The 230686-nt window shown below is 71.6% G+C and carries 196 protein-coding genes, 1 tRNA gene and 2 pseudogenes (1 of these 199 cut by a window edge); 78 read left to right on the top strand and 121 right to left on the bottom strand.

Annotated features, from left to right (window positions below; translation table 11 throughout):
* From ABZ249_RS17210 to ABZ249_RS17200, 3 genes are all read right to left on the bottom strand, one after another.
* Window positions 1–5 carry the start of a hypothetical protein gene (locus tag ABZ249_RS17210; protein ID WP_355263479.1) on the bottom strand. 328 nt of this gene lie to the left of the window's left edge, so 5 of the gene's 333 nt are visible here — the first part of the coding sequence; the start codon lies at window positions 3–5; its stop codon lies beyond the left edge, outside the window.
* Window positions 6–629: 624 nt separating this feature from the next.
* Window positions 630–2366: a tetratricopeptide repeat protein gene (locus tag ABZ249_RS17205; RefSeq protein WP_355263476.1), complete on the bottom strand. Its 1737-nt coding sequence runs from the start codon at window positions 2364–2366 to the stop codon at window positions 630–632.
* 171 nt (window positions 2367–2537) lie between these two features.
* Window positions 2538–3200, bottom strand: a complete 663-nt coding sequence (locus ABZ249_RS17200) for a hypothetical protein (RefSeq protein ID WP_355263473.1) — start codon at window positions 3198–3200, stop codon at window positions 2538–2540.
* Between the two features lie 118 nt (window positions 3201–3318).
* Between ABZ249_RS17200 and ABZ249_RS17195 the strand changes: the two genes are divergently transcribed.
* From ABZ249_RS17195 to ABZ249_RS17160, 8 genes are all read left to right on the top strand, one after another.
* Window positions 3319–4059 carry an SDR family oxidoreductase gene (locus tag ABZ249_RS17195; protein ID WP_355263470.1) on the top strand — a complete coding sequence of 247 codons (741 nt, stop codon included), beginning with the start codon at window positions 3319–3321 and terminating at the stop codon, window positions 4057–4059.
* Window positions 4060–4132: 73 nt separating this feature from the next.
* Window positions 4133–4690, top strand: a complete 558-nt coding sequence (locus ABZ249_RS17190) for a hypothetical protein (RefSeq protein WP_355263467.1) — start codon at window positions 4133–4135, stop codon at window positions 4688–4690.
* A gap of 98 nt (window positions 4691–4788) precedes the next feature.
* The gene (locus ABZ249_RS17185) at window positions 4789–5118 is read left to right on the top strand and encodes a hypothetical protein (protein ID WP_355263464.1); all 330 of its coding nucleotides are present in this window, start codon (window positions 4789–4791) and stop codon (window positions 5116–5118) included.
* Between the two features lie 363 nt (window positions 5119–5481).
* Window positions 5482–6084, top strand: a complete 603-nt coding sequence (locus tag ABZ249_RS17180; RefSeq protein ID WP_355263461.1) for a hypothetical protein — start codon at window positions 5482–5484, stop codon at window positions 6082–6084.
* Window positions 6081–6533: a hypothetical protein gene (locus tag ABZ249_RS17175; RefSeq protein WP_355263458.1), complete on the top strand. Its 453-nt coding sequence runs from the start codon at window positions 6081–6083 to the stop codon at window positions 6531–6533. Before ABZ249_RS17180 ends, ABZ249_RS17175 begins: the two co-directional genes overlap by 4 nt.
* Before the next feature lie 165 nt (window positions 6534–6698).
* On the top strand, window positions 6699–7499 hold the full coding sequence (locus ABZ249_RS17170; protein ID WP_355263455.1) for a hypothetical protein: 801 nt from the start codon (window positions 6699–6701) through the stop codon (window positions 7497–7499).
* A 102-nt stretch (window positions 7500–7601) separates the two neighbouring features.
* Complete coding sequence (locus ABZ249_RS17165) at window positions 7602–8471, top strand: hypothetical protein (protein ID WP_355263452.1); 870 nt, start codon at window positions 7602–7604, stop codon at window positions 8469–8471.
* A gap of 292 nt (window positions 8472–8763) precedes the next feature.
* The gene (locus tag ABZ249_RS17160; protein ID WP_355263449.1) at window positions 8764–11349 is read left to right on the top strand and encodes a glycoside hydrolase family 9 protein; all 2586 of its coding nucleotides are present in this window, start codon (window positions 8764–8766) and stop codon (window positions 11347–11349) included.
* Between the two features lie 91 nt (window positions 11350–11440).
* Here the strand turns inward: ABZ249_RS17160 and ABZ249_RS17155 are convergent, their stop codons facing one another.
* Together ABZ249_RS17155 and ABZ249_RS17150 are read right to left on the bottom strand one after the other, a co-directional pair.
* Window positions 11441–13972 carry a hypothetical protein gene (locus ABZ249_RS17155; RefSeq protein ID WP_355263446.1) on the bottom strand — a complete coding sequence of 844 codons (2532 nt, stop codon included), beginning with the start codon at window positions 13970–13972 and terminating at the stop codon, window positions 11441–11443.
* 102 nt (window positions 13973–14074) lie between these two features.
* Window positions 14075–15202, bottom strand: coding sequence for a PQQ-dependent sugar dehydrogenase (locus tag ABZ249_RS17150; protein ID WP_355263443.1), 1128 nt, complete (start codon window positions 15200–15202; stop codon window positions 14075–14077).
* Window positions 15203–15376: 174 nt separating this feature from the next.
* Between ABZ249_RS17150 and ABZ249_RS17145 the strand changes: the two genes are divergently transcribed.
* Window positions 15377–15817 carry a hypothetical protein gene (locus ABZ249_RS17145; RefSeq protein WP_355263440.1) on the top strand — a complete coding sequence of 147 codons (441 nt, stop codon included), beginning with the start codon at window positions 15377–15379 and terminating at the stop codon, window positions 15815–15817.
* Between the two features lie 54 nt (window positions 15818–15871).
* Here ABZ249_RS17145 and ABZ249_RS17140 read toward each other — a convergent pair whose 3' ends face one another.
* Window positions 15872–16408: a DUF1360 domain-containing protein gene (locus tag ABZ249_RS17140; protein WP_355263437.1), complete on the bottom strand. Its 537-nt coding sequence runs from the start codon at window positions 16406–16408 to the stop codon at window positions 15872–15874.
* Window positions 16398–18278 carry a glycoside hydrolase family 15 protein gene (locus tag ABZ249_RS17135; RefSeq protein ID WP_355263434.1) on the bottom strand — a complete coding sequence of 627 codons (1881 nt, stop codon included), beginning with the start codon at window positions 18276–18278 and terminating at the stop codon, window positions 16398–16400. The genes ABZ249_RS17140 and ABZ249_RS17135 overlap by 11 nt, the downstream gene beginning before the upstream one ends.
* A 160-nt stretch (window positions 18279–18438) precedes the next feature.
* Between ABZ249_RS17135 and ABZ249_RS17130 the strand changes: the two genes are divergently transcribed.
* Window positions 18439–19476, top strand: coding sequence for an SDR family oxidoreductase (locus tag ABZ249_RS17130; protein ID WP_355263431.1), 1038 nt, complete (start codon window positions 18439–18441; stop codon window positions 19474–19476).
* A gap of 46 nt (window positions 19477–19522) precedes the next feature.
* The gene (locus ABZ249_RS17125) at window positions 19523–19891 is read left to right on the top strand and encodes a DUF3140 domain-containing protein (protein ID WP_355263428.1); all 369 of its coding nucleotides are present in this window, start codon (window positions 19523–19525) and stop codon (window positions 19889–19891) included.
* A gap of 44 nt (window positions 19892–19935) precedes the next feature.
* On the opposite strand, the gene ABZ249_RS17120 is transcribed toward ABZ249_RS17125, so the two are convergent.
* The 10 genes from ABZ249_RS17120 to ABZ249_RS17075 all read right to left on the bottom strand — a co-directional run bounded on the left by ABZ249_RS17120 (window position 19936) and on the right by ABZ249_RS17075 (window position 30946).
* On the bottom strand, window positions 19936–20919 hold the full coding sequence (locus tag ABZ249_RS17120) for a hypothetical protein (RefSeq protein WP_355263425.1): 984 nt from the start codon (window positions 20917–20919) through the stop codon (window positions 19936–19938).
* Window positions 20920–20921: 2 nt separating this feature from the next.
* Window positions 20922–22454 (bottom strand): protein phosphatase 2C domain-containing protein, encoded by a 1533-nt coding sequence (locus ABZ249_RS17115; RefSeq protein WP_355263422.1) that lies wholly within the window; start codon window positions 22452–22454, stop codon window positions 20922–20924.
* A 26-nt stretch (window positions 22455–22480) separates the two neighbouring features.
* A complete protein-coding gene (locus tag ABZ249_RS17110) occupies window positions 22481–23155 on the bottom strand; it encodes a VWA domain-containing protein (RefSeq protein ID WP_355263419.1) in 675 nt (224 codons plus the stop codon).
* A 35-nt stretch (window positions 23156–23190) separates the two neighbouring features.
* Window positions 23191–23688 (bottom strand): hypothetical protein, encoded by a 498-nt coding sequence (locus ABZ249_RS17105; protein WP_355263416.1) that lies wholly within the window; start codon window positions 23686–23688, stop codon window positions 23191–23193.
* Window positions 23685–25001: a hypothetical protein gene (locus tag ABZ249_RS17100; protein ID WP_355263413.1), complete on the bottom strand. Its 1317-nt coding sequence runs from the start codon at window positions 24999–25001 to the stop codon at window positions 23685–23687. The genes ABZ249_RS17105 and ABZ249_RS17100 overlap by 4 nt, the downstream gene beginning before the upstream one ends.
* A gap of 346 nt (window positions 25002–25347) precedes the next feature.
* The gene (locus ABZ249_RS17095; RefSeq protein ID WP_355263410.1) at window positions 25348–27084 is read right to left on the bottom strand and encodes an ABC-three component system protein; all 1737 of its coding nucleotides are present in this window, start codon (window positions 27082–27084) and stop codon (window positions 25348–25350) included.
* Window positions 27074–27334: an ABC-three component system middle component 6 gene (locus tag ABZ249_RS17090; protein ID WP_355263407.1), complete on the bottom strand. Its 261-nt coding sequence runs from the start codon at window positions 27332–27334 to the stop codon at window positions 27074–27076. The genes ABZ249_RS17095 and ABZ249_RS17090 overlap by 11 nt, the downstream gene beginning before the upstream one ends.
* Window positions 27331–28269, bottom strand: a complete 939-nt coding sequence (locus ABZ249_RS17085) for an ABC-three component system protein (protein ID WP_355263404.1) — start codon at window positions 28267–28269, stop codon at window positions 27331–27333. The genes ABZ249_RS17090 and ABZ249_RS17085 overlap by 4 nt, the downstream gene beginning before the upstream one ends.
* Before the next feature lie 290 nt (window positions 28270–28559).
* Window positions 28560–29537, bottom strand: coding sequence for a hypothetical protein (locus ABZ249_RS17080; RefSeq protein WP_355263401.1), 978 nt, complete (start codon window positions 29535–29537; stop codon window positions 28560–28562).
* 80 nt (window positions 29538–29617) lie between these two features.
* A complete protein-coding gene (locus tag ABZ249_RS17075) occupies window positions 29618–30946 on the bottom strand; it encodes a hypothetical protein (RefSeq protein ID WP_355263398.1) in 1329 nt (442 codons plus the stop codon).
* 100 nt (window positions 30947–31046) lie between these two features.
* On the opposite strand from ABZ249_RS17075, the gene ABZ249_RS17070 reads away from it, so the two are divergent.
* The gene (locus tag ABZ249_RS17070) at window positions 31047–31547 is read left to right on the top strand and encodes a hypothetical protein (RefSeq protein ID WP_355263395.1); all 501 of its coding nucleotides are present in this window, start codon (window positions 31047–31049) and stop codon (window positions 31545–31547) included.
* Between the two features lie 194 nt (window positions 31548–31741).
* Here the strand turns inward: ABZ249_RS17070 and ABZ249_RS17065 are convergent, their stop codons facing one another.
* From ABZ249_RS17065 to ABZ249_RS17045, 5 genes are read right to left on the bottom strand one after another with little or no spacing between them, the layout of a single operon-like run.
* The gene (locus tag ABZ249_RS17065; protein WP_355263392.1) at window positions 31742–32917 is read right to left on the bottom strand and encodes a VWA domain-containing protein; all 1176 of its coding nucleotides are present in this window, start codon (window positions 32915–32917) and stop codon (window positions 31742–31744) included.
* Window positions 32914–35226, bottom strand: coding sequence for a DUF5682 family protein (locus ABZ249_RS17060; RefSeq protein ID WP_355263389.1), 2313 nt, complete (start codon window positions 35224–35226; stop codon window positions 32914–32916). Before ABZ249_RS17060 ends, ABZ249_RS17065 begins: the two co-directional genes overlap by 4 nt.
* Entirely contained in the window at window positions 35226–36344 is a 1119-nt protein-coding gene (locus ABZ249_RS17055) for an AAA family ATPase (protein WP_220563801.1), read from the bottom strand. Before ABZ249_RS17055 ends, ABZ249_RS17060 begins: the two co-directional genes overlap by 1 nt.
* Complete coding sequence (locus ABZ249_RS17050) at window positions 36341–37870, bottom strand: DUF5691 domain-containing protein (protein ID WP_355263386.1); 1530 nt, start codon at window positions 37868–37870, stop codon at window positions 36341–36343. Before ABZ249_RS17050 ends, ABZ249_RS17055 begins: the two co-directional genes overlap by 4 nt.
* A complete protein-coding gene (locus ABZ249_RS17045; RefSeq protein WP_355263523.1) occupies window positions 37867–39117 on the bottom strand; it encodes an SWIM zinc finger family protein in 1251 nt (416 codons plus the stop codon). Before ABZ249_RS17045 ends, ABZ249_RS17050 begins: the two co-directional genes overlap by 4 nt.
* A gap of 466 nt (window positions 39118–39583) precedes the next feature.
* Between ABZ249_RS17045 and ABZ249_RS17040 the strand changes: the two genes are divergently transcribed.
* Complete coding sequence (locus ABZ249_RS17040) at window positions 39584–40951, top strand: cytochrome P450 (RefSeq protein WP_355263383.1); 1368 nt, start codon at window positions 39584–39586, stop codon at window positions 40949–40951.
* A gap of 371 nt (window positions 40952–41322) precedes the next feature.
* Window positions 41323–42156 carry a dienelactone hydrolase family protein gene (locus tag ABZ249_RS17035; RefSeq protein WP_355263520.1) on the top strand — a complete coding sequence of 278 codons (834 nt, stop codon included), beginning with the start codon at window positions 41323–41325 and terminating at the stop codon, window positions 42154–42156.
* 97 nt (window positions 42157–42253) lie between these two features.
* On the opposite strand, the gene ABZ249_RS17030 is transcribed toward ABZ249_RS17035, so the two are convergent.
* The 6 genes from ABZ249_RS17030 to ABZ249_RS17005 form a co-directional block, all read right to left on the bottom strand.
* Window positions 42254–43573, bottom strand: a complete 1320-nt coding sequence (locus tag ABZ249_RS17030) for an ABC transporter substrate-binding protein (protein ID WP_355263517.1) — start codon at window positions 43571–43573, stop codon at window positions 42254–42256.
* 59 nt (window positions 43574–43632) lie between these two features.
* Window positions 43633–44709 carry a branched-chain amino acid ABC transporter permease gene (locus ABZ249_RS17025; RefSeq protein ID WP_355263380.1) on the bottom strand — a complete coding sequence of 359 codons (1077 nt, stop codon included), beginning with the start codon at window positions 44707–44709 and terminating at the stop codon, window positions 43633–43635.
* 2 nt (window positions 44710–44711) lie between these two features.
* Window positions 44712–45563, bottom strand: a complete 852-nt coding sequence (locus ABZ249_RS17020) for a branched-chain amino acid ABC transporter permease (RefSeq protein ID WP_355263377.1) — start codon at window positions 45561–45563, stop codon at window positions 44712–44714.
* Window positions 45564–45588: 25 nt separating this feature from the next.
* Complete coding sequence (locus ABZ249_RS17015) at window positions 45589–46305, bottom strand: ABC transporter ATP-binding protein (protein WP_220563807.1); 717 nt, start codon at window positions 46303–46305, stop codon at window positions 45589–45591.
* A complete protein-coding gene (locus ABZ249_RS17010; protein ID WP_355263373.1) occupies window positions 46302–47096 on the bottom strand; it encodes an ABC transporter ATP-binding protein in 795 nt (264 codons plus the stop codon). Before ABZ249_RS17010 ends, ABZ249_RS17015 begins: the two co-directional genes overlap by 4 nt.
* A 100-nt stretch (window positions 47097–47196) precedes the next feature.
* Window positions 47197–49929 carry a LuxR C-terminal-related transcriptional regulator gene (locus ABZ249_RS17005; protein WP_355263370.1) on the bottom strand — a complete coding sequence of 911 codons (2733 nt, stop codon included), beginning with the start codon at window positions 49927–49929 and terminating at the stop codon, window positions 47197–47199.
* 396 nt (window positions 49930–50325) lie between these two features.
* Here ABZ249_RS17005 and ABZ249_RS17000 point away from each other — a divergent pair, with 396 nt between their 5' ends.
* Entirely contained in the window at window positions 50326–51462 is a 1137-nt protein-coding gene (locus ABZ249_RS17000; RefSeq protein WP_355263367.1) for a glutamate--cysteine ligase, read from the top strand.
* Here ABZ249_RS17000 and ABZ249_RS16995 read toward each other — a convergent pair.
* The 7 genes and pseudogenes from ABZ249_RS16995 to putP all read right to left on the bottom strand — a co-directional run bounded on the left by ABZ249_RS16995 (window position 51457) and on the right by putP (window position 59499).
* Window positions 51457–52380 carry a carbohydrate kinase gene (locus tag ABZ249_RS16995; RefSeq protein WP_355263514.1) on the bottom strand — a complete coding sequence of 308 codons (924 nt, stop codon included), beginning with the start codon at window positions 52378–52380 and terminating at the stop codon, window positions 51457–51459. The genes ABZ249_RS17000 and ABZ249_RS16995 overlap by 6 nt on opposite strands.
* Window positions 52381–52425: 45 nt before the next feature.
* A pseudogene (locus ABZ249_RS16990) lies at window positions 52426–53637 on the bottom strand (AGE family epimerase/isomerase); the annotation flags it as partial.
* Between the two features lie 105 nt (window positions 53638–53742).
* Window positions 53743–54603, bottom strand: a complete 861-nt coding sequence (locus ABZ249_RS16985; RefSeq protein WP_355263364.1) for an alpha/beta hydrolase — start codon at window positions 54601–54603, stop codon at window positions 53743–53745.
* Window positions 54604–54700: 97 nt separating this feature from the next.
* On the bottom strand, window positions 54701–56026 hold the full coding sequence (locus ABZ249_RS16980) for an acyltransferase (RefSeq protein WP_220563812.1): 1326 nt from the start codon (window positions 56024–56026) through the stop codon (window positions 54701–54703).
* A gap of 289 nt (window positions 56027–56315) precedes the next feature.
* On the bottom strand, window positions 56316–57146 hold the full coding sequence (nadE, locus tag ABZ249_RS16975; protein ID WP_220563813.1) for an ammonia-dependent NAD(+) synthetase: 831 nt from the start codon (window positions 57144–57146) through the stop codon (window positions 56316–56318).
* Window positions 57147–57185: 39 nt separating this feature from the next.
* Complete coding sequence (locus ABZ249_RS16970) at window positions 57186–57824, bottom strand: putative glycolipid-binding domain-containing protein (RefSeq protein WP_355263360.1); 639 nt, start codon at window positions 57822–57824, stop codon at window positions 57186–57188.
* Between the two features lie 97 nt (window positions 57825–57921).
* The gene (gene putP / locus ABZ249_RS16965; protein WP_355263357.1) at window positions 57922–59499 is read right to left on the bottom strand and encodes a sodium/proline symporter PutP; all 1578 of its coding nucleotides are present in this window, start codon (window positions 59497–59499) and stop codon (window positions 57922–57924) included.
* A 399-nt stretch (window positions 59500–59898) separates the two neighbouring features.
* Between putP and fxsT the strand changes: the two genes are divergently transcribed.
* Window positions 59899–62430 (top strand): FxSxx-COOH system tetratricopeptide repeat protein, encoded by a 2532-nt coding sequence (gene fxsT, locus ABZ249_RS16960; RefSeq protein ID WP_355263354.1) that lies wholly within the window; start codon window positions 59899–59901, stop codon window positions 62428–62430.
* A 22-nt stretch (window positions 62431–62452) separates the two neighbouring features.
* Here the strand turns inward: fxsT and ABZ249_RS16955 are convergent, their stop codons facing one another.
* The 6 genes from ABZ249_RS16955 to ABZ249_RS16930 form a co-directional block, all read right to left on the bottom strand.
* Window positions 62453–62656: a DUF397 domain-containing protein gene (locus ABZ249_RS16955; protein ID WP_220563817.1), complete on the bottom strand. Its 204-nt coding sequence runs from the start codon at window positions 62654–62656 to the stop codon at window positions 62453–62455.
* A gap of 589 nt (window positions 62657–63245) precedes the next feature.
* Complete coding sequence (locus ABZ249_RS16950; protein ID WP_220563818.1) at window positions 63246–64328, bottom strand: ribonucleotide-diphosphate reductase subunit beta; 1083 nt, start codon at window positions 64326–64328, stop codon at window positions 63246–63248.
* A 103-nt stretch (window positions 64329–64431) separates the two neighbouring features.
* Complete coding sequence (locus tag ABZ249_RS16945) at window positions 64432–67008, bottom strand: ribonucleoside-diphosphate reductase subunit alpha (protein WP_355263350.1); 2577 nt, start codon at window positions 67006–67008, stop codon at window positions 64432–64434.
* A 1092-nt stretch (window positions 67009–68100) separates the two neighbouring features.
* Complete coding sequence (locus tag ABZ249_RS16940; RefSeq protein WP_355263347.1) at window positions 68101–68664, bottom strand: hypothetical protein; 564 nt, start codon at window positions 68662–68664, stop codon at window positions 68101–68103.
* A gap of 32 nt (window positions 68665–68696) precedes the next feature.
* The gene (locus ABZ249_RS16935) at window positions 68697–70319 is read right to left on the bottom strand and encodes an NYN domain-containing protein (protein ID WP_355263344.1); all 1623 of its coding nucleotides are present in this window, start codon (window positions 70317–70319) and stop codon (window positions 68697–68699) included.
* Between the two features lie 194 nt (window positions 70320–70513).
* The gene (locus ABZ249_RS16930; RefSeq protein ID WP_355263341.1) at window positions 70514–73333 is read right to left on the bottom strand and encodes a sigma-70 family RNA polymerase sigma factor; all 2820 of its coding nucleotides are present in this window, start codon (window positions 73331–73333) and stop codon (window positions 70514–70516) included.
* A 191-nt stretch (window positions 73334–73524) separates the two neighbouring features.
* Between ABZ249_RS16930 and ABZ249_RS16925 the strand changes: the two genes are divergently transcribed.
* Window positions 73525–74232 carry a hypothetical protein gene (locus tag ABZ249_RS16925; protein WP_355263338.1) on the top strand — a complete coding sequence of 236 codons (708 nt, stop codon included), beginning with the start codon at window positions 73525–73527 and terminating at the stop codon, window positions 74230–74232.
* Window positions 74233–74485: 253 nt separating this feature from the next.
* Here the strand turns inward: ABZ249_RS16925 and ABZ249_RS16920 are convergent, their stop codons facing one another.
* The 6 genes from ABZ249_RS16920 to ABZ249_RS16895 form a co-directional block, all read right to left on the bottom strand.
* Window positions 74486–76081 carry a hypothetical protein gene (locus tag ABZ249_RS16920; RefSeq protein WP_355263335.1) on the bottom strand — a complete coding sequence of 532 codons (1596 nt, stop codon included), beginning with the start codon at window positions 76079–76081 and terminating at the stop codon, window positions 74486–74488.
* Between the two features lie 992 nt (window positions 76082–77073).
* Window positions 77074–77958, bottom strand: coding sequence for an ATPase (locus ABZ249_RS16915; protein ID WP_355263332.1), 885 nt, complete (start codon window positions 77956–77958; stop codon window positions 77074–77076).
* Between the two features lie 11 nt (window positions 77959–77969).
* On the bottom strand, window positions 77970–79295 hold the full coding sequence (eccD, locus tag ABZ249_RS16910) for a type VII secretion integral membrane protein EccD (RefSeq protein ID WP_355263329.1): 1326 nt from the start codon (window positions 79293–79295) through the stop codon (window positions 77970–77972).
* Window positions 79296–79387: 92 nt separating this feature from the next.
* On the bottom strand, window positions 79388–80365 hold the full coding sequence (locus ABZ249_RS16905; RefSeq protein WP_355263326.1) for a TNT domain-containing protein: 978 nt from the start codon (window positions 80363–80365) through the stop codon (window positions 79388–79390).
* A gap of 61 nt (window positions 80366–80426) precedes the next feature.
* Entirely contained in the window at window positions 80427–80720 is a 294-nt protein-coding gene (locus tag ABZ249_RS16900; protein WP_220563828.1) for a pore-forming ESAT-6 family protein, read from the bottom strand.
* 34 nt (window positions 80721–80754) lie between these two features.
* Window positions 80755–81084, bottom strand: a complete 330-nt coding sequence (locus ABZ249_RS16895) for a hypothetical protein (protein ID WP_220563829.1) — start codon at window positions 81082–81084, stop codon at window positions 80755–80757.
* 381 nt (window positions 81085–81465) lie between these two features.
* Between ABZ249_RS16895 and ABZ249_RS16890 the strand changes: the two genes are divergently transcribed.
* Window positions 81466–81783, top strand: a complete 318-nt coding sequence (locus tag ABZ249_RS16890; protein WP_355263322.1) for a hypothetical protein — start codon at window positions 81466–81468, stop codon at window positions 81781–81783.
* A 694-nt stretch (window positions 81784–82477) separates the two neighbouring features.
* Here ABZ249_RS16890 and ABZ249_RS16885 read toward each other — a convergent pair.
* From ABZ249_RS16885 to ABZ249_RS16875, 3 genes and pseudogenes are all read right to left on the bottom strand, one after another.
* Window positions 82478–82954 carry an ATP-binding protein gene (locus tag ABZ249_RS16885; RefSeq protein WP_355263319.1) on the bottom strand — a complete coding sequence of 159 codons (477 nt, stop codon included), beginning with the start codon at window positions 82952–82954 and terminating at the stop codon, window positions 82478–82480.
* Window positions 82951–83361: a hypothetical protein gene (locus ABZ249_RS16880; RefSeq protein WP_355263316.1), complete on the bottom strand. Its 411-nt coding sequence runs from the start codon at window positions 83359–83361 to the stop codon at window positions 82951–82953. The genes ABZ249_RS16885 and ABZ249_RS16880 overlap by 4 nt, the downstream gene beginning before the upstream one ends.
* A gap of 768 nt (window positions 83362–84129) precedes the next feature.
* A pseudogene (locus ABZ249_RS16875) lies at window positions 84130–84318 on the bottom strand (helix-turn-helix domain-containing protein); the annotation flags it as partial.
* A gap of 169 nt (window positions 84319–84487) precedes the next feature.
* On the opposite strand from ABZ249_RS16875, the gene ABZ249_RS16870 reads away from it, so the two are divergent.
* The 3 genes from ABZ249_RS16870 (at window position 84488) to ABZ249_RS16860 (ending at window position 86039) form a co-directional block, all read left to right on the top strand.
* Entirely contained in the window at window positions 84488–84697 is a 210-nt protein-coding gene (locus ABZ249_RS16870; protein WP_355263314.1) for a hypothetical protein, read from the top strand.
* A 77-nt stretch (window positions 84698–84774) separates the two neighbouring features.
* On the top strand, window positions 84775–85023 hold the full coding sequence (locus tag ABZ249_RS16865; RefSeq protein WP_355263311.1) for a hypothetical protein: 249 nt from the start codon (window positions 84775–84777) through the stop codon (window positions 85021–85023).
* Window positions 85024–85076: 53 nt separating this feature from the next.
* Window positions 85077–86039, top strand: coding sequence for an immunity 49 family protein (locus ABZ249_RS16860; protein WP_355263308.1), 963 nt, complete (start codon window positions 85077–85079; stop codon window positions 86037–86039).
* Between the two features lie 37 nt (window positions 86040–86076).
* Here the strand turns inward: ABZ249_RS16860 and ABZ249_RS16855 are convergent, their stop codons facing one another.
* From ABZ249_RS16855 to ABZ249_RS16835, 5 genes are all read right to left on the bottom strand, one after another.
* Window positions 86077–86967 carry an immunity 49 family protein gene (locus ABZ249_RS16855; RefSeq protein ID WP_355263305.1) on the bottom strand — a complete coding sequence of 297 codons (891 nt, stop codon included), beginning with the start codon at window positions 86965–86967 and terminating at the stop codon, window positions 86077–86079.
* 26 nt (window positions 86968–86993) lie between these two features.
* Entirely contained in the window at window positions 86994–87884 is an 891-nt protein-coding gene (locus ABZ249_RS16850; RefSeq protein WP_355263302.1) for an immunity 49 family protein, read from the bottom strand.
* Entirely contained in the window at window positions 87884–90937 is a 3054-nt protein-coding gene (locus ABZ249_RS16845) for a hypothetical protein (RefSeq protein WP_355263300.1), read from the bottom strand. The genes ABZ249_RS16850 and ABZ249_RS16845 overlap by 1 nt, the downstream gene beginning before the upstream one ends.
* A 276-nt stretch (window positions 90938–91213) precedes the next feature.
* Window positions 91214–91585 carry a DUF6507 family protein gene (locus ABZ249_RS16840; RefSeq protein WP_220563840.1) on the bottom strand — a complete coding sequence of 124 codons (372 nt, stop codon included), beginning with the start codon at window positions 91583–91585 and terminating at the stop codon, window positions 91214–91216.
* A gap of 103 nt (window positions 91586–91688) precedes the next feature.
* Window positions 91689–91964: a hypothetical protein gene (locus ABZ249_RS16835; protein ID WP_355263296.1), complete on the bottom strand. Its 276-nt coding sequence runs from the start codon at window positions 91962–91964 to the stop codon at window positions 91689–91691.
* Between the two features lie 330 nt (window positions 91965–92294).
* Between ABZ249_RS16835 and ABZ249_RS16830 the strand changes: the two genes are divergently transcribed.
* The 4 genes from ABZ249_RS16830 (at window position 92295) to ABZ249_RS16815 (ending at window position 100027) form a co-directional block, all read left to right on the top strand.
* Window positions 92295–93866 carry a DUF6177 family protein gene (locus tag ABZ249_RS16830; protein WP_355263293.1) on the top strand — a complete coding sequence of 524 codons (1572 nt, stop codon included), beginning with the start codon at window positions 92295–92297 and terminating at the stop codon, window positions 93864–93866.
* Between the two features lie 121 nt (window positions 93867–93987).
* Entirely contained in the window at window positions 93988–97974 is a 3987-nt protein-coding gene (gene eccCa, locus ABZ249_RS16825) for a type VII secretion protein EccCa (RefSeq protein WP_355263290.1), read from the top strand.
* Window positions 97971–99374: an RDD family protein gene (locus tag ABZ249_RS16820; protein ID WP_355263288.1), complete on the top strand. Its 1404-nt coding sequence runs from the start codon at window positions 97971–97973 to the stop codon at window positions 99372–99374. The genes eccCa and ABZ249_RS16820 overlap by 4 nt, the downstream gene beginning before the upstream one ends.
* 68 nt (window positions 99375–99442) lie before the next feature.
* The gene (locus ABZ249_RS16815; protein ID WP_355263285.1) at window positions 99443–100027 is read left to right on the top strand and encodes a hypothetical protein; all 585 of its coding nucleotides are present in this window, start codon (window positions 99443–99445) and stop codon (window positions 100025–100027) included.
* Between the two features lie 65 nt (window positions 100028–100092).
* On the opposite strand, the gene ABZ249_RS16810 is transcribed toward ABZ249_RS16815, so the two are convergent.
* The 4 genes from ABZ249_RS16810 to cutA form a co-directional block, all read right to left on the bottom strand.
* Complete coding sequence (locus ABZ249_RS16810; RefSeq protein ID WP_355263282.1) at window positions 100093–100449, bottom strand: hypothetical protein; 357 nt, start codon at window positions 100447–100449, stop codon at window positions 100093–100095.
* A 101-nt stretch (window positions 100450–100550) separates the two neighbouring features.
* Window positions 100551–101210 carry a GNAT family protein gene (locus ABZ249_RS16805; protein WP_355263279.1) on the bottom strand — a complete coding sequence of 220 codons (660 nt, stop codon included), beginning with the start codon at window positions 101208–101210 and terminating at the stop codon, window positions 100551–100553.
* A 97-nt stretch (window positions 101211–101307) separates the two neighbouring features.
* Window positions 101308–101898, bottom strand: coding sequence for a hypothetical protein (locus ABZ249_RS16800; protein ID WP_355263276.1), 591 nt, complete (start codon window positions 101896–101898; stop codon window positions 101308–101310).
* A complete protein-coding gene (cutA, locus tag ABZ249_RS16795; RefSeq protein ID WP_355263273.1) occupies window positions 101895–102254 on the bottom strand; it encodes a divalent-cation tolerance protein CutA in 360 nt (119 codons plus the stop codon). The genes ABZ249_RS16800 and cutA overlap by 4 nt, the downstream gene beginning before the upstream one ends.
* Window positions 102255–102320: 66 nt before the next feature.
* Here cutA and pyrE point away from each other — a divergent pair, with 66 nt between their 5' ends.
* Window positions 102321–102854, top strand: coding sequence for an orotate phosphoribosyltransferase (gene pyrE, locus ABZ249_RS16790; protein WP_220563850.1), 534 nt, complete (start codon window positions 102321–102323; stop codon window positions 102852–102854).
* 62 nt (window positions 102855–102916) lie between these two features.
* Here pyrE and ABZ249_RS16785 read toward each other — a convergent pair whose 3' ends face one another.
* Window positions 102917–103300, bottom strand: a complete 384-nt coding sequence (locus ABZ249_RS16785; protein WP_220563851.1) for a DUF4115 domain-containing protein — start codon at window positions 103298–103300, stop codon at window positions 102917–102919.
* Window positions 103301–103706: 406 nt separating this feature from the next.
* Here ABZ249_RS16785 and fbaA point away from each other — a divergent pair, with 406 nt between their 5' ends.
* From fbaA to ABZ249_RS16745, 8 genes are all read left to right on the top strand, one after another.
* The gene (gene fbaA / locus ABZ249_RS16780; RefSeq protein WP_355263269.1) at window positions 103707–104729 is read left to right on the top strand and encodes a class II fructose-bisphosphate aldolase; all 1023 of its coding nucleotides are present in this window, start codon (window positions 103707–103709) and stop codon (window positions 104727–104729) included.
* A gap of 154 nt (window positions 104730–104883) precedes the next feature.
* Window positions 104884–105300: a DUF3151 domain-containing protein gene (locus ABZ249_RS16775; protein ID WP_220563853.1), complete on the top strand. Its 417-nt coding sequence runs from the start codon at window positions 104884–104886 to the stop codon at window positions 105298–105300.
* Window positions 105301–105435: 135 nt separating this feature from the next.
* Window positions 105436–105729 carry a hypothetical protein gene (locus ABZ249_RS16770; protein WP_355263266.1) on the top strand — a complete coding sequence of 98 codons (294 nt, stop codon included), beginning with the start codon at window positions 105436–105438 and terminating at the stop codon, window positions 105727–105729.
* A 190-nt stretch (window positions 105730–105919) separates the two neighbouring features.
* Window positions 105920–107203, top strand: a complete 1284-nt coding sequence (locus ABZ249_RS16765) for an adenylosuccinate synthase (protein WP_355263263.1) — start codon at window positions 105920–105922, stop codon at window positions 107201–107203.
* 52 nt (window positions 107204–107255) lie between these two features.
* Window positions 107256–108506, top strand: coding sequence for a phosphoribosylamine--glycine ligase (gene purD / locus ABZ249_RS16760; protein ID WP_355263260.1), 1251 nt, complete (start codon window positions 107256–107258; stop codon window positions 108504–108506).
* Between the two features lie 34 nt (window positions 108507–108540).
* Window positions 108541–109446, top strand: a complete 906-nt coding sequence (locus ABZ249_RS16755; protein ID WP_355263257.1) for a phosphoribosylaminoimidazolesuccinocarboxamide synthase — start codon at window positions 108541–108543, stop codon at window positions 109444–109446.
* A gap of 386 nt (window positions 109447–109832) precedes the next feature.
* Entirely contained in the window at window positions 109833–111128 is a 1296-nt protein-coding gene (gene murA / locus ABZ249_RS16750) for a UDP-N-acetylglucosamine 1-carboxyvinyltransferase (protein ID WP_355263511.1), read from the top strand.
* A gap of 266 nt (window positions 111129–111394) precedes the next feature.
* Window positions 111395–112645, top strand: a complete 1251-nt coding sequence (locus ABZ249_RS16745; RefSeq protein ID WP_245833275.1) for a transcriptional regulator — start codon at window positions 111395–111397, stop codon at window positions 112643–112645.
* Window positions 112646–112789: 144 nt separating this feature from the next.
* Here ABZ249_RS16745 and hisC read toward each other — a convergent pair whose 3' ends face one another.
* A complete protein-coding gene (gene hisC, locus ABZ249_RS16740; RefSeq protein WP_220563859.1) occupies window positions 112790–113872 on the bottom strand; it encodes a histidinol-phosphate transaminase in 1083 nt (360 codons plus the stop codon).
* 108 nt (window positions 113873–113980) lie between these two features.
* Here hisC and ABZ249_RS16735 point away from each other — a divergent pair, with 108 nt between their 5' ends.
* A complete protein-coding gene (locus ABZ249_RS16735; protein WP_355263253.1) occupies window positions 113981–114748 on the top strand; it encodes a hypothetical protein in 768 nt (255 codons plus the stop codon).
* A 4-nt stretch (window positions 114749–114752) separates the two neighbouring features.
* Here ABZ249_RS16735 and ABZ249_RS16730 read toward each other — a convergent pair whose 3' ends face one another.
* Both ABZ249_RS16730 and ABZ249_RS16725 read right to left on the bottom strand, forming a co-directional pair.
* Window positions 114753–115763 (bottom strand): MauE/DoxX family redox-associated membrane protein, encoded by a 1011-nt coding sequence (locus tag ABZ249_RS16730; RefSeq protein WP_355263250.1) that lies wholly within the window; start codon window positions 115761–115763, stop codon window positions 114753–114755.
* Window position 115764: 1 nt separating this feature from the next.
* Entirely contained in the window at window positions 115765–116736 is a 972-nt protein-coding gene (locus tag ABZ249_RS16725) for a hypothetical protein (protein ID WP_355263247.1), read from the bottom strand.
* Window positions 116737–117008: 272 nt separating this feature from the next.
* Here ABZ249_RS16725 and ABZ249_RS16720 point away from each other — a divergent pair, with 272 nt between their 5' ends.
* Both ABZ249_RS16720 and ABZ249_RS16715 read left to right on the top strand, forming a co-directional pair.
* A complete protein-coding gene (locus tag ABZ249_RS16720; RefSeq protein WP_220563861.1) occupies window positions 117009–117188 on the top strand; it encodes a hypothetical protein in 180 nt (59 codons plus the stop codon).
* Window positions 117189–117344: 156 nt separating this feature from the next.
* Complete coding sequence (locus tag ABZ249_RS16715; RefSeq protein ID WP_355263244.1) at window positions 117345–117863, top strand: SigE family RNA polymerase sigma factor; 519 nt, start codon at window positions 117345–117347, stop codon at window positions 117861–117863.
* Window positions 117864–117875: 12 nt separating this feature from the next.
* On the opposite strand, the gene ABZ249_RS16710 is transcribed toward ABZ249_RS16715, so the two are convergent.
* On the bottom strand, window positions 117876–119303 hold the full coding sequence (locus tag ABZ249_RS16710) for an MFS transporter (protein ID WP_355263241.1): 1428 nt from the start codon (window positions 119301–119303) through the stop codon (window positions 117876–117878).
* 186 nt (window positions 119304–119489) lie between these two features.
* Here ABZ249_RS16710 and ABZ249_RS16705 point away from each other — a divergent pair, with 186 nt between their 5' ends.
* The 4 genes from ABZ249_RS16705 to ABZ249_RS16690 all read left to right on the top strand — a co-directional run bounded on the left by ABZ249_RS16705 (window position 119490) and on the right by ABZ249_RS16690 (window position 123731).
* The gene (locus ABZ249_RS16705) at window positions 119490–120392 is read left to right on the top strand and encodes a helix-turn-helix transcriptional regulator (RefSeq protein ID WP_355263238.1); all 903 of its coding nucleotides are present in this window, start codon (window positions 119490–119492) and stop codon (window positions 120390–120392) included.
* Between the two features lie 75 nt (window positions 120393–120467).
* A tRNA-Ser gene (locus ABZ249_RS16700) sits at window positions 120468–120556 on the top strand.
* 257 nt (window positions 120557–120813) lie between these two features.
* On the top strand, window positions 120814–123267 hold the full coding sequence (locus tag ABZ249_RS16695; RefSeq protein WP_355263235.1) for a nitrate reductase: 2454 nt from the start codon (window positions 120814–120816) through the stop codon (window positions 123265–123267).
* The gene (locus tag ABZ249_RS16690; protein ID WP_355263232.1) at window positions 123264–123731 is read left to right on the top strand and encodes a hypothetical protein; all 468 of its coding nucleotides are present in this window, start codon (window positions 123264–123266) and stop codon (window positions 123729–123731) included. The genes ABZ249_RS16695 and ABZ249_RS16690 overlap by 4 nt, the downstream gene beginning before the upstream one ends.
* A 100-nt stretch (window positions 123732–123831) precedes the next feature.
* Here ABZ249_RS16690 and ABZ249_RS16685 read toward each other — a convergent pair whose 3' ends face one another.
* A complete protein-coding gene (locus tag ABZ249_RS16685) occupies window positions 123832–125061 on the bottom strand; it encodes an FAD-dependent monooxygenase (protein WP_355263229.1) in 1230 nt (409 codons plus the stop codon).
* Window positions 125062–125239: 178 nt separating this feature from the next.
* On the opposite strand from ABZ249_RS16685, the gene ABZ249_RS16680 reads away from it, so the two are divergent.
* On the top strand, window positions 125240–126223 hold the full coding sequence (locus tag ABZ249_RS16680) for a TetR/AcrR family transcriptional regulator C-terminal domain-containing protein (protein ID WP_355263226.1): 984 nt from the start codon (window positions 125240–125242) through the stop codon (window positions 126221–126223).
* Between the two features lie 23 nt (window positions 126224–126246).
* Here the strand turns inward: ABZ249_RS16680 and ABZ249_RS16675 are convergent, their stop codons facing one another.
* Window positions 126247–126684, bottom strand: a complete 438-nt coding sequence (locus ABZ249_RS16675) for a DoxX family protein (RefSeq protein WP_355263223.1) — start codon at window positions 126682–126684, stop codon at window positions 126247–126249.
* Window positions 126685–126802: 118 nt separating this feature from the next.
* On the opposite strand from ABZ249_RS16675, the gene ABZ249_RS16670 reads away from it, so the two are divergent.
* From ABZ249_RS16670 to ABZ249_RS16640, 7 genes are all read left to right on the top strand, one after another.
* On the top strand, window positions 126803–127360 hold the full coding sequence (locus tag ABZ249_RS16670) for a TetR/AcrR family transcriptional regulator (protein ID WP_355263220.1): 558 nt from the start codon (window positions 126803–126805) through the stop codon (window positions 127358–127360).
* A 232-nt stretch (window positions 127361–127592) separates the two neighbouring features.
* A complete protein-coding gene (locus ABZ249_RS16665) occupies window positions 127593–128282 on the top strand; it encodes a hypothetical protein (RefSeq protein ID WP_355263217.1) in 690 nt (229 codons plus the stop codon).
* The gene (locus ABZ249_RS16660; protein ID WP_355263214.1) at window positions 128279–128899 is read left to right on the top strand and encodes a hypothetical protein; all 621 of its coding nucleotides are present in this window, start codon (window positions 128279–128281) and stop codon (window positions 128897–128899) included. The genes ABZ249_RS16665 and ABZ249_RS16660 overlap by 4 nt, the downstream gene beginning before the upstream one ends.
* Before the next feature lie 326 nt (window positions 128900–129225).
* The gene (locus ABZ249_RS16655; RefSeq protein WP_355263211.1) at window positions 129226–129534 is read left to right on the top strand and encodes a hypothetical protein; all 309 of its coding nucleotides are present in this window, start codon (window positions 129226–129228) and stop codon (window positions 129532–129534) included.
* A complete protein-coding gene (locus ABZ249_RS16650) occupies window positions 129531–130466 on the top strand; it encodes a hypothetical protein (protein WP_355263209.1) in 936 nt (311 codons plus the stop codon). Before ABZ249_RS16655 ends, ABZ249_RS16650 begins: the two co-directional genes overlap by 4 nt.
* A 198-nt stretch (window positions 130467–130664) precedes the next feature.
* The gene (locus tag ABZ249_RS16645; protein WP_355263206.1) at window positions 130665–132653 is read left to right on the top strand and encodes an ABC transporter ATP-binding protein; all 1989 of its coding nucleotides are present in this window, start codon (window positions 130665–130667) and stop codon (window positions 132651–132653) included.
* Between the two features lie 74 nt (window positions 132654–132727).
* Window positions 132728–134416: an ABC transporter ATP-binding protein gene (locus ABZ249_RS16640; protein ID WP_355263508.1), complete on the top strand. Its 1689-nt coding sequence runs from the start codon at window positions 132728–132730 to the stop codon at window positions 134414–134416.
* A 79-nt stretch (window positions 134417–134495) separates the two neighbouring features.
* Here the strand turns inward: ABZ249_RS16640 and ABZ249_RS16635 are convergent, their stop codons facing one another.
* Window positions 134496–135230 carry an HD domain-containing protein gene (locus tag ABZ249_RS16635; protein ID WP_355263203.1) on the bottom strand — a complete coding sequence of 245 codons (735 nt, stop codon included), beginning with the start codon at window positions 135228–135230 and terminating at the stop codon, window positions 134496–134498.
* Window positions 135231–135245: 15 nt separating this feature from the next.
* Here ABZ249_RS16635 and ABZ249_RS16630 point away from each other — a divergent pair, with 15 nt between their 5' ends.
* The gene (locus ABZ249_RS16630) at window positions 135246–135845 is read left to right on the top strand and encodes a DNA-3-methyladenine glycosylase I (protein ID WP_355263200.1); all 600 of its coding nucleotides are present in this window, start codon (window positions 135246–135248) and stop codon (window positions 135843–135845) included.
* Between the two features lie 285 nt (window positions 135846–136130).
* On the opposite strand, the gene ABZ249_RS16625 is transcribed toward ABZ249_RS16630, so the two are convergent.
* Window positions 136131–137729 (bottom strand): ABC-F family ATP-binding cassette domain-containing protein, encoded by a 1599-nt coding sequence (locus ABZ249_RS16625; protein ID WP_355263197.1) that lies wholly within the window; start codon window positions 137727–137729, stop codon window positions 136131–136133.
* A 163-nt stretch (window positions 137730–137892) separates the two neighbouring features.
* Here ABZ249_RS16625 and ABZ249_RS16620 point away from each other — a divergent pair, with 163 nt between their 5' ends.
* Both ABZ249_RS16620 and ABZ249_RS16615 read left to right on the top strand, forming a co-directional pair.
* Window positions 137893–138513: a TetR/AcrR family transcriptional regulator gene (locus ABZ249_RS16620; protein ID WP_355263195.1), complete on the top strand. Its 621-nt coding sequence runs from the start codon at window positions 137893–137895 to the stop codon at window positions 138511–138513.
* 242 nt (window positions 138514–138755) lie between these two features.
* On the top strand, window positions 138756–139466 hold the full coding sequence (locus tag ABZ249_RS16615) for a class I SAM-dependent methyltransferase (RefSeq protein ID WP_355263192.1): 711 nt from the start codon (window positions 138756–138758) through the stop codon (window positions 139464–139466).
* A gap of 97 nt (window positions 139467–139563) precedes the next feature.
* Here the strand turns inward: ABZ249_RS16615 and eda are convergent, their stop codons facing one another.
* Genes eda through zwf form a run of 3 tightly spaced genes read right to left on the bottom strand, consistent with a single transcriptional unit; the run spans window position 139564 to window position 143518 of the window.
* On the bottom strand, window positions 139564–140196 hold the full coding sequence (gene eda, locus ABZ249_RS16610; RefSeq protein ID WP_355263189.1) for a bifunctional 4-hydroxy-2-oxoglutarate aldolase/2-dehydro-3-deoxy-phosphogluconate aldolase: 633 nt from the start codon (window positions 140194–140196) through the stop codon (window positions 139564–139566).
* Window positions 140197–140222: 26 nt separating this feature from the next.
* On the bottom strand, window positions 140223–142046 hold the full coding sequence (gene edd, locus ABZ249_RS16605) for a phosphogluconate dehydratase (RefSeq protein ID WP_355263186.1): 1824 nt from the start codon (window positions 142044–142046) through the stop codon (window positions 140223–140225).
* Window positions 142043–143518 (bottom strand): glucose-6-phosphate dehydrogenase, encoded by a 1476-nt coding sequence (gene zwf / locus ABZ249_RS16600; protein WP_220563883.1) that lies wholly within the window; start codon window positions 143516–143518, stop codon window positions 142043–142045. Before zwf ends, edd begins: the two co-directional genes overlap by 4 nt.
* A 205-nt stretch (window positions 143519–143723) precedes the next feature.
* Here zwf and ABZ249_RS16595 point away from each other — a divergent pair, with 205 nt between their 5' ends.
* From ABZ249_RS16595 to ABZ249_RS16585, 3 genes are all read left to right on the top strand, one after another.
* Window positions 143724–144914, top strand: a complete 1191-nt coding sequence (locus tag ABZ249_RS16595; protein ID WP_355263183.1) for an ROK family transcriptional regulator — start codon at window positions 143724–143726, stop codon at window positions 144912–144914.
* A 190-nt stretch (window positions 144915–145104) separates the two neighbouring features.
* Window positions 145105–145779, top strand: coding sequence for a hypothetical protein (locus tag ABZ249_RS16590; protein WP_355263180.1), 675 nt, complete (start codon window positions 145105–145107; stop codon window positions 145777–145779).
* Window positions 145780–146213: 434 nt separating this feature from the next.
* On the top strand, window positions 146214–147947 hold the full coding sequence (locus tag ABZ249_RS16585) for an LCP family protein (protein WP_355263177.1): 1734 nt from the start codon (window positions 146214–146216) through the stop codon (window positions 147945–147947).
* A 211-nt stretch (window positions 147948–148158) separates the two neighbouring features.
* Here the strand turns inward: ABZ249_RS16585 and ABZ249_RS16580 are convergent, their stop codons facing one another.
* Both ABZ249_RS16580 and ABZ249_RS16575 read right to left on the bottom strand, forming a co-directional pair.
* A complete protein-coding gene (locus ABZ249_RS16580; protein WP_355263174.1) occupies window positions 148159–149202 on the bottom strand; it encodes a hypothetical protein in 1044 nt (347 codons plus the stop codon).
* Between the two features lie 268 nt (window positions 149203–149470).
* A complete protein-coding gene (locus ABZ249_RS16575) occupies window positions 149471–150274 on the bottom strand; it encodes a hypothetical protein (protein WP_355263171.1) in 804 nt (267 codons plus the stop codon).
* A gap of 325 nt (window positions 150275–150599) precedes the next feature.
* On the opposite strand from ABZ249_RS16575, the gene ABZ249_RS16570 reads away from it, so the two are divergent.
* Window positions 150600–152348: a GAF domain-containing protein gene (locus ABZ249_RS16570; RefSeq protein ID WP_355263168.1), complete on the top strand. Its 1749-nt coding sequence runs from the start codon at window positions 150600–150602 to the stop codon at window positions 152346–152348.
* A 325-nt stretch (window positions 152349–152673) separates the two neighbouring features.
* Here ABZ249_RS16570 and ABZ249_RS16565 read toward each other — a convergent pair whose 3' ends face one another.
* From ABZ249_RS16565 to ABZ249_RS16555, 3 genes are all read right to left on the bottom strand, one after another.
* Window positions 152674–153345: a response regulator transcription factor gene (locus tag ABZ249_RS16565; RefSeq protein ID WP_220565410.1), complete on the bottom strand. Its 672-nt coding sequence runs from the start codon at window positions 153343–153345 to the stop codon at window positions 152674–152676.
* 194 nt (window positions 153346–153539) lie between these two features.
* Complete coding sequence (locus tag ABZ249_RS16560) at window positions 153540–154934, bottom strand: amidase (RefSeq protein ID WP_355263505.1); 1395 nt, start codon at window positions 154932–154934, stop codon at window positions 153540–153542.
* A 92-nt stretch (window positions 154935–155026) separates the two neighbouring features.
* Window positions 155027–156052 (bottom strand): D-2-hydroxyacid dehydrogenase, encoded by a 1026-nt coding sequence (locus ABZ249_RS16555; RefSeq protein WP_355263165.1) that lies wholly within the window; start codon window positions 156050–156052, stop codon window positions 155027–155029.
* A gap of 303 nt (window positions 156053–156355) precedes the next feature.
* Between ABZ249_RS16555 and ABZ249_RS16550 the strand changes: the two genes are divergently transcribed.
* The 4 genes from ABZ249_RS16550 to ABZ249_RS16535 are packed head-to-tail and all read left to right on the top strand — an operon-like array spanning window position 156356 to window position 159180.
* Window positions 156356–156838 (top strand): DUF3830 family protein, encoded by a 483-nt coding sequence (locus tag ABZ249_RS16550; protein WP_355263162.1) that lies wholly within the window; start codon window positions 156356–156358, stop codon window positions 156836–156838.
* A 52-nt stretch (window positions 156839–156890) separates the two neighbouring features.
* Window positions 156891–157661 (top strand): Asp/Glu racemase, encoded by a 771-nt coding sequence (locus ABZ249_RS16545; RefSeq protein WP_220563892.1) that lies wholly within the window; start codon window positions 156891–156893, stop codon window positions 157659–157661.
* A 34-nt stretch (window positions 157662–157695) separates the two neighbouring features.
* Window positions 157696–158448: a maleate cis-trans isomerase gene (locus ABZ249_RS16540; RefSeq protein ID WP_355263159.1), complete on the top strand. Its 753-nt coding sequence runs from the start codon at window positions 157696–157698 to the stop codon at window positions 158446–158448.
* 57 nt (window positions 158449–158505) lie between these two features.
* Window positions 158506–159180, top strand: coding sequence for a GntR family transcriptional regulator (locus tag ABZ249_RS16535; RefSeq protein ID WP_355263156.1), 675 nt, complete (start codon window positions 158506–158508; stop codon window positions 159178–159180).
* Here ABZ249_RS16535 and ABZ249_RS16530 read toward each other — a convergent pair.
* Together ABZ249_RS16530 and ABZ249_RS16525 are read right to left on the bottom strand one after the other, a co-directional pair.
* Window positions 159177–159407, bottom strand: a complete 231-nt coding sequence (locus ABZ249_RS16530) for a hypothetical protein (RefSeq protein WP_355263153.1) — start codon at window positions 159405–159407, stop codon at window positions 159177–159179. The two genes, ABZ249_RS16535 and ABZ249_RS16530, sit on opposite strands and share 4 nt — an antisense overlap.
* Before the next feature lie 56 nt (window positions 159408–159463).
* Complete coding sequence (locus ABZ249_RS16525) at window positions 159464–160927, bottom strand: NAD-dependent succinate-semialdehyde dehydrogenase (protein WP_355263150.1); 1464 nt, start codon at window positions 160925–160927, stop codon at window positions 159464–159466.
* Window positions 160928–161105: 178 nt separating this feature from the next.
* Between ABZ249_RS16525 and ABZ249_RS16520 the strand changes: the two genes are divergently transcribed.
* Window positions 161106–162356, top strand: coding sequence for an aspartate aminotransferase family protein (locus tag ABZ249_RS16520; protein WP_355263147.1), 1251 nt, complete (start codon window positions 161106–161108; stop codon window positions 162354–162356).
* 18 nt (window positions 162357–162374) lie between these two features.
* Here the strand turns inward: ABZ249_RS16520 and ABZ249_RS16515 are convergent, their stop codons facing one another.
* Window positions 162375–163034, bottom strand: a complete 660-nt coding sequence (locus tag ABZ249_RS16515; RefSeq protein WP_355263144.1) for a DUF6518 family protein — start codon at window positions 163032–163034, stop codon at window positions 162375–162377.
* Window positions 163035–163214: 180 nt separating this feature from the next.
* On the opposite strand from ABZ249_RS16515, the gene ABZ249_RS16510 reads away from it, so the two are divergent.
* Window positions 163215–164618, top strand: coding sequence for an alpha/beta hydrolase domain-containing protein (locus tag ABZ249_RS16510; RefSeq protein ID WP_355263141.1), 1404 nt, complete (start codon window positions 163215–163217; stop codon window positions 164616–164618).
* A 507-nt stretch (window positions 164619–165125) separates the two neighbouring features.
* Here ABZ249_RS16510 and ABZ249_RS16505 read toward each other — a convergent pair.
* The 4 genes from ABZ249_RS16505 to ABZ249_RS16490 form a co-directional block, all read right to left on the bottom strand.
* A complete protein-coding gene (locus tag ABZ249_RS16505) occupies window positions 165126–165539 on the bottom strand; it encodes a DNA-binding protein (protein ID WP_355263138.1) in 414 nt (137 codons plus the stop codon).
* Window positions 165521–165805 carry a hypothetical protein gene (locus tag ABZ249_RS16500; RefSeq protein ID WP_355263136.1) on the bottom strand — a complete coding sequence of 95 codons (285 nt, stop codon included), beginning with the start codon at window positions 165803–165805 and terminating at the stop codon, window positions 165521–165523. Before ABZ249_RS16500 ends, ABZ249_RS16505 begins: the two co-directional genes overlap by 19 nt.
* A 609-nt stretch (window positions 165806–166414) precedes the next feature.
* The gene (locus ABZ249_RS16495) at window positions 166415–166690 is read right to left on the bottom strand and encodes a hypothetical protein (RefSeq protein WP_355263133.1); all 276 of its coding nucleotides are present in this window, start codon (window positions 166688–166690) and stop codon (window positions 166415–166417) included.
* A 31-nt stretch (window positions 166691–166721) separates the two neighbouring features.
* Entirely contained in the window at window positions 166722–167513 is a 792-nt protein-coding gene (locus ABZ249_RS16490) for a helix-turn-helix transcriptional regulator (RefSeq protein ID WP_355263130.1), read from the bottom strand.
* Window positions 167514–167671: 158 nt separating this feature from the next.
* On the opposite strand from ABZ249_RS16490, the gene ABZ249_RS16485 reads away from it, so the two are divergent.
* On the top strand, window positions 167672–169126 hold the full coding sequence (locus tag ABZ249_RS16485; protein WP_355263126.1) for an MFS transporter: 1455 nt from the start codon (window positions 167672–167674) through the stop codon (window positions 169124–169126).
* A gap of 154 nt (window positions 169127–169280) precedes the next feature.
* On the opposite strand, the gene ABZ249_RS16480 is transcribed toward ABZ249_RS16485, so the two are convergent.
* Entirely contained in the window at window positions 169281–169904 is a 624-nt protein-coding gene (locus ABZ249_RS16480) for a metalloregulator ArsR/SmtB family transcription factor (RefSeq protein WP_355263123.1), read from the bottom strand.
* A 321-nt stretch (window positions 169905–170225) separates the two neighbouring features.
* Between ABZ249_RS16480 and ABZ249_RS16475 the strand changes: the two genes are divergently transcribed.
* Window positions 170226–170762, top strand: coding sequence for a hypothetical protein (locus tag ABZ249_RS16475; protein WP_355263120.1), 537 nt, complete (start codon window positions 170226–170228; stop codon window positions 170760–170762).
* A gap of 125 nt (window positions 170763–170887) precedes the next feature.
* Here the strand turns inward: ABZ249_RS16475 and ABZ249_RS16470 are convergent, their stop codons facing one another.
* The 4 genes from ABZ249_RS16470 to ABZ249_RS16455 form a co-directional block, all read right to left on the bottom strand.
* Window positions 170888–171769, bottom strand: coding sequence for a M56 family metallopeptidase (locus tag ABZ249_RS16470; protein WP_355263117.1), 882 nt, complete (start codon window positions 171767–171769; stop codon window positions 170888–170890).
* Window positions 171766–172128 carry a BlaI/MecI/CopY family transcriptional regulator gene (locus ABZ249_RS16465; protein ID WP_355263114.1) on the bottom strand — a complete coding sequence of 121 codons (363 nt, stop codon included), beginning with the start codon at window positions 172126–172128 and terminating at the stop codon, window positions 171766–171768. Before ABZ249_RS16465 ends, ABZ249_RS16470 begins: the two co-directional genes overlap by 4 nt.
* Window positions 172129–172224: 96 nt before the next feature.
* Window positions 172225–173091 (bottom strand): hypothetical protein, encoded by an 867-nt coding sequence (locus tag ABZ249_RS16460; RefSeq protein ID WP_355263111.1) that lies wholly within the window; start codon window positions 173089–173091, stop codon window positions 172225–172227.
* 180 nt (window positions 173092–173271) lie between these two features.
* Window positions 173272–174267: an ATP-grasp domain-containing protein gene (locus ABZ249_RS16455; protein ID WP_355263108.1), complete on the bottom strand. Its 996-nt coding sequence runs from the start codon at window positions 174265–174267 to the stop codon at window positions 173272–173274.
* A 220-nt stretch (window positions 174268–174487) separates the two neighbouring features.
* Between ABZ249_RS16455 and ABZ249_RS16450 the strand changes: the two genes are divergently transcribed.
* The 7 genes from ABZ249_RS16450 to ABZ249_RS16420 all read left to right on the top strand — a co-directional run bounded on the left by ABZ249_RS16450 (window position 174488) and on the right by ABZ249_RS16420 (window position 181879).
* Window positions 174488–175108: a GNAT family N-acetyltransferase gene (locus ABZ249_RS16450; protein ID WP_355263105.1), complete on the top strand. Its 621-nt coding sequence runs from the start codon at window positions 174488–174490 to the stop codon at window positions 175106–175108.
* 38 nt (window positions 175109–175146) lie between these two features.
* Window positions 175147–176907, top strand: a complete 1761-nt coding sequence (murJ, locus tag ABZ249_RS16445; RefSeq protein ID WP_355263102.1) for a murein biosynthesis integral membrane protein MurJ — start codon at window positions 175147–175149, stop codon at window positions 176905–176907.
* A 976-nt stretch (window positions 176908–177883) separates the two neighbouring features.
* Window positions 177884–178300, top strand: a complete 417-nt coding sequence (locus tag ABZ249_RS16440; RefSeq protein WP_355263099.1) for a hypothetical protein — start codon at window positions 177884–177886, stop codon at window positions 178298–178300.
* A 285-nt stretch (window positions 178301–178585) separates the two neighbouring features.
* Window positions 178586–179596 (top strand): NlpC/P60 family protein, encoded by a 1011-nt coding sequence (locus ABZ249_RS16435; RefSeq protein ID WP_355263096.1) that lies wholly within the window; start codon window positions 178586–178588, stop codon window positions 179594–179596.
* Window positions 179597–179760: 164 nt separating this feature from the next.
* A complete protein-coding gene (locus ABZ249_RS16430; RefSeq protein ID WP_355263093.1) occupies window positions 179761–180126 on the top strand; it encodes a hypothetical protein in 366 nt (121 codons plus the stop codon).
* A gap of 129 nt (window positions 180127–180255) precedes the next feature.
* Window positions 180256–180903 (top strand): DUF305 domain-containing protein, encoded by a 648-nt coding sequence (locus tag ABZ249_RS16425; RefSeq protein ID WP_355263090.1) that lies wholly within the window; start codon window positions 180256–180258, stop codon window positions 180901–180903.
* 82 nt (window positions 180904–180985) lie between these two features.
* Complete coding sequence (locus ABZ249_RS16420) at window positions 180986–181879, top strand: F510_1955 family glycosylhydrolase (RefSeq protein WP_355263087.1); 894 nt, start codon at window positions 180986–180988, stop codon at window positions 181877–181879.
* Window positions 181880–182233: 354 nt separating this feature from the next.
* Here the strand turns inward: ABZ249_RS16420 and ABZ249_RS16415 are convergent, their stop codons facing one another.
* The 4 genes from ABZ249_RS16415 to ABZ249_RS16400 all read right to left on the bottom strand — a co-directional run bounded on the left by ABZ249_RS16415 (window position 182234) and on the right by ABZ249_RS16400 (window position 187406).
* Entirely contained in the window at window positions 182234–183328 is a 1095-nt protein-coding gene (locus ABZ249_RS16415) for a serine hydrolase domain-containing protein (RefSeq protein WP_355263084.1), read from the bottom strand.
* 82 nt (window positions 183329–183410) lie between these two features.
* Window positions 183411–183677 carry a cation transporter gene (locus ABZ249_RS16410; RefSeq protein ID WP_355263081.1) on the bottom strand — a complete coding sequence of 89 codons (267 nt, stop codon included), beginning with the start codon at window positions 183675–183677 and terminating at the stop codon, window positions 183411–183413.
* A gap of 188 nt (window positions 183678–183865) precedes the next feature.
* Complete coding sequence (locus ABZ249_RS16405) at window positions 183866–186064, bottom strand: heavy metal translocating P-type ATPase (RefSeq protein ID WP_355263078.1); 2199 nt, start codon at window positions 186062–186064, stop codon at window positions 183866–183868.
* A gap of 259 nt (window positions 186065–186323) precedes the next feature.
* Window positions 186324–187406, bottom strand: coding sequence for a Fic/DOC family N-terminal domain-containing protein (locus tag ABZ249_RS16400; protein ID WP_355263075.1), 1083 nt, complete (start codon window positions 187404–187406; stop codon window positions 186324–186326).
* 750 nt (window positions 187407–188156) lie between these two features.
* Here ABZ249_RS16400 and ABZ249_RS16395 point away from each other — a divergent pair.
* A complete protein-coding gene (locus tag ABZ249_RS16395; RefSeq protein ID WP_355263072.1) occupies window positions 188157–189596 on the top strand; it encodes a site-specific integrase in 1440 nt (479 codons plus the stop codon).
* 44 nt (window positions 189597–189640) lie between these two features.
* Here the strand turns inward: ABZ249_RS16395 and ABZ249_RS16390 are convergent, their stop codons facing one another.
* Together ABZ249_RS16390 and ABZ249_RS16385 are read right to left on the bottom strand one after the other, a co-directional pair.
* Window positions 189641–191266 (bottom strand): pentapeptide repeat-containing protein, encoded by a 1626-nt coding sequence (locus ABZ249_RS16390; protein WP_355263069.1) that lies wholly within the window; start codon window positions 191264–191266, stop codon window positions 189641–189643.
* Window positions 191267–192423: 1157 nt separating this feature from the next.
* Window positions 192424–192552: a hypothetical protein gene (locus ABZ249_RS16385; RefSeq protein ID WP_355263066.1), complete on the bottom strand. Its 129-nt coding sequence runs from the start codon at window positions 192550–192552 to the stop codon at window positions 192424–192426.
* 1151 nt (window positions 192553–193703) lie between these two features.
* Here ABZ249_RS16385 and ABZ249_RS16380 point away from each other — a divergent pair.
* A complete protein-coding gene (locus tag ABZ249_RS16380) occupies window positions 193704–194255 on the top strand; it encodes a DUF2637 domain-containing protein (protein ID WP_355263063.1) in 552 nt (183 codons plus the stop codon).
* Window positions 194256–194521: 266 nt separating this feature from the next.
* On the opposite strand, the gene ABZ249_RS16375 is transcribed toward ABZ249_RS16380, so the two are convergent.
* From ABZ249_RS16375 to ABZ249_RS16355, 5 genes are all read right to left on the bottom strand, one after another.
* Complete coding sequence (locus ABZ249_RS16375) at window positions 194522–195310, bottom strand: phosphoadenosine phosphosulfate reductase (protein ID WP_355263060.1); 789 nt, start codon at window positions 195308–195310, stop codon at window positions 194522–194524.
* Between the two features lie 221 nt (window positions 195311–195531).
* Window positions 195532–196179, bottom strand: a complete 648-nt coding sequence (locus ABZ249_RS16370; RefSeq protein WP_355263057.1) for a hypothetical protein — start codon at window positions 196177–196179, stop codon at window positions 195532–195534.
* A gap of 85 nt (window positions 196180–196264) precedes the next feature.
* Complete coding sequence (locus tag ABZ249_RS16365; protein ID WP_355263054.1) at window positions 196265–197161, bottom strand: phospholipase D family protein; 897 nt, start codon at window positions 197159–197161, stop codon at window positions 196265–196267.
* Complete coding sequence (locus ABZ249_RS16360) at window positions 197158–199041, bottom strand: ATP-binding protein (protein WP_355263051.1); 1884 nt, start codon at window positions 199039–199041, stop codon at window positions 197158–197160. Before ABZ249_RS16360 ends, ABZ249_RS16365 begins: the two co-directional genes overlap by 4 nt.
* Window positions 199038–200666, bottom strand: coding sequence for a DEAD/DEAH box helicase family protein (locus ABZ249_RS16355; protein WP_355263049.1), 1629 nt, complete (start codon window positions 200664–200666; stop codon window positions 199038–199040). The genes ABZ249_RS16360 and ABZ249_RS16355 overlap by 4 nt, the downstream gene beginning before the upstream one ends.
* Window positions 200667–201172: 506 nt before the next feature.
* On the opposite strand from ABZ249_RS16355, the gene ABZ249_RS16350 reads away from it, so the two are divergent.
* The 4 genes from ABZ249_RS16350 to ABZ249_RS16335 are packed head-to-tail and all read left to right on the top strand — an operon-like array spanning window position 201173 to window position 207882.
* Window positions 201173–202312, top strand: coding sequence for a cysteine desulfurase family protein (locus ABZ249_RS16350; RefSeq protein ID WP_355263046.1), 1140 nt, complete (start codon window positions 201173–201175; stop codon window positions 202310–202312).
* 57 nt (window positions 202313–202369) lie between these two features.
* Window positions 202370–203473, top strand: coding sequence for a DUF4007 family protein (locus tag ABZ249_RS16345; RefSeq protein ID WP_355263043.1), 1104 nt, complete (start codon window positions 202370–202372; stop codon window positions 203471–203473).
* Complete coding sequence (locus ABZ249_RS16340) at window positions 203470–207042, top strand: ATP-binding protein (RefSeq protein ID WP_355263040.1); 3573 nt, start codon at window positions 203470–203472, stop codon at window positions 207040–207042. The genes ABZ249_RS16345 and ABZ249_RS16340 overlap by 4 nt, the downstream gene beginning before the upstream one ends.
* A 6-nt stretch (window positions 207043–207048) precedes the next feature.
* Window positions 207049–207882: a phosphoadenosine phosphosulfate reductase family protein gene (locus ABZ249_RS16335; RefSeq protein WP_355263037.1), complete on the top strand. Its 834-nt coding sequence runs from the start codon at window positions 207049–207051 to the stop codon at window positions 207880–207882.
* A gap of 169 nt (window positions 207883–208051) precedes the next feature.
* On the opposite strand, the gene ABZ249_RS16330 is transcribed toward ABZ249_RS16335, so the two are convergent.
* From ABZ249_RS16330 to ABZ249_RS16260, 15 genes are all read right to left on the bottom strand, one after another.
* A complete protein-coding gene (locus ABZ249_RS16330; RefSeq protein WP_355263034.1) occupies window positions 208052–208390 on the bottom strand; it encodes an Lsr2 family protein in 339 nt (112 codons plus the stop codon).
* A gap of 149 nt (window positions 208391–208539) precedes the next feature.
* Window positions 208540–211629: a LysM peptidoglycan-binding domain-containing protein gene (locus ABZ249_RS16325; RefSeq protein WP_355263031.1), complete on the bottom strand. Its 3090-nt coding sequence runs from the start codon at window positions 211627–211629 to the stop codon at window positions 208540–208542.
* Window positions 211626–212033, bottom strand: a complete 408-nt coding sequence (locus tag ABZ249_RS16320) for a pilus assembly protein TadG-related protein (RefSeq protein ID WP_355263028.1) — start codon at window positions 212031–212033, stop codon at window positions 211626–211628. The genes ABZ249_RS16325 and ABZ249_RS16320 overlap by 4 nt, the downstream gene beginning before the upstream one ends.
* The gene (locus tag ABZ249_RS16315; protein WP_355263025.1) at window positions 212030–212455 is read right to left on the bottom strand and encodes a TadE/TadG family type IV pilus assembly protein; all 426 of its coding nucleotides are present in this window, start codon (window positions 212453–212455) and stop codon (window positions 212030–212032) included. The genes ABZ249_RS16320 and ABZ249_RS16315 overlap by 4 nt, the downstream gene beginning before the upstream one ends.
* Window positions 212452–212832 carry a TadE family protein gene (locus tag ABZ249_RS16310; protein ID WP_355263023.1) on the bottom strand — a complete coding sequence of 127 codons (381 nt, stop codon included), beginning with the start codon at window positions 212830–212832 and terminating at the stop codon, window positions 212452–212454. The genes ABZ249_RS16315 and ABZ249_RS16310 overlap by 4 nt, the downstream gene beginning before the upstream one ends.
* Window positions 212832–213035, bottom strand: coding sequence for a DUF4244 domain-containing protein (locus ABZ249_RS16305; RefSeq protein ID WP_355263020.1), 204 nt, complete (start codon window positions 213033–213035; stop codon window positions 212832–212834). The genes ABZ249_RS16310 and ABZ249_RS16305 overlap by 1 nt, the downstream gene beginning before the upstream one ends.
* Window positions 213036–213048: 13 nt before the next feature.
* Window positions 213049–213921: a hypothetical protein gene (locus ABZ249_RS16300; protein ID WP_355263017.1), complete on the bottom strand. Its 873-nt coding sequence runs from the start codon at window positions 213919–213921 to the stop codon at window positions 213049–213051.
* A 1-nt stretch (window position 213922) separates the two neighbouring features.
* Window positions 213923–214768 carry a type II secretion system F family protein gene (locus ABZ249_RS16295; RefSeq protein ID WP_355263014.1) on the bottom strand — a complete coding sequence of 282 codons (846 nt, stop codon included), beginning with the start codon at window positions 214766–214768 and terminating at the stop codon, window positions 213923–213925.
* Window positions 214765–216099: an ATPase, T2SS/T4P/T4SS family gene (locus tag ABZ249_RS16290; protein ID WP_355263011.1), complete on the bottom strand. Its 1335-nt coding sequence runs from the start codon at window positions 216097–216099 to the stop codon at window positions 214765–214767. The genes ABZ249_RS16295 and ABZ249_RS16290 overlap by 4 nt, the downstream gene beginning before the upstream one ends.
* 4 nt (window positions 216100–216103) lie before the next feature.
* On the bottom strand, window positions 216104–216868 hold the full coding sequence (locus tag ABZ249_RS16285) for a hypothetical protein (RefSeq protein WP_355263008.1): 765 nt from the start codon (window positions 216866–216868) through the stop codon (window positions 216104–216106).
* An 11-nt stretch (window positions 216869–216879) separates the two neighbouring features.
* Window positions 216880–217455 (bottom strand): SAF domain-containing protein, encoded by a 576-nt coding sequence (locus tag ABZ249_RS16280; protein ID WP_355263005.1) that lies wholly within the window; start codon window positions 217453–217455, stop codon window positions 216880–216882.
* A 179-nt stretch (window positions 217456–217634) separates the two neighbouring features.
* Entirely contained in the window at window positions 217635–218363 is a 729-nt protein-coding gene (locus ABZ249_RS16275; RefSeq protein WP_355263002.1) for a hypothetical protein, read from the bottom strand.
* Window positions 218357–218761 carry a hypothetical protein gene (locus ABZ249_RS16270; RefSeq protein ID WP_355262999.1) on the bottom strand — a complete coding sequence of 135 codons (405 nt, stop codon included), beginning with the start codon at window positions 218759–218761 and terminating at the stop codon, window positions 218357–218359. The genes ABZ249_RS16275 and ABZ249_RS16270 overlap by 7 nt, the downstream gene beginning before the upstream one ends.
* 407 nt (window positions 218762–219168) lie before the next feature.
* Window positions 219169–219876 (bottom strand): hypothetical protein, encoded by a 708-nt coding sequence (locus ABZ249_RS16265; protein WP_355262996.1) that lies wholly within the window; start codon window positions 219874–219876, stop codon window positions 219169–219171.
* On the bottom strand, window positions 219873–220568 hold the full coding sequence (locus ABZ249_RS16260) for a hypothetical protein (protein WP_355262993.1): 696 nt from the start codon (window positions 220566–220568) through the stop codon (window positions 219873–219875). The genes ABZ249_RS16265 and ABZ249_RS16260 overlap by 4 nt, the downstream gene beginning before the upstream one ends.
* Before the next feature lie 236 nt (window positions 220569–220804).
* Between ABZ249_RS16260 and ABZ249_RS16255 the strand changes: the two genes are divergently transcribed.
* Complete coding sequence (locus tag ABZ249_RS16255) at window positions 220805–221014, top strand: hypothetical protein (protein ID WP_355262990.1); 210 nt, start codon at window positions 220805–220807, stop codon at window positions 221012–221014.
* A 213-nt stretch (window positions 221015–221227) separates the two neighbouring features.
* Here ABZ249_RS16255 and ABZ249_RS16250 read toward each other — a convergent pair whose 3' ends face one another.
* The 7 genes from ABZ249_RS16250 to ABZ249_RS16220 all read right to left on the bottom strand — a co-directional run.
* Complete coding sequence (locus ABZ249_RS16250; RefSeq protein WP_355262988.1) at window positions 221228–221590, bottom strand: hypothetical protein; 363 nt, start codon at window positions 221588–221590, stop codon at window positions 221228–221230.
* Between the two features lie 130 nt (window positions 221591–221720).
* Complete coding sequence (locus ABZ249_RS16245; RefSeq protein WP_355262985.1) at window positions 221721–223394, bottom strand: ATP-binding protein; 1674 nt, start codon at window positions 223392–223394, stop codon at window positions 221721–221723.
* 412 nt (window positions 223395–223806) lie between these two features.
* Window positions 223807–224802 (bottom strand): TniQ family protein, encoded by a 996-nt coding sequence (locus tag ABZ249_RS16240; RefSeq protein ID WP_355262982.1) that lies wholly within the window; start codon window positions 224800–224802, stop codon window positions 223807–223809.
* Between the two features lie 5 nt (window positions 224803–224807).
* Window positions 224808–225872: an ATP-binding protein gene (locus ABZ249_RS16235; protein ID WP_355262979.1), complete on the bottom strand. Its 1065-nt coding sequence runs from the start codon at window positions 225870–225872 to the stop codon at window positions 224808–224810.
* Window positions 225869–227893 carry a Mu transposase C-terminal domain-containing protein gene (locus tag ABZ249_RS16230; protein WP_355262976.1) on the bottom strand — a complete coding sequence of 675 codons (2025 nt, stop codon included), beginning with the start codon at window positions 227891–227893 and terminating at the stop codon, window positions 225869–225871. The genes ABZ249_RS16235 and ABZ249_RS16230 overlap by 4 nt, the downstream gene beginning before the upstream one ends.
* The gene (locus ABZ249_RS16225) at window positions 227865–228656 is read right to left on the bottom strand and encodes a TnsA-like heteromeric transposase endonuclease subunit (protein ID WP_355262973.1); all 792 of its coding nucleotides are present in this window, start codon (window positions 228654–228656) and stop codon (window positions 227865–227867) included. The genes ABZ249_RS16230 and ABZ249_RS16225 overlap by 29 nt, the downstream gene beginning before the upstream one ends.
* Window positions 228657–229093: 437 nt before the next feature.
* Window positions 229094–230686 (bottom strand): cation-translocating P-type ATPase (locus ABZ249_RS16220; protein WP_355262970.1); only part of this gene is annotated, 1593 nt, incomplete at its 5' end.

The raw sequence follows: 230686 nt of genomic DNA, 5'->3' as shown, positions 1-230686 counted from the left end.
GCCACCCGCTCCGCTCTACTTGGGCGAGCCTCGGGAGCCCCTGGGCCCGGCATGCGGGGAACACGCCCCTCGACCCGGGACGGGCGACCCGAATGGTCACCTCTCCACCCTCGGAACCCCGTTCCACCAGGTCGGACTTCACCCGTTCACCTCTTCTGCGCACCTCGCATCGATAAGCGGTTTCCATTGTGTCTTCGGGCGCATTATGCCGAACGGTGGGGACAGAGGGTGAGCCAGGATATGCGCACGGCATTCCTCTCGTGATGCCATGGAGCCCGGCCACCCGTCCGGATCCCCGTGCCCTGTCCGGTCGTGGCCCGGCCGACCGCCCGGAACCGGGGTCGTGCGCTCCCGGACGAGACGTGAGGACTTCGCCGCCCTGGCGCACCCGTGAGGGCGCACGGGGTGTGGTGCAACAGGGGAACCGGGGGCTACCGGGCAGCGGCGCGGCCTGGGGGTTCTCGGATCGGTGCAGGTCGGCGGGCTGGCGGGGGGTGGTTCGATTCCCGTCATCCGCTCCATGACGAGAACGGCCAGGCGGCTCGGTTCTCCCGAACACCTGGCCGTTCCGCTTTCCCCGGGCAGGTGCCGGGATCCGTGCCGCAAGCCCGTCGGGGAGCCGCAGGTGCTCACCAGTCCAGTTCGGCGTTCAGTTCCCGGGTCTCGCGGATACGGCGCTCGAGTACGGACAGGCGCTGTCGTGCCTCCTCGATCTCCGGGGCCTGGGGTCCCAGCACCCAGAGCATGGTCTGCGCCACCGATCGCTGCTCCGCCTCCGCCTCCTCCAGCCGGTCGGCCCACAGCAACGCGAACGCCAGCTGGTGCCGGCTCCGCAGGGTCGCCGGGTAGTGCTTTCCCCGCAGGCGCCGGTATCCCGCCGCGACTTCGCGGTACTCCGCCAGGGAGGCGTCCGGTTCGCCCATGGTCATCAGGGTCCGTGCCAGGCGGTGCCGGGTCTCCAGGGTGTCCGGATGGTCGGGGCCCCGCTCCGCCGCCCTCAGCCGGACCGACCTGCGCATGCCGGCCACCGCCGCCCCGTCCCGCCCGAATCTGAGCGCCTCCCACCCCAGCACCATGGCGTCCTCCGCCGAGACCCCCTCCAGGATCTCGTCGAACAGGGCGTCCGGCACCCGCTCGCCCGGCAGGGTCCGCTTCAGGGCCTCGTCCACCAGGTGGTCGAAGACCTCGACATGGTCCGCGCCGACCGGTGTCAGCAGCCGCGTCGTTCCCGCCCGCGGCGCCGTGGCCCATTCCCAGGCCCGGTCCGGTGTCTCCGGACGCCTGTCCCCGCTCCCCGCCTCTTCCGACAGCCGGACGTGGAGCCGTTCCACCAGCGCCCGCGGAATCGGCCCCACCGCTCCGCAGCGGCGGACCGTCACCGCGGCGGCCACCAGGAGCGCCCCCTGGGAGGCCGGGGAGAGGGCGTGTGCGGCGGTTTCCGCCTCCCCCGCCTCGGACGGATCCCCGGCGCCCTTCACTTCGGCGAGCAGCTCCGGAGCGCGGGCCAGGAGCGGCGCGAACCCGTGCCCGCTGCGCCGGTCCAGCGCGTGCGCGATCCGCTCGTCCGAACGGAACCGCTCCGCCCGCTTCCGTTCGCCGTCCGTCAGCACCCGGTCCACACGGATCTCGACCGCGCGACGCAGGAGCAGCCGCCACCGCTCGGCATCGTCGCCGTCGAGCAGCCTCTTCTTCTCGGTGTCCCGCAGGGTCGCCACCACGACGCGGTGCGTGCCCCGCCCCTGCCCGCCGAGGAGGTTGCCGACGTTCTGCGCGGTCAGCTGCGGGTCGGAGGCCCACCGGTGCAGGTCGTCCAGCCACAGCACGCACCGGGGGTGGGCGGCCGCCGCCTGGAGTGCGGGGGCCACGCGCGCGCCCGGGCGCGGGGCGATCAGGACGTGGTCGGTCAGGTGCCGGACCGCCTCGTGGGCGCTGCGGGTCTTGCCCACGGCCGAATCCCCCGTCAAGAGGACGAATTTCTGAGCCTGAACGGCGGCGCGGAGCCGCATGTCCGCGGCGCGCGGCACGTAGGGGGGCAGGGATGCCCCGTCCCGGGCGTCGGCCGCCGCGGGGGCCACGCCCCAGGTCAGCGGATCCGTCCGTCTCCCCACCGTCGGCAGGCGCCCGCCGGGCCCGGTGTCACAGGAGACATGGATCTCCTCCCGGGCGGGGAGCCGCCGGCGCCAGGCGTGCGACCGCCGGAGCAGCACCGTGCCCCGGGCCGCCAGGACCGCTCCCGCCGGAAGGGCGAACGCGGCCCACCAGTCGGGTGGCGCTAACCAGGCCGCCTCGACCGTACGCAGGAACACCGCCGCCCCCGACAGCAGCAGGAGCACCGCCGCCACCAGCCATGGGCCCGGTGCCGCCACCGGTTCTGCTCTCCCCACCCCGACGACCTCTCTCGTCTCGCGAGTACCACGTACCCACCCCTCTAGGACGGTCCGGGGCTTTCACCGGTGCGGTGAAGGCGGTGTGCCCGGGGGACGCGCAGAGCGCGGTGCCACTCGGGAGGAAGCGGTGCGGCGGCGACGTACGTGCGGTCAGGGCGTGTGGCGGAACGGGGGCAGGTCGCGGAAGGCCGGGTCGACCCGCAGGGACTGCGCGAGCACGCCGAGCAGGCGGCGGGCGCGGGAGAGCGGGTGGTCCGGGAAGCGGTCGTCCCACACCGGGTCCTCGGCCTGGTTGCGCGGGGTGCCGCCGGTGACGCCCTCGGCGTAGGGGTGCCGGGCCCAGGCGGCCATCGCCCCCTGCACGTCCCCCTGGTGGCGGTCGAGGAACGCGGGGAAGAGGGACGCCTCCCGGATGCCGGTCACCGGCCCCTCGTAGCACTGCACCCGGACCACCGTGCTGCACCGGTCCCGCGGGATCGTGTACGAGCCGATGTAGGCCATCCCCGTCTCCCGGCGGGGGTCCCTGCCCTTGACCACCTGGCGGATGGCGGGCATGCCGTCCAGGGTGACGGTGTCCAGTTCGACCAGGCCCATCCCCGCCCCCGCGACGTGGGCGCTGGTCCGGGCGCGCAGGTCGTCGAGATCCTCCAGGGAGGCGGGCAGGTCGGGGACCAGGCCGAAGAAGTCGAGGATGACCGCGTCGCCCGTGGCGTCGACCCAGGCGTTCTCCTGGACCTGGCGGTGGCCGGCGGTGTCGAAGGTGAGGGGGGTCCCGGCCAGGCCCGCGGGGCCCCGGGGGGTGTCGGAGTTCATGGCGGCACCCTAGTCGCCCCCTCCGTCGATCGTGCGTACCCGCTGGTGGGACCATGGATCCCGGTGGGGCGCCGGCTCCGGGCGAGGGGCCCGTCGCCCGCCCCGGGGAAGGGGACCCATGACGACGCGACCTCTCACCGTGGTCACCGGCGGCGGCCGGGGCATCGGTGCCGCGACCTGTGTGCGGCTGGCCGGCGACGGGCACGACATCGTGTTCGGCTACGCCTCGGACACCGGTGCCGCGGAGCGGACCGCCGAGCAGGTGCGCGCGGCCGGGGCCCGGTGCACGGCGGTGCGCATGGACACCTCCGTCGAGGCCGACGTCGACCGGCTGTTCGACACCGCGGAGGCGCTGGGGCCGGTGACCGGCCTGGTCAACAACGCCGCGGTGACCGGGCCGCTGGGCCGGTTCGCCGACGCCGACACCTCGGTCCTCAAGCGGGTGGTCGACGTCAACGTGCTCGGCTACCTGCTGTGCTGCCGCCGGGCGGCGCGGGACATGGGGAGCCGGGGGTCGGGGGCGATCGTCAACGTCTCCTCGGCCGCGGCCACCCTGGGCAGCCCGGACGAGTACGTCCACTACGCGGCGACCAAGGCGGCGGTGGACGCCATGACGGTCGGCCTCTCCAAGGAGTTGGGACCGTCCGGAATCCGGGTCAACGCGGTCGCCCCCGGGGTGATCGAGACCGACATGCACGCCGCCATGGGCGACCCCGGCCGCCCCGCCCGGGCGGCGGCGACGATCCCGCTGCGACGTGCGGGACGTCCCGGGGAGATCGCCGACGCGATCGCCTGGCTGCTGTCCTCCGAGGCCTCCTACGCGAGCGGAACGGTGCTGCGGGTGGCCGGCGGCAGGTGAGGCCGCCTCCGGTCGCGCGGGTTTCGCCGGGGGACCCCGGGGCAAGGGTTCTCTGCACAGGAGGTTGCCCCCCGTGGAGACGACACCCCTAGTCATCCTCGTCCTGGTGGTGATCGTGGCGGCCCTGGGCGCCGGGATCGCCCTCCGTTCCGCGATCCTCCCGGCGCGCCGCACGGCCCGGCTCAGACGGCGCTTCGGCGCGGAGTACGACCACGCCCTGCACCTGCACGGGAACACCGCGGACGCCGAACGCGACCTCTCCGAGCGGCTGTCGCGCCGTTCCTCCCTGAGACCGCGCGCCATCCCCGACGAGCTGCGCGACGACCACGCGCGCTCCTGGGTGGCGGTGCAGCAGGGGTTCGTCGACGACCCCGAGCGCTCGGTGCGGGACGCGCGGGCGGTCATCGCGGCGATCGCCCTCGACCTGGGGCACCCGCCCGGGGAGGAGTTCGAGCGCCTGCTGGGGAACCTGTCGGTGGACCATCCGGCGGAGGTCGCCGAGGTGCACCGGGTCCAGGGGGACGGCACCGAGGGCACCGAGCACCTGCGCGAGCTGCTGGTGGCCCACCGGCGGCTCGTGGAGGCCCTGCTGGGCGGGACCGGTGTACGCGGATCGGAGGCGCAGCGGTGAACCATTCCGAAGCGGAGGGCCGGGTGCGCTGGACCCTGCGCGCACACGAGGGGCGCGCGCGGACGGCGCGCGCCGCGGCACGACGGAAGGCGGACACGGTGGCTGAGGAGACCGGCAAGGCGGCACCGGCGCGCGGCGGCGGGCCCACTGCGGAGGACGGCTGGCGGCCCCGGCCGCGCGGGGTGGACCCGGGGTCGGCCCGGGACCGGATGGGCGGCGCGGTCACCGGGTTCGTGGACGACCCCCGCGGCGCGGTGGCCGAGGCGGACGCGCTGGCCTCGGAGGTGGCCGACGCCCTGGTCGCCGAGATCGAGTCCCGGCGGGCGGCGCTGCGCGCGGCGTGGGACGAGGGCGCCGACACCGAGACCCTCCGGCTGGCGCTGCGCTCCTACCGCTCCTTCGTCCAGAGCCTGATCACGGGCAGATAACATCTGCTCGCGAAAAAGCCCGCCCGAGCTGCGAAAAAGCGGCCTTGTCACGTTTTACGAACACCTCGACCGAGCCTCGGATAAACGGCCTCGGCGGGCACGGTGAATACCGCTTCGATCACACCTCCACCGGAGCGGATGCCCCTGCGGAGCACCCCCTCCCCCGGGTCGACGGCCCGTCACAGCCGGTCCGCGCCGCCGGTCCGGGAACGCCGAAAGCACGTGTCGGCGCTCCCGGGCCCGCGATATTTTTTTCCGGGCTTTCACTTGGGATAACGCATCTCCGTCCGCCCCGGAAACGCCTTCCCGCCGTTTCCCCGAAAAGGACACGGGCAGGGGATGAGGCATAGGAGGTGAACCCTCGTGGACACGACGACGTACATCATCATCGGCGCGGCGGTCCTGCTCGTCCTCGCCGTCGCCCTGGTCCTCTCCCTCGGGAGTGGCAGGGTTCCGATGGGCCACCGCACGCGGCTGCGCAAGCGGTTCGGCGGCGAGTACGACCACGTGCTCATGACCAGCGGCGACACGAGGTCCGCGGAGCGCGAGCTGTCCCGGCGGCTGGACCGGCGCAGGGAGGTCCGGGTCCGGCGTCCCACGGACGCGGAGAAGGACCGGTACCGGGAGGCGTGGCTCGCGGTCCAGCAGCGGTTCGTGGACGACCCGGCCGGCGCCCTGCGGGGCTCCCGGCGGCTCCTGACGGAGGTCTCCGTCGCGCTCGGCTACCCGGAGGAGCCCTCCGGGATCGACGACGACTCCTTCGAGTACCGCCTCGCCGACCTGTCGGCCGACCACGGAGACGAGGTCGCCGCCGTGCACCGGACCGTTCGCACCGACACGGACACGACCGACACCGAGCACCTGCGCGAGGTCCTGGTGGCCCACCGCGGCCTCCTGGAGTCCCTGCTGGGCGGGGCGGCCGTCCGGCCGGCCGCGCACGCTGTGACCCCGGAGGTGGCGCGATGAAGCGGACCGAGGAGAACACACCGGGCCGGCGCGCCCGCGCCGCGGGGGCGGCCGGGCCCGCGGGGGCCAGGGCGGAGGTCCACGACCGCCCCGAGGGGACCGGGGTGGAGGCCGTCGCCGTACCGGCGGCCAGGTCTCGGACGGCCCCTCCCGACCCCGGACACCGGGGGCACGGGGGCGGGGGGCCGTCCGGCCCGTCCAGGGGCGACGAGATCCGCGAGCGCATGGCCGCTGCGGTCAACGGCTTCGTGGACGACCCCGGCAAGGCCGTGGGCGAGGCCGACCTGGTGGCCGAGGAGGTGGTCCGGACGCTCATCGAGGGCGTCGAGGCCCGCCGGTCGGAGCTGCGGTCCGCCTGGGAGGACGGTGCCGACACCGAGAACCTCCGTGTGGCGCTGCGCGGCTACCGGGCGTTCGTGGAGGAGATCCTCGACGGCCGCCCCCGCTGACGGCCTCCGGAACCGTCCGTACCGCCCCGGGACCTTCGCTCCCGGGGCGGTACGCGCCGTGGGCGGGCTGTAGCATCGTGGCCGGATCTTCCCCTGTCCGCGCCCCCGCCGTGCCGGAGAAGGCCGTGGGACGGGGCTTTTCGGCACGAACGGGAGCGGATGTTCATGGATGTTGAAGAAACCCAGGTCATGAGCCGGACCGGTGAGTTCACCACCACCCTGAGCTGGCAGGAGTCCGTGCGCAGCCGGGTCGCCGCGGCCATGGACCGCTTCGCCGGGCCGATCGCCGACCTGGCGGACCGCGACGCCAACGAGGGGGACACGCGGCTCCTGGTCGCCGACTTCTTCAGCGTCGGCCTCAATTTCAGCAAGTACCACGACCTCACCACCGACTACCGGACGGGCGGGGAGTCCAACGACTACGCCATCGTGCTGGACGGGAAGCTGTTCGCTCCCGTGGAGGTGCGGGGGATCGGCCAGGACCTGGACCTGCGCAATATCCAGATGGCCCGCCGCCTGGCCTCCCAGGAGGGCGCGGAGTGGGTCTTCCTGACCAACGGCCGGGCCTGGCGGGTCTACCACCTGCGGCCGGAGGGCTCGGGGGTCCGCCCGGTCGTGGTGGTCGACGCGGACCTGGCCGACCCGGCCTCCTACCACCGCAACCTGGACCAGCTCTTCCACATCACCCGCGAGGCGGTCGTCCACGGGCGGCTGGACGCCCTGCGCCGTTGGCGTGAGGCGGTGGAGGCCGCGCCGCTCTCCGGTCTGGTGACCGAGGACTCCGTGGTCGCGGCGGTGCTGCGGGAGCTGAGCGAGCGCACCGGTCACCCCGGGCACGCCGGGGACGCCGAGGAGGTGCGCCGCATCCTCACCGAGCAGGTGGTGGCGCGCGGCCTGGCCCCCGCCGAGACCGATGGGGCGCCCGAGGCCGATGGGGCGGCCGGGGAGGCCGGGGAAGAGGAGTGACCGCGGCGTCCGGATCCGGACGGTCACCCGTCGGAACCGCGTGCGCACGAAGGGCGTCGTAGGGGCCGGTACACGCCCCGACCCCCAGAGGTGCTCCTTCGCATGCGGTTCCGAATCCTCGTCGTCCCCGCGGTCCTGGCCGCCGCCCTCACCGGCTGCTCGAACGTCGAACTGACGGCGACGCAGCGCATGAACGACCTGCTCCCGTTCCAGGAGGAACTGCCCGACGGCTACGTCCGCGAGTGGATCGACATGGACGGTTTCGACGGAAGGCTGTCCAGCGCCGAGCACATCTCCTCGGTGACCCCCTCGTCCTGCGGGGACGCGCTGGCCGAACCGCCGGACGTCTTCCCCGAGGGGACCGGCGAGGGCGCCGCGCTGAGCCTGCGGCCGCCGTCCGACGCCTCCCCGCTGCCGGAGGAGCCCTCCGCCTCCCCCGGGGAGGACACCCCCGGGTCGGAGCCGCGGGAGCCGGCCGTCACCGGGGCCTTCAGCTACGTGGTGGCCTCCGGCGACTTCCCGCCGGTCGATCGGGACGGACGCCTGGAGCGGGTCCTCCGGGAGTGCGGGGACGGGTTCTCCCTGACGTTCGACGACGTCTCCGGCCTGAACGGCGACGCCGAGCGCTTCCGCTCGGCCTCGCTGCCCGAGAACGGAGGCGGACTGGTCCTGCGGATCGGCGACGGCTGGGCCACCCACCGGACCTCGCACATGGCGTGGGGGCAGGTCGGCGACGTCTTCTTCATGCTGGGGCGGGTGGACTGGCGGGTCCCGCCCGACCAGGGCCCGGTCGACCTGTACTCCCCCTCGGTGCGCGACTGCAGGCTGGAGGCGAGCTACGACGACGCCGAGTCCATGGCGTGCGCCGAGAGGAGGATGCGGGAGGAGGCCCGCGCCCTGGCCCGGGAGCAGGACGAGGCGTTCGAGGAGATGCTGGGGATCGTGATGGACCACCTGGAGGAGAACGTCTGAGCCGCCGGCCGGCCGGGTGCCCGCGGAGCCGGTCGGCCCGGCTCCGCGGGCACCCGCACGCCCTCGCCGGGCCGGAGAGCGCCGCCCCTGGCACCCCGGGCGCGGCGGTCCGGCGGGGCGCCCCCGCCTCCCGGGCCGGGCACCGCGCGGTTCCCGGCCCGGACGGAGATCCCTCCGACAACCCCCATTGACACGTGTGACGGGCAACACAACAATGGTCGTACCTTTTGTCTGGGAGCGCTCCCAGACCGTTCGCGGCCGGCTGCTCGGCCCGCCCGGAAGGACGACCCCCTTGAGTCCACGAAGAACCCCCGCGGTCCTGGGCACCGCCGCCCTCCTGACCCTCCCCCTGACCTCCGCCCCGGCCCTGGCCGACGACGAACCCGTGGAACAGATCGTCAACGGCGACTTCTCCGACGGGACCTCCGGCTGGTGGGGCACGCCCCAGATCGAACTGACCGTCACCGAGGACGAGGTCCTGTGCGTCGAGGTGCCCGGCGGGACCTCCGACCCGTGGGAGGTCATCGTCGGCCAGAACGACGTACCGCTCGTCGCGGGCGAGTCCTACACCTTCTCCTTCACCGCCTCCGGCACCGCCGAACGCCCCGTCCGGGCCCTGGTCCAGGAGGCGGTCGACCCCTGGCGCACCGAACTCGACGAGCGCCCCGTCCTCACGCCGGAGATGGGCGGGTACGAGTACGTGTTCACGGCGGGGGCCGACCACGACGCCGCCCAGGTCGCCTTCCAGGTCGGCGGAGCCGCCGACCCCTGGACCCTGTGCCTGGACGACGTCTCCCTGCTCGGCGGGGCCGAGCCCCCCGTGTACGTGCCCGACACCGGCCCCCGCGTGCGCGTCAACCAGGTCGGCTACCTGCCGCAGGGGCCCAAGAACGCCACCGTGGTCACCGACGCCGCCGACCCGCTGCCCTGGAGCCTGGCCGACGCCGACGGCACCGTCGTCGCCACGGGCGACACCGTCCCCCGCGGCCTGGACGACACCTCCGGGCAGAACGTGCACACCATCGGCTTCGGGCACGTCACCACCCCCGGCGAGGGCTACACCCTGACCGCCGACGGGGAGACGAGCCACCCCTTCGGGATCGGCGCCGACCCCTACCGGTCCCTGGCGACGGACGCGCTGGAGTTCTACTACACCCAGCGCAGCGGGATCGAGATCCTCGACGAGATCGCCCCCGGCTACGCGCGGGAGGCCGGGCACGCCGGTGTCGCGCCCAACCGCGGCGACACCGAGGTCACCTGCCACCCGAGCACCCCCTGCGACTATTCGCTCGACGTCTCCGGCGGCTGGTACGACGCCGGGGACCACGGCAAGTACGTGGTCAACGGCGGCATCTCCGTGCACCAGCTGATGAGCGTCTACGAACGCGCGCACACGGCGCCCACCGGGGACCCCGAACGGGTCGGCGACTCCACCCTGGCCGTGCCCGAACGCGACAACGGGGTCCCCGACGTCCTCGACGAGGCGCGCTGGGAGATGGAGTTCCTGCTGTCCATGCAGGTGCCCGCGGGCGAGGAGCTCGCCGGGATGGCGCACCACAAGGTCCACGACGAGCGCTGGACCGGGCTGCCCCTGATGCCCGCCGCCGATCCCCAGCCCCGCTACCTGCACGCGCCCTCGACCGCGGCCACCCTCAACCTGGCCGCGACCGCCGCCCAGTGCTCGCGGGTGTTCGCCCCCTACGACGCCGAGTTCGCCGCCACCTGCCTGACGGCGGCCGAGGCCGCCTGGGACGCCGCCCGGGCCCACCCCGACCGCTACGCCGAGGTGGGCGGCGAGGGCGGCGGGCCCTACAACGACGACGAGGTCGCCGACGAGTTCTACTGGGCCGCCGCCGAGCTGTACCTGGCCACCGGCGCCGCGGAGTACGAGGAGGCGGTGACGTCGTCGGAGCTGCACACCGCCGACGTGTTCACGGCCGACGGCTTCGACTGGAGGTGGACCGCCCCCCTGGGCCGCCTCCAGCTGGCCACCGTGCCCAACGGCCTGCCCGACCGGGAGGCGGTGCGCGCCTCCGTGGTCGAGGGGGCCGAACAGTACGCGGACGCCGCGGCCGGCCACCCCTACGGCCTGGCGTACGCCCCGGCGAGCGGGGTGTTCGCCTGGGGCTCCAACGGCCTGGTCCTCAACAACCTGGTGGTGGTCGCCACCGCGTACGACATCGACGGCGACACCCGGTTCCGGGACGCCGTCCTGGAGGGCGTGGACTACATCCTGGGCCGCAACGCCCTCAACAGCTCCTACGTGACCGGGTACGGAACGGCGTACACGGAGAACCAGCACAGCCGCTGGTACGCGCACCAGCTGAACCCGTCCCTGCCCAACCCGCCGCCGGGCACCCTCTCCGGCGGACCCAACTCCGACACCGCGACCTGGGACCCGATCGCGCAGGCGAACCTGGACGGGTGCGCGCCGCAGTTCTGCCACATCGACGACATCGACTCGTGGGCGACCAACGAGCTGACGATCAACTGGAACTCGACCCTGGCCTGGGTGTCGGCGTTCGCGGCCGACCAGGGCGACGCCGCGCCGCCCGCGGAGTCCACCTGCGAGGTGGACTACCGGGTGCACGGCACCTGGGAGGGCGGGGCCACCACCCAGGTGGTCGTGCGCAACACCGGCGGTGAGGCGCTGGCCGACTGGACCCTGGCCTGGTCCTTCCCCGGTTCCCAGACGGTGCGCGAGCACTGGAGCACCGACCTGACGCAGTCCGGGCGCGCGGTGACCGCGCACGCCCTGGACTGGAACGCCGAGATCGGCGCGGGCGACGAGGTGACCTTCGGTTTCACCGGGTCGCGCGGACCCGGACCGAACGCCTCACCCGAGCGTTTCACGCTCAACGGGAGCGTCTGCCGCTGATCCTCCCCGGCGGTGCGCACTCCCGAGCGCACCGCCGGCCGGGAAGGGGCGGGGACCCGCAGGAGAGCGCGGGCCCCGCCCCGATCCCGGGCTACCCTTCGGTCCGCGGCCGCCTGCGCACCAGGAACAGGGAGATCACCCCGGCCGCGATGAGCAGTGCGGCTGCGGCGACGGCGCCGAGCACGGGCGTTCCGGTGACCGGCAGCCCGCCCCTGTCCGGGGGCCCGTCCGGGGCCTGGGGCCGCGGACCGGGTCCGCCCGGCTCGGGCGACGGGCTCGGCTCCTCACCGGGCGACGGGCTCGGACTCGGTGTCGGGCTCGGCGACGGACTCGGTGAAGGACTCGGGCCCGGGCCCGGTCCGGGCACGAAGGTGTTGAGCACCCGGCACGTGACGTGCTCCCCCGGGCCGACCTCCACCGTGCCACCCGTGGCGAGCTCCTCGTCCGAGCCCTCCGCCCGGCAGCTCCACGGGCCCGCGGTGTACCCCTCGGGGCCCGCCTCGCCCAGCTCGTAGTCGCCGGGGACGACCGCCGCCCCGGTCACCGCGGGGCCTCCCCCGGGACCGCTGACCGTCCCGCCGTCCCCGGCCGCCGTCAGCGTCCAGTCGCCGGGCCCGGCCGTGCCGCCGCCGGTGTTGTCCACCTCCTTGACCAGAGTCAGCCGGGTGTCGCAGGTGAACGCGTTGTACACGGTGTAGCGGTTGTGCTCCGCGGACAGGGCGAACCCGAAGTCCTCCCGGTACCCGTCCTCACGGGTGCCCTCCGCCCCGGGTCCGAGGCCGTCGAAGGGGCTCTCCTCCCCCGCGGGCCGGGCCTCGGCCAGCACCAGGGAGCACTGCTCCGGCGCCGTCATGACCTCCTGTCCCGCCACCGTTCCGCCGGCCGGGTACCCGCCCCGGGCCTCGCCCCAGGGCTGCGGGGTGAGGGCCTCGCCGTCGGCCAGGCTCAGGGCGGACCCGAACCCGTCGGGCTGCTCCCCCTCCGGGTAGACGAGCCCGTCGATCCACCAGGACTTGTCAACGGTGAGGTCGGCCGGCGGGTCCGGCGCCTTCTGGTTGTAGACGGTGCAGTTCACCGGGGCCGCGGCGGGCACGGACACCGCGAAGGCGGGGTCGTCGCCCGGCCGGGACTCGACGTCGAGGGGCTCGCCCCCGCCCTCCCCGGTCAGCTCCACGCAGCGCGCGGTCTCGCCGTCCTGGGGCACCAGCCGGTACCCGTCCCGCTGCCGCTCGGTGATCTCGACGACCGCCGACTCCGCGCCGTGCGGGTAGGCCAGGGCGAAGTTGACCGTCCCGGTCCCGTCGTCCCCGGTGGTCGCCGAGGCCGGGTCGACGGCGGCCCCCTCCGTCCCGGTCCCGGCGTCGAAGGTCCAGCCCGGGCCGGCCGGCACCGCGCCGCTGAGATCGCCCTCCCCGTTCCCCTCGGGGACGATCATCTTGGTCACCGACAGGCTGCCGGAGCACATCTGCCCGACCATCTCGCGGATGGCCTCGCCGACGGCCCCGAAGTCGCCGGTGTGCAGGTAGTCGGCCTCCAGCATGTTCGACCCGTCGAACTCCACGGGCCCGGTGACCGCCCTCAGGTTCAGTTCGGTCTCCGTGTCGATACCGTCGCCGACCCCGGCGACGACCAGCCTGGAGCCCTTCTCCTTGAGCAGGTTCGCGGAGAAGACCGCCTCCTCCGTCTCCCGGAAGCGGGTGAAGTCCCCCGGCCCCTGCTCGTTCCGGTAGAAGGTGGGGGCGCCGTCGGTGATCATCAGCACGAGGTCGTAGTGCGCCCCGGCGCCCGCCACCGTGTCGAGGGCGACGTCCCAGTTCGTCCCGCCCTCGGCCGCCCAGTCCCGGTACAGGGCCTTGAAGGCGTCGGCCTGCTCGGGGGTGGTGACGGGCACCGGGCCGGGGTGGTTCTCCCCCCGCTCCGCCGGGGAGGAGCTGGAGAAGGAGAAGAGGGCCATCTGGGACGGGGTCCCCACGAGGGAGTCCGTGATGGTGTCGGCGGCCTGTTTCAGCTCGGGGAGCTCGTCCTCCACCGAGCCGGACGTGTCCAGCAGCAGCGCGACGTCCAGCCCGCACCGCTGCGGGAGGGGGACGTTGTCGCGCGAGACCTGCCAGTACCCGCCGGAGGCGGCCCGGTCCGCGCGGCCGCCCTGGGCCATGAACTCCGCGCCGGAGGTGTAGGTCCCGCCGGGTTCGAGGGGCGGTGTCCTGAACACGTAGGGGTCCGCCTGCGAGGCTTCGCCGGTGCCCTCCCCGGTGTGCAGCGCGGGGTTGGAGAACCACCCGTCGGGAACCCGGACCTCCTTGATCCAGAACCGGGTGGTGCCGTCGGTGCCGGGGACGGTGAAGGTGCAGGCGCCGCCGGTGGAGGTGCACTCGGCCACCGGCGCCGCGTCGTCGGCGTTCTCGAACAGCCCGAGGACCACGCCGTCCAGCGCGCCGGGCGTGTCCCCGGCGCGGACCCCGCCGACCTTCACCACGACCTCGGAGCCGGTCGGGCCGGGCTGGGCCGAGGCGCCTCCGGACGTGACCGCGACCATCGAGAAGGCGCCGATCAGCGCGATGGCCGCGGACAGCGGCCCGCGTCCCGGTCCGGACCGTCGCGCACCCCTGGGGAACACGGACATAGCTCACCCTCCGCAGTTAATTACTACTTAGAGTAATCAAGCAGGGGATGGACGACGGGATGATCCTCCTCGCGTGTCACCCGTGTCCCGGATACCGGGGTCTCACCCCAAAGGCACCAGGAACAGCCGATCGTCCTCTTCGGCCGGGTCGCCCCGGCCGTCCCGGTTGCTGGTGGACAGCCACAGGGCGTCGCCCTCGGAGGTGACCACGACCGTGCGCAGCCGCCCGTACTCCCCGGTGAAGTGCGCCGTCGGCTCCCCGACACCGCCGTCCCCGGTGAGCGGGACCTCCCACAGCCGGGCGCCGCGCAGCGAGGCCACCCACAGGGAGCCGCCCGCTACCGCGGCCCCGCTCGGCGAGGCCTCGTCGGTGGTCCAGGTGACCAACGGGTCGACGAACCCGTCGCCGCCGCCCTCGCCCTCCACCTCGGGCCAGCCGTAGTTGCCGCCCGGCTCGATGAGGTTGACCTCGTCCCACTCGTTCTGTCCGAACTCCGTGGCGTACAGCCGCCCCTCCTCGTCCCAGGCCAGGCCCTGCACGTTGCGGTGGCCGTAGCTGTAGGCCGCGTTGCCGAAGGGGTTGTCCCCGGCGGGCTCGCCCTCGGTGGTGATCCGCAGGATCTTGCCGCCCAGGGAGTCCCTGTCCTGGGACAGCGACGGGTCCCCGGCGTCGCCGGTGCCGGCGTACAGGAAGCCGTCGGGGCCGAACGCGATCCGGCCGCCGTTGTGGTTGCCCGCCGCGGGGATGCCGTCGAGCAGGGTCTCCTGACCGGTCAGGCCCTCCTGCGGGTCGTACTCCAGGCGTGCGATCCGGTTGTCGGAGGAGGAGGTGAAGTAGACGTACACGTAGGGCTCGTTGGGGAAGGCGGGGTCGACGGCCAGCCCCAGCAGCCCGCCCTCGCCGCCGGGGGACACGCCCTCCACCGAGCCCACCGTCGCGGCGGTGCCGTCCTCGGCCACCCGGACCACCTCGCCGGAGTCCCGCTCGGCGACCAGGACCGAGCCGTCCGGCAGCACGGCCGCCCCCCAGGGGACCTCCAGACCGGTGGCGTGGACCCGGGGCTCCCCCACGGCCGCCCCGGCCGTGCCCGGGGCGCCCCCGGTCCCCGGGTCCGCGCCGCCCGCCGTGTCACCGGACGTGCCGCCGGCCCCGCAGGCGGCCGTCAGGGCCGCCGCCGCGGCGGCGGCCGCGGCCCGCCCCGCCGCTCCTGTGCGCACTGTGGATCTCATGCCCGCCCCTTACCCGCCGACGCGCCCCCGACCCGCCCGGGCCCATGTGTGAACCCGGGGATTCGGGTCAGGGGAATGCACACGACCCGAGGGAGGGGCACGATGGGCAGGAGAGAGGGCTCCCCTCCGCGACACCCGTGGCTCAGGGGCGCGGTGCGCGGAGCGGTGGGATCCATGGCCATGACCGGGATGCGGCAGGCGACCGTGGGGCTGGGGTTCGTCGAGCGCACACCGCCCGACGAGATCCTGCGGCAGGGCGTTCCGCCGCTGCTGGAGGCCTTCCCCGAGAACAGGAGGACCGCGGTCATCGAGCTGGCCCACTGGACGTACGGGGCGACCGCGGGCACCGTGTTCGCGCTCCTCCCGAGGGGGCTGCGCGCATCGCGCCTCACCGGCCCCGTCTACGGCGTCCTCGCCTGGGGGCTCTTCGAGGTGCTCCTGGCCCCGGCGCTCGGCCTGGGGCACGCGCGGAGGGAACGCCCCGGGGAGCGGTGGGCACTGCTCGCCGACCACGTGTTCTTCGGCTTCGTCGTGGGGGCTCCCCCCGAGACCAGCGTGGCCGGCGGCCGGGAACCGGAGGAGGACGACCCCGAGGACGGTGGCGGGCGCGCCTGAGGCGTCGGCCGCCCCGGGCGCCGGATCGGCACCGGCCGGGGCCGCAGGCCGGGGCTACCCCGCCTGGGCCTTCTGCAGCCGGACGTAGGCCAGCTGGAGCCAGTCGGAGACCGCCACGGCGCTGAACACCGCGCCCGCGCTCCGGGTGAGCCCCGGCGCCAGGACCAGCCCGAAGGCGTACCCCGTGGCGATCCACTGCGCGGTGCAGAACGGGCAGGTGATCAGCTCGCCGGCGGCCTTGCGCCCGCCCTCTCCCCGCACCTCCTCGGAGAGCTCCGCCGGCGCCGAGGCCCCGCGGAAGCGGGTGAAGAACGCCCGCAGCGGGCTGGTGACCGGGTCCTTGGCCAGCAGCCGGGAGACCTTGTGGGTGGTCAGCCCCATGAGCGCGAGGTCCCACGGCCCCACCCGGGCGTCGCCCCGGCGCCCCGCCAGCTTCACCGCCACCAGGCCCGCGCCCACGGAGGCCGCGTAGACCGCCATCGCCGCCGCGTAGCCGCCCAGGGGCTGGTCGCTGCCGTCCCGGTAGATCTCCGCCTCCCGGCGCACCGCCTCCTTGGCCCCCTGCACCGGGTCGGTGGCGTCACTGTTCATGGTCGGCACTCCTCTCCCCTTCACCCTCCCCCGTGCCCGGCCCCCTGCGGTCGGCCCAGGCGTGCAGGGCGTCCGTGTTGTCCGCGTACTCCAGGTTCATGGCGGCCTCGATCAGGGCGAGGTGGGTGAAGCTCTGGGGGAAGTTGCCCAGCATGGAGCCGTCGGACGCCATCTCCTCGGCCTGGAGGCCGAGGGGGCCCGCCCGGCCGCACAGCTCCTCGAACCGCCGGCGCGCCTCCTCCTCCCGCCCGGCGAGCGCCAGGGCCGACACCATGTCGTAGGAGCACAGGAGGAAGGCCCCCTCCGGGGACTCCAGCCCGTCGTCGGTCTCGGCCGGGTCGTAGCGGTGGACGAGGAACCCCGCCTCCCCCAGCTCCTCGTCGACGCGCGCCAGCGTGCCCAGAACGCGGGGGTCGTCCCCCTCCAGGAAGCCCAGCAGCGGCAGCCGCAGCAGGGAGCCGTCCACACGGGAGGACCCGTAGTAGCGGATGAACGATCCGGTCTCCGGGTCGTACCCGCGCCGGAGGACCTCGGCCCGGATCGCGTCGCGCTCGGCGGCCCAGCGCTCCTCGGGGACCTCGTCCTCACGGCCGGTGAGCCGGGCCAGCCTGATCGCGCGGTCCAGGCAGACCCAGGCGTAGACCTTGGAGTTGGTCCAGTGCCGCCGCTCTCCGCGGACCTCCCAGATCCCCTCGTCCGGCTCCCGCCACACGTCGGCCGCCACGGTCGCCACGGACACCAGGCGGGCGAAGTCCTCCTCGCTCAGGCGCCCGGTGACCTGGTGGTAGTACAGGGCGGCGTCGAGGATGTGGCCGTAGACGTCGAGCTGGTGCTGGCCGTGGGCGTCGTTGCCCACCCGCACCGGGCGCGATCCCAGGTGGCCGGAGAGGTGGGTGAGCTCCTCCTCCTTCGGCGGCGGTGTACCCCGGACGGTCTGGACGGGCTGGATCCAGCCCCGGGGCTCACCGCACGCGCTCAGCAGGAAGCGCAGGTACTGCTCCGCCTCCTCGATGTGGCCCAGCCGCATGAAGGTCAGGACCACCAGGGGGGCGTCGCGGTGCCAGACGTAGCGGTAGTCCCAGTTGCGCTCCCCGCCCGGCCACTCCGGCAGGGAGGTGGTGGGCGCCGAGATCAGCGCCCCCGTCTCCTCGTGGAGCAGCCCCCGCAGCACGAGCAGGCTCCGGTCGACGTGCTCGGCCCCGACCCCCCGGTAGTCGCTGCGCCCCGCCCACGCCCGCCAGGCGGCGAGGGTCTCCTCCAGCAGGGCCCGACCCTCCTCCTCGCCCACCGCCCGTTCCCCGTGCAGGTAGTCCAGGCACATCAGGGCGCGCTCCCCGGCGGAGAGCTCGGCACGCCATTCGACGTCGCCGTCCTCGCCCACGCGCAGGGCGGGACCGCCGGAGAGCAGCAGCCCCGACGACGTCTCCGCCAGGTGCTCCCCCCGCTGCTCCCACGCCGGGCTCCCGCGGCCGAAGTCCGGCCGGACGGACAGGCGCGAGCGCACCGCGGCGGCGCCCGAGCGGCACTCCACCATGCGCAGCAGCAGCCCCTCCCGGAACAGGTCCGCCCCCTTCCCGTTCCGCCGCAGGGCGAGCAGGTCGAGGACGGCCACCTCCGTGTCCTCACCCCGCCAGACGCTCTCCAGTACGAGGCTGTCGTCCAGGTAGGAGCGCTCCGCCGGGCGCGCGTCCGCCACCTCCATGGTCCAGCGGCCGCCGCGCTCCGGGTCGAGGAGGCCGGCCAGGAACGCCGGCCCGTCGAAGGCCGGAGCGCACATCCACACCACCGCCCCGTCCGCTCCGACGAGGGCCGCGGTGTGGCAGTCGGAGAGGAAGGCGTGGTCACCGATGTCCGTGGTCATCCGGTTCATGGGCGTCTCCGCGACGGTCGATTGCGCCGTTCCGATCCGACTGCCCCGGAAGCCCGGAATGAAACCGCAGGTGGGGCCGGACGGGCGGGGACATGAAACGCGCGGCGCCGGGTAGTGGCCACCGGCGCGAACGACCGGGTGACTCGGAGGAGGGACCGGGGTGGAGAAGAGGACCGGGGTGGACAGGACACCGGGGGACCGAGGGGTGGCGGTGGTCAGCGGGGCCTCCGCGGGCGTGGGCCGGGCCACCGCCCGGGAGTTCGCCCTGCGGGGGTACTCCGTGGCCCTGCTGGCGCGGGGACGGGCCGGACTGGAGGCCGCCCGGCGGGAGGCCGAGGCCCTGGGGGCGCCCGCCCTCGCCGTGGAGGTGGACGTGAGCGACCCCGCCGCCGTGGACGGCGCGGCGGCTCGGGCCGAGGAGGAGCTGGGGCCGGTCGACGTGTGGGTCAACTCGGCGTTCGCCTCGGTCATCGCCCCGTTCACCCGGACCGGGCCCGAGGAGTACGCGCGGGCCACGGACGTCTGCTACCACGGCTACGTGAACGGCACCCGGGCCGCCCTGGCCCGGATGCTCCCCCGGGACCGGGGGGTGATCGTGCAGGTGGGGTCGGCGCTGGCCTACCGCGGCATCCCCTACCAGGCGGCCTACTGCGGCGCCAAGCACGCGGTGCGCGGGTTCACCGACTCCGTGCGCGCCGAACTGCTCCGCGACGGTTCGCGGGTGCGGTTCACCGAGGTGCACCTGCCCGCGGTCAACACCCCCCAGTTCTCCTGGGTGCGTTCCCGCATGGGCGCCCGGACCCGCCCGGTGCCCCCGGTCTACCAGCCGGAGGTGGCGGCCCGGGCCATCGTGTGGGCGGCCGAGCACCCCCGCAGGAGGCGGTACCTGGTGGCGCCCTCGACGGTGGCCACCGTGCTGGGGCAGCGGTTCGCGCCCCGGCTGCTGGACCTCTACCTGGCCCGCACCGGCTACGAGGGCCAGGTGCGCGACGCCGCCCCGCCGGAGCGGGACAACCTGTTCGCCCCCCTGGACACCGAGCACGACCACGGGGCCCACGGGGAGTTCGACGACGAGGCCCGCGAGGTCAGCCTGCTCCAGGAGGCGAGCCAGCGCCGCGGCGCCCTGGCGGTCGCGGGCCTGGCGGGTTTCGCCGCGGGGGCGGGGGTCTACGGCCTCGTCCGGGCCGCCAGGTCCTGACCGGGGCCGGCGGCACGGCCACAGGAGCCGAACACGAGGAGGGGACATGGCCGAGCACGACGAACGCGCCGACGCCGTCTGGGACGCGTTCCACGCGGCGGTGAACATGACCGGCGAGGAGCTGCGGGAGTGGCTGCTCACCGACGCCTCGGGCGAGGAGGCCTTCGAGCGGGCCGAACCCGACCTGGGGGTGTCGCCGAGGGGCGAGGAGGTGGTGGCCGTGCTCCGCAAGCGGCGCACGGACCTCACCGGCGCGGACATCGACCTCATGGAGCGGGTCACGGACCACGTGCGCCGGCTCCTGGCCGAGCCCCGCCGCGAGGACCCCGCCTGGCGGCGGTCCCTGATGTCGGTGGGGCACGACCCGCTGCGCCCGGACTCGGCCCGGCCCGACGAGGAGGACCTCACGGGCTGACCAGCCCGGGACGGGCGGATCCCGCGGAGCCGACGCGCCCGTCCTCAGGCCGTCGGACCCGCGCCGTCCCTCCTGAGGGGGACCCAGCGCCGGGCGCCCACGGAGGGTTGCAGTTTCGCCTTCGGCAGGTCGACCGGGGAGCGGGGCTTGAGCTTCTCCACCGGGATCTCCGCGCGGCCGCCCAGGGCCACCCCCCACTGGTGGGCGTCCGGCCGGAGCCCCCGCCCGCGCGCGGCCTCCGCGAAGCGGCGGAGGACCTGGTCGACCACGCTGGGCGGCAGGCCGGGCAGCGGTTCCAGCGGTTCCCCGGGGCGCACCCTGCTCTGACGGCTCAGGATGCGGCCCACCAGGAGCGCCAGCTTGTAGCGGTCCGTGTCCAGGTCGGCCCCGGTCGCGGGCTGCTCGGGATCGTTCCAGTCCGGGGTGTCCGCCTGGGGCAGGACGGGCCTGTGCCCGGCGCTGCGCGCACCGTCGCAGTCGATCATGAACACCTCGGCCGTCCCGCCGTCGGCGGCCCACAACAGGTTGCTCATGGACACGTCGCCGACCACGATCCGCCGCGAGTGCAGCAACTGGAACAGGGACACGAACCGGCGCGCCAACTCCCATCGGCCCTCGATCCCGGGCGGCCGGATGTCGCCCCACAGCGGCTTGGGCTCGAAGATCAGGTACTGGAGCTCGCGCGGCTGCGCTCGGCCGTTCGCGATCCGGCCGAAGAACCGTTGCGGGATCTCCTGCATGAGGAAACCGGTCAGGTACCCGCTGGAGACCACCCGGGCCAGCGGCCAGCCGGTCATGGCGTGCAGTCGGTCCCGCTCGGTGTCGGTGAGCAGGTAGGGCAGCCTGACCAGGCGTTCCAGAGCCACGGGGTCGGCACCGGAGAGTGTGTACTCCTTGTACACGGCCCCGGCGTACGGGCCGCCGTCCACCCGGTTCACCTTGCCCTGGCCGCCCTTGCCCAGTTCGTCCCCAAGGACGAGGGCCGCCTTGTCGACGTCCTTGCCGTCCAGCAGTGTCATGAACGACACGGTCACGTCCTCCAGACGCAGACCGCGGTGCGGTCGTCGTTGTACGACTTGGCCTGGAAGTCCAACTGCCAACCGAACTCCATCCGGCCCGGGATCCGGCCGGACCCCCACCAGTCAGCGAGCCTGCCCGCGACAGCGGGAGCGCTCATCGGTCCGGACAGTCCGTCGGTGCACAGCAGGAGCACGTCGCCGGGCTCCAGGGCGCCCTCGTCCATGGCCACCGCACCGACCCGGTCGGGCAGCGCGTCGGTCCGGGTGTCGAGGATGAGCCCGCCGTCATCCGGTTCCACGTTGAGCGGTCGCCATGCGCCGGCCTCCAGCCGGAACACGGGGCTGTCCCCCACCGACATCGTCAGGTACCGCGCCTTCCTCCCTTCCTCGGGAAGCCGGATCAGGACGGCGGTGAAAGTGGTGGAGAGCTCGTCCGGGGAGAAGTGCTCCTTCTCCGCCAAGTCGATCATGCCCCGGGCGACGACGCCGGCCATGCGATTGCCCCACGCCTGCACGTCCTCCCACTCACCTGTGATGGCCTCATCGATGTTCTGGGCCACCGCGGCGGGAAGCACACGGCAGACATAGGCGGCTCCCCGGTGCGACCGGCTCCGGGAGCCGACCCCGTCGGCCACGCAGGCAAAGACGAGTCTGTGCCCTGAGTGCTCGAACTCGTACAGCCCGAAGGCGTCCTGGCGGGTCTTGCCCTCGAAGCGGTGCTTGTCGCCGCGCAGGGAGGCGGCCCGCAGGTGCAGTCCCTCGTAGTCGGCCTCGTCGATGACGGTGTCCGGGGCCGCCCATTCCTGCCCCGGGAGTTCCCGGGCATGGTAGGAGGAGTGGACGGGCCTGGTCAGCACCGGCGGGGGCACGAAACCCGATGATCCGGGAACCGCCTCCGGCGCGGACTCGGGGGCCGCCCCGGGCACAGCCGTCGCCTCGGCCGCCTCCGGCTCAGGGGGATCGGCCTGCCGCTCCTGGCCGGGCACAGTGGCCGCTTTCTCCACCGGCTCCACCGGAACGTCCTCGACCGGCTCCCGCACGGGTTCTTTCGGGACCGGCTCCGGAGCGGGCGCGGCAGGTGCGGTGACCGTCTCCGCCGACGGTGTCTCCACTGCCGCTTCCGGGGAGAGTGCGGCAGCGAACACCTCTTTCTGCGTGGGTGTCGAGACGATCGGCTCCTTCTCGGCCGAAGCCGACTCCGTGGGCGGCCCGCCGTCCTCCTGCTCCCGGTCCACCGGGGCACGGGAAGAAGCGATCATCAGTTCCTGCTCCGCACGGCTCAGCGTCACCGTGGTCTCCGCATCCGACCCGGCCGAGGCCTCATAGGAGGCCTGCGTCACAGCCGACTCCTCCAGGGGCTCCGCAGAGCGACGGGAGGGCAGGAGCGACCCGTTCACCGGTATCACCGATCGCTCCCCGGCCCCCGGGACCCGAGCGGCCCGGCCGCGCTCCTCCTCTCCGTTGCTCCCTCCCCGGGCACCCCGCTGTTCCAGCCACTCCTGGATCCTGCTCTTCGCACGCGCCGCCTTGTCGACGCCGTCCATGAACCACTCCTCTCCACGCATCGGAATCAGATCTGGTCGGCCGGCAGGGTGGTGTAGCCGGGAACGTCGTCGGGGATGTCCAGGCTCATCGCGCCGTCCTGAGCCGCGGAGGAACGAGTGGCCGAGTTGACGATGGAGTTGGTCAGGGACCGAGCGAACTCCTGAAGGGCCTGCGACGGGCCGAGGGTACCGTCGGCCATGAACGCCCTGACCGTGGCCACCTGCTGGATCACCCGGTGGTCCGCCGCCCCGAAACCGAACGCCAGGATGTTGGGCCGCGGCCCCCAGCCCGGATCGGTGAGCTTCTTGTAGGCGATGTCCCAGTCACCGTCCCCCGGGTACCCGTCGGAGAGGAAGAAGACCGCCGGACGGTACACCCGGTGCCCTTCGGCCTTGAGGCGATCCACGTCCTGGGTGATGGTCTCCCGCAGCAGCGCGAACGCCTCGCCGTAGGAGGTGCCGCCGTTCGCCTCCAGTCGGGGCACGGACTCCAGGTCGCTCAGGTCGGACAGCGGCAGCAAGACCTGCGCCTCGTGGTTGAAGGCGACGATCGCGAAGTGGACCTTGTCCGACACCACGGGGTTGGCGCCGATCGTGGCGTGCAGGTCGGGCAGGGCGCTGTTGATGGCCTGGATCGGCTCGCCGTCCATGGACGTCGACTCGTCGCACACCAGGTAGAAGGGCAGGATCTGCTGGCTCACGGTGGGTTCTCCTCGGGTCCGGTTCGTGCGTGCGGTCAGTCGGTCGGCTCGGAGGCCGCGAACAGGTAGATCTCGATCCGCAGCCAGCCCGGGCTGCCCCCGAGACTGTGGAAGGTGCGGGTGACGGCGTCGTCGAAGACGCCTGGATGGACCTGTGGCAGAAGGTCGTTGACGTCGGAGGCGAACCGCTCCCCCTCCGCGGCGCCGCCGTTGGCGCCGAAGGTGAGGACCATGCCCGCTTCCCGGTCGACGACGTCGTGTTCGGCGAGCGCTTCGCGTAGTTCCTCCACGACCTCCTCGTCCCCGGCCGCGGCACCCGCCGGGGAGACCCCGTGGAGTTCGACCACGACGGGATCGAGGTCCAGGCCGTGGGGAACGGGTTCGGCCGTCTCCTCCGCAAGGGGTTCGGGCTCGGGTTCGACCGGAGGGCGGGAGTCCATGCCCAGTGTGATGATGAGGAAGGCCAGGAGCAGGTCGGCGAAGAGCCATCCGGCAATGGCGACGGCCGGGGTGGAGAGGTGGCCGTCCTTCACCGTGTCACCAGCTCACGGGAGTCGGCCTCCTCCTCGGGGTCGTCCCGATCCTCCGGTTCCTCACCGTCGTACGCCGGCTCCCCGTCTCGTTCCCCCGGTTCCTCGGCCCGGCTCTCCAGCACCTCGCACAGGGCGTCGATGCTCTCCCTGAGCAGCTCGACCTGCGCGGGCAACTCGCCGACGGTCTCGACGGCCTGGCCGGCGAGATCGCCGGCCGTCTCGTTACGGTGAGCGATACCCGCGGTGATCTCACGCCATTCGTCGAGGGAGGCGCGCAGGTCGGTCTCGCCCTCCGCCAGTGCCCGGCCGATCACCCCGGCGGAGTCGACGACCGAGGCGGTGAGGCGCTCCTGCCCGTCGGCGACCGCCCGATGGACCTGTCCGGTCAGCTCTCCGACCAGACCGGTCAGCTCCTCCCGGGTTCGGGTGCGTTCCTCCTCCGCGGTGCGCACCAGGGCCTCGGAAGCTCCTGCGACACGGTCGATCGCTTCGGCCACCTCGCCGAGCCTGCCGTACAGGTCACGGACCACGTCCAGCCCCTCCCGCACGGCGGAACCGACGCCGTTGCTGCCCTCGCGCAGTTCCGTGACGGTCTCCTGAGCAGCGCGCATGCTCTTGCGGGTCTCGGCCAGAGCGGCACGCACGTCCTCTTGGGCACGCTCGGCGATCTGGCCGACCTTGCGCAGTTTCGTGACGCTCGCGCCGAGTTCATCAGCGATCCGTGCGGGATGGCCGATCCGGACGGGGGCGAGGGCGAACCGGGCCGCCGCCAGCGCGGAGGTCAAACGCCGGGTGAGTTCGGCCCGCTCCTGCTCGTCCCTGGCCTCGGTGCGGCGGCGCTGCACGTTCTGAGCCAGGACGGCAGCGATGAGCACCACGATCCCGGTCAGCGTGTAGTAGGCGACCTGGTCGAAGGCGAGCCAGCCGGGTAGCGTCCCGTTGAAACCGTTCTGCCAACGCTCCAGGAAGGACAGCCCTTCCAGGGCCGGGTCCGCATGGGACCGGCCGTGGGCGCCGGCGGCCGCGGCGAGCCCCGCCCAGGTGATGAGCACCGGGAGGAAGACCAGGCCGCTGGGGAGTGCGTCGAGGACCTTGCGCGTGGTGTCCTCGGCCGGGGCCGGGGCGATCGACTCCGGGGGGAAGGAGGCGCCCAGGTCGACCTCGGACCAGATCTCCAGCCTGGACCGGGAGTCCAGGTCGTCGGCCAGGGCCGAGAGGTGGGCGGCCCGGCCGGAGAGTCTTTCTTCTGCGGCGAGGGAGCGCAGTTCCTCGACCAGCGCGGATTCGTCTCCGAATGCGATTTCGGTCTTCACCGGCGTCTACGCATCTCTTTCCGTGAACGGCCGGGCCAGGGCATGACGGAAGTCCCGGCGACCGACCGGAGGGGACAGGAAGGGGTCTCGGGGGCTTACCGCCCTGGATTCACGTGGATTCTAACGGCGAAAGCCTTGCGGCGAAGGGGACGTCGAGATTTTCTGAACCGAGTACCACTTTAAAGTGAATCAGGTGGCCTCAAGCTCGCATTCACCGACAGAAAATAACAACAAAAGGGAGATAACGAACTCCTTTGTGACCGAAAGAGGACAAGAGGTCAACCGATAAGCCATCGCAAGCCCCTGAGGAATGCAAGGATTCAATCGGTGACGCCGGGTCCCGCCCTCAGAAGCGGAAGCCGAAGAGCCCGCCGTGCTCGGAGTCGTTCAACCGGGGCTCGACCACATACGGATCAGCGTCGAATCCGAGCCGCTCCGCCTTGGCCAGGTCGTCGGAGTTCATCGTCACGATGTACTGCATGCCCTCCTCCCGGGTGACCTGTACGGCCAGCTCCAGGGCCCGGGCCACCTGCCGCTCGTCCACACCGTCGTAGAGCTTGCTGTCGTGCACCAGGAAGTCGGGACCGCGCCCGGCCCGGTGGGCGACCACCGCCCAGGTGAGGTCGAAGCAGAACACCTTCATGTTGGAGATACCGGTGCTGTCGTCGGCTTCGAGCTTGAGCTCGATGTCCAAGTGGCTCCGCTTCGCCTGGAAGGCCAGGTAGGGGGCACGGGCGTCGCCGTACAGGTACTCGGCGAACCGGTTGAACAGCAGGCTCGCCTGCTGTTCCTGTTCCCGCCGGTCGTCGATATCCCGCTGGACCTCCTCCTCCAGGGCGGCCTTCTCCTGGTCGATCTGCCTCCGGCTCTGCTCCAGGGTTCGCGCGGCGTCGAGCCTGCGCCGGAGGTACTCCCTCTGCGCCTCCTCCTTGGCGAGCGCCCCCTGCATGACGGTCAGCGTGTCCAGGGCCCCGCCCTCGTTGAGGGTCCGCAGCAGCGCTGCCTGCCGCTCGCCGAGCTCCCCGCGCTCGCGCTCGCTCGCCGCGAGCCTCTCCCGCAGGACGGCCGCCTCCTCGTCCAGGTACTGTCTGCGGTTCCGCACGACCGCGCGGTGGAACTCCTCCACCTGGTCGAACCGGGCCCGGACCTGGTCGCCGAGCAGTACACCCAACTCCTCGTAGGCCCGTTCCAGGTAGTCGTGGCCGGGTTCACCGGACTCGCCGATCGAGCGCTCGATGTCGGCGAGGTTGCGCCGGTCGACGACGTCGGCCTCGCTCAGCTCGCGGATCCTGGAGTTCACCCGCTCCGCCTCGCGGCGGATCTCCTCGTACTCGGGGACGACCTGGAAGTCGGCGATCTGCTCCCGCAGGTCGGAGATGCGCCGATCGACGACGGTGAGCTGCCCGCGCAGGTCACCGGACTTGCCGACGATGTCCTTCCAGACCGGATCGTCGGTGGCCTGGCCGAGCTTCTTGCGGATCTGCTCCCGGTCGGCCAGCTCTCCGTACCGCGCGGCCAGCGACCAGTCCATCCCGAACAGGTGGCAGAGGTTGGCGGTGGCCAGGTGCCGGGAGGTCGGGGTGTTGGGCTTGAGCGCCTCGGCGAAGCCGTTCTTCTCGGTCCTGCGGAGGTAGAAGCCGAGGAGGAGCCTCCCGCTGAGCGCTTTGTCGGGTTCCCGGATTCCGAACAGCTCCCGTTCGAGGGCGCTCCGCCATTCCTTGACGGTGATCGTGCCGCCCCGCTGGATGAGTGCGTCCGGTTCATGGCCGAGGATGTCGGGATCGACGTGGACCTTCGCGTGGTTCTTGCCGGAACGGTGCACGCTGAGGCGTCCTCCCGGAGCGGAGGGCCAGTCCATGACGAGCTCGAACGTCGTCTCCTTGTTCTCCCGGCGGGTGACCAGAGGTGTCTTCTCGGCGCCCAGCAGGAAGTGGATCAACTCCACGGCGCTGGTCTTGCCCACGGCGTTGCGGCTCTGGTCGTCGGTGGAGGCGGCCGTCCGGTCGGCGACCAGGAGGTTGAGGCCGGGACGGAAAATGACCGCGCGAAAGCGGGAATCGTCGGCCTTCAGCTCACGCAGCACCAGGAGCCTCCCGGAAGACGAGCAGATCGTCGCGCAGCTCCACGGTTCCCAGCGCGTAGAGGACGTCGAGGGCGAGCACGAACCACCAGAACGGCACGGGGGCGTGGTGGTCGTTGTCGGCACGCCACTGCTGGAGTCTGCGCCAGGCCTGGGTGACGGTGAGCGTCTGGCGCTTGCTGGACAGGAGGATCTGGGCGCCCACGGTCAACAGCGCCCGCTGCGGCGCGATGCCCTTGGTCGGTGCGATCACGCGGCACCTCCTTCCAGAAGCTCGTCGGCGGTCCGCCAGTCCTTCGGCGGAATCCTGAAGATCTCGCACTCACCGAAGAAGTACATGAGCACGACGTTGGCCTCGACCTGATCCTTCAGATCCCTGGCCTCGTTGCCAAGGATGTACCACTGGAGTCGCGTCACCACGGCATCGGGGTCGTCGTGCGTCTCGGCGAGCTCCAGGTACTCCTGACGGAAGGCCGCGGCCACCTCGTCGCGTTCGACGGGGTCGGCCAGGCCGTTGTAGTAGTCCTGGACCAGCGGCACATGGCGCAGGCTCAGGAGGAGGAAGTCCTGCATCTCGTCGCTGAAGCGGTTGTACTCCAGCTTGCGGCTCGGCGGGACGGGGATGCTCCCGGGGAGGGGGCTGCGCTTGCGGCGTGTGGACAGATGCTCCAACAGCCGGGCCAGCTCTGCCATCTGGACACCGGTGACCATCGCCTTCAGTGGGAAGGGGCCGATGAGGTCCTCGATGTCCTCGTCCTCCAGTCCGCGGAGGACACGGAACATCCGGTCGAGACCGAAGTGCTCGAAGCGCAGTGCCGGGTGGGCGTTCTGGGCCGCCGACATCTCCCTGGTGACCTCGGGGCCCACTCCACGCAGGTTGTTGTGGACGAACACGAAGACGTCGAAGTCGCCCCCGCGGTTGGCGACGGCCTTGGCCAGGTCACCGCGGAACTTGCGGCGGACCTCGGCCTCGTTCGCCGTCTGCGGTCCGTAGCAGGCGTAGAGCTTTCGATCGCTGATGGTCAGACCGTCGGCCCCCAGATCACCCCGGACTGTGCGGACCGGGAAGAAGCCCGGGTCGCCGAGCTGCATGAGGCGGTGGAAGAAGTCCTCGAACGCCTCACCGTGCAGGTTCCTGATGGTGTCGCCGAGCATCGTGCGCGCGCAATGGCGTTGCCAGGGCTCCATGCGTGCAACTTTCGTTTTTTGCCGTCCGTTGTCCTGATACCGCGTTCCGTACTTATCACTCGGAAGCCTTGCCCCACAGGGCTTTGGCCGTTTGCGGCCGCACCGGCCCCGTTCCGATATGGCCTTTCGGGAGTGGCATGTACGGGTCAGCCGACCAATCCGACCAGGTGGCGCACGAAGGCTTCGACGATGGCGGCCGGGCGCCAGAAAGCGGTGGTCCGGCCGGGGCGGCAGCGAGATTCTCCGCAGCCGGGACGGGCGGGGTTTTCCACAGGCTGTGGACGGGCGGGTCACAGGCCCCAGAGGCAGACGGCGGTGCGGTCGTCGTCGTGGCCGTCCGCGCGGAAGTCCAGCTGCCAGGCGAACTCCATGCGTCCCGGGACCCGGCCCGAGCCCCACTGGGCGGCCAGCCGTTCGGCGGTCTCGGCGTCGGCCATCGGGCCGGACAGCCCGGAGCCGCACAGCAGGAGCGCCTCCCCCGGAGCGATGCGGTGGCCGTTGACGTGGATCCCGTCCGGGTCGGCGGGCAGGGTGGCCGGCAGCGGCTCCCACTCGCCGCCGCGCAGCAGGCGGGCGGAGGCGACGTCGGTCCCGAACAGCAGGCAGTCGGTGGTCTCCCCCTCGGGCGACAGGCGCAGCAGCGCCGCCGTCAAGGCGCCCGTGGGCCCGTACTCCAGTGCGCGGCCCAGGAGCCGCGCGCACAGCTTCCGGAAGTGCTCGGGGTCGCGCAGCGGCGCGGCGAGCCCGGCGATCTCGGCCGCCGCACCGCGCCACAGCAGCCGGCGGACCCGGTCGGCGTCCCTGACCGAAGGGAACGCGCAGGCCGTGACGGCCAGGACGAACGGCTCCCCCGCGTGCTCCAGGGGGTACAGCCCGAAGGACTCCTGCCGGGGCAGGCCCCGCGCGCGGTTGCGGTCGCCGCGCAGGGACACCGCGCGCAGCGCCAGCCCGGGGTGGTCGGCCTCGTCGATGACCGTGTCCGGCACGGGGCGGGGCGGCAGCCCCACCGCCAGGCCGGGCAGGCCGGTGTCGCGCGCGGCGGCCTCGGCCTCCACGCCCAGCAGGTCGCCGCCGATCTCGCCCACCGTGGGCAGGCCCAGCTCGTCCCGGAGCAGGACGGTCGTCTTCGTCGCGTCCGGCGAACGCTCGGCCAGCAGCGATCGGCTGGCTCCGCTGACGGTGTCGCCGCCGTCGTCCAGGAGGTCGTTGACCTCCTCCGGCCCGTCGCCGTCCCCCGCCAGCAGATCACCCGTGTGCGTTCCGTCCACCAGGTCCCTTCCCCCCCTCGGTCGCGCCCACGTGTGGGACTCCCGGCGGCGGCCCGGGGTTCCCGGCCCCGGTGACCGGTTCAGGACGGAAGTCGGCGGGCCAGCAGCAGCACCAGGGCACCGGCCGCGGTGAGCAGGACCCCGCCGTGCACGAGGACGGCGGCGCGGGGGCCGGTGTCGGGCAGCCGGTCGGGCCTCCCGAACAGGCCGCCGCTCCGGCGGACGAGGGACGGGGACGCCCCGTCGGCGAGTGGGGACACCCCGCCGGCGAGTGAGGACGCCCCGCCCGCGAGTGAGGACGACTCCGCGGCGATGATCGCCGCGGCCGCCTCCTCGGAGCGGTCGACCAGGTCCTGCGGGGTGATCCCGAGCATGCCCGCCAGCTCGTCGACGGAGCGCCGGGACAGTCCGCGCACCCCGTCGACGCCCAGGTGCTCGGCGAGGTCGAACACGGAGACGCCCAACCGGTCGGCGAGGTCGACGAAGGCGAGCCGGGCCGCCTGCCCGGCCGCGGCCTCCAGGTCGGGCCACTGTGCCAGGGGCGCGCCCCGGCAGGGGCCGGTCCGCTCGACGGGGAAGCGCTGCCACTCCCGCGAACCCTGGTGTGCCCCGCCGTTCCCGAGGCACTCCGGTGACGGTGAGGCGGAGGGCGCCGGGTCGGCGGGGGCCTCTTCCCCGGCGGGCTCCCCGGGGGTCCCGGCGTGCCCCTCCCCGGGCGCCCCACCGTGTTCCCCGTGCGGCGACGCCTCGGGCGCACCGCCGTCCCCGGCGGTCCCCGGAGCCTCCGGTGCGCCGGGCGGGCCGACGGGCCCGGGGACGGCCGAGGGCTCTGACCGCCCGTCGGTCCCGGGCGCCTCCGGAGTCTCAGCGGCACCGGACCGGTCGACCGGCTCGGGGACGGCCGAGGAGTCCGTCCCCCCGCCGGTCCCGGGTACCCCGGCGCCCCCGGTGGCCCCGGGCGTCCCCGCCGCGCCGGGCGGATCGGCGGACCGGCCGGGCTCGGGCGCGCCCTCGGGCCCCGCCCACTCGGCGGCCTCCGCCGCCCCGGACGGGCCGGCGGCCTCCCCGCCCCTCGCCTGCGCGGTGACGTCGCAGAAGACGGTCCCCTCCCCCGGGGCCAGGTGGAACACGCCGTCGTCGCCGGGGAACACCTCGACCGGCACGCCCTCCCCGGTGCGGCAGTCGGGGTCCCGGCCGGGGACCTCCAGCCACGGGCCGTCCGCCCGGAGCGCGGGCGCCGCCGGGCCTCCGGTCAGCACCAGCGCGCAGGAGCCGTCCTCGCGGACGTGCGCGCAGACCTCCTCCCCGGCCGCCGCCGACGACGGCGCGGGGGAGGCCAGGACCGCCAGCACGGCGACCGCGGAGGCCCCGGCGGAGGCGCGCGCCAGGAACGAGAATCGTGAGGACACCGCACACCGCTTTCCGAGACACTTTGACCACTAAAAGTAATCAATCGGATTCGTTGTGCGACCGAGGCGGCGTCCGCGTGTCCTGGGACATGATGGGGACATGCGCACTCCCCCGATCACCGTGCAGCGCGTCTCCGTGTGGTGGACCAAGGCGGGCCGCGACGCCCGGTCCGCGGACCTGCGGCGCGGGCTGCCCGACGCCTTCCCCCTGCCCGACCTCCCCGGGCCGGATCCGGAACAGGTCCTCCTCCACAACGTGGAGATGTGGGAGCGGTGGGACTACGAGCCCCGGGAGGAGGCGCGGTACGTCCCCCGGTCCGGGATCCCCTGGTCCCTGCGCCTGCGCGAACACGGCGGCCTGCTGACCGTGTCCCGCGCGCCCGGGGGCACGGAGGCCTTCCCCCGGCGTTGGCCGCGCCCCCTGTTCACCCTGCGACCCGGGGAGGTCGGCCGCTACCGGGCGAACTTCCGCTTCACCGCCCTGTCCCACCAGTCGGACTGGACGTACGGCGACTGGACCCTGCGCATCGGGTACCGGGCCCCGCGCGCCTCCGCCCCGGCCGTGGACGTCGACGACCGCGTCCACCTCTACGGCGGCTGACCCCGGCACGGGAAGGGCGGGCGGAGACCGCCACAGCCCCGCCCGCCCGGATCGAGTATTCCTGGGTGCCCCACCGGTGAACAGCCCACGGCCCCACCTGGTGGCCCGGATTCCCGGCCGCATTCCTTCCCCGGGGCGCGGCGCCCCATCCGGGGCTTCGGTCCCTTGTCGCCCCGGGGCCGCCCGGGGCGCGGTCAGGCGTCCTTCTGCTTGTCCACCCACGCGGTGAGCGGCTGTCCCTGGATGGCGGCGGCCATCAGCTCCGGGAAGACGTCCGGGGTGCAGGCGAACGCCGGGACCCCCATCTCCGCCAGCGCGGCCGCGTTCTCGCGGTCGTAGAACGGCGCGCCCTCGTCGGACAGCGCCAGCAGGACCACCACCTGGACCCCCGCCGCCTGCATGGACGCGACCCGGCGCAGCATCTCCGCCCGGACACCGCCCTCGTACAGGTCGCTGATCAGCACGAAGATCGAGTCGTCGGGCCGGTCGATCAGCCCCTGGCAGTACGCGATCGCCTTGTTGATGTGCGTGCCGCCGCCCAGCTGGGTGCCGAACAGCACCTCCACCGGGTCCGTGAGCTGCTCGGTGAGGTCCACGACCGCCGTGTCGAACACGACCAGCGAGGTGCGCAGCGTCTTCATCGACGCCAGCACCGCGCCGAACACGCTCGCGTACACCACCGACGACGCCATCGACCCGCTCTGGTCGATGGCCAGGACCACGTCCTTCTGCACGCCCTGGCTGCGCCGCCCGTACCCGACGAGGGTCTGCGGCACGATCGTGCCGTGCTCGGGCAGGTAGTGGGCGAGGTTGCGGCGGATGGTCGCGTTCCAGTCGATGTCGGAGACGCGGCGCGGCCGGTGGGTGCGGGCGGAGCGGTCGATGGCGCCCTGCACCAGCGAGCGCGTCTTCTGCGCGACCCGGCGCTCCAGGTCCTCGACCACCCTGCGCACCAGGGCGCGGGCGGACTCGCGCGCCTTGTCGGGCATCACCCGGTTGAGGGACAGCAGGGTGCCGACGAGGTGGACGTCGGGCTCGACGGCCTCCATCATCTCGGGCTCCAGGAGCAGCTGTTGCAGGCCCAGCCGCTCCATGGCGTCCTTCTGCATGACCTGGACGACGGTGGAGGGGAAGTACTCCCGGATGTCGCCGAGCCAGCGGGCCACCCGGGGGGCGGAGCCGCCCAGGCCCGCGGAGCGCCGGTCGCCGCCGGCGCCGGAGCCCGCGCCGTCGCCCCGGTTGTAGAGGGCCTCCAGGGCGGAGTCCATGGCCTGGTCGGTGGTGCCCAGCCCGGAGGGGCAGCGCGCCTCCCGGCCCAGCACCAGCCGCCAGCGGCGTTCGCGCTCGTCGATGGCGTCCGTGGCGTTCACGATGCGCGCTTCCTTCCGTCGGTGAGGATGGCCAGGGCGGTGGCCAGGGCGGGGGCGGCCCGGTCGGCGTCCACGGCGGCCCGGGCGCGGACCTCGACCCGGCGGGCGCCGCCCAGCCGGGCCGCGGCCTCGCCGATCTCGCGGCGCTCGGTGCCGTCGAACGCCCCGAAGGTGCGGCGCAGCAGCGGCAGCACCGCGGTGAACCGCTCCTCGGGCAGGCCCAGCAGCCAGGCGTCGATGAGGCCGAGCATCCGGTCGTCGTGGACCAGCACGAGCCCGCTCCCCTGGAGGAACCCCTCCAGCCAGGCCGCGGCCGCCGCGGGCTCGGTGCCCTGGGACATGGCCAGCCCCAGGCGGCGGCGCAGCTCGTCGGCGTCGATGTGCCCGGCGTCGGACAGCATCCGGTTGAGGCGCCCGGAGATCCGGCCGGGCAGGGTCTCCCGGCGGGCCAGGGAGGCCAGGGTCGCCTCCCACTCGGCGAGCGCCTCGCCGCCCAGCAGTGTGGCGGCGGAGTGCGTGTGGTCGATCCGGGTGACGAACCGGGCCGCGGCCTCGTCGTCGAGGCCGTGCACGGCCGGGGGCAGCCCCACACAGACCCGGCGCAGGATCTGCTCGGCGACGGTGCGCAGGTGCGCGGCGTCGGTGCCGCGCACGTCGCCGTAGCGGGCGGAGCGGGCCAGCGGCGGCAGCGCCCCCATCAGGTGGGTGACGTCGCCGTCGGTGGCGGCCCGGTCGGTGAGCAGGGCCAGCACGCCGGGCAGGGCGTCGGCCAGGTCCGCCAGCAGGCACTGCTCGGTGAGGGCGGTCAGTTCGGGCAGGTCGGCGTCGGCGGCGCGCTCGGCGGCCCGGGCCGAGGCGGCCCCGGCGACGGTCGTGCCCCACCGGCTGGCCTCGATGAGCGCCACGTCCAGCTCGGGCTCCCAGCGGATGCGCCAGGCCTCCCGGAAGGTGCCCTTGCCGCCGGAGGTCTCCTGCGGGTCGCCCCAGCGGACGTCGAGCATGCGCAGCCGGTGCAGCAGGACGCTGCGCTCGCGGTGCCCCTCCTTGCGCAGGTCGAGGTCGAGGTCGCGGTCGAACGGCTCGGCCTTGAGCCGCAGCCGCTTCTGGGCGGCGATGACGTCGCGTTGCAGCGGGACCATGGGCGTGGTGGGCGGCACCGAGCCCATGCGCTCGCCGATCGCCATGGCGCGGTGCACCAGGGCGGCGCGGACGGGTTCGCCCTCGCACAGGACGGCGGTGAGCGCCTCGGACACCTCGTCGAGCCCGGCCAGGGGGCGGCCGCGCAGGACGGCGAGGCTCTCGGCGAGCCGCACGCCCTCGATCACGTGCGAGGAGGAAACGTGGTGGCCCTCCTCGCGCAGCCGCCGGGCCGCCTCGGTGAGCCACCGGTGGACCGGCAGGTCGGGGGCGGTGTACAGGTGGTGGTACCAGCCGGGGGCGGTGACCCCGGCCCCGTAGCCGCTGGCGGAGGCCAGCCGGCCGTGGGTCCAGGGCACCCAGGTGGCGTTGACCTTGACCTTGGGCAGGCCCTTGAGCAGTGCGGTGTCGGCGCTGACGGGGAAGTCGGCGACGCCGCGCAGGGCGGGCGCGTGCCAGGCGCCGCAGACGACGGCGACCCGCTCGTGCCCCTGCTTGAGGGTGGCCCGCAGCACCTGGCGCATGTACGCCTCGCGGCGGGCGCCGCGGCCCTGCTCGGGGCCGCTCTCCTCCCGGACGGCCGCCATGGCGTCGGCGATGGCGGGGAACGGCGAGGGCTCGCCGTCGCCGCGCTGCTCGACGACGTCGTCCCACCAGCGTTCGGCGTCGTCGTACCCGGCGGCCTCGGCGAGCACGCCCAGGGGGTCCAGGCGCAGCCGGTCGCGGCCGACCGCCTCGGGGTCCTCGGTGACGCCCTCCTCGGTGGCGCCCTCCTCGGGCGCCGCCCCGTCCTCCTCCGGCGGCTCGGTCTCGGCGAGCCGCTCGGCCAGGGTGTGCGCGGCGGGCAGGTCGCAGAACCGCACCGGGACGTCGTTCTCGGCGGCGTAGCGCAGCGCCTCCCACTCCGGCGAGAACGCCGCGAACGGCCAGAACGCCCACCCGGCGGCCGACGCCGCGGCGTCCTTGGGCGGGTCCGCCAGGTGCACCAGCAGCGCCACCGGCGGCTCCAGCTCCCCCACCAGCGGGATCAGCGCGTCCGCCTCCGGCGGCCCCTCGATGAGGACCGCGTCCGGCTTGATCTCGGCCAGCGCCGCCCGGACCGCGCGGGCCGAACCCGGCCCGTGGTGCCGCACGCCCAGGACGTGCAGACCGCTCGTGTCCAGTCGTGCCATCAGGCGCCCACCTCGCGGCAGGCGCGGTAGAACTCGCCCCAGCCCTCGCGGCCGCGGACCACGGTCTCCAGGTACTCGCGCCAGACCACGCCGTCGGACACCCGGTCCTGGACCACGGCGCCCTGGATCCCGGCGGCCACGTCGGCGGGGCGCAGCACCCCGTCGCCGAAGTGCGCGGCCAGCGCGATCCCGTTGGTGAGCACCGAGATCGCCTCGGCGGTGCTCAGCGTGCCGCTGGGCGACTTGACCTTGGTGCCGTTGTCCTCGGTCACCCCGGACCGCAGCTCGCGGAACACGGTGACCACCCGGCGGATCTCGTCGAGCCCGGCGGGCACGTCGGGCAGCTCCAGGGACCGGCCCAGCTGCTCCACCCGCTGGGTGACGATGCGGACCTCGTCCTCGGCGCTGTCGGGCACCGGCAGCACCACCGTGTTGAAGCGGCGGCGCAGGGCGCTGGACAGGTCGTTGACGCCGCGGTCGCGGTCGTTGGCGGTGGCGATGATGTTGAACCCGCGCTGGGCCTGTACCTCGATGCCCAGCTCGGGCACGGGCAGCGCCTTCTCCGAGAGCACGGTGATGAGGCCGTCCTGCACGTCGGAGGGCATGCGGGTGAGCTCCTCGATGCGGCCGATGGCGCCGCGCGCCATGGCGGTCATCACGGGGCTGGGCACCAGCGCCTCCCGGGAGGGGCCCTCGGCGAGCAGCCTGGCGTAGTTCCAGCCGTACCGGACGGCCTCCTCGGAGGTGCCCGCGGTGCCCTGCACCAGGAGCGTGGAGTCGCCGGAGATCGCAGCGGTCAGGTGTTCGGACAGCCAGGTCTTGGCGGTGCCGGGGACGCCGATGAGCAGCAGCGCGCGGTCGGTGGCCAGGGTGGCGACGGCGACCTCGACGACGCGGCGGGCGCCGATGTACTTGGGCGTGATCTCGGTGCCGTCCTCCAGGGTGGCGCCCAGGAGGTACTGCGTCACCGCCCAGGGGGAGAGCCGCCAGCCCGGGGGGCGCCGCCGGTCGTCCGCCTTGGCCAGCGCCTCCAGTTCGGCGGCGTAGGTCTGCTCCGCGTGCGGGCGCAGGGCCTGCGCCGCGTCGGTGGAGATGGAGGGGGCGGAGGAGGTGGTCACACGAGCTCCTTGTGCATGTCGAGGCGGAAGCGAAGGGTGTCGAGCAGGCTCTGGTAGGCGTGGTCGCTGGGGCCGCCGCCGACGGCGGCCAGGTTGGGGGTCTCCCTGGGCAGGTCGTCGACCAGTTCGGGCGGCGTGCGCTCGGCGACGAGCAGGCACACGGACCGGTAGCCGCCCTGGTCGCGGTCCCAGCCCTTGCCGCCGAGGCGGTCCACGACCTGGTGCACCAGCTTCGCGGTCCAGGGGCCGGGGACCGCGTTGAGCAGGGACCACACGTCGCGGGTGCCGGTGCCGGGGCCGAAGGAGCGCTCCACCAGGGCGCAGCGCTCCCCGACGGGCAGAACGCGCAGCAGCGGTTCGAGCTGGAGGGAGCGGCGACCGCGGGCGGCCTTGACCATCCGGTCGGTGACCCGGCCCTCCAGCAGGCCCAGGGCGGCGCGGGCCCACACCGCGTCCTCCTGGACGCCGATGGCGTTGAGGAGGGCGTCGTGCAGCTCGTCGTCGCCGGAGCGGGCGACCCGCTCCAGGACCCCGGCGGGATCGGTGCCGAGCAGGTCGGTCCACACGTCGAGCGGTGTGCGGGTGACCAGCGTCCACAGGTACTCGGAGCGTTCGCGCAGGCCGATCTCGCCGGTGGGCCGGGCCAGGGCGAGGTCGCGCAGCAGGCCGGCCTCATCGGGTTCGACGGGGGTGACCACGACGGTGTCCTTGGGGCCGGGCCCGGCGTGGGCCCGCACGTGGTCGCGCAGCCGGTCGGCGTGGGCGCTGTGCGGCAGCCGGGTGAGCAGGGACAGGGCCAGGCCGCGGACGTTGGCGCCCTTGTCGTCGAGGGCGGTCTCCAGCAGGTCGGCGTCCTCGGGCCCCAGGCCGGTCTCCATCGCCTCCAGGAGGCGGCGGCGCAGTTCGGCCTTGCGCAGGTCGGGCCAGACGGCGGCGAGCAGTTCGCGGCCCCGCGCCGGGTCGGCGGCGCGCAGGGCGCCGAGCATGCGGCGGCGCTCGCCCTCGGTGCCGTGCAGCCAGGTGTCCTCGTCGAACACGTCGGCGGGGTCGGACTCGGTGAGCAGGTACGCCCAGTCGGGGTCGAACCGGGCCAGCCAGCGCCCGCGCGAGCCGCCGGCCGCGGCCACCGCGGAGCGCAGCGCGCTATCGCGGGCGCCCCGGTCCAGCAGGGCGGGCAGGTGCTCGGCGGGGGCGCGCAGGCCCGCGGCGGCGACCAGTTCCAGCCACTCGGGCAGGAGCTCGGAGCGGTCGGCCAGGATCGCCTCCAGGCGCCGGACGGCCTGTTCCCCCACCTCGGGCAGGTCGGGGCCGGGGTCGGGGTCGATCGGGTCGACCCGGGCGGGCGTGTACCCGGCCAGGCGGCGCACGGTGGCCAGGGCGGCCCGGTCGAGGAGGGCGGCCGCGCCCTCGCTCTCGCCGGTGGCGGGCAGGTCGGGGGTCTCGGGGACCGCGCGGCGGGCGGTGCCCACGAGCGCGGCGGAGACCAGCAGGTCCCAGGAGTCGGGGGCCGGGGAGGGGGTGGTCACAGGGGGATCGCCTTTCCGGTCCGGTCCCAAACGGCGAGGGGGGTGAGTCCTTCGGCGGGCGACCACTCGGCGGCCACCGTGGCCGGGCGCCCGCCGGTGACCGCCAGCAGGCGCCGGGGGGCGCCGGTGGCCAGGGGCAGGGCGTCGCCGCTGGGGTCGGCCAGGTACCAGCGGTCGTCCCGGGCGGGGGCGGCGTCGGCCAGGACCACCGGCCAGGTCTCCCGCCAGGGGTCCTCGGCGAGGACGGCGGCGTGGGCGTCGAGCGCGCCGGCGACCGTGGTGCCCTGCGGAACGGGCCCGGGGAGCTCGGTGCCCGGGTCGGGGACGACCCGGTGGCCGTCGGGGTAGAAGGACAGGTCGGCCTCCACGGCGGTGCCGAGCCGGTAGGGGGTGGTGGGTGCCTGGTCGGCGCGGCCGAAGCTGAGGGCCAGGGCGGTGCGCCCGGTCCGGGCACCGCGCAGCCATACGCGCAGGCCGGTCATGTCGTCCTCGGCGCCGGGGACGGTGCGCCGGCCGAGCACCACCCAGGTGTCGCCGACGCTCTCGCCGCCGGCCCGCACCTCGTCGGCCTTGAGGGTGATGCCGACCCGGGAGCGGATCGCGCCGCGGGTGCGCTCGCCCAGGGCGTCGCCCGCCCCGTAGCCGTCGATGAGCAGGTGGAGCAGGCCCAGGTGCTCCAGGACCCGCTCGGGCCAGCTCTCCTGCCGGGCCACGGAGGGCAGCCGGGAGACCCAGCCCGAGGCGCCGCGCGCCTTGGCGTCGGTCAGCCGCTTGGCCATGCGGTCCCAGTGGTCGTAGCCATGTTTGGGGACCTCGGCGAGCCCGGCGTCGATCTGGTCGTGCAGCCACAGGCGCAGCTCGGCCAGTCCGGCGGCGACGGCCTCCTCGCGGGCGCGCAGGGTGGCGGCCGCCTTGGCCGGGTCGGCGGGGGCCGCCTTGGCGGGATCCGCGGCGCGTGCCTGCCGGGCGGCCCGCCCGTCGAGCCAGGAGCCGACCCAGGAGGGCTTGTCCTCCCGGTCGGCGACCTCGCCCTGCGCCCACAGGGCGAGCAGGCCCAGGACGTGCTTGCAGGGGATCTTGCGGCTGGGACAGCTGCACTTGTAGGCGGGGCCGGTGCCGCCGTCCAGGTGGACGGCGGCCAGGTAGGGCTTGGAGCCGCTGCCCTGGCACTCGCCCCACACGGCGGAGGTGCCGCCGGCGGACGCGGCGACCGCCCCCCGCTGCGGCCACGACGCCGCCTTGCCCACCTTGACGGCGGCTTTGCGGGACGCGGCGTCCGGGGCGACGGCCCATACGTCGTCGATACTCCATCGGTCGCTCACAACAAGAACACTACGGGTCGACCCCGACAAAACGAGCCCTGCGGGAAGGCCCCGGAGAGGCTTCACCGGATTGTCGCCCGGGCGTGCCATGCTGGCCCGGGCGCGCCCCCTCGGCGATATTTCGCGCCATTCATACGAAAGGTCTCTTTCGTCATATCGGGCGGCGTTCGCCGCAGAAATCCATCAGTCGAATCCGACATTTCTCCGGAGCCATTGAAAAAGCCGTCGTCGGCTCCTAGAATGCACGCTCAGGCTGTCGGCCCCGCCCCTTCGCCATCGGACGCCCCGTTCCGCGCACACGCGCCGTTCGCGTCTCCCTGCCCCGTGCACGCACACCCCCGTTCCCGAAGGGAGGGAAGCGGCCCCTGCCACCGCGGGCACCGCGCACCCGATGACCACCCGTTCCTCCGACGGGGAGCCCGCCTGCCCCGTTCCCGCCGGCCTCCCCCGCCTCTACGGCCCCACCCCCGACACCGGGCGCGACTCCCTCTGGGACGAGCTGCGCGAACGCCACGGCCCGGTGGCCGCGGTGGAGCTGGAGCCGGGCGTCCGCGTCTGGCTGCTGCTGGGCTACCACGAGAACCTCACGGTGCTGCAGAGCCCGCACCTGTTCTCCCGCGACACCCGGAGGTGGCGCGAGGTCGTCGAGGGCCGCGTCGAGCCGTCCGCGACCCGGCCCGCCCTGTCCTGGCGGCCCAACGCCCTGTACGCCGACGACGCCGAGCACACCCGGCTGCGCGCTCCGATCGTGGCGGCCCTGTCCCGGGTGGACATGGCCGCCACCGCACGCGACGTGCGCCGGATCGCCGACGACCTCATCGACGCGTTCATCGCCGACGGCGAGGCCGATCTCATCGGCGGGTTCGCCGACCCCCTCCCGGTCCTGGTGCTCAACCGGCTGTACGGGCTGCCCGACGGCTACGGGCACATGCTCGGCGACCTCACCCGGGTCGTCTTCAGTGACGACGCCCGCAGGGCCGGGGAGGCCGTCGTCCGCACCCAGCAGTACTTCGCGGGGCTGGTCGCCCGCAAGCGCCGCTCCCCCGGGAACGACCTGGCGTCGTGGATGCTGGAACACGCCAACGGGCTGACCGACCACGAGGTGGCGCACCAGGCTGCGCTGATCAACAACGCGGGCCACCAGCCCACCACCCACCTCATCGGCAACACCATGCACACCCTGCTCACCGATGAGCGCATCCGCGCAGCGTACGCCGACGCCCGGCTCTCCGTGCGGGAACTGCTCGACCACGTCATGTGGACGGACACGCCGTTCCAGGTGCTGCCCGCCCGGTTCGCCCTCCAGGACGTGCGGATCGGCAACGCCGAGGTGCGGACGGGGGACGCGCTGCTCATCGGCTTCGACCCGGCGCACCGCGACCCGGCGGTGCGCCGCGGCCGCGAGGAGACCGGTGTGGTGAGCGGGGCGCGGGCGCACCTGATGTTCGGCGCCGGCCCGCACGCCTGTCCGGCCCGGGAGCTGGCCCGGATGATCGCCGCGACCGGGGTGAGCGCCCTGCACGAGCGCCTGGCGGGGCTGCGCCCGGCGATGGACCCGGTCCTGCTGCGCCGGGTGCCCTCCCCGTTCGTGCGCGGACTGGCCGCCCTGCCCGTGGAGTTCACCCCGGGCGAGTCCCGGCCGCGCCCGACCCCCGCCGCGGATCCGTTCCCCGCCGCGGACGCCGGGCAGGAGCCGCGGACCGGCTCGGACGACCCGCTGGGACGGCTGTTCGCCTGGTGGCGGTCGCTGCGCCGCTGAGGCCGCGGAGGGGCCGGAGCCCGCCCGAATCGCACCCCGATCACCGCCTTTCGCACCGAACCACCGAATACACCGGCGTGACCCGGAGTACACGACCGGTGATTCAACGGATGCGCGTTCATCGGATGGACACGATAGTGAAAGCGGGAAATCGCCCGAATTGCAGGGTACATTCACACCCGATCGGGACGGGATCCCTTTTCTCGGCACGCCGGAAAGGCGTGTCCCCCCGACCCGGGCCGCTACGGCACGGGTTCCCGCAGAAAAGGATGAACGTGCACACGACAACCCTTTCCCCCGAATCCCCCGATATCACCCCCGCCCCGCGCCGGCTGCGGTCGTGGGCCGCCCGCACGGCGGCCGCCGTCCTGATGGCCGCCGCCGTGGCGGCCGGGACCGCCGCGCCCGCCCACGCCGACAATCCCTACGAACGCGGGCCCGCCCCCACCGAGCAGAGCGTCACCGCGCTGCGCGGCCCCTTCGACACCGACACCGTCTCCGTCTCCTCCCTGGTGAGCGGGTTCGGCGGCGGCACCATCTACTACCCGACCGACCGCAGCGAGGGCACCTTCGGCGGCGTGGTCATCGCCCCCGGCTACACCGCCAGCCAGTCGTCCATGTCCTGGTACGGGGAGCGGATCGCCTCCCAGGGCTTCGTGGTGTTCACCATCGACACCATCACCCGCTACGACCAGCCCGACAGCCGCGGCCGCCAGCTCGACGCCGCCCTGGACTACCTGGTCGAGGACAGCCGGGTCGCCGACCGGGTGGACGGCTCCCGGCTCGCCGTGATGGGGCACTCCATGGGCGGCGGCGGCACCCTCGCCATCGCCGAGGACCGGCCCGAGCTGCAGGCGGCGATCCCGCTGACCCCGTGGCACACCCAGAAGAACTGGTCGGACCTGGAGGTTCCCACCCTGGTCATCGGCGCCGAGAACGACTCCGTCGCCTCGGTCCGCACCCACTCCATCCCGTTCTACGAGAGCCTGCCCTCCTCGCTCGACCGCGCGTACCTGGAGCTGCGCGGCGCGAGCCACTTCGCCCCGAACGTCTCGAACACGACGATCGCCCGCTACTCGATCTCCTGGCTGAAGCGGTTCGTCGACGACGACACCCGCTACGAGCAGTTCCTGTGCCCGCCGCCGCGGACCGGGTTCGGTACGGACTTCTCCGACTACCGCGACTCCTGCCCGCACGGCTCCTGACCCGCACACGGGGGCGGCGCCCCGGGGACCGTTCCCCGGGGCGCCGCCCCTTCACCTTTCCGGGCCGCCGGAACCCCGTCGGCGGCCCGCCTCCCGCTCAGTCGTGGAAGACCAGCTCCTCCGGGGACAGCGGGGTGAAGTCGACCTCCTCGATGGGGCCGCCGTCGCGGTCGGTGACCCGGGTCTCCTGGAGCATCTCGATGTCCCCGCCCTCCTGGTACTGGACGATGTAGGCGCCCTGGTGGCCGCCGTGGTCCCCGCCGGAGGACGAGAACGGCACCGGTCCGGGGCCCTGCCACTCCTGCTCCTCCAGGGCGTCGATCAGCGCCTGGCGGGTCAGGTCGGGACCGGCGGACATCAGGACCTGGGCGAACATGACGGCCTGGGTCATACCGAAGATGTGCGTGTTGGTGAGGGGGTCGCCCTCGCCGTACTCCTCGTAGACGTCGATGAAGAACGCCGACCACTCGTCCTCCGTGTCCTCGACCCGGGGCATGTAGCTGGTGATGATCAGCCCGTCCAGGAAGGTGTCCGCCGGCACCCCCTCCGCGTCGGTGTCCTCGGTGAACGCCGCCAGCAGGCCCTGGAGGGTCGCGGTGTCACCGCCGATGCTGGAGACGACCCACTGGGGGTCGTAGTCGGTGCTCGCCGCCTCCAGCATGGCCAGGGCCACGAAGGCCGGGATGCAGGAGCAGACCACGACCTCGGCCCCGGAGCGCTTGAGCTCGGCGACCTGGGCGCTCAGGTCCGGGACCTCGGACTCGTAGTGCTGGCGGGTGACGACCTCGTCGGTGAGGTACTGGTCCAGCCCCTCCTGGGAGTCCTCGCCCACGTCGTCGTTCTGGAACAGGTAGCCGACGTCCTGGCCGGGGAAGTTCTCGACGATGTACTGCCCCTGGATCTTGGCCTCCTTGGTGTAGTCCACCTGCCAGCCGTAGGTCAGCGGGTGCTCCTCGGTGTTGTTCCAGGCCAGGGCCCCGGAGGCGGGGAACACGTCGGGGACGCCCTCCTCGTTGAGGTAGTCGACGACACCGCCGTGGGTGGGCGTGCCCAGCCCCCCGAACATCGCGAAGATCTCGTCCTCGATCACCAGCTGCCGGGTGACGTCGATGGTCCTGGCGGGGTCGTACCCGTCGTCCTCGACCCGGTAGTCGATCTCCCGGCCGTGGATGCCGCCCTGCTCGTTGACGTAGTCGAAGACGGCGGCGGCGCCGCGGGAGATCGACATGTAGCCCGCCGCGGCGGGGCCGGTGAGGGGCTGGTGGGTGCCGATGACGATGGCGTCGTCGGTGACGCCGGTGGACACGGACAGGTCCGGGCCCTCCGACTCGGTGACCTCGCCGGCCCCGGTGCAGGCGGTCGCGGTCAGGGCCAGGGCCAGGGAGGCGGCCAGGGCGCCTCGTCTCGCCGTGTTCATCGTGGTGCGCACGGTGTTCTCCTTCGGTGGGGGGTGCGGTGCGGGATGAGGGGTGCGGGTCAGCGGGACCGGCGCAGGAGCGCGCGCAGCCGCTGGAGGATGCCGTGCAGCCCGAGGGGCTGGAACCGCAGGACGAGGATGAGCAGCACGCCGAACAGCACGATCGGCAGGTTGTTCTCCACGTCCTTGCTGAGCTCGAACGCGCGGACGGCGTCCGAGAGCCAGATCTCCAGGTAGACCACGGCCAGGGCGGCCCACAGGGCGCCCCACATGCTGCCGATGCCGCCCAGGACCAGGGCCGCGAGCAGGGTCAGCGACAGCGCGAGCGTGAACATGCTCGGGGTGGCGGTGCCCAGGACGTACACCTGGAGCCCGCCCGCCAGGCCGCCCGCCGCGGAGGCGATGACGAACGCGGTGACCTTGGTGCCCCCGACGGGGACGCCCGACATGGCGGCGGCGGTCTCGTCGTCGCGGACCGTCCGCATCCGGCGGCCGAGCCGCCCCGTGGAGATCGTCGCCAGGACGGCCAGGCCCAGGACCACAGCCGTCCAGACCACCAGCGCCTTCCACTCGCTGTCGGTCACCAGGCCCTGGAGGAAGGGCGGGGCCCCGGCGGTGCGCACGGTGAGGCCGTTGCTGCCGCCGAACACCTCGTGGTACCGGTGCGTCAGGCCGGGCAGGCCGACGGCGAGGATGAGGGTCGCGCCGGCCAGGTAGGGGCCGTGCAGGCGGGCGGTGGCGGCGCCGACGGCGATGCCGGCGACCACCGCCACGGCCACCACGAGGACGAGGTTCACGGCCAGCGGGAGCATCGGCAGGTTCAGGACCAGCAGCGCCATCGTGTAGGCGCCGATCATCATGAACGCGCCGTGCCCCAGGGACACCTGGCCGCTGCCCCCGGTGAGGAGCTGGAGGCCGGCGACGGCCAGCATCGTGTACCCGACGGCGGCCATCCGCAGCGCGGTGAGGTCGCCGGTGACCAGGAGCAGCCCGGTGACGGCGGCCAGCGCCAGGGCGGCGAGCAGCAGGTGGCGCAGCGGGGAGGGCAGGTCGGCCCAGCCCCGGCGCGGGGCGCTCCCGCGGTCCGGGGCGCTCTCGGCGGAGCGGGGTTCGCGCTCGGTGGCGGACGTGGACATGGCTACACCTTTCGCGCGGTCGGGCGGGACAGGATGCCGTCCGGGCGCACGCTGAGCACGAGGACGACGAGGGCGAGGGCGGTGAGGGTGGCCAGCTCGGGGCCGGCGTAGCCGGACACGTAGGACATGCCGAGGCCGACCAGCAGGCCGCCGATGATCGCCCCGAACGGGTTGTCCAGGCCGCCGACCACGGCCGCGGTGATGCCGTAGACGAAGACGATGTCGAACACGTTGGGCGAGATGAACGGGGGTCCGGCGAGCATCCCCGCCAGGGCGGCGATGAGCGCGGAGATCGCCCACCCGGCGGTGAGCATCAGCCCCACCCTGACCCCGCTGAGCCGGGCCGCCTCGGGGCGGAACGCGGCGGCGCGCATGCGCAGCCCCAGCGGGGTGAAGCGGTACAGGCAGAACAGCAGCACGGCGACGACGGCCACCGAGGCCAGGGCGAACACGTCGGCCGGGGACGGCCGCCCCACGAAGTCGAAGGCGTAGGGGAAGCCGTGCTGCTCGTTGCCCCAGACCATGCCCACGCCCCCCTGGGCGACCAGGAGCAGGCCCAGGGTGACGATGATCCCGTTGAGCTGCGAGACCCGGGCGATGGGGCGGACGATGAACCGCTCCGCGAGTGCGCCCGCGGCCGCTCCCACGGTGAGGGCGGCGGCGAAGCCGATCCAATAGGAGCCGGTGAGCGGGGCGACGGTGGCGGCGGTGTAGACCGCGATCAGCGCCATCGCGGGCTGGGCGAAGTTCACCAGGCGGGTGGCCTGGTAGATGATGACCAGGGACAGCGCCAGGGCGGCGTAGACCGCGCCGGACGCCAGTCCGCTCAGGGTCAGGTCGACGAAGTGGTCCATAGGGGGTGCTCCTCGGGGTCCGGGGTCAGAAGCCCAGGTAGGCGTGGCGCGTGCGGTCGTCGGAGAGCAGGTCCGCGGAGGGGCCCTCCACGGCCACCCGCCCCTGGTTGAGGACGACGCCGCTGTCGGTGGCGGCCAGCGCCCCGGCGGCGTTCTGCTCGACCAGGACGACCGTGAGCCCGGTGCGTTCGCGCAGGTCGCGCAGGAGGGCGAAGATCTGCTTGGTGACCAGGGGCGCCAGTCCCAGGGAGGGTTCGTCCAGCAGCAGCACCCGGGGGCGGGCCATGAGGGCGCGGCCGATGGCGAGCATCTGGCGCTCGCCGCCGGAGAGGGTGCCCGCGGACCGGCCCAGCCGTTGGACCAGCGGCGGGAACAGGTCCAGCACCTCGGCCTCGGTGGCGCGGTCGCGCCGCGGGGAGCGCCACAGCGCGCCCAGGCGCAGGTTCTCCTCCACGGTCAGCTCCGTGATGACGCCGCCGCCCTCGGGGACGTGGGCCAGACCCCGGGTGATGACGCGTTCGGCGGGCAGCCGGGTGATGTCCTCGCCGCCGAGCAGGACCCGGCCCGCGTCGGCGCGGTGCAGGCCGGTGAGGGTGCGCAGCAGGGTGGTCTTGCCCGCCCCGTTGGCGCCCAGGACGGCCCGGAACCCGCGCTCCGGGACGGTGAAGGAGACGGAGTCCAGGGCGCGGACCGCGCCGTAGGAGGCGCTCAGGTCCACGACCTCCAGCAGGTCGGTGCTCATCGGGCGTCCCCTTCGTCGTCGGCGGTGCCCAGGTAGGCGCGGGTGACCAGGGGGTCGTTGCGCACCTCGTCGGGGGTGCCGGTGGAGATGACCCGGCCGAAGTCGAGGACGACGATGTGGTCGCAGACCTCCATGACCAGGTCCATGTGGTGCTCGACCAGGACGACGGCCATGTCCTCGCCCAGCGCGCGGATCTGCGCGGCGAGCTCGTCCATCTGGCCGCCGGACAGCCCGCCCGCGGGTTCGTCGAGCAGCAGCAGCTCGGGGTCGCAGACGCAGGCGCGGGCGAGGGCGACCTGCTTCTGGACTCCGTAGGGGAGGGTGCCGGGCAGGCGGTGGGCGCTGTCGGCGACGCCGAAGCGGTCCAGGGCCGCCAGGGCGCGCTCGCGGAGCTCGCGCTCGTCGCGGTGGTGCCGGCCCAGACCTGTGACCAGGGAGAAGGGGCCGCCGCGGGCGAGCCGGTCGGCCCCGGCGACGACGTTCTCCAGGACCGTCATCAGCGGGAAGAGGTTGAGGCCCTGGAAGGTGCGGGCGATCCCGGCGCGGGCCAGGTGGTGGGGCCTGCGCCCGGGAGGGGGGCCGCCCTTCCAGGTCAGGGTGCCGGCGGTGGGGCGCAGGACCCCGGAGAGCACGTTGAACAGGGTGGTCTTGCCCGCTCCGTTGGGCCCGATGAGCCCGGTGACGCCGCCCGGGGGCACACGCAGCCCGACGTCGTCGAGGGCGGTCAGGCCGCCGAAGCGGACGGTGATCCCCTCCGCCGTCAGGAGGTGTTCGGTCGCTGTCGTCGTCATGGGATGCGTTCCACCCCGCCTTTCGTGTCGCGGAACCGGTCTATACCGACCGGTTGGTATGGTCAGGTGGCGCGAACTCGCCGTCCGCGGCCTCGGGACGTCAGTTGAAGAGGCGGGCCAGGTCCACCCGGGAGCGGATGCCGAGCTTGCGGAAGATGCCGCGCAGGTGGTGCTCCACCGTCCGCGGGCTGATGAACATGTGCGCGGCCACCTCGCGGTTGGTCGCGCCCTCCGCGACCAGCCGGGCGATCTGCTGCTGCTGCGCGGTCAGCTCGCCGGTGGACGGGGTCTCCGGGCCGCGCTCCCCCGTTCCGAGGGCGCGCAGCTCGGCGCGGGTCTGCCGGACCCACAGCCGGGCGCCGAAGCGCTCGAAGGACTCCTGCGCGTTGTGCAGGTGTTCCCGGGCCCGCCCCGGCAGCCGGGCCCGGCGCAGGTAGGCGCCGAAGAGCAGCTGGGTGCGGGCGTGTTCGACGTCGTCGTCGCCGCAGGAGCGGTGGAGGGCCAGGGCGCTCTCGAAGTGGTCGGCGGCCTCGTCCTGCGGGGCCAGCAGCCCGGCGCAGCGCTCGGCCAGGGCCAGGGCGGCGGGGGAGCCGATCGAGTCGGCCCAGCGCCGGTACCCGGCCAGGGAGGTGCGCGCCCACTCGGTCTCGCCGATGCGGGTGGCCGCCTCGACGAAGTGCGGCGCTGTGAGCAGCCGCATCGTCGGGTGCCCGTGCCCGGGGCCGGCGTGGACGAGCGAGCGCAGCCGGAAGAACGCCTCGGCGGCGTTGCCGCGCGACAGCTCCAGGACCGCCAGCGCCCACGAGGCCAGGGCCGCGGCCAGTCCGAGGCTGTTCTCGCCGGCCTGGGAGGCGACGGCGCGCGCCCGGATCCGGCAGGTGTCGATGTCGCCCTGGATCGCCGCGATCATCGCCAGCGACGCCAGGTGCTGGGTGGCCCAGATGGTCTGGCCGCTCTCCCGGGACACCCTCAGCCCGTGGAGCGCGGTCCCCGCGGCGGACGGGAACCGCCCGCTCCAGAACTCGGAGAACACCAGGAACCCCAGCGCGGCGGGGACCGTGGCCCGCTCTCCCGCCTGGCGGGCGAGTTCCACGGCCCGGGTGTTGGCGCGCCGCACGAACAGGCTGTCCGACAGGCGCAGCCCGGCCACGCCGCCCCAGATCAGCTCCGAGGGCCGGTCGACGGCCTCCGACAGCCGGACGGCCTCGCGCAGCAGCGGGGTGGAGCCGGGGTAGTCGCCCCGGAAGGAGATGGTGCACCCCTCCAGGAAGGAGGCGGCCATGCGCACCCGGTCGGGGTCCTGCGGCCGCACCAGGGGCAGCGCCAGCTCGGCCGCACGCGCGTGGCGGACGGGGTCGCCCGCCAGCGAGGCCGAGTCCGCCGAGCGGACCAGGGTGCGCAGGGCCAGGAGGCGGTCGTGCGGGATGAGGTCGCGACCCACCCCGTAGAGCCGTTCCGCGACGTCGATCGCGTTGGAGGAGCGCATGGCGATCTGGGCGTCGACGAGGTCGATCAGGGCCCGGCGCCGGTCGGTGGCGGCCAGCGGCCTGGCCTTGGCGGTGAGCAGCGCCGCGTACTCGGAGCGGCCCGCCATGTACGACTCGTAGGCCGCGCTGTTCAGGCGGCAGGCGCGGACGTCGGGGTCGGGGGTGAGCAGGGCGGCCCTCTCGTGGGCGAGCGCGGCGGCCGTGCGCCCCGCGGCCTGCTTGGCCGTCCGGGCGACGGCCTCCACCGAGTCCGCGAGCGCGGCGTCGGGGCCGTCCGCGCCGGCCGCGGTGTGCCGGACGAAGCGCACCGGCTCGGTCCCGGGGTCGGACACGCCCGCCAGGGCCCGGTGCGCGGCGCGCCGGGCGGACGCCGGCGCGTCCTGCGCGAAGGCGCGCCCCACCAGCGGGTCGGTGAAGACGACGGCGTCGTCCTCCACCCGGACCGCCCCGGCCTCCTCGGCGGGCTCCAGGTCGTCCGCCGCCGACCCGCCCGTGCCGGCGGCCCGCGCCAGCAGGTGGAGGGGGACGTCCTCGTCCAGGGCCGCCAGCAGCAGCAGGGAGCGGGTGCGCTCGGGCAGGTCCCGGTAGGGGGCCAGCAGGTCGGCGCGCAGCCGCGCGGGCAGGAGCGGCTCCCCGGGGAACGGGTCCTCCGGCGCCGGGGGCCGGGACTGGAGGTGTCCCAGGAGGACGGCGGGGTTGCCGTGGGCGGCGCGCACCAGGGCGGTGCGCGCCGAGGCCGGGAGCCCGACCGGGGACCGGTCGGTCAGGATGTCGTGGAGTGCCCGCTCGCTCAGCGGGGGCAGGTGCTGCTCGGGCACGCCCGGCACCAGGTCGTGGGTGGATCCGGGCTTGACCCGTCCGTCGCGTGCGGCGAACACGATCGCCGTCGCGGTGCCGGTCAGCCGGCGGGCCGCGAAGGCGAGGGCGTCCAGGGAGGGGCTGTCCAGCCGTTCCGCGTCGTCGACGCACACCAGCAGGGGTCCGTCGCCGGTGAGCCGGTCCAGCAGGGCGGCCGACAGGGCCAGCCGGTCGCCGACCCGGCCCCGGGTCAGGGCCTCGCCCAGCGGGGCCGGGTGCGGGGCCAGCGGGCGCAGCAGGCGTTCGAGCCCGGCCAGGGGGAGGTCGGCCTCGTCTGCGACGCCCCCGCAGTGCAGCACGGTGAAATCACCGGCGTCGGCGCGCAGGTGGGCCAGCAGGGCGCTCTTGCCGCGGCCCGGGCCGCCGGTGAGGAGGAGGGACGCGCCGCGCCGGGCCCTCGCGTCGTCCAGTACTCCGGCGAGGACCCGCAGTTCCGTGTCACGGCCCCGGAGGCGGATCGCCCCGGGGTCGGTGTTACCGCCGATCACGGGCCCAGATTCGCACAGCGGGGCCCCGTCGCGGCAGGTGTCCGGGGTCACACTGGTCGTTTCACCGATCCCCGCACGGAGTCGCACGGGCGCGGGCGCGCGGCGGCCCCCGGCGCCGCGGCGAGAAGCCGGGGACGCCTGTTCCCCCCGTTTCACCTGGGGTTCTGCCCCTTCAAAAGGTGATGTGGATCACCCCTCGACTCGCCTTCGGGGGTTTCCCGTCCGCACACCGCGGTTATCAAGCCGTAACGCGGTGGGAACCCGGTCCCGCGATTCCGACAAAAAGGACACAGGTGCCGCGAGATAGTTTTTTGTCCTCTCCGGGACACTGTCGCGGCCGTCCCGCCCGGGATATCAGTGCGGGGACGTACCCGACGACAGGAGGGAACCACCTCGATGCGGAACCGCCCTCTGCTCGCACACGACCCGCGCCCCCGGGTCGTCCCGCCCACCTTCGGTGTCGAAGAGGAGTTCTTCGTCGTCGATCCGCGCACCCGCCGCATCCTGTCCCGCGCCCCCGACCTGCTGGCCCGCACCCGCCTGGCCGACCGCCTGTGCGGCGAGTTCAGCCGCGTCCAGGTGGAGGCCAACAGCCCGGTGTGCGGCGACGCCGCGGACGCGCGCCGGTTCCTGCGCGAGGCCCGCCGCGAGCTGGCCAGGGCCGCCGACGTCACGGGACTGGCCGTGGTCGCCTCGGGGACCGCCGTCCTGGGCGACCCCGCCGGGGCCGACGTGAGCGACGGCGCGCGCTACGCCGACATCGCCGCCCACTTCGGGTCGCTGCGCGAGTCGCACGTCGTGTGCGGGTGCCACGTGCACGTGGGGGTCCCCGACCGGGAGGACGCGGTGCTCGCCGCCGGGCACCTGCGCCGGTGGCTGCCGTTCCTGATCGCGATGTCGGCGAACTCCCCCTTCGAGAACGGCCGCGACACCGGGCACGCCAGCTGGCGCACCATCGCCTGGAACCGGCTGCCCTCGGCCGGGCCGCCGCCGCGGCTGGGCTCCCTGGCCGAACACGAGCGGGCGGTACGCGCCCTGGCCGACGCCGGGGCGATCCTGGACCGGCACATGGTCTACTGGGACGTCCGCCTCTCCGACCACCTGCCCACCCTGGAGATCCGGGTGGGCGACGTGGCCGCCACCGCCGAGGAGGCGCTGCTGTTCGCCGCGCTGACCCGGGGCCTGGTCACGCGGGTGCTGGCCGACGTGCGCCGCGGCGCCCCCGTCCCCGACATCTCCGACCCGGGCCTGCGGGCGGCCATGTGGCGGGCGGCCCGCGACGGCCTGGAGGGCGTGGTCCCCGACCCGCTCACCGGGGAGGCCCTGCCCGCGGCGGTCGCCATGGACCGGCTGCTGGCGGCCGCCCTGCCGGGACTGCTCGACAACGGCGACGCCGACCTGGCGTCCGACCTGCTGGACCGGCTGCGCCGCCGGGGCTCGGGGGCGGCCCGGCAGCGGGCGGCCCACGACCGCCGGGGACGCTTCACCGACGTCGTGGACCACCTCATCGACCACACGCTGGAAGGGCTATGACCCCCCGTGCCCCAGGTCGGCGGCGGTGGGCGGGTCCGCCCCCTCGCGGGTGACGGTGACGGCCGCGGCCCGGGCGGCGAAGGACAGCATCTCCTCCAGGTCCCGCTCCGTCAGCCCGGCCAGCCGGGCGCGCGGGTCCTCGCCCAGCCGGTCCCGTCCGTCCAGCCAGGCCAGCAGGGCGCCCATGAAGGTGTCGCCCGCACCGACCGTGTCCACCACCTCGACCCGGGGCGCGGCCACCTCGGCCCGCGCCCCGTGGGCGAGGGCGAGGGCGCCCCGCGCGCCGCGGGTGACCACGACCAGCGACGGGCCCAGGGCCGCCAGCGCGGCGGCCGCCTTCTCCACGTCCTGGTCGGGGTAGAGGAACGCCAGGTCCTCGTCGCTCGCCTTGACCAGGTGCGCCTGCGCCGCGTTCCGCAGCGCCAGCGCGCGGGCGGTGTCCGGGTCGCCGATCACGCCCGGCCGGATGTTGGGGTCGACGCTGACCGTCACCCGGCCCCGCCCGTGCTCACGCCGCAGCAGCGCCTCGACCGCGTCCGCGCCCGGCTCCCGGAACAGCGCCAGGGAGGCGGCGTGCAGGGCGCGCACCCCGGGTTCGAGCTCCTCCGGCAGCTCGCCGGAGCGCCACCGCCAGTCGGCGGCGTCGTCCATCCGGAAGTCGTACACCGCGGACCCGTCCGCGCCCAGCCGGGCCAGCGCCAGAGCCGACGGCTCCTCGGCGGCCAGCAGCCCGTCCGGGTCCAGGCCCTCCACGGCCAGCCGGTGCCGGATCGTCCGCCCGAACCCGTCCGAGCCGATCCGGGCCAGGAACCGGGTCGGCACCCCCAGCCGGCGGGCGGCGACGGCCGTGTTGGCCGGCCCCCCGCCCGGGGCGGCCCGCAGCAGCCCCGGCCCGCCCGGGACCGGCAGCAGGTCCATGACGTTCTCGCCGACCACCACCAGGTGCGGCGCGGCGTGCTCGCGCACCGCCGCCGCCAGGGACACCGACAGCGGCAGCTGCGGCAGCAGGGTCGCCTGGTAGGCGTGGTACACGTCCGGCTTGCCCGCCCACACCGTGGCCGCGGGCCGGTTCCGCGGGTCCAGCTCGTGGTGCCAGCTGCCGTGCTCGAAGTCCAGGTGGTGCCGCTCGGCGTAGTCCCACCACTGCTCGTAGTACTCCAGCAGGGTCCGGTCGCCGGTGTGCAGGGCCAGCGCCCACGCGGCCATGGTCGCCTCGGCCGCCACCCAGTGCATGCGTTCGCGCACCACCGGGCGGTCGTCCCAGTCCAGGGTGTAGACGAAGCCCTCCGCGCCGTCGACGTTCCAGCCGCGTTCGACCGCGTGGGTGAACAGGGACCGCGCGTCCGCGCGCAGCCACGCGGGGACCGGCTCCCCCGCCCGGCCCAGGGCGATCTCCAGGTGCACCAGCAGGCGCGCCCACTCCAGCAGGTGGCCGGTGGTGCTCCCGAACGGCCGGAACGGGTGGTCGGGGTGGTCCCGGTTGTAGTCCGGCAGGGGCCGCCAGTCGGCGGTGAAGTGCTCGGGCAGCCGCCAGCCGTGGTCCGCCGCCACCCCGTGGATCAGGCGCTCGGCGATGGCCAGCGCCCGGCGGGTCCACACGGCGTCGCCGGTGGCGTCGGCGGCGGCCAGGAACGCCTCGACCGCGTGCATGTTGCTGTTGGCGCCGCGGTAGTCCTCGGTCTCGGTCCAGTCCGCGTCCCAGCTCTCCAGCAGGGCCCCCGCGGACTCGTCCCAGAACCGCTCCTCGATCACGGCCAGCGCCTCGTCCAGCAGCTCCCGCGCGCCCGGCCGGCCCGCGACGGCCGCCGAGGCCGCGGCCAGCGCGACGAAGGTGTGCGGGTAGGCGGACTTGCGGCCCTCGGAGCGCTCCCGCGGGACCTCGTCGAACCAGCCGCCCCGTTCGGCGTCGCGCAGCGGCCCCCGCGCCAGTGCCCGCACGCCGTGGTCGGCCTGCTCGGCGGCCTCCGCGTCGCCGCGCAGGTGGGCCAGGGAGAACACGTGCGTCATGCGCGCGCTGATCCAGGTCTCCACCGGCCGGTCCGGATCCACCCGGCCCCGTGCGTCCAGGGCTCCGAACCCGTCCGCCACCGTCGAGGCGGCGGCGAAGCCGCGCAGGCGCGCCTCCTCCTGCCTCAACCGACCGGGGTCGCCCGGGGGCCGCTGCGTCACAGTCACATTCCCTCGCCTCTTCCAGCGCCCGGACCCAGGGGACGGGCGGCCGACATGGACTCAGGACAACGTTGACACAGCCCCCGGGGGACGGTCACCCCGTCCCCCCGCTTAACGGTCCCCGGGCGGCGTCCCCTCCCCGGATCCGGCGGCCGAGCGCGCGTGCCGCCGCTGTCCCAGGTCCGCCGAGCGGCAGGTCCACCTGATGTGCTCGGCCACCGACACGGGGTCGTCCGCCATCGGGATGTGGCCGCTGCCGATCAGGGAGACCATGCGCGCGGTGGGCACCCGGCGGTGCGCGTGCTGGGCGCTGGACGGCAGCAGGGTGCGGTCGCGGTCGCCCCAGGCGATGGTGACGGGGCAGTCGATCGGTCGGGCCGCGAAGTCGTACTCGGCCACGCGCGGGATCATCCGGATGAACGGCGAGCCCTCCTGGAGCCCGCGGACGCTGAAGTGGGTGGCCTTGGCCTGCGGCGTGGACGGGTCCCCGCGCAGGACGACCCGGGCCAGGGCCCGGGCGGGGGCCGTGCTCGCCAGCCGCTCCTTGACCGGCATGGGCACGCGGGTGGCCAGGCGGGCGAAGGCGTCCACCGTGCGCAGCCCCCAGCGGCCCAGCCTGTCGGAGAACCCGGCTGGCGAGAACACCGTCACCGACCCGGCGACCCCCCGGACGCCGAGTTCGAGCGCGATGGACCCGCCCAGCGAGTTGCCCGCGACGTGGGGGCGCTCCAGTTCGTGGAACCGGCAGAACGCCTCCACGGCGTCGGTCATCGAGATGATGTCGTAGGGGTCGCCCATCGGCGGCGCCGGGGTCCGTCCGAACCCCGGCAGGTCGACGCAGAAGACGCGGTAGTCCCCCACCAGCCGTGGGAGGACCGCGCTCCAGCTCTGGCGGCGGTCGCCCAGACCGTGGAGGAGGACCAGCGGGCGGCCGGTGCCCCGTTGTTCGAAGGCGATGCGTGTCGGATCCATGAGGCTCTGTTTACCCCGGGGCGACGGGGCACCCCGGGGTACGTGGACGGATTCTGAACGGAATCTGTCGTTTTCACACCCGGATCTCACCTGGCGGCTACGCCCGGCGACGCTCCGGTGACCGGGTGAGAAAGACGCCGGCGAGCACCAGGAGCAGGCCGAGCAGCGGGCCCGCGCCCAGCCCCAGGCCGGTCACCGTCAGGGTGAGCAGGCCGCCGCCGGTCAGGGCCGCCGCCGCCAGCACCTGGACCAGGCCGGGCGAGCCGGACAGCACCTTGGGCGGGGTCTCGAACCGCACCGCCCAGTGGGCCAGCGGCAGGACCAGCGGCACCACGACCACCAGGCCCAGGACGCCCCACACGATCCACAGCCAGGTCATCGGCTCCGGGGTGTTGATCCCCAGGCCGAACACCACGACCCCGGCGACCACGCTCATCGGCAGCATGTGCCACAGGTAGACCGTCATCAGCTGCGGGCAGATCCGGTCCAGCAGGCGCGCGGGACCGGGCTTGTCGGCCCAGGCGCCGATCGCCTCGCGGGCCAGCAGGGCGACGCCGATCTGGAGCGCGCCCAGGGCCTCCAGCACCAGGGTCGGCGGGGCCACGTTGGAGGTCTCGGCGGCGAACACGCCCGTCATGTTCAGCGAGTACGGGCCGAACACCACCAGGGTGAGCGCGGTCAGCGCGCCCGCGCAGGCCAGCAGGGCGGCGTGGACCCGGCGGACGCGGCCGGTCACGTAGAGGAAGCCCACCTGGTGCACGGCCAGCCAGACGAACGCGACGTTGAGGTAGCCCAGCCACTCGACGCCGGCGCTGAACCGGGTCACGTCGACGGCCACCGAGCCGGCGGCCAGGGCCGCCAGGGTCCACCAGCCGAAGCGCTCCTGCGCCCGGACCAGGACCGGCGTGCAGACCACCACCAGCACGTACACCGCCAGGAACCACAGCACCATGCCCGCGGCCCCCGCGCCCACGAGCACCGGCTGCGCGGGGGCGCCGCCCAGCACCAGCACGTGGGAGACCACGATCCACAGCACCGCCAGGGGCACCACGGGCCAGGCGAGCCGGCGCAGCCGCTTGGCGTACCAGGTGGCGACGGGGACGCCCTTGCCCGAGGCGGCCCGCCAGCTGATGAGGTTCGCGGCGCCGCCGACGAAGAAGATCAGCGGCATCACCTGGGAGACCCAGGTGAGGGCGAAGCCGCCCTCGGTGGTCAGTACGCTCCCGGCGTCGAGCATGCCCTGGTTCTGCGCCAGGACGGGGAGCCACCAGTGCTGGGCGACGACCAGCACCATGACCAGCAGGCGGAGGACGTCGAGGAAGCGGTCCCGGCCGGCGGCCGGGGCGCTGTGCGACTCGACGCCCGTGAGGGTCCGGGCCGTCTGCGGGGTCGGCGGGCCCTCGGGGCCTGCGGTCACGGTCATCCGATCACTCCTTGGGTCTTCCTGCCGGCGGGCCCGGACACGCGGGTGTCCACGAAAGGGCCGCACCGGCCGGTTTCAGGGGGGAGGACGCGCACACCCGCGCCCCGTCGAAGGGATCGCGCCCGGGCGGGGGGATCGGCCACCGGACCGGGCGCTTCGTATTCCACGACCTTAGGTGTGATCTACCGGGGATCGCGATGGATCTGACGCCTCTTTACCAGGGGCGGTTCATCCGACCCCGAATGGTGGTGCGCGCACCACCACGGCCGGGGTCCCCGCCCCCGTGACATCAGGGTGCGGTGGGCAGGGCCCGCTTGTGCGCGGTGGCGCGGTAGCGGGCCACGAGGGCCTCCTCCACCTCCGCGGGGACGGGCAGGCCCTCCAGGAAGTCGTCGATCTGCTCGTAGGTGAGGCCCAGGGCCTCCTCGTCCGGCTTCTGCGGGGAGAGGGTCTCCAGGTCCGCCGTGGGAACCTTGGCCACGAGGTCGTCCGGGGCGCCCAGGGCGGCGGCCACGGCGCGCACCCGGCGCTTGGTGAGCCCGGTCAGCGGGACGAGGTCCGCGCCGCCGTCGCCGTACTTGGTGAAGAAGCCGGTGACGGCCTCGGCGGCGTGGTCGGTGCCGACCACCAGGCCGCGCAGGCCGCCCGCGACCGCGTACTGGGCGATCATGCGCTGGCGGGCCTTGACGTTGCCGATGGCGAAGTCCTCGGCCCCCGCGTCGGAGTAGGCCATCCCGGCCTCGCGCAGCGCCGCCGCCATGGCCTCGGTGGCCGGGCGGATGTCGACGGTGAGGAGCCGGTCGGGCCCGGTGAACGCGGTGGCGCGTGCGGCGTCGTCCTCGTCCTTCTGCTCGCCGTGGGGCAGGCGCATCGCGACGTACTCGGCGTCGCCGCCCGCGGCGCGGACCCGGTCGACCGCCAGCCGGCAGAGCCGCCCGGCGGTGAGGGAGTCGACTCCCCCGCTGATCCCCAGGACCAGCGCGGTGGCCCCGGTGGTGGTCAAGCGCTCGGCGAGGAAGGCGACGCGGCGCTCGATCTCGGCGCGCACGTCGAATTCCGCGGCGACCTCCAGGTCGCGGATGATCTCTCGGCGGTCCCGGCCGGGCTCCGTGTCGGTCACGTGGTGTCCCCCTGGGGATGCGGTACGGCTGTTGGCCGATTATCGCCTGTCCGCAACACCGGATGTGACATCGGCGACCTGTTCGTCCGATTTCGGTTCCCCGGACAGCCGGCGGGCGAACCGCTCGTAGTCCACGACCAGACCGTCCCCGTCGACCGTCAGCCGGTACTCGCCGTGCAGCGGGTCGCGGTAGGTGTACACCTCCAGGCCGTCCTCGGCCGGGTGGCGGGTGTAGCGCTGGCGCACCCGGCGCACCCGCAGGGACGGCACGTCGATCCAGGCCACCGCGATGTCGCGGTACTCCCCCGGGCGCAGGCCCAGGCGGCGGATCGGCAGGGTGTTGGTGAGCGGGGTGGCGGCGACGTCCGCGTCCAGGCAGCCCACCAGCTCCGGCAGGGGGCGCCCCCCGGCGTCGGACCAGTGGCCGTCCTGGGCGGTGAGGCGCACCGAGGACGGCCCGCGCGCGGAGAGCACCTCCACCTCCACCTCGCGGGTGGTCCAGGCGAGGTCGGCGCGGACGCCGAAGCGCACGAAGTACCCGGCCCCGTCGTCGTTCACGACGGTCTCCCCGGCCTCCAGGCGGTACCCGTCGGGCGCGGGAAGGAGGGCGCCCAGTCCGAGCCCCTCCGGGACGTCGGTCCGGGCCCAGGCGGCCGGGTGTTCCTTCGGTAACGACATGTCACCGTTCTACCGTTCCGGGACCTCGGCCGCCAAGCCCGTCAGGGGCCCGTACCGCCTCGGCGGCACGGGCCCCGGGAGGAGTGCCGGGGTCCGGTCAGACCGAGGCGTCCTCGACGGCGGTCGGACCGCCGCCGGAGCGGATCTCGGCCTCGACCCGGTCGAAGTCGGCGGCCATCTGGTCGCTGACCCTGCCCAGGCCGTTGAACACGAAGATCGCGGCGAAGCTGAGGGCCGCGGCCGGGACCATCGCGTACAGGCCGGTGCCGAAGACGGCCGCGTCCAGGATGTCCCACAGGATGGCGGTGGCGCCGCCGGCGATCATGCCCGCCAGCGCACCGGCCCAGGTCATCCGCTTCCAGAACACCGACAGCAGCAGGATCGGCCCGAACCCGGCGCCGAACCCGGCCCAGGCGTAGCCCACCAGGTCCATGACCGACCGGTCGCCCCACAGGGCGATGGCCGCCGCGCCCAGGGCGACGGCGATCACCGCTCCCCGGCTGATCCACAGCAGGGTCTTGGGGCTCGCGTCGCGGTCGACGAACGCCTTGTAGCCGTCCTCGGTCAGCGCCGAGGAGGCCACCAGCAGCTGCGAGTCGGCGGTGCTCATGACCGCGGCCAGGATGGCGGCCAGCAGCAGTCCGGCGACCAGCGGGTGGGACAGGGACTCGATGAGGAGCGGGAACACCTGCTCGGGGGTGGACAGCGGGGTGTCGAAGTAGGCGATGCCGATGAACCCGACCAGGACGGCCAGGGCCATGGCGGTGACCGCCCAGGTGACGCTGATGGTGGCGGCGGCCGGGATGTCCTTGACCGAGCGGATGCCCATGTAGCGGGCCAGGATGTGGGGCTGGCCGAAGTAGCCCAGGCCCCAGGCCAGGCCGGAGATGATGACGACCGCGCCCAGGGTCTCGGTGGACACCCACGCCCCGGCCTCGCCGTCCAGGGAGGTGCCGCCCACGGCGGAGAGCAGGCCGTCGCTCTTGGCGGCGACACCCTCGGTCAGGCCCGCGAAGCCGCCCAGGGCGGTGATGGCCAGCACCGGGACGACGAGCAGGGCCAGCCACATCATGGCCGCCTGCACGACGTCGGTGTAGGAGACGGCGAGGAATCCGCCCAGGACGGTGTACAGCACCACGATGCCCACGCCGATGGCGATGGCCGGGGCCGGGTCCAGGCCGAAGACCTGGTCGAACAGGGCGGACATGGCCACCAGGCCGGAGGCGACGTAGAAGAAGTAGAAGACGATGATGAGCAGCGAGGACACCGCGCGCAGCAGGCGCGTGGGGTCGTTGAACCGGTTCTCCAGGAAGGAGGACAGGGTCAGCGAGTCCGAGTCCCCGCCCGTGCGGGCGTCGGTCACCCGCTGGGTGTAGACCCGCAGGCGCGGGGCCAGCAGGATCCAGCTGCCGGCGAAGCCGCAGGCCAGGCCGACGGCGATCCAGGCCTCGCCCAGGCCGGAGACGTAGATCGCGCCGGGCAGGCCCAGCAGCAGCCAGCCGCTGAAGTCGCTGGCGTTGGCGCTCAGCGCCGCCACCCAGGGGTTGAGCTGGCGGCCGCCCAGGACGAAGTCCGATTGGGACACGGTCTTCCGGTAGGCCCACAGGCCGATGGCGACCATGACGGCGAGGTAGACGCCGAAGGTCCCCACAGCCCAGAGTGTGAACTCGTTCAAGTCCGTTCCTCTCGTCGAGAACGCGCCGGGGTTCCTTACGCGTTTCTTACGTGTACTGCCCCGGGATCATCACCATTTGTTCCGCGGGTCACAACACCCGGCCTCGGAAAAACACCACTTCGAGACCTCGCCGAGTCATGGAGCGGGAAGGATTGTCCGCCGCGCCATGCCCCCGGGTGAACTTTCGTCCGCTGGGACAAAAGAACCGAACGCGACTCGATCCCCGGTCCGCACCGCCCGCCCCGCACCGGTATCGACATCCCCGGAACCGCCGCCTAGCCTGGGATCAGGGCGGTGACCGGCCCTCCCCGCGCCCCCGCCCCGCGACGACCCCCGTTCCCGTCCGAGAGTCGAGGACGAACGGCCTTCCCGAGCCGCCGTACAGAAAGCGGGAGGACCATGACGAGCGGAACCGGCCGGACCGGCGGGCGCCGCCGCGGCGACCACCCACCGGTGATGGGCGGCGTACCCCCCGCCGACCCCGACTTCACCGGCCGCGAGGCGATCCTCGAACAGATCCACGACGCCCTGCACCGGAGCGGGGACGCCCGCTACCTCATCGAGGGCGGCAGCGGTGTGGGCAAGAGCCTCATCGCCGGCCAGTACGCGCACCGGTACGCCGACCACTACGACCTGATCTGGTGGGTGCCCGCCGCCACCGACATCGACGCCAACGGCTCCTACCTGCGCCTGGCCGAGCAGATCGGCCTGGACGCCTCCTACGACCACATCGCCCGCACCGTCCGGGACGTGCGCCGGGCCCTGGCCCACGACCCCGGGATCGGGTCCTGGCTGCTGGTGTTCGACGGCGCCGCCGACCTGGAGTCCCTGGCCGCCGACTACATGCCCGAGGGCGGCGGCCGCGTCCTCATCACCGGCCGGGACCGCCGCCGCCCGCACCGCGGCGTGCCGGGCCTCATCGACGGCCGCGTCGTCCCCCGGCTCGACACCGCCGAGAGCCTGTCCCTGCTGCGCAGGCTGTGCCCCGAGCGGCTGGAGCCGATCGGCGCCGGGGAGCGCCTGGCCGAGCAGCTGGAGCACCTGCCGCTGGCCCTGGCCCAGGTCGGCGCGTTCCTGCGGGAGTCGTCGCTGGGCACCGAGGAGTTCCTGGAGCGCTTCGAGGAGCGGTACACGGACAAGGTCACCCGGATGGGCGCCGACGACGAGCACACCGCCCCGCTGGCGGCGGCCTGGGAGATCCAGGCCGAGGAGCTGCTCGCCGGGGACGCGACCGGGCGGGCGGTGGTCGAGCTGGCGCGGCTGTGCGCCTTCCTCGCCCCGCTGCCGCTGTCCCGGTCGTTCTTCGCCCGCGCCCGGGACCTGGCCGCCACGCCGGAGCAGGAGGAGCTGTTCGGCGACGAGGCCCGGCTGGACCGGGTCCTGGAGTTCATGCGGCGGCGACGGCTCGCCTCCGTGCGGCCCGGCACCTTCCACCTGCACGAGCTGTTCCAGGAGGTCATCCGCGACTCGATGCCCCTGGTGGAGAAGGTGCGCTACCGCGACCTGGCGCGCCGGCTGCTGGCCCACAACGACCCCGGGGACCCCGCCGACCCCGCGTACCGCGACCACTACCTGCTGATGCACGCCCACGTGAAGGCCTCCCAGGCCTGGTCCGGGCGCGACCCCCGGGTGCGCGCCCTGGTCCTCAACGTGATCGGCTTCCTCACCGAGATCGGCGAGTACGCCAAGGCGGTCGGCGTCGCCGACCAGGCCGTCAACGCCTGGGGGGACGACCCCGTCCTGCTGCTGCACGCCCGGCTGCGGCGCAACATGATCCGCCGCCTGCACAGCGAGTACACCACCGCCCTGGCCGAGGCGCGCGACATCCACTCCGCCGAGGTGGCCCGCGGCGGTCCCGACTCCGACGAGGCGCTGGAGGCGCTGCGGGCGATCGCCATCGCCCTGAGCGGGCTGGCCAGGTTCGACGAGGCCGAGCGGCTGTTCCGGAGGATCCTCGACCACCGCCGCGACCGGGCGCCCGCCGAGCCGCCCACCCTGGAGGCGGCGCACGACTACTCCCAGGTGCTGCTGGAGCAGGGGAGGTTCACCGAGGCGCTGGAGGTGTCCGAGCGGAACCTGCGCGAGCGCGTCGCCCTGCTGGGGCAGGACCACGTGTCCACCCTGCGCACCGACCTCAACCTGGGGCTGACCCTGATGTTCCTGGGGCGCTGGGAGGAGGCGCGCGACCGGCTGGAGGGCTGCATGGCGCGGTTCGCCGCGCAGTCGGCCGCCGACACCCCGCACGCGCTCCAGGGGCTGCTGTTCCAGGCCGCCGTGTACCGCGCCCTGGGCGACACCGGGGCCGCGCTGGAGCACTCCGCCCGGGCGCTGGCCCTGTACCGGCGGCGCTACCCGGCGACGGTGCGCCAGGCGCTGTACGGCCGGGTGGTGCACATGGTGACCCTGGCCCTGGCCGGCCGCGGCGAGGAGGCGGCCGCCGAGGTGCGGCTGCTGCTCCCGGCGACCGACGAGCGCTTCCCGGCCGACCACCCGTTCCCGGCCTGGGCCCGGGTGGGCGCGGGCATCGCCCTGCGCTCCCGGCAGGCGTTCGCCGCCGCGGCCGACCTGGACCGCGCGGCCCTGGAGCGGCTGCGCGCGCTCTACGGGGCGGGCTCGTTCAACACCCTGGCCGCGGCTCTCAACCTGGCGACGGACCTGTACGGCCTGGAGCGGTACGAGGACGCGCGCGCCCTGGACTCCCTGACCGAGGCCGACTGCCGGGCCCTGCTGGACCCGGGCCACCCGGTCATGCTGACCGCGCGCCGCAACCACCTGGTGAGCCGCCAGGCGCTGGGCGACGACGTCAAGGAGGAGTGGACGGACCTGTACCGGCTGTTCCTGTCCCGGTACGGACCCGCCCACCCCGCCACGGCGTCGATGACCTCCTACACCCGCCAGGACTGCGACGTCCCGCCGGTCGTCGCGGTGTAGGAGGGGGAACGAGGGTGGGCCGTCAGATCTTGGCAGTCGCCAGGAAGGTGGTCCATTCGTCGTTCTTGAATCCGAGCCGGGTGAGGTCCGGGTTCACCGAGTCACGGAAGTGCGATTCACCGGACTCCAGGTTCAGCACCTCACAGCACGCGCCGACATCATAGGAATAGCGGGACTTCCGCCACTGCCCGAAGAATGCCGAACCGTTTTCCGAACGACTGACCATTATCCGTCCACTCTGACTGATATAGCCATGCTGGCCAATGAAAATTTATGCACCCAGCACCGAAAGCCAGACAAATGCAGATATAAGCCACTACAGAAATAGGCCACCCGAGACCCGGATGCCTCGTGTTCACACTGGAGCTTGCCGCACGATCCCGGTGCCGGGCGCAGCGAACAACTCTTTTTTCCACGCGGAACACACGGCGCACAAGCAACACAAGGAGAAGAGGAGATCGCTTTTGCGTAACGTTGCGCGCGACATACCGACCCCGGAAAGAAGCTCGAAAACCGAGGGCACTTCGTGCCCGGATGTCTTTTTATACATCCGCTGATTGACTTCTATGCATTCCCCGGGCCGGCTCCCGGCGCCGGGGACGGCGGCGGCCCGGGTCGCGCGCCTCGACCCGGGCCGCCGCGGCGGGGAGGACGGCCTCCCCTGGAGAAAAGGTACTGCCCGAACCGTCCGGGGGGAGCGATTCGCGTACTTCCGACACGCCTTGTTCACCGACGCGCGGGAGGGCGAACGCGAACGGCCCCCCTCCCCCGCCGCCGACAGGGGAGAAGGGCCGGGTCCAGTGGACCGCCAGGGACTAGTCCCAGTCCAGGCCGCCGCCGGTCTGGTACTCGATCACGCGGGTCTCGAAGAAGTTCTTCTCCTTCTGGAGGTCCATCATCTCGCTCATCCACGGGAACGGGTTCTCCGTCTCGCCGAAGATGGGCGCCAGGCCGATCTGCTCGGCGCGGCGGTCCGTGATGAAGTGCATGTACTTCTCGCACAGCTCCGAGTTGAGGCCGAGGATGCCGCGCGGCATCGTCTCGCGCCCGTAGGCGACCTCCAGCTCGCACGCGTCGGTCAGCATCTGCCGGACCTCCGCCTGGAACTCCTCGGTCCACAGGTGCGGGTTCTCGATCTTGATCTGGTTGATCACGTCGATGCCGAAGTTCAGGTGGATCGACTCGTCGCGCAGGATGTACTGGTACTGCTCGGCGATGCCGACCATCTTGTTCCGGCGGCCCAGCGACAGGATCTGCGCGAAGCCGGTGTAGAACCACATGCCCTCGAAGATCACGTAGAACGCCACCAGGTCGCGCAGGAAGGCCTGGTCGGCCTCCGGGGTCCCGGTGCGGAACTCCGGGTCCTCCAGGTTCTGCGTGTACTTGAGCGCCCAGGCGTCCTTCGCCGTGATGGACGGGATCTCCCGGTACATGTTGAAGAGCTCGCCCTCGTCCAGGCCCAGGCTCTCGCAGATGTACTGGAAGGTGTGCGTGTGCACGGCCTCCTCGAACGCCTGGCGCAGCAGGTACTGCCGGCACTCGGGGTTGGTGAGCTGGCGGTACACCGCCAGGACGATGTTGTTCGCCACCAGCGACTCCGCGGTCGCGAAGAACCCCAGGTTCCGCTTGAGCATGAGCCGCTCGTCCTCGGTGAGCCCGTCACGGGACTTCCACAGCGCGATGTCGGCCTGCATGGCGACCTCGGTGGGCATCCAGTGGTTGTTGCACCCGGCGAGGTACTTCTCCCAGGCCCACGTGTACTTGAGCGGGAGGAGCTGGTTGACGTCGGCGCGGGCGTTGATCATCGCCTTGTCGTCGACGTTGACGCGCGCGGCGTCGCGCTCGATCTCGCCGAGGCCGCTGGCGGCGCTCGCGGTGTTCTCAGAGGTCGCGGTCATGTGTCTTTCCTTCTCCGGGAGGGCCCGGAAACGCATCGTGGGGCTTGGGGCGGGCCGCCCTCCCCTGTCGGGGGGAGGGCGGCCCGGATCACGTCGACGGGTCCTACTGGCAGGCCTCGCACTCGGGGTCGTCGATGGAGCAGGCCTGCCCCTCGACGATCTCGAACTCGTCCACCTCGTCCGGCTCCCGCACCGGCTCGGCGACGGGCGCCGGACGCGCGGCCGCCGCGGGGGCGGGGGTCGGCGCCGGGGCGGCGGCCGGGGTCGGGGTGGCAACCGGGGCCGCCGGGGTGGCCGAAACCGCGTTCAGCCGGCCGTCCGTCCCCTTGATCGTGCTCTTCTCCACGTGGGTGGCGCTCTGCGACCGCAGGTAGTAGGTGGTCTTGAGGCCCGAGCGCCAGGCGCGCCGGTAGAGGGCGTCCAGCTTCTTGCCGCTGGGGGCCGCCATGTACAGGTTGAGCGACTGGGCCTGGTCGATCCACTTCTGGCGGCGGGCGCCGGCGTCGACCAGCCAGTCGGGGTCGACCTCGAACGCGGTGGCGTACAGCGCCTTCAGGTCGTCCGGCACGCGGTCGATCAGCCCGAGGCTGCCGTCGTGCAGCTTGAGCTGGGAGACCATGTCCTCGTCCCACAGGCCGCGGGCCTTGAGGTCGCGGACCAGGTAGTCGTTGACGACGGTGAAGTCGCCGGACATGTTCGACTTGACGAACAGGTTCCGGTACACCGGCTCGATCGACTGGCTCACGCCGGTGATGTTGGCGATGGTCGCGGTGGGCGCGATCGCCATCACGTTGGAGTTGCGCATGCCGGTCTTCTTGACCTTCTCGCGCAGCGAGAACCAGTCGAGGGTCTGGCCGCGGTCCATGTCGAGGTCGCCGCCGCGCTCCTTGGCGAGGAGCTTGACGGAGTCGATCGGCAGGATGCCCCGGCTCCACAGCGAGCCCTCGAAGGTCTCGTAGGCGCCGCGCTCGGCGGCCAGCTCCATGGAGGCCTCGATGGCGTGGTAGCTGATCAGCTCCATGCTCTCGTCGGCGAACTCCACGGCGCCCTGGGAGGCGTAGGGCAGGCGCAGCTTGAACAGCGCGTCCTGGAAGCCCATCAGGCCCAGGCCCACGGGGCGGTGGCGCATGTTGGCGCGCTCGGCCTCGGGGATCGTGTAGAAGTTCACGTCGATGACGTTGTCGAGCATTCGCACGGCGGTGCGGACGGTGCGGCGCAGGCGCTCGGTGTCGATGCCGTCGGGGCCGACGTGCTGGGCCAGGTTGACCGAGCCCAGGTTGCAGACCGCGACCTCCTCGGCGTCCGTGTTGAGCGTGATCTCGGTGCACAGGTTGGAGGAGTGCACCACGCCGACGTGCTGCTGCGGCGAGCGCAGGTTGGACGGGTCCTTGAAGGTGATCCAGGGGTGGCCCGTCTCGAACAGCATGGTGAGCATGCGGCGCCACAGGTCGACGGCGCGGACCCGCTTGAAGACCTTGATGCGGCCCTCGTCGGCGGCCTTCTCGTAGGCGGCGTAGGCCTCGGCGAAGGCGGTGCCGTACAGGTCGTGCAGGTCGGGGACCTCGTTGGGGGAGAACAGGGTCCACTGGCCGTCCTGCTCCACCCGCTGCATGAACAGGTCCGGAACCCAGTTCGCGGTGTTCATGTCGTGGGTGCGGCGGCGCTCGTCGCCGGTGTTCTTGCGCAGGTCGAGGAATTCCTCGATGTCGATGTGCCAGGTCTCCAGGTAGGCGCACACCGCGCCCTTGCGCTTGCCGCCCTGGTTGACCGCGACCGCGGTGTCGTTGGCGATCTTCAGGAACGGGACGACGCCCTGGCTCTTGCCGTTGGTGCCCTTGATGTGCGAGCCCAGGCCGCGCACCGGGGTCCAGTCGTTGCCCAGGCCGCCGGAGTACTTGGACAGCATCGCGTTGTTGCTGATGCCGTGGAAGATGGCCTGGAGGTCGTCGCCGATGGTGGTGAGGAAGCAGGACGACAGCTGGGCGCGGACCGTGCCGGAGTTGAACAGGGTGGGCGTGGACGCCATGAAGTCGAACGAGGACAGCAGCTCGTAGAACTCGATGGCGCGGGCCTCGCGGTCGTCCTCGTTCAGGGCCAGGCCCATGGCGACGCGCATGAAGAACGCCTGCGGCAGCTCGTACCGGGTCTCGTCGCTGTGCAGGAAGTACCGGTCGTACAGGGTCTGGAGCCCGAGGAAGGTGAACTGCTCGTCGCGGTCGGCGTGCAGGGCCTTGCCCAGGCGCTCCAGGTCGAACTTGGCCAGGGCCGGGTCGAGCTGGCCCAGGTCGATGCCGCGGCTGATGTACGCGGGCAGGTAGGTGGCGTAGCGCTCGGCCATGTCGGTCTGGGTGGCGGCGTCGGGGGCACCGGCGATGAAGCTCAGGGCCTCGCTGCGCAGCTTGTCCAGCAGCAGGCGGGCGGCGACGTAGGAGTAGTCGGGGTCGACCTCGACGTAGCTGCGGGCGGCCATGATGAGGGCCAGCTCGACCTCGGAGTCGGGGATGCCGGGGTACAGGCCGCGCCGGGCCTCCGCGAGGACCTTCTCCGCCGAAACACCGGCCAGTCGCGCACAGGCCTCGGTCACCACGTGCTCGATCCGGTCGAGCGCGGCGGGGGGCGCTCCCTCGGTGGCCGGCTCGGGCCGAACGGATGCGGGCGCGGCCTCGACGTCAAGGGTCATACAGCGGCTCCAACCTCGAATTGAAGAAGTCCCGGCGGGGTGGGGACGGTGGCTACTGGGTCGTGCGGCGCCCACTGGGCGACCGGCGCACCGGGTGCGTACGGTCGTCGCGGTGTGTCACGGGTCGCCCTCTCCCAAGCCCCCGTTCCCTACAAGCGCAGCACGGCGATGCGTGCGCGCCGGTGTTCGGTTCTCGTTCGCGCGGGCCGTCGTCCGGCCGCCCGGAAACTCGGGGGTTCCGGGCCGGTCGCGGCGGTCGCGTCCCACTGATCCGGCAGGGCCGTCCCGGGATCTCTCCGGCGTTCCCTGCCACCCCGAAGGGTGAAGCACCAGCGGGAGTTGATACTACATCTAGTGGCTGCCGCCAGGAACCATCCCAAGATAGTGGCGTGTCGTCGATTTCTCACGTTCTTCGATGAACGTCGAACTCGCCCTCGGAGCGTGGTATGGGGCACGCATCGGGCCACGTGGAACGGCGTCACCGGGGGTCCGGAGCGGGTCCGGCACGGGTGTCCGGGCGACCCGTCGGAGGGCGGTCGTGGCAAGCCTAAGACTCCCGCGGAGCGGTTCGCGCCCGACCCCGCCGCGGCGATGGGCGCCCCGGCCCGGGAAGCCCGCCACCGCGCCGCCGGACGGCCCCGGAGAACCTGGCGTACCCGGTCGGCTCCGGCCGCACGCGCGGGCCCGGGAAGCCCCTGGAGCGACCTAGGTCACCTTCGTCGCGGGCGTTTCGCACACGCACCCGGACACACCCGGACATCCCCTGACGCCGCGCCGCAGGTGTCCCAGGGACGGGTACGGCACGCCGGGGCGTCGGGACACGGCGGCCGGTTCGGGTGGCGGCCCCGAGACACGGCGGCCTGGCCGGGGGCAGCCCGGGGACACCGCACGGCGGGGCCGGGGCGGCGGGGGCACGGCGGCCCGACCGGTGGCTGCCCCAAGACACGGCGGGGCGGAGGGCCACAGCGGCCGGGCCGGGGGGTCGTCCGGGAACACGGCACGATGGGACCGGATGACGGCCCGGGGCCACGGCACGGCGGGACGGACGGCGGCCCGGGGACACAGCGGAGGACGGAGGCGCCCCGCCCCCGCTCACTCCTCGTCGAGGCGGCGGTCCAGGTCGTCCTCGGGCAGGCCGCGGTCGGCGCGGATGCGGAAGCGGATCCGCAGCAGCTCCCACAGCAGGTCGTGGACGTAGGGCGTGAGGTCGCGGTCGAGGAACCGGCGCGCCCCCTCGGTGGCCCACCGCTCCGCGCCCTCCAGATCGTCGTGTGCGTACAGCGCCTCGGCGACGTGGAGGTAGGTCTGGAGTCCGCGCGGTTCTTCGCTCTCCAGCCGTTTGAGCTGCGCCCTGGCCTGCTCCATCTCGTCGAGCTGGAGCAGGGCGCCCGCGCTCAGGGCGCGCGCGTCGATGACCGTGGGGCCGCCGTCGTCGATCGCCCGCTGGTACGCGGCGCAGGCGCGCTCGTACTCCTGGGCGATCTCCCACTGCTCGCCCGCCCGGACGAACAGCTCCGCGCGGGAGATCTCGCTCCCGGCGTCGACCCGGTTGGCCAGATCGAGGAGCCGCGCGGCGACCTCGCCGTGTTCGCCCGAGCGGACGGCGTGGAATTCCAGACGGTCGAGCTCGGCCGTCGTCACGCGGGTCACCCGCATCGTCCATCCACCTTCCGCATTCGCACGCGGCGCTAGCGCCTGGCACGCTCCAACGCCTGCCAGAACCCTTGGCGCAGCCCGTCCCGGACCTCGTCGCGCAACAGGTGGTCGATCGGCAGCGAGGACCCCTGGAGCAGACGCGCCTCCAGGTCGGAGGGCATCCGGGGCCTGCGGGCGAGGACGGCCTCGACCCACAGGGCGGGGGCTTCGCGCGCGATCGACTCCGCGAAGTCGTTCCCTTCCCGGCGCGCGACATGCACCGCTTCGTCAACGGTATGCGCGACGGAGGGCGTCTGCTGGGGATATCCGTGACCGGGCCGGGATTCGTGATATCCGGTCGTCCCGAACCCGGTCTCATGGGCGGGACCAGTCGGCGGTGCGCCCCCGTAGGGGCCCACCCCGCCATGGGAGGCGGAGTCAGTTGCCGTACTGGTCCCATAGGTAGGGTTTGCGTCGTTCGCACCCCCGTACCCGGACTCGTTACCGCCCGGGAACCTCGGGTCCTGTGGCTGCCCCGCTCTGGGTGGCGCGTGCCCCTGGCGCCCGTCCTCGGCGAAGGAGCGCTGGGGCCCCGTCCCGTTGGCGAACGACTGCTGGGGGCCGGTGCCCGCGGCGAAGGACTGCTGCGGCCCCGTCCCCGCCGAGAACCCCTGCTGGGGCCCCGACATCGACTGCGGCTGCCGGCCGGGCACGCCGTACCCGCCCTGGTCGCCGCGCAGCGACGGGTGGCTCCCGGTGGCCGGGTAGCCGCCGGTCTGCGGCGGGTACCCGCCGCCCGCGGCGGACGGCTGGCCGCCGGAGGGGAACCCGTTGGCGTCGATGGCGCCGCCGCGCCCCTCGGTGGCCGGCCCGGCGAGGTGGTCGCCGCCGCGCTGCTGGGCCAGGGTGCGGCGCATCGCGCGCAGCTGCTCCATGGCGGTGCCCTGGGCGACCGCCTGTCCGCCGGTCCCGGCGAACATCGCCTCCAGGCCGCCGGTGGAGGTGTCGACCGGCTCCACCCGGGAGCCCCCGGGCTGGGCGGTGGCGACGGGGCGGCGCGGGGTCTCGGGGGCGGAGTGCCCCCGGCCGTTGGCGAACGGGGTGGTGGTCTTGGCCGCGGTCTCCTGGGGGGCGGAGCCGCCCGAGAGCAGGCTGACGTGCGGGCGCAGGTGCCCTGCGCCGATCTCGATGAGGTCGTCGCACTCCCGGCGCAGCGCGCGGGAGATCGTCCAGTTGCCCTCGACCGAGACGTGCACGACGGTGACCCGCACACCCATGTCCTGGACCTCGGCGACCACCGGTGCCATGTCCTCGTCCCCGCTGACCAGGACCACGTCGCACAGGGCGCCGGTCCGGGCCAGGGTGGTGAGGTCGCGCTGGACGTAGCTCTCCACGCCCTCGCGGCGGCCCGGTCTGATCCGCGCGGCCCGGAACTTCACGCCGGGGATGTCCGCGATGCCCTCCTGCTCCTGGGTACGGCGGTCGTCGGAGACCGCCTCGTACCAGTAGCAGCGCAGCAAGGGCAGGCCGGTGCGGTCGCGTGCCACCTCGTTGAGGAACTGCACGAGACCGGAGTAGTCCCAGGAGACGGAGTCCCGGTTGCGGGTTCCGTGCACGGCCATCGCGCCGTCCGCGAGAAGGTATCCCGCGTCGACGAACAACGCGCAACGGTCCACGACATCGCCCCCTTCCCTGTTGACTCTGGGGCCATATCCATGACCGGGGCACAGCCTAGCCAAGTCTGTATGGTTTTGCGTGCTCCTTGCGAACACGGACAGTCACGGTTGGGACAACCGGCTGTGAGGAAACCCGCGGAGAGGCGCCAGCGGGCGCCTCTCCCGGTACCGGGCCCCTTTGCCGGAGCGGGGTTTCAGGTCCGCATCGGGGCCACCAGGGCGACCACTCCGGCCAGCACCGCGTCCTGCTCCGACAGGATTCGGATGTCCGTTTCCCTGCCCAGCACGGGGGCGAACCGGACGATGTCGGTACCGAAGGCCATCGGGTCCCCCGACGCGCCCCGCGCCGACCCCGCGAACACATTGTCGGCCGTCCCGTGGCCGTCCACGGGCACCGCCGTCGCCCCGTCCACCGTCACCCGGTCGCCGCCCAGGTCCGCGTCGCCCTCCCAGGCGACCACGTCCACCTGCGCGGGGACCGACGCGGGCAGCAGGCCCGACACCGGGAAGCGCAGCCCCGACGCGTCGTGGAACACCGCCCCGGTCTCGTCCAGGACCATCGCCTGGTTGTAGGAGCCGATCGACGGGTCCTCCAGAACGACCACCAGGCTCCAGCCCGCGTAGAGGGCGCGCCCCTCCATCGCCGGGACGTCCGCGACCCACCACTGGCCGCCGCCCTGTGCCCGCACGATCTCGGTGACGTCGGCGAACGCCTGGTAGGCGGGGAAGCCCGGCAGCTCGGCCGAGCGCACGTCGGTGGCGGTGACCGTGTGGTAGACGTCCTGCGCCGGCCCCTTGATCCGCGCGGTGTGCGAGCCGTGCGAGCCCGCCGCCGAGAAGTACAGGCCCGCCCAGCGCACCCGGCCGCCCTCGGGCAGGGCCCAGGTGGCGGAACTGGAGGCGGTGGTGGTGGGGTTCCAGTCGTCGTCGCGCGGGGCCATCACCCAGTTGTCGTTGTCCCGGGCGTCCCCCAGGCGCTCGCGCGCCTGGGCGCACGGGCCGTCCGCGGGGGGCTCCTCCGGCTCGGGGGTCGGTTCCGGGGTCGGCTCCGGGTCGTAGCCCGGCGGGGTCCGGTCGCCGGATTCCGTGACCGCATCGTCATCGGCCCCGGTCTCCGGCTCCGACGGGGTCACCTCCGGCTCGGAGGGCTCACCGGCCCCTTCCGACCCGGGGGCCTCCGGCGTCCCGGTCAGGGGGCCGTCCGGCCCGAGGCCGGGCAGGCCCGGCGCGGCCGGATCCGGCTCGCGGGGGGCGCGCGCCAGGTCGGCGTCCTCCTCCGGGGGGGCCGTCGGCTCCGGCGAGGGCTCGGGGCCGGGCTCGGCCCCGGGGGCGCCGGGGCGGCCCCACCACGGCCAGGGCCACCGGTCCTCCGGCTCGGTGCAGGTCATCAGGGAGTTGCCGACGGTCTCCACTGTCACCCGGCCGGCCGTCGCGTACCGGGCGGGCACGCCCTCGGCGGTGACGCCCCGCTCCCCGGTGGCGGCCGCGCTCACCGTGCCCGACGACACCGTCGCCGAGGCGGGCACGTCGAGCCGGGCGTCCGGGGAGACGGTCACGTCGAAGAAGTAGGTGCTGTTCTCGCCCGCGCCCATCGCCGGGCGCACGCACTCGCCGCCGTCGGAGTCGGCCGCGCAGCTCCAGTCGCCCTCGCCGTCGGCCATGCGCACCGCGTTGCCCGCGCCGCCCGAGGAGACCATGTCCACGCCGGGGGGCAGGGTGATCATGGCGACGACCTCGGCGAGCGTGGGCGCGCCCAGGTTGCGCACGTCCAGCACCATGATCCCGGAGCCGCCCGGGACCAGCGCGCCCACCGGGTCGATGCCCACCGCGAACAGCGCCTCGGGGGCCTCCTCCGCCGGGACCTCCTCCTCGGGGACGTCCGCGGGCGGCACCGCCGGGGGCGGGTCGGGCTCGCCCGGGCGCGGCGGGGACTGCGGGTCCGGGTCCCGGGGGTCGGCGAGCGGGGCGGCGGGCGGGGCACCCGGAGCCCGGGGCGCCCCGGGCGGGGTGTCCGGGTCGGGCGCGGCGGCGGGCGGCTGCACCACCGGGGACCAGGGGTCCGGGGCGGCCTCGTTCTCGGGCGGGACCGGGGTCTGCCCGGCCACCAGGGCCAGTGCGGCGGCGACCGCCACTCCGGCCGCGGCGACGCCGCCCGCCGTGGCCTGCTGCTGGCGGCGCGACATCCGGCCCCACCAGGCCCCCGTGGCCGCGCCGCCCGGGGTGAGGGCCAGGTAGCCGGTGGCGCCGACGCCGACGACCAGGGGCAGGACCACCCCGCGCAGGCCGACGTTGACGTCCATCAGCTCCGCGTACACCTCGCGGCAGTCCGCGCAGCCGTCCAGGTGCTTGTCGACCTTGCCGGTGTCGCGCTTGGACAGGCCGCCCCGGACGTACCCGCCGAGCAGGCCCACCGTGGGGCGGCAGGCCTCGGCGACGGTGCCGCCCGCCAGGTGCATCTGGAGGTAGGCCTGGCGCAGGCCCTCCCGGGCGCGGTAGGCCAGGGCCGCGACGCCGTTCGGGTTCAGGCCCAGGATCGCGGCGGCCTCCGAGGGTTTGGCCCCCTCGATCTCGGTGTGCCACAGCACCGCCTGCCAGCGTTCGGGCAGCGAGAGGAAGGCGCGGGCGATCAGCGAGCGCTCCAGGCCCTCCAGTGCGGGGTCGACGAAGGGGACGCCCGGGTCGAGGCTCTCCATGTCGTCGGTGACGACCTGGCGCTTCTCCCCGCGTCCGCGGTCGTAGGCGGCGTTGCGGACCGCCGTGAGCAGGTAGGGGCGGAACGAGTCCGTCGGGCCCTTGCCCCGCTGGATGACGCTGAGCACCCGGGTGAACGCCTCGGCGACCGCGTCCTCCACCTCGGCGTCACCGCGCAGCAGCTGCCGGGCCAGGCCGCGGGCGCAGGCGGCATGGCGTTCGTACAGCACGGCGTATGCGGAGGTCTCGCCCTCCCGCACACGGCGAATGTACTCGGCGTCACCCGCCAGTACCTCGGTGTGGTCAGCCTCGGCGTCGGACACCCGAACGTCCCTTTCTCATGTGGGGTGGGGGCCGAAGGAGTAGGGGTTCCCGGCCTGCGAAGAAACACGTCAAAGAAATATCCCGTATCCGCGTCATCACCGCCACCGATCTCCGTAATCAGGGTGAGAGCGCGCGGGAGGGCCTGTTGCGGGGGCACGGGCCCGACCGCGCGCCGGGAGGGGAGGAGAGCATGGCCGAGACGGACACCGTGGCGGTGCGCGGACTGCGCGCCCCGTGGGAGCGCAGGAGCCGGGAGACCGGTTGGATGTCGCCGGAGGACTGGTGGACGCCGACCGTGGACCTGGTGTGCGCGGCGTTCCTCACCGGCGGGGACCTGCCGCAGGCGTGCGCGCGGCTGGGCCAGGCCCGGGCGCGCGCCGGACTGGGGATCGGCGAGAGCCTGACCGACCTGGCGGCGTTCACCGAGGTCGCCGGGTGGTGCGACCCTCCCCTGGAACTGGTCCGGGCGCTGGCCGAGGGCTGGGCCGAGGCGGGTCGGGACCGGGAGACCTGCCTGGACCCGCTCACCGGGCTGGGCACGCCCGAATACCTGCGGACCCGGCTGGGCGAGCTGTACCGGAACACGGACGGGACGGGGCACCGGCTGGTCGTGGTGCTGCTCGACCCGGCGCTGGACCCGTGGCGGCGGGCGGCGCGGATGATCGTGCTCGCGTACGAGCTGTCCCGGTTCTTCACCCGCGGGGAGTCCGTCTGCGTGCTGGGGCGGGGGCGGATCGCGGTCCTCGCCCTGGACCGGCCCGACCTGGACGGCGAACTGGACCGGCTGCGCAGCGGAACGGGCTGGGAGCACGGGGCGGCGGTGTGGGCGACGCCGCTGCCCGCCACGCACCAGGGGGCGCTGGCGCTGATCGACCGGTTGGGGGGTCGGTCGCCGTGACCGTATGAGCGCCGCCCCGTGCCGCGTGGCCCGCCTTGAGGGGGGCTGGGCCCGGCGCGGGGCGGTAGGGCCGACCTGGTTCCGCTGAGGGGACGGACCGGGGCGGCCCCGCCGGGCGACGACCGCGGACCTTCTGGCCCCGAGGGGCGGTCCGCGCCGTCCGGCGACGGGGGCGCCGTCAGGGCGCCCCGGGAGGCGCGTCCACTGGGGAGGTGGGCGCGCCTCCTTCGTCCCGTGAACCGATGACGGGACCTCAGCCGGGGTTGACCCGGCCGCGGGTGACGGCGAAGACGGTGCGCTTCCACACCGAGGTCGGCACGGGCTTGACGGCGGCGAGGCGCTGCTCGTAGCCGCCGGGCGCGGCGTACAGCGAGGCGAAGGACTCCGCGCCCCGCCCGGACAGGAACGCGGACGCCGCGTCGCCGGTCCCGCCGGCCGCACCCCGCTCCGACAGCACCCCGGGGACGCCGAGGTACCCGGCCGCGGACCGGCCGCCCGCCGCCCGCGCGCCGGAGTCCTCGGCGGGCACCGCGGTGTGCGGCCGCACGCCGGCCTCCGCCGCGGGGGCCTCCGGCCCGGGAGGTCCGTCCGCCGCGCCGGGGAGCACGACGGGCGCCTGCGCCGCGGAGGACTCGACCGCCCCGGGCGGTGCGGCCCCCTCGGGACCGCGCGGGTGCGGTGCGACGGAGTCTGGCCCTTCGGCGACCGCGCGGGCGGCGTCGGCGGCGGCGAGGGCCTCGGCGTCCAGCCGCACCGTCTCCCCGGCCGGATCCCCGCCCGGAACCCGGTCGGCCGGTGTCTCCGCAGGAGCGGCCTCAACAGCCGCCAAGCCCTCCACACCCGAACGAGCCGCGTCCTCGACCGGAACCGCGGCGTTCGACACCTCCACCTGGACGACCTCGGCGTCCGGCACAGAAGCCCCGGACTCCCAGGCCACCGCACGAGCGGCCTCAACAGCCGCCAAGCCCTCCACACCCGAACGAGCCACATCCTCATCCGGCACCTGACCGGTCGCCACCTCCGCCCGGGCGGCGTCGGCGGCGGCGAGGGCCTCGGCGTCCAGCCGGACCGTTTCCCCCGCCGGGTCCCCGGTGGCGACCTGCGGCTCGACGGCGGTCTCGGGCTCCTCCGCGACCGCGGGCGCACCGGCGTCCGCCCGGGGGCCGACGGCCTCGGCGCCGGCCGCCGTGTCCTCGACCGGTGCGGCGGCGGGGCTCCCGTCCTCCTCCGGGGCGAACAGCGACACCCCGCGGTACAGCAGGGACTCCTCGCGCTCGGGCTCGGGCGCCTCGGCCGCCGGCTCCTCCTCGGGCGCTGCGCCGTGCCGGGGCTCCTCCTCTTCCCCTTCCTCCTTCTTCTCCGCGCGGGCACGCCGGTCGGCGCCCATGACCAGGAAGACGTCCGTCTCCTCGGCGTCCGGATCGGCGGCCTCCTCCTCACCCCAGACGTTGACGACGCTCGGGTCGGCGGGGCGCGGCGGGCCGACCACGCGTGGAGCGCGGGTCCAGCCCTCGGCCGGGGGCGCTTCCGGCCGTGGTCGTTCCGGAGCGGGGGCCGCAGGCGGCGCGACCGAGGCCTGGGGCCCCGACGCGTCGTACCGGGGCTCCGCCTCGTACCGGGGTTCCGGGCGCGGCGGCTCAAAAGGCCGCTGTTCGGGGCGCGGGGGCTCGGGGGCCCACGGCGGGGCCTCACGTTGGGGCATGGGCGTGCCGCTGAGGAAGGCCTCGGCGACCGAGTCCTGCGCGAAGGTCCGCGGCGGCTGCTGCGGGCCGGACGGCCCCTCGGCGTACGGAGTGGGCGGCAGTCCCTCCCAGGACTGCTCACGCTCGAACTGCTGCCGCCCCGGCACGAAGCCCTGGTGCCCGGTCGCGCCGGGGCCTCCGCCCTGCGCGGCGCCTCCCGGGTAGGGGGTGCCCTGAGCCTGCTGCCCGCCGGAGGGGCCCGCCCATCCGGACTGGTCGCCCGAGGGGGAGCCCCGGTCCGCCTGCGCGTGGGGGCGGCCCGGTCCGCCGGGCCCCGCGGGGCGCTGCGCACCGGACGGGTCCCCCCAGCCCGGCTGCCCGCCGGACGGAGCACCCCACCCGGAACGCCCGTCCGAGGGCGCGCCCCACCCCGGCTGCGCGCCGGAAGGAGTGTTCGGCTGCGGGTGGTCGGAGGCGGGGAACCATCCCTGCTGAGCGCCGGAGGCCGGCCCGCCCGGAGGAGCACCCGGCGCCGGTCGGCCGTCGGGGGGCGTGCCCGGGCCTGCGGCCGGTGCCGGCCGACCGCCCGAAGGCGCTCCCCATCCCGGTTGGGCGCCCGAGGGGGTGTTCGGCTGCGGCCGCCCCTGCGCGGGGCCCCGGCCCGGCTGCGCCCCGGAGGGCGTGTGCCCCTGTTCGGCACCCCATCCCTGCTGCGCACCGGAAGGGGCACCCGGGGCCGGTCGGCCGCCCGAGGGCGCGCCCCACCCGGGCTGCGCACCCGAGGAGGCATCCGGACGCGCATGCTCGGACGCCGGGAACCAGCCCGACTGCGCACCAGAGGGCGTGTGCGGGTGTCCCCGGTCGGCGCCCCACCCGGGCTGCGCACCCGAGGAGGCATCCGGACGCGCATGCTCGGACGCCGGGAACCAGCCCGACTGCGCCCCGGAAGACGTGTGCGGGTTCCCCTGTTCGGGACCCCACCCCTGCTGCGCACCCGACGGAGCGCCCGGGGCCGGCCGGCCGCCCGAGGGCGCGCCCCACCCCGGCTGGGCGCCCGAGGGGGCGTTCGGGTCCGGACGGGCGTAGGCCGGGGGCGGGATGTCGGGTGTCCGGGGACCCGGCTCCCCCTCGTCGGGTTCCGGGTTCTGCTCGTACCGGTTCATCGTCCGCTCCCCGTGCTCGGGCCGCCGTCGATCGCTCGGTCCAGGGCCGCCAGCGCCACCGTCTGCACCAGCCGGTGCGTGCTCTCCGCGATCCGGCGCGGCAGCACCTCCGTCCCCTGCGCCAGGTGGCGGTCGTGCGGCAGGGCGATCACCTCCGCACCGCTCTCGGCGATGATCTTCGCGGTGCGGGCCACGTCCAGACCGCGGTCCTCGCCGCGTTCCTGGTCGAAGACCACCACCACGGTCCGCTCCGCCTCCCGGGCGCGTCCCTCGGCGGCCATCACGTCCAGTTCCCGGCCGACCCGCAGCACCGCGTCGCGGGTCGCCCGCACCACCCGCACCCGCGCGTGCGCGCCCGGCGCCACCGTCTCCAGGAACCCCCCGCCGCGCTCCCCCACCACGAGGGTCACCCCGAAGAACCGGGACACCGGCAGCAGCCCCGACGCGTAGGCGTCGGCGTCGGCCGGGTCGGTGCGCGCCGTCCACAGCCGGTCGGTGACCTCCCCCAGCCCCTCGCACGCCGTCTCGAAGGTGCCCGGGTCGGCCTGCGCCAGGTCGCCCGGCCCGGCCGCCCCCAGCCGGGTGGCCAGCGACGGCTCCCGCCCGGTGGCGTCCACCGCCAGCACCCGGTCGTGGCGGAAGTGCGCGAGCGCCCGGGCGATCAGCGCCGCCACCACCGCGGCGTCGGCGCCCGTCCCCAGGTCGTCCACCGCGATCCGCCGGCCGGTGGCCGTGGACCGCTGGAGTCCGGCACCCAGGGCGATGGCGCGGGCCACCTCGTCCACCGGCCGGAACGGCCGCAGCACCGCCCGCCCCATCCGGCGCGCCCACCGGTCGCCGGAGACCGGCGCGACGCTCTGCCCGACCTGTTCGGTGTTCATCGGTCCCCCGCTCAGAACGTGCCGAGGAGGCGCTGGTAGGTGCCGAACGCCCCGATGGCCAACGGCACCAGCACCACGACGGCGACGGCCTCGAATCTGCTGGTGACCCCGCGCAGCCGGGCCCGCACGTGCTCCGGCTGCTCCACCGACAGCACCACCACGGGGATGGCGGAGACCGCCACGGCGATGCCCAGCGCCGGCCACACACCCCACGAGTACGCCTGCGTCCAGGAGAACAGGAACGCCGCCAGCACCACCAGGCTCGCGGCGGTGAGCGCGGCCTTCTGCGCCACCAGCGGGAACAGCCGCGCCCGGCTGGCCACCACGATGGCCAGCACCGTGGACAGCCCGGCCGTCCACGGGTCGAAGTGCGTGGCCAGCCCGATGCCCGCGGTCGCGGTGGCCACGGCCACCGCGAGGGTGGCGATGACGAGGCTGCGGTGCGCGCCCGCCACGGAGGCGAGCACGTCGCCGCGGGTCACCGGGTCGCCGGAGCTGCGCCTGTCGTCGAGGACGGCCAGCCCGGAGAACATCAGGGCCAGTCGCAGCAGCAGGCTGAGCAGCACCACGCACGCCACGGTCATGACGGCGGCCACCTGGTACGCGGGCAGTCCCAGTGCCGCGGCCGCCGACCACACGACGGCCAGGACCAGGCCGGTGCCGCCGCCGGTGAGCCCGCCCCGGCCCAGGCCGGAGGTGAGGCCGAGCATCAGGACGAGCACGGCGATGAGGGCGGCGAGCCCGCCCCAGCGCGCCCACTCGGGCCATCCGAACAGGTCGCAGGCGAGCCACAGGGTGAGCCCGCCGACGGCGGCCCCGGTGATGGACAGCGCGGTGCCCAGCGCCTCGCGCCAGGTGGGGCCGATGGCGGCCCCGGCCACCATGAGCAGGGCGGCGGCCACGGCGAGCCCGATCATGCCGCCGGTGGAGGGGGCGTACAGGTGCGCGGTCCAGGCGCCGGTGAGGGCGAGCGCGACGAGCGACCCGGTCGCCGTCCACCTGGCGGCCATGGGGTTCCAGCGGCCGCTGTGGTCGTCGATGGCCTTGGACACGGCCTCGGGCACCTCGTGGACGACCGGTGCCGGCACCGGTTCCTCGGCCCGGACCAGCCGCAGCACCGCGCCGTCGGTGATCTGCCGGTCGGCGAGGGTGGCATCGCCGTCCAGAACGGTCCCGGACGCGGTGACCAGGTGGCGCAGTCGCGCCGGGTTCTCGACGGGGTCGCCGAGGAGTTCGAGCACCTCCGGCATGAGCGCGCCCACGGGTTCGCCCGCGGGCAGGACCGCGTCCACCCTGCGCTCCTCGCCGACGAGCGTCACGCGGCTCCAAGCGGTCATGGCCTTCCCATCCTGCTGTGTTCGCTGTTCTGCGGCCGCGCCGGGCGCGGTGTCGTTCCGGGCTCCGGGCACGCGGGCCCGGCGGGTCGGGGTCAGGCCGGCACATCGGTGACGGCGACGCGTTCGACGTAGCCGTTGCCGATGAGCCAGCGGAGGGTCGGCACGGGCGGCACCTCGCCGAACCCGGCCGTGTCGAGGGTGAACTGGAGGCCGCCGCCGGGCGCTCCGCCGTCGGCGGGCGCGGTGGTCGCGGTGACCTGGAAGGGGTGGATCACCCGGTAGCGGTGGTAGAGCGGGGCGCCGTCGGCGTCGGTGCGCGCGTACTCGGGGAGCCCGCGCTCGGCGAAGGGGGTGCCGTCGGGGTAGAGGCGGCGCCCGCTCTCCTGGCCGAAGGCGTCCACCACGTCGCCGGGTTCGAGGGTGTGCAGGTAGGAGCCGCCGCTGCGCTGTTCGAGGTTCTCGCGGATCTCGGCGACGAGCTCGGTGGTGGCCTCGGCGATCTCGGCCTCCTCGGCGGTGCCGAGGCGCTGCGGGTCGTCCTCGGTGGTGGCGAGCTCCCGGTGGAGCCAGCGCGCGGCCTCGTCCTCGGTGCTGAACTCGGGCCCGGGGCGGCCCTGGTCGTAGTCGATGACGGACACCGCCATGTAGCCCTCCTCGTCCTCGGTGACGAGGTAGTAGCTGTCGACGGTGCCGGGTTCGGGCCGCGGGTCCCCGGGGAGCACGTAGAGGCTCTCGGGGACCCCGGCCGCGTCGAGTTCCGTGCGGAGCTGGTCGAAGCCGACCTCGGCTCCGACCCAGGCGCCCGGCGTGGACGGGAGCGCGCGGTTGGCGGGGCCGGAGGCCTCCTGCTCCCGCTCGATGCGCTGGGCGCCCAGCTGGTGGCTGACGAACGACCAGCCGACCGTCCCGCCGCAGACCACTGCGGCGAGGCAGGCGCTGATCATCACCTTGGCGATGTTCTCGTCGAGGCGGCGCCGGGTGCGCTGCCCGCCGAAGAGCACCGCCTCGCGCAGTCGCTGTCGGCGTACGGCGACGGACTCCAGCAGCTGGCTGTCGTAGTCGCGGGCCACCCGTGCTCCTCGTCGGTTCTCGTTCCCTTCCGGTGCCCGGTTCAGGGGCCCGGATGCGGCGTCAGATGTTCTGGACCGCGGAGTTGGCGCGGCTCAGGGTCTCCTGTGCGGTGGAGTCGTTGGTCTCGAGGGTCTCGCGGACGAGCCGGATGATCTCCCGGACCTCGTTGGCCGCGTTGTGCCACTTGAGCTCCTTGCCGCTGTACTCCTCGGAGACACCGGTGGCCTCGAACTCGGCCATGGCGGCGCTGACGTCGGTGTCGCGCTCGCCGATGATGGCCTCGAGCCTGTTCATGATGGTGTTGATGTTGCCCTGGGCCTCCTGCGAGGCCCCGACGTCGTAAGCGTTCTTCATCTGGAAGCTCCTCGGGGGTTCGGGGACCGGCGGATCAGCGGAACTTGGCGGCGTCGAAGTTGGCCGCGCCCATGTTGGCGTTCGCGTCGTCGGCCATGGTGTCCGAACCGCTGACGAACGCGGTGTTCATGCCCTCCTGGCCGACCTGGATGGAGCCGAGCCCGGCCCGCAGGTCCGCGGTGATCTCGTCGGTCCGGGACTTGAAGGAGTCGAAGGCGCTCTTGCCCGCACCGTCGAACTTGCCGACGAGCGGCTCGGCCGCCTGGACGAGTTGCTGGATCAACGAGCTGAGCTCATCGCCCGAGCCCGACGTGTTCTGCCCCAGAGTGGCCAGCGTGGTGTCGCCCATTTCCCAACGTGACATCCGTTCACCTGTTCTTTCTCGGGGGTCCTCGCGAAGCTGTCGCCTCGTAGAAGGAGGATGCACACAGCGTGCCGACAGTTCAGAAGAACGACCGCGGAGCCGCACAAGGAACCCGGTAGCCCCTATAGGGAGGATTTGCATACTACAAGCGGTCACGGTCGGGGAAATAGACATGTCGGCGACCTGTGGACAAAGGGGTGGCGGCGGTGAAGTTCGAGGTCGTGGAGCCCGAAGACCAGGCCGGGGCTCCGGAGGGCGAAGACGCGGAAGCGGCCGCGGGGCCGCCCGCCCCGGCCGGTAATCCGCGCCGGCGTCCGGGGGACTACTCAGGGGAGCACGCCGGTGCTCTCGGCACGAGTCGCGGACAACGGAGGCAGGCCCGTGGAGGAAGACCCCTGGGATGAAGACGAGGAACAGGGACGGCCGGAGGGGGAGCGCTCCCCGTTCCCGCCCGGCCTCGAAGCGGCGTTCACCGTGTTCCTGATGATCGCCCTCGTCGGCGCAGGCCTGCTCATGGCCTACGAGCCCCCGGAGGCGGTGGTGTTGTGCGGCGCCGAGGCGGGCCCGTACCCGTGCCGCGACCGGCGGCCCGCGTCGTTCAGCGTCCCGGGCGCCGGTGCGCTGGCGGTCGGTGCGGTCGGCATGGCGCTCGTGGTGCGTCTGGGGCACATGCGACGGCGGGCTGCGGGTGGGCGTTGACGGGCTGCCCGGCGGGCTGCGGGTGGGGGATGCGCTGACCGGGACCGTGATCGGGGTGTCGAGGTCCAGAAGCCTGGAGGTCGAACTGGACCGCTTCCCTGAAGGTCCTCGGGGAGAGATCGGGCCTCTGGATCTGAGCTGGGACTTCTCCCGAGAGCGCCCGCAGGCCGAGCCCGGGGCGCGGATCACCGCCGTCGTCACCGCCCCGGATCTCGATCGCGGCCGCATCCACCTGTCCGCGGCCGCCGCCGAGCACCCCGAACTGTGGGCGTTCCTCACCTCCCTCTCCCCCGGCGACCTCCTCGCCGGAGCCGTCGCCGAGATCCGGGGCTTCGGCGTGTTCGTGGCCCTGGACGACGGTCCGCCGCACCCCGCGTTCCCCGGGGTGGAGTGTGTCTGCTCGAACGAAGAGGTGCAGAGGAGCAGGCTGGAGGCCAGGTCCAGGGGTATCCCCCTGTCGGCCGGAGACGGTCTCGTGGGAGCACGCCCTGCGAATGAGGGATCTGTGGGAGCCGTGGGAGGTGCCGCACCTGGTGCTGGACTCGGCGGCCGACTCAGCCGAGGAGAACCTGCGCCGTGTGCTGGACCTGATGCCGAACGGGGTTCGGTGACGGAGGAGGCGCCGGTCGTGGTCTCGGCATCCCCGGCGGGGGACGTGGCCCGGGCGGGCGGCGTCCCCCATCATCGGCCGGGTTCAGGCGGTGCCCCCGGGGCAGGCGGGACGGGCGGGGCGGGTGGGACCGAAGTCGGCCCGGATGTGGTGCCCGAGGTCGCCCCACCGGCACAGCGAAAGATATCCCCAGCCTGTGGACAACTCTTGGACCATCAGCAGACCGCGCTGCCCCTCCGCCCGGTCCCATTCCTCGGCGCCGCGGGCCTTCGGGATCTCCGGGAGCGTGCCGCCGCAGCCCTCGTCGGTGAATCCGAGTCGTACCCCGCCGCGCCCGTCCGTCCACAGGGTGCGGACGACGCGGCCGCCGCGCTCCCCCGACGCCGTGTACCTGACCGCGTTGGCGAACAGCTCACTCCCGCAGAGCACCAGGGTTTCGGTCAGGTCGGAATCGAACCCGGCCAGATCCCTGACCAGGTCGCGGCGCACGGCGGTCAGCCGGGCGAGGTGCCCCTTGTAGACACGGTGGCGCCAGGTCCTCCCGATCGGTGCGCGCTTCACACCCGCACCTCCCGTCGCTCCTGCTGCACCAGCCATCGGCGGGTGACGGCGGCCGGTTCATCGAAGCCCTCCCCCACCTGGAACCCCGGGCCGCGGGCGGGGGCGATGGGGCTGGAGAGGCGCCGGTGTCCTGTGGCCGGACGGGTGGGGAATTCCGGTTCCGGGGCGAGGAGGTCCCCCGGAAGAGCGGGCCGGGACTGCGGGATGCGGGGGACGGGAGCGGCCGCAGGGGCGGTCGGAGCCGCGGTGGGCATCTGGGGGTGCGAGGTGTTCGGGGTGGTCCAGCCCCGGAGGCGGGCGAGGGCCTGCTCCTGGACGCGCACGAGTTCGTGCTCGTCGGCGGCGGCGCGCGGGGCTTCCGAGCGTCGGGCGGCGGAACGCTCGTGGGCGACGAAGTAGGGGCGCACGAGCGGGATCTCATCGGCGGGGAAGACTTCCCGGGGCCGGTCCAGCCCTCGGGGCCGAACCGGGGCGGGAGGCCGGTCCGGGAGGGACCGAACGGCGGGAGCGGGGTGGGCGGCGTAGCGGCGAACACGCTTCGACCTGCGGCGGAAGGCGGAGAAACCGGTGGGCCGGGCATGCCGGCCACGGGAGACGCGGAACAGCACTCCGAGCAGCCCGAAGGCGCACTCGAGGAGCGCAGCGCTAAACTGGTGCACGCTGGCAATCCTGTTCTTTCAAGGGGTTGAGTTGCTGGCCACGGCCTCGGGTGTTCTTCAAACACCGCGGGGCCCCTATATGCGGTTATGCGGCCAGGTTAGGGCACCGGCCGAGCATCGGGACACGTTTTTCCGCAACGACTTCGAAGAGGCTTGCGTCCTTCGGTGTCGTGGCAGCTCAAGGGCACTCCGACGAGATTCCCGACCGAGGAAGAACGCGTGTCCGAAGTGGCATCTAGGTCCGATTTCTTCGCTTTTAATGGAAATCGTTCCGCACAAAAGGGGCGACACCTATCCGAAGAAGGTGCCGCCCCTATCTGTCGTTTCCCGTACGGGCCGGGCGCTCAGGACCGCTCGACGGTGTCCGCCGGGGCGGCCCACCCGGCGGCCGCGGACTCCAGGCGCCCCGGTTCCAGGCTCCGCACGTCCCGCACACCGGTGGCAGCGCCTTCCGAGGCCTCGACACACCGACCGCCGGAGCCGGGAGAGCGCCGCCTCCTGCCACCAGGCGCGCAGCGGCTCTCCGTCCGCTCTCAGAACCTCGTCCAGGCGTTCCTTGATGTCGCCACTCGGGGTTTTCACACCATTTCCGCAGCGGGAGACCAAGGCATCCGTGACACCCACCGCCCGGGCGGGCGCCCGCTGCGCACAGCCGGCGGTCCCGCGGCATTCCGCGAGAATCCGCGGGAGCCCCTTACGCGTCACGCGGAGAAATCCACACGGGTTCCCCGCGCATCGCCTTTCGATCCCGGAAAGCCCGAAGAAGCCGACCGTACGACAATGCCGCAGGTCAGAGAGTTCACGTGGGAAAGCTCACCGGTTCACCCGCGCCACATCCGGTTTTCCACCGCCTGAGAGGGAACGGCTACCCCTGATGAACGGCATCTACCTCGACGACCTGCTGGCCACCGCCGCGGACGTACTCGACCGGGTCGGTACCCGCACCGAACCCGGAACCGCCGACGAACGGTCCGTTCGGGCCGTGCGCGACGCGCTGCGCCACGCGCGGGAGACCGACGACGCCCACGCCGCCGTGACGCTCCTGGACCGGAGGATCTGTGCACGCAAGGAGGCCGCTCCGTGACCACCACCCCTCCCTTTCCCTCTTCCACCCCTTACGTCGCACCGCTGTGCGGAGAGGCCCACCTCGACCATTCCTGTATGCGCCGGACCTGTCTCCTGGAGGCCGGCCACAGCGGCCCGCACGAGGACTCCAAGGGGCAGACCTGGGAACCCCCGGAGCTGACCCTCGAACGCCTGAGATCCACCTGGGGCTCCACCCACCGCATCGCCTGGACGGGGTCGCTGTGGATGGCGACCCACCGGGACCCGAACGCCCCCTGGCGGACGGAAGTGGAACCCACCCCCGAGCAGTTGGAGGAGCGCCTGCGCGCTCACTCCGCCCCATGACCGCAGCGCTACTCCCGCGCCCGGGGTCCGCGGTGCTTGGTAGCGTCCGGCCCATGCAGCAGAACACCCGACACGGCGTCGACGACGGCTACCTGAAGCGCATCGTGGACCCTACAGAGCTACGAGAGCGCATCTTTCTGGATTTCCGCGAAGTGAAGTACTTCTCCTCCCGGGTCAGCACCCTCCAGAAGATGAGCCACACCCTGCTGGACCACCTGGGAGCCTGGTCGGTCACCGACCCCGGCCTGTCCCAGGACCGGAGACGTCTGGACCGGGTGCTGCTCACCGCTGCGGAGACCGCCGAGGGCGTACTGGAGTGCCTCATGGCCCCTGAGGGGGACCTGTGGATCCCGATCTCCCTCATGGGCGACGAGCTGAGCAACATGGAGGAGGTCCACGACGACCTCGACCCGCGGTTTCGACCCGAGGTCGATATGGACCTCACCCCGCGCGTGTGGGTGGAGGCGTTCGTACTGGCTGTGGCCAGCGGCCGGGTGTGGGAGCGGAACCTGGCGATCGGTCCGCGGTACCGGCAGTCCTTCGTGCCCGCACTGCACTTCGCCGCCCGGAGGGCAGGGACGTTTTCGGCGGCCGACCTGGCACAGGTGGACGTGCTGAGCCTGTACCTGACGCCGAGGGTCCACGGCAAGCCCCTCCCCGCGGTGGCGCTGCGCATGCCCACCGAGCCGGAGCGGGCGACCGCGGCACGGACCCTGGACTCCGCCGGGGAGCTGAGCGGGGAGCAGGCCCTGCTGCGCGTCCTGCTCCAAGACGACCAGGCAGCGTTTGAACAGGCTCTGGCGGAGTGCCTGGACCGGTACCGGCGGGACATGGACGCCGCCCGGGACCCGGCGCCGCGCACGCTGCTGCCGATGGGTGTGATCGCGCTGGTCGCGTTGGCGGTCCAGGTGCACGGCTGGCGGGTGGATCTGTCCTCGGACTACCTGCCCGAGGTCCTGGTGCGCGCACACGAGGGCGTTCCGCCTGTGGAGCGCCCGGCACCGTCCGCCGGCTGAGAGCCGGACGGGATCCTCACCGTCCTCGGCACCGGGATCAGATGGGAAAATCGTCGTGCCGGGTGCGCTTGAGGATGTGCTCGGGAAAATAACCCGATTCGAGGTCGGGGTTGAATCCTGGAGCCACTCCAGCCGTGTCATAGGCCAGACAAGCCACCCCGAAGAGGTGCGGAGGGAGGACCCCGTCGAGATCCTTTACCCGTTCCTCCTTTGAGGTGTAGTAGGAGTGGAACAGGAGGACGCCCTGCTCCAGGGCCTCATTGAATTCTTCCGTGTCCTGCTCGGCCAGCCGATAGAAGCTGTGGATCTCTGGGAAAACCAGATGGTCGAGGGCTTCCGGGGTGCTGATCGTGGCGTTCGCCGGAGTGGACAGCTCCATCGCCCGATGCAGGTTGTCCCCCAACGAGGGGCGGTTCAGGATGAAGTCCTGGATCGCCGCGATCCAGGAATAGACGTACTCGTCGTACGCTCCGCCCCGCGCCTGGCTCGCCTGCCGCAGGAACTCCGGGGTGACCTGACACAGGGACGCGACCCGCTTCGCATCCCGGCAGGTCACCGCCAGGAAGAACGCGGTCAGCCAGGTACCCGCGTCGCATTCCGGCCCCGGTGGCAGGTGGTGCAGGGTGCGGGGCTTCTGGTTGATGACCCGCTCGGTGGTCTCCCCCTGCTCCAGCACGCACATCGCGAACGGCGCCTCGGCCACCTGCATCCAGGTGGTCCACGCCTCCCACGTCAGCAGCTCAGTCCCTGCGGGGTCGACGGACAGGCAGACCCGGGCCTCCAGAGCGATGCTGTCCAGGGCCATGCCCGCCATCATCGGCGCACGCACAAGCCAGGAGACCTGATTTTCGATCTCCTCCGGAAAACTCTCCACCCGATCCCGATAATGCGACCTGCCCACATCGTGTCTTGCGATGTCCCTGAGCACCGGAACCCGAGCCTCCTTCGTCACCGTCAGACGGGGAACTCCCCGTACCAGCTCGCCTCGACGATGTGCTCGGGCAGGTACTCCGAGTCGATGCCCAGCGTGAACTCCGGGTCCTGCTGCCGGAACTTGTCATGCCCCAGGCACGCCAACGACAACAGGCTCAAAGGCACGACCCCGTCAACGCGCTCGTTCGCCTCTTCAAACGAGTCGTAGTAGCGCTTGAAGTCCTCCAGAGCCTGCACAAGTGCCTTGACGAACGCCTCCGGGTCACCCATCAGCAGCCGTCGGAACACCTCCATCTCCGGGAAGGACAGCAACGCCACACTCTTCGAACCGAACGGCACCGCCTCGGGATCGCACAGCTCCATGGACCGGCGCAACTTGTCCACCAGATCCGTCCCACCGGCCACGAACTCCTGGAGGGTGTTGATCCATTGATATGTGAACTCCAGATACTCCGACCCGCCGCGGGCAGCCGACTCCCGCAAGCTCTCCACCGAGATCCGGCATAGCGCCCGCACCCGCTCATGGTCCCGACAGGTCACCGCCAGATGGAACGCCGTCAACCAGTCCGCAGGCCGCGCCACCGGCACCACCTCATGGACCTTGATCCGCCGCTCCTCATGATCGACCCGCAGTACCGTCTCCCCGCCCGGCTCCACCTCGGACAGTTGGAACGCCGCGTTGGTGAGCTGCATCGCGAACACCCACGCCTCCCACGTCTCCAACCGCGAGGCCGAAGGATCCACCAACAACTCCTGATAAGCCGTGAAGAGAGCAGCATCCAGCTTCATCATCAGGAACTGCGGATCCCATCGCAGAGTCTGGAGAGCGGACTTCTTCTCCTCTACGCTCTCTCGACGACGGTAGTCGTTGACTTCGAATTCAATCTCATGCCGAGAAACTCGGAAAACCATTACCTTCTAGGCTCCCTGACATCGAAAATCTCGTAGGTGTAACCATTTGCAGTGGAACCGTTCCAACCCGAACCGTTACCTTCTCTCGGGTTGTAACCGTCAACTTCGGAGTCCCTAACGGTGGCATCGAGCGGGTCCCCCTTGAAAACCGCGTATGCCACTCTTCCCTGACGTAGCTTGTCCTCAATTTCACGGGCGAGTGCCGCTTCATCGAGATTTGCGCTCTCTCCGCGCTTCTTCATCTCCTTGAGGATATCTTTCAGGTAATCCAGGTGCCCCTGGCTGACCCTGCGCGGCGGAGTCCCCGGCAAATTTCGGGCTCCCAGTTCAGTACTGGTGCTACTCTTGGCCTCGACGATGACGATGTCACCGTCCTTGGTCCGGTAGATCTGATCGAACTGGTTATTTCCGTTCCACGGAGCATTGTCTGCCGTGGGCAACAGTTCCGCGCCTTCCAAATCCGGGCGGAATTCTACAAGCTTCGGCTTCCCGTTTTCATCGCGGATGGTTTCACCGGTCTCTGGATCGACATCGTGCCGCTCAAGCGGTTTGCCGTTGTTGTCCAGGATGACATCGCCGTTGAATTCGAATCGGGCGCCGACCTGCGCGACCCTCTCGCCGAACTCTTCGCAGATCTTCGTCTTGTAGTCATGCGCGGCTCGGTACTCCTGCTTCGCCTCTTCGAGTTCCGGATGGTTGGGGCCCTTGTCGTTGTACTTGCCATGCTTCAGCTCCATCGCCTCCAGCCTCTCCCCGGCCAGGGTTGAGGCGTCGATGGACATCCGGCGCTCATCTGCGAGCCAGTCGAGGTCGCTCAGGGCCTCCCGGAGGCCCTCCGGGTGACGGGCATCCGGTGAGTCCAGGCGGACATCGGTCGGACCACCCAGGTAGGTAGGCTGTTCCGCTTCCGGTACGACTCCCCAGCGACCGGTCACCTTGTCCTGGACGAGCTGCGGGATCTTCCATCCTTGAGTGCCGATGGTGTCATCCGCGCTCCACCTGTGGCCATCCGATTCCCTATAGAAAGCGTCAAGCAGTTCGGGATGGTTATTCACGCGCTCCACAAAGTCGTCGATGAAAGCTTGCTGAGAGCTCACATCAAGATCTTGCAGATACGGCTCAGCGAGCTCAAGCCTCCCCTCATTGTCCGTCCGGCTACCGGTGACCTTGGGCCTATTAGAGTCGGAGTCCGACGGGTCCGGGCCGTCGGTCCGGTCCGGCGTGAGGTCGTCGGGACCGTCCGGCAGACCGCCCCCGCCGCCTCCGCCACCACCACCGGTGCTGCCACCGCGGCCGGAGCCGGAGTCGATGTCCACCACGGTCGTGCCGCCGCGCGGGGTGTCCAGGGTTCCTGTCCCCCCGGCGCTGTTCTCGACGGTCGTGTCGTGGCGGCCGTTGATCTCGTTGCCCGCGCTGTCGACCTCGACCCGCTCGGTGTCGGCCTCGACCCGGGACGGCTCGGTCTCGTAGCGCTGCACCGGGGTGTCGTTGATCGAGGAGGCGTCGTCGGGCACCTCCTGGGAGGCGACCCAGCGGTCCTGCTCGTTGTTCAGCCCCTCCTCCAGCTCGCGGCGGGACTCCGGGTCGATGCCGTCCAGGAACTCCTGGCCGGCGTCGAGCTGGTCGGCGGTCGGGTCGACCGTCTCGTCGGAGTCGGAGCCGCTGTCGCGCCGGCCGGTGTTCTCCGTCTCCGCGTCCGACCCGTTGGTGGTCGTCCCGCGCGGGGTGGAGCCCGTCTCGCCGCCGGGCTCGGAGCCCGTGTCCGTGGTGCGGCGGTTGTCGGTCCCGTCGGGGAGGTCCGCGGTGGAGTTGTTGAGCCGTTCCAGCGCCTCGTTCATCCGGCCGAGGTCGGCGGCGCTGATGTCGAGGCCCTCCACGTCGCTCAGGTCCAGCGGCTTGAAGGACCCGTCGCCGAAGCGGGGGATCCGCGACAGCAGCGACGGGTCGATGCCGCCGGGGAAGTCCGAGAGGTCGGGCACGTCCGGGGTGCGGCTGCCGCCGACCGCGTTGAGGATCTTGGCGCCGCGCCAGGCCATCAGCGGCACGCCCACGACCGCGCCCACACCGGTGGCGGTGAGCAGCGCGCCGCCCACCACGGCGCCGACGTTCAGCAGCGCGGTGCCGATGGTGTACCAGGGCCGGTCGCCCCACTCCTCCCACGGCACGACCGCGTGGGCCGCCTCCTTCCAGGCGTTGCCCGCGGTCTCCAGGGACCAGCCCCAGTTGCCGTTCTCGTCCTTGCCGACGCCCACCAGCGCGCCCAGGCCCTCGACGGTGCCGCCCCAGTAGTCCCAGAGGTTGTCGCCCCAGTTGCCGGAGAACCACCCGTTCGGCCCGTGCGCGCCGACCATGCCGCCGACGTCCTCGGCGATGCCCACGAAGAAGTCGCCGACGGCGTCGCCGAAGTCGTTGTACCAGGCGTGGTCGGTGGTCTGCGGCGCTCCCCACTCCATGGGGACGCCCTCCAGGGGCGCGTCGAACCCGTAGACGAACTGGCCCTCGCCCGCGGTGACCGACCCGTCGGCCTTCTGCGCGATGAACGTGGTGCCGCCGAACAGCCCGGTGATGGCGTTGGCGCAGGTCCGCTCCGCCTCCTCGAACTCGTACAGCAGGCCGGCGGCCCGGTCGAGCAGGGCGTTGTGCTCGGCGACCTCGGGGCTCTCGGTCTTCCACCACAGGAAGCCGCCGCCGTCGCGCCAGTCCTCGTCGCCCTCGATCTTGTTGAGGAACGCGTAGGAGTCGGACTTGAGGGTGGCCCAGCGCTCCTTGATGCCGCGGACCGTCTCGGCGAAGTCGCTGAGCGCGTCGGAGGCGCTGGACAGCGCCGTGGAGACCTCGTCGCCGTCGCCGGTGAGCGGGTTGAGGACGGTGAAGAGGTCCTGGTCCTCGGGCGCGGAGTAGATGCCCTCCAGCCCGGCCCACGCGCCGGTGATGTCGGCGGCGGTGTCGGTGAGGTCGGTGCCGTCCGTCTTCAGTTTGGCCGCGACCGCGTCAAGGGAGTAGGTGAGGGTCTCGGGAACGGGGAAGCCGCTCGGATCGATCAGGTCGGACAAGGTGACCACCGTTGCCTGTTCCGGGGGAAGGACGCCGGTCGGGGCGGGGGCCGTGGCGCTTCCCGGGGGTCTGGTTCTGAGGGTCGGATCCGCGGGGTGCCCGGTACGGCCCTGGGAGGACCGTGGGAGTCGGGCACTGCGGTTCCGGGTGGCCGGTGGGGACGGCACCGGGCGGGGAAGAGCGGGAGAAGGTCGGGTGCGGAGCGCGCGGCACCGGGAGGGCCTGCCGTCGAGGACGCCGCGGGGGCGGGTGCGGGCGGGCGTCGCGGTCCGGTGCTAGACGGCCTGGTAGGGGCCGTACTGGGGCGGCGGCTCCGGCTCCGGGATCACGCCCGCGTTGGCCTGGGCCTCCTCGGCCATCTCCAGGTTGCCGTTCATGTAATGGGTGGTGGCCTCGCTGGCGCCGGTGACGGCCGCCATGGTCAGGCCCGCCATGTCGCCCATGATGCCGAAGTAGTGCTCGGCGAACTCGCCCAGGGCCATGCCGATGATGCCGCTCTTGGCGTATTCGCCGCAGTCCATCAGGTGGTCCTCGACGCTCTCCATGACGCCGACCAGGCCTTCGCCGCTGCCCTCTTCACCGAGGTGGCCGGCGACGGCCTGGAGGACACCGCCCACGGCTGCGGGCTGGATGTTCCACTGCGACACGGACTGCTCCTTTCACGTGTGCGCCGGTCGGCGGTCGGCCGGCGGGGGCGGGACCCGGCGGTCCCGGTACGGGTCGGAGGGGGTGGACGGTGCGGCGCCCCGGTCAGGCGTCGCGGGAGGAGAAGGCGCCCGGGCGGAAGTTCGCCGGGGTCACGGCGTCGGCGGGCAGGACCACCGGCTGCCGGGCCTGCGCGGAGGTGATGACCTCCCACATGCGGCCCAGCGTGGCCTGGAGGGCGTCGGCCTGCGTGCGGAAGCGCTCGCGGGCGTGCCCGGCGGCGGCACGGATCGGCCCGGCGGCCGGGACCGGCTCGGGCTCGTCGTGAACGGCCTGCGGCGGGTCCTCCCAGTCGGCGGGCTCGACCAGCTCGAACTTCACGGTGCTTCCTCCTGCGGCGGTTCAGGGCCTCTCAAGATCGTTCGTCCGCCGTTGGGGGCCGGACACTGGTATGGGATGTTCGTTCGGCGTTGATGGTTTCACCGCCTGTGGACAGAAGGAAACCGTTTACGTCGGGCGGTTTTCCGGGACGCCGGTGACCTGCGGAAACACCGGGGAGGGTGATGTGCGTCCCTCTCGGAACCGGGTGCCCGGATGTGCCGGGGCGCCCCCGGCGCACGGGAGCGTGAACCTTCCGGACACTCCGCGTATCCCACCCGGTACCCGGCCGCCCACGGTCCCACGAGTGTTCACGAGTGTTGAGGAGACCCCTTGAGCCACGACGCGGTCGCCCTGCTGTCCGGCGCACCCGACCGGCGCGCCCTCATCGCCGCGCTCGCAGCGGCAGGCCCGGACCTGAGGGTGCGGCTGGTCGCCGACGGCGCCGTGGTGGAACTCCGCGACGCCGGCGGCCGGGTGGTCGCCTCCCTCCAGGCCGCCCAGCGGCTGGCGCTGTCCGCCGAGGCCGAGCGCCTGCTGGCCGACGGCATCGCCGACGACCTGCCCGCCCAGCCGTACTGGGTGGAGGCCCGCGGCGCGGAACTGGCCGACGCGGACACCGCCGGCGTGGTCGGCCGGTTCGTCCGCGACCTCGCCGAACGCCTGGGCGGCGAGGTGTGGGAGCCGGCCCCCGCGCTGCTCCGCGGCGACCCCTTCCTGGAGGGCGCCACCGAGCACCCCGCCGTCACCGCGCTCACCGAGCAGGCGGCGGTCGTGGTGCAGGACCGCCCCCTGGTCCCGCTGTCCCCCTGGATCGTGGACGCCATGGCCCGGCACGGCCGCCGCGGCCTGCGCCTCCAGGTGGTCACCCCCTCGGCCTCGCGCCTCACCCACGCGCTGCGGTCGATCCTCCAGACCCCCGCGGCCCGCTGGGTGGTCCAGACCCCCGCGGGCACCTACTACGACGGCTTCTCCGGCGTCCCGCTGCGCTGGGACGAGCGGGCGGCGTTCACCGTCGACGAGGACGCGCGGCCCGGCGGCCCGCCGGAGGAGTTCCGCGCCGACGGCGCCGACCGCGGCTGCCAGCTGCACGTGGACCTGAACGTGGAGCACCCGGCCGACAACGGCCTGGTGCTGGGCGCCTCCGTGGAACTGCTCGCCGAGCACCTGGGCGGCGCCCTCCCCTCGGTCTGGGGCACCGCCGAGCCCTTCGCCCAGGAGTGGCGGCGGGCCGTGTTCACCCGGACCGCCCGCAACCGCGCCCCCGGGCAGACCTGGGCGGCGTTCTCCGGCCCGCCCGAGGGCGTGCGCGAGGACGGCGTCCGCCCGTTCGCGGGCACGGTGCGGGTGAGCCGCACCGCGTCGGGGGTGCGCGAGGCGATCACGTTCGCCGTCGGGTACCCCGAGGGCGAGGAGCCGGACCTGTCGGCGGTGCACTCCCTGGTCAAAGAACTCACCGCGCGGGACGTGCTGCGGACCATGACGGTGCGGCGGGCGGGCGGCCGCGCCGACCTCACCTACGCGCCGCACTGGACGGGCCTGCCGCTGCCGGTGGGCATGGCGGTGGGGCAGGAGGCGGTGTCGGTCATCGGCACCGGGCGGGCGCTGGGCGCGCCCGTGCGGCCGCTGCCGTTCGGGCCGCCGCTGACCCCCGCGTTCTGGTACCAGGTGGGCACCGGGGTCGAGGAGGACTCCTGGGTGCGGTTCCGGGAGCTGATGGCCCACCTGCACCCGGACGGGGGGTACGGCGCGGAGCCCGGCGGCGAGGACCGCGACGGGACCGGCGGCACCCCCGGCAGCACCCCCGGCGGGGCTTCCGCGAAGGCCGGCGGGCGGGCTCCCGGCGAGGGCTCCCGCCCCTCTCCGGACCAGGACTCCGAGGAGGGTCCGGCGCCCTCTCCGTGAGTCATCGCGGCCGCACGCACCGAATGGTCAGAGGGGTCCGGTTCGGTAGGGTTCTCCCGAGCCCCTGGCACCCCGTCTCCCCCAGCACCTCCGCCCCCTTGCACCGCCGAGAGGAACGCCGATGAGTCTTCGCGTCGTGCACCGCCCGACCAGGACCGTGCACCCCGCACCGGCGCAGGAGCCCCATGAGGTGGAGGCCCCGCCGACCCTTCCCGACGGCAAGGCGCAGGGCAACCCCCTCATGACCATCCTGCCGATGGTCGGCATGATGGGGTCGATGACCATCATGATGGTCATGCGCAACCCGGCGTTCATCGCTCTGGGCGGCGTCGTCCTGGTGATCGCCCTGCTGGCGGCGCTGGGCATGCTGTTCTCCCGGCGCGGCCAGGTGGGCCGCCAGCGCCGCAACCAGCGCGAGCTGTACCTCCAGTACCTGGAGGAGCTGCGCGAGGAGCTGACCGAGTGGGAGGACTCCACCCGGTCGCACGCCCGCCTGCTGGACCCGCCGCCGGAGGCCCTGTACGACGTCGTCCGCGACCCCACCCGGCTGTGGGAGCGCCGCCGCAGGCACCGCGACTTCCTGCGGGTGCGGGTGGGCACCGGCCTCACCGAGGGGCGCCTGCTGCGGCTGGCCGAGCAGGGCACCGCGCTCACCCCCACCGACCCGTTCATGCTGTCGGAGGCCCAGGCGGCCATCCGCCGGTTCGCGACCATCCCGGAGATGCCGCTCACGCTGCCCCTGGACATGGCCGGGAACGTCAGCGTCGTGGGCGAGCGCGAGGACGTCATGCGGCTGGTGCGGGCGCTCGTCGCCCAGTTCGGCGCGTTCCACGCCCCCGAGGACGCCGGGCTCGCGGTGTCCTACCCGCCCGCGAACGCGGCGGACTGGGAGTGGCTGCCGTGGCTGCCGCAGGTACTGGACCCGCAGCGGCGCGAGGGCGGGGCCGCGGTGCGGCTCATCGCCCCCACCCCCGCCGAGCTGGGCGGCCTGCTCGCCGACGAACTGCGGGCGCGCACCGACTTCGCGTCGGAGGTGCGCCGGGGCATGGGCAAGCGGGAGGCGTACCAGATGATGCGCCGCCTGCTCGTCGTCCACGACACCCACGGCCAGGTCGCCGCCGAGCTGGTCCGCCCCGACGACGCGGTGGCCCCCGGGGCGCTGGCCGTCACCGTGCTGCACCTGGTGTCCCGGCAGGTGGACGAGCCGGGCGACGTGAGCGTGCGCATCACCGTCGAGGGCGACCGGGTGAAGGTGGAGGAGCTGCGCGGCTCCGACCCCGTGGTCACCGTCGGCACCGTCGACGACGTCCCCGCCGCCACCCTCTCGGGCCTGGCCCGGATGCTGGCGCCGCTGCGGCTGTCCCCGGAGTCGGTGGAGGAGACCGCCCAGGAGGGCGGCGCCGTCGACTTCACCGCGATGATGGGCGTCCAGGACCCGGGCGACATGGACGTGCAGCGGCTGTGGGCGCCGCGCAGCGAGCGGGCGTTCCTGCGGGTGCCCATCGGCATGGACGACATGGGCCAGCCGGTGGTCCTGGACCTCAAGGAGTCGGCGCAGCTGGGCATGGGCCCGCACGGGCTGTGCGTGGGCGCGACCGGCTCGGGCAAGAGCGAGATGCTGCGCACCCTGGTGCTGGCGCTGGCGGCCGGGCACTCGCCGGACCGGGTCAGCATGGTGCTGGTCGACTACAAGGGCGGAGCGACGTTCGCGCCGTTCGAGAACATGCCGCACGTCGCCGGCGTGATCACCAACCTGGAGGACGACGCCGCGCTCATCGAGCGGGTGTACGCGAGCCTGTCCGGCGAGGTGCAGCGCCGGCAGCAGGTGCTGCGCGACGCCGGGAACGTCCCCAACATCGGCGACTACACCTACAAGCGGCAGCACGACCCGAGCCTGCCGCCGCTGCCGCACCTGCTGGTGATCATCGACGAGTTCGGCGAGCTGCTGACCGCCCGCCCCGACTTCATCGAGCTGTTCCTGTCGATCGGCCGCATCGGCCGCAGCATCGGCGTGCACCTGCTGCTGTCCAGCCAGCGCATCGAGGGCGGCAAGCTGCGCGGGCTGGAGACGTACCTGTCGTACCGGCTGGGCCTGCGCACGTTCTCCGAGGAGGAGAGCCGCACCGTCCTCAACACGCCCGACGCGTTCCACCTGCCGTCGCTGCCCGGGTTCGGGTACCTCAAGGTGGACACCAGTGTGTACCAGCGCTTCAAGGCCGGGTACGTGTCCGGTCCCTACCGCGGCCCGGTGGCGGAGGAGTCGGAGTCCGACGGGGTTGTGGCGGTGCGCCCCTACACCGCGTACAACACGGCGCCGGAGGGGCCCGGGGCCGTCCGGTCGGGGGGCGAGGAGAGCCCGATGCCGACGCGGACGGTCGGCCCGACCCTGCTCGACGTGATGGTGTCCCAGTTCGACCGGCACGGCGAGCGGACCAGGTCCATCTGGCTGCCGCCGCTGCCCGGCGCCGCCTCCCTGGACACCATGGCGGGCACCCCCGAGAAGACCGACCAGGGGCTGCGGCTGCCCGGCGGGCACGCGCCCATGAGCGTCCCCGTCGGCCTGCTGGACGACGCCACCAAGCAGTGGCAGGGCGTGTGGAAGCTGGACCTGACCGCCTCGGGCGGGCACGTCGCCGTCATCGGCGGCCCGCAGAGCGGCAAGACCACGATGCTGCGCACCCTGGTGCTGTCGCTGGCGCTGACCCACACCCCGCAGCAGGCGGCGGTGTACTGCCTGGACCTGATGGGCGGCGGCCTGCAGTCGCTGTCGTCGCTCCCGCACGTGGGCGGGGTGGCCGCGCGCACCGACGTCGAGCGGGTGCGGCGGACCGTCGAGGAGATCCGGGGCATGCTGGAGCACCGCCAGGAGGTGTTCCGGGAGCGGGGTATCGACTCGGTGGCCCAGCTGCGGCGCATGCACGCCCGCGGCGAGGTGCCCGAGCTGGCCAGCGCCGACGTGCTGCTGGTCATCGACGGGTTCGGGGCCCTGCGCAAGGACTTCGAGGACATCGACGGCATGGTCAACGAGCTGCTCCAGCGCGGCGGCGGGTTCGGTGTGCACGTGGTGGCGGGCATGCTGCGCTGGAACGACGTGCGCATCGCCGTGCAGTCGAACTTCGGACAGAAGGTGGAGCTGCACCTCAACGACCCGTCCGAGTCCACGATCGACCGCAAGCTCGCCGAGACCATCGGCGCCAAGGCCCCCGGGCGGGCGCTCACCGGCGACGAGCTGTTCGGCCAGGTGGCGCTGCCGCGCATCGACGGGGTGGACTCCGACGAGGACCTGGGCGAGGCCGTGGAGAAGGCGGTGCGGACCGTCGACGGCGCCTGGGGCGGCCGCCGGGCGCCGAGCGTCCGGGTGCTGCCGCACCGGCTGTCGGCGCGGACCCTGCCCACCCCCGAGTCGGAGCCCCGGCTGGTGCCGATCGGGGTGGACGAGCGGGCGCTGGACCCGGTGCTGCTGGACCTGTTCGACCGCGACCAGAACCTGCTGGTGCTGGGCGACGGCGAGTGCGGCAAGACCAACCTGCTGCGGCTGGTGGCCGAGGGCCTGGTGGCGCGGTACTCGTCCGACGAGGTGGTGTTCGCGGTGATGGACCCGCGCCGGACACTGCGCAACGTGGTGCCCGAGGAGTACATGGGCGGGTACGCGAGCACCCCCAAGGTGTGCGCCGGGCTGGCCGGGGGCGTGGCCAAGGAGGTGGAGTCGCGCATCCCCGAGGACGGCGACCTCGACTCTCTGGAGCCGGGGTCGTTCAAGGGCCCGCGGATCGTGGTGCTGGCCGACGACTACGACGTGCTCACCACCGCCGGGCAGAAGCCGCTGGCGCCGTTCGTGCCCTTCGTGCCCAACGGCCGGGACATCGGCCTGCACTTCGTGGTGGCCCGCCGGGTCGCCGGCGCCGGGCGCGGGATGTACGAGCCGTTGGTGCAGGCGATCCGGGAGATCGGCACGAGCGCCCTGGTCATGGCCGGCGACCGGTCCGAGGGGCAGATCCTGCCGCGGGTGTACGCGGCGGCGCAGCCGCCCGGCCGGGGCAAGTGGGTGACCCGCGGCGGGGCGACGCAGCTGATCCAGACGGCGCTGAGGGACCGAGGAGAGCAGTGAACGGAGGAGGACCGACGGGCGGCACCGCCGCGGTCGACGCACTGGCCGCGCGCATCCGCGCGATCGACTGGAACGGGAACCCCGACCACACCCGGTCGCGGGTGGCGCTGATGCGCGAGTACCTGCGGCGGGCGGCGCTGTGGACGCGGGCCGTACAGGGCAAGGGGTGGCCGTTCTACGACGTCGCGGAGTTCGCCGCGCCGGGCGTGCGCGCCGACGAGGGGGTCGTGAGCGGCGTCCTGGAGAGCCCGGCGGTCGTCGACCAGTTCCCGGCGGTGGGCAGGTCCTGCGCCTGGGCGCTGCACCTGGCCGCGGCCCGGGACGCCGGCGTTCCGCTGCCGGACCTGCCGGACCTCTTCGAGCCGCTGATCCGCATGTACGAGCGCGGCGGCGGCTTCTCGCTCTCGGGCACGGGCACGATCGACATCGACGGCGCGGGCCTGTACCGCGGCACCCTCCCGGACCACCTCGGCGACGAGCCCCGGGCCCCCGAGACCGACGCCGGACTGGACGCCCTCGACGGCATCGCGCCGCCGGCCGGAGCGCCGGAGGAGGCGGCCGCGCCGCGCGGGCCGGAACCGGCCGGGGCCGCCGTGTACCCGTCGGCCGCCCACGCGGTGTCCGCTCCCGGGGAAGGCGTTCCCGAGGGGGCCGCGGCCCCCGTCCGGGAGGCGCAGCCCGCTCCTCCGGCGGCGCCCGCCGCGCAGGCCCCGTCGGCGCCGGGTGCGCCGACCATGCTGCCGCCCGCCCCCGCGCACCCGGGGCCCGGACCGCACCCGGGGCCGTACGCGCACGGCGGGTACCCGGTCCACCCGCCCGGCCACCCCGTTCCGCCCGCCGGCTACCCGGTTCACCCCGGGCACCCCGGCTACGGCCCCCCGCCGCGGCCCGCCGGGCTCCGCCACCACACCGAGTGGAACCCGGACGAGCCCTCCGTCGGGCTGGCCGAGCCCGTGCAGCGCTTCGCCGCCCGGTTCCTGGACACCCTCATCGCCGCGGTCCTGTGGTTCCTGCTGATGCTGGCCACGACCTTCACCGCCGTGATCATCGGCGGCGGGGACATCGCCGGGCGGTCCGCCGACCTGGCCTTCCAGATCGGGGCGATCTTCTCGTTCGCCCTGTCCCCGATCCTGTGGGAGTGGTTCCAGGTCGGTGTGTGGGGCCGCTCGGTGGGCAAGATGCTGCTGGGCCTGTGGGTGGTCCGCGCCGAGGGCGGCGGCAGGCTGCCCGCGGGGCGCGCCCTGCTGCGCGCGCTGTGCTTCGCGCCCGGGTTCACCAACCCCGTCAACTGGCTGCTGCCCTGGTCGCTGGCGAACGTGCTCTGGTCCCTGCGCGACAAGGAGCGCAGGCGCTGCCTGCACGACAGGTTCGCACGCTCCGTGGTCGTCCGGGTCGGCTGAACCGCCGTCCCGCCCCGTTCCGGGGCACCGGGGCCGACCGGCGAACGCCCGGGGGCTAGGTTCGCCCCATGCGTCAATTCACAGGTTTCCTCATCGGCGCCGGGTTCGGCCTGGCGTTCGTGCTCGCGAACGCCGGCCCGCCTCTGCCGTCCGCCGTCGGGCTGGTGCTGCGCGTCCTCGCCGTGGCGGCGCTGGTGGCGGTCATCGTGCTCTCGGTGGCCCTCTCCCGCCGGCCGGCCCCGCCGGTGACGGGGACCGGGCCCGGGCCCGCGTTCCGGTTCGGCCCGTTCTACGGGACCGTCGTGCTGGTGGAGGTCGTGCTGATCGTCGGCGGCATCCAGGTGCTGCGGCTGCTGGAGGCGCCCTGGCAGGCCAACATCGCCTGGATCGCCCTGGTCGTGGGGCTGCACTTCCTGCCGCTGGCCTGGTACTGGCGCATGCGGCAGATCCTCGCCGCCGCCCTGTACATCTCCGCGATGGGGGCGGCCGGGCTGGTCCTGGTGGCGCTGGGGGCCGCGGAATGGGCCCCGTTCGTCAGCGGTGTGCTCACCGGCCTGGGCATCCTGACCGGCATGCTCGTGAGCCTGGTCGGGATGCTGCGGGCTCCCCTCCCCGAGGCGGGCCGCGACCAGGACACCACCCTCACCCCCTGACCGGAGCGCCCGGCGCCGTCCGGTACGGGCGACGGGCCCGGCGGGCGGTCACCGGGGGCGGGCCCTCAGGTCCGGCGCGGGTCGGGGACGTCGAACCAGGCGCGGCGGGGGCCGCTGGGGACCGCGCCCGGGCGGGGCTCCCCCGCCAGGAAGGCGGCGGCGACGGCGTCCACCGCGCGGGTCCGGGGCGGCGCGCCCGGAACCGGACCCCGGGCCGGGACCGGTCCGGCGCCCGGGACCGCCCGCTCGGCGCGCGGGGGCGTGCGCCGGGCGGCCGGCGGGGCCTGGGCGCCCGGGTCGAGGCCGGGCCGGGGACCGGTGGGCTCGTTCGGCCCCGGCCGGCCGATCGCGTACGGGAACCGCAGGCCCGGCGGCAGCACGGGGGTCAGCGCCGGAGCGGCGGCGGGACGGTGAGCGTGCAACGGGGGTTCCTTCCGACTCGTCACCGGCCGCCTCACGGCGGTCACGGTGGTTCCGTCGGTTCAGAACCGTACCCGACGAGTGACCGATAAGCCCCGGTACGTCACTCCGGAAGTTCGCCCAGCCCGAAGAACGGCAGGCACGGCTCCAGCCCCGAGAGCGTGACCGGGACGTCGAGGCGGTGCGCCTCCCAGTCCTCGCGGGTCAGCAGGAACCGCAGCTCGCGGGCGGCCTTGCCGCGGACCGCGTACACCCCGACGCCGTCGGCGCGGTAGCCGAGCCTGCGGGACACCCGCTCGGAGCGGACGTTGCCCTCGATGACCCCGGATGCCGCCTCCGCGGCGCCCAGCCCCTCGAAGGCCAGGTGCAGCATCGCGGCGCGCATCTCGGTGCCGATGCCCCGGCCCTGGTGCTTCAGTCCCAGCCAGGAGCCGCTGGCGACCCGGCGGGTGACCGCGAAGTCCTTGGCGAGCATGTCCTGGACGCCCACCACCGCCCCCTCGTGGACGACCACGAGCGGCAGCTGCCAGTCCTCCGGCGTCCAGCGGGCGTAGATCCCGAGGTTGTGCTGGACCACCGACAGCGCGCGCCGGGCCGGGGACAGGTCCGTCCACGGGAAGATGAACGGCATCTCGGCCGGGTCGTGCACGCCCTCGGCGGCGATGTCGGCCAGGTCGGCGAGGTCGTCGAGGGAGGGCGGGCGCAGCTCCAGCCGCGGGGTGCGCACGCGCAGCCCCAGGACCGGGAAATGGTCGGTGATCATGACCCGATGGTCCCGGACGCGGGAGGCGGAGTCATCCCGTTTTCCCCAGCCTGTGGACAACGTGTCGCGCCCACCGGAGCGGCCGGGCCGCCCCCGGTCAGGCCGTGCCGCGCAGGTCCCGGAGCAGCGCGGCCAGCTCCGCGGCGGCCTCCTCCGGCGCGCACTCGCGCACCTGCCACCCGCGCATCCGGGCAAGCCGGGCGGCGTGCGCGCGGGCCGGGTCGGTGAGCAGGTAGCCGCACGGGGCGTCCGGCCAGTCCGCGGACGGCGGCAGCGTCTCGGTGCGGTACCCCTCCGGCTCCCCGGCGGGGGCGGGCGGGGGCGCGGCGTCCCGCGGGTTCTGGGTCCGGTCCAGGTCCGCGCGGGTGGCGGTGCCCGGCTGCGGCAGCAGCGCGTCCACCAGCACGTACCCGAACACCGGCCGGTGCGCGGCGCGCTGGGCCGCGCCCAGGGCGCCCGCCAGCGGCCCCGCGTCGCCCTCCGCCACCAGGGCGGTCGGGGCGTCCGGGGGGACCAGGCGGCGGATCTCCAGGCTGGCGGCGGCCACGTACCGGGCGGCGTGCGGCGGCAGCTCGTCGCCGCCGACCTCGATCCGGACCGGGGCGATCCCGGCCGCGGCCAGGGCCCCGCCGAGCCCGGGCAGGCGGGTGGGGCGGCCCAGGGTGGGGGGCAGCAGGACGGCGATCACCCGGCGGCGCCCCGCTCGCCGTCCGCGTCGGGACGGGTCTCGTCGATCACCCAGGCCAGGTACGCCGGCTCACCGCCGACGACGGGCACCGCCACCACCTCGGGGACGTCGTAGGGGTGCTCGCGGACGATGTGCGCGGTCAGCTCGTCCAGGCGGTCCTGTGCGGTCTTGAACACCACGGTCCACTCCTGGTCGCGGTGCACCTCGCCCTCCCAGCGGTAGTGGCTGGTGACCGGTCCGCCAACCTGGGCGCAGGCGGCGAGGCGGCGCCCGACCGCCGACTCCGCCAGCCGGTCGGCGTTCTCGCGGGTGTCCACGGTGATCTCGACCCGGACGGCTCCCGGGGTGTTCGGCATGGCGGTCCCTCCGCCCGGGCGCCGCGGTGACGTGCGGTGCCGCCCGGTGTTCTACGCTCATGGATCATGAGCGAACGTGATGAACTCCTGCGTCAGATCAACGATAAGGCGGTCGTGCGCGGGAAGGTGACCCTGTCCTCCGGGCAGGAGGCCGACTACTACGTGGACCTGCGCCGCGTGACCCTGGACGGGGAGGCCGCCCCGCTGGTCGGGTCGGTCATGCTGGACAACGTGGCGGACCTGGAGTTCGACGCGGTGGGCGGGCTGACCCTGGGCGCCGACCCGGTCGCCACCGCGATGGTGCACGCCGCCCACGCGCGCGGCCGCAGGCTGGACGCCTTCGTGGTGCGCAAGGCGGGCAAGGCGCACGGCCTCCAGAAGCGCATCGAGGGCCCGGACGTGCGGGGCCGCCGGGTGCTGGCACTGGAGGACACGTCCACCACCGGCAACTCGGTGCTGACGGCGGTGGAGGCGCTGCGCGAGGCCGGGGCCGAGGTGGTCGCGACGGCGCTGATCCTGGACCGCGGGGCGCGCGAGCGCGTGGAGAAGGAGGGCCTGGAGTACCGGGCCGTGTACCAGGTGTCCGACCTGGACATCTGAGGACGTCGTAGCGGCGGGGCGGGGCGTCCCGCCGCCGCGGGGGAACGCGGGGCCGGAACCGGTCAGCCGTCGACGGTGAAGCTGTAGTCGGCGCCGCGGTCGGCGATGTCGCGCTCGATGCCGTTGACGAAGAGTTCCACGGCGGCGGGGTCGCCGATGGTGACCTCGATGCCGCCCTCGGGGATCTCGGCGTAGGTGAGGGAGCTGCCCTGGCGGACCTCTTGGTCGTGCAGGACGTCGCCGCCGGGGATGCGGACGAACACGCGGCTGGACTCGCCGATGACGCGCACGTAGAAGGCACCCTTGGGGGTCTCCTCCTCGTTCGCCGCCCCGGAGGCGTTCGCGCTCACGCTGGAGCCGGAGTTGCCGGGGAGCGAGCGGTACAAGAAGAACCCGCCGAGCGCGAGCATCGCGACCAGGAGCACGACTGCTCCGACGATGGCCACCACCTGGCCAACGCCGCGAGGATCATTCCTATGCCTTCCCACGGCGTTGAATGTAGCGTGTATCACGACAAAAAGCGACAGTGATCTCCCCGAACCTCCCCGCCTCCCACAATCCGGTCACAGTCGCACAAAAATTCACATCGCCCGTGAATCCACCACAGACCCATACAAAGCGCCCATTTCGGCCACTCCGCCGTGCCCGAAGGCCCATCGAATTTGGTCTAGACCTTTCCATCGGCTCCGTGCGTTCGGGATACTTGGGTGACACCTGGTGGACACGTCCGGACGTGCGACCCGAGTCTCGGGCTCCCCCGCCGCCCGGACCCTCCACCGGCAACGCACGTGGGGTGCCGCCGGTGCGACCGGCGGCCGCTCGCTCCAGGTCCGATTCCAGGGAGAGTCAAGCATGCCCATCGCCAGCCCCGAGGTCTACACCGAGATGCTGAGCCGCGCGAAGTCCCAGGGCTTCGCCTACCCGGCCATCAACGTGACCTCCAGCCAGACCCTGCACGCCGCGCTGCGGGGCTTCGCCGAGGCCGAAAGCGACGGCATCGTCCAGATCTCCACCGGCGGCGCCGAGTTCCTGTCGGGTGCCACGGTCAAGGACATGGTCACCGGCTCGGTGGCGTTCGCCGAGTACGCCCGCGTCGTCGCGGACAAGTACCCGGTCAACGTCGCCCTGCACACCGACCACTGCCCCGAGAACAAGCTCGACGGGTTCGTCCGCCCGCTGCTCGAGATCTCGAAGGAGCGCGTGGCCAAGGGCCAGGACCCGCTGTTCCAGTCCCACATGTGGGACGGCTCGGCGGTGGAGCTGGAGGAGAACCTCCGCATCGCCGAGGAGCTGCTGGCGTCCTCCAAGGAGGCCCGCACCATCCTGGAGATCGAGGTGGGCGTCGTCGGCGGCGAGGAGGACGGCATCGTCGGCGAGATCAACGAGAAGCTGTACACCACCCCGGAGGACGCCCTGCGCACCGCCGAGGTCCTCGGCCTCGGGGAGAAGGGCTACTACATGACCGCCCTGACCTTCGGCAACGTGCACGGCTCCTACAAGCCCGGCTTCGTGAAGCTGCGCCCGGAGGTCCTGAAGAAGGCCCAGGAGGCCGTGGCCGAGAAGTACGGCCGGACCAAGGCGTTCGACTTCGTCTTCCACGGCGGCTCCGGCTCCACCCTGGAGGAGATCCACGAGGCCATCGAGTACGGCGTGGTGAAGATGAACATCGACACCGACACGCAGTACGCGTTCACCCGCCCGATCGTGGACCACATGATGAAGAACTACGACGGCGTGCTGAAGATCGACGGCGAGATCGGCAGCAAGAAGGCCTACGACCCGCGCGCCTACGGCAAGGCCGCCGAGGCCGGCATGGCCGCCCGCGTGGTGGAGGCCGCCCAGCAGCTCAAGTCCGCCGGCAACCGGATGAAGTAGTCACCGCGTCCGACGCGCGTGGGCGCCCGGCGGCCGTGCCGGCCGCCGGGCGCCCCGTGTTCCGGGCCCGGGCGGCGGGCGCCGCGGGACGGCGCCCGGATCCGGCCTGTGGACGACCGGTGCCGGGCCCGGCGGCGGTGGCAGGATGGGATCCATGAACCTGCACCAGAACCTGCTCAACGAGCCGCCCGAGACCCGTCTGCCCGACAACGCCGAGGCCCGAGAGGCGCTGGCCGCGGCCACCGACCCCGCCCCGGTCGCCGGACGGTTCCCGGAGTACTCGGCCGCCTGGGCCCGCCTGGCCGAGAACGCCCTGGCCGCGGGCGAGCCGGTCGCCGCCTACGCCTACGCGCGCACCGGCTACCACCGCGGGCTCGACCAGCTGCGCCGCTCCGGCTGGAAGGGCCACGGCCCCATCCCGTGGGAGCACGAGCCCAACCAGGGCTTCCTGCGCGCGCTGCACGCCCTGGGCAAGGCCGCCGAGCAGATCGGCGAGGCCCAGGAGGCCGAGCGCTGCGCCACCTTCCTGCGCGACTCCAGCGCCGAGGCCGACAAGGCCCTCAACGCCTGACCCGCCGGGCGCCCCTCCCGGGGCGCCCGCGCGGCCGGCGTTCCCGCCCCAGGGGACGGAGACACCCCGCGCTGCCCCCGAGACCGCGCTCGGGAAGGGGCGGCGGGCGGATGGAGGCGGACCGACCGTGCCGGGGTGGACCCGGCGCTGCCGGCGCGAGGCCCCGGCGCCTCTCTGGAGCGGATGTTCCGCTTCTACGACCCTCGCATCGACGCCGGTGAGCACGGCGGCGACGCCGAACGCCTCTCCATGGCGGCGGCGAGCATCGAGCACGTCGTGGACACGGCCAACCGGGCCGGGGTGGACCCGGCGCTGTCGGCGGCGGTCCTGGCGCCGGCCCGGGCCGGGGCCGACCGCGGCCACGCCGATGAGAGCCTCACCTCTCTCCTGCACCTGCCGCACCGCACGTGGGGGAGGACCCGCCCGTGAAACCGGAGCCACCGGCCGCCCCACCCGGTTCGACGTGAGGAAACCCCCTCGTGGGCGCCACTTAACCGGGACGGACGGGTCGTGTACCCTCAATACGCAACGGCCCCTGTCGCTGCCTTGCGCCAGGGGTTCATCCATGTTCGGGGTCGGGAACACCCCGGTCAGGTGTCGAGCGAAAAGGTAGTGACCAATGCCGGCGATCACGCTCGTGGGTGCCCAGTGGGGCGACGAGGGCAAGGGCAAGGCGACCGACCTTGTGGGCGACCGCGTGGACTACGTGGTCCGCTACCAGGGCGGCAACAACGCCGGGCACACGGTGGTCATCGGCGACCAGAAATACGCCCTGCACCTGCTGCCGTCGGGCATCCTCTCGCCGAACGTGGTCCCGGTCATCGCCAACGGCGTCGTGATCGACCCGGGCGTCCTCTTCGAGGAGCTGGACGGGCTCGACGCCCGCGGCGTCGACACCTCGCGCCTGCTCATCTCCGCCAACGCGCACCTGATCATGCCCTACCACCGGGCCCTGGACCGGGTCAGCGAGCGCTTCCTGGGCAAGGGCCGGATCGGCACCACCGGGCGCGGCATCGGCCCGACCTACGCCGACAAGGTGTCCCGCCAGGGCGTGCGCGTGCAGGACATGTTCGACCCCAAGATCCTGCGCAAGAAGATCGAGCTGGCCCTCAACGACAAGAACCAGCTCCTCACCAAGGTCTACAACCGGCGCGCCCTGGAGGCCGAGCCGATCATCGAGGAGTACCTCGGCTACGCCGAGAAGATCCGCCCCTTCGTGGCGGACACCTCGCTGATCCTCAACCGGGCGCTGGACGACGGCAAGACCGTCTACCTGGAGGGCTCGCAGGGCACCCTGCTGGACATCGACCACGGCACCTACCCGTTCGTCACGTCCTCCTCGCCCACCGCGGGCGGCGCGGCCGCCGGGTCGGGCATCGGCCCCACCCGCATCACCAAGGTCGTCGGCATCCTCAAGGCCTACACCACCCGCGTCGGCTCGGGCCCCTTCCCGACCGAACTGCTCGACGAGCAGGGCGACTGGCTGCGCACCCAGGGCCACGAGTACGGGGTCACCACCGGCCGCGACCGCCGCTGCGGCTGGTTCGACGCGCCCATCGCCCGGTACGCGACCCGCGTCAACGGCATCACCGACTTCTTCCTGACCAAGCTCGACGTGCTCACCGGCCTGGAGCGCATCCCGGTCTGCGTCGCCTACGACGTCGACGGGGTCCGGCACGACGAGATCCCGATGACCCAGACCGACTTCCACCACGCGACGCCGGTCTACGAGTACCTCGACGGCTGGTCGGAGGACATCACCGGAGCCCGGGAATTCGACGAACTTCCCAAGAACGCCCAGGCGTACGTGCGTACCCTGGAGGAGATGGCCGGAGCGCCGGTCTCCGCCATCGGGGTGGGCCCCGGCCGCGACCAGACCCTCGAGCTGCGGTCCCTGGTCTGACCGGCGCCCGCCTGTCCGCTGTCCGTCCTCCCACACGAAGAGGCCCCCAGTAGTGAAAGCCCTCGTCCTCGGCGGCGGAGGCCGCGAGCACGCCCTCGTCCGCGCGCTGTCCCTCGACCCGGGTGTCACCGACATCCACTGCGCCCCGGGCAACCCGGGGATCTCGGAGCTGGCCGAGAACCACGTGATCAACGTGACCGACGGGCTGGCGGTGACCGAGCTGGCCGCGCGCATCCGGGCGGAGCTGGTCGTCATCGGCCCGGAGGCGCCGCTGGTGGCCGGGGTGGCCGACGCTCTGCGCGAGCGCGGCATCCCGGTGTTCGGCCCGGACCGGGAGGCCGCCCGGCTGGAGGGCTCCAAGGCGTTCGCCAAGGAGGTCATGGAGGCGGCGGGCGTGCCCACCGCCAAGGCCAGGGTGTGCCGCTCGGCGGGCCAGGTGTCCGAGGCGCTCGACGAGTTCGGCGCCCCCTACGTCGTCAAGAACGACGGCCTGGCGGCGGGCAAGGGCGTCGTCGTCACCGACGACCGGGCGCTGGCCGAGCGGCACGCGCGCGAGTGCGGCCGGGTCGTCATCGAGGAGTACCTCGACGGCCCGGAGGTGTCTCTGTTCGTGCTGAGCGACGGCGTCCACGCGCTGCCGCTGCTGCCGGCCCAGGACTTCAAGCGGGCCTACGACGGCGACCAGGGCCCCAACACCGGCGGCATGGGCGCCTACGCCCCGCTGCCGTGGGCCCCCGCCGGCCTGGTGGACCAGGTCATGGAGTCGGTCGTGCGGCCGACCCTCCAGGAGATGAACCGGCGCGGCACCCGCTACCAGGGCCTGCTGTACGTGGGCCTGGCGCTCACCTCCAAGGGCCCGCGCGTGGTCGAGTTCAACGCGCGCTTCGGCGACCCGGAGACCCAGGTGGTGCTGGACCGGCTGGCCACCCCGATCGGCGCCGTCCTCCAGGCCACCGACACCTCCGGGCTGAAGGGCATCGGCTCCCTCCAGTGGAAGCCGGGCGCCGCGGTCACCGTCGTGGTGTCCGCCGAGAACTACCCGGGCGACCCGGTCAAGGGCGACGCCATCGGCGGCCTGGACGCGGCGAACGCCGTCGAGGGCGCCTACGTGCTGCACGCCGGGACCTCCTGGAGCGGGGCCCGCGACGTGGTCTCCTCGGGCGGCCGGGTGCTCAGCGTGGTGGGCACCGGCGCCGACCTGGCGCGGGCGCGCGAGAGCGCCTACGCCGCGGTGTCCCGGATCGAGCTGCGCGGTTCGTTCCACCGGACCGACATCGCCGAGCGGGCCGCCGCCGAGCTGTAGCGGCGGACCCGCACCGTAGAAACGAAGGACTCCCATGAGCGGTTTCGTCGTCCGGCCCGAGCCGGCCCGGGTCGAGGGCCTGACCCATCTGCACACCGGCAAGGTCCGCGACCTGTACACCACCGGGTCCGGCGAGCTGGTGATGGTGGCCAGCGACCGGCTCTCCGCGTTCGACTGGGTGCTGCCCACCGAGATCCCGGGCAAGGGCCGGCTGCTGACGCAGCTGTCCCTGTGGTGGTTCGACCGGGTCGCCGACCTGGTCCCCAACCACGTGGTGTCGGACGTGCCGCCGCAGGGCGCGCCCGCCGACTGGGCCGGGCGGACCCTGGTGTGCCGCAGGTTGGACATGGTGCCGGTGGAGTGCGTGGCCCGCGGCTACCTGACCGGTTCCGGCCTCGCCGAGTACCGGGTGGACGGCACCGTGTGCGGGGTGCCGCTGCCGGAGGGCCTGGTCGACGGCTCGGAGCTGGCCGAGCCGGTCTTCACCCCGGCCACCAAGGCCGAGGTGGGCGACCACGACGAGAACGTGTCGTTCGAGACGGTCGCGGCCCGGCACGGCGCCGAGCTGGCCGGCGCGCTGCGCGACCTCACCCTGCGCGTGTACACGCGCGGCCGCGAGGTGGCGCGCGAGCGCGGCGTGCTGCTGGCCGACACCAAGTTCGAGTTCGGCCGGGACGCCGACGGCGCGCTGGTGCTGGCCGACGAGGTGTTCACCCCGGACTCGTCCCGGTACTGGCCCGCGGACGAGTGGGCGCCGGGCGGTCCGCAGCCGTCCTTCGACAAGCAGGTGGTCCGCGACTGGCTGACCTCTGCGGAGTCGGGCTGGGACCGCGCCGCGGACGCCCCGCCGCCGGAGCTCCCCGAGTCGGTGGTGGAGCACACGCTCGGCCGCTACACGGAGATCTTCCGTCGGCTCACCGGATCCGAACCGAAGCTTTGATACGGCGCGGGCGAGTGATTCCGGGCACGCTGGTCTCGGAATGGTCGCCTGAAGCGCGTATGGTGGTGGGGTCGTATGCGGCACCTGTCCGGTGTCCGGCCATGCATACGGCCTCCCCACACCTACCCTGGTCTTTTCCGTTGGACGAGTACCTCTTTGGCCGTTTCACGGGACTCTCTGCCCGATCTGCGGGTATACCACGTTCTGGACCGGTCCGGGCCGGAGGGTGCTATAGAGTCATCGCGAACACACCGGTTCGCTGGCCGTGCAGGTCACACACGAGTTCGTCGAACGTTCCAGGGGAAACCCGCGTCTAAAACGCACATAGGCGAAACCCGACGAGGGTGACCTTTTTTCACATCTGCCTCACAAAGGAGCACATGAGCATGGGCCAGGAGGTTCGTTACCGCGTCCGCGGCGGACGCCCCCTCAGTGGTACGGCGTTCATCCAGGGCGCGAAGAACGCCGTCCTGCCGATGATCGGAGCCGCTCTCCTTGCGGCCAAGGGTCGTACGGTGCTGCGCAACGTCCCCGTCATCGAGGATGTCTACCGCTCCCTCGAACTCGCCGAGCACATCGGCGCCAAGGTCGAGTTCCACGAGGCGGAGCGAACCGTGGTCATCGACGCCTCCGGGCTCAACGACCCCGAGCGGGCCGTTCTCCCGGCCGAGATCGCCTCGCGCTTCCGCGGCTCGGTGCTCTTCGTCCCGGCGCTGATGCACCGCACCGGCCGCGCCCGCATCGAGGGCGTCGGCGGGTGCAACCTGGGCAGCCGCAACCTGGACTTCCACTACCGGGGCTTCGCGCGCCTGGGCGCCGAGGTCACCGAGGACCCCGAGCGCAACCACATCAACGTCGAGGCCTCCAACCTCCGCGGCGGTCGCCTGTACCTGGACACCCCGTCCCACACCGGCACCGAGAACCTCATCATGGCCGCGGTCCTGGCCCCCGGCACCACGGTGATCGAGCACGCCGCGCTGGAGCCCGAGGTCCTGGACGTCATCGCGTTCCTCACCGCCATGGGCGCCAAGATCACCGGCGGCGGCACCGGCCTCATCACGGTCGAGGGCGTCGAGGAGCTCACCGCGGTCGAGCACACGATCATGTCGGACCGCATCGACGCGGGCGTGTTCGCGATGACCGTCGCGGCCACCGGCGGCGAGGTCAGCCTGGTCGGGGCCAACCTGGACCACCTGGGCGTGGCCCGCTGGAAGCTCGAGCAGATGGGCGTCGAGTTCTCCCAGGAGGGCGCGGTCCTGCACGTGACCCGCGACCCGTCCGTGCCGCTGCGCCCGATCAACGCGGTCACCTCGCCGTTCCCGGGCTTCGCCACCGACCTGCAGTCGCCGCTCATGGCCCTGGCCACCCTGGCCGAGGGTGAGAGCTACATCCACGAGGCGATCTACGACGGCCGTTTCGCGCTGGCCGACGAGCTCAACAAGATGGGCGCCAAGATCGAGGTCGAGGGCACCCGCGCCATCGTGCACGGACCGACCCACCTGCGCGGCACCGAGGTGATCGCCCACGACCTGCGCACCGGCGCGGCCCTGGTTCTCGCCGGACTGGTCGCCGAAGGTGAGACAATCGTTGCGCCTGGTTATCTGGTGGACCGCGGTCACGCTCAGTTCGCGACGCGACTCGCCGCGCTAGGTGCCGACGTGGAGCGCGTCGTCGTCTCGTAGCGGGTCGAAAGCGCAGTTCAAGCCGGGGTGGGAGCCCGTCTCCCACCCGGGCTTTCGGCGTTGATATGGAAAACGATCTTCTTTGGCCCCGCACAATGGGTACGATCTCGGCAATCATGCCGTGACAGAGATCGGGTCGGGAAACCAGTGGGCGCACATAGTGAAGAGCGTGGAATGGTAGCGGGGAGCAACCCGAGGTGAGTGCCCAGCGTACTGGCGATTTGACGATCGGCGTCATAGGGCCCCATGAGGTGGTCGAACGGGTCATGCTCATGGGTCCTGGGTCCACGGGACCCCTCAACGCCAGACTCATCGCCGCCGCATACCGAGATGAGCAAGAGGCGACGGACAAGGTCGTCAGGCTGGGTTCGGCGATCGACGCGTACCTGTTCGCCAGCCCGGTTCCCTACGAGTTCGCGCGAAAGGCCGGCGTGCTGACGATGCCCGCCACCTACGTGCCGCTCGGGGGCGCCAGCCTGCACGAGGCCCTGCTCCGTGCCACCCTGGACGAGCGCTACGACCCGACCAGAGCCAGTCTGGACGTGCTCAGCCGCGCCGACGTCGTCGAGGCCTACTCCGAGGTCGACCTCCCCGTGGACGGCATCCACGTCCACGAGGAACTGACCAACACCGCCCAGCTCACCTCGTTCCACGAGGGCCTGTGGCGGCGCAAGGCCACCAAGATGGCGATCACCTGCGTGCGCGGGGTCGCCGAGCGGCTGGAGGCGATCGGCGTCCCGGTGATCCGGCTGCGGCCGACCAACGCCGGGGTGCGCAGCGCGCTGCAGACGGCCGGCCTGCTGGGCGCCCACCACCGGCTGGAGGAGGCGCAGCTGGGCGTGGTCGTGGTCGACGTGCCGACGCTGCGGGACTCCTCGCGGCGGTCCACGCCCCGCTACTGGCGGGAGGAGCTACGGCTGTCGCTGCACCGGCTGCTGCTCCAGGAGGCCCACCGGATCAACGCCACGGCGCACCGTCTGGACGATCATTCGTTCATGATCACCGCGACCCGGGGGTCGCTCGTCACGGCGACCGAGGGGTTCCGGCAGCCGCCGTTCGTGGAACGCATCAAGGCGGAGCTCGGGATCGCCATCGAGGTGGGCATCGGCATGGGACGCACCACCCAGGACGCCGAGGCGCACGCCCGTGCGGCCCTGAACCGCGCTCAGGCGTCCCGTCAGAGCTTCGCGGTGGACCGGGAGGGTCGTTCCCTGGTCCCGGCCCAGCGCGCGCCCTCACGGCAGTCCTCCGAACCGCTGCGCACCAAGGGCCGTGAGACTCTGATTCGGCTTTCGGAGAAGATCGCGGAAGAGGACGGCCCCCTCGTCGTCGACGCGGAGAACGCCGGCCGGATGCTCGGCGTCACCTCCCGGACCGCGCGCCGGCTCCTGCGCACCCTCGTGGAGGAGGGGCTCGCCTGGCCCCTGCCCCCCAACCGCACACTCCAGCCGGGGCGCCCCCGCCAGCTGTACCGGCTCATCGTGGAGAAGCTCGACAAGGACGCGGCCGGCAAGTAGCCGCACCGCGGCCCGCACCCCCGTATCGGGGCGCCTTCCCCCCTGGGAGGCGCCCCTCCCGTTCTCCCGCGCCCCGCCGGGGACGCCCTTCGGGAACGGCCGGGGCGCCGCCCGCAGCGGACGACGCCCCGAGGTTCGCACGCCTCAGCGGCGCTTCGGGTACTCGCGGGCGACGCCGAGGAAGACGTCGTTCTCCTCCGGGGTGCCCAGGCTGACGCGGGCGCCCTCGCCCTCGAAGGGGCGCACGGAGACACCGGCCTTCGCGCACTCGGCGGCGAAGTCCAGGGTGTCCCCGTCCAGGCGCAGCCACACGAAGTTGGCCTCGGTGGGCGGCACGGTCCACCCGGCGTCCAGCAGGGCCCCGCGCACGCGCTCGCGCTCGGCGACGGTGGCGTCCACCCGCTCCAGCAGCTCGCCCTCGGCCTCCAGGGAGGCGATGCCCGCGGCCTGTGCCAGGTGGTTGACCGCGAACGGCACCAGGGTCTTGCGGACGGCGGCGACCACCGGCGGGTGGCCGACCAGGAAGCCCAGGCGCACCGCGGCCAGGCCGTAGGCCTTGGAGAAGGTGCGCAGGACGGCCACGTTGGGCCGGTCGCGGTACAGGGAGACGCCGTCGGGCACCTGCGGGTCGCGCACGTACTCGCGGTAGGCCTCGTCGAGAATCACCAGCACGTGCTCGGGGACCCGGTCCAGGAAGGCGGTCAGCTCCGCCTCGCGCACGGTGGTGCCGGTGGGGTTGTTGGGGTTGCAGACCAGCACCATGCGGGTGTTCTCGGTGACGGCGTCGAGGATCGCGTCGAGGTCGTGGGTCTCCTCGCGCAGAGGCACGCGCACCGATGTCACCCCCGCCAGCTCGGCGAGCAGCGGGTAGGCCTCGAAGGAGCGCCAGGCGTAGACGACCTCGGCGCCCGGCTCGCCGACGGCCTCCAGCAGCTGCTGGAGCAGGCCGACCGAGCCCGCGCCCAGTCCGATGTGGTCCTCGGGGACGTCCAGGCGGCGGGCCAGCGCCGCGGTCAGCTCGGCCGCGCCCGGGTCGGGGTAGCGGTTGAGGTCCCCGGCGGCGCGGGCGATCGCCTCGCGCACCGACGGGAGCGGTCCGTACGGGCTCTCGTTGGAGGACAGCTTGATGGATCGCCCGTCGGGCCCGATGACCTTCCTGCCCGGCTTGTAGGCGGGGATGCTCCCCAGCACCGACCGCAGATATGGCGATTTCGACTCCGACACCATTGTCCTTCCTCAATACTTTGTGCTAACCCCGCGCCACGCTCAGCGATCCCGCGTGCGGGTCGGTCACCGCTCCCAGCGGAAATATCGCACAATTGAGGAGACAACACCATGCGCTCGCGTCCGGAACCCGCCACGACGGTTCAGATCGCCGCTGGTCAGAGCCGCTCACGTGACAGCGGCCGACAGGCCGTCCGATCATGGGGCGTCTTCGCGTGCCTGCCCCTGGTCCTCGCTCTGGGCGCCTGCGGCGGCCCCACCGAGGAGGGCACCGGTGACCAGGCCGAGGCCGCCGCGCTGCTGCACGACGCCCAGCTCGTCTCGTTCGAGGGTGCCGAGATCATGCCCGAGGGCAGCGAGGCCGGCGTCTACTCCGAGCTGGTCACCGTGCAGTACAGCGAGCAGGTGCGGGCCTCCACCGAGCTCGACAAGCCCGACTGCCTGGACGCAGCCAACCGGTGGGCCGACGCCGAGGCGGTGCAGGCCGCACCGGCCTCCCTGACCTCCTACGAGTGGGACCGGGGCTCGCTCACCCACCTCCTGGTCCGGCTGGACGAGGAGGGGGCGGCCGCGGCGATCGCCTCGCGGCCGCCCGCCGACTGCGACACCTACACCGCCACCTACGAGGACGGCACCTCCTCCGGCTACGAGGTGCGCGACCTCGCGGAACTGCCGACGCTGGGCGACGAGTCGCGCGGCTTCGCCGTGGACGTGGACACCGACGGCGAGCGCAACCACATGTACAGCGTCATGTACCGCAACGGCGACCTGGTCGGCACCACCTCGATCATGGGCCCGGGGGCCCTGGAGGACTACGAGGAGATGCTGGTGGAGTTCACCCGCGCCTCCGTGGACCGCCAGCAGGAGAAGCTCGGTTAGCGGGTCACGCCCCGCCGCGGCCGCCGGCCACCTCCGCCTCCAGGTCCTCGCTCGGCCAGGCGTCGGAGCGCCCCGAGGGGTTCTCCAGCGCCTTGCCCAGGCTCGCGGCCTCCCTGGCCTCGTCCCGGCGCCGGGCGTCCAGCCGCGCCGCCCGGCGCGGGCCGGGCAGCCTGCGCGGCGGCCCCTGGAGCTCGCGGTCGGACACCGCGCCGAAGGACGCCACGGACGTACCGCTCCCCCGGTCCACCACGGCCGCGCGCACGGCGGTGCGCCGCCGCCCGCCGATGCGCACCGCGAAGACCACGTCCACGCGGGTGCCGTGCCGCAGCCCGTCGTAGCGCAGGAAGCGGTGGCAGCCGTGGCGCCAGGTGTCGAGCGGCTCGGTGTCGAGCAGCAGCGGCCTGTTGGTGCGCCACACGTCGCTGCGGCGGAGCCTGCGCCAGACCGCGCGCTCGGAGACCTCCCGCAGCTCGCAGGGCTCGCGGTGCCGCAGCCGGGCGGCGGTCCCGCGGAGTTCGGGGCTGAGCGCGGCCAGCAGGAGCAGCTCGGCGCCCAGCACGGCGGCGTGCGCCGGGCCCGCGCCCAGGACCGCCTGCCAGGCGGTGGGTTCCAGGCCCAGGGTGAGCAGGGCCGCGAACGACAGCAGCCCGGCCCGGGTCAGGGTGCGCCACCCGATGGGCGCCCGGCTGAGCCCGCCGAAGCACCCGCAGCCCGCCTCCGGGTCGCGGCGGCGGACCAGCAGCAGCACCGCGACGGACGCGGCGAACACCAGGGCGGTGAGCAGCCGGACCGCCTCTCCGGGCACCCCGGAGAGCAGGACCAGCCCCGCGGCCAGTGCGGCCTCCAGCAGCCCGGTGCCGAGCACCGCGGGGCGGCGCAGGCGCGCGGGCAGCAGGACCGAAAGCCCCGAGGACGCGTCCCGGGAGCCGAGCTTGGTGAGCGCGCCGAACAGCAGCAGTACCGCCAGGAGCGGCAGCTGGACCTCTCTCAGCGCCTGGAGGATCTCCGCCGACATGTCACACCTCTCCGTCGTGGACCGTGACGGTCGCGTTGAAGCAGCCGTCCTCCAGCCGCCCGCCCAGGGCGACGAAGGAGGTCATGGTGAGGGAGGCCAGGCGTCCGGCCCCCTGGCCGCCGCAGGTGGGGCACAGGTCGCACACCCAGCTGTCGGCGGCGGCGCAGTCGATGACGGGCAGGGCGGCGGCCTCGCGGGTGCAGTCGTTGCGCAGGCCCACCACGGCCCCGGTGGACAGCAGCGGCAGGGGCACGCAGGAGGTGCGCCGGTCGCAGTCCCGGGTGTGGCCGGCCCGGTCGATCGCCGGGTAGGCCAGGCCGGTGGCGTGGGCGCGCGGGTCCAGGTGCGAAGCGCGCCCCCAGGCGGGGTCGTACCAGGTGGCGATGCCGTTCAGGGTGGCGGAGAACTCGCCGGTGGGCGGGCGCCGGGGCGTCGCGGCCAGCGGGTAGGGCGGCTGGGTGGTGGCCGGGCGCACCGCCCAGACCGCTCCGTCGCGCCAGACGCCCACGGCGTCGAACAGGTACCCGGGTTCCAGGCGCGGGTGGCGCACGGAGATGCGGCCCGAGGCGCGGTAGGGGATGACCACGGTGAGGCGGGGGCGGCCGTGCCCGGTGTCGATCTCCAGGGTGTCGTCGTGGTGGTCGGTGATCACGCCGGTGGCGCGGGCCGCCTGCGCCCAGACGCGTTCGGCGACCAGGCGCCCGTCGTGCGAGCAGCGGACGACGGCGTCGTCGCCCGGCCGCAGTTCGGTGGGCCGGACCTCGCCGCCGCGCCAGAACGAGGTGACGCGTTCGTAGAGGAAGCGCTCCTCCCCCGCGGGTGTGGCCAGGCAGAGCATGTAGGACGTGGCGTCGACGACGACGCCGCGGGCCACCCGGCCGCCGAGCGGTGTGGGCTCGGGAGCGGTGTCGGGGCCCAGGAGCGCCGCGGTGAACCGTGCGCGATCTCGGTGTTTGTCCGTCATCACTGACATGTCGTTCGCATCCCCCTGTCGCCCGACTCGTCCTACAGTGCCCATTCTCCGGATGACGGGGCCGAGTCACGGCTCACACGCCGGAACCCGGCGGTTCATGTCGACCGCATGTCCCGTTCATTGCCAAGAGCGACGAATCGGACGCCTTGTGTGACCAAAGAAGAACTCCACGTCAACCGCCCCACAAGTATGGGCACCGCGTGCGATCTTCCGGGTGCAGGCTGTGGCCGCAGGGCCGCAGCGGACCCATGGAACGAGAGAGAGCCCCGAAGATGCACACGAGCCTCCGTGCCGCCACCGTCGCCGTCGCCGTCCCGCTGCTCCTGGTCGGCCTGTCCTCCCCCGCCTCCGCGGCCGAGCTCGCCCCCGTCGCCGCCGCCGTCGACCACCTGGTGGCGGCGACCGCCGACCAGCTCGCCCTGAGCGGGACCCTGGCCTCCCTGGGCCTGTAGCCCCGGGGGCGGGCGCGCGGGCGCGGCGGGGACGCGGAGGCGGCCCCGCCGCGCCGTTTGTCAGCGCGTGGCACCCAGGTTCCCGGGAGTTTGCGCTCACTGTGTGAGAGTTGTGCCCACAGGCCGATGCCGAGCGAGGCGAAGGGCGGTGGACACGTGGCAGGCACCAAGCAGACCCCCCGGTACGAGGAGTTCAGCAGCTACGTGGCCGAACGCGGCCCCGCCCTGCTGCGCATGGCCCGCTCCATCACCGGCAGCCACAACGACGCCGAGGACCTGCTCCAGGCCGCCCTGGTCAAGACCTTCCTGTCCTGGGACCGCATCAGCGACCCGCGCGCCCGCGACGGGTACGTGCGCCGGGCCATGGTCAACGCCCGGATCTCCGAGTGGCGCCGCAGCAGGCTGGACGTGTACCCCACCGACGAGATCCCCGAGCAGCGGGTGGACGACCCCACCTGGCGCAGCGACCTCGCCGACGTGGTGCGCCGGTCCATCGACAAACTGCCCGACCGCCAGCGCACCACCGTCATCCTCCGCTACTACGAGGACCTCACCGAGGTCCAGATCGCCGAGCGCATGGGCGTCACCCTCGGCACCGTCAAGAGCACCCTCTCGCGTGCCGTGCACCGGCTGCGCAGGGACGCCGACCTCATCATCGAACGCACCACCGGCTGACGCCCGGGACGCTCACCCGCGCTCCCGCGCCGCACCGCCGAGGAAGAGCGCGCTGACGAGCACGCCCACCAGGACGAGCGCCGCGTTCACCCCGATGGCCCAGGTCAGACCGCCGAGCGTCGCGGCGGCGCCGGTGCCGACCATCGCGGAGGCGGCCACGGCGCTCATGATCGGCGTGCCCATGGTGATGCCGATCTGCTGGGTCATGGTGGCCAGCCCGGTGGCCAGCCCCTGCTCGCCGTCGGGCAGCCCGGAGGTGGCGGTGACCATGAACCCGACGATGACCAGCATGTTGCCCACCCCGCCCACGAAGGTCGCGGCCAGGAGCAGGGGCATGCTCCCCTGGTCGGTCCCCAGGAACAGCAGGGCGAAGGTCGCCGCGCTCTGCACCGCTCCGCCGGTGAGCAGTGCGGCCCTGGCGGAGGCCGCGCCGATGACGCGCGGGGCGAGGACGCCGCCCAGGACGGTGCCCGCGCCCAGGACCGCGAAGGACAGGCCCGCCGCCAGCGGGCTGAAGCCCAGCACGTTCTGCAGGTAGAGGGTGAGCAGGAAGACCAGCGAGGTCTCGGTGAGGAACGCTATGAACCCGGCGATGTTGCCCCAGGCCACCGTGCGGCGGCGCAGGATGCGGATCGGCACCAGCGGGGACCGGGCCTTGGACTCCACCAGGGCGAACAGGGCCAGCAGTACCGCGCCGGCCGCCAGGGACCCCCAGGTGAGCGGCGCGGACCAGCCCGCCTCGCCGGCCTGCGAGAAGCCGTGGACCACGGCGAGCAGGCCGAGGGTGACCAGCACGGCGCCCGGGGCGTCGAGCCGGGGCCGCCGCTCCGGCAGGGACTCCCCGATCACGATCGGGGCGACGACCAGCACCACCAGGGCCACCGGGACGTTGACGAAGAACGCCCACCGCCACGACAGCAGGTCGGCGAGCAGGCCGCCCAGGACCGCGCCGGTGGTGAACCCCGCCGACATCAGCGCCCCGTTGAGGCCCAGCGCCCGCTCCCGCAGCGGCCCCTCCGGGAAGGAGGTGGTGAGCAGGGACAGGCCCGCCGGGGTGACCGCGGCGGTGGCCAGGCCCTGGAAGACGCGGGCGGCGATCAGCACCTCGGGGGTGGTGGCGAACCCGCCGGCCAGGGAGGACAGGCCCAGGACGGCGAGGCCGCCCAGGAAGAGGCGCCGACGCCCGAACAGGTCCGCGATCCGGCCGAAGAGCAGGGTGAAGCCCGCCGCGCACAGCGCGAACGCGGTGGCGATCCACTGGAGGTTCGCGAGCGTGAAGCCCAGTCCGTCGCCGATGACGGGCAGCGCGACGTTGAGAATGGAGAAGTCGACGGCCAGCATGAACTGCGCCGACAGCAGGAGTACCAGGATGACGGTCATGCGCGGTGTCAGCCGCGCCGGTGCGGCCGCTGGCGCGGGCGCGCCGGTGTTCACGGACATGGGATCCCTCCTCGGGTTCGCAGCAACCCTCGTCCGCGTGCGGCGGCGGAGCCAGGACACCGCCGTGGGCAGTCCCCGCCAGGGTGGTCACGACGTGACCACCCTGGGGACGCCGCGGGCGGAAGAAGCCCCGGCGGCGGGGGGTTCGGAATGAGCGACCGCGCAGAAACGTCGGAGAGGACGACCATGGCCCCCCGCGCATCCGAACTCGGTGACTTCCTCCGGACCCGCCGCGCCGCGCTGCGGCCCGAGGACGTGGGCCTGACCCCCTACGGCGAACGCCGCCGGGTGCCCGGCCTGCGGCGGGAGGAGCTGTGCCTGCTCGCGGGGGTGAGCGTCACCCACTACACGCGGCTGGAGCAGGGGCGCGGCACCCGGGTGTCGCGCGAGGTCCTGACCGCGATCGCGCGGGCCCTGCGCCTGGACGAGGACGAGACCTCGCACCTGATGGACCTGGCCGCGCCCGCCCGGCGGCCCGCGCAGCCCCGGCCCGAGCACGCCGGGGACTCGGCTCGGCAGCTGATCAACGCGATGGCGCAGGTCCCGGCGCTGATCCTGGACCGCCGCAACGACGTCCTGGCCTGGAACGGGCTCGGCCACGCCCTGCTGGGAGGGCACCTGGACCCCGGGGACCCGGACCTGCCCGCGCACCGCCCCAACCTCACCCGGATGCTGTTCCTGGAGGAGCACATGCGCGACCTCTACGGGGAGCACTGGCCGGAGGAGGCGACGCTGGCGGTGGCCTCGCTGCGGCTGACCGCGGGACGCAACCCCGACGACCGCAGGCTCGCCGAACTGGTCGGCCGGCTCGCCGTGCAGAGCGAGGAGTTCGCCGAGCGCTGGGCCCGGCACCCGGTGCGGACCTGCACGTCGGGGACCAAGCGGATGGACCACCCGGTGGCGGGCCGCCTGGAGCTGGCCTTCGAGACCCTCCAGATCCCCAAGAGCCCCGGACAGCGGCTCATCGCCTACAGCGCGGCGCCGGGCAGCCCCTCGGAGCGGGCACTGCGCGACCTGCTGCCGCAGGGCCGCCCGGACGCCGCGGAGCGGCCGCGCGCCGTCCTCTCCGCCGTGTCCGCCCGGGGGTGAGGCGGACCACTCCCCGCCCCTCCACGGATTCGTTTTGCACAGCGGCCCCCCGTGTCTGTACCCTTATGGCAGCCAGGAGGATTCGCCTAGTCAGGTCTATGGCGCCGCACTGCTAATGCGGTTTGGGTTTACGCCCATCCGGGGTTCAAATCCCCGATCCTCCGCGCTCCGGCCCGGGGCCCCTCGCACGAGGGGCCCCGGGTCTTTTGCGTGCCCCGGGCGGCCCGGGGGACGGCCCTGGCCCCGGCGGCGGATTCGCGGCGTCTCGGCTCCCACCGCGTGTGCCGCCCGGTTCTCCGCCGTTCCGCACCCATACTGTGTGCCACCTGCCGATGGCGCCCGAGGCCGCACGGCAGCAGGAGTCCACCGGTCGGTGCGGGGCGCCGACGGCGCCGTGCCGCGACGAGAGAGGTGGTCTCCCGTGCCGTCGAGGGATCCGATCGCAGAGCCCTGGGGGTCGCGCACCCCCTACGGCCCGGGCCGGCGGTGGCCGGCGCGGGTCGACCTCCACCTCGCCGAAGGGGTGGGGCCCGAGGACGTCGACCGCTGGGTCCCGTCCGCGTCGATCCTGCACTCCAACGGCGACGCGCTGGACATCGCCGTGAAGGACGGCCGGATCGTCGGGGTGCGGGGCCGCGGGGAGGACCGGGTGAACCGCGGGCGCCTGGGCCCCAAGGACCTCTACGGCTGGCAGGCCAACCACTCCCCCGACCGGCTCACCCGCCCCCTGGTACGCCGCGGCGGGAAGCTGGTCGAAACCGACTGGGACACCGCGATGGATCTCGTGGTGGAGCGCAGCAGACGGCTGCTCGACGAACAGGGCGCCTCCGCCCTGGGCTTCTACACGAGCGGCCAGCTCTTCTTGGAGGAGTACCTCACCCTCGCCGCCATCGCCCACGGGGCGATCGGGACCAACCACCTGGACGGCAACACGCGGCTGTGCACCGCCACGGCCGCCGCCGCGCTGAAGGCGTCGTTCGGCTGCGACGGGCAGCCCGGGTCCTACGGCGACATCGACCACGCCGACGTCATCGCGCTGTACGGCCACAACATGGCCGAGACGCAGACGGTGCTGTGGTCCCGTGTCCTCGACCGGCTGGCCGGGCCCAACCCGCCCCGGCTGCTGTGCGTGGACCCCAGGCCGACTCCGGTGGCCGCGCACTCGGCGGTGCACCTGGCACCCCGGCCGGGCACCAACGTCGCCCTGATGAACGCGATCCAGCACGAGCTCGTCCGGACCGGCCGGGTGGACCATGCCTATGTCAGGGACCACACCGTCGGCTACGGGGAACTGGTCCGGGTGACGGACGACTACCCGCCCGAGCGCGCCGCCGAGATCTGCGGCCTGCCCGCGGAGCGCATCCGGGAGGCCGCCGCGCTGCTGGGCGGCGCCGAACGGCTCCTGTCGACCGTGCTCCAGGGCTTCTACCAGTCGAACCAGGCCACCGCGGCGGCCGTGCAGGTCAACAACGTCCACCTGCTGCGCGGCATGCTGGGCCGACCCGGGGCGGGCGTACTCCAGATGAACGGCCAGCCGACCGCGCAGAACACCCGTGAGTGCGGTGCCGACGGCGACCTGACGGGCTTTCGCAACTGGAACAACGACGCGCACATCTCCGACCTCGCCGCCGCCTGGAACCTGGACCCCATGCGGATCCCGCACTACGCCCCGCCCACGCACGCCATGCAGATCATGCGCTACGCGGAGAAGGGGTCGATCCGCTTCCTGTGGATCAGCGCGACCAACCCGGCGGTGTCGCTGCCCGAGCTGCGCAGGATCCGCGAGACCCTCGCCCGCCGGGAGCTGTTCCTGGTGGTCCAGGACGTCTTCATGACGGAGACGGCCGAGCTCGCCGACGTGGTCCTGCCCGCCGCGACCTGGGGCGAGAAGACCGGTACGTTCACCAACAGCGACCGCACCGTGCACCTGTCCGAGAAGGCCGTGGAGCCGCCGGGCGAGGCGCGGCCGGACCTGGACATCTTCCTCGACTACGCGCGGCGGATGGACTTCCGGGACGCCGACGGGCGGCCCTTCCCGCAGTGGCACGACCCCGTGTCGGCCTTCGAGGCGTGGAAGCGGGTCAGCGCGGGCCGGCCCTGCGACTACTCCGGCCTCACCTACGACCGGCTGCGGGACACCGGCGGCATCCAGTGGCCCTGCGACGCGGAACACCCGGACGGCACCGAGCGGCTCTACACGGACGGCCGGTTCTGGGCCCGCCCCGAGGAGTGCGAGAGCTACGGCCGCGACCTCGTCACGGGGGCGCCGAAGGAGGAGGCGGAGTACCGGGCGGCCAACCCGGAGGGCCTGGCGATGCTCAAGGCGGTGGAGTACGTGCCCCCGCACGAGGAACCGGACGGGGAGTACCCCTTCACGCTGATCACCGGCCGCACCCTCTACCACTTCCACACGCGCACCAAGACGGGGCGCGCCCCGGAGCTCCGGCGGGCCGCCCCCGAGGTGTGGGTGGAGGTCTCCGCCGCCGACGCCCGGGAGGCGGGCGTCCACGAGGGGGACCCGGTGGAGGTGCGCTCGCGGCGCGGGGTGGTCAGGGCCCGGGCCAGGGTCGGCGGGATCCGCCCCGGGGTGCTGTTCGTCCCCTTCCACTACGGCTACTGGGACACCGACGCGGCGGCCCCGGACGGGGAGCGGGACCGGGCGGCCAACGAGCTGTCCGCCACCGACTGGGACCCCGTGTCCAAACAGCCGCTCTTCAAGACAGCCGCCGTCCGGCTGCGCCGCGCGGGCGCGGGCGACGGGCGGCCGTCCCCCGCGCCCACGACGACCGCGTCCGCGCCGGTGGACGCGGAGGTGGCGGCCACGCGGGGCCGACCGGACACTCTTGAGGAGCCCGACGGGGGAGGAACGCGATGAGGATCGGAGTGGCCCTGCGGGAACTCCACCGTTCGGAGAGCGCCATGGCCGTCGAACTGCTGCGGGTGGCCGACCGGCATCCGGAGGAGCACGAGATCCGCCACGTGGCCCGGGATCTGGCGGAGTGGTCCCGGGAGCACGTGCGCGAGATCGAGGGGATCGCGCCCCGCTACGGTATGGACCTCTCCGGGCCGGAGCACCCAGAGCCCTCCGAGGAGGGGGAGCGGGAGCTCCCCGGGGAGGGCTCCGACGCGGACCTGGCGCTGCTAGCGGACCTGAAACGGCTGTACCGGATGGGCGGCGGAGTGGCCCTGGACTGGGACCTGCTCGGGCAGGGCGCCCAGATCATCGCCGACTCCGACCTGCTCGCCGTCACCGAGCGCTGCCATCCCCGCTCGGTCCGCCGGATGCACTGGGCGCGGGGGATGCTCAAAGCGGTCTCCCCGCAGATCCTGGTGGGCTGAGCGGCGGGGAGCGGTCGGCTGTAGGGCGGCTCGACCGCCGTGGAGGGCGGCCCCGCGGGCGGCACGGGCGGCGGGCCGCGCTCCCCCGCGGCGGCACCACCTACCGGTGTTCCAGAGCCGCGTAGTCCGGGAGGCGGACCATGTTGGCCAACCGGTCCATCCCCCTGCCGACCAGTCCCTTGGGCAGGTAGGGCAGCATCCGGACGGTCTGGTTGCGCAGCCAGAGCTGCGCGGGCGAATCGGGCATCAGGCCGCCTCCTCCGGCACCGCGGGCGAACTCGTGCGCCTGCTCCGTGAAGCCGCGCATGCGGTGCTCGTAGACCGCGTAGGCCGGGCCGTGGCGGCCGTCGGCCGCGGCGAGCTCCCCGGCGAGGAGGTAGGCGCCGACGAGCGCCAGGCTGGTGCCGATGCCCGACATCGGGGAGGCGCAGTACGCGGCGTCCCCGAGCAGCACGGTCCGGTGCCGCGCCCACGTCCCCACCCTGACCTGGGCGATCCTGTCGAAGTAGAAGTCGTCGGCGTCACCGATGCCGGACAGCATCCGGGGGATCTCCCACCCCTCGCCCTCGAAGGCGCGCAGGACGACCCGCTTCTGCGCCTCGGTGTCGCGCCTGTCGAACCTCAGCGGTTCGGAGCGCAGGAAGAACCCGGCCCGGGCCTGCCCGGGCTCGCGCTTGGGGGAGAGCGCGGCCGTCCTGCCGGGCCGGCCGCCGCCGGCCGGCATGGTGTACATCAGCTGCCAGCCGCCGAGGTCCAGGTCCGTGGTGATGGAGTAGAGCGCCCCGTAGCAGCCGAGGTCGTGGATGTAGCGCTCGTGCGGGCCGAAGACCAGGCGGCGCACGTTGGAGTGCACGCCGTCCGCGCCGACCAGCAGGTCGAAGCGGCGGGACCCGCCCTTCTCGAAGCCGACCCGGACTCCGTCCTCGTCCTGTTCGACGGCGGTGATCGAATCGCCGAACACGTACTCGACGTCGTCGCGGGTGGTGTCGTAGAGGATCCGGGCCAGGTCGGAGCGGAGGATCGCCATCTCCGCGATGGGGCCGCCGGAGTCGCCGAACACGTCGGTGCCCATCTTCGCGACGGGTCTGCCGTCGCGGTCGACGAAGGCCATGCCGTAGGCGCCGGTGTGCGCCCTGCGGACCATGGGGACGATGCCCGTCAGCTCCGCCACCCGGCGGGCGGTGCCGCGGATGTCGACCGCGTGGCCGCCGGTGCGGAGCACGGGTGCCCGCTCCACCACGGTCGGCCGGAAACCGAACCGGTGCAGCCAGTAGGCCAGGGTCGAACCGGCGATCCCGGCGCCGGAGATGAGAACGCTCCGGTTGTCCATGTCTCCTCCTGAGGTCGCGTACGCCGTATCGAGCGCACGCCACGACGCTATCGAGGAGCCCCGGGAAAGCCTTAGAGAAAACCGTTCAGAGCAACGTTCCGACCGGGAGAAGCGCACTAGTACTACGGAAGCGGACTAGTACACTCACCCCGTACCGAACCGAGGATCGGAGTGCCCCGTGCCGTCGTCGCAGCCGCCGCCCGCCCCGCCCTACCGGCAGATCGCCGGGGAGATACGCTCCTGGATCACGACGGGCGCCCTGCGCCCCGGCGACCGGGTGCCCTCGGTGCGGCAGATCGCCCAGCGGTGGGGCGTCGCGATCGCGACGGCGACCAGGGTGACGGCGGTCCTGCGCGACGAGGGGCTGGTGGAGTCGCGGGTCGGCTCCGGGACGGTGGTCACCGGCCGGGGTGTACGCGCGGGGACCGCCGGGGCGGACGCGCCGGCCCCGGTCGCGGCCGCGCGGCGGCCCGGGGTGGCCCCTCCCCCGCTGAACAGGAGGAACGTTCTGCGGACCGCCATCGCCATCGCCGACGTCGAGGGCATCGACGCGGTGTCGATGCGGCGGCTGGCCTCCGAACTGGGCGTGGGTCCGATGTCGCTCTACCGGCACGTGGCGAACAAGGACGAGCTCGTGCGGCTGATGGCCGACGAGGCCTTCGGCGAGGTCGAGCCGCCCGAGCCGGGGCCGCCGGGGTGGCGGGCCAAGCTGGAGTTGAGCGCCCGCGAGCAGTGGCGCCTGTGCCACCGGCACCTCTGGCTGGCCCGGGCCGTCTCGTTCACCCGCCCGTCGATGGCGCCCGCCATGATGGCGCACACCGAATGGGTGCTACGGGCGCTCGACGGGCTCGGACTGTCCGAGGTGACGCGGTTCCACGAGGCCGTCACGCTGCACTCCCTGGTCCTCGGCTTCGGCGCCTCCCTGGCGGACGAGGCCGAGGCGGAGCAGAGCACCGGTGTCACCCTCGACGGATGGTGGCGGGCCGAGCGGCCGCGCTCCGAGGAGGTCCTCGGCGGCGGACGGTTCCCGCTGCTGGCGCAGGTCCCGAGGCTGACCCCGTCTGACCTCGAGGAGCTGTTCGAGTACGGCCTGGCCCGCCACCTCGACGGGCTCGCCGTCCTGGTGGAGCGGCAGGCCGGGAGCGGGGACGCGCGGCCTTGACGGCCCCGGGGAGCGGACGGGACTCACACGGCGGCGAGCACGGCCGCGGCGACGAAGACGACCTGCATGATCGTGCGGGGCAGCAGCGGGGTGGCGGGCTTCCCGGCCAGGGTCACGCCGCGGCGGACCGCGGAGACGTTGGCCGGGAACATGGCGAGCATCAGCAGGGCGAGGCCGGCCGCCGCGAACGGGGCCGTCGGCGGGTACAGCAGCGCGGCCGCTCCCGCGAGTTCCAGTACGCCGGTGACCGTGACCAGCAGGTGCGGGAACGGGAGCGCCGGAGGGATCATCTCGGCGAAGTCGCGGCGCCAGGACGGCAGGAAGTGCACCACCCCGGTGAGGACGAACATCAGTGCCAGCCCGCCCCGGAGGGAGGTCTGCCAGTCGAGCGCCTCCACACCCGCCAGGCCCAGGAGCCACAGGAGCGCGGTGCCGCCGACGAGGGCGATGAGGGGTGCCATGCGGAGTCTCCGATCCTTGAATCTTGTCAGTGACTAGATTGCGTCACGGCTTGAATCTTGTCAATGGAAAGATAGGCTGGCTCCGCTATGGCCACTCGGGAACAGGAAGGCGGGACGGATGGCCGGCCGGCCCTACCATCACGGCGACCTGCGGCGCGCCGTCATCGACGCCGCCCTGGAGGCGACCCGGGAGTCCGGTCCGGCCGGGTGGAGCCTGCGCGAGCTGGCCCGCCGCGCGGGCGTCTCGCACGCCGCCCCCGCCCACCACTTCGGCGACAAGGCCGGGGTGCTCACCGCCGTGGCCGCCGAGGGGTTCGCGCTGTTCGCCGACGCCCTGGAGGCCGCGGCGGCCCAGGGCCCCCGGGAGGCCGGCCTGGCCTACATCCGCTTCGCCCTCGCGCACCGCGCGCACTTCGAGGTGATGTTCCGCCCCGAGCTGTACCGGCTCGACGACCCCGGGCTGCTGGCCGCGCGCGAACGCGCCGGAGCCGTGCTGGCCGCCAGCGGCGGCACGCTGGCCGCCGACGCCGCCCGGGCCAGGGCGACCACCATCGGCGCCTGGGCGTTCGCGCACGGGTTCGCCGATCTGTGGCTCAGCGGGTCCCTCCCCGAGAGCGCCGACGGGGACCCGGAGGAGGTCGCCCGCCCGGTCATCGAGGTGCTGTTCGGCCGGTAGCGCCGGGCCCGGGAGCGTGGAGGGGCGGCGCCGGGGCGCGGAGAGATAGGGCGCGGGGTTTGTTTACCGGGTCAACCGAAAATAGGGATTCGGAGATCAGTGCTTTGATCACGGGTTTCTGTAGATCCGGGGGACCGGAACCGAATTCCCACCGCGGATTCCGTAGAATGGCGTCGGGGCGGCGCGGCCCGAACGCCCTCATCCCCCACTCCGGGCCTGGAGGGACGTCCTCTTGCCACATCCCCCGACGGCTCCGGACACGCTCACCGCCACCGCCCCCGAGTCGTATGAGAAGTGGTACGGCCGGCGATTGATGGTCCTCTACTATCTGCTCGGGGCGCACGCGTCGGCCGTGGCCCTGCATTTCGCGGCGAAGCTCCACTACGGCGCCGTGGAGACACTCGAACGCGCCGGTCGTTCGATGCCGGGGTGGGAGGCGGCGCAGGCCGTCGAGGCGGTGACCGGGTACCTCGTGCTCCCCCTGTCCCTGGCAGTGGGCGCGATCCTCTTCTTGGTGCCTTGGCTGAAGCCGCAGGACCTGCCCGCCTGGGTGAGCGCGGCGCACTTCCGCGCCGCCGTAGCCCGGATCCGGGGCGGGGTGGTGGGCGGGGACCCTGCGACCGACCACGTGGCCCGGACCGCCTGCGAATACCTGATCAGCCGGAGCTCCCTCGAGCCGAAGATCCTGTTGCCCCTACAGACCTTCTCCCTCGGCTTCTGGTGCCTCCTGTGCGGCTCCGGCCTGGCGATGAGCGCCGCGGAGGGCGACCTGTTCCTGGTGCTCCTCCAGGCCGGATCGCTCCTCTCCTTCGTGGGCCTGCACGCCGCGCCGTGGCGGCTGGCGCTGCTGCGCTACAGGGCGCTGGAGTACCGGGAACTCCACGAGGCCCTGCTGTGGCGTCTCCACGGGGCGGTCCGGTGAGCGGCGTTCCGCCCCGGCCGCTGCCCGGGCACCTGTTCCCGCTGCCGGTGCAGTGGTACGCCCAGGACCACCCGCGCGTGTACGGCGCGGTCCTCGGGGCGGCGCTGGGCTCCGTGCTCCTGCTGCCCCTGGTGTTCGCGCTGGCCAACGAGCGGTTCGGGATCCCCGTACCGGTACTGGCGGCGATCGGGCTCCTGCTCACCGGGGCGGTCACCGCCCTCGGCGTGTGGAGCGCGGAACGGGACGTGCGGGGGGCGACCGTCGACGGGGACCGGGAGAGGTTCCGGGAGGCACAGCGCCTGGTCCGCGAGGGGCGGCCGGGCGGGGACGCGGAGACCGACCGGATGGCGGGACGGTACGCGCGGCTGGTCACGGCGTCGCCGCTGGGGCACCCCGTACAGGCCGCGGCCCTCGCGGGCCTGCTCGCGATCGCCATCCTCACGGCGGCCCTGCACATCGCCGACGGCCGGTACCCCCTCGCAGTGCCCTACGCGATCACGGCCGCCGCTGCCGCTCTGTACCTGACCGTGGGGATGCCGCTGATCGAGCACCGCAAGAAGCGGGCCCGGTCCCTGCTCGCCCTCATCGACCCCGCGCCCCCCGAGGAGGGCCCTTGACCCACCCCCGACCCCCAGCCGCTCGGTCCGTGAAGAGAACGCGTCCCGGCGCACTCCGACTGGCGTGCCTGGTGGGGGTCCTGTTCGGGATCGCCATGGCCTTCGGATTCGTCTCGTCCTTCGTCTTCCAGGCTGGAGAGACGGTCGGAGGGCCGGCGCTCCTGGGTGTCGTTGTGCTGGGCCTGGCGACCTTGGCGGTCTTGGTCATGATCACATGGCTCTCCATCCGGAGAAACGCCCTCATCCCTCCGCAGGATGCGACTTTCGCGGCCCGGCGGGAGGCGGCCCGGGTGGTGCGGCGACGACGACCGACCGGGGATCCACGGATGGACGACCTGGCCCGGATGACCGCCGTAGGCATGCTCCGGCTTTCGCCGTGGACCACGACGCGCATCCCTTTGGCCGTCTTCGTGGTCTTCTTCGGCCTGAACGTCGCCTCGTTGACCGCCCACTTCTCGGCACCCTCCCCGCCCTCCGATCCCCCGTGGATCAACCTGTTGGGTGTGGTGTTCTTCCTGCTCATGGCGGTGGCGCACCCTACAGCGGCGGCCGCGCAGAGGGAGAACGCCCACGCCTTCCTCCACGCTCTCGACCGGGCGGAATGGGAGCGGTCAGGGCCCGAGGGGGACCGGTGAGCCGCGCGGACGTCGTCGCCGTGCGCTGGGCGGCCGCGGCGGCCTTCGGGGTGGTGCTCGCCCTGTGCGTGCTGCTGGCTCTGCTGCTGTGGTCACTCAACAGGACGACGCAGGCCGGGGTCCCCTCCGCCGGGTTGGCGCTGGGGACCGCCGCCATGATCGGCCTGCTCGGCGGCGGGTGCCTCGGAGTGGCGATGTCCTGGGCGAAGTGGGAGCCGGCCCCCGGCCGGTCCGTGCTCCGGCGGGAGTCCGCACCGGCCCGGGACGCGTACGGCGCGGCGTTCCGGCCCCCGGCCACGGCCGCGCCCTCGTCCTGGAAACGGGCGGCGGGCCATATCGCCTGGGTCGGCGGAGCCGTGCTGGGGCTCTTCTCGGTCCCCGTCCTCTTCCTCCCCCTGTTCGCCTTCTGGTCGGTGCTCCCGTCACCACACGCGAACACGGGTCCGGCCGGCGCCCTGCTGTCCGCCCTCCTCGTGAGCGGCGTGCTGGGAACACTTTTCGGCCTGGGGCTGTGGTCCCTCCTGGATGCGCGCCACGCACCGGCACGACCGCTTTCACCGTCCGGTTCGCCGGCGGTGCGACGGCGGGCCGCTCGGGCGGTGCGCCAGGGGAATCCCACCGGGGATCCGACGACCGACCTGGTGGCCCGGGACATCGCGCTGCAGATGGTGAACGAGCGGTGGCCGGCCCCGGTCTTCCTGCTCAGCCTCCTGGGACCGTTCCTGTTGCTGCTCCCCGGGAGCACGCGGGCGTTCCAGGAGGACGGGTTCACGCTGCACTCCCTTGCGCCGGTGGGCTTGCTGGTGTTCTTGGTGCTCACGGGGATCGCGTGCACGGTGCTCGTGGCGGAGCATCGGAAACAGGCGTCCAGGTTCCTGGAGCTGTTCAAAGGGAATGCGGCCCGGGACGGGTATCGGACGCCCTTCCCGTAAAAGGGGACCTCGTGGCGGGGCGTGAATTCCGGCCAGGGGCGGTCGGGAAGAGCGGAGGTGCGCCCGCCACCGTGACCGGGGTTTTCCACAGGAATCCGGGGTGCCTTCCGGCGGGCCGGGAGTGCTGCTTGTATGGGGGAAAGCCCGGAACGAGGTGCGCCTGTGGCGGAGACCGACATCCGATCCACCCGACCGCCCATGACCGGTCCTCCCGGCCGGTCCTCTCCCCCGAAGCGCTCCCGCCCACCCCTGGCGCGGGTGGGCGTCCCCGACACCCGGGGACCGGTGCGGTTCCTGTGGTGGCTGGTGCGGGCGCAGCCCGGACGGGTCGCGCTCGGCTCCTTCTGGGGCATCGTGTGGATGGTCGGCCTGCTGGTCCCGCCCTACCTCCTCTCCCGGGCCGTGGACGAGGGGCTGCGGGCCGGGGACCGGGCGGCGCTGCTGGGCTGGACCGGGGTGTTCGCCGGGGTCCTGGTGTTCACCGCGCTCGCCTCGATCCTGCGGCACCGGACCATGGCGATGGTCCGGGCGCACGCCTCCCTGCACTGCACGCGGGTGCTGGCCCGGCACGCCGCCCGGGTGGGGGCGCCGCTGTCGCGGGGCACCTCCTCCGGGGACCTCTCGGTGGTGCAGTCCGCGGACGCGGGCCGCATCTCGCAGATCCTCACCCTGTTCGGCCCGGGGGTCGGCAGCGTGCTGGGCTGTGCCGGAGCGGTGGTGATCCTGTGGGGGTTCGCCCCGGTCCTGGCGGTGGTGGTGCTCCTGGGGCTGCCGGTGACGGCGCTGGTGATGGCCCCGCTGCTGCGGCGGATGCACGACCGGCAGAACACCTACCGGGACCGGGAGGGCGAGGTCACCGCCCTGGCGGCCGACATCGTGGCGGGGCTGCGGGTGCTGTGCGGGATCGGCGGCAGGGAGAGGTTCGCGCGGCGGTACCGCGAGCGCTCGGGCGACCTGGTGCGCGACGGGTACCGGCTGGGGTCGGTGACCAGCTGGTTCGAGGAGGTCGGGCAGTGCGCCCCACTGGTGTTCACCGCCGTGGTCACCTGGTTCGCGGCCCGGCTGGCGGTGTCCGGGGAGCTCACCGTGGGCGAGACGGTGGCGGTGTACGGGTACGTGGCGGTGCTGGCGGTCCCGGTGTTCCAGCTGGTGGAGGTGGCGACCGACTTCAGCAGGGGGCACGTGTCGCTGACACGGCTGCTGGCGCTGCTGCGGACGGTGCCGGACCGGCACGGAAGCGGGGAGGCGCCACCGCCGCCGGGGCCGGGTGAGCTGGCCGACCCGGAGTCGGGGGTGCGGGTGCCCACGGGGGCGATGACCGCCCTGGTGGGCGCGGACCCGGCCGCGTCGGCCCTGGTGGCGGACCGGCTGGGCGGATATGTCGACTCGGCGGTCACCTGGGGCGGGGTGCCGCTGCGGGAGGTCGACCCGGCGGTGGTGCGCGAGCGGATCCTGGTCTCCGACAACGACGTGCACCTGTTCGCCGGGGCCCTGCGGGAGGTCGTGGACGTGCACGGCGAGCGGGACGAGGTGGAGGTCGACCTGGCGCTGCACACCGCGGCCGCCACGGACGTGGCGGAGGCGCTGCCGGACGGGCTCGACTCGGCGGTGGAGGCGCAGGGGCGCGATCTGTCGGGCGGACAGCGGCAGCGGGTGCGGCTGGCCCGCGCGGTGCTGGCCGACCCCGAGGTGCTGATCCTGGTGGAGCCCACCTCGGCGGTGGACGCGCACACCGAGGCCGTGGTCGCGGAGCGGCTGCGCGCCGAACGGCGCGGCGGGACCACCCTGGTCGTCACCGCCTCGCCGCTGGTGGCGGACCGCGCCGACCGGGTGCTGTTCCTGGACGGCGGCCGGGTGGTCGCGGAGGGCACCCACGCGGAGCTGGTGGCGGAGTGCGCCGGCTACCGGTCCCTGGTCCTGCGCGGCGCCGACGAGGAGGACGGCGCGCGGGCCGTACGGCGCACCGCGGCCCCGCCGGGGCCGGCGCGCGGCGCCGGCGGGGGTGCCGGTGGGGGCGCCGCGGAAGGACCCGGGGCCGAGGGCCCGGCGCCACCGGTGGGGCGGCGCCGGACGGGCGCCGGGCCGCGGACGCCGGGAGGTCCGGCGGGCCCGGCCGGGAGCGGCGGCCCGGAGCGGGCGGACGGCGACGGGCCGGGACGGCTCCCGGACGGAGAGGAGGGGCGGTGAGCACGGGGGGAACGGACCCGGCCGCGCTGCCGGTGGCGGGGCGCGGAACGGTGCGGCGGGAGCTGCGGCGGCTCATGGAGGCCGAGCGCGGTCCGCTGCTGCGGATGGTGCTGCTCACCTGTGCCGCCGCGGCGGTCGGGCTGGTCGCGCCCTACCTGGTGGGGCGGATCGTGGACCTGCTGGAGGCGGGTACCGCGACGGTGTCGGCGGTGGACGGGCTGGCGGCCGCCGCGGTGGCGTGCGCGCTGGCGGGCCTGGTGCTCAACCGGTACGCCAGGCTGAGCGCGTTCCGGTTCGGCGAACGGGCGCTGGCCCGGCTGCGCGAGGAGTTCGTGGAGCGGGTGCTGGCACTGCCCACCCGTGTGGTGGAGCGGTCCGGCACCGGCGACCTCACCACGCGGGTGACGGCGGACGTCGCCACCGCCGGGGCGACGCTGCGGACGGCGGTGCCCGACATCGTGCCGTCGTCGCTGCGCATCCTGTTCCTGCTCGCGGCCGTGTTCTGGCTCAGCCCCCTGATGGGGGCGGCGGTGCTGCTGGGAGTGCCACCGGCCTGGCTGGCGGTGCGCTGGTACCTGCGCCGGTCCCGGGAGGCGTACCTGGCGGAGGGCGCGGCCGGTTCCGCGGCGGTGGAGGGGGTGACGGCGACCGTGCGGGGCGGCCGCACCGTGGAGGCGTTCGCGCTGGGCGGGCGGCGGGTCGCGGCGGCCGACCACGACGCGGTGGAGGTGTACCGGGCCCGGCGGCGCACCCTGTACCTGAGATCGGTGCTGTACCCGGTCACGGACATCGCGTTCTCGCTGCCCGCGGTGGTGGTGCTGCTGGTGGGCGGGTTGCTGTACCTGGACGGCCGGGTGGCGCTCGGGGTGGTGGTCACCTGCTGCCTGTACATGCTGCGGGTCCAGGAGAGCGCCGGGTGGATCATGATCTGGATCGAGCTGCTCCAGCGCAGCGGGGCGTCGTTCGCCCGGGTGTTCGGGGTGGGCGAGGCCGCCGCTGGACCGCCACCGCCGGGGCCGACGCCGGCGGACGACCTCATCGAGGTCCGCGACGTCCACTACGCCTATGTGGACGGGCGGGACGTGCTGCGCGGGGTCACGCTGAGGGTGCGGCCGGGCGAGCGGTGGGCGATCGTGGGCCCCTCGGGCGCGGGCAAGACCACGCTGGGCCGGTTGCTGGCGGGGGTGGACGCGCCGCGTTCGGGCCTGGTGCTGGTGGGCGGGGTGCCGGTCGCGGACCTGGGGCCGCGGGAACTGCGCGAGCGGATCGTGCTGGTGAGCCAGGAGCACCACGTGTTCGCGGGAACGCTGCGGGAGAACCTGGCCATCGCCGCGGAGGAGGCGGACGACGCCGCGCTGGCGGCGGCGCTGGAGACGGTGGACGCCGACTGGGCGGCGGCGCTGCCGCGGGGGCTGGACACACCACTGGGCCCGGGCGGGGTCGCGCTGGACCCCGCCCGGGCGCAGCAGGTGGCACTGGCACGGGTGGTGCTGGCCGACCCGCACGCGGTGCTCCTGGACGAGGCGACCTCGCTGCTGGACCCGACCACGGCCCGGCAGGCGGAACGCTCGCTGGCTGCGGTGCTGGAGGGGCGGACGGTGATCGCGATCGCGCACCGGCTGCACACCGCGCACGACGCCGACCGGATCGCGGTGATGGAGGACGGGCGGATCACCGAACTGGGGCCGCACGACGAGCTCGTCGGCGCCGACGGCCCCTACGCGGCCCTGTGGCGGTCCTGGCACGGCGACCGGACGGCGTGAGGCGGGGCGGGCGGCAGGGGGCGGGGCGGTCCCGCGGCGATGCTCACCACCACGTGGTGGGGGCCGGGTCCGGTGGCGGTCACGGCGTTCCTCCCGGCCGAGGGGTGAGGGGGTGGGAGTTCTGGTAGGCGAGGCGCCGGTCGGCGTCGTCGGCCAGCGCGGTGAGGTGGTCGTCCAGGAAGGCGAACACCTCCCAGGCGGCGAGGTCCGCGGCCGCGCCGATCCGGCGGGCGACCAGGGTCTCGAGGTCGCCGAGGCGGGCTCCCTTCCACACCTTGTCGGCGAGTGTGACGAGGAGGTCCTCCAGGGTGCGGTCCTCGGCCTCCCAGTCGCCGTGGGTGGCGCAGAAGCGGGCGAGTCCCTCGGGGACGCCTCGGTCGAGGAGGAGGCGCCGCCCGGCCGCCTCGTGCCGGCGCCCGGGGCCGGTGAGCTCCTCGGGATGGGCTGTCTTGCCGATGTCGTGCACGGCGGCGCCGAAGAGCACGGCGTCGGAGTCCACCGGCAGGCCGCGGTACTCCGCCAGGAGCCGGTCGAGGAGGGCGGCCGCGGTGTCGTGGACCAGGAGGCAGTGGGCGTACAGCCGGGCCGGGGCGCGGAGCTCGTCGAACAGCTCTTCCGCACGGGCGGGGAGGGGACGTGGAATGATGGCGGACCCCTTTCCGGGTCGGGGCCACGGTCGGAGTATCTTGACATCGAGATATTCGGACCCTATCCGCGGCCCGATCGACCCGCAAGGGGGTCCCCACCGCGACGAACGGCCGGGGCCGCGGTCGGCGGGGCCCGACCCGCGGGCACGGCCGGACCGCCGCCCCACGACGTAGGAGCACCCATGACCGACCGGCGCTGCGCCTGGGCGCGCAACGCGTCCGAGCTGATGACCGCCTACCACGACCGGGAGTGGGGCCGCCCGTCGCGCGACGACGCCCACCTGTTCGAGATGCTGGTGCTGGAAGGCGCGCAGGCGGGGCTCTCCTGGGCGACGGTGCTCAACAAGCGCGCGAACTACCGCGCGCTGCTGGACGGGTTCGACTACACCAGGATCGCCGCCTACAACGAGGAGCGCGAGAAGGAGCTGCTGGCCGAGCCCGGCATCATCCGCAACCGCCTCAAGATCGCCTCGCTGGCCCGCAACGCTCGGGCGTTCCTGCGGGTGCGCGAGGAGTACGGCACCTTCGCCGACTACCTGTGGTCCTGGACCGACGGCGTGCCGCTGGTCAACCGCTTCACCGAACCCGCCGAGGTCCCGGCGAGCACGCCGCTGTCGGACCGGGTGAGCAAGGACCTGAAGAAGCGCGGGTTCTCGTTCGTGGGCACCACCATCGTCTACTCCTACCTCCAGTCCACGGGGGTCGTCGAGGACCACCTGGTGGACTGCCCCGCCAAACCGAAGGAGGCCGCTGGCGCCGAAGAGGGCCTGCCGGACCGATGAGGCGCCACCGCGGCCGATGGTGCGTCCCCACGCCCCGGGCCGTGGCCGCCGCCGGAGACCCGGGCCTGGCGCTGGGCAACCCATGACGGGGCGCCCGGCGGCCACCTCCGGCGGAGGACCGGGCCCGGCGCTGGGCCGCCCCTGACAGGCGTCGGCGGGCGCCGCCGGGGGCCGGGGCGTGGGGCCCTGCCCCGGGCGGCGCGGCTCCGGGCCGGCCGCGCGCGTCCCGGGCGGCGCGGGCTCCGGGGCCGGGACACGGGGCGCCGGCCCCGCCCCGGGGCGGGGTCACACGGGTTCCTCCCAGAGGGGGCGGCCGCGGCGGACCTCCCAGCGGCGGGTCACCCCGATCTCGCGCAGGAACACCGGGTCGTGCCCGGCCACCAGCAGTGCTCCCCGGTAGCCGGCCAGCGCCTCGGTGAGCCGCAGCCTGCTGTCGAGGTCCAGGTGGTTGGTGGGCTCGTCCAGGACGAGCAGCCGGGGCGGCCGCTCGGCCAGCAGCACGCGGGCCAGCGCCACCCGGAACCGCTCACCGCCGGAGAGCCCGCCGACCCGCTGGTCCACCCGCTCGCCGCGAAGGAGGAAGCGCGCCAGCCCGGCCCGGATCCGCTGCGGATCGGTGCCCGGCGCCGCGTCGCGCACGTTGTCGAGCACGCTGCGGTCGTCGTCCAGCACGTCCAGCCGCTGCGGCAGGTACCCGACCCGGTCCACCACGTGGACGACCTCCGCCCCGGGGTGCTCCCCCAGGCCGACGACGGCCCGCAGCAGCGTGGTCTTGCCCGCCCCGTTCGGGCCGGTCAGCGCCACCCGTTCGGGTCCGCGCAGCACCAGCCTCCGGTCCCCGCCGGTGCGCAGCTCCAGCACGTCCTGTCCGGCGGGGACCTCGGTGCCGGGCAGGTCGACGCGGATGACGGCGTCGTCGCGGACGGCCGCCTCGGCCCGGGCCAGCTGCTCCCCCGCCTCGGCCAGCTTCTCCTCGTGCATGATGCGGTGCTTGCCCGCGGCCACCTGCGCCTCGCGCTTGCGCTGGTTCATGATGACCTTGGGTTCGCGCTTGGTCTCGGTCTTCTTGTTCCCGAACCGCACCCGCCGGGCCAGCTTGACGTGGGCCTCGGCGAGCTGGCGCTTCTCCCGGCGCAGGTCGGCCTCGGCCGCGCGGACCGTCCGCCGGGCGGCCTCCTGCTCCGCGGCGAGCTGTTCGGCGTAGGCCGTGTAGTTGCCGCCCCAGGTGCGCAGTTCCCCGTCCCGCAGTTCGGCGATCCGGTCGACGTGCTCCAGCAGCTCGCGGTCGTGGTCGGCGACCACCAGCACACCGGGCCAGGAGTCGACGGCGGCGAACAGCCGCTCCCGGGCCCGCCGGTCGAGGCTGTCCGTGGGCTCGTCGAGCAGGGTGACGGCGGGTCGGCGCAGCGCGATCCCGGCCAGCCCGACCAGGACGGCCTCGCCTCCGGAGAGGGTGCCGACGGTCCGGTCCAGCGGGTCCGGGCCGTCGAGGTCGACACCGAACCGGGTGAGCCGGGCCAGCGCGCGCTCCTCGATGTCCCAGTCGGCACCGATGGCGTCGAAGTGCGCCTGGTCGGTCTCCCCCCGTTCCACTGCGCGCAGGGCGGCGCGGACCGGCTCGATGCCCAGCAGCCCGGCGACGGTGCGCCCGGTGTCCAGGGTGATCCGCTGGTCGAGGTACCCGATGTCGCCGTCCACGGCGAGGGTGCCCGACGCGGGGGCGAGCCGTCCGGCGATGAGGCGCAGCAGCGTGGACTTGCCGCTGCCGTTGCGGCCGATCAGCCCGGTGCGCCCGGGGCCGAAGCAGGCGTCCAGGCCGGAGAAGACGGACGCGCCGTCGGGCCAGGCGAACGCCAGGCCGGCGGCGACGACGGTGTGGGACATGCGGACCTCCCGGAGGTGGGGAACGGGGAACGGACGGCGGAACGCGATACGCGTGCGACGAGGCCCATCGGGATCCCTCCTCCTTCAGAAGGTCATTGGTGCAACTCTTGTTGCGTTAAGGATGATGGCACACGGGACGGGCAAATGCAACTACAGTTGCGTTATGACTTCGACTCCGGAACCCCCGGGCAGTGCCCGCCCGGGCGGGCGCACCGCGCGCAACACCGCCGCCGTCCTGCGGGCCACCCTCGACGAGCTGGGCGAACACGGCTACGCCGGGCTGACCGTCGACCGCGTCGCCGCCCGCTCGGGTGTGCACAAGGCCACCGTCTACCGCCGCTGGGGCGGGGTGGACGGTCTGCTGGCCGCCGCCCTGGAGTGGTCGGCCCGCGAGCACGACTGGGCGCCCACCCGCACCGGCACGCTCGAAGGCGACCTGCTGGCCCTGGCCGAGGACGTGCGCCACGGCTTCACCGACGCCCCGGAGGGGGCCGTGTCGGCGGCCTCGATCGCCGCCGCCCTCGCCTCTCCCGTGGCCGCCGAGGCGCTGCGGGCCTTCATGGCCGACCGGCACGAACGCTCTGCGGCCGTGGTCGCCGAGGCCGTCGAACGCGGCGAGGTGCCCGAGGGCACCGACGCGGTGGAGGTCGTCCGCTGCGCCGTCGCCCCCGTCTACCACCGGCTCCTCGTCGGCCGTGAACCCGTCTCCGACGCGGACCTGCGCCGCGCCGCCCGCATCGCCGCCGACGCCGCCCGCGCCGGGGCCTTCGTCACCCGGGACTGACCCCGCCCGGACACGGGCCTTCGCCGCCCGTGACCGGGCGGGCCCCGCTCCCGCGAGGAACGGCCCCCGGCAGCGCCGTCCCGGCACCCCCGGCCGAACCGCCCGCGGACCGTGGACCTCCCCGACCGTGGGGCATACGCACGGAATCGCCGGGAGAATGGGGCGCGGCGCCGCGGAGCGGCTCCGTTGGATACTGGTGAGCGCGCCCGGACCGGGCGCCGGGGAACGACGAGGGGGCCGCCATGGGGGATGCCGCGATCGACCTGTCGCTGATCGGTGACCTGTACCGGAAGTACCGCGATCCGCTGGCGGAGGTGAGAAAGGCCCAGCGCGAGTTCCTGTGGGAGACCCGGGGGAGGATGACCCCGCAGCTGGACGACCTCGAGGCCGAGATCACCTACCTGCTGCTGCGGGAGACCCGGCCCGAGACGGTCATGGAGCTGGGCACCTTCCACGGCTGGTCGACCACCTGGATCCTGTCGGCCCTGCGCGACAACGGGACCGGGACCCTGCACTCGTTCGACATCGTCGACAACGTGCTGTCCAACGTCCCGGCGTCCCTGTCCGAGGGGCGCTGGCACTTCCACCGGGGGGACGTGCGCAGGAACCTCGACGAGGTCCCCGAGGGCATCGGCTACCTCTTCGTGGACGCCGCCCACAACGCCCGGTTCGCGCGCTGGTACCTGGCCGAGCTGTTCCCGCGGGTCGCCCCGGGAACCCCGGTCAGCGTCCACGACGTGTTCCACGGCAGGCGGGCACTGCCCCTGACGGAGGGCGCGGTCGTGCTGGCGTGGCTGCGGCGCAAGGCCGCGGAGTACCTGACCGTCTCCCGCAAGCGGGCGCCCGCCCCGTACACGGCGCTGCTGGAGCTGCGCGAGGACCTGGACCTGGCCGAGCCCGTGCGCGACAGCACGGACAACCCGATGATCTTCTTCCGCATGCCCGAGCACTGAGCCCGGTGCCGGGCACCCGGCACCCGGGCACGGGTCCGCCGGCGCCCGGTACACCGAACGCCCGCACCGCGGTCACGGTGCGGGCGTTCGTCCGTCCTCAGAGCGCCGCGGCCTCCCGGGCCAGGCCGGTGATCCGGTCCCAGTCCCCGGCGGCGACCGCGTCGGCCGGGGTCAGCCAACTGCCGCCCACGCAGCCCACGTTGGGCAGCGCGAGGTAGTCCGGGGCGGACGCGGGCGTGATGCCGCCGGTCGGGCAGAAGCGCACCCCCGGCAGCGGGCCCGACAGGGACTTCAGGAACGCGGCGCCGCCCGCGGCCTCGGCCGGGAAGAACTTCAGCTCGGAGACGCCCCGCTCCAGCATCGCCAGCGCCTCCGAGACCGTGGACACGCCGGGCAGGAAGGGCAGCCCGGTGTCGGTCATGGCGGCGGCCAGGGTGTCGGTGGCGCCGGGGCTGACCAGGAACCGGGCGCCCGCCTCGGCGGCGGCCCCGGCCAGCTCGGGGGTGGTCACGGTGCCCGCGCCCACCACGGCCTCGGGGACCTCGGCGGCGATCCGCTCGATGGCGCCGAGGGCCGCGGGCGTGCGCAGCGTCACCTCGATGCCGGGCAGGCCGCCCGCCACCAGGGCGCGGGCCAGCGGCACGGCCGCCTCGGCATCGTGCAGGACGACCACCGGCATCACCGGGGCCAGGGCGAGGATGTCGCCGCCCGTGCGGGGCGTCGTCGTCATGGGGAGGTTCTCCTGTTCGATCGCGGTCAGTGGCCGAAGACCCCGGCGCCGGCCTCGGCGGGTCCGACGGCCGCGCGCATGGCGGCGAACAGCTCCCGTCCGGTGCCCTTGGAGGAGTCGACGCTCGGCCGGGCGGGCTCGCGTCCGGCCAGGTCGGCGAGGACCTCCAGTGTGCCCGCGCGGGCGTCCAGGCGGACGACGTCGCCGTCGCGGACGTAGGCGAGCGGGCCGCCGGCCTCGGCCTCCGGGGACACGTGGATGGCGGCGGGCACCTTGCCCGAGGCGCCCGACATGCGGCCGTCGGTCACCAGGGCGACCTTCTGGCCGCGGTCCTGGAGCACCGCCAGCGGCGGGGTGAGCTTGTGCAGTTCGGGCATGCCGTTGGCGCGCGGGCCCTGGAAGCGGACCACCGCGACGAAGTCGCCGGTCAGCTCCCCGGCGGTGAACGCGGCCTGCAGTTCGGCCTGGTCGGCGAAGACCCGGGCGGGCGCCTCGACCACGTGCCGGGAGGCGTCCACGGCGGACACCTTGATGACGGCGCGGCCCAGGTTGCCGTCGAGCATCCGCAGGCCGCCGTCGGGGGCGAAGGGGTCGTCGGCGCCGCGCAGCACCGAGGTGTCGCCGCTCTCCTTGGGGCCGTCCATCCAGCTCAGCACGCCGTCGTCGAGCCTGGGGACCTGGCGGTAGGCGCTCAGGCCGCGGCCCATGACGGTGTGCACGTCCTCGTGCAGCAGCCCGGCGTCGAGCAGGGAGCCGATGAGGAAGGCCATCCCGCCCGCCTCGTGGAAGGCGTTCACGTCGGCGGCGCCGTTGGGGTACATGCGGGTGAGCAGCGGCACGACCTCCGACAGGGCTGCGAAGTCGTCCCAGGTCAGCTCGATGCCCGCGGCGCGGGCGATCGCCACCAGGTGCAGGGTGTGGTTGGTGGAGCCGCCGGTGGCCAGCAGGGCGACGACGGCGTTGACGACGGCGCGCTCGTCGATCTGCTCGCCCAGCGGGACGGGCGAGTCGCCCAGGGCGGTGTTGGCCAGGACGCGGCGTCCGACCTCGGCGGTGAGCGCCTCCCGCAGCTCCGTGCCCGGCTGCTCGAAGCTGGCGCCGGGCAGGTGCAGGCCCATGACCTCCATGAGCATCTGGTTGGAGTTGGCGGTGCCGTAGAACGTGCAGGTGCCCGGCGAGTGGTAGGCGGCCGACTCGGCCTGGAGCAGCTCGCGCCGGTCGGCCTTGCCCTCCGCGAAGCGCTGGCGCACCCGCGCCTTCTCCTTGTTGGGCAGGCCCGAGGGCATCGGCCCGGCCGGGACGAACGCCACCGGCAGGTGGCCGAACGACAGGGAGCCGATGAGCAGGCCCGGCACGATCTTGTCGCAGACGCCCAGCATCAGGGCGCCGTCGAACATGTCGTGGGAGAGCGCCACGGCGGTGGCCATGGCGATGACGTCCCGGCTGAACAGGGACAGCTCCATCCCCGCCCGGCCCTGGGTGACGCCGTCGCACATGGCGGGCACCCCGCCCGCGAACTGGGCGACGCCGCCCGCCTCGCCGACGGCGGCCTTGATGATCGCCGGGTAGGCCTCCAGCGGCTGGTGCGCCGAGAGCATGTCGTTATAGGAGGAGACGATCGCCAGGTTGGGGGTGACGTCCCCGGCCAGGGCGAGCTTGTCGGAGACCCCGCACGCGGCGAACCCGTGGGCGAGGTTGGCGCAGCCCAGGGCCGTGCGGGCGGGCCGGGCCGGGTCCGCCGCCGAGCGGATCCCGTCCAGGTAGGCGGCGCGGGACCGGGCGCTGCGCTCGGCGAGGCGCCCTGTGACCTCGGCGACGACGGGGTGGACTGCGGGGATGTGCGCGGTCATCGGGGTTGCTCCTCTTCGTACCACGTGCGGCCGGTGCGGCCGATGAGCCGGTCGGCGCCCGCGGGGCCGGCGCTCCCGGCCGGATAGGTCTCGGGGACGAGGTCCAGGTCGGCCCAGGCGGCGATGACGGGGTCCGTCCAGCGCCAGGCCGCCTCGACCTCGTCGCGGCGCATGAACAGGGTGGAGTCTCCGGCCAGCACGTCCATGAGCAGCCGCTCGTAGGCCTCGGGCGAGCGGGTGGAGAACGTGTCCGCGAAGCTCAGCTCCAGCGGGACCGGCCGCAGCCGCAGCGCGCCCGCGCCGGGGGCCTTGGCCAGCATGGTGAGGTGGATGCCCTCGTCCGGCTGGAGGCGGATGACGAGGCTGCCGCCGCCGGTGGCGGCGCCGGGGAAGATGGTGTGCGGGACGTCGCGGAAGCGCACCACGATCTCGGAGCGGGCCCGGTCCATGCGCTTGCCGGTGCGCAGGTAGAAGGGCACGCCCGCCCAGCGCCAGTTGGCGATCTCGGCGCGCAGGGCGACGTAGGTCTCGGTGGTGCTGTCGGCGGGGCCGCCCGGCTCCTCCAGGTAGCCGAGGACCTCCGTGCCCTGGACGTCGCCCCGGCCGTAGCGGCCGCGCACGGTGTCCTCGCGCACGTGTTCGCCGGTGAGGGGTTTGAGCGCCTGGAGGACCTTGAGCTTCTCGTCGCGCACGGCCTCGCGGTCGTAGCTGGCGGGGGGCTCCATGGCGGTCAGGCACAGCAGCTGGAGCAGGTGGTTCTGGACCATGTCGCGCATGGCCCCGGCGGTGTCGTAGTAGCCCTTGCGGCCGCCGACGCCGACGGTCTCGGCGGCGGTGATCTGCACGTGGTCGATCCACCGGGAGTTCCACAGCGGTTCGAGGAAGACGTTGGCGAAGCGCAGCACCAGGAGGTTCTGCACCGTCTCCTTCCCGAGGTAGTGGTCGATCCGGTAGGTCTGCTCCTCGGTGAAGATCTCCCCGACCTCGGCGTTGACGGCCCGCGCCGAGGCGAGGTCGCGGCCCAGGGGCTTCTCCATGACGACCCGGGAGTCCGGGGTGACCAGCCCGGCGTCGGCCAGTCCGCGGCAGATGGCGCCGGAGATCATCGGCGGGACGGCGAGGTAGAAGACGCGGTCGCGCCCGGGGTCCAGTGCTGCGGCCAGGTCCGCCCAGCCGGCGGGGTCGCCGCCGACGTCCACGGTGATGTGGGAGAGGCGGTCGAGGAAGCGGCGCAGCACACCGGGTTCGGGGACCCGGACGGCGTGGTGGCCCTGGACCGCGGCTTCGGCCTTGCCGCGCAGGTCGGCGTCGGTGAGGCCGTCGCGGGAGACGGCGATGACACGGGTGCGCGGGTCGAGGTGTCCGTCGCGGTCCAGCAGGTAGAGGGAGGGCAGGAGTTTGCGCATGGACAGGTCGCCGGTGCCCCCGAAGACCACCAGGTCGGTGGGGCGGGGCGCGGACTGCTGCGGCATGTCGGAGTGCTCCAGCGTGCGAGGAATGACGGAAGGGACTGAGGAAAGTGCGGGGTACGCCGGGTTCGGGGGTGTCCCATGAGGCGTGGTCCGTTCGTCCCTTTCGACCTTAAGGCCAGCTATGGTAAAAAACCAAGCACACTTCAGAACACTTCTTTACATAAGATCCCATATTCGGAAACCTGACCGAGTGGTTGAATGAGATATGGCCAGAACCCCGGGACGCCTGTCCTCCGCTGCCACCACGAGCGGCCACATCCTGGAGCTCATCCGCACCGGCGCGGCGACCAACCGGTCCGAACTCTCCCGTGCGACCGGGCTCTCCCGCCCCTCCGTGGCCCTACGCCTGACCGAGCTCATCGACAGCGGCCTGGTGGTCGAGGGCAGCGGTACCGCCTCCACCGGCGGACGCCCCCCGTCACTGCTGGAGTTCAACGCCGACAGCGGGCTCCTGCTCACCGCCGCGCTGGGCATGGCGCGCAGCCAGGCCGCCGTCTGCGATCTGGCCGGTGAGATCCTCGTGCGCACCCCCGGATCCCCCGACATCGCCTCCGGCCCCGACACCACCGTCCCCTGGCTGCTGGAGACCTGGGCCGACCAGCTCACCTCCCTGGGCCGCGACCCCCGTGAGGTGCGCGGCGCGGGCATCGGCCTGCCCGGCACCGTCGAGTTCCACGCCGGCCGCGCCGACGACCGCCCCCTGCTCGGGAAGTGGGCGGGCGTACCGCTGGCCCCGCTGATCTCCGAACGCTTCCCCGTCCCCGTCATGGTCGACAACGACGTGAACGTGATGGCCCTGGGAGAACACCTGGCGGGCGGGCACGGGCACCCCTCCGACATGGTGTTCGTCAAGGTGTCCACCGGCATCGGAGCCGGGCTGATCTCCGGCGGCAGGCTGCTGCGCGGGTCCCTCGGGGCGGCCGGGGAGATCGGCCACATCCCCGTGCGCGACGGGCAGGGGCTGCCCTGCCGGTGCGGCAACACCGACTGCCTGGAGGCCGTCGCGGGCGGGCCCCGGCTGCTCGAACTCGCCGCGGAGGAGGGCCGGGAGGTCTCCGGCCTCAAGGAGCTGGTGGCCCTGGCGGCCGCCGGGGACCCCGTCGCCGTCACCCTCGTCCGCGGGGCCGGGCGGCGGCTGGGAGAGGCCCTGGCCGGTGCCGTCAACCTGCTCAACCCCGAGGTCGTCGTGCTCGGCGGCGACCTGTCCGAGGCCTACGACCACCTGGTCGCGGGCGTGCGCGAGATGGTGTTCCAGCGGTGCACCGCGCTGGCCACCCGGCAGCTGCGGGTGGTGGCCAGCGCCCTGTGGGACGAGGCGGGCGTGCGCGGCTGCGCCGCCATGGTCGCCGAGGAGATCCTGTCCCCCGAGGCCGTGAACAAGTACCTCGCCGGATAGATCCCGCGCAAGGGGGAACAACCCTCCCGAACCACCTGCGACGACGCCGTCGCGGGCGCGTCGCGTGCCCTCGGCGCACTTGACAAGCACCCCCTTCGTACCGAATAGTCACCCACCACCTGACCCCCGCCCCGCACCCCCCCCCCGGCTCCCACCGTGCGGACCCCCGCCCGGAAAGGTCATCCGAACCGTGCCAGACGCCCTAGAGAACCCGATCGTCCTGATCCTGATCGGCGCCGCGATCAGCCTGGTCGCCAGCGTCGCCGTGACCGGCCTCCAGGCCCGTCTGCTGCGCCGGAACGACGTCCGCGAGGCGTCCCGGGCCTCGGCCCGCAGGCTCACCAGCGTGTTCATCGGCGAGCGCGACTCCGCCGACTCCGCCGACGGCTTCCTGACGGAGGCCGAGATCACGGTCATGTCGATGACCGACCGCAAGACCCGCGAGCGGCTGGCCGCCGTGCTGCGGCTGCTGCGCGAGCGGGCGATGCCCGAGCTCGAGGAGCTGAGCGGGGTCAGGGCCGACCGCGCCCGCCGTCTGCTGTGCGAGCACGCCCTGGAGGTGCTCGGCGCCCACCTGCGTTCGGAGCGGCTGCCGGAGGTGCCCGGAGAGGTCAAGCAGATGCTCCGCGTGGAGGAGGAGGCGCTGAGCATCCGCTCCGGGGACAAGCCGCGCCCGCCGGCCGCCCCGGCCGAGCCCATCACCAAGAGCCAGGTCACCGCGCGGCCCCGGCACACCGGGGGCAAGGCCTCCGGCGGGACCACGGCGCGCAAGACCACCAAGGCGGCGGGGCGGAGCACCGCCAAGGCCGGGGCCAAGACGGAGGAGGCGCCCGCCAAGGAGGGCAGCGCCTTCTGGGACGACTGACCCCGACGGGACCCGTGGCGGCCCGTCGCCCCGGGCCAAGGCTTGGTCAGGGCGGCGGGTCAGAAGTGTTTTTTACGGGCACCGGTGAGAAAGTCGGACATGCGCGCGCCGACCGGCGGCGCACACCGGCGAAGGAATTGTGCGGCGCAATTGCGGTCACCAGCCCCGTGCTCGGACATGTCGAGCGCGCACTCCGCGGGAACTTCACCTAGGATCTCCACCACACGCGGGATCCCCCGTCGTCCGTGCCCTCCGTGCCGCACACCCCCGTCCCCCCGGGACGCCGCACGCCACGACGCCCCGCCCCACGGCTTCCCGTATCCACACCGCGCGCGACCTCCGCCGTCCCACGAACACGGACCCGTGACCCGTTCCTCCGGGTCGGTGTCCGACCGTTGGCACGTCCCGCCGTCCGAACTCACCGAGATTGCACGATGACCGCTGACGAGAACGCCGCCACCGAAACCGGAGCGGACACCACACCGGAGCCGAGCCCCGAGACGGGTTCGGAGCACACGACCGGGCAGGACGCGGGCGCAGCCGGGCAGCGCGCCGAACCGGCCTGGCGCATCGGCCGTTCCGGCCGCCTGGAGCGCGTCGGCCGCGAGGAGCCGGCCGCGCCGGAGGACGACGACGTGATGGCCCTGGTCAACGCCGTCGCACCGACCCGTTCCGCGCCCCTGATCATCAACACTGCGCCCGTGCCCGCGACCGTGTCCGCCCCGCCCGCCCGGCAGGCGCGGACCGCCGTCGCGGTCACGGCCGCCGGAGCCGCCGCGGGCGGCCCGGGCGGGGGCCCCGCCGTCGCCGAGGCGACGGCCGGCCCGGAGGGGTCCGGGACGGACGGGGGCGACGATCCGGCCGACGACGGCGACGACGCCGGCGGCGCGGACGGTGCCTCCGCGGCGAACGGGGACGGCCCCGCGGGAGCGGGCTCCGGAGCCGGCGGAGGCGGAACCGGCGGCGGAGCCGGAGGAGGGGCGGGTGCCGCTGGGGGCGGAGGGCGCCGGAGGCTGCGGCGGGTCGTCGTCTGGACGGCCGCCTGCCTGGCCGTCCTGCTGACCGCCGGGATCGCCACCGCCTACGGCTACTACCACTCGCTGCGTTCGGGGATGGTCCAGCACGACCTGGAGGCGGCCCTCGACGAGGGCGAGCGCCCCGAGAAGATCAGCGACGCGGTCAACATCCTCTTCATGGGCTCCGACGGCTACGAGGAGGGCAGCACCGCCTACACCACCGAGTTCGAGGGCGAGCGCTCGGACTCGATCATGCTGGCGCACATCTCGCCCGACGACCGGGTCTCGGTGATCAGCTTCCCCCGGGACTCCCTGGTGGACCTGCCCCAGTGCGACCCCTACGGGACCGCCGAGGGCACCCACGGCTACTTCGGCATGATCAACGCCGCCATGTACCACGGCGGACCGCCCTGTGTGGTGCGCACCATCGAGTCGCTCACCGACGTCCGCATCGACCACTTCGTGCACCTGAGCTTCATGAGCTTCCGCGACGTGGTGGACGCCATCGGCGGGGTGGACATCTGCATTCCCGAGCCGATGAAGGACGAGCGCTCCAAGCTCGACATCCCCGCCGGGCAGCAGACGCTCACCGGCGACCAGGCGCTGTCGTTCGTCCGCGCCCGCTACGAGATCGGCGACGGCGGCGACATCGGCCGCATCGACCGGCAGCAGATGTTCATGGCCGCCCTGGCCGACCAGGCCATGCGGGGCGAGGTGCTGTCCGACCCGCGGAAACTGCACGGCATGCTGACCGCGGTGACCACGCACAGCGCCACCGACAGCCGGCTGACGCTGGACCGGATGCTGTCGATCGCGGTGTCGCTGTCCGACGTGGACCTCAGCGACATCGAGTTCCACACCGTCCCCTGGTACCAGGCGCCCTTCGACCCCAACCGCATCCTCTGGCACGAGGACCGGGCCGAGGAGCTGTTCACCGCGGTGCGCGAGGACCGCCCGCTGCCGCCGCTGATGGCGGCCGACGAGGCGGCCGTCCCGGCGGAGCCGCCGGGCGCCTCGCCGAGCGCGGTCGACTCCCCCAGCGACTCGCCGTCGCCCGAACCGCACGCGGCCCGCCCCGGCGAGGGGCGCGACGCCACCTCGAACCCGTGCGCGGACGGCCTGGGCTTCGGCACCGGCGAGGAGGCGTACTAGAGGAGCCGCGCACCGGCACCGAACAGAGAGCGGCCCCGGACACCCGTCGGTGTCCGGGGCCGCGGTGCGCCCGGGGCGGCGGATGCCTCCGCGTGCCGCGTGCGCCGAGGAACCCCCACAGTCCTTCGGTGCCGCCGCGCGGACCGGCCCCGCTTCCGCCCCGGGTGCCGCGCGCCCGCCACGACCTGCGGGCGCGCTTCCCGGTGGGGCTTTAGGCGAGGGCGCCGATCGGGGCGCCGTCCACGGTGGGCTCGCCGACGGTGGGCAGGCCGTCGACGCCGACCAGGTCGCCGCCGACGGCGTCGGTGGCGGGCAGGGTCGAGGTCACGTCCTCGACCGCGGGCAGCTCGGGCAGGGAGTCGGTGACCGCGGTCTGCGGCAGCACCTCGGCGGGCAGGCCCACCGGCAGTTCCGGCAGGGAGTCGACGGGGGCGCTCTGCCGGGCCACGTCGGCGGGCAGGGGCAGGGGGGCCAGGTCCCCGGCGGGCAGGGTCACCGGCGCTTCGGGCAGCTCGGGCAGCGAGTCCACCGGCGCGGTCTGCGGCAGGGTGGTGGCGGACCCGCCCAGCACCAGGTCGGAGACGACGCCCGCGGCACCGCCGCTGATGTCGGTGTTCTGTCCGTTGACCGGCATCACCGGGCCGTTCATGGGGACGGCCTCGCCGAGGGAGGCCGCGTCCAGCTCGGTCAGCCCGGCGGCGGCCTCGTGGGCCCCCAGCTCGGTCACGGCGCCCTCGACCTGCGCGACCGTCTCCTCCAGGGGCAGGGGGCTCTGCGCGGAGTGGCTCAGCGGCAGGGTGCCGCCGGTGCCCAGGCCGACCGCGTCCAGCAGGCCCAGCCCGCCGAGGGCTCCGGTGACCGGGTCGAGGGCGCCGCTCTGCGGGACGGTCGGGGCGTCCACCGGCAGGGCGCCGGTGAGCGTGTCCAGGCCCACGTCGGTGCTGTTGCCGTCCAGGGCCAGCGGGGCCTCGACGGGCAGGCCGTCGGTGAGGCCGCCGGTGGGAGCGGAGTTGTGCTGCACGTCGGGGGTCGCGGAGATCGTGCCGGGCTGCACGCTGGCCAGGTCGCCGACCGGGGAGCCGATGCCCTCGGTGAGGGTCGCGGGCACCTGGCCGCCCAGGTCGTTCAGGGGGAGGCCGTCGGTCACACCGCCGAGGGTGTCGGCCCAGGAGAACCCGTAGCCGAAGGCGATGAATCCCGCCGCGCCGGCTGCCACGAGCAGGGTCTTGGCTGAAGTGCGGGCGGTGGTGTTCATGGGAGTCCTTCCGGGGTGGCCGCGTTCCGCGGCGCGTGGTCTGTCTCTCGATCGGTGAGCCACTCCCCTGGCCAGGAGGGAGGTGCTCGGTTTCTCAGCGGGCGACCTGGCGGGCCGTCGGCTGATGTGAACCGCGCGTTCGGGCGCGCGGCTCACATCAACTCCCAGAGGGTGCGGAAGCGATCACTCGCGAGTACGGGAACGGGGCGTTCCGCCGCTGGGAAGGGTGTGCCAGGAGAGCGGTCGGCGTGCGACCGGGAACGCCGCGCTAGTCGGGCGAGAAGGTGGGCTCGTCGGCGTCCTCGGCCGGAACCGAGCGCAGGACGTGCCGGGCGGCCTCGAACAGGCCGGGGGCCGGGGACGGGGCCCCGGGGGCGGACAGGTAACCCGCGATGAGCGCGCCCCCCTGGGCGGCGGACCCCGAGGGGGCCGTCGGGGAGGCGGTGGTGCCCGAGGCCGTGGGCGCCGGGGCGACCGCGGTCTCGGTGTCGGCGACGGACCCCGCCTCGGCGGCGGAACGCTCCGCCGCGGTCGGGGCGACCGCCGGAGCGCCCGTCACGGACAGGGCGGGCTCCGCCGGAGCGGCCTCGGCGGCGTCCCGCTGACGCGGGCCGTCCTCGCGGGGCCGCTCGGTGTCCCGGGCGGGGTCGGGCAGAACGGTCTCGGACGGCTCGGGCAGCGGTGCCGCCTCCGCCACGGGGGCGGTGACGACCTGCCGCACGGTCTCGTCGAGGTGGCGGGCCACGTCTTCGGGAGCGGTGGGGGCCTGCTCGGCGGCGGGCTCCTCCAGCGCCTGGCGTGCCCGGTCGACCCCGGTGCCCACGGTCGCGACGGTGTCGGCCAGGGGCGCGCCCAGGTCGGTGACCGCGGTGTCGGGGTCGAGCGCCCCGGCGGGCACCGCGATGTCGGCGCCCGGCTTCTCCGCCGCCCCGGCCGGGGCGGCCCCGGCCAGCCACAGGGCGCACAGCGCGCCGGCCACGAGGGCGGCGAGCATCAGTGCGCGGAGGACCGGTGCGGAGCACACGGCGGTACGGGCGCCGTCGGCGCTCGCATTACCGTGGACTGTGGACACCGGGGTTCCTTCCGCCGTGGACCGGGGGGTTCGGCCGCGACCGGGGCGGGGCCGCCGGTGCGGGAGGCGCCGCGCAGGGCGGGGCCGATCAGGGGTGTGGCGCGGGGATCATCGCGATCGCCCCTGCGCCGAACGAGAGCGACGTTAGCATGCAACGGAGAGACCACGGAGCGTTTCCGCGAGAATTCCCGCCCAGGTGGGATCCCCTCTCCTCCCGCAGATGTAGCAAATCCGGAAAAAAACAACGACAATTCACCTATATAGGCCCGAGGAAAAGCGCGCATTGCGAGACCGCCCGACCGGCTCTGCGGAGGTTGACCGACACATGACCGAGCTCCCCCAGAGCCCCCGGCTGTTCCCCGACTCCCTCGAAGACCTCCTCACCGACGTGCCCGGCCTGCGCCACGGCATGTCCGACCAGGCCCGGACGCGTTCCCTGCTCCAGGCGGTGCTGACCATCGGGGGCGACCTCGACCTGGCGACCGTGCTGCGCAGGCTCACCGAGATGGCCGCCCAGCTGGTCGGCGCCCGGTACGCCGGCCTGGGGGTCGTCGACGAGGACGGCGGCTTCAGCGAGTTCATCCCCGTGGGGGTCACCCGCGAGCAGGCCGAACGCATCTCCCGGTTCCCGCACGGCAAGGGGGTCCTGTCGGCCCCGCTGTTCGGGCGCACCGCGCTGCGGCTGGCGGACCTGCGCGACCACCCCGACTTCGGCGGGTTCCCCGAGGGGCACCCGCAGATGACCACCTTCCTCGGGGTGCCGATCCAGGTGCGCGACGAGGTGTTCGGCAACCTCTACCTCACCGAGAAGTCGGACGGCGGCGAGTTCGACGAGGAGGACGAGGCGGTGGTGACCGCCCTGGCCACGGCCGCCGGGGTCGCCATCGAGAACGCGCGCCTGTACGAGGAGGCGCGGCTGCGCGAACGCTGGCTGGCCGCCTCCACCGAGATCACCACGCGGCTGCTGTCGGGCGCGACCGCCGACGACGTCCTGGCCTACCTGGCCGGGCAGGCCCGCGAGATCGGCGGCGCCGACACCGCGGTGGTGCTGCTCCCGGACCCGCGCGCCCGGGGTCACCTGTTCGCCGAGATAGCGGACGGCCCCGTCGCGCAGGAGATCCTGGGCACCCCGGTGGAGATCCACGACTCGGTCTGCGGCCAGGTGTACGAGTCGGGCGAGCCGATGGGCATCCCCGACCTGGGCCAGGCCAACTGCCCGATGCTCACCCACCGCGGCTACGGCCCGGGGCTGCTGGTGCCGCTGGGCACCCCGGGCAACACCCGCGGCGTGCTGCTGCTGGGCAAGCTGTCGGAGCGGGCGCCGTTCCCCTCGGCGATCCGGCGGATGCTGCACTCGTTCTCCGTCCAGGCGGGCATAGCGCTGGAGCTGGCCGAGGCCCGGCACGACACCGAGCGCCTGGTGGTGCTGGAGGAGCGCGACCGGATCGCCAAGGACCTGCACGACGTGGTCATCCAGCGGCTGTTCGCGTCGGCGATGACGCTGATGAGCACGATGCGGCTGATCCCCTCCCAGGAGGCGGCCGAGCGGGTGCAGCGCACCATCGACGAGCTGGACTCCACCATCCGGGAGATCCGCTCGACGATCTTCGCGCTACAGAACCCGCCCAGCCGCCAGGACACCTCGCTGCGCGGGCGCATCCTCAAGCTGGCCGAGAACACCGCCCACAGCCTGGGCTGCCACCCGGGGGTGAGCCTGGACGGGCCGATCGACGCCTCGGTCCCCGACGAGGTCGGCGAGCAGCTGCTGGCCGTGCTCGGCGAGGCTCTGAGCAACGTGGCCCGGCACGCCCGCGCCTCGGAGGTGCACGTGTCGGTGGCGGTGGAGGAGACGGCGACGACCGGTCGGCCCACCACGCTGACGCTGACCGTCACCGACAACGGCGTGGGCCTGCCCGAGGAGGGGCGGCGCAGCGGGCTGCGCAACATGGACGACCGGGCCAGGCCCCTGGGCGGCGGGTTCTCCGCGCGGCGCGCGCGGACCGGCGGCACGGTGCTCACCTGGAAGGTGCCGGTGCCCGACGACGGGACGCCGCCGTTCGACACCTTCCAGTGAGGCGCGCCGTCGGGCCGCACGGCGCCGGCGGGCGCAGGTCCCGTTCTCCGGACGCCCTCCTGTGCCGCCGGGGGCGCGTGAGGCGCCCGGCGGGGTTCCGGAGGCCCGGAGGAGGCGTCCCCGAGGGAGGCCCGTGGCCGCAGGCCGTCCGTTGAGGACCTTCCGCCACTCGACGGGCGGGCGGGGGTGTCGGCGCGGGACCGAGGGTCCCCGTCCTCGAAGGACGCCGGGCAAGGCGGCCGGGCTGCGGCCGCAGGCCGTCCGTTGGGGGCGGTGGCGGGCTACGGGCGGGCCGCGATGCGGCGGGAATTCACGAAGGCACGGCCTAGTAGCGGCGGCCTCGAAGCTCGGCGACCAGGACCGCCGCCTGGGTGCGACGCTTGAGGTCGAGCTTGGACAGCAGGGCCGACACGTAGTTCTTGACGGTCTTCTCCGCCAGGTAGAGGCGCTCGCCGATCTGGCGGTTGGTCATGCCCTCGCCGATGAGGTCGAGGATCTGGCGCTCCTGCGGGGTCAGCTCGGCCAGCGGGTCGGGCTCGGCCTGGGCGCCGCGCAGGCGCTCCATCATGGCCCCGGTGCTGCCGGAGTCGAGCAGCGACCCGCCGGAGGCGACGGTGCGCACGGCCCCCACGAGGTCGGCGCCGTGGATCTGCTTGAGCACGTAGCCGGCGGCCCCGGCCATGACGGCGTCGTACAGGGCGTCCTCGTCGGCGAACGAGGTGAGCATGAGGCAGGCGATCTCGGGGTGGTCGGAGCGGATCTCCCGGCACACCTGGACTCCGGATCCGCCGGGCAGGCGCACGTCCAGAACCGCGACGTCGGGGACCACGACCGGGATGCGGGCCAGCGCCTGCTCGGCCGTGCCCGCCTCGCCGACGACGGTCATGTCGTCCTCGGTCTCCAGGAGCGCGGCGACCCCGCGCCGGACCACCTCGTGGTCGTCCACCAGGAACACCCTGATGGGCTTGTGAACGCCCCCGCCGCCACCGCCCGACATGCCGCTCATCCTCATCCCTGTGCCATCCCTGCGTCGCCGCGCCTCGGACACGTCTCCGGCATAGACGGTAGTACGTGCGAGGGGGCGCGCGGGGGCCATATGACACAGAACTCGCCCAACAAAGGTCCTGTATGCGGACATATCACCCAAGTTGCGGGCGAAAACTCTGAGATCGCCCGCCTCCGGGAGCGCGTTCAGCGGCGGTCCCCGGCCAGTTCCAGGGCCCGGCAGGCCGCCAGCACCCGGGCGTCGGCATGGCGGGGGCCCACCACCTGGAGCCCCACCGGCAGCCCCGCCGAGGTGAACCCGCACGGCACGCTCGCCGCCGGCTGCTGGGTCATGTTGAACGGGTGGCTGAACCCCGCCCACACCGTCCACCGCTCCCCCGCCAGACCCGGCGGGCACTCCCGTCCCGCCTCGAACGCCCCGAACGGCGCCGCCGGAGTGAGCAGTAGGTCGTACTCGGTGTGGAAACGGCCCATCCGGGCGCCCATCTCCATCCGCAGCGCCATCGCCGTCAGGTAGTCCTGCGCCGAATAGGCCAGGCCCTCCTCGATGATCTCCGCCAGGCCCGGGTCGAACAGGTCGCGGTCGGCCCCGGTGACGCGCTCGGTGGCCTTGGCCGCGCCCGAGTACCACAGCACGTGGAACTCCGGCCGGGCGTCGGGCAGGCCGGGGTCGGCCTCCGTCACGTGCGCGCCCAGGTCGGCCAGGGTGTCGGCGGCGGCCGCGACGGCCGCCGACACCTCCGGGTCCACGGCGAGTCCTCCCAGGGTCGGGGAGAGCGCGATGCGCAGCCCGCGCACCAGGTCCTCGGGGTCGGTGCGCAGGCGCACGTCGGCCAGGCCCGGCTCCGGCGGGGCCAGCGCCGCCCAGTCGCGGGGGTCCGGGCGGGCCATGGCCTCCAGCATGAGCGCGGTGTCGCCGACGGTGCGGGTCATCGGCCCGGTGTGCGCCAGCGAGCCGAAGGGGCTGGCGGGGAAGTGCGGGACCAGCCCCCAGGTGGGCTTGATCCCGACGATCCCGCTGAACGCGGCGGGGATGCGGATGGAGCCGCCGCCGTCGGTGCCGGTGGCCATGGGGACCGCGCCCGCGGCCACCGCGGCGGCCGAGCCGCCGCTGGACCCGCCCGGTGTGGTCGCCGGATCCCACGGGTTGCGGGTGACCCCGGTGAGCGGGGAGTCGGTGACGGCCTTCCAGGCCAGCTCGGGTGTGGTGGTCTTGCCGACGAAGACCGCGCCGGCCTCCCGCAGCCGGGCCACCGCCGGGGAGTCCTCGTCCCAGGCGCCGGCGCGCGGGGAGGTCAGGGAGCCCTTGAGGGTGGGGTGGCCGCGCAGCAGGTGGACGTCCTTGACGGCGACCGGCACCCCGTCGAGCGGTCCCAGGGGCTCCCCGCGCTCCCAGCGGGCCGCGGACTCCCGGGCGGCGGCGCGGGCCTCCTCGGCCAGGACCAGGCAGAAGGCGTTGAGGACGGGTTCGGTGCGGTCGATGCGGGCCAGGGCCGCCTCGACCGCCTCCACCGGGGAGGCGTCCCCGGCGGCGTAGGCGGCCAGGAGGTCCTCGGCGGACGCGGCGGACGGGTCGGCCACCGGACCGGCGTGCGCCCGGGCGCCGGCGGGCGCCGATGCGGCCGCGGCGGTCGAGTCGGAACGGATCGTCACTTCGGCCTCCCGGTAGGGGCTCAGCCGGGTACGTAGCCCCGGCGCTTGTCGACGACGTTGCGCGGTTCGCGCCCGTCGAGGTAACGGGAGAGTTCGTCCAGGAACAGGTCGACCAGCGCCTCGCGCCAGCCGATCACGTCCCCCGCCATGTGCGGGGAGACCACCGAGCCCGGCAGTCCCCACAACGGGTCGATGGCCTTGAGGGGCTCGCGCTCGAACACGTCCAGCGCGGCCCCCGCGATGACGCCGGAGTCCAGGGCGACGACCAGGTCCGACTGGTCGACGACGGGTCCGCGCGCCACGTTGATGAGCCGGGCGGTGGGCTTCATCAGGTTCAGGAAGGTGCGGTCGACCAGGCCGCGGGTCGCGTCGGTGAGCGGGGCGGCGACGATCACGTGGTCGGCCGCGGGGAGTTCGCCGAACAGGGTCGGCTCCCCCTGCGGTCCGCGCTCGGCGGTGCTGGAGAGCACCACGTCGCCGAAGTCGGGGTCCCCGGTGCGGGCGCGGCTGCCCGAGGCCCGCACCCGCACGCCCACGGCGGTGAGCAGGCGGGCGGTGGCGCGGGCGATGGGGCCGGTGCCGACGATGAGGGCGCGCGAGCCCGCCACCCGTTCGGTCTCACGGTGCTCCCAGCGGCGTTCGCGCTGGTACTCCAGGGTGCGGGGAAGGTCCTTGGCGAAGGCGATGACCAGGCCCAGGACGTATTCGGCGATGGGCTGCTCGAAGACCCCGCGCGAGTTGGTGACCACCACGTCGGACTCGACCAGGCCGGGGAACATGAGGTTGTCGACCCCGGCGGTGGCCGCGTGGACCCGGGCCAGGGAGTCGGCCTTGGGCCAGGCGGCGGCCAGGGCCTCGGAGAACAGGTCCCAGACCAGCAGGAAGTGCGTGCCCGGCAGCTTGGCGGAGAGGTCGTCGGCGGTGGCGTACACGGCCTCGCCCAGGCCCGGGTGCCCGTCGATCCGCTCCCGGCCCGGCGGCAGGTCGTCGCCGTGCAGGATCAGCAGCCGGGGGCTGTCGGGCGGGGAAGGGGCGGCACTGTTCACGGGCCTCGCGCTCTCCGGTCGGCGTCAGGGAAACGCTGGCGGGGCCCACGGCGGTCCCCGCACGGGCCACGCTAGAAAGCGGACCTGGGATTGTCAACAATCGACAAACCGATATCCCTTCGGCGATCCGGACGCCCCCGATCCCGCTCCGACCTCCTTCTTGTATCGGGGGAGCCCTGGATCGTAAGATTGTCGACAATCAACAACCCGGAGGATCCCCGGGTGCCCGGACACCGTCCCGCCGGTCCCGACCCCGTCGCCCGGCCGCCACCGAAGGGACCCCGAACCCCAGTGCCCAGGTACATGAGCATCACCCTGCCCCTCCGCGGGGTGTCCTGTGTCGCGGAACTCCTCGAACAGGACGCGCCGCGCACCTGCGAGGCGGTGTGGGAGTCGCTGCCCCAGGGCGACGCCGTCCAGCACGCCAAGTACGCGCGCAACGAGGTCTACACGATGGTGCCGAGGTTCGCCGCGGCCGAACCCGGCCTGGAGAACCCCACGGTCACACCGATCCCCGGCGACGTCGTCTACTTCTCCTTCGACGGGGGCATGCTCGACCGCGCCTTCAAGGAGGACAAGGGGATCGGCCACCTGCCCGGGGTCATCGACCTCGCCCTCTTCTACGGCCGCAACAACCTGCTGCTCAACGGGGACGTCGGGTGGGTGCCCGGCAACGTGTTCGCCACCGTCGTGGAGAACCTCCCCGCCATGGCGAAGGCGTGCGACGACGTCTGGCGCTCCGGCAGCGTCGGCGAACGCCTCGTCTACGAACGACTGGACCGCTGACGGCGTCCGCGCTGCGGGCCACGACAGGAAGAACCGAGGAGGTGAGCGACCGATGCTCGTCCAGGAGCCCTTCGACGGACCGGCGGCCGAACGCCCGACCCCGCTGCAGACCGGGGTGGGGATCGTGGCGCCCTACGATTTCGCGCTCGACCGCGAACTGTGGCGGTGGACGCCCGACGACGTGTCCCTGCACATGACGCGCCTGCCCTACGTCCACGTCCCGGTGACGGTGGACCAGGCGGCGGCCCTGTGCCTGCCGGAGGGCGTCACGCCCGCGGTCCGCGCGCTGCTCACCCCCGAGCCCTCGGCGGTCGGCTACATGTGCGCCTCCGGGAGCTTCGTCCACGGCGCCGCGGGCGAGAGGGAGCTGCGCCGGACCATGGCCGAGGCCGGCGCGCCCGCCGCGGTCACCACCTCCGGCGCGCTGATCGAGGCGCTGGCCCTCCTGGGCGCCGAACGCGTCGCGGTCGTCACGCCCTACGTCGACGAGGTGACCGACCGCCTCCTGGGCTACCTGGGGGAGCACGGCGTCGGTGTGACCTCCAGCGTGGGCCTGGGGCTGCTGGAGCACATCTGGCGGGTCGCGTACGACGTGATCGCCCGCGCGGTCCACGAGGCCGACCGGCCGGAGGCGCAGGCGGTCTTCGTGAGCTGCACCAACGTGCTCACCTACGACATCATCGCCCCCCTGGAGAGGGAGCTGGGCAAACCGGTGGTCACGGCCAACCAGGTGACCATGTGGGCGCTGCTGCGCGCCGTGGGGCGGCGCCCCGTGGCCCTCGGGCAGAGCCTGGCCGAGACCGCGGCGCCCAGCGCCGCGTGAACCCGTGGCGGGAGGCCACAGTGAGGAGGACACCATGACCCGCGTCGGATTCCTCTACCCGGGGCACAGCGCGGAGAGCGACTACAAGGCCTACGAGGGCCTGCTCGGCGACGGCGTCGAACTGCCCGTGGTGCACACCCTGATGCGCGAGGACGCCCACCGCGTGGACGCGCTGCTCGACATCGGCGGCGAGGACGTGCTGGCCGAGGGCGCCCGGGAGGCGGCGGCGCTGGGGGTGGACGCCACCGTCTGGGCCTGCACCAGCGGGAGCTTCGTGTACGGCCCGGAGGGGTCGCTCCGCCAGGTCGAGTGGGTCCGGCGGGCGGCGGGGACGCCGGCGTCGAGCACCTCGTGGGCCTTCGTACACGCCCTGGCCGGGCTGCGGGTGTCCCGGGTGGCGGTCGCGGCCACGTACCCCGAGGACGTGGCCGACCGGTTCGTCGGCTTCCTCGCCGCGGCGGGGGTCGAGGTGGTGTCCCTGGCCAGCCACGGCATCGCCACCGCCGCGGAGGTCGCCCACCTCGACCCGGACGAGGTCGTCGACTTCGTCATCTCCAACGACCACCCGCGCGCGGGGGCCGTGCTCGTCCCGGACACCGCCCTGCACAGCGCGCACCTGATCGAGCCGCTGGAGGCCCTGCTCGGCAAGACCGTGCTCACGGCCAACCAGGTGAGCATCTGGGAGGGGCTGCGCCTGGCCGGCGACGCCCGGCCGCGGGCGAACGGTCCGGGGAGGCTCTTCCGTACCGGGGCCGCCGAGGTCGCGAGTATGCTGCCGCAGGTCTGATCCCCGGGCGATCCGCGTGCCCGGAGGTCGGCGAGAACATCGAAAAGGAGGCGGAACATGCCCGCCCACGGTCAACTCACCCCCGTCCCCCGCAGGTCCACCGCCGAACTCATCGCCGAGCAGCTGCGCTCGGCGATCATGTACGGCTCGCTCGCCCCGGGGGACCAGCTCGGCGAGGCCGACCTGGCCGGGAGGCTGGGGGTGAGCCGCGGCCCCCTGCGCGAGGCCATGCAGCGGCTCGTCCAGGAGGGCCTGCTGCGCAGCGAGCGCCACCGCGGGCTGTTCGTGCGCGAGCTGACCCCGGACGACGTGCGCGACATCTACGTGGCGCGGCTGGCCGTGGAGCGCACCGCCTGCGAGCTGATCATGCGCGGCAACCGGGGCGAGGCCGTCGCCCGGCTCACCCCGGTGGTGCAGCGCCTGGCCGATGCCGCCGCCACCGGCGACCGGCGCGCCATGAGCGACGCCGACCAGGAGTTCCACCGGACCCTGGTGAGCTGTTCCGGCAACGGCCGCCTGGAGCGGATGGCGCAGACCCTGCTGGTGGAGACCCGGATGTGCCTCACCGTGATGCAGGAGGTCTACCCCGAGCCCGCCGAGCTGCTGGAGGAGCACCGGCGCATCCTCGACGCCATCGCCGACGGCGCCGAGGAGCGGCTGCTGCACCTCATCGAGACCCACATGACCGACACCGTCGCCCGCATCAACAACGGCGCCCCGCCCGCCCCCTAGGAACGGTCGGCGCCGCCGGACTCCTCCGCGCGGCGCAGGCGGTCGGCGGCGTCGAGGGCCGTGAGGCGCTCGTACTCGGCCGGTGAGATGAGCACGCCCTGCGGTCTGCGGTAGGCGCCGACCACGATCGGTCCGTGCCCGGGGTCCGCGGACAGCTCGGCGAGGAGTTCCGGCAGGCGGGTGCGGGCCTCGGCGACTCCGAGGACGGTGGGGATCTTCGCGCTCATGGATGAATTGCACAAGAAGTCGTACAACTCTTCACGGGCGAAGATCCCCCGCGCGCTCAGAGGCCGCCGATCCCCACGTACTTGGTGTCGAGGAACTCGTCGATGCCGACGCGGCCGCCCTCGCGGCCCAGGCCGGAGTGCTTGACGCCGCCGAACGGGGCGGCCGGGTTGGAGACCACGCCCTGGTTGAGGCCGACCATGCCGGTCTCCAGGGCCTCGCTCACCCGCAGCGCCCGGTTGAGGTCGCGGGTGTAGAGGTAACTGACCAGGCCGAACTCGGTGTCGTTGGCGGCGTGCAGCGCCTCCTCCTCGGTCTCGAAGGTGAGCACCGGGGCGACCGGACCGAAGATCTCCGTGGTGGACAGCTCGCTGGCGAACGGCACGTTCGCCAGCACCGTCGGCCGGTAGAAGTGGCCCGGACCGTCGCCCGGACCGCCGCCCACCAGGACGGTGGCGCCGCGTTCGACGGCGTCGTCCACCAGGTGCTGCACCTTCTGGCGGGCCTTGTCGTCGATGAGCGGGCCCACGTCCACCCCGTCGTCCAGGCCGCGCCCCAGGCGCAGGGCGCCCATGCGCTCGCTCAGCCTCCGGGAGAACTCCTCGGCGATCCCCGCCTGGGCGTAGATGCGGTTGGCCGCCGTGCACGCCTCGCCGATGTTGCGCATCTTGGCGAGCATCGCGCCGTCCACCGCCGCGTCCAGGTCGGCGTCGTCGAACACCAGGAAGGGCGCGTTGCCGCCCAGCTCCATGGAGGTGCGCAGCACCTGGCCCGCGCTCTGCTCCAGCAGGCGCCGGCCCACGGCGGTGGAGCCGGTGAACGACAGCTTGCGGATGCGGCCGTCGCTGAGCAGCGGCTCGGTGACCGCCCCCGGGTCGGTGGTGGGGATGACGCTCAGCACGCCCTCGGGCAGCCCCGCCTCGGCGAGGATCCCCGCCAGGGCCAGCGCGGACAGCGGCGTCTGGTGGGCGGGCTTGAGGACCATGGTGCAGCCCGCGGCGACGGCCGGGCCGATCTTGCGGGTGCCCATGGCCATCGGGAAGTTCCACGGGGTGATGAGCATGCACGGCCCGACCGCCTGGCGCATGATCAGGAACCGGGACTTGCCGTCGGGCGAGGTGGCGAACCCGCCCTCGATGCGCACCGCCTCCTCCGAGAACCAGCGCAGGAACTCGGCGGCGTAGGCGATCTCGCCGCGCGCCTCGGCCAGGGGCTTGCCCATCTCCAGGGTCATGAGGACGGCCAGGTCCTCCTGGCGCTCCATGAGCAGCTCGTAGGCGCGGCGCAGGATCTCCCCGCGTTCGCGCGGCGCCGTGCGCGCCCACGACGGCTGGGCCCGGTGCGCGGCCTCCAGCGCGGCCAGCGCGTCCTCCTTGCCCGCGTCCGCGACGGTGCAGAGCACCTCCCGGGTGGAGGGGTCCTCCACCTCGAAGGCCGCCCCGGACGCGGCGTCGCGCCAGTGCCCCCCGATGAACAGGCGCTTCTCCACCTGTGCGACGACCCGTGCTTCCCGATCCGACATGTTCACAGCTCCCGGTTCTCCATCGTGCGGGCCCCGCGGCCGTGCGCCGGCCCGGTGCCGTTGGGGTCAGACCTGCCCGGCGTGCGCCCCCTGGACACCGCCGCGGCCGGATGTTTCCATAGCCGTGTCGATTGTCGACAATCCTACGGAACCGCGCGACAACGAAACGAGGCATCGCATGGCGGAGCTCTCCCCTGTCCTCAAGCAGGCCACCCCGGTGGTCGCGGCACGAGGCGAGGGCGCCCACATCTACGACGAGGACGGCCGCCGCTATCTCGACTTCACCGCCGGCATCGGTGTCACGAGCACCGGCCACTGCCACCCCCGGGTGGTGGCCGCCGCGCAGGAGCAGGTGGCCACACTCGTCCACGGCCAGTACACGACCCTGCTGCACCGCCCGCTGCTGAAGCTCACCGAGCGCCTGGGCGGGGTGCTGCCCGCCGGGATCGACCGGCTGTTCTACGTCAACTCCGGGAGCGAGGCCGTGGAGGCGGCGCTGCGGCTGGCCCGGCAGGCCACCGGGCGCCAGAACGCGGTCGTGTTCCAGGGGTCGTTCCACGGCCGGACCATGGGCGCGGCGTCGCTCACGACCTCCGGGACCAAGATCCGCGCGGGCATCGGGCCGCTGGTGCCCGGCGTGGTCGTCGCCCCCTTCCCCTACGCCTACCGGCTGGGGATGTCGGAGGCGGACGCGGTCGCGTACGCCCTGCGGGAGTTCGACGAGCTGCTCATCACGGTGACCTCGCCGCAGGACATCGCCGCGGTGTTCATCGAACCGGTCCTGGGCGAGGGCGGGTACATCCCCGCCCCCGACGCCTTCCTCCAGGGACTGCGCGAGCGCGCGGACGCGCACGGGTTCCTGCTGGTCGTCGACGAGGTGCAGACGGGGTTCGGGCGCACCGGGACGTTCTGGGGGCACGAGCCCTCCGGGATCGTCCCCGACATCGTCATCACCGCCAAGGGCCTGGCAAGCGGGTTCCCGCTGTCGGCGATCGCCGCGCCCGAGGCGGTCATGGCCAAGGCCTGGCCCGGCTCCCAGGGCGGGACCTACGGCGGCAACGCCGTCTCGTGCGCCGCCGCGCTGGCCACCCTCGACGTGATCGAGGAGGAGGGGCTGGTGGACAACGCCGCACGCATGGGCGAGCGGCTCCGCCAGGGCCTGGAGAAGGTGGCGGCGGCCTCGCCGCTGATCGGCGACGTGCGCGGCCGGGGGCTGATGCTGGCCAGCGAGTTCACCACCGACGGCCGCCCCGACGGCGCCGCGGCGCTGCGCGCCCAGCAGGCCGCCGTCCGCAACGGGCTGCTGCTGCTGACCTGCGGTCCGGCGGGGAACGTGGTGCGGATGATCCCGCCGCTCATCGTCGACGGCGAGCAGGTCGACGCGGCGCTCGCCGTCTGGGAGGCGTCGGTGGCCGAGGCCTCGGCGTAGCCGGGGCGGGGGCGGGTGTCAGGCCATGAGCGCGAGGTCGACCAGCATGAAGAACCCGAGCCCGAGCGGGACCAGGACGGCGAACACCGCCAGCGCCCGCGCCCGGTCCGCCCACCCGCGCCCGCCCAGCAGCAGGGGGACGGCCAGGCCCAGCAGCGCCTGGGACCAGGCCGTCCCGAGCATGTGCGTGAAGTGCTCCCAGTTCACGAGCTTGAAGACGCCCTCGGCGGCCAGGACCGCGCCGAGCAGCCCCACCGCGGCCGCCCGCCACCAGCCGCCCCGGTTCCGCCACACGGCCCCGGCCAGCCCGAACACCGGCCCGGACAGCGCGCCGCAGGCCATCCACACCAGCGGCGCGTGAAGCTCCTGGGCGCCCAGCCACAGCAGCGAGGCGGATCCGTAGTAGCCGATCACCGCTCCCCACTGGGTGAGCAGCCCGGCCACGGCGCACGCCCACGGGCGGGCGGCGGCGCCGGCCGCCCCCGCGGCGAACGCGGCGGCCGACCAGACCGCGGCGGAGTTGCCGAGCCACGCCACGGCGTCGGGCAGCAGACCCTGGGCGACCATGGTGGCGAGGCCGATGATCAGGCCGCCCATCCCGGACAGGAGGAGCAGGGCCCAAAGGGGGATCGCCTGCTCGGGGGCGGGGTCCTGCACGGGCGCGGTTTCGGTGCTCATACACGGCCTATCGCGTCCGCCCCGCCCGCTGGTTCCCGGCCTCCGGCGGGCCCGCGCCCATCGGTGGATCCACTCGTTCTCGCCCGGCGGCGGTGGACGGCGTCCAACACTCCTTGTCCGGCCGGGGGGCCGGTCCTAGCCTTTCCGGCATCATCGGGCTACTCGGAGGTCGTCACACGGATGAGTTCTCGCACCCCCCTGCGCATCGGCGCGGCCGCGACCGGGATGGCCGTCGCCTCGACCCTGCTCCTCGCCCAGCCCGCCCGGTCCGAACCCGCCGACGAGCCCGCCGGGGGACCCGCCGCGACGGTGTCCGGCCCGGTCCCCGTCACCGACGACTCCTACCCGTTCATGTCCGCCGACGGACCCCAGGCGCCCCCGATCGAGGCGGGCGAGCCCGTCGAGGTCGACCTCGACGCGTACGGCTACGTCGAGGAGGAGTTCCTCCTGGAGGGCACCGCCGAGCACTACGACCCCGCCACCGGCGAGGTGACCGGCGTATCCCCCTACACCACACGGATGGTGGTCCGCCGCCCCGAGGACGCCCGTGACTCCAGCGGCACCGCGTTCCTGGAGTGGAACAACGTGAGTTTCGGCCAGGACATCGAGATCGACTGGTTCCTGTCCAACGACTACTTCATGCGGGAGGGGCACGTCTGGGTCGGCCTCTCCGTCCAGCGGGTCGGGGTCGACGCGCTCCGCGCGTGGGACCCCCGGCGCTACGGCGACCTGAGCGTCGGCGACCCCGGGCTCGTCGACGCTCCAGCGTTCGACATCTACTCCCAGACCGCGCGGACCCTGCGCTCGCCGGAGGGCGTCGACCCGCTGCCCGGCTTCGACGTCGACACGGTCATCGCCACCGGACACTCCCAGTCGGCCAGGTACCTCATCGGCTACCACAACGCGGTCCACCCCGCCCACGGGGCCGTCGACGGCTTCATGATCCACGGCGCCCCCGGCAGGCTCGCCCAGGGCACCACGCCGGTCATGCGGCTCATGGCGGAGACCGACGTGCGACTGCGCTCCGAGAGCCTCGAACCGGACTCGGAGTTCTACCGCCGGTGGGAGGTCGCCGGGACCGCGCATGTCGGCGCCCACGAGTACCTGACCTTCGCCCCGCTGATCGCCCGTGACAACCCGGGCACCGAACCGCAGCGGTGCGACCGCCCGCCGCTGAGCCGGATCCCGTTCCACCACGTGCTGAACTCGGCCTACGACCACCTGGTCGACTGGGTCGAGGACGGCACGGCGCCCCCGGCCGCTCCGCGGCTGGAGTGGGCGGACGCCACGACCCCGAGCCGCGACGAGCACGGCAACCGGCTCGGCGGGATCCGCCTGTCCGAGCACGAGGTCGCCACGGCGCTCAACCAGGGGACGAACACCGGCGACCCGTTCTGTGTGCTGATGGGCGCCCACGTGCCCTTCTCCGAGGAGACCCTCGCGGAGCTGTACCCGCGGCGCGGCGGATACCTGCGGTGGGTGAACCGGGCCGTGCACGAGGCCCGGCACGACGGCTACCTGCTGGCCGAGGACGCCCGTGCGTCCCGCGTCACCGCGCTGAGGACGGACCACCCGTGGTGGTAGCCCGGCCCACCGGACCCTGACGGTGCCGGGACCGGCGCGGCCCCTCGGCCCCACCGGTCCCGACCGTCCCGCACACAGAACGGCCCCGAACCGCGTTTCCGCGCTTCGAGGCCGTAATGCCACTGTCTCATGGTGGCGCACTCGGGAGGATTCGAACCCCCAACCTTCTGATCCGTAGTGGTCCTACCATCCTATGTATAAGCCCAGGTCAGCGGCTCCGTATCGGCCCCCTCGGAGCCACCCTTCGCCACGTATTCGCCACGCTGTCGGAACCCGTCTCCGAGACCGCTTCCAAGGCCCCTGCGAGCATCCCGCCTCTCATGCCCTAGGAGCCGGTTCGGGTCCCATGATCGCTGTCAGACGGTGGGCACGGACCATCTCAGGGTGTTCTTCCTCCACCACGACACCCGTCTCGCACGGAACCCACAGAATCTCTTCGATGGCCAGAGCGGGGATTTCGCGCGAATGACCCTCATCCGCACCTGCTCTCCCATCGGGGGAGGCGGTTCACACGGGGACGAGGCGGACCCGGTCCCCGCAGAGCTTGGCCATGTCGTCGATGTCGGAGGCCAGCATGACCACGGGCCGGTGCTGCCGGAGCGCGGTCTCGGCCACGGCCGCGTCGACGGCGTACTTGCGGCCGTGCAGCCCGGCCCTCATCAACAGCGCCGAAACGGCCTTCGCTTCCTCGTCGCCCACAGGGACAGTGCGCAAACCGGACAGCACCCGGTTCGGTCGGGCCTCGTTCGTGCGGGCGTGCACGGTCTCGATGATGGTGAGCGCGCAGAACACCACCTCCATGCCGCGTGAGCGCGCCTCCGCGACCAAGGCCACCACGGCCTCGTCATCGGCGAGCAGCCTGGAGAGCCCTTCGCTGTCCAGGACCAGCGTCCCTTCGTGGCTCAGCCGACGGCGGGCCACTGGTCCTCCTCGGCGAACACCTCGTCGAAGACCTGCCGCGCCCGCAGCCTCGCCTGCTCGGACACCGGCCCCTTGCGGCTCTCGTAGTCGGCCAGGTACTCGTCCAGCACCTGTCCCCGCAGTTCCCGTTCGACGGCCGCGGCGATGAACGCGGAGAACTCCCGTTTGCCGACTCGGGACCGGATCGCCTCCGCGGTCCCCTCGGGCAGGGACAGGCTGACCCGGGTCGCAGGCCCTTCACCGATGCTGTATGTCGTCTCGGACATGATGCTGATTGTGTCAACCAAGTAGGAAACCAACAAGCGTGCGCGGAGCCGCTCAGGTCGTCGACGATGGTCGACACAACGCCGCTCACAAGGGTCCGCTGTTTCCCTGGTGCACTGTCCTTGTGCGATGGCGGTCTCCGTGTGTCCTCGTTCGAGGACGAACCTCGAACGTCCTCGAACGAGGACAGCGGAAAATGTGGTGCCGAAGGAGTTCGCCCCGACGCGGCGACCCAAGCTCGGTACTTCGGTGCGAGATACCCGGTTCCCCCTGGGGTTCAGATGGTCGGCCCTGGCGGCTCGTGCGGGCGCACTCCACTTGTGGCCGACCCACGTCGGGACCGGGCGCCCCAGCGCAAGACCGAATCCTCATCCGCCGAAGACTTCGCCCCTATCTCCCCGGCCACTGCTCTGAGAGCTTCGTCTACTGCGCGGATAAGGCGGGCATGGGATGGCACGTGTTCTCGGATCGTGGTTCGGCCCTGGTCCACGGTGGAGCACCCCTGAACCGGAATGGTCCGCCCTGGTACAGCAGCGGTACACGGGGCCGAAAGGTGTGGAGCCCGTTCCGTCGACCCGGGTTTGCTCGCGGGATCGTGTCAGGCCGCCCGCTCACCCGCCGGAACGCGGGCTCAGTCGGACCGTGGCCACCACGGGGACGCGCACGCCCTGCTCGATCGCGGCCTCGCAGACAAAGGCCATCAGCCACCCGATCGCCTCACAGGACCGCTCCGCCAGGCGGCCCTCGAAGATGAGGCGGTGCCCCTCAGCCTCCGCGGCCGGGAAGTCGGGGGTTCCGGGAGTCAGCCCGCGGGCCGCGTCTCGGCCGGGTGCGGCAGTGATATCGGTGAAAACCTGCTGGCGGATCTCGCACAGCCGCTCCACCATGGCCAGGGCGGCGTCGGCACCTCAACGGCCACTAACGGCTCGTATCAGACGCCTCGAACACGGCGTCGCCGTTGAGGTAGCGCCTCGGCGAGGTGCCGACAGTTCGGCGGAACGCCGCCAGAAACGCGCTCGCTGTCGCGTACCCCGTGGCGCGTGCGACCCGGGCCACGGATTGACCTTCGGCGAGGAGGGGTAAAGCGGCCCGCAGCCGCATATGAGTGCGCCAGCGATCGAAGCTCATGCCCGTGTCGGCGACGAACAGCCGTGTCAGGGTACGTCGACTCACTCCCACCGCCCGTGCGTGGGCTTCGAGGCTCCGCGGGTCCGCGGGATCGGCGAGCAGCGCGTCGGCCACGGCACGCACACGGCCGTCGACGGGGCGGGGCACATCGATGGGCATGGACGGCAAGGGATGCAAAAGATCCAACACGACCGCCTCAGCCCGCAGCCGCACGTCATCGGCAAGGTCCTGCCGACTGAGGTAGTCGATCAGGTGGGCCAGCAGCCCGTTGACGCCCACCGGCGTGGGCTCTGTCCAGTCCAGACCGCACCGGTCCGGTTCGAGATAGAGACTGCGCAGCACCGCGTCGCGGGTCGCACCGGTCCGGTGGACGATGCCCGCGGGCAACCACAACGCCCGAGTGGGCGGCAAGACCCAGTAGGTGTCTTCGACGGCGACGCCGAGCACCCCGTGCCGAGTCCAGGCCAACTGGTGCTGCGAGTGGCTGTGCGGGGGTATCCACTGCCCCGACGACAGGGGAAAGCTCCCGACGACGATCGCCCCCACCCCGGGTGGTACGGCTCCAAAATCGACCTCGGTCATGCGTTCCAACCTATGTCCTCAACGCGACATGATGTGGCCCCATGGCGGATTGTGGCCAAATCAGCCGGTGCGTAGCTTCTTCGCATGTCGATCAATCATCCGCGCCAACGGCGCTCATCCAGGACGGGCCTGCCAGCCACGCCGAACGGACCCGTGTCATGACATCGGCATCGCCCCGTGCCGCGATCGTCGGCCGCCGTCGACTGGCGCTGATCCTGCTGTGCTTCGTGCAGTTCATGCTCGTCTTGGACGACACCGTCGTGAGTGTCGCCCTCCCCAGCGTTCGGGACGATCTCGGCTTCAGCACCGCTGGCCTGGCCTGGGTCGTCAACGCGTACTTCCTCGCCTTCGGCGGACTGCTACTGCTGTTCGGCCGTGTGGCCGACCTGCTGGGCCGCCGACGTGTCTTCCTTTGCGGCGTGGCACTGTTCGGTGCGGCAAGCCTCGCCTGCGGGCTCGCCCAGGAGCCGTGGCAACTCGTGGCCGGGCGGTTCGCCCAGGGGGCGGGCGCGGCCATGGCCGGTCCGGCCGCGTTGTCACTGATCACACTCCTGTTCCCCGGTACCGAGGAGCGTGCCAAGGCACTCGGTATCTGGGGAGGCATCGCGGGTCTGGGCGCCACGATGGGTCTGGTGATCTCCGGTGTGCTGACCGACCTCACCTCCTGGCGTTGGATCTTCCTGATCAACCTGCCTGTGGCCGTTCTGGCTCTGGTGCTGCTCCCCCGCGTGGTCGCCGAGAGCCGGGCCACCCGCCGGACACGCCTGGACGTACCAGGTGCGGTGCTGGGCACCGGCGCCGTCGTGTCCCTGGTCTACGGTTTTCTCCAGGCCGGGGAGTCGGGTTGGGGTGACGTGGCCTTCGTCGGACCACTGCTCCTCGCCGTCGCCTTGGCGGTTGCGTTCCTTGTGGTCGAATCACGTACGGCCGAGCCGTTGGTGCCCTTGTCGTTCCTGGCCTTCCGGCCTCGTGCCGTCGCCAACGGCATGACTCTGCTGTTCTCCGCCGCTTTCTACGCGATGGCCTTCCTGCTGATGATCCACTTGCAGACAGTGCTCGGCTACGGTCCGCTCGAGGCAGGTGTCGCCTACCTGCCCTACGGCGCCGGAATCCTCGTGGGCCTGTGGCTGTCGTCCCGCGCGGTACTCAGGTTCGGGATGCGCCGAACCCTGGTCGTGTCGTTCCTGATCAGCTCGGCCGGGCTGCTTCTGCTATCCGGCGTGGCACCGAGTGACAGCTACGCGTCCGGCGTGTTGCCCGGCCTGCTCGTCACGAGCCTCGGATGTGGTCTGAGCCTGCCCGCCCTGACGGTCGCCGCGGTCACGGGTACCACCGAGGAGAACGCCGGTCTGGGTTCGGCTGTCTTCAGCTCCGTCCAACAGGTGGGCGGCGCTGTGGGCCTGGCGGTGCTGGTCACCCTGGCCGTACAACGCAGCGATGCCCTTACTGACTCGATCGGCCCGTCACTCGCCGCCACGGAAGGCTTCTCGTTCGCGCTCATCGTTGCTGCTGTGCTCCTCGCGTTCGGCTCCGCTTTCATCGCCGCGCTGCTCGGGGGCCGCCGCTCGGAATCCGGAGTCGACACCAGCGAACCTCCAGCACAGCACGGGTAACTGCACATGACTCGTCAAAACGGGCGGTCCGTCGTCGGCCCCGCCCGGCGCGAGTCGGCGCGAGGAGCAGAAAACGAATCCACTGCTCCTCATGAGAACAGCCAAGGGCGGTGCGTAAGAGTTCCAGACGACGTTGACAGGTCCCGGTGGGTCATCACCGGCCTTCTCCGAACTGGTGTGTCCTGCGTTTTTCGGCGTCCGATGACACCGATTCCTGCTGGTAGAAGTCGTGCTCGAATGGGGCGCCGGAGGTCGTGAAGATGACGATGAGCGGGGCGCCGTCGAAGATCTGGCCGATCGAGGCGGCGGCCAGGGCCCAGCGCACCTCGGGCAGTTTCAGGGCGGTGGAGAACACCGACGGTGGGCGGGCCAGGACCCGATTCCGCACGGCGGGCGGCGTCGCGGCCTGTGTCACTCTTGCTCCCCGGAAGTGTCGGTGGTGGTACGGGAGGGGCAGGCGGGGGCGGTGTCCCGGCGCGGGTCGGGGCCCACCCCGACGCGGTGGTGGGCGGGCGTGCTCGGCCTGGAAGACCTCCTGGGCCACCAGTTCGCGGGTGTACTCGTCCTGGAGGCGGTAGAAGACGCGGGTGCCGTCCTGGCGGGTGGCTACGATCCGGCCCCAGCACAGCTTGGCCAGGTGCTGGGAGACGGTATTCGGTGACTTGCCGGCCGCTTCGGCGAGCTCGTTGACCGGCTGTTCGGCCTCGCGCAGGGCCAGGATGATCCTGGTCCGGGTGGGGTCGGCCAGTAGGCGGAACACCTCCGCCGCCAAGTCCACGTAGGGGCTGTCCGGCCCGAAAACCACAAGCCTTCGTATCTTCACTCATACGAAGATATGAAGGTTTTGCCGGGCCGTCGGGCAAGGCAAGGGTGCCCGCAAGGCGACCGCCGACGGCGCTGACCGATCGGAGCGTGGGTGTGCTCAGCCCCACTCCAGTGGGACTCGAATCCATCCGAATACACAAGATGTGGATACCTAGAACACGATTACTACTAGATCTGCGATGCTCTGGGTAGGATCAAACTAGTGTTCACCCCATCACCGGGGGTGGGCGAGGGCGGGGTCGGTGCGCGGTCCCGCGCGTGATCGGAGAAGATCATGGCCAGAGACGGTATCGATCGGCGGGCCGTCGCCCGCTACGCGAAGAACCTGCAGAAGGAGTTCGCCAAGCATCCCATCCGCATCCCGGTGGAGACCGAGAATCGCGGGGGATGGACCAGTCCGACGTTCGGTGGGAGCACTACGGTCCACCACGGCCCCGTGTTCCACGGTGACGTCAACGGCGCCCAGTTGGCCTGGGGGAACACCCGGGTGAACCAGGCCCAGACGAACACGCAGCAGATCGCCGAAGGGTTCGAGGAACTCGCCCTGGCGGTGGCCTCAACGCTGGAGGGCCTCTCGGCCTCCGGTCTGGCCGAAGAGGAACAACGGGACGTCGAGGAGTCCGCCCGGGCACTATTGCGGGAGACCACAGAGTCCGAACCGAACCGCGGGGCGCTGCGCCGTGGGCTCGCCACGATCAAGGGCTTCCTCTTTCCCATCGCCCACGGCGTGAGCGATGGGACCGCTGCGGGGGCCAAGGAGTGGGCGCAGGAGGCCATCCGGCGCCTGAGCGAAGCCCCCATCCCCTCATGAGGTGAGTAACAAGGGCACCTCGTCGGGAGAGTGTGTGGTTCGCGATCGCAAGAACCGAGCGGACGTTCCCGCACGGCCGGGCTGCCCGTGGAAGGTATCCCCGTAAGAGAGGCCGGACCGTTCCCTCAGAGCAGCAGGAGCGCCGCGAAGTGGTGCAGCTGGAAGCAACTGGAGGCGATCCCGCTGGAGGCCACGCCGGTGCTCCCCAGCAGAGCCGGTCCGGCCACCGGGTTGCCGGAGGGGGCCTCACCGAGAAGTGCCCGAACCCGCTGCACGACGTGCGAGTCGGCCAGGGCCAGGTGCCACGTCGGTCGCGGATCGGGAGCGGCCAGCGCCACACGAGCGATCGTGTGAGCCACCAGTTCGCGGCTGCCCGTCGCCTGGGCCGCGTCTTCGTCGGCCCAACGCTCCAGTGCCAGGCGCAGGGATTTCTGGAGCGTGCCCAAGGGCGGGAAGACCGCTGCGGACAACGCGCCCAGGGTCGTATAGACGTGGTGGCGGTGGCGCAGGTGGGCATGTTCGTGACGGAAGACCACCTGAAGCTGGTCGCGGGTCAGCAGTCGCATCAGTCCTCGGGAGACCAGAACACCGCCTCGGTATCCGGGGACCGCCAGGGCGATCGGCCGTTCCTGGTCGGTGACGCTCCCGGGGGCGTCGCGAACCATCCGGATATCCCTGTACATCCCCACCCCCAGACGCACGGTGCCGTACAGGCCGACACCGAGCAGGACCAAGGCCATGGCCCCCAGGTGGACCGGCACAGGTCCGTGGTCGAGCAGGAGGTGCCCCTTGCCGCCCCAGCCCAGGACCGCCTCGGGTGGCAGGAAACCGGCGATGAAGACCGCCGCGACGAGCAGGACGGTGCTCAGCACGGCCAGCGCGGTCGAGACCCCGGAGATCACCAGGATGCGGGCGGACCAGGACGGGTGCAGGGGAAGGGCCCGCCATCCCAACAGCAGACTCAGCGCGGTCAGGATCAGTGCCGGGGCGAAGGTCGGCCAGGTCATGGCTGCTCCTTGTGCCGGTCCAAGAGCGCGCGCAGGGACTTCTCCTCGTCGGGGTTGAGGCCGTGAACGAACTGGTTGAGCACGTCGGACGGGTTGCTGGCCACTCTGAGGTGGTCGAACATGCGCCCGGCGGCGAGTTCGGACTCGTCGACGACCAGGCGGTAGGCGAATCCCCTGCCACGGGGGGAGCGTTCGACCATCTTCTTGTCCAGGAGCCGGAACAGCACGGTGTTGACCGTGGTGTAGGCGGGTTCCCCTTCGAGCCGCTCCCGGAGCTCTCCGGTGGACAGGAAACCGTCGGCGCCGGCCAGCACGGCCAGGACCTCGGCCTCCAGTTGCCCCAGTCTCTTGCGTGACATGCCCATCCTCGAAACCTGTGGTGTCCGACGCCGTCGTTCCAGTATCGCCCGTTCATCCCCGACCGCGGCGGGTACACCGATGCGCCGCCGAGGCGGTCATTGTTTGAAACCGATGTGCAGGTGGTCCTCGTGCACGGTGTCGGTGAAGGTGTCCCCGTGTTCGGTACTCAGGGCCCAGGGACCGCCCACTTCGGTGGCACCCTGTTCCAGCGCGCTCCTCATCAGGCTACCCGCGGGCCCGTCGGGGCCTGCTCGGCGGTGGTCGGAGACGCTGACCCCGTCGATGGCCCAGATGTCGACGGCACGGCCTTGCGTGTGGTTGCTGACGGATGAGCGGTTGAAGACGTTGACGGGGTGCCCGGTCGCCAGGACCGCCACGGAGAGGGTGTGTTCGTCGGACAGCTCCAGCAGCAGTGCCAGTACCCGCTCGTCGATACCTCCCTCTTCGATGTCCCACCGCGAACTGTCGGGCAGGTCGATGTCCTCAGAGCCGAGCACCCGGTCGGCGGGGCCGTCCCCTTCCGGCGAGTGTGAGGCCTCGGGAGAGGACCAGGGGGTCTCCGTGGCCCCCGCAGGCAGGTCTCCTCCCATCGAGGCGATCTCGGTGACCTCCCAGTCCTGTTCGTCTCGGGTCAGCCGCACGTCGATGACGCGCGTCACCGACCCCAGGGAATCCCCGCTCAGTGTCGTGATCCGTGTGATGGCCATGATGGACGCCTGGTCGTCGGTCAAACCTCCCAACTGCGGATAGACGATCTGGGCCGCTCCGGCGGTGTCCTCGACCCCGGGGAAGAGGCCGTCGGTGATGGCCTCGGCGCTCATACCGGCCTGGTTGAGTCGGCCGCGGGCGGCCTCGGCCGTGCCCTGCCCCGCCTCGTAGTTGAACGTGGTCTCCAAGAACCCGACGGCCGCGCGTTTGACGTCCGGGGCGGGTTCGTCGTCGGCGACCTCGAAAGTACTCACCTCGGGCAGGCTGGGGGCAGGGGGCGATTCCTCCTGTGCGGGGGAAGGTGATGAAGGAGTGCTCGTCGCACAGGCCGCCAGGAGGACGCCCGAGGCCGCCAGGGCGAGGATCGGCGGCAGGAACGTTCTTTGGCGCACGCGGCGAGCACTCCGCTCCGGTGGGGGAGGTGGGGTCATGAATCAGCCGTTCTGTTGGAGTGACCAGTAGTTCCGGGAGAAATCCGGTTCGGTGACAAAGGTCTCGGTGGCGTGCCGGATCATGGCGACGCCCTCCCGCCAGGTGTTGCGGACCACGGGGGTGCCACCGTTCAGTGCCTGGGCGACCAGGCCGCAGATCTCGTCTACCCCCGCCTGTACGGTCAGGGTGGCGCTGCCCGAGAACCGTGGATTGATCTCGAACACGTAAGGGGTGCCGGAGGAGTCCACGCGGGCCTGCACGTTGAGGGGGCCGTCCGCGTCCAGCGCGTGGGCGGTCTTGATGCAGACCTCGGTGAGGGCGGCGTCGTGCCGTGTCACCGCGTAGCGGGAGGAACCCTCCTTGAAATAGACCTCCTTGGAGACGACCGCCTGGACGACGCGGTCGCGCCAGACCACGACCGAGACGGAGTACTCGGGCCCCTGGACGTACTCCTGGACGATGAACCCGCCGACGTGCTCACCGTGGGAGCGCAGGACCGCGTCGAGTTCGGCGCGGTCCCGGACGACGGAGATCCCGCGGCTCCCCCGACCCGAGCGGGGTTTGACGATCAGGGGAAAGGACAGGTCCCCCACCTCGTGGGCGGCGGACCTGGTGCGCGGCACGGGCACGCCGTCGTCACGCAGTTTCTCCATGAGCGCCAGTTTGTCCAGGCACAGGGCCACGAGTTCGGCCCGGGGCAGGAGGATCTGCACGCCCCACCCGGCCAGCGCCCAGATCGGGACCAGTTCTTCATCGACCAGCGGCACAATCGCCTTGATGTCCTCGATCTCGCAGATCCGGGTGATGGCCGAGATGAAGGAGGGGCTGGTGCCGGGCGGCACCACGTGGGCCCGATCCGCCAGGAACAAGCCGGGGGCGCGGGGGTCGATGTCCACCGCGACCACGCGGTGGCCCGCCCCGCGTAAGGCCAGGATCTTTCCCGGGGTGCCCTCCGCCCCGGCCGCGGTCACCAGGACGCTCGTTGCACGGTCGGACATGACTCTCCCCTTCCCCCAGGTGCTCCACAAAAGGGCGCCCACTTATCTACTACACTAGTGATAGATCAACCGCCTGCGCCTACGGTGGCCGGAACAGGCCTTTCTCCCCCTCGATGCGAGATCGGAAGCCGATGCACACAGCTTACTATTACACGTGTAGTAGCTTGTGGTCATGCCTTCGCCAATGCCCACGGGGACGCCCGCGGTATCTCTTCGAGCCATGGAGCTCGCCGACGTGCCGACGGCGGTCCGCTTGCACCGCACGAACCTGCCCACCGGCTTCTTCGTCGAACTGGGCGACCGTTTCCTGGGCCGCTACTACCGGACCTTCCTGACCAGTCCGGCCGCCGTCGCCCTCATCGCTGAGCTGGAGGGGGTGGTCGTGGGATTCCTGGTGGGGTCCACCGACGAGGTTGCACACCACCGCCACACCATCGACCTCAGCCGTTGGGGACTGGCCCGGGCCGGGGCGACAGCGCTCCTGGTGCGCCCCGAGCTCACCGCCCGGTTCATGCGCACCCGAGCGCGCCGCTACCTGCGCGGGATCCGCCGGGCCTCCGTGCCCGCTCCCGCCTCACCTGTGAAGGAGCGCCCGGTACGCACCGGTGTACTCAGCCATATCGCCGTGGACGACACCGTGAGGCGCGCAGGTGTGGGAGCCGCGCTGGTGGAGGGCTTCGCACGCATCGCGACCGTGCACGGTGTGGAGCGGCTACGGCTGTACACCGGCCCTGACAACGAAGCGGGCTGCGGTTTCTACAAGCGTCTGGGCTGGCAGGAGCACCCCCTCCAACACGACATCGACGGCAAACCCTGGGTGCCCTTCACCCTGGACCTGTGACCCGTTTCCCACGACATCCATCGACCGAACGGAAGACCATGGCCCTGGAAGGGACCGGCACCGACAGGGCGCGCGACCCCGACGACCGCACGCCCGGTACATCCCCCGCGGCGACCGCTACCTCTCCTCCAACATCCGAGGCGGGCGGCGGGCTGATGCGTTCGAGCGCCCTGATGGCCCTGGGCACCACGGCCTCGCGACTGACCGGCTTCGCGCGCACCCTGGTACTCGCCGCGGCGGTGGGCACCCAACTCCTGGGCGACTCCTACAACACCGCCAACACCCTGTCCTTCATCGTCTATGACCTGCTGCTGGGCGGGCTGATGGCCAGCGTCATCGTCCCCTTCCTCGTGCGCAGGCGCGCCACCGACGCCGACGGCGGGCAGGCCACCGAGAACCGGCTCCTGACCGGTGCCCTGCTGTTCCTCACCGCGATCACCGCCGCCGCCGTGCTGGCGGCCGAATCCCTCATCGGCCTGTACACCGGAGGGTTCTCCGACGCACAGCACGAGGCGGCGATCCTGTTCGGCCGCTACCTGCTCGCGCAGATCCTCTTCCTCGGTCTCAGCGGGCTGACGAGCGCCATGCTCAACGCCCGCCACCGGTTCGCCGCCCCGGCCTGGACCCCGGTGGCCAACAACCTGGTCATCATCGCGGTGGGTGCCGCCTTCCTCTGGCTCGCCGGACCGCACCGCACCCCGGAAAGCATCACGGCCGCCCAGATCGCCCTGCTGGGCGCGGGCACCACCGCCGGTGCCGCCATCCAAGCGCTCCTGCTGCAGTACTCGCTGTGGAGGGCGGGGTTCCGGTGGCGCCCCCGCCTCGACCTGAAGGGATCGGGCCTGGGGGAGGCCCTGCGGGCGGCCGGGTGGATGTTCGTGCTCGTGTGCGCCATGCAGGCCGGGTTCCTGCTCACCGCCAACCTCGCCAACCGGGCCGGTGCCCGGGCGGTCACAGAGGACGGCGTCGGCGCGGGACTGACCGCCTACAACTACGCCTACCAGCTTTTCCAGCTGCCGTACGCGGTCATCGCCGTCTCGGTCATCACCGTGCTCCTACCGCGGATGAGCGCCCACGTGGTCGACCGCGACTGGGAGCGGGTCCGGGCGGACTTCTCCCGGGGACTGCGGACCTCCTCGGTGCTGCTGGTCCCGCTGTCCCTGGCACTGGTCGTCTACGCCGAGCCCCTGTGCACGCTGGTCTTCGCCCGGGGCAGCACCTCCGCCGCCGACGCCCGGGTGATCGCCTCGGTCCTGGCGGTGTTCGCCCTGGGGCTGCTCCCCTTCACCTCCTACCAGCTCCTGCTGCGCGTCTTCTACGCCACCGGGGACACCCGCACCCCCGCCCTGCTGGCCATCGCCAACATCACCGTGCACGCCCTCATCGCGGTCCCCGTCTACCTCCTGCTGCCTCCACGGCACGTGATCATGGGCATCGCCGCCGGGTTCATGCTCTCCTACGCCAGCGGGCTGCTGTGGGGAGGTCTCATTCTGAGCCGCCGCCTGGGCGGTCTGGACGCCCGGCGCATCACGGTCACCCTGCTCCTGCTGTACTCGATCGCGGTCCCCGGGGCGATCGCCGCCCGGGCGATGCAGACTGTCTGGTTCGACGGCGCCTCCGGCCAGCTCACAGCACACGTGTTGGGGCCGCTCACCGGGTGCGCGCTCGCCGCGGCCCTCTACCTCACGGCGGGATACCTGCTGCGCATCGCCGAGGTCCGCGAACTGTGCGCGGGCATCGGTGCGCGCCTGCGAGCGCTGCCAGCACGGCTTCTGACCCGACGGCGTCAGCGACGGTGATCGGATCGGGGCCGACAGTGGCCGGGTGGGGGCGCGGCCCGCCCGTCACCTTCTTCCTTTGCTTCAGCAACTACCGGAGGTTGTTCGTCGCCCAGGTGATCACGCTGGTGGGAACCGGTCTGGCCACGGTCGCACTCGCACGAACTCGTCATCGACGACCTCCACCGGCGCTGGCCGGGGCACGACCGCGACCCTGTCGACCCCTGACCGGCGACCGGTCGGGCACGAGCGCCTCGAAGGAGCACTGCGATGGACCCACGGCAGGGGAATCCGCGGACGCGGCCGCGCATGTCCGGTCTCCCGAACCCGAACGGCTCGCGGTGGCCGCGGGCATGTTCGCCATGCTCGCGGACCCCACCCGGTTCCATCTGCTGTGACTCCTCGCCCGGGAGGAGACCGATATCGCCGACCCGGTGGACGCCGTCGGGGCATCAAGGATCTCGATCAGCCAGCACTTGGCCAAACTCCGCGTGTCGGGATTGGTGACGCCCCGCTGTCAAGGCCGCCACGTCGTGTACTCCCTGCCCGACGCATACCTGCGACGGTTGATCACCGAAGCCCTCAACCACGCCGACCACCGAGTCACCGGAGAACCTTTCCACGGCTGGGCCCTCGGTCCGGTGCCCACCGAGTGCCACGAATCCACAAGCCGAAACCGACGAGCCGTGCGCTGGTCCCCGCCGGGCACAAGCCGCAGTGGATGCGCCCCGGAGGAGACAACTCAAGGCCCTGCTCCCTGTCCTGCCGGTGGTGGGGGTCTGTCACTTACTTTTACAGTCCTGGTGGTGGCGTTATCGACCTTGGGAAAACACATTCACAGCGGGGTGACCCAACATCAGCACGCGAGGACGCACCACCGGCGTTGCCGAACCCGGTACATGCCAGAGCCTCCAATAAACCAGGTACGAGACAGGGAGAGGGTTGTCGGTTTCCGGTCTGATCATGGTTCCTTGACAGTTTCGGTAGCCTGTCACTCGTGCCCACAGCATCGCCGACGCCAGTGACGCCGCTCTGGATCAGAGCGGTCCTCACCATGCTGTTGGCCCTGGGCGTTGTGACCATTTCCCTGTGCCACCCCCACGCGGCATCGGCCGCCGACGGCGTCGCGTCCCCGGTCGGGTCCAGCCACGCGTCTGAGCACGTGACGGCTTCCTCCGACACCGTGCACAGCCACGAGCATGATGCGTGCGATGACGGCGCGGACGTCCTGTCGGACCAGCGCGTGGGGTCGCTGTCGGCATCCGCGCTGCTGGGCTTCGGCGTCTTCGCGATCGTCGGCCCCCTCTTGCCTTCGCCGCGCCCGGTCGCCGGTCACCGCGCCCCCTGGTACCACCGCACCCTTCCGCTCGGCGGCACCAGGGCACTCGTGTCCCTGTGCGTGCGCCGGGTGTAGACCGGCCGACCCAGCACACCCGACCGAACACGCGCTTGTGCGTGTTCGCCTGTCGTGCGTGCGATATTCCCGGTGCCCCGAACGGTTCCGGACCAGCCGCTCTCTGAACGGCTGCCCTCGCCGACCGTTCGGCGACCCGGACTGATCAGCGCGCCTCCGGCGCCCTCGCGCCGAGCACTCGCGCGCCGCCCCGACACCAGAGAGCTCCGCCGTGTCGGCCCCCATCTCGAGCTTTCCCCTGATTTCCGCGCTTCGGTGAGCGCGGTACCTGACTATGAGGCCTTCATGAAGAACGACCGCCGCGCTGCCAGAAAACGGATCTTCTCCGGTCTGGTCTTCGCGATCATCGGAAGCCTGCTCCTTCCCTCCGCCGTGGCCAACGCCGAACCCGAACCCACCCGTGAGGAGGTCGAGGAGCGGATCGAGGAACTCCTCCAGGAGTCGAGCACCCTTGTGCAGGAGTACAACGAGGCCGAGGAGACCCTCGAAGTCACTGAGTACAAGGCCGAGGAACTCGATGGCCAGGTCGGCTCGGAGGAGGAGCGCTACGAGGAGCTCCAGACGAAGGTGGCCCGGCTGGCCAGCGCCAGCTACCAGTCCAACGACCCCGACTCGGTGCGGACCTCGCTGTTCGTCGACAACCCCGAGGAGATCTACGAGCAGTCCGCCGACCTGTCCTACCTCTCCGAGTCGAACAGGAGAGAGCTGGAGGCCTTCGCAGAGAGCGACGCGCGCCTGATCGCCCTCAAGGCCGAGGCCGAGCTCGCCCGCGACGAGGCCGCCGAACTGTTGGAGGAACTGGAGGAGCAGAAGGAAGAGGTGGACTCCAGCCTCGCCGAGCAGGAGGAGCTCCTGGCCTCGTTCGACGGGGAGAACCCTGTCAACGCGGGTGAGACGGCCGCGGGTGGTGGGGACGCTCCCACCTACACCGGTTCGGCCTCGGGTAACGCGCGTGCCGCCATCGACTTCGCTTACAGCAAGATCGGCACACCGTACCTGTGGGGTGGAACGGGTCCCAACGGCTATGACTGCTCCGGACTGACGCAGGCCTCCTGGGGAGCCGCCGGGGTGAGCATCCCCCGGACGACCTACACCCAGTACGACCTGCCCAACCAGGTCTCGTGGGAGAACATCCAGCCCGGCGACATCCTGTTCTTCTTCCCCGACCTTGGCCACAACGGGCTCTACGTCGGAAACGGCCTGATGGTCCACGCCCCCAGCAGCGGTAAGACCGTCTCCGAGGTGCGGCTCGCCGACTACTGGGCGCAGCACTTCGTCGGCGCCCGGCGTCCCTGACGGGTGTCGGCCGAACCGGGATAGGAGGAGAGAGGGTGGAACACGTTGGCGCGGTCTTCGGTATCTCGCTCCGGCTTCGTGGCGGATCTCGATCACCGAAGCCGCGGAGACAGTGGTGTTACCCTGCGGCTATGCCGTTGTCCACGTCATCGCGGAGCCGTCGCGTGGGACTCGTCTGGGTGCGGATCCTGTTCCTGGCGGCGCTGGTGCTGGGCGTGGGCGCCATGCACACGCTCGGCCATCCGCATGAGGACGAGCACGGCGGAGGCCATGAGACGGTGGCCATGGTCACGGCACCGGAGCCGGCCCACTCCGCCGTCGACACCGATCCGCCTCCCATGGATCCCACGTTGATGTGCCTGGCGATCGTGGCTGCCGCGATCACACCGCTGGGCGTGGCCGCGGTGGTGTTCCACCGTTGGCCCGAGGCGCCGCAGCGCGCGGTGTGCCTGCTTCGCCGATCCGTCCGGGCCCTCTCTCCTCCACCCGGCGCCCTCTCTCTGACCCAGTTACAGGTGTTCCGCATATAGGAGGCCGATCGGCGGATGTCGACCGGCCGGTCCGAAAGCGACGTCTGTCGTGACACGTGCACCACAGCCGCTGCACCGACGCTGGTTCGCGCGCGCGGCGAAATGACCACGGAGAGAGAAGAATCGACTATGAGCGTGTACAAGCGTGCCCTCGCCCCGGCGGCCGTCGCCGTCACGGCAGCCGTGTTCCTGGCCGCCTGCGGCGGGGCCGAGGACGGGTCGACGACCGGGGCACCGGAGTCTTCCGAGCAGAGTGCGACCGAGTTCAACGACGCGGACGTCAGCTTCGCGCAGATGATGATCCCGCACCACGAGCAGGCCGTGGAGATGTCGGAGCTGGCCCAGACCCGGGCCGGTGAGGACGTCCGGGGGCTGGCCGCGGAGATCGAGGCGGCCCAGGGTCCCGAGATCGAGCAGATGACCGGTCTGTTGGAGTCGTGGGGCGAGGAGCCCATGGACGACATGGGTGGAATGGACCACGACGGCATGGACGGCATGATGTCCGAGGACCAGATGGCCGACCTGGAGCAGGCCGAGGGCGACGCCTTCGACACGATGTTCCTGGAGATGATGATCGAGCACCACGAAGGTGCCATCGCCATGGCCGAGACCGAGATCGAAGAGGGCGCCAACCCCGAGGCCCAGGAGCTGGCGCAGGAGATCGTCGACGCGCAGCAGACCGAGATCGAGCAGATGAACGACATGCTCGGAACCGATGGCGGCGACGGCGGCGCGGAGGAGTCGTCCCCCGAGGACGACGGACACAGCGGGCACTGACCGGCTTACCGAGGGTGCCGGGCGGCCCGCCCGGCACCCGTTCCGCGTTGCACGATGTCCGGTGAGGGATGGGTACGGAAAAGTGAACTCGAAGAAAAGGCCTCGGCTGGCGGTCGCCGTCGTGGTGAGCGCGGGCCTGGTCGTCGCGTCGGCCGGGTGTACGTCGGCCGGTTCCGGCGGTGTGGGACAGGGCGGGGACCCGGAATCCGCCGTGGTGGGCATCGAGCTGCCGACGACGGTGTCACACGTCCACGGGGTCGGGGTCGATCCCGAGACCGGTGACATCCTGGTCGCCTCCCACGAGGGCCTCTACGTTCTACCGGCTCCAGAGGGGCCGGGAGAAGCGTCGGTGGTGCCGGAGCGGATCGGCCCGGGCATCGACCTGATGGGCTTCTCGGTCGCCGAACCGGGACGCTACGTGGCGAGCGGCCACCCCCACGAGGGGGTCGACATGCCGAACCCGGTGGGCCTGATCGAGTCCCGCGACGGCGGGGCGACCTGGCAAACCCTGTCCAGAGCAGGGGAATCGGACTTCCACGCCCTGGTCGCGAACGCCGAGCGCGTGGTCGGGTTCGACGGCAGCCTCCGGGCAACCGAGGACGGAAGCACCTGGGAGACGCTCGACGACGGCATCGAACCGTTCTCCCTGTCCATGGCCGATGACGGCCGGACCGTCGTGGCGACCACGCAGAGCGGGCTGATGCGCTCGACCGACGGCGGGGCGGCCTTCGCTCCCGTCGAGGGGGCACCGCCACTGGCGTTGGTCGACTGGGTTCCGGAAACAGAGGTCATCTTCGGTGTGGCGGTGGACGGAGGCGTCCACCGCAGTGAGGACGCCGGTCAGACCTGGGAGTCGACCGGCCTGGTCGAGGGGGAGGCACAGGCGCTCCACGCCGACGCCGAGCAGCTCGTCGTGGTCGCCGACTACAGGGTGACCCGGTCCACCGACGCCGGGGCCACTTTCCGTTCCTGGTGAGAGTCGGTCCTGGAAACAACTAAGGCCCGTCGGTGTCGCGTGCGCGGCCGTGCGTGACACCGACGGGCCCTTCGCCCGTGTGTCCTGCCAAGGCGGTCCGCGCCGAGCGGCTTGCGCAGATCGGCTCGGGCGCCGGTCGAACTCGACCATGCGGGAGAACGCCACGGCCGCCTCGTGGGCGCTGTCGCCGTCGGTTCGGCCCGCCAACTCCTGAAGTGGGAACCCGCCCTCACCGAGCAGGCGCCGATACCAGGTGGCCGGCCGCGCCCCCACCGGAACGAACCCTGTCCTGAACTGCCGTCAGGACGGGGCTTTCGGTGAGGCGGGTGGGGCGGGCCTCGGGTGCGCGCCTCCTCAGTCGTTCGGTACGGGGGTGAGGTCATCACCCAGGACCGCCGCGATCGCGGCGGCCCGGGAGTGGTCGTCCAAACGGCGTGTCAGGTAGGCGCAGGCGTGGCCGTGCCGGATGGACCACCAGGTGGCCGAACCGCCGATCCCGCCCTTGGCGATCTTGGCCCGGTCGCGCAGAAACCCCAGTGTCCAGGTCAGAGCGGTACCGAAGACCTCGTCGTGGCCGGTGACCTGCGGAGCGATGAACTCGGCGTGCAGGCGGGGGCCCAACAGTGCGCTCACCGGACCGTCCTGGGCGGTGAGGACGGAGAAGAACTCCGCCAACCCGGACGCGGTCGCGTGCAGGTTGACCCCACCGAAGACCGCCTGCCGCCAGGGGCGTGAGTTGGCCCGGTCCACGTCCAGGGCACCGGCGGGAGTCCCCAGCCACGGCGCGGAGGGCAGCCGCCCCGGCCAGTCCGGATCGGCGTACTCCAGGTCGGCGACGCGGTGCAGCGCGTGTTCGGGTACCCCGAACCAGGCGTCCAGGCCCAACCCCGGACGCACCACGTCGTTGAACACCTCGCCCAACGACGTCCGCGCCCCCGCGCGCAGGACGCCGTCGATCAGGTGCCCATAGGTGAGCGCGTGCTCGCCCATCGCCGTACCGGGAACGTACTCCGGCGGTGCCCCGGCCAGGCTCGCGCGCAGTCCGGCGTCGTCCAACAGGTCCATCCCCGCCGCCTGGGCGGGGAACCGGGGCTGGCCCGCCTGGTGGGTGAGCACGTGCCGCAGCGTGGTGTGCTCCTTGCCGTGGTGGCCGTACTCCTTCCAGTAGTCGGCGATCGGGGCGTCGAGGGCCAGCGCGCCGTCCCGGACGGCAACCAGAGCCGCGAGTGCAGCGAACGGTTTGGACACCGAGTAAGGCTGGACGAGCGTGTCCGGCCGCCAAGGGCGTTCCCGTTCCGTGTCGGCCCACCCGCCGCTCAACCGGACCACCTCGCGCCCCTGCCGCCAGACGGACAGGCCCGCGCCCGTCTCCCGACCGTCATCCACCAATCCCTGGAAGATCCGGCGCACCGCCTCGAACCCGTCCGCGGTGAATCCCTCCACCTGCATGCCATCACCCCTCGAACCCATGGTTGCGTCTCCTGATCGCGCGGTCCCGCCTCGCGGCGGGCCAGGGACCGCAAGGGGCCCGTCAGACGCTCGCGACCTGGTATCCGGCCTCGTCGACGGCCGCGCGGATGGCGTCCTCGTCGAAGCCCGAACCCTGGACGGCGACCGTGCCGTCGGCGAGGTCGACCGCCACGCCGGTGACGCCGGCCACCTTGCCGACCTCGGTACTGACCGAACTCACGCAGTGTCCGCAGGTCATTCCCTCGACCTGGTAGACGCGCGTGTCCTCTGTGCCCTTGGCAGCCTCGGTGGCAGCGGGGGCGGCGTCAGTGGAACAGGTTCCGCACATGGTGATCTCCCTCGTGATTTCAATACCCCTCAGGGGTATCCTCGTCTCAGATTTAGCATACTCGAGGGGGGTATGCAATAAGTCTGATCGGCCTTGCGTGCCAGAGCACGGGTGCCGGTCGCCGCCGAAGCGGTGAACGGCACCCGTGCGTCGGCGGTCCCCTCAGAGCCCCCGGGCCTTCTCCGGCCCTACACGCGAGCCGCGTCGCGGGGGGTACCGGCTGCCCGAAGGACGGCGGCCGTGCTGGCCTCCGGTGTCAGGTCGAGCCGACGCAGCAGCTGTGCGTTCAGCGCGACCACGACCGTGGACAGAGACATCAGCACCGCGCCGATGGCCATCGGCAGCACGAACCCGACGGGGGCGAGCACCCCGGCCGCAAGCGGCACCGACAGCAGGTTGTACCCCGCCGCCCACCACAGGTTCTGCTGCATCTTCCGGTAACCGGCCCGGGAGAGCTCGATGACCGAGAGCACGGACCGGGGGTCGTCGCTGGCCAGGATCACCCCGGCCGAGGCGATCGCCACGTCGGTGCCGGCGCCGATCGCCAGGCCGACGTCGGCCTGGGCCAGAGCGGGAGCGTCGTTGACGCCGTCCCCCACCATGACGACCTTGCGCCCCTGCCTCTGGAGTTCGGCGACCTTGGCGCCCTTGTCCTCGGGCCGCACCCCGGCGAAGACCTGGTCGATGCCCAGGTCGGCGGCGACGGCGTTGGCGACGGCCTCGGCGTCTCCGGTGATCATCACGACCCTGATGTCCAGGGCGTGCAGGGCCTTCACGGCCCGCCTGGACTCCTCGCGGACCTCGTCGGCCAGCGCGAGCGCCCCGATGACCTCACCATCGGCCAACACGTGCAGGATGATCGCGCCCTGGGCCTTCCAGGTCTGCGCGATGACCATCTCGGCGGCGCCGTTCGCCTCCAGCATCCCGGGTCCCCCCACGCTGATCCGCGTGCCCCGGACGGTTCCGGCCACGCCCACGGCGGTGGACGCCTTGAAGTCACTCGCCCGGGGGATGTCGACGCCACGGTGGCGGGCGGCGGCCACGATGGCCTTGGCCAGGGGGTGCTCGCTGTCGACCTCCACCGCGGCGGCCAGGGCCAGGACCTCGTCCTCGCCGAGTCCCTCACCGGGGGCGACGTGGGTGACGGTGGGCTCGCCCTTGGTCAGGGTGCCGGTCTTGTCGAAAAGGACGGTGTCAGCGGTGCGCATGCTCTCCAGCGCCATGCGGTCCTTGATCAGCACGCCGCCCTTGGCGGCGCGTTCGGTGGCGATCGAGACCACCAGCGGGATGGCCAGCCCGAGAGCGTGCGGGCAGGCGATGACCAGGACGGTGATGGTGCGGATCAGGGCGTCCTCGGGCAGTCCGAAGACCGACCAGGCGGCCAGGGTGATGCCCGCCGCGACCAGCGCGAACCAGAACAGCCAGGCGGCGGCCCTGTCCGCCAGCCGCTGAGCGCGCGAGGACGAGTTCTGGGCGTCGGCGACCAGTCGTTGGATGCCCGCGAGGGCGGTGTCCTCGCCGACAGCGGTGATCCGCACCCGCAGTGCCGTGTCCGTGGCGACGGTTCCGGCGACGACCTGGTCACCGGGGCCCCTGCTGACAGGACGGGACTCACCGGTGATCATCGACTCGTCGACGTCGGCGGTGCCCTCGGTGACCTGGCCGTCGGCCGGAACCCGGCCGCCGGGGCGGACGATGACCATGTCCCCGAGGACCAGATCCGCGGGGGCGACGGTGACGACCTCGTCACCGACGATCTTTTCCGCCTCGTCGGGCAGCAGCGCGGCCAGGGACTCCAGCGCGGAGGAGGTCTGGGCCAGGGAGCGCATCTCGATCCAGTGGCCCAGGAGCATGATCACCACCAGCAGGGCCAGTTCCCACCAGAAGTCCAACTCGTGGGAGAGCAGGCCCAGGCTCGCGCCCCACGAAGAGAAGAACGCCACGGTGATGGCCAGGGCGATCAGCAGCATCATGCCGGGCTTGAGCGCCCGGACCTCGCTGACCGCGCCGGACAGGAAGGGCCAGCCGCCCCAGAGGTACATCACGGTGCCCAGCACCGGGGAGACCCATTCCACGCCGGGCACGTCCGGAACCGTGTATCCGAGGATGGACGCGAACATCATGCTCAGGCCGACCGTGGGCACCGCCATGGCCAGCATGACCCAGAACAACCGCCGGAACTGCCCCACGTGGTCACCGTGACCCGCGTGCCCTCCGTGACCGGCATGCCCGCCGTGACCCGCGTGCTCTCCGTGACCGTGGTGGTCGGCATGCTCACTGTGGCCGGTGGCGGACCGTGCCGCAGTCTCCACGGACGCGTCGTCGTGGGCCGCGCCGTGGTGCCCGTGACCGGAGTGTGCGTTGTGATCAGGGGGCGTCGTGTTCATGCCGCCCAACATATACCCCCATGGGGTATCTGACAAGTAGCGTGCCGCGCGTGGGAAGGAATCGGGATGCGAGTCTGGGACGGGACCACCTACGAACCCGGACGACTCCTCTGTCAAGTAGGACGATCGACAGAATCGGATCGGCGGTGACCACGCACCTGCCCCTCCAACGGACAACAAGGCTCCCCGCCGGGCTCGACAAACAGGCGTTCGCGGACAACTTGCTCGACCATGATCGCCGATCGTGGCTTGTGTCAGCTCACTCGGGGCGCGTCAACACGTCCAGGAACTCATGGTTCACGAAGAGGCGTTCACGACCGGCCTTGACATCGCGGAGAAGCCCCGCCTCGACCAGGGCGTGCAGCCAGGACGACGCGGTCTGGCGCGTGACCTCGCATCGGTCGACGACAGTGTTGATGCGGCAGTAGGGCTGCTCGAACAGCACGGCCAAGAACCGTGCGTCCCGACCACCCGGGGTCGCGGCGCGAGCCCGCTCGGCGATGTCCTCCTGACATCTGCGGATGGCTCCGATCTTTCGCGTCGTCGACACCGCAGAGTCACGAACAACGTCGAGCATGTAGAGGACCCATTCGATCCAGGCACCGTCAGCCGTCACGGCTCGCAGGAGCCGGTAGTAGTCGTTCTTGCGGGCGATGATGGCGCGTGAGAGATAGAGGATCGGGTCGTGCAGCAGACCGGCCCCGATCAGCATCAGGATGTTGATGACGCGGCCGGTGCGTCCGTTACCGTCGTGGAAGGGGTGGATCGCCTCGAACTGGTAATGGGCCACCGCCATACGCACCAGCGGATCAAGATCGTCCTCAGCGTGAACGAACCGCTCCCAGGCCGACAGCTTCTCGCGAATGAGGTCGACGCCCTCAGGTGGGGCGTACACAACCTGCCGTGTGGTCGGGTTCGCGATGCGCGTGCCGGCCACCGCACGAATGGTCATCTCCCTGCCCTGCAACTCGGAGCAGATTCGGATGGCTGTCGCAGACGTGAGCGGCCGGTTCCTGATCGATTCGACTCCGGCGAACAGTGCGCTGCGGTAGCGCAGTGCCTCCTTGGTGGCGTGGTCTCCCCCGCCGGAGTCTGCGTGCTTGAACAGCTCATCGGCGGTGGTCACGATGTTCTCGATCTCGGAGCTGGCTTGCGCCTCGAGCAGCGGAACGGCGTGGATCAGGATGTTGGGGTTCGGCAGCAGTCGGCTGGCTTGGGCGAGTGTGGCCAGTGCCGTTCGGGCTTCGATGGTCGACTTGAGCACGGGCTTGGGCTCAAGGTCGAGGTCGGCCGGCGGCAGCGGGGGCAGATCGTTGAAGGGAACGTCGGGGCTCCAGGGCACGTGTCAACTCCTTCGACATATCCGCACCACGTGTTAAGAATTCTGAATAAACCTAACATGTTCCCGGGATGCGTCAGTATCTCAACACGTCCTCATCACGCGTCGACCCGCGTTCGGGAGGTGGGTCGGGGAAAATCCGGAGTATCTGAGCTCTGGCATACCGGCAGGCCACGACGCCCGGCCTACCCCTCTGGCCTGACCAATGAGCGGCGCGTGTTCCCTCTCAACGGGCCGGTCCAGTGCGAGACCGGTGCGTGCGGATCCACCTGGTGCGCGTGGGCGAGAACCGCAACGAGATCCGCTACCGGCCTACCGGCCAGCATCGTCTGGAGGACTCGGGGAACGGTGAGAGCCAGTGACCGAATGCGCGGTGCGGATGATGTCCGCACGCGCGCTCCGGCCGTACGGCGCGCTGTGCCTCGGATCCGCTCTGTTTTCAGCGGGCGCGTGTGCTCACGTCCCATCGTGTGGGTCCGAGCGGCGTTCTTGCACTCCAACGGCCCTACGGTAAAGCGGGGAAAGCGCACCCGGAAATACTTTTCCTTGACCGATAGGGAAACCTTTTACCCGCATGTGCGCTGTTCTGTGCGCCTTGATCAGTCGGCATCGCGAACGAGGCCTGTACATCCGATTTCCCCCTGCTTTGAGATCGGGTATCACCTTTTCGCGGGACAGAAGACTAAAGCGAAGGGTGTTCGGGTGGCCGTTCGTCTGTTCAAGCGGTGTTCGTGCAGAGAACAGATCCTGGGAGTGGAAGGAAAACCGGCGCTCGACCACTGCGGTGAGCCCCGGTACCGGCGGCTGGGCAAGAGGTGCCGCCACATTGGTGACACCGGTCACGGGTCCTGGTACTTCTCCATCCCGCTGCCCCGACCCTCGTCAGACACCGGAAGACACACCTACCTCAAGCGCGGCGGCTACCCGAGCAGGGACGAGGCCCACCAGATGGGGGCTGCCGCACAGTGTCTGCTTGCGGTCCCCGACCGCGACGACGACGCGGGCCGCCGAGAGGTCGCCGCCGTGGTGGTGCACGCCCTGGACAACGGTGCGGAGCTGCCGGATATCGAGACGGTGCGGGAGCGCTACCTGCGCTGCCAGCCCCTGGCCCCGGCCCCCACCCTGGACGCATGGTTGGACCACTGGCTTCCCTCCAAGCGCCCCCACCTGGCACCCAGCACCTTCCTGGGTTATGAGACCCACATCCGCCTCTACCTCAAACCTCACCTGGGCCGGTACCGGATCGACCGGCTGCGCGTGGACCACGTGCAGGACATGCTCGAACTCATCGAGGAGGAGAACGAGCTCATCGCCCTGGCGCGCACAACCAGGGACCCGGCGCTGTGTAAGCGTTTCCACTACCGCCGCCACGCCGGCCCCACCACCAAGCGGGCCATCGTCAGTGTGCTGCGCAGCGCTTTGAACGCGGCCAGGGCGCGGCAGATGATCGCGTTCAACCCCGCCTCACACGTCAGCGTTCCCAGGTCCGAGCACCAGAGGCCGCAGATCTGGACCGATGCGCGGGTGCGCCGCTGGGTGGTCACCGGCGAGGTGCCCGGGCCGGTCATGGTCTGGACGCCGGCGCAGACCGGGGCGTTCCTGGACCATGTGCGCGATGATCCGCTGGAGGCGCTGTTCCAGCTGATCGCCTACCGGGGGCCGCGGCGTGGTGAGGCGTGCGGGTTGAGCTGGTTCGACATCGATCTTCGCCAGCGCACCGCCGAGATCTGGCAGCAGCTCGTCCTGCTGAAGGGGGAACCGGTGTGGGCTAGGCTCAAGACCGCCCACAGCAGGCGGACGCTGGCGTTGGACGAGGTCACCGTCGAGGCCCTGCAGCGCCACCGTGAGCGTCAAGCGTGTTGGAAGGCCCGCGCGGGTGCGGCGTGGCAGGACTCGGGGCTGGTGTTCACCACCGAGCTGGGAGCCGCGTTGCGTCCCGACCGGGTGCTGCGGCGTTTTCGTGAGCTCACCGCCCGGGCGGGTCTGCCGCCGATCCGGTTGCACGATCTGCGCCATGGGGCGGCGACACTGCTGCTGGCGGCGGGCACCCATGTCAAGGTCGTGCAGGAAACGCTGGGCCACTCCCGTGTCTCCACGACCCTGGATGTGTACACCAGCGTCCTTCCGGAGCTGTTCCACGAGTCGGCCCAGGCGGTCGCGGAACTGGTACCGCGCAAGGGCGCTGCTGGGTGATTGTTGGGCGCAGCGAACATGACAGTGGGAGACGAGTGGAAATGTCAGTGTTCAGATGAGCCATCTGCGCTCTCCTGGTCAGGCTCTTCCCCGCCTTCGATCGGGTTCGGCTGCCACTGCTCAGGCAACACCACCCCGGGCTTTCCGCGCTCCATTGCCTTCAGGAGACTGCTGGGGAATGTGCCTGAGGCGTCCTCGAAGGACACCGTCCCAGCGGCGAACTTGGTCCCGCTGAAGTCCATCGTCCTGGCGGTGAACACGGCCCCACCGAAGTCCACCCACCCGCCCGTGAACTCGACTCCGTTGAAGGACACCATCCCGGCGGTGAACTCAGCCCCGCTGAAGTCCACCCACCCGTCGGCAAACTTGGCTCCGAGGAAGTCCACCATCCCGTCGGTGAACGCAGCTCCGAGGAAGTCGATCGTCCCACCGGTGAACTCAGCCCCGCTGAAGTCGACCGTCCCACCGGTGAACACGGCCCCGGTGAAGGACACCCTCCCATCGGTGAACAGGGCACGATGAAAGTTGACCAGTCCGCCGGTGAACACGGCCCCGGCAAAGGACACCCTTTCAGCACTGAACTTGGCTCCGAGGAAAGACACCGTGCCGTCGGTGAACTTGGCTCCGTCGAAGTCGACCGTCCCGCCGATGAACACGGCCCCGGCAAAGGACACCCTCCCACCGCTGAAGTGGACTCCGTACAGGTCGCCGCCGTCGAAGACGACGCCGGTGAAGTCGTAGTCCTTGCCGCGCCAGCGAGTGTCCTCACGGAGGCGGTTGCCGATGATGCGGATGATGGTGTGGCGCACTTGTTGAAACGACTCGAACTCCAGAACCCGCTTTCGGTACTCCTCTTGGGTCACCTTCTGCTTCTCGCGTTGGGTGTCCTCGTGTTCGGTGCTGCGGAGCCGTCCGAGGTCGACGGCTGTGGTCGAGGGCACCGTTGGAAAGACGGAGAAGTCTGACTGCCCGGAGGGCTCGGCAGGGCGAGGTGTGTAGGGCATACGCAGGTAGGCGCACAAGACGTCGATGACCATCTGCACCTCCTCCTCGGAGGGTGCGTCGTCTGCCAGCCGGGCCAGGGCATGGACTCCGGCCAGGCGCACGGCGGCGTGCTCACTGCCGAGCTTGTCACTGGCGCTGTCGAAAGTGTCGGTGAACAGCTTCGCGACCTCACGTTCAGCCGCCAGCTCGGCACGAACGTTGGCCGCTTCGGCCCGGACCGCGTCGGCTTCGGTGGTGCGCTGGCGCCTGTAGTGGATCACCAGCAGAGCGACACCACCCAGACCGGCCACGACGGCGAAGGCCCGCGTCGCGATCGCATCCAAGGCGCGCGGGGACAGTTCGGCAGGCAGGTCGATACCTGGGGTGCCCAGGACGAGCCAGATGAGCACCACCATCCCGGCCACGGCTCCGATGGCCACCACCCACGCGCCGAGGATCAGCCACCACAGCCGAACCGAGATTCGCCGCTGGGCGCGGACCAGCACCACGGCGATCACCAGCACGATCACCAGGACCGCACCTAGAACGATGCGCCCAACAGGCAACCCCGCAGGCAGCAAGCCCCACAGGAACGGGAACAGGGGCCATACGGTGGCGGTGAGCGCGGGCAGCGCCGCGGCCGCGAGGGCGATGCCGGTCCACTGGCGGGGGGCAAGCGAACGCATGACCGCCACGTTAGAGGGCCCGCCCGCGGTGCGGGCGGGGATTACCGTATCCGGCCAGTAGCCAGGTTGTTGAGTGCAGTGAAGACGTCGGTAGATGCGGGGTCTCGTCAGGGGGGCGAGATCGGGTTGAAGCCCTCCATCTGCCACTTGTGCACTCCCGGGTGGCCAGCGACGAACTCGCACGACCACGGGGCCTCCCCGGGCGTGTCGTTGGGATGGCGGCCGACCTCGTTGCAGCATTCGGCCGAGGACAGGCACACGATCTTGCGCCCGGTGTCGGACCAGTGCAGCCACCACCGGGAAGCCCGCGTCGGGGTCGCCAGCCGCCTGCTCCAGGATCGCGCGCACCGTTGCGGGGTCGGTGTCCAGGGCGTGGGCGAGCTGGTCGGGGGTGAGCGGGACCGGGGCGTTGGCCAACGCGGCCAGCACCCGGCGTCCGGGGGCGGGGGTGAGGTCGTCCACGAGGTCGGCGGGGTCCACATCCAGGTGGCGGGCGATCGCGATCACCGCGGTGACGGGCAGGTCGGACAGATCCCGGGCGGTGTCCTCGGTCAGGTCGCGGGGTGGATGCCGACCAAGCCGGCCACGGTGTGCGGGGGCAGCCCGCGCAGCGCCAGGCGCTCGGCGACCAGCCGGGTGTTCACCACCCGCTCCCCTGCGCCCCGGCCGGGACAGGCGGCGGGACCAGGACGTGCAAGGCCAGGCCGCGCCTGCCAGCCCAGTCATGTGCGAACCGGGCAGCGGACTGGGCGGTTTGACCCAGGGGACGACAGAGAATGTCAGGTCAAATGAGACGTTGAACTGGTCAAACGATCTGTGACGTGTTGCGGCGGGCCGAGGCGTTGATCCACACCGTCTCGGGCAGCCACGGTGGCTCCGTTCACAGTGAGAACCTCTCCGGATGAACCGCATAAGCCTCGGCCTGAGTCCGTGCCCGCTGTAACGGACCTGGCCATCGGTACCGAAGTACACCGACGCCGGAGTGAGGTAGCCGATCCCTGAATAGCGGTGCTCCTGGTTGCAGTAGGCCATGAGACCCTCCGTCCGCTCACGGGTGTGCTCCAACGACGCGAACTCGCGCGGGTAGTCCAATGCGTAGTACTCGAGGGTTTAGGACTGCGCTCGGAGTAAGGGTTGTCGTTGGAGGTCTTCAGCCGCTAGTGCGACCGCTCGCTCCCCAGGGCCGACAGCAGTTGGGACATTTTCTTGGGGGTCGTCGCCGTACCCTGGTCGGCCCGCTCCACCGCGTGCGCCGCCACGTACCGTGCGAAGATGCCGATGACCACGCAGGTATGGGGGCACTCACCGCGCCGAGGGCCTCTGGGCCGAGTCATGCCGGAGATGAACACCTGCCCTGGTGCGGCAGCCCGCAGTTCGGTCGCCACCTTGGGCGGGTGGGTGGCGGGAGCGCCCGGTCAGGCGGCACGCCCGGACGATGCCGACTCCCGGGCCGTCGTGTCAACGCATAAAGGCCGCTGAACCGCCAGGACCGTCCACATGCAACCCTCGGGTGGTTCAGCGTCGGTCCGGACACAGGCGGTCGCTGCCCTGCGCCGGGTGAGGACATCCTCCGCACGGAGTTTTTCCGCTCCTGGGTGGGGAATCGACCTTGAAGGGCCTGCTGACGGCCTGATCCCCACCTTTGGGTCAGAGGGCGGTGTTCTGGGGACGTGGATACGGTAATCGCAATCCGACGAAAGTCGGCTGAACATCTGAAACGGTTGGCTCCCACCAGAGCTCACAGGAATAACCGCAGCTCAGAGCTGGCACGGCCTGGAGTCGACTTGGCTCCCATGCCGGAGCCGTACGTGCGCCGACGCCGCACACAGAACGACCCCGAACCGCGTTTCCGCTGTTCAGGGCCGCAATGCCACTGTCTCATGGTGGCGCACTCGGGAGGATTCGAACCCCCAACCTTCTGATCCGTAGCAGGTGGGCGGCACTGCATCGACCCTGCCGTGACCGCCCTTCGCCACGTATTCGCCACGCCGCCGGAACCCGTCTCCGAAGCAGCTTCCGAGGTCTCAGCACACTCCGGTCCCCCATGCCGTAGGAGCCGGCGCGAGTCCCATGACCGGTGTCAGATGATCAGCGCCGGATGGCTTTGGGCCGCTGCATGGGCTGCATTGCACGAAACCCACAGAACCCCGTCGGCAACCCCTACAGACAAGTCTCGGGCAGATCCCCTCACCTTGGTTGCCGACCTGTCTTGACGATCGGCATGTCCAGCGCGGTGAGCCACGGAGACCTGAGCCCTGTCACACCCGAGGCAACCGGGACTCGATAGCTTCCTCCCCGTGCTATTCCAACGCTGCCCGAACTACAGCGGACAGTGCTGTCACGGCTACCCTCCCCGGCTTCCTTGCCCTTGAAGTAGAGGAAGGCGAGGTGGCCCCTGGAAGCTGACGACGGCAAAGAAGAACACACGACCGATCGCTTGATCCGAGGAACAACCAAAGTTGTCGTCTGCGGTGTCGCGATCATTGCTGCGATCGTGTCCTACCGGCACGCCTACGCGGTAGTCACCGAATACGGTGAGAGTGGCATCACCGCGATCATGATCCCTTTGACCATCGACGGGCTGGTGTACGCCGCATCAATGGTGATTCTCCACTCCGCCCGGGCCGGGATCAAAGCCCCATGGCTGGCCTGGCTCCTATTGTGGGTGGGAATCACTGCCACGCTGGCGGCGAACGTCGCTCATGGATGGAGAAATGGGCTCGTTGGGTCCATCGTGGCGGCCTGGCCAGCTGTGGCCTTGGTGGGGTGTTACGAGATGCTGATGTGGCTGGTTCGCTCGAACACCCACCAGAGGCCAGAGACAGCTCCTGAGATGACGGACATCAACCAACAAGCAATCCATGCCTACCAGGAGAGCGTGCGCATCGGCAGCCCACTTTCAGAGAGAAGGCTTGCCGAGCGATTCGGAAAATCGCGCCGGTGGGCGCGTGCCATTATGGAGAAGGCAGCAAATGAAGAGCAGGGTTAAGAGGTAAGGAAAGCCAAACTGTTTCGCCCTCTCCACTGAGGAAAGATGCGGATCTTGTGGCTCGGTGCGTGGTACCACCTTGGTACAAGGTGGTACCACGCACCGAGCTCTTCAGCCCTCGGGTCTCGCGGCCTCGTACGCCGCTGTACGGCCGGTTCCCCTAGCTACTCGGGGTTTAGACCATGTTGGTACACCCCTGTACCGAGCTGGCCCATGGCGAACCTTTCTCCGAGGGGAGGGGGAGCGTTATGAAGCTTCAGGTCCGCTCATGTCATACACCACCCCGAGTCACAGGCCGTGGTCTCGTCATCCACAACTTGTGGATCCGCTACGACGATAGCCTCATCAAGGGGGCGCCCGTACCTGCTTAGGAAGACCTCGTCACGGCCGAGCCAGCGCCGACGTTCATTGATGACTCTCTCGAGGCGCACAGACTTGGCGAACAGCTCGGGTTCTTCCAGTCGCTGTTGACGCCACGATCCGACCGTCTTGAACGGGCAGAAAAAGCACGAACTCTTAGGTGGAACAGGTAGGTCCGCGTCGGCGATGATCTTCTCGCAATCGTCTCGGCGGAGCTTGAGGTCGAGCAAGGGGTACTCGATCTCCTCGTAGAGCTCCTTGTGCCGGCGGTTGGCTCGATGGATCTCATCAAGTGAGATGCCGATGCCGACAGTCGCCGGGTTTTCCGCCGTGGCCCCGTGTTCCCGCAGCCACCGCCCGATCACCTTGATCTTGAAGTCCGCGGTGCAGTTGCGTCGACCTGGCGCGCCGTTGGCCATACGTACCGGGATGGGGATGGACCTCGTATCCGGCTGGTTCAGACGCTGCATGAGCGTCTCAGTCGATCCGTCGCGGCGATGCCGCGTGAGTTCCTGGATCTCGATTCCGGCACCGGCGGCGTAGGGCACGGCGATCTCCCGCACGTAGGAGAGCGTTGCCGGGTGCTCGCTGTCGTCGCCCACGTTGGCGAACAGGAAGGTCCTGAAGTCGATCTCTCCGCGCGCCGCCAGTACGAGCAGAGCTGTTGATTGCACCCCACCCCCGTAGGAGACCACCTTCCTCCAGGTGGGGTCCTGTCGCTCAGCGGGGGCTCGGGAACCGGGATCGGTCGGAGTGGAACTTCGGGGGGTTCCTGGGGTGTACTGCCTGGATGCCATGTGAGAGACAATATGGATGACTTGATGTGAGATCAAGTGTTACTCTCACCATTGAGATTGGGAAGACCGGTCATCACGCGGAGGCCAGGGACGGCATCAGCTTCAGCAGAACCGGTGGTCTAGCGCTGAGGCTTGATGACGACGGAGTAGCCCTTGGCCAAAACGGACGTTAGGAACTCAGCTGCCGCGGCCTCATCGGTCGAGGTGAAGGTCCGTGCCGCTGGCAGTGACTCGCGTGACGGCCTAGTGACTGTAGGAGCCGTTCTGCGTCCCCGAGGTTTCTGAGGAGAACGTTGACCTGCGCGAAGTACAGAGACCTCAGAGGAGACGAGGTCACGTTGCCGTTGGTGCGCGTCATCGATGACGGTCTCAAGGAGCCAGAGCGGAGACCCGGAGAGAACCAGGTCAGGCTCGGCGATGCGCTGTCGGTTGCGCCACCGGGAGACCGCCTGGGCGTCCCTGCCTAGAACACGACCGACTTCCTGAATGCCAAGAATGACCGGAAGCTGGTCCTGGTCGTGAAGGACGTAACCGCCCGGGATCTTAGCTTTGTAAGCCGCCAGGCGCTCCCGGTCGACGGGACGGTCGCCCTCGGCATTGAGCTCCAGGACGGTATCCAGCAGCCAATAGGGGTTGCCTGAGGCGATCAGATCGGGCTCACCGAGTGTGCCCTCCGACCGCCACTTCTGTGAAGTCTGGCGCTCGACCCGGTAGAGGAAGGCGATCTCGGCATGCCCAAGGAGGAATGGAACCCGAGCCTGTGCCATGAGGCGCCTTCCCAATCACCCGGACCTGCGTGGTGTGGTGGTGGACCGACGACCCACCACCACACCAAGACGTGCATGTGTGATCTTAGGTGTGCTCGGTGCCGGGCCGTAGCTCCCACGAGCCCACTTCGGTGTAGTACCGGCCGAAGTGCTGAAGCCAGGCGGCGACCGTCTCCGTGGTCCTGCGGGCCTGGTCCTCTGTTTCTCCTGTCCGCGCGGCGATCGCCTGTTGCAACTCCAGGTTGCCGAGGCGCTGTTCTGCGGACAGCTGGCTGAGTTCTGGGATGGCATGCAAGCGGGTCTCTACCGCGTTGTTGAAGTCTTCTTCTGATAGGCCAGCAGGGAGATCGAGCATGGCCAAGTCTCGGATGATGCCGGCCTCGACTCGAGCAGTGAACTTTGCCCGGCCGCTGTAGAGAGCGAACACGTTCTCCGGCCGCCTCGTCTCCGGGTACCAGCTGAAGACGGCTTCGTCCGCAGCCTGAGGGGTGGTGTGCTCGGCCTTGAGCAGCTCCGCCTGTTGCCGAACCAGGGCCGCCATGTGGGGCGTGGCCGCTGTGGAACGTGACTCGATCTGTGCAAGAACACGCTGGACTTCAGGATGGTCAGCCGAGGCACCCAACAGGAGCTCCACATTGGAATGGGGCACACGGCCGGTGGCCTTGCCCGTCAGGTTGGCCGAGCCAACCAGGCAACGGTCATCGACACGGTAGACCTTGGCATGCAGAGATGGGCACAGGGTGATGGAGACCCGATCGTCCTTTGCAGCGACCTCGATGATCTCCGGGTCAGAGACCCCGGCGGCCACCTCCGCCGGGGTCCAGCGCGTCACACACGCGATTTTCGTGACGGAGCTTGGCACCTTGGCGACGAGCTCCTCGAAGATCGACCTCTTGATGAAGGGGGCGATGAGGTGTACCTCTTCGGTGGCGCCGCCCACCAGGACAGCCATCTGCTGCCAGACGTGGTCCGGCGAGGTCACTCCTCTTCACTCCCGTCTTCGATGAAGTCTCGGGCGTAACGGCCCCAGTCGCGTCGAGCATCCGCAATCCGGTTTCGGTCACGCTTGTTCGGGATCTCATCCTCCATCCGGGCCCAGGAGAAGATGAGCAGTTTGAAGGTGTCGGACGCTCGTGACAGCCGCTGACGGAGCTCTGCCTCGTTCGCGTCTTCAGGGACATCCTCAAGCACGGTCATCAGCTCGCTGTGCAACGGGTGCTCCGTGTTGAAAGACACCTGGAGCATGCCGGCGAGCAGGTCGATGTTGAAGAACGCGGATGAGTCCTGGGGGCTGGACAGCCAGCGCACACGCCAGTCCTTCTCCAGCGCCTCCTCCACCATGGATCGGGCGATGTCTTCGTCGACATGATGCCGCTCGGTCAAAGCGCTCAGCTGCTCCTGGCGCTTATCGGCATCCGTTGCTTCCTCTGCGAGGCGGTCGGTCGTTCCCGTATGTCCGTCCTCATGCCGACGCTTCACGGCATCTGTGGCCTTGGAAGTGACCACGCCATCATGCCGGTTGCTGTTCTTGCGAGTGCCGAGCTGTTGTTGCCTCAGCTTCTTCCGCATCTTTCCCAAAAGCTCTTTGAGGAAATGCGCGAGGTCGATCAAGGGCAGCCGCGGGTCACCGAATTCGGCAAGGCGGTCTTTAAACTCTTTGGGTGTTTCACTTTCATCTCTCTCATCAGACCAATCGAAGTCCGCGAGCGATGAAAACACCACTGCTGTCTGCTTGTTGTTGGTGACACCGAAGACCTCGTCAAGCTCGGGCGGGAAGTCCACCTCAATTCCCCACCACCGTTCTACGGGGTCGTAGCCGATCGCCCAAGAAGTATCCAGGTCAAGCTCTCGACCCTTTCGAACCAGTGAGACGCCCACGTTCCTGCGGGCGTGCTGGCCCCACGTCTGGTGTCCGCCATCTCGGTTAGTCTTCGCGGTGTCAGGCCATGCGTGACCGGGTACGTCAGAACGCCGGGCTTCGGGGCGCGCGATGGACGCCCGCACCTTCACTGTGTACTTGGCGCCATTCACCGTGAGTGGGTAGTGATATACCCCAGGATCATCCTCGTTGCCCATGTCGTAAGGTTCGAACATGGGGGTTTTATTGAACGGGGCCGGAGTCCCAGTTTCCGACATGAGATACAGGGGGTCGTTCGGTTCGGCGTAGTAATAGCCGTTGTGGCCTTCTTCGATTACCTTGCCATCACGGACGGGCGCCATTTTGATGGTCGCGGAGCCGTTGTGGAGGTAGTGGCGGTAGACGCGGCCGATCAGCTCGGCGGTGTTGCGCAGGGTGGCTCCGGCGCCATGCCACTTGACGCGGTCGAGATCAGTCCAGACAACGAGCGTCCCGCTCGTACCCAAGGGGGTTTCACTAAGTTCGTCCCAGTACTCTGGTACACGACAGGGCGCGGGGTCAGGGACCTCGTCTCGGCCGCCTTCGATCTCTTTAAGGTCGAGGTAGGTGTACAGGGCGTTAGCGGGACCGTTGGTCCAGGACCAGACTTCCACCTTGGTGCACTGCGACATGCTCGAGTTGGGCAACCCCATGCCGAAGCGCCCGATCCGGTTGCGGTCGTCTCCGAGTCCGTCCCCGTACTTCAGAGCGCGCCGCAGGAGGTCGCTGTCCATGCCCTTGCCATTGTCCAAGACGGCGATGGTGTCCACACGGTGGCGAGTCTGTGTGGCCCCTTGTACCGGGCTTTCGCAGGCGAAGACCTGAACGAGTGAGGCCTTGGCGTCGATGCTGTTGTCGATCAGCTCGGCGAGCGCGTAAGCGGTGTTCTTGTAGCCGCTGTCGCGCATGGCCTTGACGGTCAGCGAAGGGCTGACGATCCGGTAGTTTTTTTCCTCACCGTTCACAGGGCCTCCCATACATCTTCCCAGTTGGTGAATGCTTCAGCGACGTCGCCAAACCCAGGGAGCTCTGGATCGACGACGGTCACGATCTCACAGCTTTCGGTGCCACCGGCCTTTGGTCCCCGAATGACTCGACCGACCATCTGGCTGTACAGCACCAGCGACTTGGTCGGCCGGGCGATGACAGCGGCACTTGCCGCAGGAGCATCAAAGCCTGTAGTCAAAACGCCGAAATTGCACAGGACCATGGGTCGTGGAGCTGCGCTCTTGAATCGACGGATCGCGTCGTTGCGATGCCGAGGAGAGGATTCACCGGTCACGAAATCAGCATCGAAACCAGCTGCGGAGAGCACAGAAGCAATGACCCGGCAGTGCTGTACCGACGCCGCGAATACGAGGATGCGGCGATGCTGCTTCTCAAGCAGGTCCAGGATCGTCTGGACGACCTTGAGATTCCACTCCTCGTCCTTGGCGAGTTGCGCAATGATGCTGTCGGGTATTTCAAAGGATCGCGCAAGATCCCTTTGGTCCCGCGCTGACAGATGCATCCCCGCTTCCGAGGCCACTGTGCGCATGATCGGCTTGGCCAGATATCCCTGGTCGATCAGGGCGCTTACGGGGTTGGTGTAGCCTTCGATCTCCAGCATGACCTTCTGGCGGGAGAAAAACTCCGCGAGCTCTTCATCTTTGGAGATATCTGCCCATGTGCGACCAGGGGTCGCTGTCAGCCCTAGAAGACTGGAGTCGTGACGTACCGTCAGATCATCCACCACACCCTGAAATGTGGGAGCGATAATCTGATGGGCCTCATCGAACACCGTCAGAGTTGTGCGAGCAGCCAGCGTAGGCAGGAACCGCGGATCGGACTTGGCGGTTGAGACGGCCTTCTCCAGCCCGAGCACGACCAACCCGTCGGTCACGTCTGCGAGGTCCGGAGAGGCACTACCCCAAACCCTCAGGACCGGCAGGGGACGGTCACCGACCTTGCCCCAGGCGCGCTCGAACTCGGTCGCAGCCTGCTCCAGCAGCTCCTGCCCGTGGGCGAGCCACACCACCAGGGTCGGCCCGTAGTGCCGCAGGTGATCGCAGATCATGCTCATGCCGGTCCGCGTCTTGCCGACACCCGTGGGCAGGTGGAGCACGACTCGGCGAGGACCCTCGTACAGCAGTTCCTTGACTTTGCGCGCAGCGCGAAGTTGATGGGGGAACAGGGCGTACTCGGGTGCCGTTCCCCGCTTGGGGGGCGGCGGTTCGGGGCGTGTGCGGTCGACGGTGAAGCCGAAGAACTCGAGGAGCTCCCGGCGCTCGTCAGCCGTCCATTTCAGGCTCTGCAGGCACTCCAGCGGGGTCTGCTCATCGTTCGCCAGGTCGAGTCGCTGCGCCAGTTCCCTCTGTTTCGGGCCCGGAACCATGGCGATGAGAGCTGAACGCTCGAACTCGTTGGCTGCCAGGTGTTCGACATCGATGGCGATCGAGGCGACGGCTCGAAGGCGGTCATCCTCGGCCCTGCCCCCTTCGAGGAGGTCAAGCAGGGCGCAGAGCTCTTCGCCGAGGTGGCCGCGGATGTAGGACATCGGGGCGTCGGCGAGAAGCTCTTTGAAGGGCATCCCGGGTGACCAGGTCGTCATGGACTCACCTGCTGCCCGAGGTACATGGACGGTAGTAGTCCGTGCGTACTCCGGCCAGCATGGTTTTTGTCATGAGGCGCCCTCTCTTGCTCTGCAACAACGAGTTGTATCCGCTCCTGCCGTGTGTCGCTGCTCACCCTAGAGCCCCGCCCTGACAGGAGGCAGGGGTGCGGCATTCAGGGGTGCGACGAACGCGCACGAACTCCACAGATAGATCGTGACAGGGGCAAGTTCGGCTGATGTGGCTGATGAGAGAGGAAGGGTGGCCACATCCGGCCACTGATGCGAACGTGTGTTCTAATCAGGCTCAAAGGGTGCCGTGGTGAAGATTCGGCCTCTGCTCTCGTGCTATATCGGCCCCGCCCTGAACAGTGGGGTACTAGGATCACGGTGTACTGCTGGTGGAAGTGTTCAAGGGTCGCGAGGCGAATCACCAGTAGTAGCGAGAGCACGAGACCGGGCAAGCGGGGTAGATGATGACGGATCAGGTGTCGGAAGTAGACCCTGTGTATCTCGACTACAACGCGACGGCTCCGACGCGCCCTGAGGCGCGAGACGCCGTCATGGAAGCGATGCTCGCCGTGGGCAACGCCTCAAGCCCTCATCTTCCGGGGCACGCGGCGGCTGCCCGGGTCGACAAGGCCCGCAGACAAGTAGCTGAGCTCTTGGGTTGCTCTCCCGGTGAGATCGTTTTCACATCCGGGGCCACTGAAGCCAACAACCTCGCCCTGCGCGCTGGCTGCAGTACCGGCGGGGGAGTCATCACGAGTGCGGTAGAACACCCGGCTGTCCTTGAGACAGCCCGAGAGCTCACAGCTGATACGCCGAACGCCCTGATGCTGCTTCCCGTGGACGCGGACGGCCTGGTGGATCTGGCCGACCTGCACAAGGCGCTGGCATCATCGAAGGTCTCCATCGTTTCCCTGATGGCAGCCAACAACGAAACCGGGGTGCTCACCGACCTGGCCCCGATCGTTGAGGCGGCTCATGCGGCGGGAGCGCTGGTTCACACCGATGCGACGCAGATGGTGGGTCGTCTCCCGATCGACCTTGTAGACCTGGATGTCGACCTGCTGTCATTGTCAGCGCACAAGTTCGGTGGCCCTCAAGGCGTGGGGGCGCTCTTCATTCGGCGTGGAGTCGATTTCCCCTTCCAGCCTCTGATCTTCGGAGGCGGGCAGGAACGCGGATGGAGAGCCGGCACCCTCAACGTACCGGGGATCTCCGGTGCCGGCGCAGCCGCAGCTGCCGCAGCTCATGCACTGCCGACCGAACAAGTCCGCATCACTGAACTGCGCGACAAGCTCGAAGCCGCCCTCACCCGACAGATCAGCAGTTGCCACATCAATGGGGCACGCGATCAACGGCTCCCCGGAGTGAGCAATGTGATCTTCTCTGGAGCACCAGCAGACGCCGTTCTCTCAGCCATGCCGGAGATCGCTGCCTCAGATGGAAGCGCATGTGCCTCTGGCGCACCGACTCCCAGCCATGTACTCCTCGCTATGGGACGCAGCCGGGAAGACGCAGATTCCGCCGTGCGCTTCTCGCTGGGCTACGCCACCACTGCTCGTGACATCGATGTGGCGATCGCTTCCACTGTCCGCGCTGTAGCGCAGGTCCGCCAGGCGCTCGGCTCTGAGGACTGAGCGAGCACCCGCTCCCGCCTGCTGCCCCTTCAACTATCCGTTCGGAAAAGAGCCCTGATGTCAGACAGTCGGCTCGCGCAAGCCGCCCACTCCTCCTTCGCGCGCCATGAAACCTTCACTCCCCGCTTCGGCTGGCTCAATAAGGCCTACACGCAAGCCAAGGAAGACCCGGGCGTGTTCATCGCCGCGGACGCTCCGGTCCGCCTCGGCGTCGGCAAGAACATGGTGGCGTCCATCCGGTACTGGGCGCGGGCATTCAAACTCACCAAGGAAGCCTACGGAGACGAGACCCAGTCTCGAGCTCTGCTGTCCTACCCGACCTGGGAAGCCCGATGGCTGCTGGATGAACAGGGAGCCGACCCCTACCTCGAAGAGACCGGGAGCCTGTGGCTGTTGCACTGGTGGTTGGTCAGCTCCCGTCCCGGCGCGTTGAGCTGGGCTCCCTCCTGGTATGTGACCTTCCACCTCGCCCCCTTTGCTCGATTCAAGACCGGGGACCTCAAACAGCTCATCAGCCAGCATGTGAACCTGTCCTACCGGGAGGGCCCTGCCGAGGGTTCCATCCTCAAGGACATCGACTGCATCACCAAGATGTACGCGCTGCCCACCCAGCACGCCAAGAACGGTGCCCCGGGAACCTTCGAGGACCTCCTGCTGTGCCCCTTCCGTGAACTCGACCTACTCGAACAGGTCGGAACACGCGGCGACCCCGAGTGGCAGTTCGCCCGAGGCTCACGTACCTCCCTGCCGCCCCGGGTGCTGGCCTATGCCTGCCTCGACTACGCCGCCCACGCCACACGCAAGAGCGGTTCGATCTCCCTGGCACGCCTGGCCAACGAACCCGGTTCTCCCGGTCGGGCTTTTCGTGTACGCGAGCCGGACATCGCCTCTGCGCTGGAGCATGTGATCCACTCCCACTCCCAGCTGCAGATCACCGAAGCCGTCGGCCAGCGCAGTCTCTCGTTCTCTGCCGACCCCTTCGAGCTCGCCTGGGACGTTCTCGACGCCCAGTACGGCAACGTCCGCTCGCGCGAGGGCTTTCCCACTCGCGCCGAGTGGCACCACGAGAACCCCAAGCTCACCGACGCTGAACGCCGCGAACACAAAGACCGCGCCGGCGACGACGACCAGCTCCATCTGCCTGTCGAGGAGAACGCGTGACCACGACCGCACTCACCCGACCCAACGCCATAGGCAGTGACATGGAAGAACCGCGATTCCCTGCAGGAATCAGCCTCGTAGGTTCCCAGATGCGTTCCACCAACCTCGAACGCGACGTCCAGGAGCCTTTGCACGATCCCTACATCGGCGCACGCGCCGTGGATGTACTCGACCGCCTCGCCAGCGCGCTCAAGGACCCCCGACGCACTCGCGCATGGTCACTCACCGGCCCCTACGGATCGGGCAAGTCGACTCTGGCCAACATCATCCACGCTCTCCTCGGCGATGACGAGAAACGCAGGACACAGGCCGAGAAGCTTCTCGATCAGGCGACCCCTGGACTCGGCCACAGGATCTCCGAAGGCCGCAACGAGCTCGCCAGCCGTGGATTCCTCGGGGCTGTGGCGACGGCTCGACGAGAGCCTCTGACCGCCACGCTGGCGCGCGCCCTGCACACCGCGGCGCAGAAGCACTGGCCGCAGGAGGAGACCCCCTCGGAGGTCAGTACGGCCCTGGCCAATTGCGCCGACCCTGCCGTTGCCGGTCCTCAAAGCATCCTCGAAGCGATCGCTGCTCTGTGCGCGCAGGCTCCGATGCTGCTGGTCATCGACGAGTTCGGCAAGACCCTGGAGCACCTGGCCGCGCACAACGAGTCCGCCAGTGCCGAGGACGATCTGTTCCTGCTCCAGGAGATCGCAGAACGCAGTGCAGGCCGGCAAGGGCACCGGCTCTACTTGATGACGCTGCAGCACCTGTCGTTCATGGACTACGCCGCACGGTCGAGTGATCTGCAGACCCGCGAGTGGGCCAAGGTCCAGGGGCGTTTCGAAGACATCACCTTCACGCCGCATCTGGGTGATGCCGTCCAGCTCATGCGTCGTAGGCTCGACCACACGGCGGTCACCGAACACGGTCGGGAACTCATCGACTCCTACGCCCGAGCGGCTGAGGAGAGCTGGCGTGAGCATGGGCTCAACGCCGTGGTCGACCTGACCTTCGAGGACTTCGCCGACCTGTACCCTTTGCATCCTCTGACCGCGATCGCGGCCCCCTACCTTGCCGCGCAGATCGGCCAGCACGACCGCAGTCTGGCGAACTTCCTCAACAGCGACGAGCCCAACACGGTGCGCCGCTCCCTGGAGGCCTACGCGCAGGCGACACCGGACACGATCAGTACGATCCGCCTGCCCCAGCTCTACGACTTCTTCCTCGATTCCGGACGCACCTCCCTGCTCGCCTCTTCCCACGCCAGCCGTTGGATCGAGGTCGAAAGCCGGATCGACCGGGCCACCGGGATGCCCGCGCGTGACCAGGAGATCATGCGCGCGGTCGGCATGCTGAACCTGATGGACTCCGACGGTGCACTTCGGGCCACCACCACGATGGTCTACTTCGCGCTGCACGACCCGCAGGAGCCGTTCGATGCTGGCGCCTACGCGGACCTGCAGAAGCGACTGGACCATCTCAAAACAGACAAGCAACTACTCGTCCTGCGCGACTACAGCGGCGAATACCGTGTCTGGGAGGGCACGGACGTCAATATCGACAAGCGCGTCGAGGAGATCACCAAGCACCTCGACACGTCGGCGATCCTGCGCAAACTCAAGGACCACCTCCCCGCAGCAGTGGTCGCCGGCAGGCACAGCCAGGTCACCGGGATGCAGCGGGCCCTGTTCGTCGAAACCACAGGGCCCGGCATCCAGGAAGTCCGCACTCTGGATGATCTGGACCCTTATGCCGACGGGCTGCTGGTGTTCCACTTCGGAAACCTCGATGACCTGCCGACCATCGACACCGACCTTCCTGTCGTCCTTGGAACCACCGACGACCCCGAGCTCATTCTCGGCACCGCGGAGCGCTTCGTGGCGCTCCAGGACCTGCTGCTGGACAAAGAGCTGGACCGTGTGGCGCGCCGTGAGATCAGCGAACGCGCCACCATGGCCAAGACCGACCTCATGGAGCAGCTGAACACCGCCTTCTTCCCGCCGAGCCAGCACGCGACCTGGCGGCTGTGGGTCTCCGGCATCCCCAAGGACGCCGAGGAAGGCGACATCATCGAAGGGCGCAGCCTCAGCGCCCTTGCCTCCGTGGCCTGTGATCGGGCCTTTGCTGCGAGCCCGCACGTGCGCAATGAGATGCTCGGCCGTACCGAGCTGACCAGCCAGGGCGCCAAAGCCCGCCGGGAGCTTCTCACCGCGATGCTCACCAGGTCCGGTGAGCGGTACCTGGGCATCGTCAAGTACCCGGCCGAGCGGGCCATGTACAGCGGTGCGCTCGCCTACATGGGCTTGCATCGCGAGAACACGGCCGTTACCGCGGACGATGGCGCCACCTCCATCCTTCCCTACGGGTTCTCTCGGCCGGGGCCGCAGCATGCCCATGCCCAGCCTGTCTGGGCGGCACTTGAGAACGCCCTGACCGACGCTCACGAGCGCACCAGCCTCGATCAGATCTTCCGCGTCCTGGCCCGGCCCCCGTACGGTGTGAAGGAAGGGGTCATTCCTCTACTCGTCGTCACGGCGTTGATCATCCGCGGTGAGGATGTGGCGCTGTTCGAGGAAGGGACCTACCGCCCTCGGCTGACAGCCGACATCGTTGAGCGGATCGTCAAGGCCCCGTACCGCTTCGAGGTCAAGTCGACCCCGGTCGGGGATGGTCTGCGGGCCAGCGTCGTCAAGAAACTCACCAAAACCCTGGACGTCGACGCGCCTCGTTCCCAGGCCCTGCGCAACCCGGCATTGCTGGCTGTCGCCCGGGCCCTGCTCGAGCGGATCATGGTATTGACCCCCTACGGTCGCAAGACACGCCGCCTCAGCAAAGACGCCGTGGCCGTCCGTGCTGCTCTGTTCCAAGCCCAGGACCCGGACGATCTGCTCTTCCGACTCCTGCCCCAAGCGCTGGACATGGATCCGATCACCCCGGAGATGAAGAAGAGCACCCCGAAGAACAAGGGTTTCGCCGAGCGCCTCACCGCGGCGGTGCAGGAGATCTCCGAGGCGGACAGTGCACTGCGCGCCGAGGTCGTCCAGGTGATCAGCAAGGAGTTCCGTCTCAGCTCCACCCTGACCCGGATGCGCAAGGAACTCGCAGCCCGCCTCAAGGGATTCGAAGGCGTCTACCTCACCACCGAACTGCGCGGCTTCGTCTCCATCGCTCTGAACACCACCTTGGACGACAAGGACTGGCTCGAGCCGATCGTCGTCCGACTGACCAACTCGGCCCTCGGCGACTGGTCCGACACCGACGCCCAAGCCTTCCCCAGCAGGGTGCGGGAGATCGCCCAGGCCCTCGACCGTGTCAGCCACCTTCACCAAAGCCCCAACGGCGATGACGGCCAGGAGGAGGCTCTCGACACGCGCCTACTCACCCTCACCGGCCGAGACGGCAGCGAGCAGCGCACCCTGCTCTATGTCCCTGAAAAGTCCCAACAAGAGGCACAAGAACTCGCTGTCCGTGCCATGAGGCAGGCTGAAGAGATGCTCGGTGCCGACGGAGCCCGCATCCTCCTAGCCGCTCTCGCCCAGCACGTGACCACACCCGCCACGCCGACCGACGATGGAAAGGACTGAGTGACGATGACCGATGACGCCCCAGCGAAGAAGGTCCGGCATGTCCTGGGCATCTCCGGCGGCAAGGATTCCTCCTCCCTTGCCATCTACATGCGCGACCGCGTGCCTGACATGGAGTACTTCTTCTGCGACACCGGCGCTGAACTTCCCGAGACCTATGAGTACCTCAACCGACTCGAGGCCGCCCTGGGCAAGCCGATCGTGCGCCTCAACGCCGACCGCGACTTCGACCACTGGATGGAGGTCTACCAGGGCACGCTCCCTTCCCCCCAGATGCGCTGGTGCACCAAGAACCTGAAGCTCAAGCCCCTTGAGGAATGGGTCGGCGAGGACGAGGTCATCTCCTACGTGGCGATCCGCGCCGACGAGAACCGCCTCGGATACGTGAGCACCAAGCCGAACATCAAGGCGGTGTTCCCCTTCCGGGAAGACGGAATCGACCGGAGCGGGGTCGACCGGATCCTGGACGAGGCCGGCATCGGCCTGCCCGACTACTACGAATGGCGCACCAGATCCGGCTGCTACTTCTGCTTCTTCCAGAGAAAGCACGAGTGGCTCGGACTGAAGGACCGCCACCCCGACCTGTTCGAGAAGGCCGTCGCCTACGAAGAGAAGGTCAGATACCGCCACAAGGCGATGCAGGGCCGCAACTACACCTGGACCCAGGGAGAATCACTCAACGAGCTCGTCGAGCGCCGCGAAGAGATCGAGGAGCGCCACCAGGCGGCTCTGGAGCGTGCTGCCAAGCGCGCCAAGCCCAACCGGCCTCTACTCGAAGTCCTTTCCAACGCTCTGGACGAGGACGACGACGAAGCCGGCTGCTCGGTCTGCCACCTGTAACGCTATACGGCAACTGACTGAGGTGTTCGTCGAGCGGGCAAAGGAAAGCCGCTTTGGAGACCGCCCCGAGAGCGAGGAGCACCTGCCCCAGAGGCAACGCCCGTTCCCTGTCGCAGCATCAATGCATTTGGGGGTGGCATCCGGCAAGCCGGATGCCACCCCCAAACACCTACCCTCGTTGGGCGGCCTCATATTCCTCGACGATGGACTGCGGGATGCGCCCTCTTTCATTGACAGGCTTGCCCGCGGCCTTGGCCCATGCACGGATCTCACTGCTGCGCTCACGTGACGTGGTGGTGCGCACTCCGCGCTTACCGCCTCTCACCTGCTTGGCAGACGCCTTGCGCCCGGCCTGGACGAAGGGTGCGATGGCTTCCCTCAGCTTAGCGGCGTTTGCGCCGCTGAGGTCGATCTCGTAGATGGATCCGTCCAGCCCGAACTCGACCGTCTCTTCGGCTTCTCCACCATCCAGGTCATCGACCAGGAATACCTGAACCTTCTGCGCCATGACGCCCCCCGTCTTCTCGTGGATGTGTGGGAAGAAAGTAGCATGAAAGAACAGCGAACGACGAAAGCAAATCACCGACAGGCGCCTTGTCGGTGCTGAACTAACGAAGACCAAAGGGAGCTGGTTTGTTATCCTCTGTAGTCTTGAGACTACTTTTCCAGCTCCTCTAGAAGCTTCATGGTCTCCTCCGACATCTCCAAGTCCAGCCGGTCCAAGGCGATGTGCAGTCGTTGCACGGCGCGGGTGATGGCTTCGGGATTGCGGGCCTTGTGCTCAATGCGGATCAGGTCACGGCAAAGCAGTTCGCATGCGGGATCAAGTTCGAGGACCTTGGTCAATACGGTGCGTGCCGCCTCCAGGAAACCGTCTCTCAGGTGACGAGTGGCGATGGTGTGGGCGACGTCGACCATCGCCGCGTGCATCTCCGGCTTGAGTGGTTCGGCCCACCCATACCGGTCCAGTCCCACGCCGCTGAATGGCTCATCGGAGAGCAGGTCCAGAGCTTCCTCGAGCAGGGTGGTGGCGCGTTGGGTGTCTTCGGCGAGGCCGAGCTTGGCCAGCTCCTGGAATACCTCCCAGTCGCAGCCCACGCTCGGGGCCAGGGTGTAGGTGCCGTCCGTCTGTGTAGGGAAGTGGGGAGCTCCGGTGCTGTCTCGGCCGAGCCAGGCGCGCAGCTTGCTCAGATGGGCGCTGCGGGTGGACGCGGTCCACGGTCCGCGGGGGCCGCCCATGCTGCGGGAGATCTGGTCCGGGGTACGTCCGGGGCGCAGCTTTAGGAAGCAGGCGAGTTCGGTGAGGGAACGCCGGCGGCCAGGCTCCAGGGTGGAGGCATCGGGGCCGATGATCTCCACCTTGCCCAGGACCCGCACCTGCACTTCATGCTCGTGCAAAGGGGTGGGGCGCAGAGCACCCGCAGAGGTCGGTGCTGAGGAGGCAGGGGCGGACAGATCCATCAGCGCCGCCAAGGAGTCTGACGGATCTGCAGGAGCACCGGTGCGGGAGGAGACGAGGCGTGTTTCCTGGGGTACCCGTTCCCAGCCGGGAGCGGGCACGCTGACTGTGACCTCGGCCGTTTGCAGCAGGGTGCGGATCTGGGCGTAGGACTCCGGTGAGACGCGCTGCAAGGTGACGGCGATGTCGTCGAGTCCAGGAAGGGCTTGTTCCCCTTCGACCTGCAGGTGCCAGGTACCGGGAAGCCGATGGGTCTCGGTCTCGTGTGCCACCAGGGCGATGGGCGGGGCGGCAGCCGAGCCCAGGATCCGGCTCAACCGATCCAGGTGTTGGCCGTTCAAGGGCCGCGCGGACAGCACCACTTCGGGTGCGATGTCTTCCCCGGGGCCGGCGGAGGCGTACTCCAGTGTTTGCAGCTCCAGCTCTTTGAGGCACGCATCCACATCAGCGAAGGCTCTCACCCGGCCGGTCTTGACCAGCTGAGCCAGATCAGGGGCGATCGATCCGATACAGGTGACGTTGACGTGATCGGAGGCGGGGGAAGTGCTCAGTTCCACGGCCAGCGACGTGAGTACCTCGGTGACCACAGGCTCCTGCCCTGTCAGGCCAATGGCGCCGACCTGGGGAAGGTCGACCAGGACCTGTGCTCCCTCACCGTCCTGTCCGAGCGTGGCCAAGCCAGGATAAGGAGCGGGGACCTGGCGTGCGCTCTCCTCGTCCAACAGGGCACGTGAGGTCTTGTCCACCCGCCAGGTCCGTGCATCGACTCGGCGGAACGGTGTGACAGGGATGCCTTGGTCCTCGCTGACCAGGAGCTCACAGTCTTCTCCCAGACGCGCACCCAGGATGAGCGGGAGCGGGGTCTGGGTCGAAGCGCATTTGGCGGACAGGCTCCGCAGGGCCCGGTCCAGCAGTTCAACTGAGACTGGATCAGCGGAGGCGTGCAGGTCGGCTTCAGCCTCGTGGATCTGGGGATCCTGGCTTTGCACGATGCGGTGCCCAGGGCGGCGGTCGCGTTGCTGGACGCGCCTGCGCATGAGCAGAATGGCGCTCAGGCCGGCGGCGGCCAGTGCACTGTAGCCGGCCCATGGTGCAGCGGTTTCGGCGAGGTCGGAGTCATCTGCGGTCAGTGTCGCGTCGAGGACAACGTCCTGATCGTCGGCTTCCGCTTGCGGTGGCTCCGGGGAAGCCACTGGCGGGGCGGGAGAGGAAGCGGTTGGCGCAGAGTCCGTATCCACAGGCTGTGGATCGTTGCCTGCGTCGCCCCCGTTGGCATCTTCTGAAGGGCTGCTCCCTGAAGCTGCTGAAGCAGTTTCGTCGTGGCCGTCTTCGGTCTCTTCGGTGCCGGTGTCGTCCTGCTCGTCGATCGGCTCTGTGGTCGTTTCAGGCTCAGGTTTCTCGGTGACCTGGTCGGTGCCGGGGATGACCAGGTTCCAGCCCGGCCGGATGAGATCGGGGTCGTTCAAGACTCCTCCGATCTCTTGAGGTTCACCCGCGTTGGCCTCAAAGACCTCGGGGTAGGCGTCCGCGTCGCCCAGGTGCTGTTCAGCGATCCCGGAGAGGGTCTCTCCGCTGCGCACGGTGTGCACCGTCTCAGCTTCAGGCTCTGTCTGGGTGCGTGGTGCGGCGTCGGCGGGAAGGTGCAGCTCCCAGCCTGGGTGGGGGTATTCGTCGCCGGTGAGGACCACACCGTCATCCATGACCCGGCCTTGGTTGAGGTCGATGATCTCGGTGTACCGTTCGCCCTTGCCCAGGTGGCTCTCGGCGATGCTCCAGTAGGTGTCGCCGGACTGCACGGTGTAGCTGGCCTCGGCCGCGGCCTCGGGAGCCTCCTCGGCCTGGGTTGTGGTGGTGTCCGTGGCGGCGGCCATGGGCTGGACCGTGATCTGCTCCTGTACGGGAACGGCGGTGGGGGTGGCCGCCATCGCGGTGCCGCTGGACAGGCCCACCACGACCGTGGACACCAGCCCGGCGGCCAGGCCCTGTGCCCAGCCCATACCGGGGATGTGCACCGTGGGCTGCTTGCGCACGTGCGCGATGACTTCGATCGCGATGAGCAGGGTGAATACGAGCCACCCGGCCCAGGCCACACCGGTCAACGCGGTGAGGAAGACGGTCCCGTCGTCCGGCGTGGTCCACAGGTCGAGGAACCCCTGGAGCGTCCAGGTGCTCGGGTCGGGCACCTGGCCGATCAGGGTCAGGAGGATCGGTAGACCGAGCACGAAGGCGACGATGCCGACGAGAGCGGCGAGGGCTTGAACGGGCGAGCCGGTGCGGTGATGGGTCATGGGATGTCCTGGGAGAGGGCCAGTCGTGCGGTCGCCGATCCCGAGCCGGTGAGTTCGGAGATGCCGATCAGGGAAAGGAACAGGGTCGGGGTGGAGAGCGTGACGTCGACGGTCACGGTTTCGGTGCCCGCGGTCACGGTCCCGGTGGCACCGGCGGCTGTGAGGTAGGACTGGGCGGTGGACCGCGCGAGGGAGGAGTCCAGGCGGGTGGTCTGGCCGCGCATGAGGGCGTCCACGTCCACGGACTGGGCGCCGGCGCGGGCCGCTTCTTCAGCCAGGCCTTGGGCGCGCTGGGTGGCCCGCAGTTGAGCACCGCCGTCCAGGACCAGTCCTGCGACGAGCAGTAGTGCCACCAGCCCGATGGCGAAGAACAGACTCATGTTGCCGTCATCGCTTCGGCTCATCTGCTGGTCTCCCGGTAGGTGTCGACAGGGCTGGAGAATGTCTTGTCCAGGGCGAGGGTGCCGGGCAGGCCAGGCAGGAGAAGGTCCGCTAGGGCCACGTCGCAGGACACGTGCGCGGTCACCGAGCCCGGGGTTCCGGCGGGCTTGGTGAACGCGGATACGTCGACTTCCACGCTGAGGCTGAGGCAGGTCATGCCCTGGTCGGCGAGGGTGGTCGTCGCGGCGGTGAGCGCGTCGCTGCGGGCCTGGGTCGTGGTGCGGGCAATGCTGGCCTCGCGGGCCGCGGAGCGTGCCGCCTCTTCCACGCCGTGGTTGGCGACCTGGACACGGCCGACTCCGATGATCAGGGAGACGACCATGAGCAGGCCGATGGACAGGACGGCCAGTTCCAGCGTGGCGCTGCCACGGTCATCGCCGGTCATGGTGTGGTCCACCGTTCCACTGCGCCGGAGGCTTCTTGTGAGACCGCGATCGGTACCCCGGGGATGAGGCTGGGGACCCGGCCGGTCACGGTGACACGGATCCGAGTTGCCGAGGACCCGGCGGTGGAGACGGAGACGTCGTCCAGCGCGCCGACCTTCTCGGCGAACGCCGCCGCGGCCTCCTGGGCGTGGCCGACCGAGGACAGCTCGGCGCGCCCGGCCGAGACCCCTTCTTGAGCTGCCGCCAAGGCCACCGACCGGCCGTGGTACCACAGGCCGGCCTGCAAGATGGCCATGACGATGAGCAGCACGACGGGGAACAGGACGGCGACCTCCAAAGTCCCCGACCCGCGGTCATCGTCGGCCTGGGCGCGCACTACTGGATACCCTCCAGGCGCGAATTCACGGCGCTGGTGATGGCCGCGACCAGGGCGATGGCCAGACCGAGCACGCCCAGGGCGATGATGGCGTACTCCAGCGTGCCCAGACCGTCATCGCGGCCGGCCTCTTCCTTGGGCAGGAGCGCCCGGTACAGGACCTCAGAGCGGCGGCGCAGCTCGGCGATCAAGAAGGGGATCATGCGAGTCTCCTTTTCAGACGGTGGTGAGCAGTCGGCTGACGACGGGGTAGAAGAGCATGGCCATGAAAACCAAGCCGAGCAGAGCGGTGGGGATCACCAGGCGCTCGGAGGTTTCGTTGGCCTCGGTGCGCTGTTCGGCGAGGATCTGGTGGCGAAGCGCCCGGGAGCGGGCCATCATCGTGGCCGCCACCGCGGTGCCGTCGGAGCCGGTGGTCACGATGTCGGCGACGTCGGCGAGCTCGGGTGCGTCCAGCTCCCGGCTCAGCGCCCGCAGCCCCTCCCACGCGGGTTGGCGGGCCAGCACCGCGTGGTCCAACGCCTGGCGGATGGTCTGCCACACCCAGGTGTCGGCGATGGTCGCGGCCTTGACCAGGGCCGAGTCCAGGCCGTTGCCGGACTTCAGGGCCAGGGCGACGAGGGTGAGGTAGGCCGCGGTGGCTTCGCGCACTTGGGCGCGGGCACGCTCGGCCCGCTCCCGAACGATGGCGTCGGGGACCAGGAATCCGATGCATCCGCCAGCCAGGGCCAGCCCGGCGGGCAGCACGCCCGGGACGGGGGTGCCCAGGACGGCCAGAACCGTCCACAGCAGGCCGGGCACCAGGGTGCCGGCCACGACACCGCCCAGTTTGAAGGTGACGTACTGGGCGGGCACCATGCGTGCCAACGCCAGCCGCGGTGCGTTGATGGGCATCCAGGGGGCGGCGGCCAGGCGTTCCAGGGCGACACCCAGATGGGTCTTGAGCGTCGTCTCCTGGTGGTGGGCTGTGGTGGAGCGGGCTGAGGCGATCACGGCTCGCAGGTCCGGACGCACGGGAACCGCTCCGGCCACGACCAGTGTCAGGCCCAGACCGAGCAGGCCGCCGAGCAGCAGGGGCAGGATAGGCATCTCAGTTCCCCCCTGGTGCGGTGTCGGTGAGGAAGCGGACCGGGGGTGGGGGGCTGGTCATACGCCGCATCCACACCATGGCGCCGCCGAACGCTGTAACGATGACCGCCAGGACGACCTGGCCGAGCCCGGTGGCGTAGGGGTCCATGAAGTCTCCGAACACCGCGAGCGCGATCCCGGCGCCAACGGCCAGCAGGGTCACCAGACGCGCGGTCAGCCGGGGTTTGGCGCGATCGGCTTCGATGGCCCGGTGGCTGGATACCTCCTCGGCCACGAGGTCGGACAGCGTGGTCAGCGATGCGGCGACGCCGTGACCGCGGTGCTGGGCGGCCATGTGCAGTTGGGCCACCACCAGGTCGCCTACCGAGGAGTCCAGTTCATCGGCCAGGTGGCGCAGGGCTGCTTGTGTGGAGCTGCCCGAGCGCAGACGGGCGGCCAGGCGTTGTACCGCGGGGCGGATCTCCTCCGGGGCGTGGTCGGCGTTGGAAGCCAGGGCCTGCTCCACCGTGATGCCGGCGGTCAGGCGGGTGGCGAGCAGGCGGACCCATTCCTCGATCGCTTCCAGCCGGGCGATGGCCCTGGCTGCTTCACGTCCGCCTCCGAGCAGGTACGGCAGGCCCAGGGCGGCGATGGGGCCGATGGCGATGGACACCATCCAGCCGGTCGCCATCCATCCTGCGACCCCGACCGTCACCCCGATCATGAGGGTGAGGGCTCGGCGGCGGTCCAGCGTTGGCGAGCGGCGTCCGCGTCGGCGTGGTTGGGCGGGCTGCCATCCGGCGATGGCGAGCAGCACACCGGTGGCCATCCCGGCGCCGGCGAGTGCGGTCAGCAGGGACAGGTTCACCACACACCTCCGGCCACAGCGGAGGGTGCCAGCGGGGTGGGCCGCCATCCCATCCGGCGCAGTTCCTCAACGCGCTTGGGCATGATCCCGGTGGGGTGAGCCACCGTGTCCTCGCCTTGGGCGAGGAATAGGTCGTTGAGGGCGGGCTGGCCGTTCTCTCCCACACCTGTGACGTCGGTGATCTGGTCGACATACCGGGTGATGCGGACCTGCCCGTCGTCGGTGCGTTCCTCGCGCATCTGGACATGGATGATCAGGTCGACGGCTCCGGCGATCCACCGGTAGGAGATGTCCGGTGTGAGGGTGCTCTGGGACCGGCCGCACAGCACGACCAGGCGCTCGATCGCATCGCGGGCGGAGCGGGCGTGCAGAGTGCACATCGACCCGCCGTCACCAGCGGTCATGGCGTCCAGCATGGGCACCACCTCGGGCCCGCGGACCTCGCCGACCATGATCCGGCTGAGGTTCATCCGCAGCGCGTCCCGAACGATCTCCTCCAGCGTCACCTCTCCGGCGCTGCGCCCGTCGGCGCCGATCTCACTACCGCCCTGGCGGGCCTGGAACGCCACCAGGTGCGGATGCCCGTTGAGCTTGTCCAGGTGCAGCTCGTATTCCTGCTCGGCGGTCGCCCACCGTTCCTCGGCGGGGATCAGACCGGCCAGCGACCTGACCAGGGTGGTCTTGCCACTGCCCTGTCCGCCGACCACGACGATGTTGCGCCGGGCCAACACCGCGGCCCGAAGGAACTCGGCGGCCGCAGGGGTGAGCATGCGCCGCCCCACCAGCTCGGTGATGTCGGCGTTCTGCAGGAGGTGGCGGCGGATCACCACCTGGGGGCGCCGGGTCGTGGCGATGACGGCCGCCAGCCGGGAACCGTCGGGGAGCTCCATGTGCAGGCGCGGGGCCGCGGTCGAGAGCGAACGCCCTTGGCGCGAGGCCAAAAACTGCAACTCGGCGATGAGTTCTTCGTCGGTCTCGGCGATGGCCGGGCCCCGCTCACGTCGGCCGTCGGTACGCCGGAGCCAGACCACGTCGCAGCCGTGGATCTCGATGTTCTCCACATCGTCGCGCAGCAGGTCCTGTAGCCGGCCCAGCCCGAAGACCGCGTTGAAGATCGCGTTCTGCAGGCGTGTCCCGTACTCAGGCGAGGGACGTGAGCCGCTGACGACCTGGGCGTGCATCCACTCGGTAACGGCCTGGCGGGCCAGGTTCCGGCCCAGCTCACGCTTGTGCGCCTGCGGTACGGCGGCCTTGCTGAGGCGGTCCACCACGGTGGTGCGGAGGGTGCGCACCAGCTCCCAGTCCAGGTCGGCCTGGGGCCCGTACTCCATCACCTCATACACGGCGCTGCCCCGCTTCCAGGAACGCCTCCGGCGAGCGGCGAGCATCGTCGGTCCTGATCAGGGACCTGGAGAGCGCGCGGGCACTGCGCAGCAGAGCAGTGTGCTCCAGCTTCTTGCCCCACCGCCCCGACTCCAGCAACGCGGCACCCTTGGCATCGAAGGCGATCCGCTCGGCCTGGGCCCCGAGTGCGCTGTCGATGTCCCGGGGCGAGTACGGGCCGTCCTGGACCAGGACGGGGAGAATACGTGCGTCGGGTCGGCGACGCAGGTGCTGCAGGACCGGTGTGGCCAGGGCGACCGCATCCAGGCGGGCGCGCAGCACCACGACCACCACATCGGCGCGGGCGAGTACCGGGGACGGGGTGTGTGCATGGCCGAGACGACCGCAGTCGGCGAGCACGTCCACATATGGGTCGCCCGCACGGTGCTGATAGCCCGCCAGCACCTCGGCCAACTCGTCCCAGATCTGCGCCACCGGGGCCGACGTGGCGGGGTCGGACAGACCCGGCAGGAGCACACGGCTGTGGTCCGGGGGGTCGAGGCTGACCACCTGGCGGGTGAGGTGCGCAGACGTGAGGCGCTCATCCAGGGTGGCCAGGTTCAGGAGCTGGTGGCTGCCGGTCAGGCTGGGCAGGATCCGCGGGCGCAGGTCTCCGCCCGCGGGGTCGAGTTCGGCGAGCAGGGCCGGACGCTGCCAGGCCAGCAGCAGCGACAGCGCCAGCGTGGTGACGCCGGGAGAGCCTTTGACCGAGGTCAACGCGATGAGCATCAGGACTCCCCGGGGGAGGTGACCACGACCGCGATCCGTCCCGTGGCCACCCGGGCCGCGAGCACGGGACCGTCCGTAGCGGGGGTCTGGACGTCCACGACCGTGATGCCGTCCACATCCGGCTCCCCGACCCGGGCCACGGTCGCCGTCACCGACGGCGGCAGCTCGGTGGGAACTTCACCGCCCTCACCAGGGGTGCTCACCACCTGGACGATGTCCCCCACACGCAGGCCCTGAGCCGGGATCTGCGATGGGCGCAGGGACAGGGCCACCAGGTGCTGGCCGGCGGCGGGGAGCTGCTCGGCGTCCACCTTGGCCTCGGTCAGCAGCTCACCGGTGTGCAGCGGAGCCCCAGCGACCTGGCCGACCATGTCCTGAAGCCGCTCTCCGGGGACGGTGGCCACCACCGGGTCTGCGGCGACGCGCACCGTGGTCAGGTCCTGGGAGGTGAGCGTCTGCCCGAAGGGCACGTCCCGGGCCAGGGCGACGACCTGTTCCCTGTCATCGACCAGACCGAGCACGGCGGCACCGCCCAGGGCCGAGGTCGCCACCAGGGCGGCTCCCAGGGCGATCAACCACTTCCGTCGGCGCACCGGCGGGGCGATGGTGGGAGCCGATGCGATCTCGGATTCCGGGGATGCGGTGCGCGGGCTGCGCGTGCGCGACGGGGCAGCCGTCATCGCGGTACCTCACAGGTGCGAGCAGGGACAAGGACAAGCAGGGGGTGTGAGGGGGTGGTCGAAGGGGAGAAGGGTCACTGCACGATGGCTTGTGACTCCCCGACATTCAGCGTGGTGGTCGAGGTTCGGGCCATGGACTGGCCACCGGAGGCGCCGCTGCCGGACCAGGTGATGGTCCAGTGCACGGTCGCGGTGATCGAGTACGGCCCCAACCGGCTGGCACGTGCGTAGGTGTGGGTGCACGAGGACGAGACCCCGCTGGCGTAGGGGACCCCGGGCGAGTAGCACGTGGTGGTCTCCCCGTCCCCCATCGACCACTCGACCCGGTCCGGGGTGGCGGTCGCGGTGATGCTCACCGACCCGGCGGTCGCGGTCCGGCTCACCGGGGCCCATGCCTGTTCGTCCAGCCACATCCACACCGGCACACCCACCAGGGCGGTACCGCCCGGTTCGGGGGCCAGACCGATGTTCGGAAGCGGGATGGGCAGCATCTCCATGGCCATCGCGGCGACATGGGCCGGGGTGGCTCCGGCTCCGTTGGTACCGCCGGCAGCCGAACAGGTGATGCTCTCCCCCTCGGTCTCACACTGGGGTTCAGCGTCGGCATCGTTCTCGGTGCCGGAGGGAGTTCCGGTGCCCGGTGTGGACGAACCGGGACTGCCGCCGTCTTCAGCGATGACCCAGCAGGTGCCGTTGCTGTCGCACACCACGGTGCCGTCGGCCATGGCCGGGGCGGTGGGTAGGAGCATGGCGAGGAGGCCGACGGTCGTGAGGGCGACCGCTCGGCGGGGGGAGGTCAGCATGTGCGTCCTTCTTCCGGGGCCAACTCGGTCAGCAGCCATGCGCCGTCGTCCTGGTGTTCGGCGCGCATGTTGAGCACCTGCCGCTGGTTCTGGTCCGGTGCCTTCTCCAGGGGGGTGCCGTTGCGCAGGGGCTGCCAGTTCGTGGTGTCCCAGCAGTCGGTCAGCGTCGCCTGGGCGGGGGTGGCGTCCATGTCGACACCGGTGACCTCGGGGTCCATGCCCGGTTCACCCTCGAACACGATGCCGGCCTCGGAGAAGGTGCGCCCGTCCTGGAGCAGGGACTCATAGGCCTGTCCGGTGGCGTACGCCTCCAGCTCTTCCCCGGCGGTGTCCAGGTCCGTTTCGCCCCGGAGCATGGCCACGTACACCCCTCGTGCGCCCTCGTAGGTGGCGAGCACGGCGGCGTCTTCCGCTGAGGCTGGCGTGGGGGCGGGCGAGGGGGTTGTTGGGGCCTGGGTGGAGGTGGGAGAGCAGGCCGCCAGGGCGACCACAGAAGCAAGCGCGGTGGCGCCAACAAGCAACAGCCGTTGGGTGGACACAGCACCTCCGATGTGAGCAGGGGAAACGCGCCCGTGTGTTAGAGCGATACCCGAGGAACGCCATCCTAGAAATCGGACAGTAAAGAACAAACAATGTTTTCCGGTCGATAATCGCCCCTGAGTTGGCCGGATCGCTTGCCGGATGCGGGGTTGGCGCGACCCAGACTGGTGTCATCACGATTGCGGAACGCACTGGTCTCGTGACGGAAACGGTAAGGGGTGGTATGGCCTGCGGCCCTACCACCCCTTACCGGAAACCCCTGTGATCAGGCGGCTTCGGTCCTCTTGCCGTCGACCTGGTCTAGTCCCTGCGTTTCTCTCTCCGCAGAGGTGACATCCTTCTGCTGGCGCCAGTCCGGCAGGAGTGTCAGCAGGTCAGTGTCCACTTCCTCGAGATCCAGCTCTCCGCTGGTGAGGGCAGTGAGGAGCCAGTCGCTCTGGTCGGCGTTGGGGATCCACCGGAACCGACCCGAGTAGCGGGCGGGGGTGACCTCGGCGACCTGAACGCATTCACCGGTATCGGGGTGGACCAGACGTCCCTGACCGTCCAGCCGCGAAGCCAGTGTGTCCAGGTATTTCTCGCGCACGGACGTGACCACCGCTGACGGCTTCCTCTCCAGGATCCACGCGATCACCTCGGGGTCGGTCAGGACCGAGGGGTCCACGGTCTCGACAAGCTCGCTGCGCGCGGTCTCGGCAACGAACGCCGTCACCGCCGCAGTGTCGAATCGGATGACGGGTTGGCGCCATTCGAAGACCAGCTGGCCGAGATCGCTGCCATCGGGCAGGCGGGCGGTGAGGTTCTTCAACCCCGCTTCGGCGAAGGGGCGCAGACGATCGCCCGTCGCGTCGCGGATGGCCGACTCCTGGGCTGTGGCGGCCTCGCGCACTCTGCGTGCGGCCGCCACCGTCATCACGGCGCGTTCCATCTCCTTCGGGTCGATGGGGCGGTCGGATTCGTGGATAGTGCTCACTTCTTGGCTCCCTCACCCTTGGCGTGGTTGTTAGCGATGGCTTTGGCCCGCTCGGAGATATCGGTGTCACCGGGCGCTGGTGCCGGGTGCGCGGCGCTGCCCATCGACCGCTTGCCGTCTCCGTCGCCCGCCCCCGTTGGGACGGCGGCGAAACGGCGCTGTTCGGTGGCCGCGCCCCGTTCCCTCAGGTCCTTGGCGGTCTCAGGTGTGATGCGCCCCTGGGCTTCGGCTTCGTCGACCTCAGCGGCGGCCGTCCTGAGGACTCCCAGGGTCGTGGGCCGGTCGATGCGGTGTCCTAGCGCGGTGATCTCGCGGTCGGTCAAGGGCGTGGTCCGTACGGCTCTGCCGTGGGAACTTGCAACAGGGAGCACGGCTTTGATAGCCCGGCCCCAGGCGATCGTCTCGGCGACTTGGACTTCTCGACCCCTGGTGATCTCGTCGGGCCCGGGCAGCGGCACCCAGGCAACCCCCACGCCGGGGCGGGGGTCCTGCGGTCCGCGGTGGGCGGTCGCGGTGTAGACGACGTAGACGCGCTTCTCCGGATGTCCTCGCTCGTCCAGCACCTTCACCTTCTGGATCCGGAACGGGACGTGGGGATCAAGGGGCCCCAGTGCCCCTTCGGGGTGAGCCTCCAGGAAGCGTCTACGCAGCTCATCGGTATACCCCTCGTGGTCGGCGGTCAGGTTGGCCATCGGCCTCTCCCTTCGGTTCACACCATCAGATGGCAACTATAGATTAATTATTAATCTATAGTTGTCAAAGATGGGAAGCCTCTCCGGAAGGACAGGCCATGCACCACGCCCGCACCCAGGACTCCCTAGGAGAGCTCGTTCACGCTGTCCTCTCTCATCCCTGCGGTCAGTCCACACCCGACCGCGATCAACTCGCCCACTCCGGCCCCTCCGCTGCTGGGGAAGGCTCCTGCGGCGTGCTGCTGTGGAGCGAGGAGGGAACACTGGAACTGGTCGGTGTCCAGGTGCCATGGCACCGCAAGGGGGCCACCACCGCACTGTGGCATCAGGCGCACGGGATCTTCCAGGTGCCCTTGGACAAGGCCCCCATCCGGACCGCGCTCGGCGAGGCATGGCTCCAATCGCTGGATATCGACGCCCTCTGGAAGTGCTCAACACCCCCATGACCAGCCTCACCGAGGCGTCCGGTCCCACACCGAAACAGCTGGCTCTGGATGACAAGGGGACCACCGCCCCGCTCCTCTCCACGCTCCCGGGAAAGGGGTCCGATGCCCTGCCCTACATCCGAGTCCCGTGTGCCTCCACCTGTGAGGAAGCTGCCGAGAAGATGCAAAGTTTATGTTCAGGAAAGTCAAGGCGATAGCCCCACCGGAAAAATACTACTTTTCAAAGTGGGACTGGAAGTTTTTTATGATCTCAGCAGAGGCAGCCTGAACGAGCGGAAGTTGAACGGTGCGGTTTGAGCGGACTTTGCTGATCACGGTCAGAGGAGGGTTTCCTCTGCTGAGGATAACGCGCAACTTCCTTTGCACGAGGTATTCAACTCCCTCACGATGACTGGTTTCCAGAGTTAGAAATTCATCAAATTCCCCCATATCGGACCAGAAAATTACCAGATCATCCATACGATCCCATGCGGAATCATCAAAATCGTGCAGACGTTTGCGAAATGAAGATTTCTCAAGAGCCCGCCCGAGATGGTCGCCCCAACGACCAAAAATACCGTTGCGCCCCATGGTCATTCCGATATATGCGGCCCCCACTTTATTTGAGTAACCGCAGTATATATAAGCGCGCGCACGACAAAGACTGGGGCTTCCAACCGCCGCAGCCCCCCAAGTATCATTATCACCAAATGTTAGCATCGACGGTCTAAGTGAAACGCTTCTCGAGGGCGCTTGCCGTAACCTTGTATATAGCCGCCGAAGCTTGGTTCCTGTAGGTCACGAATACTTCTTCGATGAGATCATATTCAAGGTCCTGCTTATTGCGCACAGTCCCGCTTTCTGCCGACGCGAGGCAAAGGAATAGGGCTTGAATAAGGAGTACGACATCAGCATCATTCCCAAAGCGCTCTTCGAACATCCTCATAAATCGGTGAGAACGATTGATCCGCACAACTGTACCCAAGGTGGCATCTCGCGCGCGTTCCCACAAGGCGTTGTCGTCCAGATGGTCGACGAAGGTGACCCGCGCCCCGTCTTTTCGGGCCTGCTCTTTCTCCTGATCCTTGAGCGGGTGACGTGAGGACTCTTCCTCTGTACGCTTGGTCCGTTCATTCTCTGTTTTTGCATCATCTGGATCTGTCGGCAAGAAATCGGGAAGATCAACTTCAATTAGAGCTTCAGCCGCCTTGCTGTTAGGATCCTCATTCGCTTTCTTTTTGAGAAGAGCTGCTGCTTTTTTCCATCCACTCTTACTCAGACGCCTGGCCTCATAAATAGCCTCACCCAGGGCTTCCTCTGCCTCTTCACTGAGAAGAATGTCCGATTTCTTCACGTCAATGTTGAAGGCGTCGTCTGCCGTGTCGTCAATCAGGATCCTTCCACGGAAGGAAAAGTAGTCTTGGTCTGAAGGGATCAGGCCATTAAATTTTTCAGCCCTACGGATTAGGCGCTTGTTCCGGTATACGTAAAACCCGTAATGGCTCGCTCCAATCATATATTTCTTTCTGATTTCGGCAGGGTTTTCGAAAGCCGGAGGATGCACCAGCTGAGTTGCTTCAATTTTTGCTTCTACTCTGTTCTCGGCGTCGAGAACAACGGAAGTGGTGCGCTCCAGCCACCGCACGTCCCGACCGTCCCATGTGGAATCATCAAGATTCCCCGCCAAATCCGCCTCTTTCGCAAAGAGCGGGTCAAACGGTTCCACCTGACTTCCATCCAATGCGACCTCGAGCTCTCCCCCATTTGGTCGCAGGAAGTAAAAATAAGTGACCCCGAGGTTTACCCTAAGGGCTTCGCGGGTTTTGCGAATGCTTGGATGGTTTCTCTTGTGAATTTTCCCAATAGTGATCATCGTGCCATGATCGACTCCTGGAATTAGTTCTTCGATCCTCTCAAGATCATCACTATCGGGATCTGCAAAAAAACACTCGAGCTTTCCAGTTCTTTCAATATGAGGAAGGTCTAGGATCGCCTTACACCAAGCGCCACCCTCCCTTGCGCTAACTACCTCAATTCGATCCCCTTGGGAAAGACCAGCACTTTTCAAACCAAGGCCATATTTTCCGAGGCTTCCGGATGAATATTGCCCTCCAGCACCCAGTGCCAGTGCTTCAATTATCTCTTCTTGATTCATTCCATCGCCGTCATCGGCGATGATATAACGCGCTGCACTGTTTCTGCGAGCTTCAGACATGTTAGGCTCGCGCTCGAGCTTGATTGAGATTCGGCTGCTGTTCGCTGCTACGGAATTATCGACGATGTCGCAAATTGCACTTTCCGGCGTGTATCCGATGCGGGCAATGGCTCGGAGAATGCGTCCAGGGTTAATCGGTACTTCTGTGAAGTCGCCGTTCCCGTCGTTGGCCTGATTGGATGACATAACTTCCTCGCTGTCTCTTCTTGCAGCCCGGTGTCTGCCTGGAGGCAGTGCTTCAGCACCGCCTCCTAGCAACGTAGGTCAGTATCGCAGGCCGTCGGCTTGACGGTAGGTCAGCGGGCAAAGCAGCACGCCCGCCCGTCCAGGGGTGGAAGTTGGTGCCCAGGTTGCAAGCGCACCACACCAGGAATCACTCGGTAGGTATGACCAGGTTTTTCAGTCTGTGGTGGGTCTTCACGATAGGTACAGGTGCACTTGAGGCGGCCCCACTTCAGTGGCTACCGCCTTACTTGATCAGTCGGAATCAAGATGGCCATTTGCACCTATATGGGCTTTGACCTGCACCAACACACCAAATCATGTCCAGCGTCATTGGACTTGATCCGGGACAGGTCTTTGACCAGCAGCGGATCATCTATCCTGGCGCGGCCATGACCAGAGTCCGCCAATCTATCCGCTCTTTTTCGCCGTGTGGCCTGAACCCGACTCGTCTCAGCCAAGAGGAAACGGAGCTGGCGTTGGCGGAGAAGATGTCCGGTCGGGGATGGCCGATCCGCCGCCCTACTTCGAGGAGGAAGTCACGCTGATCCGGTCGTGGACGGTGGGTCCTGCGGGTGGTGAACGGTCGGCTGGTCGCTTGCACCCAGTACGGCGAGCAGATCATCTCGGTCAGCGCCACGATCTCGGGAAAGCGAAGCGTGAAGGATCCATCCCTCACCACCCAGCCCCAAGCGTTCTCGCGTCGTTGCCAGATCCGCTGGACGATGTCCGAGCGGTGCGGATGAGCACTGTAGCGGTACTGCGACCAGAGTTGGTAGGAAGCGAAAACCGCTTTGTCCGCACGCTCGGAGTCCTTGCGTCGCAGGCGCAGGAACCGGTGTGCCGCGGCCTCCAGTTCGGGATACCCGCCCAGCCTGAGCGGACGGTCCTGCGGCTGGTCCGCCAGCCAGAACCCGTGGCGCCGGCACATCAGCCGCTCCGGTGCGAGGGTGATCCGCGGGCGTGTGGTGAGCCCGCGTGCCGCGGAACACCTCGGGCAGGCGGCCACCACACTCCAAGGAGGGGTCAGCACCCTCTTCAGGAGGTGGCCCTGAGCGATGGGGACGTCCTGGCGATGCTTGGAGTGAACCCACCGGTTCCGAAACGACAGGGTCCGGTGGAGCGTGTGGAGCGGGTAGCCGCTGACCGCGGCCAGACGCTGGGCGGCGAGGGGGTTGAGTGCGAAGTCGTACTGGTGCCACCCGCTTGCACGGATGGATTCGTACGTGCCGCACAGGGCGATGTGGGACAGGACCAGGTACTCGTCCATGCGGTTCACCGCGGCCAGTCGCGCGATGTAGGAGGAGGTGGTCTCGGCGGCGACCGGGGGTGTGGTGAAGGGGTAGGTCACCGTCGTGGGGATCTCCCACATCGCCCTCACGGTCGGCTCCCTGCGCCGGTGCGGGTTCGCTGCGGCGCGGGTCGGGTGTGCTCTTGGTGTTCGGCGGCGTGGTCCAGCCGCACCCGTGCCAGCGTGGCCTTGGTGATGGTCTCGGTGCCGTCCAGGATCGCTTCGACCGCGGCCTCGCGGATCAGGTGTGCGAGGCTGCCGATCATCCCGCCGCTGCGTTCATGCAGGTAGTCGGCGTGGCGTAGCAGTCTTCCCTCCGGGAGGCGGTGCAGGCGCAACGCTTGTTCGAGCGTGGCCACCAGCGCCCCCCACTGCTGGCGTTGGGCGGTGGTTCCGTTGGCGAAGGGGCGCGCGTCGATGCTCGCGAAGCGCCCGGCGACCTGGCGGCCGCGGGTCCCGGAGAACAGACCCTTGGCCTCGACATCGATCCCGGCGTAGACGAAGGTCGCAGAGATCCGCTCGGCCAGGTATTTGAGCTGGTCGGAGGCGTCGGCTCCCGTCCGGGTCTCCAAGGAGATGTTGTGGATCTCGTCCACCAGGACCAGGTCGGTGCCCAGCCGGTCGAGTACGTCGCACAGGCTGTTGGTGATGTCGACCTGGCTGGCCCGGTTCTTGATGGGCAGGCCCACGAACCGGGCCAGCTCCCCAGCCAGCGTCTTGGGTGTTGCCGCCGGCGGAACGGTGATGTAGACCACGGGCAGGTAGGGGCCCTGCACGTTCCCTCGCCGTCGGCGCGAGCGGATCTCGTGGTGCTTGCCCAACTGGGTGATGGCGGTGGACTTGCCGGTGCCGGCCTGGCCGGAGACGACCAGTCCGCGGCGGGCCGAGAACTGGTCGCGGTTGAGCAGGACCAGGCGCCGCCCCAGGCGGCTGATCTCGTTGACCAGGGGTGTGGCGACCGTGACCAGGCGTGCGTGGTGGCGCAGCCTCAGTTCGTCGTAGTCCTCCCTGGCGGACTCGGAGAGCTGTTGCCACTGCTCTTGGGGCAGCAGTGCGGGAGGGGTCGGGGTGTCGGCGACGAACTGCGCCCAGTTCGACTTGACCGTCAGCGTCCCGGCCGTTTGGCGGGCCGGGTCGGAAACCGTGCTCACCGGTAGGGCTCCTCCGCGGTGGGGTCGAACACCCCGAACGGGATGATCGGGGCGAGCCCCTGCTCCTCCTCGGGGTCGGGCTCGGGTGGTGTGGGCTCGGTGGTGTGCGGCAGGTGGGAGGGGGCCGAGCGGGTTCGGGCTGCGGTGCGGCGCTGGTGGGCGGGGCCTTCACCGGCGCGGGTGAGGAGTCGCTCCAGTGCCAGGGCGACGGCTGCCTGGTCGGTGTCGTCGCTGCCGCGTTGGGCCACGACCTGTCGGGCGGCGCGCCAGGTGAAGTCGGCGAACGGCTGGCGGGCCAGGTGGTGCAGGGTCCAGGGGACGGTGATCCAGCCGCCCGCGCGGGTGTTGCGGACCCAGACCCGGGACAGGTCGTAGGGGTCGTAGTGCACGGCCCAGCGGCCGTCCTTGGCTATGATGCCCGAGTCCTGGCGGCGTAGCGGGTTGAGGTCAGAGCAGTCGTAGGTGCGGTGGTCCAGGTGGATGCCGTCGGCGTTGATCCGCCGCCACTGCACGGGCAGTAGTTCCAGGTAGTCCTCGCCGACCAGGGGGATCGGCACGTACCCGGCGGTGGTGATCAGGGCCGCGTACATCTCGTTGGGGGACAGGACCGTGGCGGGCAGGTGGGGATCGCGCAGCCCTTCGTGGGGGCGGACCTGCCATCCGGCCAGCACCCACTCGTCGAACAGCTCCTGCATCTGCTCCACCGTCCAGACGGTGCGCGCCGGCACGTCCTGGCCGCGGTGGGCGGCCGAGGGCCCGGTGTACCCGGCTACGTGCTGGCAGAACAGGGTGTTGATCGAGCCGAAGGTGCGCTCCACGATCGCCTTGTCGGTCGGGGTGCGCGGATGGGCGGACAGCACCGAGATCCCTAACCGGTCGCACGCCCGCACGAACGTCTCGGAGATGAACACCCGGCCGCGGTCGATCACCACTGTCTCCGGGGCGATGACCGGCCGGGCCGCCGCCTGCTCCAACCGCGCGTCCAGCTCCAGCAGCCGGGGGTGAGGGATACGGGAATGGGCCATCGACAGGGCCTTGGACCAGCCCGGACGCATCGGCTCGGGGGCCAGCATCCGTGCCAGGAGCAGGGAGGCGTCCACCGCCTTGGTGGCCTTTGGGCGCACGATGGCCGCGCAGATCGTGCGGGTGGCCACGTCCAGGGCGATGGTCAGCTCCACCCGCCCGGTCACACCGTCATCGAACACGACCATCACGTCCAGCGGGGTCGTGTCGATCTGCACCAGCTCGCCCGGCCGGCTCGCGACCGTGCGGGTGAAGGCCCCTTCCGGGCGCTGGGCCAGGGAACGCCGGGTGGTCGCCGCCCCGAAGGTGTGCTGCCCGGTGGAGAGCGCATCGACCAACCGGTCGAACGTGCGCGCGGAAGGCAGGGGAACCGTTCCTTCGCCGAATCGGGCGATCACCGTCTCCTGGACCTGGCGGCGCAGCCGTGACTTCGTCCCCGTCGACTGCACGTTCTGTCCGGCGATCGCTTCCCGGGCGGCTTGCACGAGACGTTCGTCCACCCGCCCGTAAGGGCTGGAAGGGCGGGTGTGCCGGTGGTCGACCAGACCCCACAGACCTTGGTCGCGGTAGCGCAGGCGGCGCCGCTTGACGGTGACCGCGCTCGTGTGGCTGCCCGCGGCCGTGAGCTCGGCGGCCTTGGCCGCTTCGCGTTGTTCCAGAGTCGTGCTCCGGGGATCGAAGCCCGCACGCGGCTGCTGCGCTCCGGGGAGCAGGCCTGTCTGCACCTCCAGGACGTGCCGTTCCCACACCCGGGCCTGCTCGACCACCGCGGTGGGCAACGCCTCCAGCAACCCGACCGGCTCCAACCGGGGCGCCATCGGGGTCGGCGCGCCTGAGAGCAGCTCAAAGCCCTCAGACGACAGCAGATACGACAACAGGATCACCTGCGAGGAGCCCGCCCCGTCGACCAAACGCACCGCCTCACCCACCGCCGTCACGGTCCACTCCGCGTCATCGAACAGAATCCGGTCACCCGGCCGCAGAACGCCTCCTGCCATCGCCTCCCCCTTCCGTGGCCCCTCGCACCGGGCCCTGGGCACCGCAGGCGGTGCCCACTGCCCAGGCCCGGACTGTGACCTGTGAGTTCTCCGTCAGCGGTACGGACAGGTTCGTCTCCAGCCTTGTGTGCCAGAGCAGGTGGAACACGACGGGCAGGGTGGCTATCGGGTCGCCCAGAGCCCCTGCAAGCTCCCCCACCGGCACAGGTTCGGCGGCGAGCCCTACAGCAGCGCGGGCAAGATCCCCACGCCCGCAACGAGGGTGCCGGTAGCCGGACAACCAGCGCAGATTCGCCGTTCGTACAGGGTCGGGAGCGTGGAGAACATCGAACCGCCAGCCTGCCTGGGAGCACGCGCGGGCGGTGTTGGCGAACACGGACTCCTCGCGTGATCCGATCCGGTCGGCCGGGCGGCAGTCGATGACCGCACCGGTTCCGCATGCGTGGCGGAGAAAGAAGTCGGGGGCGTGGCGGTGTTCTCGCCCGTCCTGTTGCCATAGCAGCCAGAAGGGTTGGGAAGCGATACCCGTGACAGTCGGGTCGAAGTCGAAGCCGATCAGTAGGTCCCGTTCCAGCCAGGACTCGAACCCCACGTGAGATCCGGTCGTCGCGGTCCACCAGCGGCCCGTGTTGTTGCGCTGGCCTCGGAACGAGGGGAAGGAGCGGATCGGCGGCACGGACTCGAAGGGGTATCGGTCGGCCTGCTCCAGCGGCAGGCGCTCCTCGGTGCCGTCAGTGGTGAGGAAGACGACGTCGAACCTCACCGGTGCCCCGGTCTCCTGCGCCCCATCCCAAGGCTGCATCCGTACCGCTTTCAGGCGCTCACTTTCGGTGTGAATCAACCCTACAATCCGGTCGAGTAGGTTTTGGGGGAAACAGCCCAGGTGGTGGTCTTGCGCCGGTGGGACGGCCAGCCTGCGAGCTTGACCTTTCCAGCAGGACGGTGGCGTGATGGCGGGCGATGCGCTCGCGCACCGATGGTGCGGTACCCGGCCTGGCGGTGCAGGGTCAGGGAGGCGAGGATCTCGGGGAAGACCGAGGTCGGGAGCGTTCCCCAGCCGCCCCGGTCGGTCTCTGTGACCTGTGGATAGCAGTGCCTTGCCCGCGCTGTGGCCGTGTGCGCTCTGGGCGACGAATGCGAGGGCTGCGGCCGGCACGCCCCAGCGGGGGAGTGTGCCGGCCGCGGCCGGTGTCGTCGGCCTTACCTCTGGGCGCTCACGCGCTGGCGCGGTGCGGGGGTGGCGGGACCACCGGGGGCCAGCCCCAGCTTGCGGGTGCGTCCGGCGCGGATGCCGTTGCCGATGACCACGACCTCGGCCACCTCGTGCACCAGCACGACCGCGGCCAGTCCCAGGACGCCGAACAGCGCCAGGGGCATCAGGCCGATGATGATGGCCAGAGACAGCCCCACGCTCTGCCACATGATCGTCCGGGAGCGGCGGGCGTGCGCCAGCACCCGGGGCAGGTGGCGCAGGTCCTCGCCCATCAGCGCGACGTCGGCGGTCTCGATGGCCACGTCGGTGCCCATCGCCCCCATCGCGATCCCGAGGTCGGCGGTGGCCAGGGCGGGTGCGTCGTTGACGCCGTCGCCCACCATCGCCACGGGGCCGTGTTCGCGCAGCTGGGCGACGAGGCGGGACTTGTCCTCGGGGCGCAGGTCGGCGTGCACGTCACCGGAGTCGATGCCCGCCTGTTCGGCCAGGGCGGCGGCGGTGGCGTGGTTGTCGCCGGTGAGCATCACCACCCGGTAGCCCGCACCGCGCAGGGAGGCCACGACCTCACCGGCTTCGGGGCGTAGTTCGTCGCGCACCGCGATGGCGCCGATCACGACGCCTGCGTCCTCGACCAGGACGGCGGTGGCCCCGGCGTGCTGCATCCGTTCCACGTCTGCGGCCAAGGGTCCGGCCTCGATCCAGCCCGGACGGCCCAGCCGCACCGTGCGCCCGCCCAGGGTGCCGGTGAGGCCGGCACCGGTGATGGCCTCCACTGCCTCGGCGCGCTGGGGTGCGGGGGCGGCGGCCAAGATGGCGCGGGCGAGGGGGTGTTCGCTGCGCTCCTCCAGCGCGGCGGCCACCGCCAGCACCTGTCCGGTGGTGTGCCCGGGAGCCGGTGCGGTCTCGATGACGGCGGGGCGGTTGCGGGTCAGGGTGCCGGTCTTGTCCAAAGCGATGGTCTTGACCCGTCCCATGGCCTCCAGGGCGGCGCCGCCCTTGACCAGGGTGCCGTGCTTGGAGGCCGCGCCGATCGCGGCCACGACGGTGACGGGCACGGAGATGGCCAGCGCGCACGGCGAGGCGGCCACCAACACGACCAGGGCGCGCTCGATCCAGGTCAGCGGGTCACCCAGCAGCGACCCCAGAACGGCGATGAGCGCGGCGGCGATCATCACCCCGGGCACCAGCGGTTTGGCGATCCTGTCCGCCAGGCGCTGCCCGGCGCCCTTGCGGGACTGCTCGGCCTCCACGATGGACACGATGCGGGCCAGCGAGTTGTCGGCCGCGGTGGTGGTCACGGTGACCTCCAACACGCCGGTGCCGTTGATGGACCCGGCGAACACCTCATCCCCCGGGGCCGCCTCGACGGGCACCGACTCGCCGGTGATGGCGGAGGTGTCCAGGCTGGTGTGCCCGGAAGCGATGACACCGTCGGTGGCCACACGCTCCCCGGGGCGCACCACCAGGGTGTCGCCCACGACCAGTTCGGCCGGGTCCACGGTATGCTCCACGCCGTCGCGCAGCACCCGGGCCTGGTCGGGGACCAGGTCCAGCAGGGCGCGCAGGCCGCGCCGGGTGCG

Source organism: Nocardiopsis sp. NPDC006139, assembly GCF_040614155.1.
Classification (GTDB): Bacteria; Actinomycetota; Actinomycetes; order Streptosporangiales; family Streptosporangiaceae; genus Nocardiopsis; species Nocardiopsis changdeensis.
This window is presented reverse-complemented; position numbering and strand designations above follow the sequence as displayed.

Excerpts from the sequence above, each read along its gene's own strand:
- ABZ249_RS17170 (WP_355263455.1), top strand. The coding sequence starts at position 6,699 with ATGGATGTTGAAGAAACCCAGGTCATGAGCCGGACCGGTGAGTTCACC.
- ABZ249_RS16685 (WP_355263229.1), bottom strand. The coding sequence starts at position 125,061 with ATGGACAACCGGAGCGTTCTCATCTCCGGCGCCGGGATCGCCGGTTCG.
- murJ (WP_355263102.1), top strand. The coding sequence starts at position 175,147 with ATGGCCCTGGAAGGGACCGGCACCGACAGGGCGCGCGACCCCGACGAC.
- ABZ249_RS16345 (WP_355263043.1), top strand. The coding sequence starts at position 202,370 with ATGTCAGACAGTCGGCTCGCGCAAGCCGCCCACTCCTCCTTCGCGCGC.
- ABZ249_RS16515 (WP_355263144.1), bottom strand. The coding sequence starts at position 163,034 with ATGAGCACCGAAACCGCGCCCGTGCAGGACCCCGCCCCCGAGCAGGCG.
- ABZ249_RS16995 (WP_355263514.1), bottom strand. The coding sequence starts at position 52,380 with ATGGACCTGCTGCCGGTCCCGGGCGGGCCGGGGCTGCTGCGGGCCGCC.
- ABZ249_RS16465 (WP_355263114.1), bottom strand. The coding sequence starts at position 172,128 with ATGTCACGCAAGAGACTGGGGCAACTGGAGGCCGAGGTCCTGGCCGTG.
- ABZ249_RS16530 (WP_355263153.1), bottom strand. The coding sequence starts at position 159,407 with ATGAGCGCGAAGATCCCCACCGTCCTCGGAGTCGCCGAGGCCCGCACC.
- ABZ249_RS17020 (WP_355263377.1), bottom strand. The coding sequence starts at position 45,563 with ATGGACCACTTCGTCGACCTGACCCTGAGCGGACTGGCGTCCGGCGCG.
- ABZ249_RS16325 (WP_355263031.1), bottom strand. The coding sequence starts at position 211,629 with ATGACCCATCACCGCACCGGCTCGCCCGTTCAAGCCCTCGCCGCTCTC.
- ABZ249_RS17060 (WP_355263389.1), bottom strand. The coding sequence starts at position 35,226 with ATGGCACGACTGGACACGAGCGGTCTGCACGTCCTGGGCGTGCGGCAC.
- ABZ249_RS16315 (WP_355263025.1), bottom strand. The coding sequence starts at position 212,455 with ATGACCGGCGATGACCGTGGCAGCGCCACGCTGGAACTGGCCGTCCTG.
- zwf (WP_220563883.1), bottom strand. The coding sequence starts at position 143,518 with ATGCCGCAGCAGTCCGCGCCCCGCCCCACCGACCTGGTGGTCTTCGGG.
- ABZ249_RS16940 (WP_355263347.1), bottom strand. The coding sequence starts at position 68,664 with ATGCGGGTGACCCGCGTGACGACGGCCGAGCTCGACCGTCTGGAATTC.
- ABZ249_RS17115 (WP_355263422.1), bottom strand. The coding sequence starts at position 22,454 with ATGGACGGCGTCGACAAGGCGGCGCGTGCGAAGAGCAGGATCCAGGAG.
- fbaA (WP_355263269.1), top strand. The coding sequence starts at position 103,707 with ATGCCCATCGCCAGCCCCGAGGTCTACACCGAGATGCTGAGCCGCGCG.
- ABZ249_RS17155 (WP_355263446.1), bottom strand. The coding sequence starts at position 13,972 with ATGTCCGTGTTCCCCAGGGGTGCGCGACGGTCCGGACCGGGACGCGGG.
- ABZ249_RS16320 (WP_355263028.1), bottom strand. The coding sequence starts at position 212,033 with ATGAGCCGAAGCGATGACGGCAACATGAGTCTGTTCTTCGCCATCGGG.
- ABZ249_RS16250 (WP_355262988.1), bottom strand. The coding sequence starts at position 221,590 with ATGACCATGGGGCGCAACGGTATTTTTGGTCGTTGGGGCGACCATCTC.
- ABZ249_RS16500 (WP_355263136.1), bottom strand. The coding sequence starts at position 165,805 with ATGTCCGAGACGACATACAGCATCGGTGAAGGGCCTGCGACCCGGGTC.
- ABZ249_RS16520 (WP_355263147.1), top strand. The coding sequence starts at position 161,106 with ATGGCGGAGCTCTCCCCTGTCCTCAAGCAGGCCACCCCGGTGGTCGCG.
- eda (WP_355263189.1), bottom strand. The coding sequence starts at position 140,196 with ATGACGACGACGCCCCGCACGGGCGGCGACATCCTCGCCCTGGCCCCG.
- ABZ249_RS16275 (WP_355263002.1), bottom strand. The coding sequence starts at position 218,363 with ATGCTGACCTCCCCCCGCCGAGCGGTCGCCCTCACGACCGTCGGCCTC.
- ABZ249_RS16945 (WP_355263350.1), bottom strand. The coding sequence starts at position 67,008 with ATGACCCTTGACGTCGAGGCCGCGCCCGCATCCGTTCGGCCCGAGCCG.
- ABZ249_RS16355 (WP_355263049.1), bottom strand. The coding sequence starts at position 200,666 with ATGACGACCTGGTCACCCGGGATGCCCTTCAAAGAGCTTCTCGCCGAC.
- ABZ249_RS17035 (WP_355263520.1), top strand. The coding sequence starts at position 41,323 with ATGGCCGCCGCCGTGGCGGCCGGGACCGCCGCGCCCGCCCACGCCGAC.
- ABZ249_RS16525 (WP_355263150.1), bottom strand. The coding sequence starts at position 160,927 with ATGTCGGATCGGGAAGCACGGGTCGTCGCACAGGTGGAGAAGCGCCTG.
- ABZ249_RS16640 (WP_355263508.1), top strand. The coding sequence starts at position 132,728 with ATGGAGGCCGAGCGCGGTCCGCTGCTGCGGATGGTGCTGCTCACCTGT.
- ABZ249_RS16495 (WP_355263133.1), bottom strand. The coding sequence starts at position 166,690 with ATGGTGGAGCGGCTGTGCGAGATCCGCCAGCAGGTTTTCACCGATATC.
- ABZ249_RS16565 (WP_220565410.1), bottom strand. The coding sequence starts at position 153,345 with ATGTCGGGCGGTGGCGGCGGGGGCGTTCACAAGCCCATCAGGGTGTTC.
- ABZ249_RS16475 (WP_355263120.1), top strand. The coding sequence starts at position 170,226 with ATGGCCAGAGACGGTATCGATCGGCGGGCCGTCGCCCGCTACGCGAAG.
- ABZ249_RS17150 (WP_355263443.1), bottom strand. The coding sequence starts at position 15,202 with ATGAGATCCACAGTGCGCACAGGAGCGGCGGGGCGGGCCGCGGCCGCC.
- ABZ249_RS16455 (WP_355263108.1), bottom strand. The coding sequence starts at position 174,267 with ATGTCCGACCGTGCAACGAGCGTCCTGGTGACCGCGGCCGGGGCGGAG.
- ABZ249_RS16305 (WP_355263020.1), bottom strand. The coding sequence starts at position 213,035 with ATGATCCCCTTCTTGATCGCCGAGCTGCGCCGCCGCTCTGAGGTCCTG.
- ABZ249_RS16580 (WP_355263174.1), bottom strand. The coding sequence starts at position 149,202 with ATGAACACCACCGCCCGCACTTCAGCCAAGACCCTGCTCGTGGCAGCC.
- ABZ249_RS16410 (WP_355263081.1), bottom strand. The coding sequence starts at position 183,677 with ATGTGCGGAACCTGTTCCACTGACGCCGCCCCCGCTGCCACCGAGGCT.
- ABZ249_RS16895 (WP_220563829.1), bottom strand. The coding sequence starts at position 81,084 with ATGTCACGTTGGGAAATGGGCGACACCACGCTGGCCACTCTGGGGCAG.
- ABZ249_RS16915 (WP_355263332.1), bottom strand. The coding sequence starts at position 77,958 with ATGAACACCGAACAGGTCGGGCAGAGCGTCGCGCCGGTCTCCGGCGAC.
- ABZ249_RS16585 (WP_355263177.1), top strand. The coding sequence starts at position 146,214 with ATGACCGCTGACGAGAACGCCGCCACCGAAACCGGAGCGGACACCACA.
- ABZ249_RS16245 (WP_355262985.1), bottom strand. The coding sequence starts at position 223,394 with ATGTCATCCAATCAGGCCAACGACGGGAACGGCGACTTCACAGAAGTA.
- ABZ249_RS16955 (WP_220563817.1), bottom strand. The coding sequence starts at position 62,656 with ATGGTCAGTCGTTCGGAAAACGGTTCGGCATTCTTCGGGCAGTGGCGG.
- ABZ249_RS17135 (WP_355263434.1), bottom strand. The coding sequence starts at position 18,278 with ATGAACCGGATGACCACGGACATCGGTGACCACGCCTTCCTCTCCGAC.
- ABZ249_RS16970 (WP_355263360.1), bottom strand. The coding sequence starts at position 57,824 with ATGTCGTTACCGAAGGAACACCCGGCCGCCTGGGCCCGGACCGACGTC.
- ABZ249_RS16675 (WP_355263223.1), bottom strand. The coding sequence starts at position 126,684 with ATGGCACCCCTCATCGCCCTCGTCGGCGGCACCGCGCTCCTGTGGCTC.
- ABZ249_RS17085 (WP_355263404.1), bottom strand. The coding sequence starts at position 28,269 with ATGGAGCCCTGGCAACGCCATTGCGCGCGCACGATGCTCGGCGACACC.
- ABZ249_RS16775 (WP_220563853.1), top strand. The coding sequence starts at position 104,884 with ATGAACCTGCACCAGAACCTGCTCAACGAGCCGCCCGAGACCCGTCTG.
- ABZ249_RS16870 (WP_355263314.1), top strand. The coding sequence starts at position 84,488 with ATGAACGGCATCTACCTCGACGACCTGCTGGCCACCGCCGCGGACGTA.
- ABZ249_RS16390 (WP_355263069.1), bottom strand. The coding sequence starts at position 191,266 with ATGCGTTCGCTTGCCCCCCGCCAGTGGACCGGCATCGCCCTCGCGGCC.
- ABZ249_RS16535 (WP_355263156.1), top strand. The coding sequence starts at position 158,506 with ATGCCCGCCCACGGTCAACTCACCCCCGTCCCCCGCAGGTCCACCGCC.
- ABZ249_RS16765 (WP_355263263.1), top strand. The coding sequence starts at position 105,920 with ATGCCGGCGATCACGCTCGTGGGTGCCCAGTGGGGCGACGAGGGCAAG.
- ABZ249_RS16705 (WP_355263238.1), top strand. The coding sequence starts at position 119,490 with ATGGCCCCCCGCGCATCCGAACTCGGTGACTTCCTCCGGACCCGCCGC.
- eccCa (WP_355263290.1), top strand. The coding sequence starts at position 93,988 with ATGAGTCTTCGCGTCGTGCACCGCCCGACCAGGACCGTGCACCCCGCA.
- ABZ249_RS16655 (WP_355263211.1), top strand. The coding sequence starts at position 129,226 with ATGGACGACCTGGCCCGGATGACCGCCGTAGGCATGCTCCGGCTTTCG.
- ABZ249_RS16950 (WP_220563818.1), bottom strand. The coding sequence starts at position 64,328 with ATGACCGCGACCTCTGAGAACACCGCGAGCGCCGCCAGCGGCCTCGGC.
- ABZ249_RS16485 (WP_355263126.1), top strand. The coding sequence starts at position 167,672 with ATGACATCGGCATCGCCCCGTGCCGCGATCGTCGGCCGCCGTCGACTG.
- ABZ249_RS17195 (WP_355263470.1), top strand. The coding sequence starts at position 3,319 with ATGACGACGCGACCTCTCACCGTGGTCACCGGCGGCGGCCGGGGCATC.
- murA (WP_355263511.1), top strand. The coding sequence starts at position 109,833 with ATGGGCCAGGAGGTTCGTTACCGCGTCCGCGGCGGACGCCCCCTCAGT.
- ABZ249_RS16860 (WP_355263308.1), top strand. The coding sequence starts at position 85,077 with ATGCAGCAGAACACCCGACACGGCGTCGACGACGGCTACCTGAAGCGC.
- ABZ249_RS16550 (WP_355263162.1), top strand. The coding sequence starts at position 156,356 with ATGAGCATCACCCTGCCCCTCCGCGGGGTGTCCTGTGTCGCGGAACTC.
- ABZ249_RS17125 (WP_355263428.1), top strand. The coding sequence starts at position 19,523 with ATGGCCGAGCACGACGAACGCGCCGACGCCGTCTGGGACGCGTTCCAC.
- ABZ249_RS16985 (WP_355263364.1), bottom strand. The coding sequence starts at position 54,603 with ATGGATCCGACACGCATCGCCTTCGAACAACGGGGCACCGGCCGCCCG.
- ABZ249_RS16230 (WP_355262976.1), bottom strand. The coding sequence starts at position 227,893 with ATGGCAGGAGGCGTTCTGCGGCCGGGTGACCGGATTCTGTTCGATGAC.
- ABZ249_RS16290 (WP_355263011.1), bottom strand. The coding sequence starts at position 216,099 with ATGGAGTACGGGCCCCAGGCCGACCTGGACTGGGAGCTGGTGCGCACC.
- ABZ249_RS16330 (WP_355263034.1), bottom strand. The coding sequence starts at position 208,390 with ATGGCGCAGAAGGTTCAGGTATTCCTGGTCGATGACCTGGATGGTGGA.
- ABZ249_RS16510 (WP_355263141.1), top strand. The coding sequence starts at position 163,215 with ATGAGTTCTCGCACCCCCCTGCGCATCGGCGCGGCCGCGACCGGGATG.
- ABZ249_RS16710 (WP_355263241.1), bottom strand. The coding sequence starts at position 119,303 with ATGTCCGTGAACACCGGCGCGCCCGCGCCAGCGGCCGCACCGGCGCGG.
- ABZ249_RS16850 (WP_355263302.1), bottom strand. The coding sequence starts at position 87,884 with ATGGTTTTCCGAGTTTCTCGGCATGAGATTGAATTCGAAGTCAACGAC.
- ABZ249_RS16450 (WP_355263105.1), top strand. The coding sequence starts at position 174,488 with ATGGAGCTCGCCGACGTGCCGACGGCGGTCCGCTTGCACCGCACGAAC.
- ABZ249_RS17040 (WP_355263383.1), top strand. The coding sequence starts at position 39,584 with ATGACCACCCGTTCCTCCGACGGGGAGCCCGCCTGCCCCGTTCCCGCC.
- ABZ249_RS16735 (WP_355263253.1), top strand. The coding sequence starts at position 113,981 with ATGCGCTCGCGTCCGGAACCCGCCACGACGGTTCAGATCGCCGCTGGT.
- ABZ249_RS17175 (WP_355263458.1), top strand. The coding sequence starts at position 6,081 with ATGAAGCGGACCGAGGAGAACACACCGGGCCGGCGCGCCCGCGCCGCG.
- ABZ249_RS16625 (WP_355263197.1), bottom strand. The coding sequence starts at position 137,729 with ATGTCCCACACCGTCGTCGCCGCCGGCCTGGCGTTCGCCTGGCCCGAC.
- hisC (WP_220563859.1), bottom strand. The coding sequence starts at position 113,872 with ATGGTGTCGGAGTCGAAATCGCCATATCTGCGGTCGGTGCTGGGGAGC.
- ABZ249_RS17015 (WP_220563807.1), bottom strand. The coding sequence starts at position 46,305 with ATGAGCACCGACCTGCTGGAGGTCGTGGACCTGAGCGCCTCCTACGGC.
- ABZ249_RS17010 (WP_355263373.1), bottom strand. The coding sequence starts at position 47,096 with ATGACGACGACAGCGACCGAACACCTCCTGACGGCGGAGGGGATCACC.
- ABZ249_RS16900 (WP_220563828.1), bottom strand. The coding sequence starts at position 80,720 with ATGAAGAACGCTTACGACGTCGGGGCCTCGCAGGAGGCCCAGGGCAAC.
- ABZ249_RS17145 (WP_355263440.1), top strand. The coding sequence starts at position 15,377 with ATGGCCATGACCGGGATGCGGCAGGCGACCGTGGGGCTGGGGTTCGTC.
- ABZ249_RS17140 (WP_355263437.1), bottom strand. The coding sequence starts at position 16,408 with ATGAACAGTGACGCCACCGACCCGGTGCAGGGGGCCAAGGAGGCGGTG.
- ABZ249_RS16980 (WP_220563812.1), bottom strand. The coding sequence starts at position 56,026 with ATGACCGTGACCGCAGGCCCCGAGGGCCCGCCGACCCCGCAGACGGCC.
- ABZ249_RS16300 (WP_355263017.1), bottom strand. The coding sequence starts at position 213,921 with ATGCCTATCCTGCCCCTGCTGCTCGGCGGCCTGCTCGGTCTGGGCCTG.
- ABZ249_RS16540 (WP_355263159.1), top strand. The coding sequence starts at position 157,696 with ATGACCCGCGTCGGATTCCTCTACCCGGGGCACAGCGCGGAGAGCGAC.
- cutA (WP_355263273.1), bottom strand. The coding sequence starts at position 102,254 with ATGCCGAACACCCCGGGAGCCGTCCGGGTCGAGATCACCGTGGACACC.
- ABZ249_RS16865 (WP_355263311.1), top strand. The coding sequence starts at position 84,775 with ATGCGCCGGACCTGTCTCCTGGAGGCCGGCCACAGCGGCCCGCACGAG.
- ABZ249_RS16620 (WP_355263195.1), top strand. The coding sequence starts at position 137,893 with ATGACTTCGACTCCGGAACCCCCGGGCAGTGCCCGCCCGGGCGGGCGC.
- ABZ249_RS17000 (WP_355263367.1), top strand. The coding sequence starts at position 50,326 with ATGCGGAACCGCCCTCTGCTCGCACACGACCCGCGCCCCCGGGTCGTC.
- ABZ249_RS16725 (WP_355263247.1), bottom strand. The coding sequence starts at position 116,736 with ATGTCAGTGATGACGGACAAACACCGAGATCGCGCACGGTTCACCGCG.
- ABZ249_RS16490 (WP_355263130.1), bottom strand. The coding sequence starts at position 167,513 with ATGACCGAGGTCGATTTTGGAGCCGTACCACCCGGGGTGGGGGCGATC.
- ABZ249_RS17025 (WP_355263380.1), bottom strand. The coding sequence starts at position 44,709 with ATGTCCACGTCCGCCACCGAGCGCGAACCCCGCTCCGCCGAGAGCGCC.
- fxsT (WP_355263354.1), top strand. The coding sequence starts at position 59,899 with ATGACGAGCGGAACCGGCCGGACCGGCGGGCGCCGCCGCGGCGACCAC.
- ABZ249_RS17030 (WP_355263517.1), bottom strand. The coding sequence starts at position 43,573 with ATGAACACGGCGAGACGAGGCGCCCTGGCCGCCTCCCTGGCCCTGGCC.
- ABZ249_RS16630 (WP_355263200.1), top strand. The coding sequence starts at position 135,246 with ATGACCGACCGGCGCTGCGCCTGGGCGCGCAACGCGTCCGAGCTGATG.
- ABZ249_RS17165 (WP_355263452.1), top strand. The coding sequence starts at position 7,602 with ATGCGGTTCCGAATCCTCGTCGTCCCCGCGGTCCTGGCCGCCGCCCTC.
- eccD (WP_355263329.1), bottom strand. The coding sequence starts at position 79,295 with ATGACCGCTTGGAGCCGCGTGACGCTCGTCGGCGAGGAGCGCAGGGTG.
- ABZ249_RS16470 (WP_355263117.1), bottom strand. The coding sequence starts at position 171,769 with ATGACCTGGCCGACCTTCGCCCCGGCACTGATCCTGACCGCGCTGAGT.
- ABZ249_RS16335 (WP_355263037.1), top strand. The coding sequence starts at position 207,049 with ATGACCGATGACGCCCCAGCGAAGAAGGTCCGGCATGTCCTGGGCATC.
- ABZ249_RS16370 (WP_355263057.1), bottom strand. The coding sequence starts at position 196,179 with ATGGCACAGGCTCGGGTTCCATTCCTCCTTGGGCATGCCGAGATCGCC.
- ABZ249_RS16615 (WP_355263192.1), top strand. The coding sequence starts at position 138,756 with ATGGGGGATGCCGCGATCGACCTGTCGCTGATCGGTGACCTGTACCGG.
- ABZ249_RS16570 (WP_355263168.1), top strand. The coding sequence starts at position 150,600 with ATGACCGAGCTCCCCCAGAGCCCCCGGCTGTTCCCCGACTCCCTCGAA.
- ABZ249_RS16755 (WP_355263257.1), top strand. The coding sequence starts at position 108,541 with ATGAGCGGTTTCGTCGTCCGGCCCGAGCCGGCCCGGGTCGAGGGCCTG.
- ABZ249_RS16260 (WP_355262993.1), bottom strand. The coding sequence starts at position 220,568 with ATGGCCAACCTGACCGCCGACCACGAGGGGTATACCGATGAGCTGCGT.
- ABZ249_RS16815 (WP_355263285.1), top strand. The coding sequence starts at position 99,443 with ATGCGTCAATTCACAGGTTTCCTCATCGGCGCCGGGTTCGGCCTGGCG.
- ABZ249_RS17200 (WP_355263473.1), bottom strand. The coding sequence starts at position 3,200 with ATGAACTCCGACACCCCCCGGGGCCCCGCGGGCCTGGCCGGGACCCCC.
- ABZ249_RS16425 (WP_355263090.1), top strand. The coding sequence starts at position 180,256 with ATGAGCGTGTACAAGCGTGCCCTCGCCCCGGCGGCCGTCGCCGTCACG.
- ABZ249_RS16545 (WP_220563892.1), top strand. The coding sequence starts at position 156,891 with ATGCTCGTCCAGGAGCCCTTCGACGGACCGGCGGCCGAACGCCCGACC.
- ABZ249_RS16730 (WP_355263250.1), bottom strand. The coding sequence starts at position 115,763 with ATGTCGGCGGAGATCCTCCAGGCGCTGAGAGAGGTCCAGCTGCCGCTC.
- ABZ249_RS16240 (WP_355262982.1), bottom strand. The coding sequence starts at position 224,802 with ATGTGGGAGATCCCCACGACGGTGACCTACCCCTTCACCACACCCCCG.
- edd (WP_355263186.1), bottom strand. The coding sequence starts at position 142,046 with ATGACCGCGCACATCCCCGCAGTCCACCCCGTCGTCGCCGAGGTCACA.
- ABZ249_RS16645 (WP_355263206.1), top strand. The coding sequence starts at position 130,665 with ATGACCGGTCCTCCCGGCCGGTCCTCTCCCCCGAAGCGCTCCCGCCCA.
- ABZ249_RS16415 (WP_355263084.1), bottom strand. The coding sequence starts at position 183,328 with ATGCAGGTGGAGGGATTCACCGCGGACGGGTTCGAGGCGGTGCGCCGG.
- ABZ249_RS16805 (WP_355263279.1), bottom strand. The coding sequence starts at position 101,210 with ATGATCACCGACCATTTCCCGGTCCTGGGGCTGCGCGTGCGCACCCCG.
- ABZ249_RS16595 (WP_355263183.1), top strand. The coding sequence starts at position 143,724 with ATGGCCAGAACCCCGGGACGCCTGTCCTCCGCTGCCACCACGAGCGGC.
- ABZ249_RS16720 (WP_220563861.1), top strand. The coding sequence starts at position 117,009 with ATGCACACGAGCCTCCGTGCCGCCACCGTCGCCGTCGCCGTCCCGCTG.
- ABZ249_RS16435 (WP_355263096.1), top strand. The coding sequence starts at position 178,586 with ATGAAGAACGACCGCCGCGCTGCCAGAAAACGGATCTTCTCCGGTCTG.
- ABZ249_RS16925 (WP_355263338.1), top strand. The coding sequence starts at position 73,525 with ATGGCCGAGACGGACACCGTGGCGGTGCGCGGACTGCGCGCCCCGTGG.
- ABZ249_RS16745 (WP_245833275.1), top strand. The coding sequence starts at position 111,395 with ATGCTCATGGGTCCTGGGTCCACGGGACCCCTCAACGCCAGACTCATC.
- ABZ249_RS16690 (WP_355263232.1), top strand. The coding sequence starts at position 123,264 with ATGAGGATCGGAGTGGCCCTGCGGGAACTCCACCGTTCGGAGAGCGCC.
- ABZ249_RS16405 (WP_355263078.1), bottom strand. The coding sequence starts at position 186,064 with ATGAACACGACGCCCCCTGATCACAACGCACACTCCGGTCACGGGCAC.
- ABZ249_RS16670 (WP_355263220.1), top strand. The coding sequence starts at position 126,803 with ATGGCCGGCCGGCCCTACCATCACGGCGACCTGCGGCGCGCCGTCATC.
- pyrE (WP_220563850.1), top strand. The coding sequence starts at position 102,321 with ATGAGCGAACGTGATGAACTCCTGCGTCAGATCAACGATAAGGCGGTC.
- ABZ249_RS17070 (WP_355263395.1), top strand. The coding sequence starts at position 31,047 with ATGCGCACTCCCCCGATCACCGTGCAGCGCGTCTCCGTGTGGTGGACC.